We start from the raw sequence: 227,225 nt of genomic DNA on the forward strand, positions 1-227,225 counted from the left end.
GTGGGAGCGTCGCTTTGGCAGCAATGTCTGGACAGGCTGCAGGATGAGTTGCCAACTCAGCAATTCAGCATGTGGATCAGGCCTCTTCAGGTAGAGCTGGGCGAGGAAGTCCTGACACTCTTTGCCCCCAACCGTTTTGTGCTGGATTGGGTGCGCGACAAATACATGAGCCGCATCAATGAGTTATTGGGCGAATTTTGCGGCCAGGACGCCCCTTCCTTATTCTTTGAAGTCGGTTCCCGCAAAGTCCAGGCCGAAGTGCCTGCCCCTGCGGTAGCCGCCGCGCCGCCGGCCGCGCCCCGCCAGGCAGCTAAGCCCAAAGTGGTGCCAAGCTGGCAGCAGCCAGCCGAAAAAGCCGACAGCGACGTTCAATACCGCTCCAATATCAACCCGGTGTACACCTTCGACAACTTCGTTGAGGGTAAGTCGAACCAATTGGCCCGCGCCGCTGCCGGCCAGGTAGCCGACAACCCCGGCAAGGCCTATAACCCGCTGTTTCTTTATGGCGGCACTGGCCTTGGTAAAACCCACCTTCTTTATTCTGTCGGTAACGCCATCCTTGCCAACAAGCCCGGCGCCAAGGTGGTGTACATGCACTCCGAGCGTTTCGTGCAGGACATGGTGCGGGCGCTGCAAAACAATGCCATCGAAGAATTTAAACGCTATTACCGCAGCGTTGATGCGCTGCTCATCGATGACATCCAGTTCTTTGCCAATAAAGAGCGCTCACAGGAAGAATTTTTCCATACCTTCAACGCCTTGCTGGAAGGTAACCAGCAGATCATCCTCACCTCCGACCGGTATCCCAAGGAGATTGATGGCGTTGAAGACCGGCTTAAATCCCGCTTCGGCTGGGGCCTGACCGTGGCCATTGAGCCGCCGGAGCTGGAAACCCGGGTCGCCATTTTGATGCGCAAGGCCGAAGAACACGGTATTCACCTCTCTGACGAGGTAGCCTTTTTTGTGGCCAAACGCCTACGCTCTAACGTGCGTGAGCTGGAAGGAGCCCTTAACCGGGTCATTGCCAACGCCAATTTTACCGGCCGTGCCATTACCATCGATTTTGTCCGCGAGGCCCTTCGCGACCTGCTGGCCTTGCAGGAAAAGCTGGTAACCATCGACAACATACAGAAAACCGTTGCAGAGTATTACAAGATCAAGGTGGCTGATCTGCTCTCCAAACGGCGGTCCCGTTCCGTCGCCAGGCCCAGGCAACTGGCCATGGCCCTGGCCAAGGAACTGACCAACCACAGCCTCCCCGAGATTGGGGATGCCTTTGGTGGGCGAGATCACACGACAGTGCTTCATGCCTGTCGTAAAATTCAGGAGCTTCGTGAAAGCTCCCACGACATCAAAGAAGACTACGCCAACCTGATCCGAACCTTGTCTTCCTGATAGCGGAAATCGGTCATGAAATTTGTCATAAACAGGGAACAACTTCTTCGGCCTTTGCAGCAGGTCGCCGGTGCCGTAGAGCGCCGCCACACCTTGCCTATTCTGGCCAACGTCCTTATCGAGGTCAGTGACGGCGTGCTGTCATTGACCGGTACCGACCTGGAAGTGGAGCTGATTGGTCAGTTGACCCTGCTTGACGCCAGCCAGAACGGCCGTATCACCGTGCCGGCAAAGAAGCTGGTGGATATTATCCGCGGCCTGCCGGATGGCGCGGAAATCAAAGTGGATGTGGATGGTGAGCGTTTACTTATCCGCTCCGGCCGCAGCCGCTTCTCGCTGTCCACCCTGGCGGCAGAAGACTACCCCAATATCGATGCCTGGCAGAGCGACATTGAGTTCGTTACCGCCCAGAGCAGCCTGCGCAAGCTGATTGATTCCACCCATTTCTCCATGGCCAACCAGGATGTCCGTTATTACCTCAACGGCATGCTGTTCGAGACCGAAGGCAACAAGCTGCGTACCGTCTCCACCGACGGTCACCGCCTGGCCATGGCTTATCAGATAATCGAAGGGGTGAACCTGCCCGAGCATCAGGTGATCGTACCCCGCAAGGGTGTGCTGGAGCTGGTGCGGCTGCTTAACCACGACGAAGCGTTGGTACGGGTGCTGATCGGTGCCAACCATATTCGGGTAATAACCGACGATTTCACCTTCACCTCCAAGCTGGTGGATGGCCGCTTCCCCGATTATCGCCGGGTGTTGCCGCGTCAGGCCGACAACCGCCTGCAAGCCGACCGGGAAGTGCTGCGCCAGGCCTTTGCCCGCGCTTCTATTCTCTCCAACGAGAAGTTTCGCGGTGTGCGCCTGAACCTGGACGGCAGTGAGCTGAAAATCACCGCCAACAACCCCGAGCAGGAAGAAGCCGAAGAGAACCTGGAAGTGGCCTACCAGGGCCAGCCGCTGGAAATCGGCTTTAACGTCAGCTACCTGCTGGATGTGCTTAACACCCTCAAATGCGAGACGGCCCAGATGTCGTTCGGGGATGCCAATTCCAGCACCTTGATCGAGGACGCCGCCTCCGACGAGGCGGTCTACGTGGTCATGCCCATGCGCCTGTAATGAGGCCTTCTTGAGCGTAAGCCATCTCGCGTTAAGCCGGTTTCGTAATATCGAGACCCTACAGTTGGAGCCCGGAGCGGGCTTCAACTGTATTATCGGCCCCAACGGCAGCGGCAAGACCGCGGTGCTAGAAGGGCTGCATTTTCTTGGCCTTGGCCGTTCCTTTCGTACCCATCAGCCTGCCCGTGCCATCCAGGACGGCCAGGGCGATTTTTTGCTGTTTGCCCGCAAGGAAGAAGGGGACAGGACCCACCAACTGGGTATGCAGCGGGACAGGGCAGGGAACCTCAGCCTGCGCCTCAACGGTGACACCCCTGACCGCCTGGCCACCTTTGCCGAAGTGCTGCCGCTGCAACTCATCACTCCTGAGAGCTTCGATCTGCTTACCGGTGGCCCGGCCAATCGCCGCCAGTTTCTCGATTGGGGCGTGTTCCACGTGGAAAGCGGCTTCCTGGCTGCCTGGTCACGGGTAAAAAGACTATTAAAACAGCGAAATGCCCTGCTAAAACGGCGCCCAAAAAGGTATGATGAACTGTCTTACTGGGATGGAGAGTTTGCCCGTTACAGCGGCCAGTTAACGGCGCTCAGGCAGGCTTACGTCGAGGAGCTGCTACCGGCCCTCGAACCCATGCTGGCAAGGCTGCTACCGCGCTATCAGGTGTCCCTGGAATTTGCCCAGGGCTGGGACAAGTCCCTGGCGCTGGATGCGGTACTGAAAAGCCAATTTGAACGGGACCAGATGCTGGGCTTTACCCAGGCTGGCCCACATAAGGCCGATTTGCGCATCAAGGTTGATGGCATTCCGGTTCAGGAGTTTTTCTCCCGAGGGGAACTGAAGCTGCTGGTCTGTGCCCTTAAACTGGCCCAGGCCGCCTTGCTCAAGGACAAGAGGCAAAGGCAGGTGAGTTTTCTTATCGATGACCTGCCCGCTGAACTGGATAGCGACAAGCGGCTGGCACTGACCGCCGCCCTGGCTGATACCCAGGCTCAGGTTTTTGTCACGGCCATAGATGCAGACAAAGTTGATGACATGGTTGCCCCGCTGAGCGACGTTCGCCTGTTTCACGTGAAACAGGGGCGGCTTAGCGGCGCCGACGGATAAAAAGAGAGACGGATAATGGCGAACGAATACGATTCCTCGAGTATCAAGGTCCTGAAGGGCCTGGATGCGGTGCGTAAACGTCCTGGCATGTACATCGGTGATACCGACGACGGTTCAGGCCTGCACCACATGGTGTTCGAGGTCGTGGATAACTCCATCGACGAGGCCCTGGCCGGCTACTGCAGCGATATCCTGGTGACCATCCATGCCGATGGCTCCGTCTCTGTTCGTGACGATGGTCGGGGTATTCCCACCGAGCAGCACGAAGAAGGCAAGAGTGCGGCCGAAGTCATCATGACCGTGCTGCACGCCGGCGGTAAGTTCGACGACAACTCCTACAAGGTTTCCGGCGGCTTGCACGGTGTGGGTGTGTCGGTGGTGAACGCCCTGTCCGACAAGCTGGAGCTGACCATCCGCCGTAAAGGCCAGGTGCACCAGCAGATTTATCACCTGGGCGAACCCCAGGCACCGCTGGCCGTTATCGGCGAAGCCCAGAGCACCGGTACCGAGATCCGTTTCTGGCCCAGCCCCACCATTTTCTCCGACACCCTGTTCCACTACGACATCCTGGCCAAGCGCCTGCGTGAGCTGTCTTTCCTGAACTCCGGGGTGTCTATTCGTCTGCAGGACGAGCGTGACGACCGCAGCGACCACTTCATGTATGAAGGGGGCATCCAAGCGTTTGTCGACTACCTCAACCGCAACAAGACCCCTATCCACCCCAAGGTGTTTCATTTCACTCTGGAGCGGGAAGACGGTATCGCCGTCGAGGTGGCCATGCAGTGGAACGACTCCTTCCAGGAAAACCTCTACTGCTTTACCAACAATATTCCCCAGCGCGATGGTGGTACTCACCTGGCTGGCTTCCGGGCTGCTCTGACCCGCACCATGAACAACTACATGGAAGCGGAAGGCCATGCCAAAAAGGCCAAGATCAGCACCACAGGTGACGACTCCCGTGAAGGCCTGACCGCTGTTATCTCGGTGAAGGTGCCTGACCCGAAATTCAGCTCCCAGACCAAGGACAAGCTGGTTTCTTCCGAGGTGAAATCCGCCGTGGAATCGGCCATGGCCGAGAAATTCCAGGAATACCTGCTGGAAAACCCCAGCGATGCCAAGACCGTTGTGGGCAAGATCATCGATGCCGCCCGCGCCCGGGAAGCGGCCCGTAAGGCCCGCGAGATGACCCGCCGCAAAGGCGCCCTGGATTTGGCCGGCTTGCCCGGCAAACTGGCCGACTGCCAGGAAAAAGACCCGGCGCTGTCCGAACTCTACATAGTGGAGGGTGACTCTGCGGGCGGTAGTGCCAAGCAGGGTCGTAACCGTAAGAACCAGGCCATCCTGCCCCTCAAAGGTAAGATCCTCAACGTCGAGAAGGCCCGTTTCGACAAGATGCTGTCCTCCCAGGAGGTGGCTACCCTCATTACCGCTCTGGGCTGCGGCATCGGCCGTGACGAATACGATCCAGACAAGCTGCGCTATCACAGCATCATCATCATGACCGATGCTGACGTCGACGGTTCGCACATCCGTACCTTGCTGCTGACCTTCTTCTATCGCCAGATGCCTGAGCTGGTAGAGCGTGGCTACATCTATATCGCTCAGCCGCCGCTGTATAAAGTGAAGAAGGGCAAGCAGGAACAGTACATCAAAGACGACGCGGCCATGACCCAGTACCTCACCTCCATTGCCCTGGACGGTGCCGAGCTGCACGTCAACGCCGAGGCTCCGGCCATTGCCGGCCTAGCCCTGGAAAACATGGTGACCCAGTTCCGCGATGTGGAAGCCATGATTGAACGCCTGTCACGCAAGTACCCGGTGGCAGTGACCCGCGAGCTGATTTATCACGCCGCGCTGGCATCCGAAGCGCTCAAAGACAAGGCTAAGACCGAGCAGTGGCTGGCTGAACTGGTGGCTGTCCTCAACGGCAAAGAGCTGTCCGGCTCCACTTACCTTGCCGACTTGGTGGAAGATGCCGAGCGCAGCCTGTGGGTGCCGCGCTTTACCATCCGCACCCACGGTGTGGACCACGAGTATCGCTTTGGCCCCGACTTCTTTGCGTCTGCCGAATACGGCAAGCTGGTGGCCCTGGGCGAAGCCATCCACAACCTCATCGAGGAAAGTGGCTACGTACAGCGTGGCGAGCGCAAGCAGCCGGTTAAAACCTTCGAGCAGGCCCTTAACTGGCTGATGCACGAGGGGCGCCGCGGTCTCTACGTACAGCGCTATAAAGGTCTGGGCGAGATGAACCCCGAGCAGCTTTGGGAAACCACCATGGACCCGGAAGTGCGCCGCATGCTGCGAGTACGGATTGAAGACGCCGTGGCCGCCGACCAGCTGTTCACCACCCTGATGGGCGACCACGTGGAGCCGCGCCGCGACTTCATCGAAACCAACGCCCTGAAAGTGGCTAACCTGGACGTTTAAGCCGTTCTGGTACCGAGCATGAAAAGGGGGTAGCGCAAGCTACCCCTTTTTCTTTTTACGCAGCGGTGCTCGCTCCAAAGGCAACATGCACACGGATTGCCAATGCAGGGTAGAGCGCGGCCGGCGCCCTAAGGCCGCATTTTGATGTTTCACGTGAAACGCCCCTCAGCAAGGGGTGAGTTGCCAGACGGGTGGGCTAAGCCGCAGAGTGTCGGTCAACTGCAGCTGGTCGAGAAACGTCTGATCGTGTGAAACCACTACCAGGGCTCCCTGATATTGGCCGAGCATGGCTTCCAGTGCCTGCAGGGAGGAGAGGTCAAGGTGGTTACTGGGCTCATCCAGTAGCAATAGCTCGGGGAGCTCGCCACCATAAAGCAGTAACGCCAACGCCGCCTTTATCCGCTCTCCGCCGCTGAGCTGGTCTGTGGGTATGGCCAGCTTCTGCGCATCCAGGCCCAGCTGCGCCAGCCAGGTTCGCAGTTGGCCCTGGGTCTTGCCTTGTCCTGTCGGCAACTGGGCCAGCAGCGGTTGGTCGGGGTCGAGCAGGGACGCCTGTTGGTCGAGATAACCCAGTCGGCAGCTTTGTTTCACCTCTCCTGCTGATGCTGCCATTACCCCGGCTATCACTTTTAGCAGCGTCGATTTACCGGCGCCATTAGTGCCCATTACCGCCAGCCGTTGCCCGGCGCGCAGGGTCAGGTTAAGAGGCTGTAGGGGAGCCGTCATCGGCAACACCAGCTCTTCCATGATCAGCACCTGGCGCCTGCTACCGTTGGCCGCTTGGGCATCGAGGTGGACGTGCACCGGTAACTGCTGATCCAAATGGCTCGAGGCATTGGCGATGTCACTGTCCAGCTGCTCCTTGCGTTGTTGCTGTTGCTTTTGGATCTTTCCCAGGGTTTTTTCGCTGTTTTGCTTTCGGCCACCCAGCAGGATCTTGGCTTGGTTATGGTCGTCACGACCGGCTTTGGCCTGACGTTTTTGCTGCCGCTCCTGTTGCTGCTGCATGGCGCGATTTTCCTTACGTCGCTGCTGTTGCAGATGCTGCAGTTTATCGTTGGCTTGTTCCTGCTCCTCCTGCTTCTGCTGGTGGTAATGCTGGTAATTGCCACCGTAGCTCTTGAGTCCGGCTGGCGACAGTTCGTAGATCCGCTCTACCATGGCCAACAGCTGCCGGTCATGGCTTATCAGCAGCAGGGCACCTTGCCAGTCGGCAAGCTGTTGTGCCAGCCGCCGCCGAGCCTGGGCATCCAAATGGTTGCTGGGTTCATCAAGGATCAGGCAATCGGCTTCAGCCAGGGTGGCACCAAGCAGGGCTACCTGCATGGCCTCGCCGCCGCTGACGCTCTGGGCCGGCATGTCGAGGCTGAGATGGCCCAGCTCCAATCGTTCCAACTGCTGCTGGAGCCGCTGTGGCAGATCCCAATCACTGCTGATGATCTCGAAGTCATCCATTTCAATACTGCCGGCGGCAATGCGTTCAAGCGCCGCCAGTCGACCCTCAACACCCAGCAGCTGAGCCAGTGTGACTTCAGGAGGGAAGTTACGTTGTTGTGCCAGGTAGTGGATGCGACCCTGTCGCAGGCATTGCCCCGAGCTGGGCTGGCGTAGCCCGGCCATCAGCTGCGCCAGAATAGATTTCCCTACACCGTTGCGGCCAACCAAGGCGGAGCGGCGAATGTCCAGTTGGGCACTCAGGTTCGAGAAGAGGGTTCTGCCGTCAGGCAGCACATAGGAGACGTTATCCAACGTCAGATAAGGGGTCGTCATGCAATGCTCCAAAGATACCGGTACTCAGCCACCGCCGGTTGGCGGAGGAAGAAGAAGCCGTCAAAAGACGGGGGTATCAATTGCGCATTGGACTAACCCTCGGTGGTTGGTAAGAAGCCCTATGCTAGGGAAAAGGCGCGCTACGGTGCAAGCAGATAATGAGGCTGTTTCGCGTGGAACATTAGGAACCCGGTGCTGCGTGCGCATTTACCGAATCCCTGACGGACTGGCGCAGCCAGCGATGGGCGGCATCGTTATGGTGCTTCTCGTGCCATAGCATCACCATTTGGAAGCTAGGTGCCTGAAAAGGAACGGGGTGTGTTTTAAGCCCGGTGCCCGGTACAAGCCGGGAGGGCACCATGGCCACCAAGTCAGAACTTTCCAGCAGCTGGCACATGAAGTTGAAGTGCGGCACGGACAGCACCACCTTGCGCTTGTGGCCGAGCATGGCCAGTACCTGATCGGTGCCGCCACTGAAGCCGCCGCCGTTGGGGGAAACCATCACATGCTCCAGGCGACAAAAGCGGTCCACATCCAGTGGCTGCCGCAGCTGCGGGTGGTCTTGGCGCCCGGCCAGCACATAGTGCTCGGTAAAAAGGGTGCTGCTCTTCAAGCCGGGAGGAGCGCCATCGGCGGTATGAAAGGCCAGTTCCAGCTCGCCACTCTCCATGCTGGCCGTCAGAGCACTGGGTTTGACCTGGCTAACAGCGATGCGACATTGGGGCGCCTGGCGCAAAATGGAGGGTAGGGCTTGGCGCAAAATGGTGGCTTCGCCGTAGTCGGCGGCGGCGAGGCGCCAAGTGCCTTTGGCGGTGGCCGGGTCAAATTCCCTGGCCGGCTGCACCGCTTGTTCCAAGGCAGTTAATGCATCGGCTAGGGGGGCCTGGAGCGACTCCGCCAGCACCGTTGGCGTCATCCCTCTTGGGCCCGGCAGCAGCAAAGGGTCACCAAACATTTCCCGCAATTTTTTCAGCTGCACGCTGACCGACGGCTGCGAGAGATGCAGGCGCTGGGCGGCGCGGGTAACGTTGCGCTCTTTAAGCAGCACATCCAGCGTCATCAGTAGGTTAAGGTCTAACAGCTGGGAATTAATCATGGCTATGGCTCGTATAGTAGCAATTCATTTTCACTATACCCGAGCCTTGCTCATCATGGCGGCTGTTAAGTTGAGGAGTTCGCCATGAAGGCCTTAGTGATTTATGCCCACCCTGAAGCGTCGTCCCTGAACGGGGCGCTGCGTGACCATGCATTGCAGCACCTGCGTAAGGCAGGGCATGAGGTGCAGCTTTCCGATCTGTATGCCATGAACTGGAAGGCAGCGCTGGACGCCGCCGATTTCCCGGAGCGGGACCCAAGCCAGCCTTTCCACGCCTCCCTGGACTCCAAGCTGGCTTACGCCAATGGCAGTCAAAGTGCCGATATTGCGGCCGAGCAAGCCAAGCTGGAATGGGCCGATACGGTGATCTTCCAGTTTCCGCTGTGGTGGTTCTCGGTGCCGGCGATCATGAAGGGCTGGTTCGACAGAGTCTACGCCTACGGCTTTGCCTATGGGGTAGGCGAGCATTCCGATCATCATTGGGGCGACCGTTATGGTGAAGGTAAGTTTGCCGGTAAAAGGGCCATGCTGCTGGTCACCACGGGCGGCTGGGCCAGCCACTATAGCGCTCGGGGCATCAATGGCCCCATCGACGATATCCTTTTCCCCATCCAGCACGGTTTGCTGTTCTACCCGGGGTTTTCGGTGTTGGAACCTATGGTTGTCTATCGCACCAGCAAGGTGGATGAGGCGCGCTACGGTGAGCTGTGTAATGAACTGGAGCAGCGTCTCGATACCCTGCAAAGCGCGCCGGTCATTCCCTACCGGCGCCAAAACCACGGCGACTATGCCATTCCGGCATTGGAGCTCAAAGACCATATCAAAGGCGGTGAAGGCGGCTTTGCCATCCACCTGGCCGACTAGGTTTCACGTGAAACAAAAAAGGCGCCTTGCGGCGCCTTTTCTTTTTAGGCTCTCGCCTTATTGCAGCACGGAGATGTCTGCCACCTGCAGGAACAGGCCGCGCAGGCGACCCAGCAGGGCCAGGCGGTTCTGCTTCAGGGCGGCATCCTCGGCCATCACCATAACGCCGTCGAAGAAAGCGTCCACCGGCTCGCGCAGGGCGGCCAGGGCGGTCAGGGCAGGGGTGTAGTCACCGGCTGCAAAGAGCGGCGCCAATTCTTCTTCCAGGCGGCTTACCTCGGCGAACAGAGCCACTTCGGCGGCTTCCACCAGGCGTTCTTTGACAACCTCGGTTGGCAGCTCGCCGTCCACTTTGGAGAGGATATTACCTACCCGCTTGTTGGCGGCGGCCAGGGCCTCGGCGGCTTCCAGGGCGCGGAAGGCGGATACCGCTTTCACGCGCTGGTCAAAGTCCACCGGCTTGGTGGGGCGGCGGGCCAGTACGGCGTTGATCACGTCGCCGCCAAAGCCTTCGTCCTGGTACCAGGCCTTGAAGCGGCCCAGCAGGAATTCCAGCACGTCTTCTTCCACCTTGGCGTTGCTGACTTTGCTACCCAGCAGGACCTTGGCTTCGCGGATAAGGTCAGTGAGGTCCAGCTTAAGGCCATTTTCCTTGATGATGCGCAGGGCACCCAGGGCGGCGCGGCGCAGGGCGAAGGGGTCCTTGTCGCCTTTGGGAGCTTGGCCAATGCCAAAAATGCCCACTAGGGTATCCAGCTTGTCGGCCAGGGCCACGGCGCAGGACACAGAGGCAGAGGGCAGGGCGTCACCGGCGAAACGGGGCAGGTACTGGTCTTCCAGGGCCTGGGCTACCGCTTCTGGCTCACCGTCCAGGCGCGCATAGTGCATGCCCATGGTGCCTTGGGTGTCGGTGAACTCCATGACCATCTGGGTCATCAGGTCACACTTGGACAGCAAGCCGGCGCGCTGGGCATCGCTCACATTGGCACCCAGTTCGGCGGCGATAAAGCCGGCCAGGGCGCTGATGCGCTCAACCTTGTCGCGAAGGGTGCCAAGCTCCTTTTGGAACAGCACGGTCGCCAGGCTGTCCAGGCGGTCGGAGAGCTTGTGCTTGCGGTCGGTTTTGAAGAAGAACTCGGCGTCGGCCAGACGGGGGCGCACCACCTTCTCGTTACCGGCGATGATCTGCTGCGGGTCCTTGGACTCGATGTTGGTCACAAAGATGAACTTGTTGAGCAGCTTGCCGTCGTTGCCGTAGACCGGGAAGTACTTCTGGTCACCTTTCATGGTGTAGACCAGGGCCTCAGGAGGCACGGTCAGGAACTTCTCTTCAAAGCTCGCCACCAGCACCACCGGCCATTCCACCAGGGAGGCCACTTCTTCCAGCAGGCTGTCTTCCAGGTCCGCCTTGCCGCCCAGTTCCTGGGCCTTGGCTTCGGCGGCGGCCTTGATCTTGGCCTTGCGGCTTGCAAAATCGGCCAGCACCTTGCCCTTGCTTTCAAGGTCGCCAAGGTAGTGGTCGGCATGGGCCAGCTCGAACTGGCGCTCGCCCATAAAGCGGTGGCCACGGACGGTGCGGCCGATGGTGATGTCCAGCACGGCGCCGTTAATCAGCTCATCGCCGTACAGGGCGGTGATGGTGTGTACCGGGCGGATAAACTGGGTGCGCTTGGCGCCCCAACGCATGGGCTTGGGAATGGGCAGCTTTTTGAGAGCACTTTCCACCATGGCGGGTACCAGGGCTTGCACCGGCTGGCCTTTGATCTGGGCCTTGTGCAGCAGCCATTCGCCCTTGTCGGTGACCATGCGGCCGGCGTCCTTGATGTCGATACCGCAACCGGCGGCCCAGCCCAGGGCAGCCTTGGTGGCGTTACCTTCGGCGTCAAAAGCGGCTTGCACAGCGGGGCCGCGTTTCTCTACTTCTTTGTCGGGCTGCTGGGCAGCCAGGGCCTTGACGGTCAGGGCCAGGCGGCGAGGGGCGGCGTGCCATTGAATAGCATCAAAGGCCAGCTCGGCTTCGGTCAGCTCGGCGCCCAGGTTGGCGGCAAAGGCTTCGGCCAGGGCACGAAGGGCCTTGGGTGGCAGCTCTTCGGTACCGATTTCTACCAGTAGGTTCTGGGCCATTATTTTGCCTCCTTGCACATGGGGAAGCCCAGCGCCTCGCGGGCGGCATAAAAGGCTTCGGCGCAGGCCTTGGACAGGGCGCGGACCCGCAGTATGTAACGCTGGCGCTCGGTGACCGAGATAGCGTGGCGAGCGTCCAGCAGGTTGAAGGCGTGGGAGGCTTTCATCACTTGCTCATAGGCCGGCAGCGGCAGGGGCTTTTCCAGGGCCAGCAGGGTTTGGCACTGGCGCTCGCACTCGTCGAAGACCTGGAACAGAAAGTCGACATTGGCGTGCTCAAAGTTGTAGGTGGACTGTTCCACTTCGTTCTGGTGGAACACGTCACCGTAGGTGATCTTGCCCAGGGGGCCGTCGGTCCACACCAGGTCGTAGACCGAGTCCACGCCCTGGATATACATGGCCAGACGCTCAAGGCCATAGGTGATCTCGCCGGTAACCGGGCTGCATTCCAGGCCGCCCACCTGCTGGAAGTAGGTGAACTGGGTCACTTCCATGCCGTTGAGCCACACTTCCCAACCCAGACCCCAGGCACCCAGGGTGGGGGACTCCCAGTTGTCTTCCACAAAGCGAATATCGTGCACCAGGGTGTCGATACCCAAGGCTTCCAGTGAGCCCAGGTACAGCTCCTGGATGTTGTCTGGAGAGGGCTTGAGCATCACCTGGAACTGGTAATAGTGCTGCAGGCGGTTGGGGTTTTCACCGTAGCGGCCGTCGGTAGGACGGCGGGACGGCTGCACATAGGCGCTGGAGATAGGCTCCGGGCCAACGGCGCGCAGGAAGGTCATGGGGTGGAAAGTACCGGCACCCACTTCCATGTCTAAAGGCTGGATAACGGCGCAGCCTTGGCGGGCCCAGTAATCCTGCAAGGCGAGGATCAGCCCTTGAAAGGTCTTGAGATCGTAATTTTGCATGATATTTGCGCTAAAAGGGCTGTTTTCAGCCGAGTTTCCTGATTAAGACCGCCAGTATAACGCGCTTTAGCAGCAAATTTGCAGCATTCTTGAGCAGTTGCGGTGTCTGGCGGGTGAGTGGTTGCTTACTCTTGTGGCAGGCCTTTACGGATAAGGTATCGGTAAGGCGCCTCAGTGGTTTCGCTGGCCACCAGGGTGTGGTCCATAAAGCGGCAAAAAGAGGGAATGTCGCGGGTGGTGGCCGGGTCGTCCGCCAACACCAGCAAAGTCTCGCCGTCAGACAATTTGCGGATCTTACCTCGTACCATCATCACCGGTTCGGGGCAGCGTAGGCCCAGTACATCCAGCTCGTGGTCAGGTTTGGCAAAATGGCTCATGGCAAACTCCGGTGAAAAAGTGGGCGAATTCTACCCGAAAAACAAAAAGCCGGCCACCAGGGCCGGCTTTTGACCAGAGGGAACCTTACACCCGTTCGAAGACGGTGGCGATGCCCTGGCCCAGACCAATACACATGGTGGCCACGCCCAGAGTGGCGTCTTTGGCTTCCATGAGGTTGATAAGGGTGGTGGAGATACGGGCACCGGAGCAACCCAGGGGGTGGCCAAGGGCGATGGCGCCGCCGTTGAGGTTGACCTTGTCGTCTACCTTGTCGGCCAGGCCCAGGTCTTTCACGCAAGGCAGAGACTGCGCGGCAAAGGCTTCGTTCAGCTCGAACAGGTCGATGTCGTCGACAGTCAAACCAGCACGCTTGAGGGCCTTCTGGGTGGCGGGCACCGGGCCGTAACCCATGATGGACGGGTCGCAGCCAGCCACGGCCATGGAGCGAATTTTGGCGCGAGGCTTGAGGCCCAACTCTTTGGCCTTGTCGGCAGACATCACCAGCATGGCGCTGGCGCCGTCTGACAGGGCAGAGGAGGTGCCGGCAGTCACGGTGCCGTTGACCGGGTCGAATACCGGGCGCAGGGCGGCCAGGGATTCAACGGTGGTCTCGGGGCGAATAACTTCGTCGAAATCAATCAGTTCCAAGATACCGTCGGCATTGTGGCCCAGTATCGGCAGAATTTCGTTCTTAAAGCGCCCTTCCTGGGTGGCGGCCCAGGCGCGCTGGTGGGAACGGGCGCCAAAGGCGTCCTGCTGCTCGCGAGTAATGCCGTGCAGGCGGCCCAGCATCTCGGCGGTCATACCCATCATGCCGGCGGCCTTGGCCACGTTTTTGGCAAGGCCGGGGTGGAAGTCCACACCGTGGTTCATGGGCACGTGGCCCATGTGCTCAACGCCGCCGATGATGAACACGTCGCCCTGGCCAACCATGATGGCGCGGGCCGCGTGGTGCAGGGCGTCCATGGAGGAGCCGCACAGGCGGTTGATGGTGGTACCGGCCACGCTCTTGGGCAGGCCGGCCAGCAAGGAGGCGTTACGGGCGATGTTAAAGCCCTGCTCCAGGGTCTGCTGCACGCAGCCCCAGATCACGTCTTCGATGTCGGCCGGGTTCAGGGCGCTGTTGCGTGCCAGCAGGCCTTTCATCAGGTGGGCTGACAGGTCTTCGGCGCGAACGTTGCGGAACACACCGGCTTTGGAGCGGCCCATGGGAGTGCGGATACAGTCGACGATGACAGCTTCTTTAATCATGTTCGTTCTCCGTCCTTATTGGCCGTAGTAGGTTTTGCCGCTGGCCGCCATTTCACGCATGGTGTCGGTGACCTGATAGAGCTCACCCAGGTGAGCGTACTGGTCGGCGATGGCGACAATCTTGTCGAGGCCGACGGTATCGATATAGCGGAATACCCCACCACGGAAGGGAGGGAAGCCCAGGCCATAGACCAGGCCCATGTCGGCTTCAGCCGGGCTGGCAATGATGCCTTCTTCGAGGCAGCGCACGGTCTCGATGATCATCGGCAGCATGGTGCGGTTGATGATTTCGTCCGGGCTGAACTCGCCTTGGGCCTTGACCACGGCTTTGAGCAGTTCGTAGCTCTCGGCGGTGGCTTCTTTCTTGGGCTTGCCGCGCTTGTCCTCGGTGTAGACGTAGAAGCCCTTACCGTTTTTCTGGCCGAAGCGCTGGTTCTCGAACATTACGTCGATGGCGTCTTTGTCGGTCTTGCTCATGCGGGTGGGGAAGCCTTCGGCCATCACCGCTTGGGCATGGTGGCCGGTGTCGATACCCACTACGTCCAGCAAATAGGCCGGGCCCATGGGCCAACCGAATTGCTTCTCCATGACCTTGTCCACGGCCTGGAAGTCGGCGCCGTCACGTACCAGCAGGCTAAAGCCCTGGAAGTAGGGGAACAGCACACGGTTGACGAAGAAGCCGGGGCAGTCGTTAACGACGATGGGGGATTTACCCATCTTGGCGGCGTAGGCCACCACGGTCGCCACGGTTTCGTCGGAGGTGTGCTCGCCACGGATAACTTCCACCAACGGCATGCGGTGCACCGGGTTGAAAAAGTGCATGCCGCAGAAGCGCTCGGGCTTCTTCAGGCTTTGGGCCAGCTGGTTGATGGAAATGGTGGAGGTGTTGGAGGTAAGGATGGCGTCTTCGCCTACCACGCCTTCCACTTCGGCCAGCACACTGGCTTTAACCTTGGGATTTTCCACTACCGCTTCAACGACGATGTTCACGTCTTTGACGCTGTCGTAGCTCAGGCTCGGCACGATGTTGTTCAGCACGCCTGCCATCTTGGCGCCGTTGATCTTGCCGCGCTCAAGTTGCTTGTTCAAAAGCTTGGACGCCTCGGACAGGCCCAAGTGCAGGGCTTTGTCGTTGATGTCCTTCATGATGATGGGGGTGCCGGTGGAGGCGGACTGGTAAGCGATACCGCCACCCATGATGCCGGCGCCCAGCACCGCCGCTTTGTCGATGGCGTGAGCGGCCTTACCGGCTTTCTTGGCTTTGCCTTTGATCAGCTGGTCGTTCAGGAAGATACCGATAAGGGCGGTGGCCACATCGGTCTTGGCCAGCTTGATAAAGCCTTGGTGCTCGATGGCCAGGGCCTCGTCGCGGCCCATGCGGGCAGCGGCTTCGATACCTTTAACGGCGGTCATGGGGGCTGGGTAGTGCTTGCCGGCCTGGGCCGCCACCATGGCGGTTGCGGTGGCAAAGCTCATGCCCGCTTCCAGCTTGTCGAGCTTGAGGGCTGATTGCTTGGCGGCGCGGCGCGCTTGCCAATCCAGCTTGCCGGCGACGGCGCTCTTGGCCATGGTCAACGCGGCTTCAAAGAGTTTCTCCGGGGCTACCACGGCGTCCACCATGCCCACTTTCAGGGCGGCATCGGCACGGTTGTCCTTGCCGGTGGTGATGAGCTCCATGGCATTATCGGCGCCAATCACCCGAGGCAGACGCACGGTGCCGCCAAAGCCGGGGATGAGGCCCAGTTTTACTTCCGGCAGGCCGATTTTGGCGGTGGCGTCGGCCACGCGGATATCGGTGGCCAAAATGCACTCGCAGCCGCCGCCCAGGGCAAAGCCGTTAACGGCTGACACGGTGGGGAAGGGCAGATCTTCAAGCTTGCTGAAAATGGCATTGGCTTTTTGTACCCAGGCCAGCAGTTCGGGCTCGGGCAGCTTGAAGGTTTCGAGGAATTCGGTGATGTCGGCGCCGACAATAAAGGTGTCTTTGCCGGAGGCCAGTACCAGCGCCTTCACGCCTTGGCTGGCGCTGATGGCGTCCAGGGCGGCGTCCAGTTCGGACAGGGTCTGGCGGTCAAATTTGTTAACGGAACCTGGGGCGTCAAAAGTCAGAACGGCGATGCCGTCAGACTCCAGCGCCACCTTGAGGTTTTCACCTTGGTAAAGCATTTGGCGTTCTCCCTTTGTGCCTCTTGGCAGGTGGTCAAACCAGTCAAGGCATGATGGTAGTAATTTGCGCGGAATGCAATAGGGTTTTCAAACATCCGTTTAAGTTGCCTGTTTAAGTTGCCTTACAGCCACTTAGGGCACCCCAAAGGCGGCTGCCTTGGGTCGGTGCCGGGGCGATGATAGGATGGCGCATCTTAAAATCGATTGACGGTGAACAGTATGGAACATCTGGCACGCCTTTACCCTGACCATATCAACGAGTTGCAAAAGCGCACCCGGGCCGCCCTTGAGCGCAGTGGCTTCGAGGCGCTGGCCATTCACGGTGGCCAGCAGCTGGGCATTTTCCTGGATGACAACCACTACCCGTTCAAGGTCAATCCCCACTTCAAGCAGTGGCTGCCGGTCATCGATAATCCCCATTGCTGGGTCATCGTCAACGGTGTCGACAAGCCCAAGTTGCTGTTCTTCCGCCCGGTGGATTTTTGGCACAAGGTGGCCGATGTGCCCAGCGCATACTGGGCCGAAGCCTTTGATATCGTATTGATTGACTCCCCCGAAGCGGCCACCAAGGCCCTGCCGCAAAATAAGGGCCGGGTCGCCTATATCGGCGAGCACCTCGACTACGCCAAGCGCCTCGGCTTTAGCGACTGTAACCCCGGGCCGGTACTCAACTACCTGCACTACCACCGCGCCTACAAAACCGAGTGGGAGCAGGCCTGTATGCGCAAGGCCAACGCCATTGCCGTGAAGGGCCACCTGGCGGCCAAGGCGGCATTTTTGGCCGGGGCCAGCGAGTTTGCCATCAACCAGGCTTATCTGAGTGCCACCGAGCAGGGCGAAAATGACCTGCCCTATGGCAACATCGTGGCGCTGAACCGCAACGGCGCCATCCTTCACTACATGCATTTTGACCGCCAGACCAAGGCTGACAGCCGCAGTTTCCTGATTGATGCCGGTGCCAGCTTTAACGGCTTTGCCGCCGACATCACCCGCACCTACGCCCGTGAAGACAACGCCTTTGCCGAGCTTATCGCTGCGGTGACCGAGCTGGAGAAATCCCTAGTGGCCGGCCTCAAACCGGGCCTCAAATATGCCGAGCTGCACCATCAGTGCCACCTGGGCATTGCAGGTATCCTCAAGGACTTCGGCCTTATCCGCTGCGACGCCGAAACCTCCTTGGCCACCGGCATCAACCGCGCCTTCTTCCCCCATGGCCTAGGCCACCACCTGGGCCTGCAGGTGCACGATGTGGGCGGCTTTATGGCCAACGATTTTGGTGACCGCGAACCAGCGCCGGCTCAGCATCCCTTCTTGCGCACCACCCGCACCGTCGAAGCCGGTAACGTGCTGACCATCGAGCCGGGCCTGTACTTTATCGACAGCCTGCTCGAAGAGGTGCAAGCCGGTGCGCACAGCGAACTGGTGAACTGGGAAAAGGTAGAAAGCTTCAAACCCTTTGGCGGTATCCGCATCGAAGACGATGTTATTGTCCACAGCGACGGCGTTGAAAACATGACCCGCAAGCTGGGCCTGGCCTGATAGACTCCGGGGTTTCACGTGAAACCCCGTTTTTGCCATGTCCTACCCCATCCCCGCTGCTGGCGCTTCGGCTGAAGAGCTGGTCAAAAAAAGCCGCTTTATCACCCTGCTGGCCCATACCACCGGGCTGGATGAGGCCAAGGCCTTTTGGCAGCATTGCCGCGAGCAGCACCCCGGCGCCCGCCATTGGTGCTTTGCGGCTGTGGCCGGCCACCCCACAGACGGCCAGCAATATGCCATGAGCGACGACGGCGAGCCGGCCGGCACCGCCGGTAAACCGATGCTGGCGCAGCTACTGGGCAGCGGCGTGGGGGAGATAAGTGCGGTGGTGGTGCGTTATTACGGTGGGGTAAAGCTTGGCACCGGTGGCCTGGTCAAAGCCTATGGCGGCGGCGTGGGAGCGGCGTTGAAGCTGCTGCCAACCCGGCTTTATGTGCCCCAGGCAAAGCTGGTGGCAGAGCTTGATTATGCCCTGCAAAGCCAGCTTGACTGGTTGCTGGGCCAGTTTGATGGCCGCTGCATCGACACCCAGTTTGGTGAAAAGCTCAATTGCACCCTCACCGTGCCCCTGACCAGCGCCGAGGCCTTCGGCGCTGAACTCAGGCGCTTGAATATCCGCTTCAGCGCTGCAACATGAAGGTCTCGTATTCCAGTTCCTGGAACTGGCGAGACAACACCACCAAGCCCACCATGGAGCTGATCACCGTCGCCAAGGCGAAGCCGTAACCGTAGAAGTGCGGCCCGGCCAATATCGACAAGTAGGTCAGGCTGGCGTTACAGGCCATGAATAGCCCGGTCAGCACCAGGGCGCTGTGCCTTTTATCCAGGTAGAACATCACGTTGAGAATGGATAGCAGCACCACTTGCACCCCGACACCCACCACGTCGATGTAGAGCAGCGTGGCGTAGTTGGGGTCGATACCAATCAGCTCAAGCAGGTTCTGGCCCCACAGCAGCAGTACCACCACGGTGATGCCCTGGATCTTGAAGATGTCGTAGATGCCGGTACGGGCGGTACGGACCATCTCGTCCTTGAGGTGGTAAATTTCCTGCAAGGACGCGCCTTCGCGCACGGCGTTATAGAAGCGGTCGTACTGCTCGGCAAAATCGGTTTCCATACGCACCAAAAACACCGCCATGCCCGGGATGATGGACAGATAGGCCAGGAAGATGGGCAAGTCGTAGATGGGGCTGGCCCGCAGCGGCCCGAGGATGGCTTCCGAGGTGGTGGGGTAGTACCAGAAGATGAACTTGTCGGCCCAAACCCCCAGGTTATAGAAGAGCCCGCAGAAGAATAGGCTGTAAAAAACGTGCTTTTTCTGCAAGAAGCCGAATGAAATCAAACTGCTACCTGGGTAGCGGCGCATGATCACAAACAAGAAGCTAAACAGCAGCACCGTCTTGCCAATCAAAAATGCCAGCAGCAGCCCTTCGAGCTGCCAATGGCGCAGGGCCAGAGCCAGCAGCACCATCAGGGTATAACCGCCAAGCATGGTGGTGAGAATAAGCCGGTAGTCTTTCATCCCCGACAGGAAGATCACCACCAGCCACAGGTCGCTGAGGCTGACAAAGGCGCTGGCCATCAGCACCTTGACCTCGACGCTGGCCGGAATAAAAGGCCAGACGATGGCGGCGATCACCACCGCGCCGATGCTGGTTACCAGCACCGAGCCCAAGAGATTGGGCAGCACTTCATCGTCGCGCTTGAGGAAGAAGAGATCGGACACGTAGCGGGTCAGCATCAGCTGGGAGCCGCCGGTGAGGATAAGCGAGCCAGCCATCAGGTAGGTAACGGCCGTCAGAAACTGCACGATAAGCCCCTGGGGCACCACATAACCCAGGCTGAAGATACCGATCAGCATCAGTCCCAGGATGGACAGCACCCAGGGGCCGGAGCCGATAAGGCCGGCATAGCCGTAGGCTTCGAATACTGACAATAAGGTGTTCTTACGCAGTATCTTGCGGATCTCAAAACCTATTCCGGCCATGACATGGCTTCCTTGTAAAGCTGTTGGTAGCGCTCGAACATCAGGCGCTCGTCGTAATAGCGTTCAACCCGTTTCAGGCCGGCCTGTTGGTAGGCCTGCCAGCTGTCGCTGTCGGTGAGAATGTCCACCATGGCCCTGGCCGCTGCGCCGGGCGAGGCGATGGACACCACGGCGCCGGCTTTGCCCAAGGCGCGGTCTTCTTCGCCCAGGCCCTCGATTATCTCCCGGCAGGAGCCAACATCGGTGGCCAGCACCGGCACTCCGGCGGCCATGGCTTCCAGCAGTACCAGCGGCTGGGCCTCGGAGATGGAGGTCAGTGCCACCACCCCCAGCTGCGGCAGGATGGCGCTGACATCCTGCATGCCGAGGAACTTCACCTTGCCTGCCAGGTCCAGGCTGTCTACCAGCAACTGGCATTCGTGCAGATAGTTGGGGTCTTCCTCGGTGGGGCCCACTATCCAACCTTCCAGCTCAGGCAGGGCTGGCAAGGCCTCTTTGATGGCACGGATAAAGGTTTTGATGTCCTTGATGGGCACCACCCGGCCAATCAGCCCGGCCACTTTGGGGATCTCGGGGCCACGGGCGGCCAGGGCCTTGGCAAAGCGGCCCAGGCGGATACCGTTGGGGATCACCTGGGTCTGCTCCGGCGGCGCGCCGTCACGGATTTGCCGTTGGCGGTTGCCTTCATAGAGGGCGACGATGGGGCTGGCGTGCTGGTAAGCGGTGCGCCCCAGCTGCTCGAAAAAGTGGATCCACATGCGGCGGATATAGCCCATCTCGGCATTGAGATTGGGGCCGAGGCGGTCTTCCGATTCCTTTATCCAGCCGGCCTGAATAAGGTCAATCTTGCGCTCTTTGGTGTAGATGCCGTGCTCGGTAAGGGCAAAAGGGGTCTGGGTCAGCTGGCTGGCGCCGGCACCCAGGAACCCGGCATAACCGGTGGAAATGGCATGTAGCAGCCTGACTTTGGGCAGCTCCCTGGCAATGCGGGCGATTTTGAACAGCGGCCGGTAGATATTGCGATAAGCCCAGAAAAAATCCACGAAGGAAGGCTCGTCGCAATATTGCAGGTAGTAGTCGGCCAGCACCTGCCAGGAGGCCTGGGAATAAAGAAAGTCCTCTTCCGGCAGGCCGTCGCTTTTACCCAGGGACTCAAACAGCGCCTTTAACAGCTCGGCCGGAATCGGCTGCCGTGAGTCGCGAAAATGGTCCTGCACTTGGCGCCACAGCTCAAAGCGCTCGCTGTTACCGGGCCGGGAAGTAGGGCCCAGCAGGCTGTCTTCGTCGTCCATCATGTAATGGACGCTAAGGCCGGTCACGTTGTCTGGCAGCGTGTATTGAATGGGGCCGTAATGACTGGGGTGGCCACCTAAAAACAGCAGCTCGAATTTCAGCTCCGGCAGCCCGAGGATGAGCTGGTGTACCCAACTCGACACGCCGCCCCTGACATAGGGGTAGGTGCCTTCGAGGATCAGCAGTACATCAGCTTTGACCATGCCAATACTCCCTCAATTGTTGCAAAGCACTGCCGTTGGCCTGGGGCGGCAAGGCCGCCAGGTGCGCCCGGCAGTCGTCGTAGCGGCGCTGGTAAAAGGCGATTTCCGCCAGGTAAGGCATCACGTGGCGCCGGGCTATGGTTGTGTCGGCAGCCCGTTCAAAAAGGGGCTGGGCCTCTTGGTAGCGGCCAAGAGCCAGGTACACCCGGCCCAAGAACACCTCGGTGGCGGTGGTGGGATGCTGCTCGATACTGGCCTGGGCGTATTGGGCGGCCCGGCCCAGCACATATTGGCGCAGCTCGCCCTGGGCCAGGCCCAGGTAGCTCAGTTCCCAGAACTTCTCGGCCAGCTGACGGTTAAAGCGCCAGTGCTGGGCCTGCTGGGCCGGATCTTTCAGTTGGCTCTGCAACTGGTTGATTTGCTTGTTGATGCTGTTTTCCTTGCCGTCCAGCAGCGAGTAGGCCAGCAGCCGCACGTCGTCTTCGAGGTCCTTTAGGGCCAGGCGCAGGATGGGAATGGCTTCTTGGTCCGGCATGTTGCGGGTTGCCATCACCGCCGCCAGCCGCTTGTTGGGCTCGGAGGCGTTCTTGAGAATGGCCCGCAGCCCGCCAAGGGAGTAAACCGGCTTGGCGGAGAGCGCTTTGGGCTCGAAGGGCAACTCGGGAATGGGGTGTTCCTCCAGCGCCATGTCCTTGTCTTTGAGTGGCCGGTACAGGGCGTAGAGCATGGCGGCACTGATGCCGATGGTGCCAAGGCCGGGCAGGGCAAAGAACAGCACGAACAAAAACGCCAGGGTTGGCCGCACCGGCTTTTGGTATTGCACCGGCAACAGGTAGAGCATGGCGCCGGCCAGCAGCATGCTGGCCAGCAGGTGGGTGACCAGGGCCAGGGGGGCGTGGCCACTGAAGAACAACCAGCCGGCGAAGGCGTCCAGCACCACGGCCCCGGCAAATGCCCAGAGGGTCCTCATCTGCCGAGCTCCATGAAGTGGTTGATGGCCTCTTCATCCACCGGTAGCGACCGTTGCTCTTCCACCTGAATATTGAGCTCTGCCAGGGATTTACCCAATCGCTCGACGCTCCAGCTGTTGATCCGGCCGATAAAACCGGCCTGGTCCAGCTCGTCGGCCAGGGGCATCAGCAGCAGCAAGGTCAGGGATTGTGCGTCGTAAAGGTAAACGTCCAGGCCGCGGCGGGTGGCGTTGAGGTGCTCCAGTACCCTTTCGGCCTGAGGTGAGGGCTCGGTGGCGCGAATTTTCATCAGCTGGGCCGGAATGGCGTAACGCTTGGCCTCGCGCTGGGCGCGCAGTACCTGGGCGTGGAAATAAGGTTTCTCGTCCGGCCCCATGACCGGGTTGGCCAGGGCATGGCGCAGCAGGTCGCCCACGTGGCCGGCCATAACCGCCATCAGGGTCAGGGTGGCTTCGCGTAGGGTAAAGAACTGGATTTGCTCCACCAGCAGCACCCCATAGACCCGGTCGTTGACGTCGATAAGGGGAATGACAATCTGGTACTGGCTCTGCTCGGCCCGGCTTTGCAACTGGGCCACCGAGATCAGCTCGCGCTGCTCGAACATGGCCAGCACCATGGGGTCTTTGCTGTTGGCAGGCTGGGTTTGGCCGACCCGGGCCAGGGGCTCGCCGATGATTTTGCCGTCTTCCACGGCATAGAGGCTGACGCTTTGCAGGCCGCCGTATTCCACAAAGAGGCCCAGGATGGCGCGAGCTGCCTTGTCCAGGCGCCGCTCCTGCAATTGGCCGATGGCCGAGCGCACCGCCTGCAAAGACTCGCGCAGGCTAAGGGCGTGGCCAGCCAGCATCTGCTCCAGGCGATCGTGGGAGCTGCGCAGCAGGTGGTAGTGGCGGGTAAAGGTGTCGAGGCGGTCACGCACGTAGTCGAGCTGCAGCTTTTGCTGCTCGTTGGTGCGCTCCCAAAGGTCACGAAACTCACCGGCCACCATGGCCACCAGGGCGTAACCGACCATGGTGCCAAAAGGGTAGTGCTGGGCTGTTATCAGGGCGTCGACCCGGCGCAGCAGCAATTGCCCTGCCACCAGCAGCAACACGCTGGCCAAACCCTTGGCAAAGCCGTAGCGCAAGGCCACCAGCAACGGGCCCAACATCGGCCAGGCGAAATCGCCGTGCTGCCAGAAGGGGTCACTGGGGCGCAGCCAGGCCGGAATGGCCAGGGCCAGGGCGGTGAAGACTAAAACTTCCAGCCAGGCCTGGGGCTCGGGTACCTGCCGGGCTTTGCGCAAAGAGGGTTTCACTGGCCGGCCTCAATCTGGTCGAGAAGATCAGAGAGCACGTCCTGGGCAGTGGCGGCCAGGCTGTCGCGGCCCCAACCGCTCTTGGCGATGGTGCCGGTCCAGACCGGAGTGTCTTCGCCCAGTTTGGTGAGGTTAAGGGTCACTGCCACCACCGGTTCGCCGTCGAGGCCTGCCTTGTAGCGCCATTCTTCAATGGTGCCGCTCAGCACATAACCGACCTGCTGGCCGGCCAGCCATTTTTGAGCCTGGGTCAGGCGGTACTGGTCGTCCAGAGGCGGCAAATCGGCCTGGGCTTGGCGAGGGTAGCGGCTGAGCTTGGGCAACTGGCGCTGCTGCCAGAGGCTAGCCAGGATGTCTTCGGCCTTTTCACCGGCCAACGGGGTTTGGGCGTGGTTGACCAGAGGCATCAGTGCCACCCGGCTATTGCTGGCCAGGGTAACGGTGTCGCCCACCTGGGCAGTGGTACAGGCGCCCAGCAGCAAAGCCAGACAGGGCAGAATGAACCGCAACATAGCGTCTCCTTGTTAAAAATGAAGGTAGTAACCGAGCTGGACCTGGGTGTCGCTGGCACCCTGACGGTTACTGCTCTGGTAATTGAGTTTCAGCTGCAACAGGTCGTCACCGGTGACCGACCAGCCGGCGCCGGTACTGAGGGTAAAGTCGGCCTGGCCTATTCGGGGCTGGTAACCGACGCTGACATCCACCGTCCAGGCCGGCTCCGCACCGAGGTGCGGCGGGGTCAGTTCGGCTCCCGGCCCCCAGACAGAACCGATGGCGTAGCGCCTAAACGGCTCCACCAGCGCCTGGTATTCAGGGTGATGCGGCACCGGTACCGGCGGGCGATTGGGAAAGCTTTGCCAGATGGCGGCGCCATAGAGGGCCCAGCCTGGGCGGTCGGCCAACAGATCAAATTGATAGCGGGCGTCGTACTGTTGGCCGCTCGCCAAAGAAGGGCCGTCACGCAGCCCTACCTTGAGGTGGGCGGCAGACAACGCCAGCGACTGGCGGTTATCCAGGCGGTAATTGGCGTTCACCCCAAACAGGCTTTGCTCGCCCCAGGCTAGCAGCACGTCAGACTGGCGGCTCTCCTGGCTGGTGGCCAGATCCAGGCCAAGGCGGGTGCGCTGGTCCCATTGGTAGTCCACCGCCACCGCCAGACCAGAGCGCACCGCGCCTTCACCTTGGTGATGGTCCACATCCAAGTTCAGGTGCCAGCGCTGGTATTGCCAGTCGGCGTTGGCCGCCATCAGGTTGCCGTCGTTACCCTGGTTATCTTGATAGCCGGCGCTGAATTTCCATTGGGCCTGGGCAAAGGGCAGATACAGCTCTACCTGCTGCTGGGCGCTTTTGAGGCCGGCATCGGGTTGCAGCCAGAACGCCAGGGCCCGGAAGTGGGCCGGGCGGGCCGCCCTTGCCAGATCTAGCTCAGTCTCGGTGGCCTCCCTGGTCACGCCTTTGTCCCAGGCTTCCATAGCCTGGTAGGGGCGGTTGAGGTAAAGCCAGGCACTGACCTTGTCGGTAGTCTGGCTGACCTGCCCCTTGGCCAGCAGGGATTTCACGGTATGGAAATCGCCGTCCAGCATCGCCAGTTGCAACTGTTGCCAGGGCAACAGGCGTTTGGCGGCCTGGCGGTGTAGCCACCAATAGGAGGCAGCCTGCTCGGGAGCCATGGGCGCGATGGTGTCCATGCCCAGGCGCGCCTGCAAGAAGGGCACCACCCGCTCGCCCCACCAGTTCAGCTGCAGATCGGCATAGGCCTGTTGGTTCTGGGGCAACTGGCGGGCCAGGTAACGGTTAAGGCGGAAGGCGTCGTCATGGCGGCCAAGAGCTTCTATCTCGGAAGCGAGGTTCACCAGGTTGGCCAGATCCTTGGGATGACGCTTGGCCATGTAGCGGAAATAGAAATAGGCCTGGCGGTGGTCACCCAAGAACTGGGCAAGGCTGCCCAGCAATGGCGCCCAAGCATCGGAGGCTGGCTGCTGCTGGTGCTCGTCCAGTATGGCCTGGGCCGCCTTTTTGTCCTGCAGGGCCAGGGCCAGCCAGCCTTGAGACAGCGCCACTTCGGTGCTGCCAGGGGCCAGCAGTTTGGCTTGGCGCAGCGACGCGCGGGCCTCTTCAAGCTGTTGATGTTGCTGCTGCCAGGTCCCGACATAGAGCCAGGCACTGGCCAGTTGGCGGTCGGCCGGCTGGCTGGGCAGCACCGCAGCCAGCCGGGCAAAGCCTTGCTCGTCTTGCAGCTGCCAGCACAGCTCGGCAATACGGGCCACGTTGCTGGCAGTGCGCGGGCGGGTCCACAGGTAGGCCAGCAGGCCGGGCTTGTCGTCGCCAAAGCGAGCCTGCTGATAACGGTATTCCAGGCCGGGCAGGTTGGGGGCCAGCTGATGCAGGCGCTGGTAGGCAAAGGTGGCTTCGGCCTTGTTGCCAACCCGCCAGGCCATTTCGGCGCGGGCATCCCAAAAGCTGATGTCCTTGCTGGTGTTGCCGTTTTTCAGCACCGCCAGCGCCGCCTTGTAATCGTTCTCGAGCCAGTAGGCGCGGGCAAACCAAATCAGGTGTTGGTCATCACGGGGGCCTTTGTAGGTGGGCCACAGGGTGCGCAGGGCGTCTTGGTCACCCATTTCGTGGTTGAGCCTGGCCAGCCAGCCGTCGCTCTGGCTGTCTTTGCCGTAACGCTGCTGGTAGTGGTGAATGTCGGCTACCGCCTGCTCCGGGGTGCCTTGCCATTCCTGGGCGTCGAGCCAGCTGTCAAAGCGCTGGGGGCTCAGCCGGTGATGGCCAGCCAGGTAGCGGTAGATGGCTATCTGGTCGTCATAGCGGAACAAGCCGTTGGCATCATTGAGGCTCGCTTCCACATCTGCTGGCGTGGCACTGCCGTCGGCCATCAACCAGCGCAGCTCGTCCAGGGCGTCGGCGGGGCGATTGAGCCAGCGCAGCAATTGCCAGCGCCGCTGATGCAGGGCCTGGTTGTTGGGTTGCAGGGCCAGGCGCTGCTCCAAGATGACCTCGGCGCCCTGGATGTCGCCATTGGCCAGGTGGGCCTGCTCGGCCAGGGCCTGGCGCTGGGCATTGTTTGGATCCTGGGCCAGCAGCTGGTCGGCCAGCCGCTGGGTGTCCTTGCTGTTGCCGGCCAGTTGGGCCAGCTTCAGGGCGCGCTGCAGATCGCTCTGGTCGCCGTATTGCTGCCACCACTGGTAGGCCAGCACCGGTTGGCCGGCGGCCAGGGCGGCGGCGATGGCGTCATTGAGGGTGTCTTTGGACAAATGCTGGCCGTAAAGCTCGCTGGCCTTTTCCGGGTGGTTGGCGGCCAGCCAGGTGCGAGCGGCCAGCAGCGGCTGGTCGTGGTCCTGATAATACTGGGCGAGCTGCGCTTCCAGGCCCAGCGCCTGGGCATACTGCAGCTGCTGGGGAGTCCAGTCGCGGTTGCTCTCAAGGCTGCTGACCAGCTTGGCTTTGTCGTTGGCGCTAAGCGTGCCGGCCTGGAACTTGGCGTAGTAAAGCTGCTGCTCGATGGCGGCCTTTTCCTTGCTAGCAGAGATCTCTGCCAGCAGCGCCGCGGCGCTGGTCAGGTCGCCAAGTTTGATTTCCACCTCGGCCAGCTTTTGCTTGAGGTGTTCGTTGTTTGGGTCCTGAGCCAGGGCGGCGCGCAGGTAGGCCCTTCCGAGGTTGGGGTCTTTGGGTACCTGATCGTTTTCAAAAAACAGCGAGCTTGGGAACAGGATATAAAGCAGCAAAAAGGTCACCAGCAGCATCAATACCGCTGCCGGCAGGGAAATAAGGGACGGCCTGGCTTTTGTGATGAGCTTTTTCACTGTTGAGTCCCGCACGCAAAGTGCCCGGCAAAGTCGCCTTCAGGCAGTGAAAACTCGGTCAGCCGGCCTTTTTGCTGGCCGCTGTAAGAGGGGCCTTGGTCGCTGACAAAACGGCAGCCCTCGGCGTTAGCGAGGATAAGGTCCGCTTTTTGCCAGGCCTTGAAGGCCACCTTGCCCGGCAACTGCCAGCTTTTCAGCAGCACGTTGGCCGACACCAGATAAGGCTTGCGAGGGCTGGCGCTACCTGCCAGGGCAAAGCGGGCATCGCCGTTTACCACATGCAGGTAGCGGCCATCTTCGGTGGCCCCGGCCAGACCCTGGCTGGCGTCGAGCTGGGCATAACCCAGCGCTTTTGGCAGGCGCAGGGTGCGCAGGTATTTGCTGCTCAGCAGCCAGTCACCTTTGGCATCGCGGGCCAGGGCGCTGAAGTAGAAATCCTTAGCCATGCGGGCGTAGTGGCTCAAGTGCGCCGGGGTATTGGGGCGGCTCAGCACATAGCCGATGTCGTCCCTAAGGGCTTGGAGGCCTGCCGGGTTGGTGCCGGAGTAAAAGTGGAAGTACAGCCCGAACGGCTTGAGCCGGTAGGGGTGGCCGGTGATGTCGAAGGTTTCCCTGACCCGCCGGAAGCCGAAATAGGGGCCATGCCAGAGATCGGTGTAGACGTTCTCGTTCATGATGGGGGCGTACACCTGATACAGCAGGTCGCCCTCGGGGCGGCCGATGGGCCAGATCTCGGAGAGGCTGGGGTTGTCGCGGGTCATCACGGTGTTGCCGCCGTTGACGTTGAGTACCCCCATCTTGCGGGCGTGGGCCAGGGCCACCGGGCCGGGGGCGGCGTCACCGCTCCACAGCATCATCACCACTTTCTTATCTTTAGGGGCCAGGCGCTCGTTGATGTAGTCGATAGAGCCGTCGATTTCCTTGGTGAGATCAATCTTGTTGTAGCCGGGGATGGTCAAATGAAAGCCGTACTCGGTGTCTTCCTCGGTGAGCTTCTCGCGCCCGGCGATTTGCGACCAGAAAAAGGGGTGGCTGTAGGTGTGGGAGGCGATTTCCACATAGGGCTTTTTGAAGATGTCCCTGGCGATAGCCTCAAGCTGCGGGCTTTCCTTGGGGTACATGCCGGTGGGGCCCACTTCCCCTTGGATAACCGACACGGTAATAGGCAGCTGGTAGTGCTCGATGATCTGCTTTTCAATCACTTCCCCGGCAAAGGGTTGGCCCGGGAAGCGGGCGCGGCTGGGGAAGGCATCGCCGTCGATATGCAGGGTAAAGAGGCGCCGGCCGCTTTCGGTGGTGACATCAGGGGCCGGAATAGGCGCCAGCCCCAGGCCTTTTTGCAACAGGGCGACGGGGTTTATCAGCCAGCGGTTTTCTTCGAGCGGCAAGGCATCAATAAGCCAAGGTGACAGCACCACGGCGCCTTTATCGGTGCGGGCGCCCTGCAGTACCGGCTCGCCGTTACCGGCCTTGATGCTGATCAGCGCCTCGGCGCCTTCGGCCAGGGTGGCAGAGTAGGGCTCGAGGTTTTTCAGCGACAACGCCGTCTCGCCTTTAAGCCAGGGGGCCATCTCGGTCTGGCTGAAGGGGCCTTTGGGCGAGAGGCTTTGCAGATTAAGGCCCAGGCCGGCTAATAACGCGGGAGACTGCGGGATCTCCCCCAGCAGCAGTTCCGGCAACTTGCCCTGCACCTTTTCCAGCCAGCTCACCAGCTCGGGGCGGTAGAAAGCGGCGCTTTCGGCCCACACCACGACCCCGGCAAAGAGCGCCTTGTCAGCCGGAGGCAGCGGCTCCTTGCTGATGTCGATGTAATCGGGCAGGTAACCTAGGTATTCAATCAAGGTGGACAGGCGCTGGTGCACTTGGGTATTGATGAGTGGCTTGAGGGTGCTGTCGAAGGGCACTATTACCCGCCGTGGCACCGGGGTCAGCTCGGAGCTGCCCCAGGTCAGCAGGTGGCCGTCGGTTACCCAGGGGGCAAAGCCGGCCTTGACGATCTGCTGGGCCATGGCGGCTCTTTTGGCAAAGGGGGCGTAGTCAATGACTTGCACCGCAAAGCCCAGGGCCTTGGCGGTATTGAGCTGGGCGCTCAGCCATTGCTGGTCGGCCTGGTTGGTGCCTTTGTAGCTGTTGTCTTCGGGATTGAAATGGCTCAACAAGCCTTCAGCCACCACCCGCTCGGCCTGGCCCTTGAGCCAGGGCAGCAACTCAAAACCGCGGTTTAAAATCAGGTGGTGCTGAAACTGCTCCGACAAGGATTGCACGGCAGCCAGCAGTGCCTGGCGCTGGGCGGGTTGCTGGTCTTGCGGCAGTTGTTGGTAGCTGTCGAGGGTATCGAGGAACAGGCCGTAAAAACCCCTGGCTTTGAGTTCCTTGGCACGGGTACTAAGGTGGTTTTTCCAGCGGTCGCTGGTCAGGTCCATGATCTGGCTTTGCCAACTGGCGTTGACTTTGAGACCCTTGGCGTCTTTGGCATCGGACTCGCCAACGCTCAGGTAGGCATAGGTTTTAATGCCTCTTTCGTTCAGCCATTTGAGCTCTTCGGCACTGATATTATCGGGCTGGACCACCACGCCAGGATAGAAGGTCATCTCGGCCAGCGGTTGGTGTTGGCCATAGAAAAAGGCAACGCTGTCGCTGGTCGAAGCCCAAGTATGAAAGCTGATAAAAAGGGCAAGAAGCCAACGCATCATCTCAGTACATCCGTTACTTCGCGCAGGCGTCGCCCAAACCGGTAGGAAAGGCCTGAAATCATTTGTAAAAATAGTGCGTCAATATATTGACGAATCTTTCCTTAGTCAAATAATGGAAGCCGGGAACGGGTGTTTTTTGGTTCAAAAATCACCGTTTTGCGAGATTTATCAAGAATTCCTGCAATATCATCAACTCTTAACACATGGAACAGTCATGGCTCATTCAACTTTCCTGTTGGCCTATTCATCTGTCGACGGCCAGACCCGCACCATCATGCACCGCATAGCCGAACAGTTGCAGCAGGCCGGGCACCAGGTGCGCTTTTGCGATATCGAGCGCCATGGCGAGCCGGAATGGGAAGGGATTGACGATGTGATTGTGGGCGCGGCGGTGCGTTATGGCGACCACCGGTCTTGCCTGTACGACTTTGTAAAAGCCCATGCGGTGGAATTGACCGCCAGGCCCAACGCCTTTTTCTCGGTGAACATGACCGCCCGCAAACCCGGCAAGGACACCCCTGAGGGCTCGCGTTATATGCAGAAATTTCTGGAAAAGAGCCCCTGGCATCCGCAGCGGTTGGCGGTGTTTGCCGGGGCTTTGCAGTGGGATAAGTACCGTTTTATCGACAAGCTGATGATCCGCTTCATCATGTGGTTGACCAAAGGCCCCACCGATACCCGCCAGAATGTCGAACTGACCGACTGGGCGGCGGTAAAGGCCTTTGCCAAGGCGCTCAGTGGCGCCAAAAAGACGGGGTAAGCACCGCCACCACGGTCAGGATCTCCAGGCGGCCCAGCAACATGCCCAGGGCCAGCAACCACTTGGCGGTATCGGGCAGACTGGCAAAGTTGCCGGCCGGGCCTATGATGTCGCCAAGGCCGGGGCCGACGTTGGTTACCGCCGTTATGGAAGCGGTAAAGGCGGTCACCATGTCCAGCCCCAACAGACCCAGGGCCAGGGTGATAAAGGCCACTACCAGGAAGAAGGCGAAGCTAAACGCCACCAGAGAGCGGATGATGTCGTCGCTCACCGGCCGGCGGTTGTAGTTCTGCACAAACACAGCATTGGGGTGAATAAGCTGCTTGAGCTGCAGGTGCAGCATGCCGGCTGCCAATTGGAAGCGGAAGATCTTGATGCCACCCGAAGTTGACCCGGAACAACCGCCCACAAACATCAGCAGCAGGAAGGCGGTCACCGCAAAGGGGCCCCACAGGCTGTAGTCGGTGAGAGCATAACCGGTGGTGGTTACCACCGACACCACGTTAAAAGCCGACATCCGCAGCGCATCGAGGAAGGGCTCGCCAGAATGCAGGCTCATCCAGGTTGCCAGCACCACCGACACCGCCGTTAAAAACAGCACGTAGCCCCGGAACTGCTCGTCACGCCACAGGTTCCACTGGTTCTTGCGTACCGCGTTTACCAGCAGCAAAAACGGCATGCCGCCGGTCATCATAAATAATGTGCCCACCCAGTGGCTGGCCTTGCCAAAGTGCGCCATGGAGGCGTCCGAGGTGGAGTAACCGCCGGTGGAGATGGTGGTCATGGCGTGGTTGACGGCGTCAAACCAGTTCATGCCCGACAGCCAGTAGCACAGTAGGCAAAGGCCGGTGAGGGTGAGATAAACCCAGAGAATGTCCCGGGCCAGGGTGGCGGTACGGGGTGCGCTTTTATCGGTCCACTCCGAAGATTCGGTGCGGAACAGCCGCATACCACCAACCCCCAGGAAGGGCAGTACCGCTACCCCCATCACGATAAAGCCCACGCCCCCCAGCCACTGCAACAAGGAGCGCCACAGCAGGATGGAATGGGGCATGGTGTCCAGGCCGGTCAGCACCGTCGAGCCGGTGGTGGTGATGCCGGACATGGTCTCGAAGTAGGCGTCGGTGTAGGAGATGTGCTCCACAAACACCAGCGGCAGGGCGGCAAAACCCGACACCAGCACCCAGGTCATGGAGGTGAGCAGGAACATGTCCCGCACCTTGAACCGGCCCAGCTCGCGGCTGCCCTTGGTTATGCACAGCAGCGCTGCGGCATAGGTGATGGCGGCCGACTCCAAAAACTGTACCGTGCCGTGCTCGCCGTCCCAGAAGGCCAGGGCGGTGGGCAGCAGCATCATCACCGCCAGTACGTTGAGGAAGACGCCGATGATGAACAGGACAGGTTTGTAATTGAACATAGGCGGCCTAGAAGAACAGAGCGCTGGGCTGGAACAGTTTCTCGACCGCTGTGATGTGCTGCTTGTTCACCAGGAACAAAATCACATGGTCGCCGCTTTCGATAATGGTCTTGTCGTGGGCGATGAGCACTTCGTCGTCCCGCACTATGGCGCCGATACTGGCCCCCGGCGGCAACTTGATGTCGGCCACCGCCCGGCCTACCACGTGGGAGGTGCCAGGGTCGCCGTGGGCCACGGTTTCGATGGCCTCGGCCGCGCCCCGGCGCAGGCTGTAGACGTTGACGATGTCGGCGCGGCGGATGTGGGTCAGCAGCGCCGAGATGGTGGCAGTCTGGGGCGAAATGGCGATGTCGATGGTGCCGCCTTGCACCAAGTCCACGTAGGCGCCGCGCTGGATAAGTACCATCACCTTGTGGGCGCCCAGCTGCTTGGCCAGCATTGCCGACATGATGTTTACCTCGTCGTCGTTGGTGACGGCGATAAAAACATCGGTCTGGTCGATGTGCTCTTCCAGCAGCAGCTCCTGGTCGGAGGCGTCGCCGGTAAAGACGATGGTGTCGCTGAGCTTCTCGGAGAGGTAAGCGGCGCGGGCCGGGCTGCGCTCAATGAGTTTGACCGCGTATTTCTTCTCGAGCTGCTTGGCAAGGCCGGCCCCGATGTTGCCGCCACCGGCGATCATCACTTTGCGATAGGGCTGTTCCAGGCGCTGCAGCTCGCTCATCACCGCTCGGATATGGTTGGAGGCGGCGATAAAAAACACTTCGTCGTCCGCTTCAATCACCGTGGTGCCCTGGGGCTTGATGGCTCGGCCCTGGCGGAAGATGGCCGCCACCCGGGTATCGACGTTGGGCATGTGCTCGCGCAGGGTAGAGAGCGCATTACCCACCAGCGGCCCGCCGTAATAGGCTTTGACCGCCACTAGTCCTACTTTACCGTCGGCAAAGTCCAGCACCTGTAAGGCGCCGGGGTAGTCCACCAGGCGGCGGATGTAGTTGGTCACCAAGGATTCGGGAGAAATGATGTGGTCCACCGGGATGGCGTCGTCCCCAAACAGGTTTTCGCGCTGCTTGAGGTATTGGTCGGCGCGAATCCGGGCAATCTTGGTGGGGGTGTGGAACAGCGTGTAGGCCACCTGGCAGGCGATCATGTTGGTTTCGTCGCTGTTGGTTACCGCGATCAGCATGTCGCCGTCTTCGGCGCCGGCCCGGCGCAGGGTGTCGGGATGGGCGGCATTGCCGTGGATCACCTGGATATCGAAGCGGTCCTGCAACTCGCGCAGGCGGTCCAGGTTCTGGTCGACCAGGGTGATATCGTTCTGTTCGCCGACCAGGTTTTCAACCAGGGTGCCGCCCACTTGGCCAGCACCCAGAATGATGATTTTCATTACCCAAGTTCCCGTTTCAAAAGGGCTTTGGAATGGACTACGGCTTTTTTAGCACCCTTGCATAGAAGAAGCCATCCATCTTGTTTTGTCCGGGCAGCAGCTGCCAGCCGGGTTGTTGTGCGCTCTCGTCGTCCCTGATGGGCAGCAGCTCGGCATCCGGGGTGCGGGCCAAGAACCCTTGCACCTGCTCGCGGTTTTCCACAGGTAATACCGAGCAGGTGGCGTAGAGCAGGGTGCCGCCCGGTTTGAGCATCTGCCAGCAGTTATCGAGGATGCGGGCCTGCAAGGCGGCCAGCTCGGCGATGTCCTGGTCGCGGCGCAGCCAGCGGATGTCCGGGTGGCGGCGAATAACGCCGGTGGCGGAGCAGGGAGCGTCCAGCAAAATGCGATCAAAGGCCTTGCCGTCCCACCAATCACGCTGGCTGGCGTCGGCGGCCACCACCTTGGCGCTGAGCTTGAGCCGGGCCAGGTTTTCCTGCACCCGCGCCAAGCGCTGCTCGCTGACATCAAGGGCCGTTACTTCGGCATCGGCCAGCTCCAGAATATGGGCGGTTTTGCCACCGGGGGCCGCGCAGGCGTCGAGGATACGCTCACCGTCGGCTGGCGCCAACAGCTGGGCGGCAAATTGGGCGGCCCCATCCTGGACGCTGACCGCGCCGCCGGCAAAGCCGGGCAGGGCGGTTACATCCTGGGCCTCTGCAAGATAAAAGCCGCAGGTAAGTGATTCTTCACTTACTACCTCGATGCCAGCTTGGCTGAGGGCGTCAAGGTACTGGGCTTTGTCGCCCTGGCGGCCGTTAACCCGCAACCACAGCGGCGCCTGCTGGTTGTTGGCTTCTGTCAGCTCCTGCCAGTTGCTCGGGTAAGCGGCCTTGAGGCGGGCGATCAGCCAGTCAGGATGCAAGGTGGCTACCGCCTTATTCTTGGCCGCCTTTTCCAGCAGAGCCTCACCCTGGCGCTCGGCGTTACGCAACACGCCGTTGACCAGGCCTTTGAGTTTGCCCTGGCCCAGCAGCGGCGCTGCCGCCACGGTTTCGCCAACGGCGGCGTGGGCCGGAATACGGCTGAAATAGAGCTGATAGAGCCCCAGCACCAGCAGCCGCTGCAGGATACGAGTCTTACCCTTGAGGGGTTTATCCATCAACTGGCCAAGGGCTGCCTCCAGCAGGCGGTATTGGCGCAGGGCACCAAAGCACAGGGCTTGGAGCAGTGCCTTGTCTTTGGGGTTGGCAAGGCTTGCCTGGGCGACGGGCAGGGCTTCATTGAGAGACTTGCCTTCGTCCAGTACCGCGCTCAAAACCCGGGCGCCCTGAGCGCGAAGCTTGGCGCTCATGACAGCACCGTGCCAACGGCAAACCAATCCTGGCGGGCGTTAAGCACGTCGCTGGCAGACATGGCCTTTTTGTTGGGGAGCTGCAATTGCAGGATGCGCAGCACCCCGTTGCCCGTGGCAACGTCGATACCGCTTTTGCCGCAGGCGACGATGGTGCCGGGGCTGTCGCTACAGGGGGTATTTAGCACCTCGGCCTGCCACAGCTTGACGCTTTGTTCCTGCACCTCAAAATGGCTGACCGGCCAAGGGTTAAAAGCCCTGACGCAGCGCTCGATAAAGGCAGCCTCTTGGTGCCAATCGATGCGGGCTTCTTCTTTACTGAGTTTCTCTGCGTAGTTGGCGAGGCTGTCGTCCTGGGTTTGCGGCACCAGGCTCTCGAGCTTGTCGAGGGTCTCAAGTAGCGCCACAGGGCCAAGCTCGGCCAGCTTCTCGTAAAGGCTGGCCGAGGTGTCATTGGCTTCGATGGCCAAGCTCGCCTTTTGCAGCATGGCGCCGGTATCAAGGCCTTTGTCCATCTGCATGATGGTGACCCCGGTGTCCTTGTCGCCGGCCCAAATCGCGCGCTGGATAGGCGCCGCGCCGCGCCAGCGGGGCAGCAAGGAGCCATGCACGTTCAGGCAGCCAAGGCGCGGCATGTCTAGCACCGCTTGCGGCAGAATAAGCCCGTAGGCCACCACCACCATCACGTCGGCCTGGTATTGAGCCAGTTCGGCCTGGCCTTCGGGCTTTTTCAGGCTGACCGGCTGGTGCACCGGCACCCCGTGGGCTTCGGCCAGCACTTTTACCGGGCTGGGAGTGAGCTTTTTGCCGCGCCCGGCCGGGCGGTCCGGTTGGGTGAACACCGCCACCACTTCGTGATGGCTGGCCAGCAAAGACGACAGATGGCGGGCCGCGAAATCCGGCGTGCCCGCGAAGACAATACGCAATTTAGTCAAGGGAGTCCTCGTCAGATGGTGGAGGCGTGACGGGCTTGTTGACGGGCCTCTTTTTCCAGCTTCTTACGGATACGTTCGCGCTTGAGCGGAGAGAGGTAATCGATGAAGAGCTTGCCTTTGAGGTGGTCCAGCTCATGCTGGACACACACGGCCAGCAGGCCATCGGCCTCCAGGATGAACTCCTGGCCTTGCTCGTCCAGGGCTTTGACCTTGATATGCTCGGCCCGTTCTACCTCGGCGTAGGAGCCGGGTACAGACAGACAACCTTCGTCGCCCATGGCATGGCCATCGGCTTCAATGATTTTGGGGTTGATGAAGACGCGCCGCTCGTTGCGCTCTTCGGAGATGTCCATCACCACCACCTGCAGGTGGACATCCACCTGAGTGGCGGCCAGGCCGATACCATTTTCGGCGTACATGGTTTCAAACATGTCGCTGACCAATTCACGGATGGCGTCATTGACCTCTGCGACCGGTTTGGCCACAGTACGGAGACGTTCATCTGGGTAGTGCAAAACGTTAAGAACTGCCATAAGTTTCTGATTACTGCGCTAATATGGATATGAAGCCAGACTAATATGCTGTAATTTTAGTCATTTGAACCTGGCAATGACAGCCATAATAATCAACCAAGGTTCTCAGCGGCCAGCGAGGGGCTGGCTAAAGGACGAAAAAAATGAAAAAAATCCTGCTTGCACTGGTGACGGCGGCCATCACATGGCTGGCTTTTGCCGACGATTTACAATTGAAAAATGATTTTCCAGAGAGCTATGTCGTTAAAAAAGGCGACACTCTGTGGGATATTTCAGCCAAATACCTGAAAAACCCTTGGTTGTGGCCAAAGCTCTGGCAATCCAACGAGCAGGTCGATAACCCTCATCTGATTTATCCGGGGGATAAGCTCAGCTTGGTGATCATCGACGGCGTACCGCAGTTGGTGAGAAAACCCATGGTGAAATTGTCGCCCACGGTACGGGTGGTGGACAAAAAAGACGCCATTCCCACCTTGCCAACCGCTTACATCCGTAACTTCCTGACCCATCAGCAGATCATCGACGAAGATCTGTTGGCCGGTGCGCCGAGGGTAACGGGCGGCGCCGATTTGACCCGCCGCCTGACCTCCAACATGGAGATGTACGCCCGCGGCGACAACCTGGTCAACGGCCGTCTCTACGGGGTCTACCGCAAGGGTAACCACTACATCGACCCGGAAACCAAGGAAGACCTGGGAACCGAGGCGGTGCTGGTGTCGGTTGTCAAAACCGAAGACATCCAAAAAGTGCAGATTGGTGACGCCGAAGACGGTAAAACCTTCGACTTGGCCTCCCTCAAGGTGGTGCAGGTGGAGCGTGAGATAAGCCCCGGCGATTACCTGCTGCCGCTGGACGACCACGAGCTGCCAGTGTACTTCCAGCCCCATGCTCCTGGCGCTCTGGTGGAAGCCCGTATCATCGACTCTTCCCGTAAAACCCGTGCCCTGGGCAAGTTTGATGTGGTTGTCCTCAACAAAGGCGCCCGTGACGGCATCGACCCCGGCATGGTGCTGGATGCCCGCCGCGACGGGGCCACGGTACTGATGAAAGACAAGGTGGAGTACAAAGAAGACGCCTCGGTGTTTGACCGCTGGTTCTCCTCCAACAAGCCAAGCGAAGTGACAGTGGTGCAACCGTCTGAGGCCATTGGCCACATGATGGTGTTCCGCACCTTCGACAAGCTCAGCCTGGCGCTGATCCTCAAGGCCGAGAAGCCCATTCGCGAGATGGACACCGCAACCAACCCGGAGTAACCCCCATGGACGACATCAGGCAGCAGTTGGCCTTATCTCTGCTGCCGGGTGTCAGGGCAACACAGTGGCGCCGGCTGGCCTTTTGGTCACCGGCGTTTTTGTTGGCGGCAAGTCCCGATGAGTTGGCACAAGCGGGCGTACCCGCAGGCTTTATCAAGAGCCGCCAGAGCCTGGACTGGGCCAAGGTCGACAGCATTCTGGCTTGGGTGGCGCAAAGCGAAGCTCGGCTGCTATTTCTGGGGGACGACGATTACCCGGCGTTATTGAGCGAAAGCCCCTGGCCGCCGGTGCGGCTTTTTGTCAGAGGAGATTGCGCGCTACTTGAGAGGCCGCAACTGGCGGTGGTGGGTAGCCGCAAACCCACCCCGGCCGGGCGCTCGGCCCTGGCCATCCTTGAACCCTTGCTTGGCAGCGGCCTTGCCATTACGTCCGGGCTGGCGCTGGGCATTGATGGCCTTGCTCATCAGTTAGCGCTTAATGCTGGCGCGCCGACCCTGGCAGTATTGGCCGGCGGGCTTGATTGTTGCTATCCCCGGCGCCATCAGGCCCTGTTCGAGCAAATCGCGGCCCAAGGGGCGCTCATCAGCGAAATGCCGCCGGGCACCGCCTCCATGGCGCCGCTGTTCCCGCAACGAAATCGCATTATTGCCGGTCTGAGTCTGGCAACCCTGGTGATTGAAGCCGGTATACAGTCTGGGTCGCTTATCACCGCCAGGTTGGCGGGAGAAGCGGGGCGCGAGGTGCTGGCGGTGCCCGGTACGCCCTTTAATCCTCAGGCGGCCGGTTGCCTGCAACTGATCAAGGAAGGGGCAATCCTTGCCAGTGATGCCGAAGATGTGATGCTGGCCCTAAAGAGCTGGCATTTGGGGCCGATCAAAGCAGTGGAAGCGCCGCGAGGATTGCCAGCGCATCCGGTTCTGGATAATGTAGGAGATGACACCACACCGCTTGATGAGATCGTGGAACGGTCAAAGCTGGCGGTGGAAGTCGTCCTCTCATATTTGCTCGACCTGGAGATGCAAGGCTTGGTGTGCCGTGTCCCGGGCGGGTATGTCCGACAGAGGAGGCAGTCGCATGTTTGATGTCCTCATGTATTTGTTTGAAAACTATGTCCATTCCGAAGTGGAAATCATGATGGACCACGAGCAGCTCACCGACGAGTTATCCCGGGCAGGCTTTCGCCACGAAGAGATCTTCAAGGCATTGGCTTGGCTGGAGCGTCTGGCAGCGCTGCAGGAAAATGGCGAAAGACCTTTTCTGGTCAATGTGCCTCAGTACAGCATCCGCATCTACACCGACGAAGAAATGCTGCGCCTGGACGCCCAGTGCCGTGGCTTTCTGATGTTCTTGGAGCAGATCCAGGTGCTGAGTGGGGAAACCAGGGAAATGGCGATAGACCGTCTGATGGATCTGGAACAATCAGTGATCTCCCTTGAAGACCTCAAGTGGGTGGTACTGATGGTGCTGTTTAACGTGCCAGGTCAGGAAAACGCCTACGCCAAGATGGAAAACCTGCTCTTTGAGGAACCGGGCGAGCTTCTACACTGACCCGTGCAGGCGCTGGCCGTGATCGGTGGGCTTCTGCCTTATCCATTTGGATAACAGCCACTTCACGCCAGCACCGGTTGACAGTCCCTGATGAAGGGACAATTCGTCTCGCTGGCCTTCGGCATCTAGGTTGCTGAAGGTCAGCAAGTCGCCCATCTTGCCCCTGAACCTGAAGTTCAGCCGGGGAAAGTCGGTTTCTCCCCCCGTAAAATCTTCGTTGAGATAAATCAGCACCGTGGTGGCCCGCTGCCCGCCGTCGGCAAGCAAATGCTGGGCGCCGCCCTGGCTTGGGTCGAAGGCATCGAAGTGGGGCCGAAACGCCTGGCCAGGCTGGTAATGCAGCACTCCTGTCCCCTCCTGGCATTGGGCCGGCAGGCCAACGGCCTCGGCTATCTGCCTTTCCAGCCAGATCACAAAAGGGCAGGCCAGGCCGCTGCTGAAGGTCATCGAGGCATTGGTTCGTATTTGGTGAGTGAGGGATTTGCCGGTCTTAGGGTCCACTGTTTGTGCCGGCGCCAGCCAGGGGGCAGAAGTCCATTTCAGATAGGCGCAGGCCATGGGGCTGATAAAGCCCTCCATTAGCGCCATGCTGGCAGGCAGCTCGGTGTCGCTGGCCGTGACGGCCGGGTAGGGGGCATTGAGCTCCTGCTGGCGAAGTTGCACCAGCGGATGCTGGGCCGGGCTCTTAGCCAGCCAAGTTGTCGGGTTATCAGTACCGTAGGAAAGCAGGTAACCCAGCAGTGGCAAAGCCTGGGTGTCCAACCCCTGCATCAGCTCGAGCGCCTGTTGCCGTTGGCTCCGGCAATCAAGAATAAGGGCGGCCAGCAGCTGCATTTCGGCGTTGTGGGTCGCCAGCAGCCGCTCGATAAGCTGCGCCTCGGGCCAATGTTCCAAGGTGTAAGCTGTCTTGATGGTCACCGCTGGTGGCAATGCCACGCCGTGTTGATATCGGGCGGCCGCCTTTAAATCGGCGGCCACGAACGGGGCGCAGGCCAGCAGCAAGGCCGCTTGTTGGCGGGCGGTACTGTCTCCGGCATCGGCCTTGGCGAGGATCTGGTTTAGAATGTGCGGCGGTACTGGGGCATTGAGCATATGGATTGGCAACAAGGGTTACGACTGACGCTCAACCTTACCCCTGTGACCGCAATGTTAAAAGGTGGTGCATGTCCAAAATTGATCACAGTCTCTTTGACACCCACAGCCACGAGCGCCTCGATGAAGCTTGCCCCCAGTGTGGCCAGGCGCTGGTGATGCGCCATGTGGGCAAAAGCAGCTTCATCGGTTGTAGCGGCTATCCGGGGTGCGATTACACCCGGCCGGTCAAGGGCCATGAAAGCGCCGTGCTCAAAGTGCTCGACGAAGCGCCATGCCCGCAATGCGGTGCGCCGCTGGCGGTAAAACAAGGCCGCTATGGCATGTTTATCGGGTGTAGCGCCTTCCCGGTCTGCCACTACATTGCCGAAGACCAGGACGAAAAAGACACCGGCACCTCCTGCCCCAGCTGCGGCGAAGGTGAGTTGCTGGAGCGGGTTAACCGTTTCGGTAAAACCTTTTACGCCTGTGACCGTTACCCCAAGTGCAAATATGTCCTTAACGACCCGCCGGTCAAAGAATCCTGCCCTGTTTGCGGTTGGGCCGTCATGGTGCGGCGCAGCCAAAAGGGGCAAGAGGTGCTGCGCTGCCCGGTGAAGGGCTGCGAGGGACAAAAATCGCTGCCCTGAGGCCATCTTGCATTCAACCCGGCCAGCAACGGGGCTAGAATGTGGCCAATACCTATTAGCTGCACCTGACCATGTACGACGCTGTTATAGAACATCTGCAAAATGGCGGCCTCATCGCCTATCCCACCGAAGCGGTGTTTGGCCTGGGCTGTGACCCGGACAACGAAGAGGCTGTCCGTGCCTTGCTGGCGCTTAAGGAGCGCGACCCGGCCAAGGGCCTTATCGTGGTGGCTGCCAGTTATTCCCACGCCCTCAAATACATCCGTGACAACGACATTCCCCAAGACCGGCGCTTTGCGGTGTTTTCCCGCTGGCCAGGCCCGGTTACCTGGGTAATGCCCGCTAAAAAGGACGTGCCGAATTGGCTTAAAGGCAAACATGACAGCCTGGCGGTCAGGGTCAGCGACCACCCCTTGGTGCGCAGTCTTTGCGAGGCGTACGGCAAGCCCATCGTATCCACCAGCTGCAACAAGGCTGGCGAGCCACCGCTGATGACCGCCGAAGCAGTACGCCAGCACTTTGGCGATGCGGTACTGGTGGTTGAGGGTGACGTGGGCGGCCTTGAAAAACCCACCCAGATCTTTGATGCCATTACCGGCCAGCAGTACAGGGACTAATATGAGCCACCCCCGCCTGGAAGAAGTAAAAGCCTTTTTGTTGGCGCTGCAAGACGATATCTGCGCCCAACTGGAAGCGGCCGACGGCCAAGGCAAATTCGTGGAAGACGCCTGGCAAAGGCCGGGCGGCGGTGGTGGCCGTACCCGGGTGCTGGCGGCCGGCGCTGTTATCGAGCAGGGCGGGGTCAACTTTTCCCATGTGTTTGGTGACAAGATGCCGGCGTCAGCCACGGCCCATCGCCCCGAGCTTGAAGGGCGCAGCTTTCATGCTCTTGGGGTCAGCCTGGTTATCCACCCCAAAAACCCCCATGTGCCCACCAGCCACGCCAATGTCCGCTTCTTCTTTGCCGAGAAGGAAGGGGAAGAGCCGGTGTGGTGGTTTGGCGGCGGGTTTGATCTCACCCCTTTCTACCCGGTGCTGGACGACGTCAAACACTGGCACCAGGTGGCAATGGAGCTGTCGCTGCCTTTTGGCGAAGATGTCTACCCGCGCTTTAAAACCTGGTGCGACGACTACTTCTATCTCAAACACCGGGGCGAGACCCGTGGTGTGGGCGGTTTGTTCTTTGACGATCTCAACCAATGGGATTTCGACACCTGCTTTGCCTACATGCAGGCGGTGGGCAAGGGTTATTGCCAGGCCTATGTGCCAATCCTCAACCGCCGCAAGGACACTCCCACCACCGAGGCCGAGCGCCAATTCCAGCTTTACCGCCGTGGCCGCTATGTTGAATTCAATCTGGTGTGGGACAGAGGCACTCTCTTTGGCCTGCAAACTGGCGGCCGCACCGAGAGCATCTTGATGTCCATGCCGCCTCTGGCCCGCTGGGAATACAGCTACCAGCCGGAGCCCGGCAGCCGGGAGGCCGAGCTGCAAGATTATCTGCACCCACGAGAGTGGCTGGCGGAATAAAAAAGCGGCCTTTAGGCCGCTTTTTTACTGGTTGATCATATGGGTCGCCAGGGGCGAGAAGGCGTTCAGCAACGACTTTTTCAGCGGCGGGTGCTTCACCTCGCGGTTCAGCGCTTCTTCCATGCAATACATCCATTGGTCGCGCAGAGTCTGGGTAACAGGGAAGGGCATATGCCTGGCCCTTAGCATGGGGTGGCCGTATTTTTGCTCAAACAGGCCCGGGCCGCCCAACCAGCCACTTAAGAATTCAAAAAACCGCTGGCGGATGGAATCCATGGGCTGGGGGTGAATGGCCAGCAGCTCGGCGGCTTTGGGGTCGGTGGCCATAATGTCATAAAAGGTCTCGGCCAGCCGCCGCACCGCCGCCTCTCCGCCGAGCAGCTGATAAGGGGTGCGTTCAGGACTGGGGTGTGCTGATATGCTCATCTTCGACTTCAACCACTTCAACATAAGCGCTTCTATGGACCACTACACTGTGATTGGCAATCCGGTTGAGCACAGCCGTTCTCCCGCCATGCATGCCCGTTTTGCCCAATTGGCCGGCGATCATATCAGCTACGACCGCACCCTGGCACCTCTGGGCGGTTTCGCCGAGACCCTTAACGCCTTGGTTGTCGGTGGCCTCAAAGGCGCCAATGTCACAGTTCCCTTTAAAGAAGAAGCCTTTGCCTGGGCCAGCCGATTAACCCCAAGGGCCACACTCGCCGGCGCGGTTAACACCTTGGCCCTGCAAGCTGATGGCAGTTGGCTGGGGGATAACACCGATGGTGTTGGCTTGGTGGCAGACCTTAAGCGCCTTGGCGCCGAGCTTTGCGGCAGCCGGATTTTGGTGCTGGGGGCTGGCGGTGCCACCCGCGGTATCCTCGGCCCTTTACTGGATGAAACCCCCCAAAGCCTGACCCTTGCCAACCGTACCCTTGGCAAGGCACAGGCGCTAGCCGAGATCTTCGCCATAGAGGTGGCCGCTATGGATGGGCTGGCGGGCCGGCACTTTGACATTATCCTCAACGCCACTGCCGCCTCATTAACAGGGGAATTGCCTCTGGTATCCCCCGGTATCTTTGCAGGCGCCAGTCTGGCCTATGATCTGGTGTACAAACCCGGCGGCACTACCTTTGAGCGCTGGGCTTTGGAGAACGGCTGCAAGATCAGCAGTGACGGCCTTGGCATGCTGGTGGCCCAGGGGGCAGAAAGCTTCAGGTTATGGCGAGGCATCGAGCCTGACTGGCAGCAGGTGTTGGCACAGATGAAGGAGGGGGCATGAACCAGGCTATTCAGTTTCTCGAAAGCGCGGTCTTTGACGAGGCCAGCGGCAGCATCCGCCTGGATGCCACCTTGAACGGCTGGCGCATTCCCTGTTTCTTCCATGCCAGCTGGTTTGACGAGCCACAGCTGCTGGCCGCCCAGGCCGAGGACCTCATCACCCGTGAGCAGTTGCGCATGGAAGAAGTAATAGAAGAGGCAATCGCCGCAGAAGCCCTGGATGTCCAGGGCGAACTGCATTTCGATTAAGCCAGGTATTCGTTCTTGAGCCGCACGTAGTTGTCGGCCGAGACAGACAAGAAAGCGCGCTCTCCTTCATTAAGGGGGCGCACCTGCTTTACCGGTGAGCCGACATAAAGGTAGCCCGAGGCCAAATGCTTGCCCGGCGGCACCAGGCTACCGGCACCGATGATCACATCGTCTTCTACTACTACCCCGTCCATCACGATAGCGCCCATGCCCACCAGAATGCGGTTACCCAGCTGGCAGCCATGGAGCATGCATTTATGCCCCACCGTCACATCGTCACCGATGATAAGCGGGTAACCCTCCGGCACTTCCTTATGTTTGCGGGTTACATGCAGTACGGTTCCGTCCTGCACATTGGAGCGCTCACCGATGCGGATATGGTTCACATCCCCCCTGGCGGCCACCAAAGGCCAGATGGAACTGTCCTTACCGACCACAATATCGCCAACCAGCACACTGCTACCGTGTACATAAGTCCCTTCGCCCAAGGCAGGCAGGACACCTTTATAGCTTTCAAGGCTCATTCGAGGCCCCTTTCGTCTAATAAACCAACGTTTTTCGCGCCTTTCGTTTAATAAAACAGCGGTTGAAAGAAAACTTTCAAATACCCCTTGCAGGCCGGCGCGCCATCCCTATAATGCCACTTCACCGACGGGACGCCAGCGCTGAAGCGAGCAAAACGAAGGGTAAAAAGTTAAATGATAACAACATGTTAACTTAACTTTTTGCGATTCAAGGTGTTGACTTTGAATCTCGGGAGTGTAGAATGCGCTCCCACGTTCGACGAGAACGACGCTCTTTAACAATTGAATCCAAGTAATCTGTGTGGGCACTCACAGTTGGGTAGACTCAAAAATTGAGAACTACTCGATGAAGTGAAGTGTTCAACACTTCAGCAATTCATTGAGCATCAAACACTTTTAATTGAAGAGTTTGATCATGGCTCAGATTGAACGCTGGCGGCAGGCCTAACACATGCAAGTCGAGCGGTAGAGGGGAGCTTGCTTCCCTTGAGAGCGGCGGACGGGTGAGTAATACGTAGGGAGCTGCCTGATAGTGGGGGATAACCATTGGAAACGATGGCTAATACCGCATGATGTCTACGGACCAAAGAGGGGGACCTTCGGGCCTCTTGCTATCAGATGCACCTACGTGGGATTAGCTAGTTGGTGAGGTAACGGCTCACCAAGGCGACGATCCCTAGCTGGTCTGAGAGGATGATCAGCCACACTGGGACTGAGACACGGCCCAGACTCCTACGGGAGGCAGCAGTGGGGAATATTGGACAATGGGCGCAAGCCTGATCCAGCCATGCCGCGTGTGTGAAGAAGGCCTTCGGGTTGTAAAGCACTTTCAGCGAGGAGGAAAGGTTGATGCTTAATACGTATCAGCTGTGACGTTACTCGCAGAAGAAGCACCGGCTAACTCCGTGCCAGCAGCCGCGGTAATACGGAGGGTGCAAGCGTTAATCGGAATTACTGGGCGTAAAGCGCACGCAGGCGGCTTGTTAAGTTAGATGTGAAAGCCCCGGGCTTAACCTGGGAATTGCATTTAAGACTGGCAAGCTAGAGTCTTGGAGAGGGGGGTGGAATTTCCGGTGTAGCGGTGAAATGCGTAGAGATCGGAAGGAACATCAATGGCGAAGGCAACCCCCTGGCCAAAGACTGACGCTCAGGTGCGAAAGCGTGGGGAGCAAACAGGATTAGATACCCTGGTAGTCCACGCCGTAAACGATGTCAACTTGGAGTTTGTGTTCTTGAAACGTGGACTCCGGAGCTAACGCGTTAAGTTGACCGCCTGGGGAGTACGGCCGCAAGGTTAAAACTCAAATGAATTGACGGGGGCCCGCACAAGCGGTGGAGCATGTGGTTTAATTCGATGCAACGCGAAGAACCTTACCTACTCTTGACATCTAGCGAACTTGGTAGAGATACCTTGGTGCCTTCGGGAACGCTAAGACAGGTGCTGCATGGCTGTCGTCAGCTCGTGTTGTGAAATGTTGGGTTAAGTCCCGCAACGAGCGCAACCCTTATCCTTTGTTGCCAGCGAGTAATGTCGGGAACTCAAAGGAGACTGCCGGTGATAAACCGGAGGAAGGTGGGGACGACGTCAAGTCATCATGGCCCTTACGAGTAGGGCTACACACGTGCTACAATGGCGCGTACAGAGGGAAGCAAGCTAGCGATAGTAAGCGGATCCCAAAAAGCGCGTCGTAGTCCGGATCGGAGTCTGCAACTCGACTCCGTGAAGTCGGAATCGCTAGTAATCGTGGATCAGAATGCCACGGTGAATACGTTCCCGGGCCTTGTACACACCGCCCGTCACACCATGGGAGTGGGCTGCACCAGAAGTAGATAGCTTAACCTTCGGGAGGGCGTTTACCACGGTGTGGTTCATGACTGGGGTGAAGTCGTAACAAGGTAGCCGTAGGGGAACCTGCGGCTGGATCACCTCCTTACTAAAGAGATACCTGCTGTTGCAGTGTCCACACAGATTATTTGGAAAAGCCCGCTTTCGAGCGGGCTTTCTAGTTCTTTAACAATTCGGAAAGCTGATAACACTGCAATTTAAACGAGATTCTCAAGTTTTACTTTGAGCGTCCGGCGAAAAACCAGGTGTTAGTCACATACGGATGTCGCCATTAACGGGCGATATGTTCGCGCAAGCGAAACCCTTAGGGGTTGTATGGTTAAGTGACTAAGCGTACAGGGTGGATGCCTAGGCAGTTAGAGGCGATGAAGGACGTGCTAATCTGCGATAAGCATTGGTGAGGTGATAAGAACCGCTTGAGCCAATGATTTCCGAATGGGGAAACCCACTGACATAAGTCAGTATCTGTATCTGAATACATAGGGTGCAGAGGCGAACCGGGAGAACTGAAACATCTAAGTACCCCGAGGAACAGAAATCAATTGAGATTTCCTCAGTAGCGGCGAGCGAACGGGAAAGAGCCCAGTGTGTTTATCAGCGGTTGGTATAGTGGAAGGCTCTGGAAAGTGCCGCGATACAGGGTGATAGTCCCGTACATGAAATGCCAGCTGTTGTTGCACACGATGAGTAGGTCGGGACACGTGGTATCTTGACTGAATATGGGGGGACCATCCTCCAAGGCTAAATACTCCTAACTGACCGATAGTGAACCAGTACCGTGAGGGAAAGGCGAAAAGAACCCCGGCGAGGGGAGTGAAATAGAACCTGAAACCCTGTACGTACAAGCAGTAGGAGCACCTTCGTGGTGTGACTGCGTACCTTTTGTATAATGGGTCAGCGACTTATATTTTGTGGCGAGGTTAACCGAATAGGGGAGCCGTAGGGAAACCGAGTCTTAACTGGGCGTCCAGTCGCAAGGTATAGACCCGAAACCCGGTGATCTAGTCATGGGCAGGTTGAAGGTGCCGTAACAGGTACTGGAGGACCGAACCCACTACTGTTGCAAAAGTAGGGGATGACCTGTGATTAGGGGTGAAAGGCCAATCAAACCGGGAGATAGCTGGTTCTCCTCGAAAGCTATTTAGGTAGCGCCTCGGACGAATACCTTGGGGGGTAGAGCACTGTTTGGGCTAGGGGGTCATCCCGACTTACCAAACCCATGCAAACTCCGAATACCCAAGAGTACTATCCGGGAGACAGACAGCGGGTGCTAACGTCCGTTGTCAAAAGGGAAACAACCCAGACCGTCAGCTAAGGTCCCAAAGTCATAGCTAAGTGGGAAACGATGTGGAAAGGCTTAGACAGCTAGGAGGTTGGCTTAGAAGCAGCCACCCTTTAAAGAAAGCGTAATAGCTCACTAGTCGAGTCGGTCTGCGCGGAAGATGTAACGGGGCTAAGCTATGCACCGAAGCTACGGGTTCACGCTTAGCGTGAGCGGTAGAGGAGCGTTCTGTAAGCCTGCGAAGGTGTGTCGGGAGGCATGCTGGAGGTATCAGAAGTGCGAATGCTGACATGAGTAACGTTAATGGGGGTGAAAAACCTCCACGCCGGAAGACCAAGGGTTCCTGTCCAACGTTAATCGGGGCAGGGTGAGTCGGCTCCTAAGGCGAGGGCGAAAGCCGTAGTCGATGGGAAACAGATTAATATTTCTGTACTTCTATGCAATGCGATGGGGGGACGGAGAAGGCTAGGCAGGCATGGCGTTGGTTGTCCATGTGAAAGTGCGTAGGGAGAGTGCTTAGGTAAATCCGGGCGCTTAATTCCGAGACACGAGACGAGTCACCACGGTGACGAAGCTGTTGATGCCACGCTTCCAGGAAAAGCCTCTAAGCTTCAGTTGCATAGGAACCGTACCCCAAACCAACACTGGTGGTCAGGTAGAGAATACTAAGGCGCTTGAGAGAACTCGGGTGAAGGAACTAGGCAAAATAGTACCGTAACTTCGGGAGAAGGTACGCTCTTGTTTGTGAAGGACTTGCTCCGTAAGCAGACGAGAGTCGCAGTGACCAGATGGCTGGGACTGTTTATCAAAAACACAGCACTGTGCAAACTCGAAAGAGGACGTATACGGTGTGACACCTGCCCGGTGCCGGAAGGTTAATTGATGGGGTTAGCCGTAAGGTGAAGCTCTTGATCGAAGCCCCGGTAAACGGCGGCCGTAACTATAACGGTCCTAAGGTAGCGAAATTCCTTGTCGGGTAAGTTCCGACCTGCACGAATGGTGTAACCATGGCCATGCTGTCTCCATCCGAGACTCAGTGAAATTGAAATCGCTGTGAAGATGCAGTGTACCCGCGGCTAGACGGAAAGACCCCGTGAACCTTTACTACAGCTTGACACTGAACATTGAGCCTACTTGTGTAGGATAGGTGGGAGGCTATGAAACCCGGACGCCAGTTCGGGTGGAGCCAACCTTGAAATACCACCCTGGTATGTTTGATGTTCTAACTTAGACCCGTTATCCGGGTTGAGGACAGTGTCTGGTGGGTAGTTTGACTGGGGCGGTCTCCTCCTAAAGCGTAACGGAGGAGCACGAAGGTTGGCTAATCCTGGTCGGACATCAGGAGGTTAGTGCAATGGCATAAGCCAGCTTAACTGCGAGACAGACACGTCGAGCAGGTACGAAAGTAGGTCATAGTGATCCGGTGGTTCTGAATGGAAGGGCCATCGCTCAACGGATAAAAGGTACTCCGGGGATAACAGGCTGATACCGCCCAAGAGTTCATATCGACGGCGGTGTTTGGCACCTCGATGTCGGCTCATCACATCCTGGGGCTGAAGTCGGTCCCAAGGGTATGGCTGTTCGCCATTTAAAGTGGTACGCGAGCTGGGTTCAGAACGTCGTGAGACAGTTCGGTCCCTATCTGCCGTGGGCGTTGGATGATTGAAGGGAGTTGCTCCTAGTACGAGAGGACCGGAGTGAACGAACCTCTGGTGTTCGGGTTGTCACGCCAGTGGCACTGCCCGGTAGCTAAGTTCGGAATCGATAACCGCTGAAAGCATCTAAGCGGGAAGCGAGCCCTGAGATGAGTCATCCCTGAGACTTCGAGTCTCCTAAAGGGTCGTTGAAGACTACGACGTTGATAGGCTGGGTGTGTAAGCGTAGCGATACGTTGAGCTAACCAGTACTAATTGCCCGTGCGGCTTAACCATACAACACCCAAAGGGTTTTGTGGGACGCCAAAGTAAGGCGAGAGAATCGAAAGCACTGTTATCAGCTTAATCCGAATTGATAAGTTGGCTCGCAAGAGCGGACTTAAACGAATTCGCCTGGCGGCAATAGCGCTGTGGAACCACCTGACTCCATTCCGAACTCAGAAGTGAAACGCAGCCGCGCCGATGGTAGTGTGGCATTCGCCATGTGAGAGTAGGTCACCGCCAGGCACCTAATAAACGAAGAACCCCAGCCCTACGGCTGGGGTTTTTTCGTTTATAGCGCCTAACGGCGCCCATCCTCACATCACGGCCACCGCCGCTAGCGGTGTGGCATGGCGGTTGGCATCCCTGCCAACCGTCCCTGCGGGACCGTGCTGCGCACGTCCAAGCGCCGGTTCCCGACGCGCTTGTCGCCATGTGATGCTGCTTCGTTAACCGCACATGGCGAACGCAAACAAGCCGCTGCCGCAGGCAGCGTCCTTCCCAGATGAGAGGAGAGCGAAAAGCCGGTCGCAACGCGAGAGGCAGTGCCGGTGGCACTGGCTCAGGCTTGTAGCGCGAAGGGCTTGTCCCTGAGCTGGCCACCGCTGGGCTTCATTTACGCCTGACTCCTTGTTCAACTTCTTGGCCCCCTCCTCAATCTCATTTTTTAGAAATAAGCCCTTTTCCTGAATGTCGTGCATTGACGCTGGGCGGCGCGGTGTTTTCAGGCAACTGTCTGTCCACAGACGGATTTTTTGTGCCTGTCGTTGTCACACTTTGGTGGCTGCTATCGTCTTATGACCAAAATCCAGTGGAGAAGCTGTGGCGACGGGCTTTGCAAGGGACATCGACAAAGACGTGATCCGGCGTGCCGCCAAAGGGCAGCGCCGGGCGCAGCGACAGCTGTTTGAGGTGTTCTACGACCCGGTTTATCGCCTGGCGCTAGCGATGACCCGCCATGAGGCGGATGCCCGGGATCTGGTGCAAGACGCCTTTATCAAGGCCTTTACTGCCTTGCCGTCCTTGCAAGAGCCCGGCGCTTTTGGTGGTTGGCTGAAAAGGCTGGTGGTCAACCTGGCGCTCGACGGTTTTAAAGGGCAGCGCCTTGAGCAAAGCCTCGACAGCGCCGAACTGGCGCCGGACTGGAGCAACGCCACCGAGCAACTGGCGGTACTGGACGATATCGATGCTTTGCTGGTCCGGCTGCCGGATCTGGAGCGGGCGCTGGTTTGGCTCTATGCGGTAGAAGGCTTCGAGCACCGGGAACTGGCAACCCTTTTTGCCATGAAGGAAGCGGCGGTGCGCCAGCGTTATCGCCGGGCCCTGGCAAAACTGGCGGTCTGGGCAAGTAACGGAGATTGGCAAGATGCAGGCTGAACAGGATTTTGAGCGGCACTTAGCAGCCCGCTTACAGCGACTACCCAGCCAACCCTTGGATGAAACCTTGTGGCAGGGCATTGACGGCGGGCTCAAACGCCCGGTGCGGGTATGGTCCTGGGCGGGCTCGGCGGCGGTGGCGCTGCTGGCACTGTTGCTGTGGCCAAAGCCCGAGGTGGCCGGCCCCATGGTGCCTTACGAATTGACTCAGCAAGATCGGCAATTGCAGCAGGCTTACCTTTATGCCGATTCCGACCAGGCGCTCAATGCCCAGTGGCAGCGGCGCCAGCAGATCCTTGATGACATGGCATCACGCCCTGAGGAGTAATCATGAGAGCACTTTGGTTGTTGGGCTTACTGGTCCTGACTTCGCTGCCGACCATGGCGGCCGATAACGACGCCGAGCAGTTGGCCCGAGAGCGGGCCCGGGCGGCAGTGATGGCGGCAGAGAGCGACGGCAACATCAAACACCAGGTACTGGAAGAGCCAGCCCGGCGCTTTTACGACTGGGGCGCGGTGATGAACAAGGATTTCGAGGTGGTGGCGGTAACACCGGGCTCCGACGCCGCCCAGATGGGCATTCAAAAGGGTGACAAGGTGTTGTCGGTCAATGGCAAGTTGACCAACAGACGCGAACTCAAGGACGTGCTGGCCCAGCTCAATGAATTAGAAAACGGCGCTGCCCTTAGCGTGCAGGTGCAAAGAGGCAAGGAGAAGAGCAGCTTTTCTACCGAAGTACACGTCAAAGTGATCCCCGCCTGGCGCTTGGAGATCCAGCCTAAGGCCGCCACTGCCGCCATCGACCCTGGCCAGTGTGGCCGGGTATCGGTGTTCTTTACTCCGCCCCAGGCCCGCGACCTCTACCCTGCCTATGTGAACAGTATCGACGGCAAGGGGGTACTGCGTACCATCGACAGCTTCGAGCTGCCCCCTGGGCGCCACACTATTGCCTTGCATGAGCTCATTACCGATTACCGCCTGTCTCATCGCGGTATGGGGATGGAGAACGCGAAGCTCCTGACCATCGATGTCGAGCCCAACAAGGTCTATTACATGGCGGCCAAGTTCCTGCCTGAAAACCGCTTCAAGACCTACAAGTCGCAGTTCTGGGAGCCGGTGATGTGGAAGGTGGCCGACAAGGCCTGCCCCTGAGGGCAACATGAGAGGCGGCCATGGCCGCCTTTTCCTTTTCATTTGCCGGGGGGCAAGGCAAGGTAGGGGCTCTGGATAGGGAAGTTAAAAGACCATGCAATTTATTGAAGTGATTGATAATGCCTTGCCGGCTGACCTTTGCGACACGCTGCTGGCCCGCTTTGCCGAAGAGCCGGCGGTGGCGCCGGGCCTCACCGGTGGCGGCGTTGATACCAGCAAGAAGCGCAGCCGCGACATCACCCTGGACAGGCACCCGCACTGGCAGGACATGCACCAGGCCATCATGGCCCAGACCTACCCCCATATCCGCGCCTACCTGGACAAGCATTTCATGCTGCTGATGGGAGCGGTATCGCCTCAGGTGGTACACCCGGCAACGGGCCAGCCGGTGACCCTCACCCCTGAGAATTACCTGGAGGCCGGGCGCCCCAACCTGAACGCTCTGGTGCGCCATTTCTACCGCAGCGGCTATATCAACCTGCAGCATTACCAGCAGCAAACCGGTGGTTACCCTCATTGGCATTCCGAGGTGTTCCCCCAGTCCCCTCACAACGAGCCGCTGCACCGGGTATTGCTGTGGATGTATTACCTCAATGACGTGGCCGACGGCGGCGAGACCGAGTTCTTCTACCAGCGCCACCGGGTGCAGCCCAAAAAAGGCCGCATGGTTATCGCCCCGGCCGGCTTTACCCACAGCCACAGGGGTAATGCCCCCCTGTCGGGGGACAAATACATCCTCACATCCTGGGTGATGTTCAACCGCGCCGAGCAGCTCTACGGCAACGCCAAAGGTTAATTGACGGTCACTCCGAGGCTGGCCAGCTGCGCCTTGAGCTGGTCGGTGTCGGCCTGCATGTCCTTGAGGGTGTGCTGCTCCATGTCATCGGCCAGGGCCCGCAGCCGGGGCACAAAATAGGCGCGGGCATAAATGGCCTTTTCCCCTTTACCCACCAGTTCGTCAACGCCGGCATAAAAGCGCCGGGCGGCGGTGAGAAATTCGCTGGGCGTTTGCAGGGTCTGGTCGGAATAACGCATGTTGTTCCAGATAAAGGTCTGCAACCTGGGGTGATATTCGGTGAGGTCGAACGGCCGTTCCTTTTCCACCGTATCGGCGTATTCGCGGACGATACGCACGTTGTCGGCCAGTTCGTCGTGCAACGAGCGGCGCAGGTAGTAATTTTTTTGCTGATCGTCGATATCGCTGAAGGTAATGGCCTGGCTCAGGCCCTGCTGGGCGGCCAGGTAAACCCCCAGCACGGTGGCCAGCAGCATAAAGACCTGGCCGACCCAAAAGCCGGTTTTTACCAGCTCGGAGTTATCCAGCCTGGGCCGGGGTTTTTGTTCGCTTTCCATAACAACCACATCCGTGCGTCTTGAATTGAGGCGTTATTATGGCCAGCAGCCCGGCCCTGGCAAGGGGCTATCTCCCTGAATAAGGAAGAAAAGTCTTAATTTACCTTACTCAACGGCAACGTTGTTGGCTTTGAGGTCCTGCTTCAACGCTGCGGCGTTGGCGGCCAGGTCCTTGAGCGCTCCTTGCTCGATGGCGTCTGTCTTCTTGGCCAGCAGATCCAGAAAGTAGTCACGGCCATAAGTACGGTGCTCACCCCTGTCTATCAGGTGCTTTATCTGACTGTAGTAACGGCGCACCGCCGAGAGGTAGGCGCTGGGGGTTTGCAGGGTGTTGCTGTTGAACTTCATGGCGTCCCAGATATAGAACTCCAGTTGCGGGTGGTAGAGCTTCAGGTCGTAGGGTTTGTCTTCCTTCACCGCTTTGATGTAATCGCGGATCACCTGCACGTTGTCGGCCAGCTCGTCATGCAGCGAGCTGCGCAGGTAATAGTTCTTTTGCAGATCGTCGATGTCGCTAAAGGCAATGGCTTGGCTCAGGCCTTGTTGGGAGGCGAGATACACACCCAGCACGGTGGCCATCAGCATAAAGATTTGCCCTACCCAGAAGCCGGTTTTCACCAGTTCCGAGTTGTCCAGTTTAGGGCGGCGTTTGGGGGAGTTTGTTTCCATGGTCGGGTCCTTCTTTTTTTTCACAGCTACAGCAAATGAATCAATGCAAAAAACCGGGCCTTGGCCCGGTTCTGTCAACGAGCGACCATCAACTTGGGATGGTCCAGTGCCAGCAGCACCGGGTAGCGGCGCCGCACCCAGCCCAGCAAGGCCCAGCCCAGCAGCAGGCCGGCAGCAAAGCCGCCCAGGTGCGCCATGTAGGCGACGCCCTGGCCGCCGGTCAGCATGCCGAAAATGTTGATGCCCACCCAGATAAGGAAGAACACCCAGGGCGGCAGCTTCTTCTGGTAGACAAAGAACATGAAGGTGATGCTGGCCTTGCGAAACCACAGCAGGTACATGCCGAACAGGCCGGCAATGGCGCCTGAGGCACCGATGGTGGGGATAACCGACGCCGGGTCAATCAGGGTCTGCGCCAGGGCCGCAGCCAGGCCACAAAGCAGGTACAGTCCCAAAAAGCGCCAATGGCCCAGGGCATCTTCGAGGTTGTCGCCGGTCAGCCACAGGAAGTACATGTTGCCGATAAGGTGCATCCAGCCGCCGTGTAGGAACTGGCTGCTGATAAGGGCGCTAAGGTGCTCGCCGTGGCTAACCTCGTTGGGCACCATGGCGCCGCTGTAGAACAGCTCGCCAAGCTCCGGCGAGAGGATGCCAGCAATAAAGATAACGCTGTTTAGCAGCACCAGCAGCCAGGTCATCCAGGGGCGGCGCTTGGGCTTGATGTTGTACTCCACCGGCATCTGGGTCAGGAACTGGAACACCCAGGTCTTCCAGTTCACCTTACCGTTCAGCTGGCCAAGGTGGCTGTGCAGTTGGCTGGCGTTGTGGGTCTCTTCCAGTTCGTCTTTGTCTATCCAGAGCCCGTGGCCGTTGGGGCAGCGGTCCACTTCCACTTCGTAGCCCGGCAGCAGGTGGTTGCGCACCATCAGCTCGCTGCAGTTGGGGCACTTGAGGGTGGTTTTACCCAGGTCATAGCCGGGGGTGTTTTCCACCTCGACCTTGTCGTAGTCGTCATCGGCGGCGGCCAGCACTTGGTCGAGCTCGCCTTTTTCAAACCAGAGCCCGCCGCACTGGCGGCACACGTCTACTTCCTCACCGTGATAACGGGTGGGTTGTAGTTTGGCTGACTGGCAATGAGGGCAGTTCTTCATGTGTTGGGGTTACTCCACTGAGATGCCGGATTTTTGTAATGAGCCCTTCAAGCCCTGAATGTTGTGTTCCAGGCCCTTGAGGGTGTCTTGTTCGGCGGCGTCGGTTTTTTCTTTGAGCTGCTGCAGGAAGTAAGCGGTGCTGAAACTCATGCGTTCGCCGTTGTCGATGATTTCGTCCAACTCGGCGTAATAGCGGCGCACCCCGGCGATATATTCACTGGGGGTCTGCAAGGTGTTGGGGTTGTACTTCATGCTCTCCCACACGTAAAACTGCAGGCGCGGGTGGTAGCGCTTGAAGTGCATGGGGCTTTGGTCCTTGATCACCTCGGCGTACTGGCGCACCAGCTTAATGTTGTCGGCCAGTTCGTCGTGCAGGGAGCGGCGCAGGTAGTAGTTCTTCTGCTGGTCGTCCAAGTCATTGAAGGTGATGGCCTGGGTAAGCCCTTCCTGGGAAGCGAGGAAGACCCCCAGCACGGTGGCGATCAGCATGAAGATCTGGCCAACCCAGAAACCGGTTTTGGTGAGTTCGGAATTGTCGAGCTTGGGCCGGCGGCCCGGGCGGGATACAGCATCCTTGTCCATGTACTTCTTCCTTGAACAAAATCTAGCCGCGCATCTTAACGATTATGACAATCTGAGGCAACGGCAGCGAAAGCGGGCAAGTTTCGGCATAATGCCTTCACGCTAACGTGGCCTGGCCACAGCAAAAACTTGGAGAGCAGCATGTCCCAATACCAATACGACCTCTTTGTTATCGGCGCCGGCTCCGGCGGCGTCAGGGCCAGCCGCATGGCGGCAGCCACCGGCGCCAGGGTTGCGGTGGCCGAAGGCAGTGCCATGGGCGGGACCTGCGTCAACTTAGGCTGCGTGCCGAAAAAACTCTATGCCTACGCCGCCGATTACGGCCACGGCTTTATTGATGCACGCGGCTTTGGCTGGCAGTCCGAGCGCCCAGCCTTTGACTGGCAAAAACTCAAGGCCAACCGCGCCACCGAGATCTCTCGCCTCAACGGCATTTACGACGGCCTGATGGACGGCGCCAAGGTCACGGTTTACCGCGACTTTGCCACCATTAAAGACGCCCACACCGTTACCGTCGGCGGTGCCGACATCAGCGCCGAGCGCATTCTGGTGGCGGTGGGCGGCTGGCCCTTCGTGCCCGAAATCGCCGGTAAAGAACACGCCATCACCTCCAACGAGATTTTTGACTTAGCCCAGTTCCCGGCGCGCCTGGCGGTGGTGGGGGGCGGTTATATCGCCTCTGAATTTGCCTCTATCTTCCACGGTCTTGGCAGCCAGGTGACCCAGATCTACCGCAACGACAAACTGCTGCGCGGCTTTGATGAAGACATCCGCCAGTTTGTGACCGACGAAATGGTCAAAGACGGCATCGCTTTTCGCTTTAATAACAACGTCACCGCCATCGAGAAAACCGCCACCGGCCTGCTGTTGCAACTGGACGACGGCGAGCCCCTCGAAGTTGACCAAGTGCTCTTTGCCACAGGCCGGGTGCCGCGCACCATGAACCTGGGCCTGGATCAGGTGGGCGTTGAGCTCAGTGAAAGCGGCGCCATCAAGGTGGACGAGCGCTTTCAAACCAGCGTGCCCAGCATCTACGCCCTAGGGGACGTGATTGACCGCTTCCAGCTCACTCCTGTGGCCCTGGCCGAGGCGATGACGGTGGTCAACCAACTGTTTGGCGACGGCACCCGGGTGATGGACTACGAGACCATCCCCACCGCCGTCTTTACCCACCCCAATGTGGGCACTGTGGGCCTCACCGAGGCCCAAGCCCGGGAAAAGTACGGTGATATCGCCCTTTTTAAATCCGATTTTCGGCCCCTCAAACACACCTTGTCTGGCAGCAGCGAGCGCAGCTTTATGAAGCTGATCGTCGACCGTGCCTCAGACCGGGTAGTGGGCCTGCATATGGTGGGGGCAGATGCGGGTGAAATTACCCAGGGTTTCGCGGTGGCCATGAAGGCCGGCGCTACCAAGGCGGTGTTTGACAGCACCATCGGCATTCACCCCACCTCCGCCGAAGAGTTCGTCACCATGCGCACCGAGGCAAAAGGGTAAACAAATATGTCGGCTGGTTTTGGCAACCTGAATATAAGGTAAAGTAGGTTCATCGATATCGGGAGGATGGTATGAACGTCTTTGTCTTTATTTTGTGGGTGGTTATCGTGGTGACGCTGGGCCGTATCGTCCGTGCCTGGATGGCCAGCAAAGCCAGTCAAACCAGCCAGCCTGACCCTGAATTGAACCGGGAAATGGCCCAGCTCAAAGAGCGGGTAGCGGCGCTGGAGCGCATCGTTACCGACAGCGAATATCAGCTGAAAAAGGACTTCGAGAAGCTCTAAGGGGTCATGGTGCCCCTTGATTTCCCGGAGTCTGGCCTTACTTCTGTAAGACCTGGACAAAGAGAAATCATCATGTCGAATCCGTTATTAGCAAATCCTGTCCTGCCCCCTTTCAGTGCCATCAAGGTAGAGCACATCAAGCCTGCCGTTGAAGCTTTGCTGGCCGAATGCAAAAGCGCCGTTGAAGCCGTGGTGGCCAGTACCGATGAGCCCAGCTGGCAGACCCTGATTGAGCCCCTGGAAGAAAGCAACGACCGCCTGGCCAAGGCCTGGTCGCCGGTGTCGCACCTCAATTCGGTGATGAGCAGCCCCCAGTGGCGCGAAGCCTATGAGTCTTGCTTGCCGCTTTTGAGCGAATTTTCCACCTGGGTTGGCCAGCACCAGGGCCTTTTTGCCGCCTATAAAAAACTGGCCGACAGCCCCGCCTTTGCCACGCTTTCTGCGGCCCAGCAAAAGGCCATCAACAACACCCTGCGCGATTTTCGCCTGGGCGGCGTTGATCTCGCCGACGATAAAAAGCAGCGCTATGGCGAAATCAAAGCAAGGCTCTCCGAGCTTTCCAGCAAGTTCTCCAACAACCTTTTGGATGCCACCCAAGCCTGGCAAAAGCACATCGCTGATGAAGCCGAACTTGCCGGCCTGCCGGATGACGCTAAGGCCATGCTCAGCGAAATGGCCCAAAGCAAAGGCAAAGAGGGTTACCTGCTGACCCTGGATATCCCCGTCTACCTGGCGGTTATCACCTACGCCGACAACCGCGCCCTGCGCGAAGAGATGTACCAGGCCTACTGCACCCGCGCCTCTGACCAGGGCGACGCCCAGTTCGACAACAGCGCCCTGATGGACGAAATCCTGGCGCTGCGCTTTGAGCTGGCCCAGCTGCTGGGTTTTGCCAACTACGCCGAGCTGAGCCTGGCCACCAAAATGGCCCAAAGTACCGATCAGGTACTGAGCTTCTTGAACGACCTGGCGCGCCGCTCCAAGGCCCAGGGCCAAAAGGATCTGGACGAGCTCAAGGCCTTTGCCGCCAGCAAAGGCTGTGAAGACTTCAAATCCTGGGATGCCGGCTACTACGGCGAGCAGCTCAAGGAAGCCCGCTATGCGGTGAGCGACGAGAAGCTCAAACCCTATTTTCCAGAAACCAAAGTGGTGCCCGGCCTCTTTGCGGTAGTGAACAAGTTGTTCGGTATCGAGATCCAGGAGCGCAAAGACGTCGACCTCTACCACCCGCAGGTGCGTTTTTTCGAGATCCACAAAGACGGTGAGCACCTGGGCAGCTTCTACCTCGACCTCTACGCCCGTGAAGGCAAGCGTGGCGGCGCCTGGATGGACGACTGCCGTGGCAGCCGCCACTTGCCAGACGGCTCTCGCCAAAAACCGGTGGCCTACCTCACCTGTAACTTCTCGCGGCCCATCGGCGGCAAGCCAGCGCTCTTTACCCACGACGAAGTCACCACCCTGTTCCACGAGTTCGGCCATGGCCTGCATCATATGCTGACCAAGGTGGACGTGTCTGAGGTGGCTGGCATTAACGGTGTGCCTTGGGACGCAGTAGAGCTGCCCAGCCAGTTCCTGGAAAACTGGTGCTGGGCGCCGGAGGCGCTGGCCATCATCTCCGGCCATGTCGAAACCGGCGAGCCGCTGCCCCAATCCTTGCTGGACAACCTGCTGGCGGCCCGCAACTTCCAAAGCGCCATGCAGATGCTGCGGCAGTTGGAGTTTTCGCTGTTCGATTTTCGCCTGCACGCCGAGTACGACCCGGCCCAGGGCGGGCGGGTACAGGCCATTTTGGATGATGTGCGCAGCCAGGTGGCGGTATCGGTACCCCCCAGCTACAACCGCTTCCAGCACGGCTTTGCCCACATCTTTGCCGGTGGCTATGCGGCCGGTTACTACTCCTACAAGTGGGCCGAGGTGCTGAGCGCCGACGCTTTTGGCCGCTTCGAGGAAGAAGGGGTGTTTAACCCCCAAACCGGGCAGGACTTCCTCGACTGCATCCTCAGCCAGGGCGGCTCCCAAGAGCCGATGGCGCTGTTTAAGGCTTTCCGTGGCCGCGAGCCGTCGGTTGAGCCGCTGCTGCGCCACAGCGGGATAGCGGCCTGATGCGCGAGCCCTTTGCCACCATCTGGGCCCGCGCTTCAGACCGTAAGGGCGGCGACGCCGCCCTTGAAGCCCTGCTGCGGCCACCGGCCCATTACGGCTCTCTTGATACCCTCACCGACGACCGGCTGCTGGCGGCTTTTACCCGCCAGATCTTCCAAAGCGGTTTCGTGTGGCGGGTGGTGGAGAACAAGTGGCCGGATTTTGAGGCGCTGTTTTTTGGCTTTGATATCGAGAAAATGCTGCTGCTCCCCGATGAAATGTGGGAGCAAAAAGCCCAGGACCCGCGCATCATCCGCAACCTCTCCAAGGTGATGACCATCCGCGAAAACGCCCAGATGCTGGCTGATTTGGCTGATAAACACGGCAGCGCCGTGGCTTGGCTCAAGGCTTGGCCCAGTAGCGATCTGGTGGGGCTTTGGCAGTATCTCAAGCGTCACGGCAAACGCCTGGGCGGCAACACCGGGCCTTACGCCCTGCGCCGGTTGGGGGTGGACTGCTTTATGCTGAGCCAGGATGTGGAGCATTACCTCAAACACACCGCCATCGTCGACGGCGGCCTAAGCAGTCAGAAGTCCCAGCAGGCCATCCAGGCCGCTTTTAATGCCTGGCAGCAAGAATCCGGCCGCAGCTTCAACGAAATCAGCCAGACCATCGCCTATTCAGTGGGCGATAACCTGGCCAACTAACGCTGGGGCCATCAGGCCCTGGCGGTAAGGAACCCTCATGTCTTTTGCTTCTTTGGATGCGCTCAAGGCGCAGCTGGCTACCCGCCCCGACACCATCGAATTTGCCGACGTTATCGCCCTTATCGATGCAAAGTTCGTGTTCACCCCCAGCGCTTTTAGCAACGGCGAGGTGAATAACGAGGCGGGCCAGAACAACGGTTCGTGCAAGCTGCTGGCCTTGGGCCAATACCTTGAGCTGGATAAAGACCAGACCCTGGCCCTCTTTGGCCGCTTTTACCGCGAGGACGTGCTGGGCAACCCAGACGGCAGCGACCACGCCAATATCCGTAATTTCATGCAAAGCGGTCAGGCCGGGGTGGCGTTTGCCCAGTTCCCGCTGGCGGTTAAAGCGTAATCGTCCTTGAAGGGGTGGCTGGCGGCCACCCTGGCCAGCATGGCGCCGTCCAGGCCTTTGCTGGTGTCCAGGTAACTCATGCCTTGGTAATGCATGCCAAGGTACTCAAAAGTCAGCCTAAACGGCTCTTCAAAACAGGGCGGTGGCACCCTGGCGCCGCCGCTGGCAATCACCCCGGCTGCCTTGCCCCTTAACTGCCGGCCCAGGTGCTTGTGGTGGTTTAAGAGATCAGTAAGGCGGTCCAAAAACACCTTCATCTGGCCGCTCATGCTGTACCAGTACAGGGGGCTGGCCAGCAGGATGCGGTCATGGCGCAGCAGCTCTTCGACTAGCCCGAGAAAGCCATCGCCGCGGCCATCACTGCGATAGTCATAGGGCCTTATCTGATAGTCATTCAAATTCAGTGTCTTAAAGCCAATGGCCTCGCACAGGGCGGCGGTGTAGCCGTTGCCGCGGGCGCTGCCCAGCAGGGTGATAGTGCTCATTGCGTTTCCTTTGCGATAGTGACGCGGATGATTACTGGCCTTGGATAGTGACCCGCCAAGGGGGATTGAGCCGGTATTGACCGGCCCAGAACAGTTTGATCTTGTTACCGGACGGGTCTTTCAATACCGCTTCTCGCCACAAGTAAGGCTGGTCCTGGGGGTCTTGTTCAAAGGCGATCCCCTTGGCTTTAAGCCGTGCCACCTGGGCATCTAAGTCTTCACATTCAAAATAGATAACCGCGCTGTTGCCGCAAGGAGGCTCCTTTGCCATCAGCGAAAAACTGGCATCACCCTCAGGGCAGGCGAAGCGGGCGTAATGCGGGCTATCGACTATCTGGGTAAAGCCAAGGGCCAGGTAGAAACGGTTGGCCAGGGCAAGGTCGTGGACCGGCAGGGTGACTTGGTTAAGGTTCATGGCTCGCTCCTTGGATTTAGCTATAGCTGTGGCGCAGCGCCTGATCTTCGGTTTGGTATTCAATCAGCTCCAACATCAAGCCGGTGGCTACCTGCACATAGGCCCGTCTACGGCCGGGATGAGGGGGGCTTTCCTTGGCTAATAACCCCAGCTGCATGGCCCGTTGCAGGCAGGCAGCCAGATCGGTCACCACAATGCCCAGGTGGCTGAAGTAGGGCTGGGGATTGGGGATAAAGCCGGCGTTATCTGGCGGAGCCTGCAGCGCCAGATAGCTGTGCTCGGTGCCCACATGGGCCCAGTCCAGCTCGAAGGGGCGGTTGCCGAAGGTAGGCTGGATGAATTCGCGGCGCCGGGCCCGAAGCCGCCAGGCCGGGAACAGCGCCAGCAGGGCGTCAATGGTGGCGGACAGGTCCGGCACCGTGATGTTCTGGTGTTCGACATAGGGTGCGGCCATGGGTAACTCGTTTTGCAAAGTGATTTGTTTATTTAATCTGGTCCTCTTCGCTTATTTTGTAAAGTCATTTGTTTATTTAATGGTGCGGGCCGTTGTCGCCAGCCGGGCAGGGCAGTAGACTTGCCCCGCCCAACAGGAGAAACCCATGGCCGTGCCTCTTATCTGCGAAAGTCCCGCCCGCGAGCCCCAGGCCGAGCTATTGCGCCAGCGCTACGGCTTTTCAGCAGACCTAGGCGAAGCCCCTTGCGTGTTGGTGCTGACCGAGGCGCGCCTGGAGCTTCGCAAGACCGACGAGCCCAAGCTGGGGGCCATTTTCGTCGATTTTGTGGAAGGGGCGGCGGCGCACCGGCGCAAGTTTGGTGGCGGCCGGGGCCAGGCCATTGCCAAGGCGGTGGGGTTGAAAAAGGGCGCTAATCCCTCGGTGATTGATGGCACCGCTGGCCTTGGCCGCGACGCCTTTGTGCTGGCCACCCTGGGTTGCACCGTGACCTTAGTGGAGCGCCACCCGGCGGTGGCCGCCTTGCTGGAAGATGGCCTGGAGCGCGCCAGGGGCAGCGAGGTGGACGATATTGCCGCCCGCATGACGCTGCATTTCGGGCCTTCGCTGGATGTGCTGCCCAGCCTCAACGCCGACGTGGTGTACCTGGACCCGATGTACCCGCACCGGGAAAAGTCGGCGCTGGTGAAAAAGGAAATGCGCATCTTCCAGACCCTGGTGGGGGCCGATTTGGATGCCGACGCGCTGCTGGCCGCCGCCAAGGCGGCGGCGCGCGTTAAGGTGGTAGTCAAAAGGCCCGACTATGCCGAGCCTTTGGCTGGGGTGAAGCCTGCTTCCTCGGTGCCCACCAAGAAAAACCGCTTCGATATCTACCCTATTTAAGGGCCAGGCTCAGGTCGTCGGTCAGTACCAGCCAGCGGCTGCCGTCCCATTTCACTTCACCATTGACCGCTGATGCCAGGCCAACGTCAGCCTGTGGGCTGACGGCGATCAGGTAAAAGCCGCTGTCGTCGCTGAGCTTTTTGCATTTCAGTAGCTGTTGGTCGGCGCCAAAGCCGCGTTTGTCGGCATCGCTACCCAAGGCGCGTTGGTCGGCGTCGCTACCCAGAGCGCGGCCGTCGGCGGCGCTGCCAAAGCCACGTTTGTCGGCCTCACTGCCCAGGGCCCGCTGGTCAGCATTGCTGCCAAACTCGCGCTGACCGGCATCATCCCCAAAGGCGCGGTCGCCAGCGTCGTCGCCGAAGCCCCGTTTGTCTGCGTCGTCGCCGAAAGCCCTTTTATCGGCGCCGCTGCCAAAGGCCCGCTTGTCGCTGCTGGCACCCAAATCACGCTGGTCGGCACTGCTGCCAAAGCCGCGTTTATCTTCGCTGGCACCAAAGCCCCTGCTGTCTTGCTTGGCGCCAAGGCTGCGCGAAGGGATGCAATCGGCCGGGATGGCAAACCAGGTGTTGCCGATACGCAGTTTCGGCTCGGCCTGGGCGGTGGCTGAGAGCAGCAGGGTAGCCAGCAACAAAGTGCTTGGTTTCATGGCGATTCCTTAAAAGGGATAGGCCGAAACCCACAGTGCCCAGCCGTACCAGTGTTTCTCGCTCTTGGAGCCGCTGCTCCAGGAGGCGGTCCAGTACATGCGCTCAAAGGCTACCGAGGTAACGCCATTGCGGGCCGCGAGCAGTTTGTCTTCGGGGATCTGCACCATGTATGAGCGGGCACCGGGGCCATGGGCACTGACAATGGCCTGGTTGAACAGCAATACCCCGTAAAGCGGCTCGCTGATACCCTGCTGGTAGATGCGAACCTTGCGGGCGCCATTAGCCAGAGCGTTGTTGTAGTTTTCCAGCAGCTTGTCGTCGCTGGCGAAGGCATTGCTGTTTTTCCAGCCGTAGATGTCAAAGGGCGTGGTGAAGCGCTGGCCACCTTGGAGGGTGAAGCTGCCGTCTTCAGCGACAATCTTGATGTCTTTATTGGCCACCACCCCGCCAGGCACCTTCACCGGTGACCAGTTAGTGGTGTCGTAGGAAGCCGGTTCGCTGGCCGAGCCAGCGGCCAGCAGAATGAAAAGGGCACTAACGGCCAATGAGGCCAGGGTTTTCCATAGGGTCATGGTTTTGCTCCACAGCAGAGTTTGAAAGAAAGTGTGCCGCCGGCACGGCCAGCGATATTGCTGCCATATCCAGCCAATCGAAGGTGCCCGGTAGCCAGCCTGGCCATTGGGCCAGCTCGGTGCCAAGGGCCAGGCCCAGCGCCCACCAAGGCTTGCGATGGCCGAGGCGAGCCAGGGAGGCGGTGAGTGCGAAGGCCCAGCAAAAATCGGGCAGCACGGCGCTGATAACGGGAATTTTCGGGAGCAGAAGCCATTGGCGCAGGTTGTCTAGCCCTTGGCTGGCCGCTGGCCAATAGATACCGAGCCAGGACTCCACCAAGGTGCCTGGCCGCCAACACAGATAGCAGTAAAAACCCACCAGCAGTGGCAGCGCGATCAACCCGTTGCGGCGGTGGAAGAGGGAATGTGTCGGGGGCATCTTCTTGATTGCTAAATTTTTATTTAGCAATTGTAATTTAGATGTTTCATTTGGCAACTGCATTTGCTGTGTTGCCTTAATGGCAATGCGCCCCGGGGTGGCGGCTTAGTGTGGCCTGGGGTAGGCTCTTTGCAGATTTTTCCTCAAGGAGCGCGACATGATCCAGGTTGGTGACAACATCCCCGCCGCCAGTGTGCAGCAGATGATCGACGGCAAGCCTGCCGAGGTGCATACCCAGGACTTTTTCAAAGGCAAAAAGGTAGTGCTGTTCGCGGTGCCCGGCGCCTTTACTCCCACCTGCAGCGCCGCGCACTTGCCCGGTTATGTAGTGCTGGCTGATGAGATTAAAGCCAAGGGAATAGACGCCATCGTCTGCCTGGCGGTGAACGATGCCTTCGTCATGGACGCCTGGGGCAAAGCCCAAAACGCCAGTGAGCTCCTGATGTGGGGCGACGGCGACGGCAGCTTTACCAAAGCCCTTGGCCTGGATGTAGACACCGGCGCCTTTGGCGGCCTGCGTTCGCGCCGCTATGCCATGGTGGTGGATGGCGGTGTGGTAACGCTGCTTAACGTCGAGCCACCTAAGACCTTTGAAAACTCCAAGGCGGAAGTGGTACTGGCGGCACTCTGATGGCTCAACTGAAATCCCTTTGGCAAAGCCTGTACCGCGCCATGACCGACTGGCTGGGCGAAGGTTGGCTGGTGGATGTGCTGGTGATTATCGCCGTCACCCTGCTGGTGACCGTGCTGTGGCGGGTGGTAGCCAAGCGATTGGTGAACCTGGTGGGACGGTCTTCTTCCACTTGGGACGACATGCTCTGGGACAGCCTCAACGGCCCGGTTAACTGGCTGATTTTGCTGGTGGGCGTGTCCATGGTGGCGCAAACGGTGGCTGGCCGCATCGACTCGGAGCTGGCCAACTACCTGCCGGTGCTGCGCAAGGTGTTGTTCGAGTGCCTCATCGCCTGGAGCCTGTGGCGCCTCACCAACGGCGGCGAGAACGAGTTTATCCGCCGTGGGCGAGACATCACCACGGTGCAGGCGGTAGGCAAGCTGCTTAAAGCCTCCATCATCGTGGTGTTCCTGCTGACCCTGTTCCAGACCCTGGGGGTGAATATCTCCGGCATCCTGGCCCTGGGCGGCGTCGGAGGCCTGGTGATCGGTATGGCCGCCAAGGATTTGCTGGCCAACTTCTTCGGCTCCCTGGTGGTGTATTTTGACAAACCGTTCAAGGTAGGGGATTGGATCCGCAGCCCCGACCGGCAAATCGAGGGTACGGTGGAGCGTATCGGCTTTCGGGTCACCCAAATCCGCACCTTCGACCAGCGGCCGCTTTATGTTCCCAACTCGGTGTTTACCCAGATCTCGGTGGAAAACCCCTCAAGGATGCTCAACCGCCGCATCAACGAGACCATTGGTATCCGCTACGAAGACGCCGACAAAATGGGCGATGTGGTAGCCAAAGTGAAGGATATGCTGGAAAACCACCCAGATATCGACCAGCAGAAGACGCTGATGGTGAACTTCAACGCCTTTGGCCCCTCCAGCCTCGATTTCTTTATCTACACCTTCACCAAAACCACGGTGTGGGCCGAGTACCACCAGGTAAAGCAGGATGTGATGTTGAAGATCATTCACATCATCCACGAGTTGGGGGCAGATTGCGCCTTTCCCACTCAGACCCTGCATATCGAGTCTTTGCCCGAGGGCTTTGGCCGGCCGGCCGGCGAACCTGGCGCGGCCTGACCTTGCACGTTGCAGCCGGCCTCAGGGCCGGCTTTTTTGTTTCATAAAATCGAATGCATAGGGGCATTTTTTGTCATTGTGGTGATGGCTTTAGAACGATACCGTTAAGGCATCAGCGTAACGACAGAGATATTTACCATGAAAATCATTGCCTTCGGTGCCAGCAACAGCTCAACCTCCATCAATAAGGCCCTGGCTACTTACACCGCCGGCCTGGTGCCCGGCGCCGAGGTCAAGGTATTGGACATTCGCGACTACGACGTGCCCATGTTCAGCCAGGATCTGGAAAAGGAAATCGGCCAGGCCGAAGGCGCCAAGCAGTTCCTGGCAGACCTTGCCCAGGCGGACGCTTTTGTTATCTCCTACGCCGAGCACAACGGCCACTATCCGGCGGCCTACAAGAACCTTTTTGACTGGGCCACCCGCATCGAGCGCAATCTGTTCAATGAAAAGCCCGCCCTGTACCTGGCCACCTCCCCAGGCCCAGGTGGCGCCAAGTCGGTGCTGGCGGCCGCCCAAACCTCGGCCCCCTTCTTTGGCGGCAACGTCAAAGCGGCGGTGTCGGTACCGAGCTTCTTCGACAACTTCGACCTGGCCAGCGGCCAGGTAACCAACGCCGAAATTGATGCCCAGCTGAAAGCCGCGGTGGCCAAACTCAGCGCCTGAGTCGCGTTGCCGCTTGATGATGAAAAAACCACCTCCCAGAGGTGGTTTTTTCTTGGCTGGCCTTGTGTAGACTAGCGGCCCTGATTGAGAGGGGAGCCCCATGGCCCAGTTTGACGTTGTGATCATTGGCGCCGGTGCCGCCGGTTTGATGTGCGCCGCCCAGGCCGGTTACCGGGGCCGCAAGGTGCTGGTGGTGGATCACGCCAAACAGGCCGGCAAGAAAATCCTCATCAGTGGCGGCGGGCGCTGCAACTTCACCAACCTTTATGCCAGCCCGGCCAACTACCTGTGCCGCAACCCTCACTTCGTCAAATCGGCCCTGGCCCGCTTTACCCAGCACGACTTTATCGAGCTGGTGGAGCGCCACGGCGTGGCCTACCACGAAAAGACCCTGGGCCAGCTGTTTTGCGACGATTCGGCCAAAGACATAGTGCAGCTGCTGCTCACCGAGTGCGACTGGGCCGGCGCCAAGGTGCAGATCAAATGCCAGGTCAGCCAGATTGAAAAGACCGCCGCTGGCTTTAGCCTCAAGGTCAATGGCGAGGCGGTGACTTGCCAAAGCCTGGTGGTGGCCTGCGGTGGGTTGTCCATGCCCAAGCTCTGCGCCACCCCTTTGGGCTACCAGATAGCCGAGCAGTTCGGCCTGCCCATATTGCCCACCCGCGCCGGGCTGGTGCCCTTTACCCTCGACAAACCGGATTTGGATAAATTCGCCGAGCTGGCCGGGGTGTCTCTGCCCGTCAGCGCCCACAGCGAAGACGGCACTGCTTTCAAAGAAGCGCTGCTCTTTACCCACCGAGGCTTGTCCGGCCCGGCCATTTTACAGATCTCCAGCTTCTGGCAGCCAGGCCAGGACGTGACCCTTAACCTGCTGCCGGGGCTGGATATTGGCGACGCCCTTGGCAAGATGGCGGCCAAGCACCCCAACCAGGCGTTAAAAACCGCCCTGGCGCGGTTGCTGCCCAAGCGCCTTGTAGAGATATTGAGCGAACATGGCGCCATCGACGGCGAAATGCCACTAAAAGCCTTGGATGCCGGGCGCATGAAAAAGCTGGCCATGGCGCTGGGTGAATTTCGGGTTCACCCCAACGGCACCGAGGGTTATCGCACCGCCGAGGTGACTCTTGGAGGCCTGGATACCGATGCGTTGTCCTCCAAAACCATGGAGAGCAAACAGGTGCCGGGGCTCTATTTTATTGGTGAAGTGATGGACGTTACCGGCTGGTTGGGAGGCTACAACTTCCAGTGGGCCTGGAGCTCCGGCTGGGCCGCCGGCCAGGCGGTGTGAGGGTCAGCCGAGGTTTGGGCAAGGCGGCTTAGCATGGCGCCATTGGAGGTAACCATGACCCGGCGATTACTCCCCCTGCTGGCCTTATTGGCCCTGGCCGGTTGTTCGGCCAATAAACCCTGGATAGTGGATCTGGGCGGCACCTGCGATGTGGGGGCCAAGTACGATATCAAGGCGCCGCGCTTTGACGAGCTGGCCCAGCAACTGGCCCACGCCACCGGCTGTTTTATCGAGACCGATTTGGCGCAAACCGGCGCCGTTAAGCCCAATCCCGTCAAGGGTTACATGACCATCCGCCAGGCAGTAAAGGTGGCCATCAAAGGCACCGGCCTGAAGGTGGTGCGTGAAGACAAAGACCTTATCCAAGTTGCCAAAAAGCCCGCCTGAGCGGGCTTTTTTAATGGCCGAAGTGGCGCCTGGCGAGATTGACCAACACCGCCCCCAGAAAGACCCCAAAGGCACCGATGATCCCACTGAGCGTCGGTGGCGCCGGCAGTGGCAATTTCAGCCAGGTGAAAAAGGCCCCGGCAGAGAGCCCGGCGCAAAGTGCCAGCAGATATTGCATCACGCCTCCTCAGAGCCCGGCCAAAAAGCCGTTCAGCTGGGCGCCGATAAAGCTCAGGGTGGCGTCGTCGCTGAGCTTGCCGTCCTTGACCTTCTGGTGGACAAAGGTGATGGCCATTTCCGGCATGGGCGGCAGCACGCAGAGCATGGAGGAGAGCGTCTCGCGCAGCTGGTACTGGGCTCGTACCCCGCCCAGGCCACCTTCGGACTGGGTGACAAAAAACACCGGCTTACCGGCCATGGGGCTGGCTTTAAAGGGGCGGGACAACCAGTCCAGGCTGTTTTTGAGCACGCCGGGGATGCCGTGGTTGTACTCGGGTACCGCCAGCAACACCGCGTCGGCGTTGGCCGCCATGGATCTGGCTTGCTTGACGCTGTCCGGCAGCTGGCCAGCTTCCAGGTCCTGGTTGTAATAGGGCAGGGCGCCAATATCCAGCAGCTTGAAGGTGCTGCCGGCTGGCAGCATGTCGCTAAGGCTCGCCAGTACAGCGTGGGAATAGGACTGGCCGCGCAGGCTGCCGGCAATACCAAGGATATTCAGGGGTTTCATAAGGGCCTCGACATTATCGCGTTGACGCCTTGTATTTTCGCTATATAAAGAACTTAATCTGTCGTGTAACGGCCAACTGCCATTGAGTTCCTGCCATGTCGCTTTTTAGCGCCCAGACCCTGTCTCACCAAAAAGGCCACGAGATAAGCCTGCACAGCCACCCTCAGGGGCAGCTGACTCTGGTGCTGGGCGGCACGGCCAATATCCATAACGACCAAGGCTGGTGGCTGGCCACCGCCGGCAGCGCGGTGTGGGTGCCGCCCGGTGTACGCCACTGCGCCAGTTACCAGGAGCAGGCCGATATCATCAACCTGCTGCTGGACGTCGAAGTGGGCGATAAAGCCCCCGGTGATTGTTGCCTGGTGATGGTGTCGGCGCTGCTGCGGGAGCTGGCCAGAGAAGCCAGCCGGCTGGAGAAAAATGACGATGCCCAGGGGCCCATTCGGGCGCTGGTACTTCGCCAGTTGCAGGGCCATGCCGTACAAACCGAGCTTTATGTGCCACAGGGGGAAGATAAAAGATTGCGGGCGGTTACCGGCTGGCTGCGCAGCCACCCCGGCAGCACCGACGAGCTGGCGGCCCTTGCCGAGCGCGCCTTTACCAGCCCACGCACCCTGGCGCGGCTCTTTGAAAAGGAAACCGGCATGAGCTTTAGCCGCTGGCGCGAGCGATTGCGCATCGTGGTGGCCATAGACCGGCTGGTGTCAGGCCAAAGCATCATCACCATCGCCCTGGATCTGGGCTACCAAAGTGCCAGCGCCTTTACCGCCGTCTTTACCCGGGTGATGGGCATGCCGCCCCGCAAATACCTGGCCCGGCTGCAACAACCGGGCCTTTAGCCGCTAAAGCCAGGGGCGCTCGCCTAGGTAGTGCTGCTCAAAGGCGGCGATGTCGGCGGCCCGCTGCAAGGTAACGCCGATGGCGTCCTGGCCGGCCAGGATGGCGGCTTTACGAAGGCCGTCAATATCAAAGGCGATGTCGGCCATGCCATCGGCGCTGATGCGCTGGGCGCCGAGGTTGATGGTCAGGCGGTTATGCCGGGGCTGGCTGACCCGCGCCAGCAGCGCCGCTATCTCTGGCTCAGGCAACTCGATAAGCAGCAGGCCGTTACGCTGGCAGTTATCGAAGAAGATGCCGGCAAAACTGCTGCCGATAATGGCGCGGATCCCCAGCTGCATCAGCCCCCACACCGCGTGTTCGCGGCTCGAACCACAGCCGAAGTTGGGCCCCACTACTAAAAACGCGGCCTGCTGCCAGGGCGCCTGGTTGAGGATAAAGTCCGGATTGGGCTGGCCATGCAAAAAGCGCTGGTCGAAGAACACCCCCTTATCCAGGCCGCTGCGGTCTATGCCTTTTAAGAATTGCTTGGGCATGATCACGTCGGTGTCGACATTGGCGGCGCCATAGGGGGCGGCGATACCGGTTTCAACGTCAAAAGGGCGCATCAGACTGACTCCTTCATCAGGGTACGAACATCCACCAGGGCGCCGGTAACCGCGGCGGCGGCCACCATGGCTGGGCTCATCAGGTGGGTGCGGGCACCCGCTCCCTGGCGGCCTTCAAAGTTGCGGTTGGTGCTGGAGGCGCAGCGGTCCCCAGGGCCCAGCACGTCATCGTTCATGGCCAGGCACATGGAGCAGCCCGACTGTCGCCACTCAAAACCGGCTTCCATCAGGGTCTGGGCCAGCCCTTCGGCTTCGGCCTGGCGGCGCACCGCGCTGGAGCCCGGTACCACCAGCGCCCGCACTCCTTTGGCTACTTTACGGCCCTTGGCAACCTGGGCCGCCAGGCGCAAGTCTTCAATGCGGGCATTGGTACAGGAGCCGATAAAAGCGTGGCTGATGGCAAGGCCGCTCAAGGCCTGGGCCGGGCTCAGCGCCATGTAGTCCAGGGCGCGGCGATGTTGCGCGCTGGCGTCGCTAGGCACGGCGCCGCCAATGGTGGTGGCCTGGTCCGGGCTGGTTCCCCAGCTCACCATGGGCGCCAGGGCGCCTACGTCCAGCGCCACTTCCTGGTCAAAGTGGGCGCCAGGGTCCGAGTAGAGCTGCTGCCACTGGGCCAGGGCTTGGTCCCACAGCTCGCCTTTGGGGGCGCGGGGTTTGTCTTTGAGGTAGGCAAAGACCTTCTCGTCAGGGGCCATAAAAGCGCCCCTGGCACCGGCTTCCACCGCCATATTGCAGATGGTCATCCGCCCTTCGACACTGATGTCCTCAAGAGTGGTGCCTGCAAATTCAATGGCATAGCCGGTAGCGCCGTCGGCCCCGATTTTGGCAACCAGGGCCATGATGATGTCTTTGGCGCTAACCCAGGGGCCAAGGGCGCCGCTCAGCGTCACCCTCATGGTTTTCAGCCGTTTGTAAACCAGGGTCTGGGTGGCCAGCAGGTGCTCAATCTGGGAGGTGCCGATACCGAAACCAAAGGCCCCCAGGGCGCCATAGGTGGTGGTGTGGCTGTCGCCGGCGGCTACCACCATACCGGGCAGAATAAAGCCCAGCTCAGGCGCCACTACGTGCTCTATGCCTTGGTGCGCATCGAGGATATCCAGGTGTTCGAGCCCGAAATCGCGGCAGTTTTCGGCCAGATAGCTGATTTGCCGCGCCGCCTGGCTGTCGGTGACCAGGGCGATGCGGTCAGGGGTGGTGGGGTTGACGTGGTCTACCACCGTCAGCTGCGCCTGGGGCCTTGCCACCTTGCGCCCGGCTTGGCGCAGGCCGCTGAAGGCCTGGGGGCTGGTGTATTCATTCAGCACCTGGCGGTCGATGTAGAGCAGCACATGGCCGTCGTCATCCAGGCGGGCAATGGTGTGACTGTCGATATGCTTGTGGTAAAGGGTCTTGGCCATGGCGCGGGCTCCGGTTGGCAGTGTCCCTTCAGGCTATTGCATACGCTGGAGCCTAAAAATGCGCCTTATGTGACAGTGAAAAACACGATTCGTGAATGATTAGCCAGCAAAATACTGCTGCAAGAACTCCACGGCGCAGCGCAGCTTGGCAGAATGGCTGAGCCGGGTGGGGTAAATGGCCCAGACATTGGCGCTCTGGCTGTAGCCAGGCAGCAGCTGCACCAGTTCGCCACTGGCCAGGTAAGGCGCTAAATCCCAGCTGGAGCGCAGCGCTATGCCTTTGCCGGCCAGGGCCCATTGCAGGATGATCTCGCCGTTGTTGGAAGACAAGGCGCCGCTGATTTTCACATCCTTGCGGCCGCTGCTGCTGTCGAGTTGCCAGTGGCCAAAGGAGACGTTGCGCTCCTTGAGTACCAGGCACTGGTGGTTGGCGAGGTCGGCCAGTTTTTGCGGGGTGCCGTAGCGGGCAAGGTAAGCGGGGGCAGCCACCAGCAGCCGCTGGTTGGCCAGCAATTGCTTGCTGATGTAGCGCTCCGGCAGGTCGTCGCCGACCCGGATCTCCAAGTCAAAGCCTTCGCTGACCAGATCCACATGGCGGTCAAACACGTCGAGGCGCACTTCCAGCTCCGGGTATTGGCTTTGCAAGGCCGCCAGGGCCGGGGCCAGGTGCTGGCGGCCAAAGCCGAAACTGGCGCAGATATGCAGGCTGCCACGGGGGGAAAGCCGGTTTTGGTTGAGCTGGTCCAGGAGGCTGTCCATGTCGTCCAGCACTTGCAGCGCCGAGCGTTGCAGCCGCTCGCCGTCTTCGGTCAGCGCTACCACCCGGGTGGTGCGGTGCAACAAACGGCAGCCCAGGGTCTTTTCCAGCAAGCTGATGCGTTTGCTGACATAGGCCGGAGATTGGCCCAGCTCGTCGGCCGCGGCCACAAAACTGCCCTTGCGTACCACCACCAGGAACACCCGCAGATCGTCCGGTAGCGGGTATTGTTGACGAACCGTGTTCATTGCTGTTCCTTTAGTGCGCTTTATGGCCAAAGTGTCTGTATATAGGATGGCGGATATCAGAGGCAAGCGAGTAGCCCCCATGTTTGCAGGATTTGAAAAGAAACGGCTGGAAGTTAACGGCGTTGAAATTGCCTTTCGCATCGGCGGCAGCGGCCCGGCCCTGCTGCTGCTCCACGGCCACCCCCAGACCTCCGCCATCTGGCACAAGGTCGCGCCCACCCTGGCCCGGCATTTCACGGTGGTGGCGGCCGACCTTCGCGGCTACGGCGACAGCGCCAAGCCCGAGGACGACCCACAGCACCTTAACTATTCCAAGCGGGAAATGGCCAACGACATGGCCGAGCTGATGGCCGCCCTTGGCTTTGCCCGCTTTAAGGTGCTGGCCCACGACCGCGGCGCGCGGGTGGCGCACCGGCTGGCGGTAGACCACGCCGCGCGGGTCGAGAAAATGGTGCTGCTGGATATCGCCCCAACCCTCGCCATGTACCGGGGCACCAGCGAAGCCTTTGCCCGGGCCTACTGGCACTGGTTCTTTTTGATTCGCCCCCAGCCGCTGCCGGAGATGCTGATTGAGGCCAATCCAGCCCAATATCTGAAGTCGGTGATGGGTGCCCGCAGCGCCGGCATGGCGCCGTTTAGCCCCGAGGCTCTGGCCGAATACGAGCGCTGCCTGGCGCTGCCCGGCACAGCCAGGGGCATTTGTGGCGACTATCGCGCCAGCGCCGGCATCGACTTGCTACACGACCAAGCCGACATTGACGCCGGGGTGAAACTGGCCTGCCCCACTTTGGTGTTGTGGGGCGCCGAGGGCGCCATCGAGCAGTGTTTTGACGCCCTCGGTGAGTGGCAAAAGGTGGCACTGGATGTCAACGGCAAGGCGCTTGCCTGCGGCCATTACATCGCCGAGGAAGCGCCCGAGTTGTTGCTGGCCGAGGCCCTGGGCTTTTTGCGCTAGGCCAGCACCCGCACTTCGGCGTCAACACCGCTGCCCAGGGTGATAACGGGCACCAGCAGCGGCTGCTCGCTGCCGATAAGCCGGGCCAGGATCAGTTGCAGGTCCAGCATCGAATCGGTCAGGGACTCGGTAGCCAGCAGGCCCATCAGCACGTTTTGGCACTCAAGCCAGCCCTTGACGGCTTGCTGGATATCCCGGTTCAGGGCGTCCAGGGCCGCCAGCAGTTCCTCGGGCTGGTCTTTGAGGGTCGCCACCGCCGTTTTTAACTGGGCCAGATAGCCGGGCAGGGCCGCCAGCTGGTCAAGGTGCTTGATGGCGCCGCGAATGCGCCGGGCCTTGTTGGCCTCACGGCCCTGGTTGGTGGACTCGTTGAACTGGCTGACCACCCCATCCACCTTGGTATCAAAGGTGCGCAGCACGGTCAGGGCGTCGCTCTGGCTGTTGCCCACCGTCATCTTCATCAGCTTGGCTAAATCCGGCTTCTGGTTAATTCGCTCCAGCACCACCTTGGCGCCGGTTGCCAGCCATTGCTGGGCGCTGGCACCTAGCAGGGTGTGCAGCTGCTGGGGGCTGAGCTGGGTGGTGCATTGCACCGCCGAGCGCTTGCTGCCGGTGGGCAGCACCACCTGGCTGTACCACTGGTAGGCACTTTGGTAGGCGCTGGCTGCCAGCAGTGGTGGCTGGGTGGTGGTCAGGGGCGAAAGCAGCTGTTTGAATTCCTTCTGGCTCATGCCTTTGTCGTCCACAAAGCTAAAACTCAGCCCCAGTTGCGGCAAGGTGCCGTCACTCAAGGCGCGAGCCAGATCGTAGGTGCACAGGAAGCCGGCGCTGCGCGATTCGCCCCAGAAGCTGGAGCTGTCGGTTTGGGCTATCTCGCTGGTGGCCAGCAACAGATCGCCATTGGCCGCCACCTTGACGGTGCTGATGTCGTTAAAGGCGCGCTGTTGACTGAGTTCAAAGCCAAACAGCTGGCAGGTTACCCCCAGCTTGCGGCTGTGCTGGTGGCGGGCCATCAGCCAGCCTTGTGGGGTGCTGATAAGCCCCTGCTGGTTGGCGGCCGCCAGCTCGTCAAGGTCCAGCCCCTGGCCGGCCAGCAGCTTGCGGTAAAGGGCGCTGCCCGCCGGTGAGCCGGCATCCAGCAGGGTAAAGGCCAGCATCGCCTCTTGTTCCTGGTCTTCGCCGGCTTCGGCCAAAAAGGCGATACCCACCTTCATACGGGCGCTTTGGCCCAGGGCGTCGCTCACCTTCTTGCGAAAGGCCTGGTAATCGTTAAGCCAGTGATACACCCCTTGCACCAGTGGCGCCGTGGTGGTGTTGATGCCGCCAGCCAGGGCCGCCAGCGCGTCTTTGGAGCGGGCCAGCTGCTGCTGGGCCTCGTCAATGGCAGCGCCGCCCTTGCTGCTGGCCCATTGGTTGATGGCCTCGGTCAGTTTGCCGTAGAGCTGGTCGATACCGCCGCTGAGGCTGTCTTGCAGCTGGGCGGTGAGGTTTGCCGGCAGCTTCAAACTGGCGCCGAGCTTGGCGGCCAGGCTCTGGCTCTGGGCCAGGGTGTTGGCATCTTGCTGGTAGGGGGCAAGTTGCGCGTCCATCAGGGCGCTGACTTTATCGCTCAACAGGGTTTTCACCGGGCCCAGGTTCTCGTTCTGGCCGGTCAGGTACTGGCTGATGGCGCTGACGGTGGCCTGAAGGTTGTCACCGGCGGCCGAAGTGAGCTCGTCCCCCAGCCATTGGCACAGCTTGTCGCCGGGCTTTTTCCATTCTTCCAGCACGGCGCCAAGGCTGGTGGCCTGGCTGTCTAGGGGCGCCAGCAGTTGGTCTGTCCATTGCGCCAAACCGTCGATGGCGATGTCGGCCCCCAAGGAGAGGCTGTGTTGCTGGCTGTTCTTGTGCTGGCGATAAAGGCTCAGGGCCAGCTGCGCCGGTTGCCCCTTGACCCCTTTGACAACCAGCCGGAACTGGCCGTCAAACTGGCCGGTAAAGCCGATGGCGCCGCTCAGGCTCACCCCGGCCGACACCGTGCTGCCCAGCTGATAACTCTTGCCGGCCTGCACCTTAAAATGCACCCCAAGGCTGTGGCTGCGCAGCAGGCTAAGCCCCTCAAGGCGCGCGCCGGTGCTGGGCAGCGCCAGGGCGGCGGCCAGAGCTTTGGCATCCAACAGTTTAAAGGGCTGGGCGCCCTGGCTGCTCACCAGCGCCCACAAGTCGCTTTGCTGGGGCGCCGAGCAGGCCACCTGATAATCCACCTTGAGGCTGCTGTCGATGCCGCCGCTGAGCACGCCGGCGTCGCCTTCGGCGTTGACGGCGAGGCTCGCCTGGAGCTGGCTTATCACCAGGCGCCGGTCGGCACTGGTGGCAAAATGCGGGTAGTCGGCGGCTTCATCTGCCTGCACCACATCCAGCAGGGCCTTTGCGCCGGCGTCAAAGCCAAGGGCGCTGCCGCCGGGGCTGGCTTTGGCCAACTGGTACCCAAAATCCTGGTTAACCTCCCCCAGCGGCGAGCAAAGGGCCACCAAAAAGTCGGTGTTGATGCCGTTGGCGGCCAGCTTGTCTTTAACGGATGAGGGTAGGCCCTTTGCCAGCAGGGCGCGCAGGCTGTCGCTGTTAAGGTCGGGGCCCAGCTCGGCGAGTAGCTCATCGAGCTGGTTAAAGGCGGCAAAGACGGACATTCGAACTCCTTTTCCTGGTGAGGTTGGCCGCCTTATTGGTAGTTCACCTTTAGCGAATGTACAAGTCAGCCTGTAAAGCCGGCCAGGACCAGCTTGCCGATGGTGGCGTTGCTTTCGATAAGTGCATGGGCCTTTTTAAGGTTTGCGGCACTGATGGTACCCAAAACCTCGGCCAGGGTGGTCTTCAACTGGCCTTTATCCACCATGGCGGCCACCTGGGTCAGCAGCTGGTGCTGCCGTTCTATGTCGTCGGTGCCGAACATGGGGCGGGTAAACATCAGTTCCCAGTGCAGCGACAGGCTTTTGCGCTTGAGCTTGCGCACGTCAATCAGCTCGGGGTCGTCAATAAGCGCCAGCTTACCCTGGGGTTTGAGGGCCTCGATGATGGCGTCGAAGTGATGGTCGGTCTGGTTAAGGCTCACCACAAAATCCACCTGCTCGAAGCCGGCGGCTTGCAGGGCTTGGTCCAGGGGCTGGCGGTGGTCGATAACGGCGTCGGCCCCCAGCGACAACACCCACTCTTGGCTTTGCGGCCGCGAGGCGGTGCCAATCACGGTGAGCCCGGTAAGGGTCTTGGCCAGCTGCACCAAAATCGAGCCCACGCCGCCGGCCGCGCCTACCACCAGCAGGGTCTTGCCCAGGGTGTCGCGCTTATCTAGCTCCAGGCGGTCAAACAGCAGCTCCCAGGCGGTAATGGCGGTCAGGGGCATGGCTGCGGCTTCGCCGTCACCAAGATTTTGGGGGGCGAGGGCGGCAATGCGCTCGTCCACCAGCTGAAACTCGGCATTGGAGCCGGGGCGGGTGATGTCGCCTGCGTACCAGACCCGGTCGCCGGCTTTAAAGCGCGTGACCTGGCTACCGATGGCATCGACCACGCCCACGGCGTCAAAACCGAGGATGCGCGGCTCGCCGGGCTTTGGCTGCGCGCCGGCGCGCACTTTTATGTCCACCGGGTTAACCGACACGGCGCTGACGGCCACCCGAATATCGTGGGGGCCGGGGGCGGGCATTGGCAGCTCCATCTCTTGCAGGGCGTTGGCATCGCTGATGGGCAGGCTTTGGGTAAAGGCAATGGCTTTCATGGGGTCGGTTCCTGTGGCGGTAAGTGGCCCCAGCATGCCTAAGGGGTTTTTCTTAAAAAAGCGGGTAAACTCGGTAACAGTTTCGCCTGGAATTTGAAAATCATGGTGCGATTGGACGACCTGCAAGTGCTGGTACTGGCCGCCGAGCAAGGCAGCTTGTCGGCGGCAGCCCGGGAGTTGGACATCACCCCGGCGGTGGCCAGCGCCGCCGTCAAACGGCTGGAAGATGCCCTTGGCCTGCGGCTTTTAGTGCGCTCTACCCGCAGCCTGCGGCCCACCCCGGAGGGCTCCCATTATCTGGTGCATGCCAAGGCGGCCCTGGCGGCCTTGCAGCAAGGCCAGCAAGAGCTGAGCCGCGGCCGCCAACAGGTGGCGGGGGAATTAACCCTGTCTATGCCCTCCGATCTGGGCCGCAACCTGCTGCTGGGCTGGCTCGATGCCTTTATGGCCCGCCACCCGGCCCTGCAACTGCGGCTCAGGGTCAGCGACCGCATCAGCGACTTGTTTCGCCAACCGGTAGATGTGGCGCTGCGTTACGGTGTGCCGGAAGACTCCAGCCTGGTGGCGCTGCCTTTGGATACCAGCAATAAGCGCCTGCTGGTGGCCTCGCCGGCCTACATTGCCCGCCATGGCGCCCCCCAGAGCCCGGCCGAGCTCAAAGATCACAACTGCCTGCGCTTTGTGCTGGGAGACAGAGTCTACGAGCAATGGCTGTTTGGCAGCGACAAGGTCAAGGTCAGCGGCAACAGGGTCAGTGACGACGCCGATTGCGTGCGCCGCTGGGCCATCAGCGGCCAGGGCATCGCCTATAAATCGGCCCTGGATGTCAGCGCCGACATCGCCGCCGGCCGCCTCAAGCCCTTGCTGGAAGGCTGGCCCACCGAGCCGACCCCCCTTTACCTGGTATGCCCGCACCGGCTCTCCATCACCCCGGCGGTGGTGGCTTTGAAGGACTTTTTGAGCCAGCAGATTAAGCAGTACCGGCCATAAAAAAGCCCCGCATCAGCGGGGCTTTGCATTACTTCACCACCCCCATCTGGGTCAGGAGGGTGAGGTTGTCCTCGATATGCCAGTTCTCTTTGATAACGCCATCCGCCACCCGGTAGATATCGGTAGCAATAAAATCAATGGCTTGGCCTTTACCCTGCACCCCGTTGAACTGGCCGGTGAAATGGCCGGTAAAGTGAAGGTGCGCCACCACCCGGTCTGCCACCACCAGCATCTGCTCGACGGTGCAGTTTAGGTCTGGCACCGCCTGGCGAAACCCTTGCGAGGCGGCCAAGGGCCCGGCTATGCCCTGCGCCCGGTGTGGGGGCAGGGTACGGTCCATAAAATCAGGGGCCAGGGCTTTAAGGGCCAAGGTTTTGTCGCCGGTGGCCCAGAAGGTGTCGTAGCGGCGGGCCGCCAGCACTGCCGCGTCTGCCACCGCTTTGGGCAGGCTGCTGTCCACCATCAGTTGCTGTGGCTTGACCAGCTCTTCGGCAGCCAGGGTCCCAGAGGAGAGAGCCCAGGCGGCAAGCGCTGCCAGCGCCACGGCTTTACCGGCCATGATGGGCGCCCTCGGGGGTGCCGGTACCCAGGGCCGGATAATCGGTGTAACCCCTGGCGTCGCCGCCAAACAGCGTGCTGGGATCTGTTACCTCGGCCAGGGGCTGGCCTTGCTGGAGCCGGGCTGGCAAGTCGGGGTTGGCGATGAACTTGCGGCCAAAGGCCACCAGATCCACCAAGCCGCTTTCTATCAAGGCGGCGCCAGACTCGGCGCTGTAGTTACCGGCCACGATCACCGGGCCACTGAAGGCGGCGCGAAAGGCGTGGCGAAAATCTTCAGAGACGGTGGGAGCGTCGTCCCAGTCGGCTTCTGCCAGGTGCATGTAGGCGATGCCCAGCTTGTCGAAGGCGTGGCCTAGGGCCAGGATGGCGTCGATAGCCTCTGGGTCGTCCATGCCCCTTTGGGTGATAAAGGGCGCCAGGCGGATGGCGGTGCGCTCCGGGCCTATGGCGCCGCTGATGGCTTCAACCACTTCCCGGGCAAAGCGGATGCGGTTTTCCAGGGGGCCACCGTATTGGTCCTGGCGGTGGTTGGAGGTGCGCCGCAGGAACTGGTCCACCAGATAGCCGTTGCCGCCGTGTACCTCGACGCCGTCAAAGCCGGCCTCTATTGCATTCAAAGCGGCCTGGCGGTAATCGGCCACCACCTGCGCCACCTCATCGGTACCAAGGGCCCGAGGCTCGGGGCAGTCCAGCATCCGGCCCTCGCCATCTTCCCCCACTATCCACACCTGGGATTGCGGCGCGATAGCCGAGGGCGCCACCGGCTTGCCGTCCGGGTGCAGCGAACCGTGTGACATCCGCCCCACATGCCACAGCTGCAAGAAGATGCGGCCACCGGCCTCATGCACGGCGCGGGTAACCAGCTGCCAACCGGCAATTTGCGCCTGGCTGTAAATACCGGGAGTAAAGGAATAGCCCTTACCCTGGGGCGAGATTTGCGAGGCCTCGGTCACTATCAGCCCGGCGGAGGCCCGCTGGGCATAGTATTGGGCCATCAGGGCGGTGGGAATGTCCCCCGGTTGGGCCGAGCGGGCACGGGTCATGGGGGCCATGACAATACGGCTGGGCAGGTGCAACGCCCCTTTGTCGAGCGGTGTAAACAACGTGGATAGGCTCATGATGGGCTCCAAAAATGGTGTTGCCCACAGGCTAAGTTCTGTTGCTGGCCCGAACAATTGGCGCCAATATGAAATCAATCTTCAGAAAAGCTAAAGAGTATGGACAAGCTTGGCGATATGGACCTCTTCGTGAGGGTGGTAAAAAACAAGGGTTTGGCAGCGGCCGGCCGGGAGGTGGGCTTGTCCCCTGCCAGCATGAGCGCCCGCATCAAAGGCCTGGAAGACCGCTACGGGGTGCGGCTGCTGATCCGCTCCACCCGCCGCATTACCCTCACCGATGAGGGGCGGCGCTTTTTTGAAGACTGTGTGCGGGTGCTAGACGCCATCGACGAAACCGAGTCGCGGCTGGTGAGCGCCAGCCAGGCCCTGAGCGGCCAGCTGCGGGTGACCACCACCGCCGACCTTGGCCAGCAGCACATTGCGCCGCTGCTGGACCGCTTTCAGCAGCGCCACCCTGGGGTCAGCGTTTATCTGCACCTGGGGGATGGCCTGGTGAACATCATCGAAGACGGCTTTGATCTCGGTGTCCGCTATGGCCTGCCGGGCGACAGCCGTCTTATCAGCCGCCGCCTGGCCCGCAGCCGCCGGGTGTTGTGCGCGGCCCCGGCCTACCTGGCAACACAGGGCACTCCCCGCCACCCAGACGACCTTCGCCAGCATCGCTGCCTGGTGATGGTGCGTAGCGCCGAGCCCCTGGCCACCTGGCACTTCAACAGCCCTGGCGGCCCGGTGTCGGTACCCATCACCCCGGCGCGCCTGGCCAGCGACGGCGCCCTGGTGCGGCGCTGGGCCGTTGAAGGGGCCGGTATTGCCATGAAATCCTACTGGGACGTGGCCGCCGACCTCGCCGCTGGCCGCCTGGTAACGGTGCTGGACGACTGCGCCCTGGATTTTGAGAAAAAGGGCGTGGACGGCGGCGCCGATATCCAGCTGCTATATCCCAGCCGCGATTACCTGCCGCAGCGCAGCCGCCGCTTTATGGACGAGCTGGTGCACTATTTCGACGCCCTGCAAAAGGGCCAATAAAAAGCCCCGCATCAGCGGGGCTTTTTTATCAGTGGGCTTTTCTTCGCAGCCAGGCCGTGGCTGCCGCCAGTAGCAGCAGTGCCGGGGGCAGCGAGCCGCCACCGCCACCGCCGCCACCCTGGTTGCCGCTGGTGTCGGCGGCAACGGTCAGGGTAGCGGTAGCCGGGCTGCTGGTGCCCTGGCTGTCGGTGACCACCAGCTCAAACACCAGGCTCTGGCCGGCGCTGTCTGCCGGGACTGTGACGGTCAGGGTGGCGGTCTCTTCGCCGCTTAAGGTGGCGGCCGGGCCACTGGCTTGGTGCCAGGCGTAGCTCAGGGCGCCATCACCGTGGCTTTGGGCGCCAGAGAGGCTGAGGCTGGCACCGGCATTGGCGGCCAGGTTCAGGCTGGTCTGGCCGTTGATAAGGGCCTGGGCCGGCACTGTTACCGTAACTGCCGGGGCGCCAAGGCGGGCGCTTTGCTCGCCTTCGCTTACTGCCAATTGCCAGCTCAAGGCGCCGCTGGCGGTAACCTGGCTGCTGCCCAGCACCAGGGGCACCACGCGCTCTGCGCTGCCGGCAGCCTGGGTGAGGGTGGCGCTAAAGCCTTGCTCGGTGGCGGTCAGGGGCTGGCCATCAAGGCTCAGGGGCAGCAGGGCGCCAAGGCCGCTGCCATCGAGCTGATACTGCTTGGCGTCGCTGCCAGTGTTGGCTGGCAAAGTGAGCTGGTAGACGATGTCGTCCGGCGCCGTTACTGCGGCCACTTCAAGGCCAAGGCTTACCAGGGTCGGCGCGACGGTCAGGTCGAGCCGGGTGCTGGCCACGTCGTCGTCTTCACTGGCATCGCTGCTGGAGGCCAGTTTAACCAGGCCCAGCAGCAGGTCTCCTTCGCTGGCTTGGTTGAGCCAGTCAAGGGCTAGGCCGAACTGGCCGCCTGCCTCAATATCCACCACCTGGGCGGTGAAGGTCGGGGTGGTGTTGTCTTTGACCTGGGCCACTTGCAGGGTCACGGTGTCGGTGCCGCTGGCATCGCCGCCGGCAAAGTTGTTCACCGCCAGCCAGTAGCTGCCGGGTACCGGATCGATAATGTCGCACGACTCCAATGCCGCCTCGGTGGCGCTGGTGCAGTAGAGGTTGTAGGCCTCGCTGTAGTCAGGCTTGCCGTTGAGGTCGTAATCGGGGCCGATAAACAGATCCAAGTCCTGGGCGCTGGTTTTGGTGATGCGCACCACCAATCGCTTGGTGCTGGCGGTCACGGTCAGCGGCAGGACAAAGGTGCCGTCGGTGTCGGTTACCCACTGGTTACTGTACGGGGTCTCGGTAGGGGCCTTGAGGCTGAAGTCATAGCGGCTGGCCTTGGTCAGGCCGATGGCTTTGACCACCACATCGTCAGGGAACTGGGCCTGGAAGCCCGCCACCTTGGCGCTGCCGGCACTGCCGCCGTCACTCAGCACCAGCCCGGCAGGGCCGGTGCCTGACAGGAAGTGCACCGATACCGGCATTTTCAGCGGCTGCACGCCGTCATCCAGCTGCACCTGGCCAAACTGCCAGTAGCGGCTGTCGTTGCTGGTGCGGGTGGCGGTAAAGGTGAGGGTCTGGCTCTCGCCTTTTTGCAGGCTGAAACTGGCCGGGCTGACGCTCACTGTCATGGCGCCCAGTCGGTTGATGTAGCTGGCTTGCCAACTGCCGCTTTGGGCGGCGGTCACGGTGCGGGTCCACTGGCAGCTCACCACGCATTTGTCCTGGGTCAGGCTGGCCAGGTTAAGGGTGGTGGGGTCGCCGCCCTGGTCGGGGTCGGCCGCCAGGTAATTGGCCTTGGTTTCGTCCAGCAGCAAGCCGGCTTGGGCGGCAGCGGCTACCTGCACCATACCGGCGCCCATGTCGAAGAAGGTGGAGTCGGTCTTGGTGCCGTCGCCATCATCGTCGGTCCAGGTGTTGCTGTTGGCGGTGAGCATCAGCGCCGATTGCGCCTCGGCTGGGGTCCAGTCTGGGTGCAGGGCGGCCAGCAGCGCCAGGGAACCGGCCACATGGGGGCTGGCCATGGAGGTGCCGCTCATAAAGATAAACTCGGACTCGGCCGGGTTGGCGGTAAAGGGCTGCACGTCGGCATTGGCGGCAAAGATATCCACCCCGGGGGCGGCCACGTCCGGGCTCAGATAGCTGGCAAAAGGCGCCGAGGGGCCACGGGAGGAGAAGCTGCCGGCAATGTTGGCCACGCTTGAGTCCTGGGTGGGCTCGCCACCGGCGATGGTGGCCTGGTGGTCGCTGCCGGTAGCCAGCCAGTCCAGCACCAGCTGGCCGTCGGCGGCGCTGAGTTGGATGGCGGGCAGGACGTGGTAGTCGTTGGCGAGGTTATCGTCGCCTCCGGCCACGTTCACCAAAATCATGCCACCGGCGCCACCGGCCAGCACGTTGCTGCCTTTTTCCACCCGTGCAATTTCACCCCGGCGGCACAGCACTATCTGGCCGCTGAAAGTATTGGCGGCAAAGGGCGTCATACAGTAGCCGTCGCCGTAGTCGGCGGCGTCCACCACGGTCGCGCTCAAGCCCTTGGACACCCCGGTGCCGCTGATGGATGCCGGCATGGTGCTGCCGGAAAAGCCCGACAGGCTATTGGCGGTGTAGCCGCGGTCATGGGTATAGGCCGCAACGGTGGTTATCCAGGGCGCATTGCCGGGGGTGCCGACGGTGGCCGCTTCTGGGCCTGAGTTACCGGCCGAGGTGGCCACGTGGATACCGAAACTGCGGGCATTAAGGAAGGCTAGGGCATCGGCAGACTGCCAGGGGCTGTAACTGGAGCCGCCAATGGAGTAGTTCAGCACCTTGATGCCGTGCTCGATGGCATCTTCCACCGCCTGAGCGGCCAGATCGTTATAACAACCGGCCAGGGCGTCGTTGCCGGTACCGGGCAAACACACCTGGTAGGCGACGATATTGGCATGGGGCGCCACGCCGCTGATTTCAGGGAACTGGAAGCTGGCCTGCTCGCCCACGGCATTGATGGCGGTAACGTCATGCAGCACGTTACCGGCGACGGTGGAGGCGGTGTGGGAGCCGTGGCCGTTAAAATCCCAGCCTACCGTGACCTTGTCGCCAAGGTCCGGGTAGTCGGCGGACACATCCGGATACTGGGCGGTGATAGCAGAGTAGCTGACGATACCAATCAGCTTGTCGTTGCAGTAGCCAGGGTGGTCTACGCAATCGCCGATATAGTTGCCGGCGCCCCAGGGGTTGATGTGGTCGTAGCCGTCGCCGCCGATGTCGGCAAAGGCCGGGTTGCTGGCGTTGATGCCGGTATCGAGGATACCCACTATCACCCCCTCGCCCTGGCTGGCTACCTGGCCGGCCACCCCGGCCCACACTTGCTTGGCACCGATAAAGGCCGGGCCTGAGTCGGTGGTGATGTAGCGGATCTGCCGAGGCTCAACTTTTAGTACGTCTCCGCTTTTGGCAATGGCCACCGCCTCGTTGGGGGTCAGGTCGGCGGTAACGGCGTTAAGGCTGTAGCGGTAGCTCAGGATGCTGTTAAGGGGCCGGCCGACTCGGGCGGAGAGAGTGCTCATCACCGACTTTTGCTCGGCGGCCAGGTGCGACACATAGGCTTGGCTGCTGGCAGATTTGGCGTCGATGATGCCGCCTTTGTCCCGCTTGGCGCTGGCCGCCATGGCCAGAGACGGTTCCTTGAAATAGATAAAGTAGCGGTGCTTTTGCTGGCTGGCCGCCTGGGTCAAAGGCTTGGCTACAGCCACGCCGGGGCCGTCGTCTTCAGCGCTGTGGGCGCCGCTACTGACAGCCAGGCCAAACATCGCCAGCAGCAAGGAAGTTTTCTTCAGATTCATGGTGTTGTCCTGCATTTTTATGGCCGGCAGCGCGCTGCCGGCCTGTTGTTATCAACGGCGACGGCGAAGGCCGGCCAGGGCACAGAAGGTGAGCAGCAAGGCGCCGAAGCTACCGCCGCCTGAGCCACCCTCGCTGCCGGGCGCCGGGGTGTCGGCAACGGTCAGGGTCAGATCCAACGCGGTGGTGTTGGTGCCGTCGGAGACCATCACCGCCAGGGCGTGTTGGCCGCTGGCCAGGGTACCGCTCAGCAGGCCGGCGGCGCTCAAGCTAAGGCCTGAGGGCAGTTCGCTAGCGCTAAAGCGCAGGTTGTCGCCGTCGGCGTCGGTCATCAGGGTGGCCAGGTCCAGGCTGATGGCGCTGCCCGGGGTAAAGCTGAAGCTGGTGCTGGCGCCGTCGGCCAGGGCCGGCGGATTTTCGTTAACGTCGGTCACGTGAAGGGTGACCGGCACCTTGTCGCCCAGCATGTTTTCTCGCTGCACCTGCACATCGAAGGTAAGGGTGGGGCTCAGGGCAAAATCCAGGGCCGCCGGGTTGTTGACCCGGATCACGCCGGTGTCGTCGATACGGATCGGGTCACCGGGCAGGCTGGTCATCAGCGATACCTTGCCGGCTTGGTCGCCGTTGTAGTCGAGCAGCGGATCTTCAAAGAAGCCGTAGGCGTCCAGGGCTATCTGGCCAATCACGGTGTCGCTGGCGGTGTGCTCGGCCACCGAGAACTGCTGGCCTGCGCGTACCCGTGACACCGTGCTTTGCACGTCGCCCAGGCGAATTTGCGACCAGAGCCTGAAATCCCCCTCAAGACCCAGCAGCAAGAAGCCGTCGCCACAGGTATCAAAGGCGCAGTTGCCGTCACGCACCCCAGCCAGGGTGGCTGACTCCCCTGGCGCCAGGACGATTTGGTGTTGGTAGTTGGCCGGCAGATCCTCGGCGCTGGCGGGCTTCATCAGCACCACGTTGGCCAGGTTGGTTTGTTGCTCAACGTCGTTGCCAAACCAGTCGGTGACGGTAGTGGTGACCACCGGGCCCATATTGACCGGGTTGAACTGCAAGATGTGCTCGCTGGCGCCGGGCATCACGTCGCGGTCGGTGCCAACGATATAGCCCAGGTTGGCATTAAGGTCGTCAGGCACTATGCCCCAGGGAGCCATGTCTTCCAGGCAGTACTCGGCCACCATGTTGCGAGCGTCTGAGCCGAACAGCACCGGCAACTTGCTGACCCGGTAACGGGCGGTGGGGTTACTGGGGTCGAAGGCCAGGGTGAGGTCGTCGTAATAAGCGCGGGGAATGCCTTGGTCGTCGAAGTAGACCCAGCCGTTGATGATTTCATCGGCGTCGGTGCCCACGATCTGGTTGGCGGGCAGCTCGGCGTTGTCCTGGGTGAACTGGGCGTTATAGAGGCTGAAGGCAAAGGCAAAGCTGCCGCGGTCAAAGTAGCTGGCCAGGGCCACTTCATGGCGGTTGAAGGTGCTGACTGCCACGCTCAGTTTTTTGCCGCTGGTGCAGCGCTGGTCGTCAAAGACGCCACTGCCAATGGCCTGCATCACATGGCCCTCGGTCATGGTCAGGTTTTCTGGCGGCGCGGTGCGGTGGGCTACTGTGGCATAGGCCACGTAGGTTTGGGCATGGTCGGTGTTGTTGGTGAAGTTCTGGCTGAGTACCGCGTAGTTGTCGGGAAAGGTGGCTTCACCTATGGCCGACGGCGCCGGGTAGGCGTAGTCGGTATTACCGAAGGACTCGGTGTAGGTACTGAACTCCTTTTGAATGTCGCCTTTGGGGCGGGCGCGCAGCAGCCAGGCGAGGTTGAGGGTCGGCTGGTCGTCGCTGCTGAGGGTGAGGTAGCCGTCCATCTCGGTGGCGCGCCAGTCGCTGGCCTTGGCGTTGTCGCCGCTGACCATGGGCCAGGCCGGCAGTTTGGCGCCATCAATGGTTACCGACACCGGCACCAGCACCGCCCGGCCGGCTGGCACTGTGACGCTGGCCGGTAAACGCCAGGTCAGGGCTTGCTGGTCGGTGCCGGGCAGTGCGGTGGCGCTGAGCTGGTAGGTGACATCGGCACTGGAATCGTTACGCAGGTAGAGCTGGCGGCTTAAGGTGGTGGGATAAGGCCCCACGTCCTGCATGCCAAAGTTGATGCCGCTTAAGTAACTGCTGGCATCCCAGGCCACAACCGGGCTGGCCAAGGCCTTGGCCAGGTTTTCCACGCCGTGGCCAATCCAGGTCACTTCTGCCTGGCTTTGGCCGTCTGGGGTCAGTACCTGGTGGTCGGCGGTGTTGTCCAGCAGGGCACGAAGCTCGGTGGCGGCAAGGGCAGGGCGCTGGCTTTTCAGCACCGCTGCTGCTGCTGCGACCCGGGCGGCACCGTAAATACCCTGGGTGGGGCTGGTGGTGGTCGCGGTGGCGCCGCCGACCATGGCCCCTTCCACGGCCACGCTGTAACTCACTAGATCCGGCTTGATCTGGTCGGTATCACCCCGCACGGGGCCGTGTACCGAGGTGCTGTCGACCTTGAGGCTGTCATCCTCGCTATAGGCGCTGCCAACCGACATCACCGACGGCGGCGCGGCGTTATAGGGGGTGGCGTAGCGGGTGCCGATTTGCAGGTTGCCCTGGTCGGTGATCAGCAGCGCGCCGGCGGCGGCCTTTTGAATCTGGTCGACCCACAGGCCGTAGCTGTCGACCGACAACTCGTTACGTACATAGATGCCGTGCCCAGGCAGGGGCAGGTCTAACACGATGATATCGGCGCCATCGCTGGTATCGCCATCCTGGTTGGGGTCGCGGGCCCATTCCAGGGCGGCGGTCAGTTGGGCCAGGGACGGGCCGAAGCCAGCGTTGGCATTGATACCGTAAATTTTGGCCGCCATCAGTTCGGCGCCAGGGGCCTGTTCATGAACGATAGACGCCAGCAAGGTGCCCCGGCCGGTGGGAAAGGTGTTCTCGCCGTTGGCATCGGGCAGGGTCAGGTTTTGGTCTATGGGGTTGAGATCGGCGCCGTTGCCGGTGTCCGACACGAAATCGCGGCCGGCAACCACCACCTGGGTGGGGAAGCCGTCATAAGGGGCGTTGGCATTGGCCACGGCGTCGTTGTAGGCCGCTTCGGTGCCGGCGCCGCCCAGCAGGGCGTGGGTGTAGTCGATACCGGTGGAAAGAATCGCCACCCGCACCCCTTTGCCGTCATCGGCGCTGGGGGTGGCCAGCAGTGGCGGCGTTGCCTGGGCGGCAGCGCTCACTGTGCCGGCTATCCGGCCAAGCAGCAGGCTTGATGGCAGGCGCTCGCCGGCCGGGGCCAACCGGGCAATGCCGGGCAATTTGCTTACTTTGGCGGCCTGGGCCGGGGTCATTTGCAGGGTCAGGCTGTCATCCAGTTGCTGGCCGCTGGCGGTAACCTCGATGCTGGGGTCCAGTTGCGCCAGGGCGGCAGTCAGCTGCCGTTGGCTGGTGGTTATCTGGCGCAGGCGGCTGGCGCTGTCCATATCCTTGGGCAGGGTGGTGTCCAGGATGGCCAAATAGGTTTGGGTGTGGGCCGGGCTTTGAGCGGGGGCCGTGGGCCTGGTGACATTGGCGGATGCCGGGGCCAGGGTCAGGGCACCCAGTATGGCCAGGCAGCAGCGACTGAGGGCAAGGGAGCGGGACATGGTGGCTGTACTCTCTGTGTATGTCGTTAGTGTTTTGGTTTTGTTACGGCTTTGTGCACGCTGGCAAACACAGAGAAGGGGCTCAACTAAGAGGCGGTCTTTTTTTTATCTTTTTTATATCTTTTCCTTTTAATTCAGTGCTTTGATTCCGCCACTACAAGCGGTGATAACCAAAAAAAAGCCCCGCATCGGCGGGGCTTTTTGAGGGCTGACTTCTTAATAGAAGTTGGCTTTGAACTCGACACCGACGATGCGCGGGTCGTTGACGAAGCCGGTCAGGTTGTTGAAGTCGATACCGCCGGTCATGCTCTGGTCGTTGTTGATGTTACGACCGTAGGCAGCGATCTCGTAATCGGTGCCGTCGGTGCTCCAGCGGTAACCGAGGCGCAGGCCGCCTTCAAGCATGGACGCGTCCTGGTATTCCTTGGACTCGTACAGGAAGAAGTGGTCCCGTGAGCGCCAGGCCCAGTCGGTGAACACAAACAGCTCGCCGGTGGTGAGCGGGTAGGTGTAGGTAGCGGTGATGTTGGCTATCCACTTAGGCGCGTGGGGCAGGGAGTTACCGTCGATGATGGCGTTGCCGTTGGCATCCAGAGGGTCGGTGACGGTACAGCCGCTACCACAGATACCCACGGCCAGGCCCGGGTCTTTGATCTCGGTTTTGTTGTAGCTCAGACCAGCGGTGACCAGGAAGTCACTGGTGATGGCGAACTGGCTGTCCAGCTCCACACCGTAACCGATGGTCTTGTCGGCGTTGATCAGGCGGTTGAAGTTGGCGCCGCCACCAACGGCAGTCAGCTGCTGGTCGTTGAGCTGGTAGTAATAGGTGTCGACGTTAACGCGGCCACGGTTGTCGAGGATATCGGATTTGATACCCACTTCACCGCTGTACATGGTTTCAGACTTGGCGACGGTTACTTCGTCACCGAACAGCAGGCGACCCTGGATGGATGGGGCGCGGAAGCCTTTGGCCAGGCGGCCGTAGACGTTGACGTCGCTGTTGACGGTGTAAACACCGCTCAGATCCCAGCTCACTTCACCGTCAGACGGGTTGGCGTACAGCTTCTCTGTAGGGCCAATACCCAGGAAAGACAATGGCGATTGCAGGCGCTGGGCCTCGTAATCTTTCTTGTCGTGGGAGTAACGTACACCGGCGGTGACTTTGAAGTCGTCGGTGAGGTCGTAGTCGGCAGAGCCGAAGACCGCCCATGCTTTGGTGTCTTGTTTCTGGTAGGCGTAACCGTTCTGGATGCCGTTGTCATCGTAGTTGAAGCTGTCGATGTCCAGGGATTCGTCGAAATAGAACATGCCTACTTGATAGTCCAGACGGCCCAGTTCGTTGGTGGCCAGGCGCAGCTCCTGGGTCCACTGGTGGTGGCCAGGCAGGCCGTCACCGGACTCGGCAGAGGAAGTGACCACGCCAGGGTTGCCAGGGGTTCCCAGGTAACCGCCGTCAACATCACCGCGGGAGAAAGCGCGGGCGCGCTCGTAACCGGTGATGGAGGTCAGGGTGTAGTCGCCGAAGTCGTAATCAACCTTGATGCTGCCGCCACGGGTTTTCACGTCTTGGGTGGCGCGGGCAGCGGCATCCTGGTAAACGGTGTCGCGGTCAAAACCGGGCACGAAGTTGTCGGTGCCGCGCTGGATGATGTTGGCGCGGAACACGCGGGGGGTACCGTTCAGGTCACGGAAGTGGGCGTTGAACAGCACTTTGAGCTGGGCGCTTGGGTCCCACAGCAGTTGCAGGCGGCCAGCGCTGTCGCGGTAGCCTTCGAGCTGGTCGTTTTTCTCAAAACCAGGTGCTTTGTTATCGACCCAGTCGTCGCGGTGTTGGTCCAGCAAGGAGAAGCGGGCCGACAGGGTGTCGGTCAGGCCACCACCCACGGCACCCTCGAGGTTACGGGTGTTGTAGGTGCCCAGGGAGCCTTTGAAGTAGGCGTCGAAATCCTGGGTGGGCTTCTTGGAGTCGAACTTGACGATACCGGCGGTGGTGTTACGGCCGAACAGCGAGCCCTGCGGGCCACGCAGCACTTCGACACGGTCCACGTCAAAAATCGGGAAGCCCTTGAGGATGGCGTTTTCCTGCACCACATCGTCAAGGACAACGGATACCGGCTGGGATGAGTTCAAATCGAAATCGGTGTTACCCAGGCCGCGGATATAAAAGCGCGGGAAGGTACGGCCGAAGGACGACTCGATGGTCAGGCTGGGTACCCGGGCCGACAGGGCGCGTACGTCCTGGCCGGCGGCGCCGAAGGCGTTGAGGGTGTCACCCTTGAGGGAGGTAATGGAAACCGGCACTTCCTGGGCGTTTTGGACCCGCTTTTGGGCGGTAACCATGATCCGCTCCAGCTTGCCGTCGTCGGTTGTGTCGCTTTTCTTGCCATTGTCATCGGCCGCATAGGCCAGTGAACTGGAGGCAAGCAGCGCCGCCTGGATGCTCAAAAAGAGCGTCGATTTTTTGCTCATCATCTGCGATACCCGTGTTTTTTTGTTGGGGGGAATACGGCGTTTCTCTTCTTTAATTATGAAAACGTTTCCGCGGTGCGCGACTTTACGGGTTCTGTTTGTCTTTTTAAATGTAAAACGTCATAAATTGTGAACTTAGTTGCACGCTAAGTTGTTAAATTTTCACGATGAATAGAAAGTCGCCAACAGCGCGCAACAAGGCGGAAAAAGGGTACTGTGACAGTATTCATGACTATGTTGATAAATTGTTTAACGCCGTCACAGGACCCCATGATGAAACGGACCTTACTGAGCGCCGCCATTCTCGCTAGCTGCTCCCTGCCCAGCCTTGCTGCAGACCTCAAATCCACCCTCGCCCCCACCATTCATCAGCTGATGCCCCAGGTCATTGACTGGCGGCGGGATATTCACACCCACCCGGAGCTGTCCAACAGCGAAGTGCGCACCAGCAAGCTGGTGGCCGATGAGCTAAAAGCGCTGGGCCTCGAGGTGCGTACCGGCATTGCTCACCACGGCGTAGTGGGGATCCTCAAAGGCGGCCAACCGGGGCCGGTAGTGGCCTTGCGTGCCGACATGGACGCCCTGCCGGTCAAAGAGCAAACCGGCCTGCCTTTTGCCTCCAAGGTCACCGCCACCTTTAACGGCGAGCAAGTGGGGGTGATGCATGCCTGTGGCCATGATGCCCACACCGCCATGTTGCTGGGGGTGGCCAAGGCCCTTAGCAGCATTCGCGCGCAGATCCCCGGCACCGTGATGTTCGTGTTCCAGCCGGCCGAAGAAGGGGCGCCTCCCGGTGAAGAAGGGGGGGCGGCGTTGATGCTCAAAGAAGGGGTATTCAACAATCCCAAACCGGACGCCATCTTCGGCCTGCATGTCTGGCCCATGGAAGCGGGCAAGATTTACGTGCGCCCCGAAGGCACCATGGCGGCCTCCGACCGCTTTGAAGTGCATATCAAAGGCAAACAGACCCACGGCTCCAGTCCATGGCGCGGCGTTGACCCCATCACCGTTACCGGCTCGATGATAGAAGCCCTGGAGCTGATCCCCTCAAGGCAGGTGGACGTTACCCAGGCGCCAGCGGTGATCTCCATCGGCCAGGTAAAAAGCGGCATCCGCTTTAATATCATCCCCGACGACGCCACCCTGGTGGGCACCATCCGCACCTTTGACGAAGGCATGCGCCAAGACATCATCGATAAGATGCAGCGCACCGTGACCCACGTTGCCCAAGCTGCCGGTGCCACTGCCACCCTGAGCGTGAAAAGCGGCGCCGCCGTTACCTGGAACGACGCCAAGCTTACCGACTGGGCCGCGCCAACCCTGGCTTGGGCCGCCGGCAAGGAAGGGGTGGGCACCATCAAACCCATTACCGGTGCCGAGGATTTTTCCTACTTCCAACAAAAGGTGCCGGGGGTGTTCTTCTTCCTGGGGGTCGCCCCGGACGGGGTACCGCTGGACCAAGTGGCCGCCAACCACTCGCCGCACTTTATCGTCAATGAAAAGGGCCTGGAAAACGGCGTCAGGGCGCTATCCGGCCTGGCCCTCGATTACCTGCAAAGCCACCAAAAATCCTGACTTGCCTGGCCTGGGCGTATGCCCAGGCCATACCGCAAAGCCGCCTCTCCCAAACCTAACCAACCGTGCGCCGAGAAGCGGCAGGGCATTTGGCCCATGGATGTTGCCAAAGGGCGAAAAGTGACCAACATTTAATCTCTGTGCCCCAGGCAGGGATATGAGCAAGGATGGCTCAACAAGACACAGTGGAATTGGTGGATATCTTTGGCGACAGGTACGCCTTGGTCAGGGCCGGTAGCGTTTCTCACCGGCTGCTGTTTGGCCAGAGTTTTACCTTCATCGATCCCCCCGAGCGCCTCTTAAACCGGCTGGCAGGCCAGGACCACGCCGTGCTGGCGAGCCTGCTACGGCTTGTCGACGGCTTAGGTGCCTTTGGTGTTAGCCCCTATTTCGCCAAAAAACGGCTGGTTGACGCCCTTGAGGCAGGGGAGATCAAGGTCTACCTGTTGGAGAGCGACCACTGGCTGCAAGATTCTGGCGGTGTACCAAGCCAGTCCCCGGCGCCACCCAAAGCCAGTAGCGACGCCCCCCGTTTGCAAAGCGCTGGCAGCAGCCAGGTCAAAGCACCAGCCCCTTCGGTGAAAAAGGCGCAAAGCGCCATCGCCGCAGACCCTGGTATCACCGGTGGCAAGGTGGCGCGGCAGGAATTTATGGGCGCCCCGGCAACGAAGGGCGAACTTGATGCAACCGAAGCCAATAATCAGCGGGAAGACAGCTACAGCCTCGAGCAACAGGAGCAACTGATGACCAACGGCACCGCCAGAACCACTCGAGAGATGTTGCTTGCCATCGAATCGGGCCATATCCCCCGCTACTTGGTCAGGGTGGGGCCGAAGAATAATTTTGCTCACGGTACCTTTGCCAACCCCAGTAAGGAATTTGCCTTTGCCGCAGAGCCCGCCGATCTGCGAGGTTTAAGCGCAGAAGAAGCCATGAGAAAGGTGGGATGGACAGACGAATGGATAGAAAAATGTAAAGGCGAAGAGATAGTGGCTTGTATCGTTGATACGCATTCCGATAGCGCTTTTGGTGATATCAATCATCTTGAATGGGAGCAACTCAAAGACAAAGCTTTAGCCAACGATGATTTCATGGACAAGATGAGCGCATATAATTTGGATAGAGATGCGGTCAGTGGCTTTTTTGACAACGCTGAATCGACTCCGGTAGGTGCAAAACCAAGAGGGTTAACAGATGAGGAACTGATGAAATATATGCGATTCAGGGAAGGGTTGAGTGAAGACTTTTCTGCAAATAAACTCTATACAGGATTTGGTGCAACTATGAATGAGTCAGGTGAGTTAGGTGGTCGAGAGTTGATGTTGTCGAAAGGAAAGACAGGCTGGAAATTGAACACTGTCGACCATCGTTTGGTTAGTCTAGGAGATTTATAACCATGATTGGGAAGAAGGATTATATGCTTGAAGTTTTATCTTCCGAAGATGAAGTGCAGCTTAAGTGCCACTACAAAAGTGAATTTTTTGTCGATGGTGTTGAAGAAGAGCTGATTGTTGAGAAATCAACTTTTGAAATGTTAAAGGTCGCAATAGATAAAATAGTCAACCATATGGATGGGCGCCAAGAGTTCTCAAATGGTAGTGACCATGTCGTTGTAAAATATGGTGGTCCTGATTATCAGCCTATTGTCTCGATTTTAAATAAGAGAAGTGAAGGGGTTATGAGTATCGGCATTCCTGAAAGTGAATGTGGGAAGTTAATTGGATAGCCTTATTAAGGCTAGTAATAACATTTTAAATTTTTTTTGGTAGTTTTATGTCTAATTCTGTTTTTAAGTGTTTAATCTGAAGGGACATCATCGACATTCACTTTCACGGGTAAAAAGTTGGTTAAGCTATAAAAGCCATGCCGTTCACCGTTACATGTCATTAAGTTTCCCCTACCTCACCACCTTAGGCGCTTCATTTATCGCAAACCAACCTATGGTTGCCCCCAGTAGCGCGCCAAGCAGGTCGGCCAGCATATCTTTTTGGGCATCCCATTCATCCCCTTGAGCGCCAAGGAAGCTGACACCGGCATCGCCTCCTTCAAGGGCGGCGTAGGCCCACTCGATGATCTCGTAAACCGCGGCAACGGTGCCAACCGCGAAAACGGCAAAGCAGGCGGCAATGGCCTTGGTGGCGAGCCTGCGGCGCAGCAGCCATTCCATAATAGGGACCGCGAAAAAGCCCACCATAAAGTGGCCGATGCGATCATAGGGGTTACGTTCGAGATGAAGTAAATCCATCAGCCAGCCAAATGGCACTTTGGAGAAGGTGTAGTGGGCGCCAATGGCGTGCCAGAGCAGCGGCACGAAGATAAACAGGTAGGAGAGGTTACCAAAGCGAAAGCGCCGGGCGGTGAGCAGCAAGGCGGCGTAAACCAGCAGCAGTGGCGTCACTTCGGCGTACCAGACGGTACGGTCGGCAACCTGCCAGCCCAGGGCGATAAACAACGCGGCGTACAGCAACGCCAATCCTTCGGCAAAGTAGCGGCTCATGGCACCTCCTATGAGCCTCTACTTTACGCCTCTGGCGAGCGTGTTGTCCCTATCTTGCTAAGATTGTTCAGCTTTTTAGGGGTCAGCCTTGGGCGCTGAGATTGTCGGCGTCGTCTGAACCGGCTTTGCTTTCCGATTTCAGGGGGGTGATGTTGTTCTTCAGCGGCTTGGATTCGCCGAAGAAGCGGCCCCCCTTGGCGATAATGAGCTCGTCACAGTAAACGGTGCCTTCCACCAGGCCGCCTTCCACTATCTCAACCACCTTGGCATTGATGGTGCCGTCCACCTTGCCCGCTACCACCAGGCCGTCGGCCTTGAGCTCGCCTTTTATCTGGCCGTCTCGGCCAACACGAACGGCGTGGTCTGCTCTGATGGTGCCGTGAATTTCTCCATCGAGGTGAAGGTTGCAGCTGAGCTCGATTTCGCCACTGAGGTAGGTGCCTGCTGCGATAACGGTGGTTGCCATAGGGTCCTGAGATTTTCGATTGTCGCCAGTAAAGATTGCCATGGCACTTGGTTCTCCGAGTCAAAAAGCTGTTCGTAGTTGTCCAGCTGCCAGTTCAAAAAGGGTTTTGGGTTCAGTGGGATACCTGCATACGTCACTTCGTAGTGAAGATGCGGGCCGGTACTGGAACCGCTGTTGCCCGAGTAGGCGATGATATCGCCCTTGTGAACATAAGCCCCCCGCGCGACCTTGATGGTTTTGAGGTGCGCGTAACGGGTTTTAAAACCGAAGGCGTGGCTCAGCAGTACCATGTTGCCGTAGCCGGACTTGCGGTGGCTGACAATTTCCACCACTCCGTCGGCGGTTGCGTGCACCGCGGTGCCGGTATTGGCTGCCAAGTCGTCGCCGGCGTGCTCAATCAAGCGGCCCTTAATGGGGTGCATGCGTTTGCCAAAGCCGGAGCTGATATAGGCGTAGTCCAGGGGCTGGCCGTTGGGGATCAGGTTTAAGGTGACCTCCCGGCTGCCCATGGCGATGGCTGCCAAATCCAGGCGCTGGGCCAGGTTTTCGCTATCAGCCGATGCGCTAATGCCACCACCGAGCTTGTCTTCCAGGCTGTCGAGCCGGTCGGACGCTGCGGTGAGTTCTTCGGTTTTACGGGCAATGCTGCTTTCCAACAGTTGCCGCTGTTCTTCAACCTCCTGGAAAGCTGCCTTGGCGGACTGCAGATCCTGCTTCAGGGTAACCAGCGCCTCGCGGTTGCGGGCCAGCCTGGAGTCGGAGTCGTCAGCCTGCCATTGCAGGAAGCGGATATAGCCGAACATCAACAGCAAAAAGACCACAAAGCCCACCAGGGTTCCCAGTAGGGCGTTGCGCCGCTTAACGGTCAGAGCAAGGTGGCGGGTGCCACTGTTACTGCTAACGGTGATGTGCAGAATGTCTTTCATGCAAACAAGGTCTTCGCCAATGTCATTTTCTGTTCTGTCGGCTGACCCTTCCTTGGGCTATGGCACTATTCCCTCTATGGCCGTCACTGGCCATGGCAATAACTGCCCGGCAACGATACGTCATGCTTATTTTTTGTTAAAGCCTTGAGACGCAAGGAATGTCCGGATATGTGGCCTGGATACTTTTTCTGACGCTGTGCCCCGGCTCACTCAAGGCCTTATTCATAGTAACGACCCATAACGGCGCCATGTTTAGCCAACAGTTGCTGGCCCAAGTGGCTGGTGGCGATTTTGGTGGTGACAACTAACCGGTTGTTGTTACAACTTGGCTTGGCGCATCTGGATTGACCTTTGCGGCTATGGCATGGTCATAGGGATTTTATTGATGCGAAGGATTTTGCTCATGGTGCTAAGAGCCACCGCCCTGGTGGTGTTGATGGCGGCCTCACTGACTGGTTGCCAACATACCGCGACGCCCCTGGTTGACCCCAATGCCGTTATCACCAGCCCGGCCGATACCTTTAGCTACCGTTATCTCACCCTAGATAACGGCCTGCGGGTGGTGCTGGCGTCGGACCCAAAAGCCGACAAAGCGGCGGCGTCGCTGATGGTGGGCGTGGGTAGCACGGCCGACCCCAAGGGCCGCGAGGGCCTGGCGCACTTTCTTGAGCACATGCTGTTTATCTCCACTGACAAATACCCCAAGGTGGACGAGTACATGCATTTCATCGAGGCCAACGGCGGCAGCACCAACGCCTATACCGCCCAAACCAAGACCGATTTCTTCTTCGACGTGGCGCCGGACAAGTTTGCCCCGGCGCTGGACCGCTTCGCCCAGTTCTTTATCGCCCCCACTCTGGACCCGCAATACGTTGACCGCGAAAAGCACGCCGTTTACTCCGAGTATCAGCTCAAGAAAAAAGACGACGGCCGGCGCATCAATGCGGTGCTCAATGCCACCGGCAACCCCGCTAACCCTGCTGCCCGTTTTGCGGTGGGGGATCTAGATACCCTGGCCGACCGCCAGGGCGATAAAGTGTGGAGCGATCTCAAGGCCTTTCATGACCGTTACTACCACGCTGGCAACATGACGCTGGCGCTGGTGGGCAAAGACAGCCTCGATGACCTGGAAAAACTGGCGCGCCAAACCTTTACCGCCATTCCTGCCGGGCCGGCCAACCCGGTGCGCATCACCGAAGCGCCCTTTATGCCGAGCCAGCTCGGCGTGCGCATCGACATCGCGCCGCTCAAGGATTTTCGCAGCCTGATGCTGCGTTTCCCGGTGCCCTCCAGCCAGCCTTATTACCTGGAAAAGCCGCTGGATTACATCGCCTCCATGCTCTCCAATGCCGCGCCGGGCAGCCTCTACACCACCCTTAAGGAAAGCGGCTGGGTAGACAGCATGTCGGCTTACCAGGACGGCCCCGACGACTACCAACTGTTCAGCATCAACTTCAACCTCACCGAGCAAGGGGCCAAGCATGTGGACGACATCACTGCTGCCACCTTTGCCTATCTGCATAAACTGCAGCGTGAAGGGGTGAGTGACGACTTCTTCAACGAGCTGAAAAAGGCCGGCAACCTCGATTTTCGCTTCCAGGACAAGGCCAACAGCCAAGCCCTGGCCAATTACCTGGCCGGTAATATGCAGGAGGTGGCGCCAGCCCACTTGATGGACGCTGGTTTTGTCTACCAAACCTACAACCCGGCCCTTATCCACGATTATCTGTCACGGTTGACCCCAAGCAACCTGCGCCAGGTGGTGATTTTGCCCGGGGTGAAAACCGACAAAGTAGAGCCCCATTACCAGGCGCCTTATGCCATCAAGGCCCTGAGCCCCGAGCTCAAAGACAGTTGGGCCAAGGCCGAGGCCGAGCTGGCGCTGCCACCGGCCAACCCCTATTTGCCGGACGATCCCAAGGTCAAAACCATCAAGGGCGGCGCCACCTTGCCGGTGGAAATCGTCAAAGAGCCGGGGATCAGTGTCTGGGCCCTGCAAGACCCGCAATTTCGGGTGCCCAAGGCCGAAAAACGGGTGGCGCTGATGCGGCCCATCGACAATATCCAAGACAGCGTGATGAATAGCCTTTACGCCGATCTGGTGAACGAGGCCCTGGAGTCTGAGGCTTATCCTGCCAGCCAGGCCGGGCTCTATTACAACCTGTCGGCCATTAGTAACGGCCTGATTTACAGCTTGTCGGGCTACGACGAGAAGCAGCCGCTTTTAGAAGATAAAATCTGGACGGCCCTGGCCCTGAGTGACCTCAGCCGTAGCAAGTTCCGCCAGTATCGCGACCAGATGGTGCGCCAGCTGCGCAACTTCAGCCAGGATTGGCCGGTGCGCCAGCTGTTTGCCAGCCTCAACGCCTCCATGGTCAAAGAAGCCTACCCACCGGCAGAACGGGCTGATGCCCTGAGCCGCGTTAACTACCGCCAATTCATGGGCTTTGTGCAGCACTACCGTGACCAGCTGTATTTGCAGGCCCTGGCCATCGGCAACATCAGCCCGGGCGAAGCGGCCAGCTGGGGTAAATCCATGGAGAACATGCTGGTGCGTGACGCCCAGCGCATCGACAAGCCCCAAACCCACTACGCCGAGATCCCGGCCGGTGCCGAGCTGGCCCGGCAACTGACCATCGACCATCACGACTCGGCGCTGGTACTGATTTACCAAGGCCACCACACCGACGCGGCGGCCAAGGCCCGTTGGGCGCTCTTGGGGCAGGTGATTGGCCAGCCGTTCTTTGCCAAGCTACGCACCGAACAGCAGCTGGGCTACGTGGTGCAGGCCGGTGCCAGCAGTGTCGGGCTATCGCCGGTGCTGCAATTTATCATCCAGTCACCGGTGGCCGACCCTTACAGCCTCAAAGGCCATGTGGAGGATTTTCTGACCCAGTTTGGCATCGAGCTGGCCGGCATGAGCCCCGAGCAATTCGAGGAGCAAAAAGCCGGGCTTATCAACAGCATCAATGAGGCCGACAAGCAGCTTGGCGATAAAACCAATCGCTACTGGTCTTATTTGAACAACGACCGGCCCTTTGATTGGCGCGAGCAACTGGTGGCAGCGGTCAAGGCTCTGCAATTGGGCGACATGCTGGCGTTTTACCAACGTGACATCGTCCATAACGGTGCCGGCCGCTACCTGCTGTGGAGCCAGGGCCAGCAGCCAGTGACAGGGGAGATGCCCAAAGCCTGCGACAGCCAAGCCTGCCTTGACCGGCAGTGGCAATACCTCGCCCAGTAATAAAAAAGCCCCGCGAGGGGCTTTTTTATATCAGGCGTTGGCGTAGCCTTCTCGGCCGGCCAGCCAGCGCTGAATAAGGGCGTCGGCGTTGGCGGGGTGGCTGCGTAGCAGCTGCTGCGCGGCGTGTTGCACCTTGGGCAGGAGATGAGCGTCCCTTACCAGGTCGGCGATACGCAGCTCCGCCACCCCGGTCTGGCGGGTGCCAAGCAGTTCACCTGGGCCGCGAATCTCCAAGTCTCGCTGGGCAATCACAAAGCCGTCGTTAGAGTCGCGCAGCACCCCCAGCCGGGCGGTGGCAGTGGGGGAGAGCGGCGCGTGGTAGAGCAGCACGCAGTGGGACGCCGTGCTGCCCCGGCCAACCCGGCCGCGCAGCTGGTGCAGTTGGGCGAGACCCAGGCGCTCGGGGTTTTCGATGATCATCAAAGAGGCGTTGGGTACGTCTACCCCCACTTCAATCACGGTGGTGGCCACCAGTAAGTTCAGCGTGCCTGCTTTAAAGGCGGCCATCACCGCCTGCTTTTCATCGCTTTTCATGCGGCCGTGCACCAGGCCGACGCGAAGCTGTGGCAGCGCCGTTTTCAGGGCTTCGGCGGTGGCTTCGGCGGCCTGGGCTTCCAGCACTTCGGATTCTTCCACCAGGGTACAGACCCAGTAGGCTTGGCGCCCTTCCAGGCAGGCGTCACGGACCCGCGCTATCACCTGTTCGCGGCGGCCGTCCGGCACTGCCACCGTGGTGACCGGGGTGCGGCCAGGCGGCAGCTCGTCGATGATGGAGCTGTCCAAGTCGGCGTAGGCGGCCATGGCCAAGGTGCGGGGAATGGGGGTGGCGGTCATGATCAGCTGATGCGGGTAATGCTCGCCCTGGCGGCCCTTTTCACGGAGCGTCAGCCGCTGGTGCACCCCAAAACGGTGCTGCTCGTCGATGATCACCAGCGCCAGGTTGGCAAAGTCCACGTCGTTTTGGAACAGGGCATGGGTGCCCACCGCCAGTTGGCTGGCGCCGCTCGCCAGATCGCTTAATGCCTGGGCGCGGGCCTTGGCCTTGAGCTTGCCGGCCAACCAGCTGACGCCAATGCCTAAAGGTTCGAGCCACTGGCTGAAGTTAATGGCGTGCTGCTCGGCCAGGATCTCGGTGGGCGCCATCAGCGCCACCTGGTAGCCGTTGCTGATGGCCCTAAGTGCCGCCAGCGCTGCCACCAGGGTCTTGCCGGCCCCTACATCCCCTTGCACCAGCCGCATCATCGGTTTGTGGTCGGCCAGATCCCGGTGAATGTCAGCCACCACCCGGCTTTGGGCGCCAGTGGGGCTGTAGGGCAGGGCAGCCAGGAAGCGCTGCTCCAAATCGCCTTTGGGGTACATCGCCACCGCTTGGTGGTGCTGGTGGTGGGCACGCAGCTTTAAAAGGGAGAGCTGCTGGGCCAGCAATTCTTCCAGGGCCAGGCGCTGCTGGGCCGGGTGCTGGCCTTCTTCCAAAAGCGCCAGCGACACGTCCGGCGGCGGCCGGTGCACGATGCGAAGGGCCTCCACCAGCGGCAACTTATGGGGATTTAATAGCGGCGGGATCAGCTCGGGAATGGCGTCTGACAAATACCCCAGGCCCTGCTCGACAATGCTGCGCAGCGTCTGCTGGCGAAGGCCCTCGGTGGTGGGGTAGACAGCCGTCAGGCTTTCTTCCAGCTCGGGCTCGCTGCCTTCGTCCAGCAGCTTGTATTCGGGGTGGATGATTTCAAAGCGCACCTTGCCGGTGCGAATTTCCCCAAAGGCCCGCACCCATTTACCGGGGGTAAAGCTGTTCTTCTGGGCCGCCGAGAAGTTGAAAAACCGCAAGGTGGCGGCGCCGGAGGCATCGGCCACCGTTACCACCATCATCCGCCGCCGGCCATAGACAATCTCGGCTTTGACCACCTCGGCCATGACCGCGATATGCATGCCCGGCAGCAAATCGCTGATGGGGCAGATGCGGGTGCGGTCTTCATAGCGCAGCGGCAGGTGGAACCAGAGATCGGGAATGGTGCGAAGCCCCAGCCGTTCGAGTTTCTCGACAACCTTGGGGCCGACGCCCTTGAGGGCGCTGATGGGGGTTACCAGGCCAAGGTCCGGGGCCATGTTTACGCCTCCTTGGCAGGGGTGGCGGCGCGCATCGCCTGCCACCAGTCCTCGTCAGCCTGCACCTCGCCGGCCTCGTCAATCAGCGGGAAGGGCAGCCCCTTGCGGTTGCACTGCTGGGCCAGCTGCGGGTAGCCGCGCTCAAACAGCAGCCGTTGCCATTCGGCCTCGGGCAGGCGGCTGTGGCCGTACATGCCGGCGTTTTGCCGCTGGCGCTGGGCCTCGTAAAGGATAAGGGCGCTGGCCACCGACACATTCAGCGACTGCACCATGCCCAGCATCGGGATCACCACATGGTGGTCGGCTAGGGCTAAGGCCTCGGGGCTGATGCCTTGCAGCTCCTGGCCCACCAGCAGCGCGGTGGGCTGGGTGTAGTCGATGTCGCGAAAATCCTTGGCCTTTGCCGAGAGATTGGTGGCCACAATCTGCATGCCCTGGCTACGCAGGGCTGTTACCGCTTCTTCGATATGGCGGTGGCGGTGCACCTTGACCCAGTTGAGGCTGCCGCCAGCGGTGTGGGGGCGCATGCGCACGCCCTTTTGCGGGAAGATGGCGTGCACCTCGTGAATGCCAATGGCATCAGCGGTCCGCACCACGGCACTGAGGTTGTGGGCCTTGTGCACCTCTTCCATGCAGACCGTGAGATCGGGCTGGCGCATGGCCAGCACCGCTTTTATCTTCGCGAAACGCTCTGGGCTCATCCGCGCTTGGCCCGGGCGATACGCACCACCTCGGGCACTTTGCGAATGCGGCGCATCACGTTGGCCAGATGCACCCGGTTATGGGTGGTGAGCTGCACGTAGATGGAGTAGAGGCGGCTGTCCCGCTCCTCGGTATTGAGGTTCTGGATACTGGCGCCGGCGGCGGAGATGGCGGAGGTGAGGGTCGCCAGGGCGCCCTGGTGGTTAAGGATATCCACCCGCACTTCGGTGATGAACTCGCCGTCGATGCCGTCTTCCCACTGCACCGGGATAAAGCGCACCGGGTCAGACTGCCAGCCGCTGATGTTGCCGCAGGACTCCTGGTGCACCACCAGGCCACGGCCCGGGCTCATATGGCCAACGATGGCGTCGCCGGGAATGGGGCGGCAGCAGCGGGCAAAGGTCACCAACATGCCTTCGGCGCCCCGTATCGGCAGCTTGCGGCCGCCGCTGCTGGCGGTGGCCTTCTTGGCGGTGTCTTCTTCTGCGTCGCCATCTTGCAGGCGGCGCGCCACCACGATGCTCATGGCGTTACCCAGGCCGATATTGGCCAGCAGGTCGTCGATGCTGTCGCTGTGGGTGCTTTCCAGTACCGCCTGGACCTTTTCTTTGGGCAAGTCGTCGAGCTTGGTGCCGCCCAGGGCATGATTGAGCAGCCGTTTGCCCAGCACGATGGCTTCTTCGGATTTGAGCAATTTGAGGTGCGAGCGAATCTTGGCCCGCGCCCGGCTAGTTACCACGAAGTTCAGCCAAGCGGCATTGGGGCGCGCGCCGGGGCTGGTGATCACCTCCACCGTCTGGCCGTTTTCCAGCGGCATGGACAGCGGATAAGGCTGGCGGTCTACCCGGGCGCCAACGCAGGCGTGGCCCACGTCGGTGTGCACCGCGTAGGCAAAGTCCACCGGGGTGGCGCCGGCGGGCAGCTCGAGGATGCGCCCGTCCGGGGTAAAGACGTAGATTTCGTCGGGGAACAGGTCGCTTTTAACGTTCTCGATAAACTCGAAGGAGTTGCCCGCGCTTTGTTGTAAGTCCAGCAGGCTTTGCATCCAGCGCCGCGCCCGTACCTGGGCGGTGGTGCCGGAGTTCTCGCCGTCTTTCTTGTACAGCCAGTGGGCCGCCACCCCGCGGTCGGCCATCAGATCCATGTCGTCGGTGCGGATCTGAATCTCGATGGGCACCCCATGGGGGCCGACCAAGGTGCTGTGCAGCGACTGGTAACCGTTGGCCTTGGGAATGGCGATGTAATCCTTGAAGCGGCCGGGCTTGGGTTTGTACAGGTTATGCATGGCGCCCAGCACCCGGTAACAGGTGTCGAGATCCTTGACGATGATGCGAAAGGCGATGATGTCCATCACCTCGTGGAACTGCAGTTCCTTGTTGCGCATCTTGTTGTACAGGGAGTAGAGGTGCTTCTCGCGGCCTTTTACCTCGCACTGGATATGCTGCTCGTCCAGGCGGGCACGGATGCCGTCCAGGATGTTGTTAACCAGTTGCTTGCGGTTGCCGGTGGCGCGTTTTACCGATTCGCGCAGCACCCGTTGGCGCATGGGGTAGAGGGCCTCAAAGCCCAGCTCCTCAAGCTCGTTCTTGATGTTGTGGATACCAAGACGGTTGGCCAGCGGCGCGTAAATCTCCAGGGTTTCCCGGGCAATACGGCGTTTCTTGTCGGGGCGCAGGGCACCGAGGGTACGCATATTGTGGGTGCGGTCAGCCAGTTTGATGAGAATGACGCGGATGTCCTGGGTCATGGCCATGATCATCTTGCGAAAGTTCTCGGCCTGGGCCTCTTCCTTGGAGTTGAACTTGATTTTATCGAGCTTGGACACCCCTTCCACCAGCTCGGCAACGGGCTCGCCAAATTGCTCGGCGATCTGTTCCTTGGTAACGGGGGTGTCTTCGATGGTGTCGTGCATCAGGGCGGCGCACAAGGTCTCGTGATCGAGCCTCATGTCCGCCAGGATGCCGGTCACCGCCACGGGGTGGGTGATGTAGGGCTCGCCAGAGGAGCGGGACTGCCCTTCGTGGGCGTCCCGGGCCAGCACATAGGCCTGCCTGATGAGTTCCACTTGCGCCGGGTCCAGATAACTGGTCAGGCGCCCTTTCAAGCCCTCAAACAGATACACCGCTGCCCCTTGGTTAGTGGCTTATTCCAGACCGCCGTTGGCGATAGCGGAAACGGCAGCCAGCTCGGCGGCTTCCTGCTCCTTTTGCATACGGGCGTCTTCGGCGTCCAGTTTGTCGCCGTCAATCAGGCCAGCTTCGATTTCGCGCAGGGCGATAACGGTGGCTTTGTCGTTCTCAGGATCGACCAGGGTGTCTTTGCCCTGAGTGGAGATCTGACGGGCGCGGCGGGCAGCCAGCAGCACCAGGTCAAAACGGTTACCGACTTTATCTACGGCGTCTTCAACGGTTACACGAGCCATGAATTACTCCCATCAGGCAAAACAAGTCTTCAAAGGTAGCCTGCTAGTTTACTTAACCGCCAATAAGGCGTCCAGCAGTGTGGTGTTGGCCTGGCGTTGATTGTCCAGGCTTTGGCGGGCTGCCAGCACCACCGAGCGGAACCTGTCGAGGGTGGTTTCGAAGTCGTCGTTGATAAGCAGGTAGTCGTATTCGTCAAAATGCGACATCTCGGACACCGCCTCGTTCATGCGCTTGGCGATGGTCTCGCTGCTGTCCTGGCCGCGGCCCACCAAGCGCCGTTCCAGCTCTTCGCGGCTGGGGGGCAGGATAAAAATGCCGATGGCGTGGGGCATCATTTCCCGCACTTGGCGGGCGCCTTGCCAGTCGATATCCAGGAACACGTCAATGCCGTTTTCCAGTTGCTGCTCTACCGCCAGGCGGGAGGTGCCGTAGAAGTTGCCGAACACTTCGGCCCACTCGAAAAAGGCGTCTTGGTTGATCAATGCCTTGAAATCGTCCACCGACACAAAGTGGTAGTGCACCCCGTGCTGCTCGCCGGGGCGTGTGGCGCGGGTGGTGTGGGACACGGAAACGGCCATGGAGTTGTCCAGGGAATGGCGCTCAAGCAAAGCCTTGATAAGGCTTGATTTTCCGGCGCCGCTGGGGGCCGAGACGATAAAGAGGTTTCCGCGTCGCATGGGCTGAACCTGATGGTGAAAAACAGCCATTTTAGCAAGCTGGCGCCGCTTTGGGCAGTCAGCTGAACTGGCGCAGCCCCCACACCAGCAGGCTGATGCCCCAGGTAACGGCAAAAAGGCGGCTGAAATCTTGCCGGCTTTGGGCCAATGGCGGGCCAAAGCGGCGCTCAAGAGGCCAAGACGCCAGCCAGGGCAGGGCGCATAACGCGGCGCCGAGGGCCAGTCCAAAGCCAAAGTTCGGCACAAAATGGGGCAAGATGGCGGTGGCGATGGGTAGCAGCACGTTCATGTCATAACGGCGCAGGCTCTGCTCGCTGTCCGCGCTTTGCCAGGCCGCAAAGGTGTAAGCGCAGGCCACCAGGGCGCAGAGCCCGTAAAGGCTTAGCACCAAGGCCGACCAGCCTGTGGCTACGCCCCCTTGCAGCTGGCTGTGGGCCAGCCGGCCGGTGAGGCTTATCAGCAGGTGCAAGCCTATGGAGGCGCCCAGGGCAAATACCAATATCACCAGCAGCGCGCAGCCGGTGCCGTGGTTTTTTTCGCGCTGCTCCAGGTGGCTTTCAATGGCCAGGATAAAAAAGGCGGCCAGGGCACTGAAGGCCCAGTGCAGCCAGAAGTACTGGGCCAGCAGCGGCACTATGCCCAGCACACCCAGCAGCGCCGTGACGCCGTTGCCGGGCAGGCGAGTACGGTAGAAGGGGTAGGCCGCCACCAGGGCGATGTCGGCGCACAGCAGGCGCCAGTCCAGTTGGGTCAGTAACCAATCCATGGTGTGTGTTCCGTGTCAGCTTTATTCGTCGTCGCCGTAATACTGGACGCCGAGTTTGATGATGCCCCGGCCCTGGGCCTTGCGGTGTTGGTTGGTGTCGCGCAGGGAGTAAACGCAGCCGCAATATTCTTGCTGGTAGAAGCGCTCGCGTTTACTGATCTCCACCATGCGGGCGGCACCGCCGCCTTTGCGCCAGTTGTAGTCCCAGTAATGCATGCCGGGGTAGGGCGCCACGGCCCGCTGGCCGCAGCCGTTGATCTGCTCCATGTTCTTCCAGCGGGAAATGCCAAGGGAACTGGAGATCACTTTAAAGCCGTGCTCATGGGCATAGAGGGCGGTGCGCTCGAAGCGCATGTCAAAGCACATGGTGCAGCGCACGCCGCGCTCGGGCTCCCACTCCATGCCCCGGGCCCGCTCGAACCAGTTGTCGGTGTCGTAGTCGGCATCGATAAAGGGGACTTGGTGCTGCTCGGCAAAGCGGATGTTCTCTTCTTTTCGCAGCAGGTACTCGCGCTCGGGATGGATATTGGGGTTGTAGAAGAAGATGGTGTAGTCGATGCCGCTGGCATGGAGGGCTTCCATCACTTCCCCTGAGCAAGGGGCGCAGCACGAATGCAGCAGTAGTTTGTCCTCGCCGTCCGGCAGGTGCAGTTGGGGGCGGTTTGGCTCAGCCATGGTACGTCCTTGTGTTGGTCAGTGGCCCGGTTTGCCGCCCTCGGCAAAGGGAGGCTTAGCAAACCAGATAACCACGGTAATGGCCAGGAAGATGATGCCGAACAGCCAGAATATATCATTGAGGGCCAGGGTCGCGGCCTGGGTGTTGATCACCTGGTTAAGGGCAGCATCGGCGCTTTGCGGGGGTAGCCCCTGCTGCTGCATCCCTTGCAAGAAGGCTTCGGTGGCTGCGCCGCCGCTTTGGGTACTTTCGGTGAGCACCGCATGGTGGTAGATGGTGCGATGGTCGTACAAGGTGGTGCTGACCGCCGTGGCTACCGAGGCGGCCAGGGTCCGAAAGAAGTTAGACAACCCCGAAGCCGAGGCCAGCTGCTCTGGGGGCAGCCCCGAGAGGATGATTTGGTTCACCGGCACAAAGAACAGGGCGATGCCGGCCCCCATCAGCAGCCGCGGTTCGGCTACATCCCAGTAATCCATGTTGGTGGCCGAGGAGGCCATCCAGAACGAGGCGGCCGCAAAGACGGCAAAGCCCAAGGTGTTGAGCACCCGCAGGTCGAACTTGTCCTGGTTGGCGCCGATGATGGGCGACATAAAAATGGCTGCCAGCCCCACCGGCGCTACCGCAAAGCCGGCCCAGGTGGCGGTATACCCCATCACCGACTGCAACCAGTTGGGCAGCACCACGGTGCCGCCGAAGAAGGCGAACATGCCAAGGGACAGACACGCCACCCCCACCAGGAAGTTGCGCCGGCCCAGCAGGCGAAGGTCTATCACCGGGTTTTTGTGCATTAGCTCCCAGGCGATCAGGAAGGTAATGCCCACCACCGCGACCACCGCCAGGGTGGTGATGAGGTTGGAGGAGAACCAGTCTTTGTCGTTGCCGTTATCCAGCATGAACTGCAAGGAGCCCACGCCCACCGTCAGCAGCACCAGGCCCACGGCATCGATGGGTTTGTGCACGGTTTTGGTCTCGCGCTTTCTCAGCAGGCTCAAGGTCACCAGCAGTGAGAAAATGCCCACCGGAATGTTGATATAGAAGATCCAGGGCCAGGAGAAGTTGTCGGTGATCCAGCCCCCCAAAATGGGGCCAAATACCGGCGCTATCACCACCATCATCACCCATAGCGCCAGGGCGATGGAGCGCCGCTGGGGAGGATAGTTGTTCAGCAGCAGGGTCTGGGACAGTGGCACCATGGGGCCGGATACCAAGCCTTGCAGCAGCCGAAAGAAGATCAGCATGTCCATGCTGGTAGACAAGCCGCACAGGAACGAGAACACCACGAACAGCGCCACCGACACCGCAAAGGTGCGCACCTCGCCAAAGCGCTGGGAGATCCAGCCGGTCAAGGGCTGCATGATGGCGCTGGCCAGGGAGTAGGCGCTGATGGCCATGGTGCCTTCCGAGGCGCTCACCCCCACATCGCCGGCGATGGTGTGCACCGACACGTTGACGATGGAGATGTCCAGCACCTCCATGAAGGTGGCCATGGCCACCCCGGCGGTCAGGGCGATAAGCGGCGCGCCTTTTAACGGCTCGCCGCTCTGTTCGCGGCTGAAAAACCCTGTCATCTGGCAACCAGGTTGGCGTTGATGATGGCCTGGGCATCGGCGCGGGCAGCGGCTTGCTGGCCTTGGTAGATGTCGGTGCTCATCACGTCTTTATCTGCTGGCTGCTGGGGCAGGGCGCTGCCGTTACGGTCGTGGGTGTCGATGGTCACCAGGGTCGAGAGCCCCAGTTGCAGCGGTTTTTGGGCCAGTTCTTGTGGGTCGATGGCGATACGCACCGGCAGCCGCTGGATCACCTTGATCCAGTTGCCGGTGGCGTTCTGGGCCGGCAGCAGCGAGAACACGCTGCCGGTGCCGGCGGTCAGGCCCACTACCTTGCCGTGGTAGGTCATGTCGCTGTGGGCATCCACTTTGAGGGTGACCGGCTGGCCTACCCGGATATGGGCAATTTGGGTTTCCTTGAAGTTGGCTTCAATCCAGGCGTTATGGAGCGGCACCACCGTCAGCAGGTTTTGCCCGGCCTGGATATGCTGGCCGGCTTGCACCTGGCGCTTGGCCACGTAACCGTCAATGGGCGAGCGGATCTCGCGGCGCTTGTTGTCTATCCAGGCGCTCACGTAAGCGGCCTCGGCCTGCTGCACCGCCGGGAAGCGGGGTACGGCCATGCCGTCTACCGCCACATGGGCGGCGCGGGCGCTGGCCTTGGCCTGCTCAAAGGCGGCCTTGGTGGCTTCCATCTGGCGACGGGCGGCGTCGACGTTTTCTTTGGCGGCGGCCCGTTCAGCCAGCAGCGGTTTGCGGCGCTGGTAGTCTTCTTCGGCGCGCACATAGGCCGCTTCACTTTGGGCCACGGCAGCGTCGGCCTCGGCGGCTTGGGCAATTTGTTGCTGGGCCTGGCGTACCGCTTGGCTGAGCTGGCCTTCGGCGCGGGCCAGCGCCAACTCGGTGTCTACCGGGTCCAAGGAAACCAGCACTTGGCCTTTTTTGACCAAATCGGTGCTGTCGGCCATCACCGTAATCACGGTGCCGTTGCTGCGTGAAGAAATGCTTACCTGATCGCCGGTGACGTAGGCGTCGTCGGTTTCTTCCTGGTAGGCCAGCACCAGTTTGTCGTAGGCGTACCAGGCGCCACCGGCCACGATAAACACCAGGGCGATGATCGCCAGCACCACGCGGCGCTTGGTGGGTGAGGTTTCCTGCGGCGGCTTGTTGTTGTCCTGTTCTGTCATGGTGAGTCCTCAAGGGCCGCAGGTTGGGCGTTGTCTGTTGCTGTGGGGGCGGGCTCCTGATAGCCACCTCCCAGTTCATGGATAAGCTGCAGCTGGGCGTCCAGGCGCTGGGCGGTCAGTTGCAGCTGGCTGTCGGTTTGGCTGTCCAGCTCCAGGCTGGCGCCGAGGGCCTGGCGGGGGTCGTCTACCCCTTGCTTGACCCGCAGGCTGGCCCGTTGGTACTGGGAGCGGCTGGCCAGCCAGCGTTTTTGCAATTCGCCAGCGGCATCGGTCAGTTGCCCCAGGGTCAGTACCTGCTGAGCCACCTGGGAGGCGGCCTGCACCACGGTTTGGTTGTAATTGGCAATGGCGCTGTTGAGCTGGGCATTGCTGGCAGCAAAGGCGGCGTCCAGGCGGCCGGCCTCGAAAATGGGCAAGCTGATGGACGGCCCTACCGTGCCCAGGGTGAGCTGGGCGTCGTCACCGCTCCCAAGGTCTGGGAAGCTTTTCAAAAAGCCGGCCAGGCCGCTCAGGCTGATGTTGGGGTAATAGGCGGCGCGGGCCTGCTCTATGCCCTGGCTGGCGGCTTCTACTTGCCAACGGGCGGCGACGATATCGGGGCGGCGGCCAATCAGGCCAAGGCCGGCATCGGCAGGCAGCGCCCCGGCTGGGGTGGGCAGCGGTTTGCCCTCAAGGGCGCCCAGTTGTTTATCACTGATGCCCATCAGCGCGGCTATCTGGGCATGGATAATGCGCTGTTGGCCAGCCAGCATGGCTTGTTGCTGGCGAACCTGCGCCAATTGAGCCCGGGCTTTATCGAGGCTGTCTTCCTCTTCTACCCCGGCAGCTACGCGTACTTTAACCACCCGCAGGTATTCGTTGGCGGTGGCCAAGCTCCCCTGGCTGACCTTGAGCCTTGCAGCGATGGCCTGCCACTGGAAATACAGCGCCGAGAGGTTGTATTGCAGGGCGCTTAAGGCTGCGGCCTGGCTGGCCTTTTGGGCATGGGCGGTGTCAATGGCTTGCTTGAGGGCCGCTTCTTTCTTGCCCCAAAGGTCTAAGTCCCAGCTCAGCCTGGCGCCAACAATACCGGCCACGCCTTGGGTGGTGTTGTTGATATGGCTGTCGCCGGAGTCGGCATCGATATCGCTCAGGCTGTAGCCCGCCGTGCCATAACCTGTGATTTCGATGTTTTTGTCGGCTTCTTTACGGGCGATATCGCTGCTGGCCTGGCGGTAGCGGGCCATGGCCACATCCAGGGTTGGAGCGCCAGCCATGGCGGTCGCCATCAGCTTATCTAATTGCGGGTCATGGAAATTCTGCCACCAATTGGCGGCGGGCCAGCCGGGCGCGCTGTCTGGCAGCCCGGCCAGGGGTGCCTGGTCGCGCAGGGAGAATTCGGGTTTGGGGCGCTCGGGAGCCGTACAGCTCGCCAGCAGTAAACAAAGCCCCAACCACAGTGGGGTGATGAGGCCTTTGCCTGGTTCCTTGTGCATTCGCATCCACCCTTGGCGTCGGGAGAGAGTGGCTTTGGGTTAACCGGTTGCCGGCCGGATAACCATCAAAAATCAGTCCCGGCAGCTGTCCGGGACTGGTTGAGATTTGTTAACGCAAAAAAACGCTGTTCGTAGAGCCTACCCAAGTACCAAGAAGATGCAATAGAACAGTGCGTTTTCCAAGGTAAAACCCTTTACGGCAAAGCGATACCCCGGGCTTGGAAACGTTTCATCAGGGTTTTGGAAACCAGCATGAAAAGGGCGCCGCACACCAAGGTGGCGATGGCCAGCTCCAGGTAGTAATGGGTGTAAATGGGCAGGGTGAGCTCGGGGGCCAGCTTTTTCTCCGGCAGAGCCACCAGGCCGCTCAGTTTGCCCGACACCAGGTTGGACAGAGACACCACCAGATAGAACACCCCCATGGCAAAGGCCATCATCTCCATGTGGCAGTAGAGGGAGATCATCGACAGGCCGATGGCGCTGATCAGTAGCTCAGAGATGGTCAGGGTCAGGTAGGAAAGGCCGATGTAATCGCCGTTCACCAGGCCGTTGTGCTCACTAAAGCCGGAGGCGTAGAGCAAGAAGATGCCAAAGGCCCCCAGCAGCAGCCCGGCCGAGAATTGGTAGGGAATGTTAAAGCCCGGAAAGCGCTTATAAACCTTGGAGATAAAGGAGCCAATCAAGATGATGGCAATGGGGTTTATCAGCTGGAACGAGGCCGGATACAGGGTAAAGCCCAGCAGTTCGTGGTTGGAGTTGTTCTTGGTAAAGAGGATGAGGCTGGTGTTCATCTGGGTGTAGAGCACGAAGAACACGAATACCGCCAGCAACAGATAAATAGACATCAGCTGCTTGGAACGGCTAACCCCTTGCAAGGTGAGGGTTTTACGGACGTAGAACACCAGGGTCACGGCAATGCAGGTGCCAATGAGGTAGAACGACAGCCCAGGCTGGGAGAACAAGAAGCAGGTAACGGCGTAAGCGGCAGCAAAATAGCCGACCAGCAGCCCTATGTCGCGGCGGCCAATGGCTTGAGAGTCCTTGCCAAACAGCACGTCACGGTAGAGTTTGCCGCGCAGGGCGAAGTTGAGCCAGGCAATAAACTTGCCGGCAAAGGCCACCAGGAAGATAGACATGGGCCCCAGGCTCGAATGCAGCAGGTAAGGGGCCAGGCCGATACCGAGCATGGAGCCGATGTTGACCATCACGTAGTAGACGGTCATACCGCGCTTGGCACCCTGCTCGTCACCTTCGTAGATGCGGCCGATCAGCGCCGAAGCGGTGCCGGTATAAAGGGAGCTGCCGATGGGCACCAGCGCATAGGCCAGCAAGAAGGCTTCGCGCATGTTGCTTTTAAAGGCGTCGGTGGCCACCACCAAAATAAGGTAGGCAAAAGCCAGCAGGCAGGCGCCGATATTCATGGCCCGCCTGACCCCCAGCACCTTGTCGGCCAGATAGCCACCAACCACCGGCAGGATATAGCCCATGGCTTGCACCACGCCGTACATCAGGTAGGCGTCGTGGTCGTCCATCCCCAGGCCGTCCTGGGCCACCGGCATGGTAAAAAACACAATCAAAATGCCGACAAAGGTGTAGCTGGCAAACATGCTCCAGAAGGTCATGCTGGCAATGTTGAGAAGCTGCTTGGTTTTGGTGTTCATAAGGTCGCCAAAAAGTGATGCCTCGGCTTAATCGAAGCAAAGAAGAACCCAGGGCTTAGCTTTGGCAACTTGTCATGGCGGGGGCTGAGTACAATGTCATCAGGCCTAAAAGGTGATCGGGCGCACGGAAAAAAGCGGCTGTTAAAGAAAAAACTGATGCAATGTAACGTGCTGTTAAAAAAGCCAAAACACCAATGAAAAGCGGCCATCTGGCCGCTTTTGTGCATCACTTGATAGAAGCGGCCAGAGCCAGGGCTTCGTCGATCAGGGCGTCGCTGGCCCCTAGGTGGCCGGCCGGGTCGCAGGCCCTGGCCAGCTCGTCGTCGCTGAAATGGGCCATCACCGCCGGGGTGTCGCGCAGCAGCGCCAGCAACTGCCAGTGCGGCTCGGGATGGCGAGCTATGGCGTCTTTGACCAAGCCGTAGGCCTGCTCGCGGCCCACCTTCTCGGCCAGTTTCATCATCACTGCCTCAGAGAGGATAAGGTGGCGCGAGGCCTGGAAGTTATCGCGCATCCGCTGGCTGTTGATGTGCAGCTTGGCCAGCAACTTATTGGCCCGCAACAAGCCCCCCGACACCGCCAGGCAGGCCTCGGGCAGTAACGACCAGTCCAACATGCGGGCCGAGGAGGAGCGCACATCCTGCTGGTCGAGCATGGCCGGGGCGCTGCTGGCGTACATCCAGCCCAACCGGGCCAGGGCCTGGATCATATTGGCGGCGCGAGGGTTGGCCTTGTGGGGCATGGTGCTGGAGCCGCCGCCGCTTTCCCCTTCTTGCACCTCGGCGATGGGGGCGCGGCTCATTAGCTCCACGTCGTTGGCGATGCGCAGCAAGGTGCCGTGCACCAGGGCGAAAAACTGCACCACTTCCACCAGGCCGTCATGGCTGGCGTTCCATTGGCCTTGGGGGCAAGGCAGCCCCAACTTGGCCAGCAGCCGGTTGCGTATTGCCATGCCCTGGCTGCCTACCGACGCCAGGTTGCCGATGGCGCCGCCATACATGCCCATGGTTGCTCTTGGGGTCAGCTCCTCAAGGCGCTGCCAGTGCCGGCAAAGCTCGGTGAGGTACGAGCTGGCATGAAAACCCCAGGTGCTGGGGGCGGCGTCCTGGGCGTTGGTGCGGGCCACCATCAGCGTGTGGCGGTGGGTCTCGACCATGGCCGAGAGCGAGGCGATAAGCTCGCTAAGCTGCGTCTTGATAAGGGCCAGGGCCCGTTGCAGGCGCAACGCCTGGCCGCTGTCCAGCACATCCTGAGTGGTGGCGCCCCAATGCAGGTACTTTTGCGCCAGCGGGCCACCGGCCGCCGCTATCTGGTCTATCACCGGCTTGATGGCCATGCCCACTTCGGCGGTGTCCAGCGCCAGGCGCGACCAATCCAGGTTGTCCACCAAGGCCGCTTGGGTAATGGCCTGGGCCGCCTCGGTGGGGATCACCCCCAGCTCTGCCTGCACCTGAGCCAGGGCGGTTTCCACGCTCAGCCAGCTCTTTACCATTTCATCGTCCGACCACAGCGCCGCCATGGCTGGGTTGCTAAAGAGCGGCCCGTAAAGTGTTGAATCGTAAACGGAGGTGCTGCGTGCGCTGCGGTCCATGTCAGGCTCCCATACTGCTTAGGATGATAAGGGTGACGATGCCGCCCAGCATCGGTAGCGCCGTGCGTTTAACCAAGTCCATCGGTGACACCTCGGCCACCCCGGCGCAGGCGATGATCACCCCTGACACCGGCGAGAAGGACCGAAACAGCCCCGCCGCCAGTTGCATGGGCATGGCGATAACGGCGGTGCTGACCCCGGCCTGGGCCGCCACGCCGGGCGCCAGGCTTGAGAAGCTAAAAAAGGCGGCGTTGCCCGAGCCCGACAAAATCGCGGTCAGGCCGATAATGGCGATAAGCACGATGGTGATGGCCACGTAGCCAAAGCCCAGGTGCTCGGAGGTGGACAGCAACAAATCGATAAAACCCATGGCCTTGAGGCCGGCGACAAAGGTTTGGGCGGCGATGATAAGCGACACCACCGAGGCGAAAATGGCGCCCATGCCTTGCAGGTACACCGACAGCGACGCCGCCACCGTCTTGCCGTCGCGGCAATACAGGTACTGGCAGGCCATGGCCACGAACAGGCTGATGAACATGGCGGTGATCACGTCCACCTGGATGCTGGCGATGCCGTATTTGCTGAAGGTCAGCAGCAGCGCCAGGGGCATCACCGGCAAGAAGGCAAACCAGCGAGGGGCCTGGGCGCTGTCTTTGGGTTTTTCAACGGCCTTGAGCGAACCCTTGCGCTGCTCGCGCCGGTCAAAATAGGACTGAGACAGGTAATGCAGCACTGCTATCACCAGCATCACCACCGGCGCGTACAGCATCTGGTGCTGCACAAAATAGGTGGCGGCGTCGATGCCAATCACGTCTGCCGCCTTGTTGGAGGCGCCGGAGGCCGGGCCCAAATCCAGGCAAGCGGTGGTGGCGATCACCGCCGCCGACGCCGCCGGCGAGCAGCCTACCTTGATAAGCACCGGGTACAGGGCCACCAGCAACAACATGGCCAGGCCCACGGCGCTGGGGATAAAGATATTCAGCACCTGGCCCAGCAGGTAGGTAAAGGCGAGGATCAGGTAAGGGTTTTTGATCCACGACAGCGGCTTGGTGGCCACCTCAACCATGGCATCGGCGGCGCCGATGTGGTTCATGTATTTGGAAAAGCCCCCCACCGCCATGATGATAAGCCCCAGGTTACCCAGGGTGGTGGCGCTGAAATATTTGATGATTAAAAAGAAATCGATGAAATGGCTGCCCGATGTGGTTAATTTTCCGGGCAAGAAGGAGGCATTGGAAAAATAACAACCGATGGCCATCATTAATAAGCCGGCGGCAAATAAAACGGCTGAGGTTTGGTAGCGTTTTATTACCAGATAACCAGCGCCTATCACGATAGGAATGGCGAGGAGTGCAATCATCTTTGTTCCTTAAATGGCGATATTTTGTTATAAGTGCCAGTACTGCTTTATTTTCTGCTTTTGCCATTGTGCACATGTTTTTGCCTGGGAGAATGGGAAATCCCTATTCCCATCCCGGGGTAACCATTATCAGGATCAAAAGAGGTCGTTATGCCCGGTCCGCAAACCCTGCACCTTGCCGATTACCGGGAGCGGCTGGCCAGCCTGCAACACCTGCCGGAAGCCGAGCTGAAAGTGGCCCATTACATCGAGGGCATCTTCAAAGAACTGCCGTTTTACGGCATTACCGATATCGCCAACACCTGCGGTGTCAGCAAGGCCACCATAGGGCGCTTTCTCAATAAAATAGGCTTTTTAGGCTATGCCCGCTTCAAGGCGGCGGTGGTCAGCTCCCTGGAGCAAGGCCGCTCCCCTTCGCCGTGGGAGGCCGCCAACCGGGGGCTGATGTCTGACGACCAGGCGGTGTTTGCCTGCCACGTCAAAGATGTGGTGGGCAACCTCTATGACTCCCTGGACCAGATAAGCGCCAGCGACTTTGACCAGGCTGCTAGTTATCTTGCTGATTTATCTAAAAAACTCTATGTGATTGGCCCGGCGTCTAGCGGCTCGCTGGCGGTGTACTTCACCACCTTCATTCGCTACATCCGGGGCGACGTGCAGCAGCTGTCGCTGGACACCTCGCTGCTGCCTCACAGCCTGCTGGATGTAGATGAGCACAGCGTGCTGTTCGTGATTTCCTTCTACCGGTTCAATGTCGATGCGGCCAAGGTCACCAAGTGGTTTCGGGCCAGGGGCGCCAAGATCGTGGTGCTCAGCAACACCTCGGCCAACCCTTACAGCCCCCATAGCGACATCGAGCTGATTGTGGCCAGCAAGTCCGGCAGTATTTTTCAAAGCCGCAGCAGTGGCCTGGTATTGATTGAAGCGCTGCTTCGAAAAATCGCGCTCGATCATATGGATAAGTCGCGAATGGATGCCCTGGAATCCCTTTTTGGTGAATTTAATACCTTCCCATAAAAAAGGGCCCTGCTTGTTAAAACAGGGCCAAGTCCACTACAGAAGGTTAACGGTTGGTTAGTCTTTCAATAAATAAGGGTGCAGGCCTTTGGCGTCGGTTATCTTTTTCACTTCTTTACCGTCTTGATAAATAACGGCATAAAGCGGTTTATCTTTTTTGTATTCGACTTTGGTAATAAGTTGACCTTGGTCATTATAAATTTTACGGGTGCCCTCCCGAGAAGAACTCTTATAGGGAATTTCCTGGGAGACTTTACCGTTTTTAAAATAATCGACCCGCATACCGGTTTTACGGCCATGGCTGTTGCGCTCAAGGCGGCTTAGCACTTCCCCGCTGGGGTAGTAGTGCACTTCCTTGGTGCTGCGGGCATGGCCGTTGTCGTAGGTGGTGGCCATTTTCAGCTGGCCGTTGTCGTAGTACTCCTCTACCGGGCCAGCCATCTTGCCCTTTTTGTCGTAGCTCGCACTGAGGCGAACTTTGCCGTTCTCAAAGTACTGGGTATAGGGGCCAAAAGGCTTATTTTTGCGGTACTGCCCTTTGGAGAGCAGCTTGCCGTCTGGGTAGTAGGCCAGGGCCTCGCCGTCGCGGTGGTGTTTGTTGCCGCTAACCGCGACCACGGCTTTGACTTGGCCGCCGGGGTAGTAGGTGGTTTCCTTGCCGTTGGCATAGGTGGGGGCGCCCAGTTGGTAGTCGTTGGCGAGCACCGGTGCGCTACCCAGCAGCAGGGCGGCAATGGCCAGCAGGTTATTTGCTTTCATTGATGTCTCCCATGATGGCTTGGACAGCGTCGAGCTGAACGATGAAGTTGTCGTGCTCGGCCCCTTTGACGGTGTGTTCCTGCCAGTTCAGGGGGGTATTAAGGGCTTTGGCCACGTCGCGGGCGTAGTTGAAGTAGTAATGGCCTCGTTCAAATCGGCCGTCGATGCCGGTGCGGTTAGCCTCGGGCTCGTTGCGGAACAGGTAGTGGTTAAAGTCGTCGTCGTGGTCGCCCAGCATCAGGGTCAGGGGCAGGGCGAAGAACCGCTTCAGGGTGGCGGTGTCAATCACGTCCACACCGCGCAGGCCGTAGGGCCACCTTTCGTCGCGGCTGGGCAGGGTGTACCAGCCGGGGTTGGCGACGATGGCCATCTTGATTTTGGCCTCGGGGTAGAACATCAGCATGCGCAGCAGGTATTGGCTGCCGCCGCCGTGGCCGTAGGCGTAGTAGCGAGTGGCGTGGGAGTCTTCACGGGTTTTAAAATCGGCGAAGATCTTATCGGCCAGGGTAAAGCTCCACTGGTCTTTGGGGTTGATCTCCTTGGGCACCACCAGGCCTTTGAGCTCGGCGCGGCTGACGGCGTGATAGACATTGCCGAGGTTATAGCCGTTGGCGCCGGGGTAGAGCTGGGTGGAGTACTCGGGCACCAGCAGCATCAGGTTGTATTTTTCGGCCAGCGCCTTCCACTGGGCTGAGTAGTTGTCGGCGTCGCGCTTGCGGCCGTGAAAGACAAACAGCACCGGAGTGTCGGCGGTGTAGTGGGACGGCTTGTAGTACCACACCTTCATCACCTGGCCGTTTTTGCCGGTGGCGGCCGGCAGGTTGTAGTCGTAGGTGTGATAGCCCTGTTCCAGGGCGGCGCTGGCGGCAAAGGACAGCAGCGACACCAGCATTGCAAATAGCATTCTCATGAGTCACCCCTTCGGTTTAGAAGTAGAAACGCAGCCCGAAAACATAGCTGTTTTCGTCTTTCACCCTGTCGCTCAGATAGGTGGCCGACAGATAGGTTTGAGAGGCCAAGCGGTAGCGCAGTTCGGCCCGCCAGTCTTCTTTTTTGCGGGTAACCGACACCTCTTGGATGCTGGAATAGCCCAGGGTCAGGCGGGTGCGGCCCATATCGTAGGCCACCAGGCCGTCAAAACCGTTGAATTTGCGCTCGGAGTTGTCGTAATCGGTGAGGATTTGGTGGTTGGCGGTGAAGCCGATGTTGAGGTCGCCGTAGTAGAAATCCAGGCCACCGATGAACTGCTGGTGCTCTTTTTCGTTTTTGTCTTCGATGCTGGCTTGGGAGGCGTTGAAATCGCTGTAGGCCAGCACCGGGATCAGGGTCATGTCGCCGCTTTTATAGGTGTAGCGGTAACTGGCCATGGTGCCGTCGTCCACCTTGTCGCTGGAGTTGCCGTTGCCCATCACGTAGGCGGCCTCGAACAGGTGGTTACCGTGGCTGAAGTTCCATTGGATGGTGCCGTCCTGGCGGTTGAACTGATAGGAGTTGTCGATGCGGGTCAGCAGGTAGCTGTTGGTGTTGGGCACCCAGTTCATGTACTTGTAGGTGATCTTGATGGCCTGCCAGAGCGGGTTCTGGGTGCGGCCAAACAGCAGGTCGCCGTATTTTTTGTTGCTCAGCCCCAGGTAGGCGTAGCGGGCGTTCCAGGTGCCGTCGGCATTGGTGTTGGTCTCGTACTTCTCGGTATTGACCTGCCACTCGTATTTGCCCACCACCCGGGTGCCTTCCAGGGGCGAGTCGTCAAAGGCAGACAGAGCCCGGGACATGCTGATACCCAGGCGGCCACCCATGTGGGTGTCGGCGCCGGTATCTTCCGAGCGTTCCCAGTCGTTACCGACCTGGGCCTGCAAACGGCCGTAGATATCCAGGGTGTTATCGGCATCTTTATAGACGGTTTGGCCATGGGCGGCGCACGACAGACCCCCAATCACCACGGCGGCGGCCAGTGGCGCAAATGCAATTTTCTTATTCACGTTGTCTTCCTGCTGTGTTTTTTGGTTTTGGCTGCATCGGCCCTGTTGCGGGCCTGGCTGGAAGATTTAACGCAATTGCGACAACAAATGGACGGGAAAGCGGCTTTCCCAGTCAGGGAAACGCCCTTTCCCGATGGGGAGGCGGGAATAGGGAAAAAAGGCGGCGCTCAGGCCGCCTTTTTACCCTCAAGCGAGGGCGGCTTGATAGCGCGCTTCCACCTCGGCCCAGTCAACCACCTGGTAGAAGGCCTGAATGTACTCGGGGCGCTTGTTTTGGTACTTGAGGTAATAGGCGTGCTCCCACACGTCCAGCCCCAAAATGGGGGTGTGGCCGTGCATCAGCGGGCTGTCCTGGTTGAGGGTATTTTCCACCACCAGCTTTTTGTCGCCGGTTACCGACAACCAGGCCCAGCCGGAGCCAAAGCGGGCCACGGCGGCAGTGGTGAAGGCCTCTTTGAAGGCGTCAAAGCCGCCCAGCTCTTTATCGATGGCGTCGGCCAGCTGGCCCTTGGGGGCGCCGCCGCCCTCAGGCGACATGACCTGCCAGAACAGCGAATGGTTGGCGTGGCCGCCGCCGTTATTGATAACCGCCTGGCGTTTGGCGTCAGGCAGGTCACTTAAATGGCGCAGCAGCTGCTCAACCGGCATGGCTGCAAAGCCGGTGCCGCTCAGGGCGTCGTTGAGTTTATCCACATAGGCCTGGTGATGGCGGCTGTGGTGAATTTCCATGGTCAGCGCGTCAATGTGGGGTTCGAGGGCGGTATAGGCGTAGGGCAGGGTGGGGAGTTGGTGTGCCATAAGCTGATCTCCTTGGCTGTGGGTGTCGCCAGGCCTTGAGCCCTGGCGAGGGGAGTTCAGTAAAGCACTTTCCCATAAAGATCAAAAGAGAATCGTTATCAATAAATGCTTGGTAAAATAGCTTGAGACCATCGCTTTTGCTGGCAAGGACGGGGCAAACGCCTGAAGGCAGCAGCTTGTCGCAGCGGCTTTACATTATTGCAACCTTCTGTAGTAGCCTGATCCCAGGTTCCTTTTTGAGTATCAGCCCATGCAATACCAAGGTCTTTTCGCCCTCAGCCTGCTGGCCAGCAACCTGGCCTGGGCCGGCTCCGTTGAAGAGCTGGCCGATAAGGTTCAGCCCCAGGTGGTGGAGTGGCGCCACCATTTCCACCAACACCCGGAATTGTCCAACCGCGAGTTTCAAACCGCGGCTTATGTGGCTAAGTACCTCAAAAGCCTGGGCCTTGAGGTGCAGACCGGCGTTGCCAAAACCGGGGTGGTGGCGGTGCTGGACAGCGGCAAGCCGGGCCCGGTGGTGGCCCTTCGCGCCGACATGGACGCCCTGCCGGTTAAAGAAGTGAACAACCTGCCCTACCGCTCCGAAGTCACCGGCGAATACAACGGTGAAACGGTGCCGGTGATGCATGCCTGCGGCCACGACACCCATATCGCCATGCTGATGGGCGCCGCCAAGGTGCTGGTGGCCATGAAGGGCGAGCTCAAGGGCAAGGTGAAGTTTATCTTCCAGCCCGCCGAAGAGGGCGCGCCGGTGGGAGAAGAGGGCGGCGCCAAGCTGATGGTCAAAGAAGGGGTACTGAAGAACCCCGATGTGGACGTGGTATTTGGCCTGCACATCAATTCCCAGACCGACATCGGCACCGTCAAATACCGCGCTGGCGGGGTGATGGCGGCGGTGGACCCGTTCAAGATTGAAGTGCACGGCAAGCAATCTCATGGCGCCTACCCCTGGATGAGCGTCGACCCTGTGGTGACTTCGGCGCAAATGGTGATGGCGCTGCAAACCATCGTCAGCCGTGAAGTGAAAGTCATCGACAACGGCGCCGTGGTGAGCGTGGGCATGATCAAAGGCGGCAACCGCACCAACATCATCCCTGCCGAGGTGGAGCTGGCCGGTACCGTGCGCACCCTCAACCCCAAGGCGCGGGAGCTGGTGTATGAAGCCATGGCCCGTAAGGTCAAAGGCATTGCCGACAGCATGGGCGCCACCGCTACCCTGACCATGCCCTATGGCGACTCCTACCCCATCACCTACAACGACCCGGCGCTGATGGCCAAGATGCTGCCCACCTTAAGCCGCACCGCAGGGGAAGGCCACGTCAAAGAAGCCCAGGCCGTAACCGGCGCCGAGGACTTCTCGTTCTACCAGGAAAAAGTCCCGGGCCTGTTCCTCTTTGTGGGCGGCAAACCCCTGGATGTACCCGAAGACAAAGCGCCCTCCCACCACACCCCGGATTTTTACGTAGACGACGCCGGCATGAAATTGGGCGTAAAACTGCTCTCCAACCTCACCCTCGATTACATGCAAAAGAGCTGAGATTAACGCGCACAAAAAAGCCCGGCATTGCCGGGCTTTTTTATAAGCCGCCGGTGCTGGCCTGGGGCTGGGCTACCGGCAGGGTGAGCACCATAACGGTGCCGTTGGGGCTGGTGCTGGCGATATCGAGGGTGCCGCCATGCACCTGGGCAATAGAGCGGCAAATGGCCAGGCCCATGCCCAGGCCGCTGTCTTTGGTGGTGAAAAAGGGATTGAAGATCTGGTCGCGGTCAGCGGCGGTAATGCCGCTGCCGTTATCTTCAATGGTCAGTACCACGAAGTTGTCACGGCGGCTGGAGGTGATACGCAGGTGCCGGTTGCCGGGCTCTGTCTCAGTCATGGCGTCCAGGGCGTTTGTCACCAGGTTCAAGACCACTTGTTGCAACTGGGTACTGTCAGCCAGCACCAGCTCTTTGGCATTGAGCTGCGTTTCTATATCGGCGGCCGAGTCGGTCAGTTCGGCGCTCAGTACCCCCAGTACTGCTTCTACCACCTGGTCGAATTCAAGCAGGCTGAGCTGCTCTGGCGCTTGGCGGGCGAGGGTGCGCACGGCTCTGACAATATCACCGGCCCGCAGGCCTGCCGACTCAATGGCCTGTAGGTTAGTGGCCACCTCGTCCATATTGGGGGGCGTGAGTTTCAGCCAGCGGCTGGCTGCCGCAGCATTGGCCACCATGGCCAGCAGCGGTTGGTTTATCTCGTGAGCCAAAGAGGCGGCAAAGCCCCCCAACACCCGCAGGTGAGAGGTATGGATAAGCTCGTGGCGGGCGCTGTTCAGAGCCGACTCTGTTTCCAGCTGCCGGGTACTTCGGCCCAGCAACTCGGCATAGAGGTGGCTTTGGTGCAGGGCAATGGCTGCGTAATCGGCAAACTGCTTTAGGGCGTCCACTTCCGACAAAGCAAAGGCGTGGGTCCGGGAGTTGTTCTCGAGGTAGAGCACGGCCACGGTGCTGCCTTGCGCTTTTAACGGCAAACAGAGCAAGGAGTGGACCGGGTGCTGCTCCAAACTGCTGGTGTGCAGTTCGGTGGCCTCGGCAATGGCGTTGTCGAACACCACGGTTTTACCGGTTTGCGCCGCCAGGGCCACGATGGAGAGCGGCGCATGCTGGTTGGTAAGGGGCGTTGCATCTTGATAAAGCTGCACTTTATTGCCCGCCAGGCTGGCGCTCGCGGTCAGTTGCAACTGCTGTTGCTGCACGCAGATAAAGAGCACGGTTTGGGCCGAGCTGAGTGCCAGAGCGTCTTCGAGCACCTTTTCAATCAGCAACTGGCGGCCGGCGCTGTGGCTGATGTCGCGCAGGGGTTTTAGCGCCAGTTCGGTTTGGGGGGCCAGCTCGGCCCCAAACTCGGCGCCGAGCTGCTTGACCTTGGCATGTGCTCCCCAGTCCCGGTATGCCGCTAGGGCCTTTTGCAGGTAATTGCCGGCCACTTCTTGCAGGTGGCAGGCGCTGGCGCAGCGGGCCGCCAACTCGTAGGCCAGGGCATTTTCATGGATGAGGCTCGCTGCCTGGGCGGCGCGAGCAGAGCCTTCATAGGCGGCTAGGGCAGCAATGCTGTCGCCGGCCATCAGCGCCAACTCGGCATCAAGCAGCAACACTTTGTTGTTGAAGGTAAAGGGGTTGCGCTGTGCGTAACTGGCCAGCACGGCGCGGCACTCCAATGCATGGCGCGCGGCTTGTGGGTGGCGACTTTGAATATGACAAAGCGCACTGAACAGGTACCAGTCGGCCAGTTGGATGTGCGCCGGAGTTGCCCAGCGCCACTCTTTGGCTTCGGCCAGCGCCGCCATGGCGGCGCCCAGGTCGCGAAACAAAAAGGCTGCCATCCCTTCAAAGAGTTGCCGCCAAAACAGCAGCGGCGACAGGGTGCTTTGGCCAGCGGTTTTAATGATGTGGCCAGGCTTAAAGCCATCCTGGGCAATGGCACAGGCATAGGCCCGCTGGGTATTGAGGATATCCTCAACATCCCGGTAGCCCACCTGCCTGGCAATAAGCAGGCCCCGGCCAATTTCATCTTGCACCAGTTGCAGGTGCTCGCCAGCCACCATCATGTTGCCAGCCACATGGTTACAGGCGTAGCAGGCCATAGATAGGTCGCCACTGGTTTTGCCAAAGGCAAAGGCCTCGCGGGCTTGCTCTAAGGCGTAGCTGAGCGGCAGCGTCCAGGCACTCACCTGGTCAAGCGCGATCAACACCGCCGTTTTTGAGCTGAGAAAATGGTGCTTGTCGATTAACTGCTTCGCTGCCTGCGCCAGGCTCAAGCCGTCGCGAACCGCGTCGTGACGGCTGGCGATGGAGACCCCAAACCAGGCCAGGGCATGGCACGACGCATCGGTCAGGCCATGCTTGAGGGTCAGCTCCACCATTTTGGCCAGGTGCAAAAACATCAGGCCGTCATTGGCGAAGAACGATGAGTGCAGGGTTGCCAGCAGCCCCATGGCGGTTTCAGTGGCTGGGTCTTTCAGTAGCGGCAGCGCCAGCAGGCCGTCCGGCCCCAGGGCGTTTATCTTGGCCATGACCGACTGGTAGGTCTGGTCCAGTAGTTGCGGGCTGGGCTGGCGAGGCAAGTCGATATGCAGCTGCTTGAGGCCGTCCAGGGTTATCTCGGTGGCTTCCTCATAACGGCCTCGCAGGGTCATCATGCTGGCTTTGAAGGCGATGGCTTGGGCCAGCTGCTGGGGGCTGGCCGAGCTGTTGATGAGCGATTCAATGGCCAGGGCGGTGCTGTCGGCGCCAGCATCGTCCAGCAAGCCTTCGCAGCGCAGCGCTTCAATCTCCCAAAGCTGCGCCGGGTTGTAACCGGCGCTTTTGCTAAAGGCCGTGGCTGCGTCCAAATACAGCCGGGCACTGTCCAGCACACCGATTTTGCGGGCCAGGGTAGCAGCGGTTTTCAGTACCTGGATAAAACGCTCGGCATCAATGGGGCTTACCGGTAGCTGCGCCGATTTGGCCAGCTGCCCGGCCAACAGCAGCAGGTTGTCCCGCGATTTGTTGTAATTGAGCGCCAGCATGGCGATGGCAATGCGCCGGTGCAGGGCCTGGCGTTCTGTTGCCGACAGCAGCCGGTAGGCGGCGTCTTGCACGGTGTCGTGGCAGAAATTCCAGTTACAGGCGTCCCGGTATAAAAGGGACTGCGCCAGGGCCGCATTCAAGGCCGGGCCTAGCTCCTGCTCGGGCAGGTTGGCGCACTTGCTGAGCAAAGGCCCCTCGACGGTGGCGCCAATACCGGCTGCCAGTTTCAGCAGCTCACGGGTTTGCTCTGGCAGCTGATTAATCTTGTCGCGAAGTAGCCTTTTTAAGTCGTCACTGCTGGGCAGCGGGTGCTGGCCCTCTTCGCCAAGGCTTTTTATCCGCTCCAGCAGCAAGCCAACATAAAAAGGGTTGCCGCCGGTTTCTTGAAAGATGCGCGTTGATAACTGTGGTTGGTTGTGGCCGGGGAGCGAATGGGCAAGCCAGGTCTGTACCGCGCTTTGCGTCAGGCCAGCCAGTTGCAGGTGGGTGACCTTCAATGCGCCCTGGTGCACCTTGTTTAGCACCTGGCTCAGGGCGCCGGCATCAAGCTCGGTGCGGTAGGTGCCGATCAGCAAAATATCCTGCTGGGCGCCAAGGGCAAAAGCGGGCAGCAGGGTCAGGGAACCTTGGTCGAGCCATTGCAAGTCGTCCAGTACCACCACCAGCGGGTGCCCGGGAGAGGAGAGTTGCTCAAAGCAGCCCAAAAACCGCTGGTGCAGGTTGCTCTGAGCCTGGGCCGAAGACAAGGTGGCGGTGGGCACCAGCTCGCGGCCAAAGTGCTCGTCGTAGGGCAACACGGTGAACTCATTAAAGCCCTTGTTAAAAAGCTCCTGCTGAGTGGCATGGGCTTGGGGGCCGGTCACTGAGCGCAGCGCTTTGGCAAGGCTGGAGTAGGGCACTTTGAACTGGCTTTGGTCCGCCTTGGCGATGGCGGCCGAGTAACTAGGGTGGCGGTTCAGGAATGCTTTGGCCAAGGCTGTTTTGCCAACACCGGCGGTGCCAGAAATGAGCACTATCTCGCAGTAGCCGGTACGGGCTACGCGGTTATAGGCTTGCTCTATTTGTGCAAGCTCGCTATCCCTGCCAAGGAGCTGACTGATTGCCATGGCTGTGACCTTTCGCCCAGTATTGGCGGGCGTCTTTTCGGTGGCTGCTGCAAGGGCCCAAAGCCGTCAGGCCAAGAGCAAAATGGAGGCTTGGAGCCTCGTAGGTAAAGCCTTTTAATAACAGATCCGTAGGTAAATTAATAATATACCGAAGTATGGTTTGGGCTTATTAAGAGCCCTGGCGGGTTTGCCTGCGCTTACCCGCGCCACAAGCGATACGCCAACACCAACGCCGGCAGCAGCATGGCGCCAAAGCCCATGAGCAGCTGCGAACCCGCCCCAAGGGCGCAGCCTAAGGCAAAGCCTGCGATCAGCAAGGCCATGGCGCGAGTGGTGGTGGGTGCCGGGCTTTGTGGTTCATCTGGGCCCAAACGCAAGCGGCGCACAGCCTCAATGGCAACGGAGGTCACGTTGCCGGTCATCACTGTAAACGGCGGCCCCAGCCGGGTGTCCATGCGGTGGGTGGCGTTAAGCACGCCCATGGCCACTACCAGCACCATGGCAAGCCAGGCGTCCCATTGGCCGGGCCACAAGGCGCCAGCACCCACGGCGGCAACCAATATGGCGGTAAGCCACAGCAATACCGGGGTTTGGCGCTCTTTGGGAATAAACCCCGCGATCACCGCCGCCAGCCCTGCCGAGACCAAAAACACCGGAAACGCCAACATCTTCAATAAATCCCCTGCGCCAAGGCCGTGGTCCGCTCCAAGGGCCACGAAGCTCGCCCCAAGCAACACGAAGTTACCGGTGATGTGGGCGACAAACAGCCCTTTCATATGCACAAAGGCCACCGTATCGGCGTAGCCGGAGAGAAACGCCAGGTTCACCGATAGCGAAGGGCCAAACAGAACGCGGCTCATCAAATGCCCCCCTTTTTCAGACGGCGCACCGACCAGCAGCGAATAAACGCCGAGGCGAAAAAGCCGGTGCACATTGAAGGGGCAGTCTGTGGCGTTAGCGACAATGCGTCTACCAAACCACTGGCAATTCAGTGTTGAAAGACCGCAACGAAAAAACCCGGCATTGCCGGGCTTTTCAGAATAAACAAAGGCAAAAGCGCTTATTCGATGTTTTGGATCTGCTCGCGCATCTGCTCAATCAACACTTTAAGTTCGACCGAGCTGGCGGTGATATCACTGTTGATGGACTTAGAGCCCAGGGTGTTCGCCTCGCGGTTGAACTCCTGCATCATAAAGTCCAGGCGGCGGCCGATGGCGCCTTTGGTCTTGAGGATTTTGCGGGTTTCTTTGACATGAGACTCGAGGCGGTCAAGCTCTTCGGCCACGTCAACGCGGCTGGCCAGCATCACCATTTCCTGTTCGAGGCGGGCAGGGTCCAGCTCCACCTTGGCTTCTTCAAAGCGGCTTTGCATGCGCTCGCGCTGCCAGGCCAGTACCTCCGGCATTTTTTCGCGCACTTTGGCTACTTCTGCCAGCACGCCGTCGAGGCGGGCTTCGATCAGGGCTTTGAGGTTTTCCCCTTCGCGGCCACGGGCGGCGATAAAGTCTTCCAGGCCTTCGTCAAAGGCGGCCAGCAGCGCTTCGCTGATGGCGTCGAGATCGGCTTCCGGGGCGTTCATCACGCCGGGCCAGCGCAGCACGTCCAGCACGTTGATTTGCGCTTGGGGCGCCTTGGCGGCCAGTTCGCTGGCGCGGGCCATCAGCATCTCGGCCAGGGCGCTGTTAAAGGCCAGGGCGTTGGCGTCGGCGGTGGCGGCGTCAAAGCGCAGCTGGATTTCCACTTTGCCGCGGTTCAGTTTGGCGCGCAGTTTTTCGCGGATGACAGGGTCAAAGCTTCGGAAGGATTCGGGCAGGCGCAGGTAGGCCTCGAGGTAGCGCTGGTTTACCGAGCGAATTTCCCAGGAGGCGGTGCCCCAATCGGCCCGGACATCTTTACGGGCAAAGGCGGTCATGCTGTAAGTCATAAGGGCTGTCCTTATTGGTTTGGGCCCAGTATACCCACAGAGGCCCTTGCCGTGAAAACCGCTTCTGTGGCGGCGCTCACCTTGTGGCCCCTGGCCGTGGCCGCAGATGGCCGCTTCCCCTATAATGGCGCCACCTCGGACCCACAGGATTATCCATGCGACACAGCGGCAGAACCCCCAGCCAGACCCGTCAGGTCACCCTTACCCGCAACTTCACAGCCCATGCCGAAGGCTCGGTGCTGGTAGCTTTTGGTAACACCAAGGTGCTGTGCACCGCCTCTGTGGTGGATGGCGCGCCCCGTTGGCTCAAAGGCAAGGGCCAAGGCTGGGTGACCGCCGAATACGGCATGCTGCCTCGCTCCACCCACACTCGCAACGACCGGGAAGCGGCTCGTGGCAAGCAGTCTGGCCGCACCATGGAAATTCAGCGCCTTATTGCCCGCAGCCTGCGCGCAGCGGTGGATCTGACCAAACTGGGCGATGTCACCATCACCGTGGACTGCGACGTGATCCAGGCCGACGGCGGCACCCGCACCGCGGCCATTACCGGCGGCTGCGTGGCGCTGTTTGACGCCCTTAACTGGATGGTTGAGCAGAAGAAGGTCAAGGAAAACCCCTTCAAGCAGATGGTGGCGGCGCTGTCGGTGGGTATTGTCGCGGGAGACGCGGTGTGTGACCTCGACTACATCGAAGACTCCAGCGCACAAACCGATATGAACGTGGTGATGACCGAAGATGGCCGCATGATTGAAGTGCAGGGCACCGCCGAGGCCGAGCCCTTTAGCCGCCAGGAACTGAACGCCATGCTGGATTTGGCCGACAGCGGCATTCGCGATCTCTTTGCCGCCCAGCGCGCTGCGCTGGCTTGATTGTATTGACGGGGCATTGGCCCCGTTTTTTATAGGACAAACCCCATGAAAGCCTATCAAAAAGCCTTTATCGAATTTGCCATCGAACGCCAGGTGCTGCGCTTTGGCAGCTTTACCCTCAAATCTGGCCGCCAGAGCCCGTATTTCTTCAACGCCGGCCTCTTTAACACCGGCCGCGATCTGGCCAAACTGGGCCGCTTTTATGCCGACGCCCTGGTGGATTCCGGCATCGCCTTCGACCTGCTGTTCGGCCCGGCTTACAAGGGTATTCCCATCGCCACCACCACCGCTGTGGCCCTCAATGACCACCACGACAAAGACTACCCCTACTGCTTTAACCGCAAAGAGAAAAAAGACCACGGCGAAGGCGGCAGCCTGGTAGGTAGCCCCCTTAAAGGCCGGGTCATGCTGGTGGACGATGTGATCACCGCCGGTACCGCCATTCGCGAGTCCATGGAGATCATCCAAGCCGAAGGCGCCGAGCTTGCCGGGGTGCTGATTGCCCTGGACCGCCAAGAGAAGGGCAAAGGCGAGCTGTCGGCTATTCAGGAAGTGGAGCGCGATTTCGGCTGCGCCGTGGTGAGCATCATCACCCTGGCCGACCTCATCAGCTACCTGGAGCAAAAGCCGGAGCTGGCAGAATCTTTACAAGCGGTACGGAACTATCGCCAGCAGTACGGCGTCTAACCCGGCGTTGCAAGTAAACACGGATGTTTAGGCGTTACGCCTTTTTCAATTGTCTGCAAGGACTATGGCCAGATGTAATGTCTGGCCTTTCTTTTATCTACACCCCGCTAACACCCGCGCCGGTGGATTTTGCATTGAAATGAGAATGTTTTTCATTTAAATTCTTCCGCCATTGTGGTTTCAACCCGGGCTGGAAATGAAGTCTTTTGCCTTGCTCCCCCTGGCGGCCTTTGCGGCGGCCTACACCCTGCCGGTACTGGCAGCGACCGATGACGCCAACAACAGCGACATAGAACGCATCACCGTCAAGGGGCGGGCCCAGTCCATGTACCGCATTGACGACGGCTCGGTGGCCATGAAAACCGCCACTCCCCTGGAGCGCACCCCGCAGTCGGTGCAAATCCTGCCGCTGTCCTTGATTGAAGATCAGGCCGCCACCGAGGTGACCGACCTCTACCGCTCTATCAGCGGGGTGAGCCAATACAACTACGCCTCGGTGACCTTCAGGGGCTTTCGCCAAAATGACGTGCGCTACGACGGTGTGCGGGGCGACCCTTATGGCGATGTTTCCACGCCGCAGCTTTTTAATATCCAGCAGGTGCAGGTGCTCAAAGGCCCCAGCGGCGCCCTCTATGGCGCCGGCGACCCGGGCGGCCTGATTAACTACGTCACCAAAAAGCCCGGCTACCAGAGCGATAACCGCATCAAGCTCACCGCCGGTAACGACGATTTTGTCAGTGGCAGCCTGGAGCTCTCAGGCCCCTTGACCCAAGCCGCCGACCAGCGCTATCGCCTCGGGCTCTATCAGGACCACGAAAACCCCTACCGCTGGAATACCGACAACCGCCGCCGCATCATCGATACCGGCTATGCCATCGATCTGAGTGATGCCAGCACCCTGACTCTGCAACTGACCGACGTGCGCCAAAACGAAGCGGGCGCCCGGCTCCGCGGCATTCCGGCCGACAGCCAGGGTAACTTCCTGGCCAGCATGCGCTGGAACGCCAACGAGAAGTCCGATTTTCTGCGCTTAACTGCCACCGTGTACCAGGCAAGGCTCGACCACGATTTTAACGACTGGCTGTCGGCCGACGTAACGGTGCGTTATTTCGATAACACCGAGCGCCAGAAGTACCATGAGCCGGCCAGCGCCGACGACACCAACGGCGATGGCCTGGCCGACTACACCGAGCGCCAGTACCGCGACCAAACCCGCGACACCAAGGCCGGCTCGGTTACCGCCAACCTGGTGGCCGAACTGGGCGCCCATACCCTGCTTTTGGGGGGCGATTTTTCCCATCAAAAAGAAGATTTTTACTACCAGCGGGCCCGTACTGCCGATGGCGTAGTGGGGCTCAGTTACAGCAACCCCCAATACGGAGTGACCGACCCGGCCAGTTACCGGATGCGGCTAATAACCGATTCTGACACCACCGCCGAGCGTTACGGCTTTTACCTGCAGGACCAGTGGCGTATCACCCAAGCCTGGGATATTACCGGCAGCGCCCGCCTGGACGGCTTTGACGACAAGGTGCTGGACAACATCGCCGGCGGCGAAGAGCACTATAACGACACCGGTTTTTCCTACCGTTTGGGCAGCACCTATAAAATCAACGAGCACTTACACCCCTATGTAAGCTGGTCTACCGGCTTTACCCCTCAGGATGTCTCAAGCCAGCTGGCCAGCAATGGCGGGCCTTTCGACCCGGAAGAGAGCAAGCAAGCCGAGCTTGGGCTGCGCAGCTACTGGTTTGATAGCGCCATCAACCTCAACCTGGCGGCCTACCATATCGAGCGCAAAAACATCCTGCAGACCGACCCGGACGACACCGACCGGCAAATTGCCCTGGGGAAGGTGCGCAGCCAGGGTGTGGAAGTGGATTTATTGGGGGATCTCAGCGAAAACTGGGTGATCAACGCCAACTACGCCTACAACGACGCGGTGGTAAAAGACGCCACCAGCGGTATCAGCCGTTCGGTGGGCAAGCGTTTTGCCAATGCTCCGCGCCATCAGTTCGGGCTCTGGACCCGCTATGACATCTCCGCCTTGGATTCGGCCATCGCCTTTGGCGCTGACTATGTGTCCGAGCAGTTCGACCAGGACGGCAACCGCATCAAGCCCTACACCGTGTTTGATGCCTCCTGGCAAACCCAGTGGCAGGCCTGGCAGTTCCAGCTCAATGTCAAAAACCTCTTTGACAAGGCCTATGCGGTAAGCGGCCTTTTAGGGCGCACCGGCCAGTTCCCCGGCGAGCGGCGCCGGGTATACGCCTCGGCCAGTTACCGGTTCTAATAAAAAAGGCGCCTTTCGGCGCCTTTTTTATTGGGGTGCGGCTTAGTGGTAGCCGCCCATGCCGGCCATACCTGCCAAGAGGGTCATGCCGCCAAGCAGCATAAACAGCACGGTGATCGCCAAACCAATCAACATGGTCACCCCCATCAGGGTGAAGTAGGTCTTGAGCTTGGCCAAGGCATCGGCGAAGGCTTCGGCCGAGCCGCTGCGCTCGGCCGCTTCAATGGCGGAGCTGGCCTGCATCAGCAGTACCCCCATCCATATCGGCAGCCAGGCCCACAGCAGGCCCACCAGGGTAATGGCTTGCAAGGCGCCGGTGATGATGCCCATCACGCCGACAAACTTCATCCAGCCTTTGGCCTGGAACAGGGGGCTGGACAGCTTTTGCACCAGGCTTTGCTGTTCGGTTTCCATAACGATCTCTCCTTGGTTGGTGGTGGCTTCCCTGGCAAAAAACTCAGAGCAGCTGTTGTTCGATAAGCTGCCACTGGGCATTAAAGCCGTCAGTGGGCTTGTGTTTAAAGCCCGAGCGCACGAACTGGCCAATGCGGCCCTCGGTAAAGGCCAGCAGCAGGTTGGCCAGCACGCTTTCGTCGACGCTAAAGGCTTTGCCTTCGCGCAGGCGGCGCTCACGCAATACCTGCTTGAGCTGGGTTTCGAGCTTTTGGAACAGCAGTTCGATGCGGTCGCGCAGCCTTTCTTGCTCGCCCTGCAAGGCGTCGCCGTTGATGATACGGGTCAGGCCGGGGTTCTTCTCGGCAAACACCAGCAGCAAGTGCAGCATGTGGTGGATGCGGGTCAGGGTGTCTTTTTCGTCGCGCAAAATCAGGTTGATGCGGGACAGCAAGGACTCTTCGATAAAGTCGATGAGGCCTTCAAACATCCGGGCCTTGGAGGGGAAATGGCGATACAGGGCGGCTTCGGACACCCCGACCTGGGCGGCCAGTTTAGCAGTGGTGATCCGTTGTCCTGCTTGGGTTTCCAGCATCTGTGCCAGACTTTGCAGGATCTGCTCCCGGCGGCTGGTTTTGGCGTTGGCCATGGTACTACTTCCCTGCAAAATGAAACGGGGCCTCCAGTGCGAGACCCCAAGAAGTAGGCATAGTTTATCTTGTGTTCAGGATGGAAAAAAGCGCCTGTCAGTGCCGCCCGGAGTGTCCGAAGCCCCCTTCACCGCGTTCGGTTGCCTGGAACTCTTCCACCACCTCAAATTGCGCCTGCACTACCGGTAACAACACCAGCTGGGCAATGCGCTCACCGGGGGCGATGGTGAAGCTGTCGTTGCCGCGGTTCCACACCGACACCATCAGTTGGCCTTGGTAGTCGGAATCAATCAGGCCCACCAGGTTACCCAGCACGATGCCGTGTTTATGGCCAAGGCCGCTGCGGGGCAGGATGGTGGCGCACAGGTTCGGGTCTTGAATGTAAATGGCAAGGCCGGTGGGAATGAGGGTGGTCTGGCCTGGGGCCAGCTCGATGGCGGCGTCGATAACGGCGCGCAAGTCGAGGCCAGCCGAGCCTTCGGTAGCGTAAGCGGGCAGGGGGAATTCGGTGCCGACCCGGGGGTCGAGGATCTTCAGTTGGATAGCGTGTTTCATCAGTGCTCGCTCAGTCGGTTGGCCAGGATTGCCAGCAATTGCTCGGCCAGTTTGGCCTTGGAAGCCTGGGGCAATACCTGGGTCTGGTCTTTGCTGATCAGGGTCAGCTGGTTGTCGTCAGTGCCGAAGGCCAGGCCGTTGCCCACGGCGTTGGCGGCGATAAGGTCAAGGCCCTTGCGTGCCAGTTTGCTTTTGGCGTACTGCTCCACATCGCGGGTCTCGGCGGCAAAGCCCACCACCAGGGCCGGGCGCGCCGCCATGGCGGCCACGTCGCTGATGATGTCGGGGTTTTTAACCATCTCCACCGACAGGGTGTCGCCGTCTTTTTTGATTTTGTGCTCGCCGACTGCCACCGGCCGGTAATCGGCCACGGCCGCGCAGCCGATGAAAATATCGCAGCCGCCGGCAAGTTCAAGGGCCGCGGCGTGCATCTCAAGGGCCGAGCCCACGTCGGTGCGCTTTACGCCCGCCGGGGTAGCCAGCGCCACCGGGCCGCTGATGAGCGCCACCTCGGCGCCCATGGCGGCGGCGGCGGCGGCAATGGCAAAGCCCATCTTGCCGGAGCTGTGGTTGGAGAGATAACGCACTGGGTCCAGCGGCTCGCGGGTAGGGCCGGCGGTCAGCACCAGGCGCTTGCCAGCCAGGGGCTTGGGCCCGAACAGCCCTTCAACCTCAGCCACCAGTTCCAGCGGCTCTTTCATGCGCCCTGGGCCCACATCGCCGCAGGCCTGCTCGCCACCATTGGGGCCCCAGATGTGCACGCCGCGGCGCTTGAGGGTAGCCAGGTTTTCCTGAGTCGCTACCGCTTTGTACATCTGCTGGTTCATGGCCGGCGCCACCGCCAACGGAGCGCTGGAGGCCAAAATCAGGGTAGTGAGCAGGTCGTCGGCGAGGCCGGCGCTGATGCGGGCCAGCAGGCTGGCGGTGGCCGGGGCCACCAGAATCAAATCGGCCCAGCGGGCCAGCTCGATATGGCTCATAGCCGCTTCGGCAGAAGGGTCGAGCAGGCTGTCGCCCACCGGGTTACCCGACAGCGCCTGCAGGGTCAGCGGGGTGATGAACTCCTTGGCGGAATCGGTCATCACCACCCGCACGTCGGCGCCGCGCTCTTTGAGGCGGCGCACCAAGTCGGCGCTTTTATAGGCGGCAATGCCGCCGCTGATGCCCAGCAATATGCGTTTTGTCGAAAGACTCATGATTGGCAGGTCCTGCTCGCTAAGGCCGCTACGATAGCACATTTCCCGCCCCGCCTGACTAAGCTTCAGCTTGAGTGTTGTCGGCCGTTACAGGTTAAAACAGCAGTGCAACCTTGGGGGAGGAAACTGCATGAAAGGCCTTTCAGTCAAAGCGCGCATGATATTGCTGGCGGTGATGCCGGTGTTGTTGGTGTCGTTGGTGGTCAACGGCATGTTGTGGTTCAAAGAGAGCGGCTCGCTGCGCCAGAGCGTGGCCCAGATGCGCCAGCAAATGATGGCCCAGCACCAGGCTCAGCTCACCAGTTATATCCGCCTGGCGCTCACCGCCATCGACGATCTGTATAAGCAAGACACGCCCCAAAGTAAGGAAGAAGCCAAAAAAGTGCTGCGGGGGCTGCGCTACCAGGATGACGGCTACTACTACGTTTACGACGAAAAAGGCGTGAACGTGGTGCACGGTGCCAACCCGGCCCTGGAAGGCAAGGACCTGCTGGCCATGAAAGACAAAATGGGCAATACCGTTATCCAGGACATCCTGGCCGCCGCCAAGAGCGGTGACGGCTTTACCCGTTTTTATTGGAACAAACCCTCCAAGGGGAGCGAAGAGCCCAAGCTGGCCCTGGCCAAGGCCCTGCCCAAATGGGGCTGGGTGCTGGGCACCGGTTTTTATATTGACGATGTAGACGAGCAGGTCGCCGCTTTCTCCGCCGCAGAAAAGGCCAAGCTGCATGCGCTGATGGCCTTTGTGGTGCTGGGCAGCCTGGCATTGGTGGTAGTGGCGGCGTTGCTGGCGCTGCTGGCAGCCAGCCGCATCAACACCCCGTTGCAGCATCTGCTGACCGGCCTTAATGACATATCCGAAGGGGAAGGGGACCTGACCCGCCGCCTGGCGGTGGAAGGGCGCGACGAGCTGGGCCAGGTGGCCCAGGCCTTTAACCGCTTTGTCAGCCGCATCCAACAATCCATCAGCGAAGTGGCCGGGGTGTCCGGCAAACTGGGTAGCAGCGCCGATGTGATTGAGCGCCAGGCGCAGGACCACCAGCAGCAGATGCAGCGCCATCGCCAGCAAACCGAGCAGGTGGTGGCGGCAGTGACCGAGATGAGCGCCACCGCCCAGGAAGTGGCGGCCAGTGCCAGCCGCGCCGCCGACGCTACCGCCAATGCCGAGCACGAATCGGCCACCGCCACCCAGGTGGTGCAGGGGGCCATTGCCAGCATCGACGAACTGGTGCGAGACGTAGAACAAGCCGGGCGGGTGATCACCGAGCTGGATAAGGAAACCGACAAAATCTCCCAGGTGGTGGCAGCCATTTCCGCCATCGCCGAACAAACCAACCTGCTGGCCCTTAACGCCGCCATCGAGGCGGCCAGGGCCGGTGAGCAAGGCCGGGGTTTTGCGGTGGTGGCCGACGAGGTGCGTGGCCTGGCGGCGCGCACCCAGCAAAGCACCGGCGAGATAAGCCTGATGCTCGGCAACCTGCAAAGTGGCGTCAAACGGGCGGTGGAGGCGGTAGAGACTGGCCAACAGCGCAGCCAGGTGACGGTAGAAGAGGCCAGCCGGGTGGTCAGTACCCTCAACGTGGTGGCCATGGCGGTGGGCACCATCAACGAGATGAACATGCAAATTGCCAGCGCCGCCGAGGAGCAAAACGCCGTGTCTGAGGAGATTAACCGCAATCTGTCGGCTATCTCCGACATCGTCGAGCACTTGGCCCAAGGCGCCCATGAGGCGCAAAGCACCGGCGCCGAGCTGGCCGGAGCCAGCCAGTCGCTGAGCAGGTTGCTGGGGCAATTTCGCATTTAACGGCTAACACCCATGGGTCAAGGAGGACTACATGGCGATTCGAGATTGGCCCGAGGCCGAGCGCCCCCGGGAAAAGCTGCTCAGTAAAGGCGCCGGTGCGCTGAGCGACGCCGAACTGCTGGCCATCTTCTTGCGAGTGGGGGTGGCCGGCAAAGACGCCGTTACCCTGGCCCGTGAGCTGCTGGGCCACTTTGGCAGCCTGCGCAGCCTTATCAATGCCGACGCTGGCCTTTTTTGCCAAGCCCCTGGCATGGGCCCGGCCAAATTTGCCCAGTTGCAGGCAGCAGTGGAGCTGAGCCGCCGCTTTTTAGGGGAAAAGCTCAGCCGCGAGGCGGTGCTGAGCTGCCCCGATGATGTGCGCCGCTACCTTATCAGCCGGCTGCGAGACCAACCCCGGGAGGTGTTCTGCCTGCTGCTATTGGACGCCCAGCACCGAGTCATCAAACTCCACGAGCTTTTCTTTGGCACCCTCGATGGCGCCGCCGTTTATCCGCGGGAAGTGGTAAAAGCAGTGCTGGCCGCTAATGCCGCCGCGGTGATTTTGGTGCATAATCACCCGTCCGGCATCGCCGAGCCCAGCCGGGCCGACAGGCAACTGACCGAACGCCTGGGGGCCGCCCTGGGGCTGGTGGAAGTGCGGGTGCTGGACCACTTAGTGATAGGGGATGGCGAGGCGATTTCCTTTGCGGAGCGAGGATGGCTGTGATCGTTGTTGATCTTGGCGGGACTTTTCTGTATAAATTGCGCCCTCTCTGCGCCTGAGGCGACGGCCTCGAGGTGATAATCGCTCGAGCTGATGTTTTTGGAGATTAATTACAATGTCCCGAGTATGCCAAGTAACCGGCAAGGGTCCGGTTGTGGGTAACAACGTTTCCCACGCTAACAACAAGACCCGCCGCCGTTTTCTGCCTAACCTGCAAACCCACCGTTTTTGGGTAGCCAGCGAAAACCGTTTCGTTAAGCTGCGTCTGTCCACCAAGGGTATGCGTATTATCGACAAGAAGGGCATCGACGCCGTACTGGCTGACCTGCGTGCCCGCGGTGAGAAGATCTAAGGGGATAAACCATGGCAAAAGGTATTCGTGAGAAGATCAAGCTGGTTTCCTCTGCTGGCACCGGTCACTTCTACACCACCGACAAGAACAAGCGCAACATGCCGGAAAAGATGGAAATCAAAAAGTTTGATCCGGTTGTTCGTCAGCACGTTCTCTACAAAGAAGCCAAAATCAAATAAGATTTGCTTCCTTGCGAAAAAGCCCGGCTCAAGCCGGGCTTTTTTGTGCCCGCAATTTAGCGAGTGCCCAAAGCGCCATTTTCGCCACCGCCGATAGCGGCGATCTCTGCATTGAATTTGTGATGTTATAACGTGTAAGGTTGTGGCCACCTTTTTGCCAGCCCAACAGACCCGACCATGACCCATGCCCTGCCCGATGTCTCCCTTAGCGAATCGCCACTAAACGCCAGTGCCCTGGAATGGGTGGGGATGGAGGGCATCGATTTACCCATTACCCTGGCCGAGCCCGGCTACCGGCGCCAGCTCCATGCCAAGGTCGATATGCAGGTGGACTTGCCCGAGCCCGGCATCAAGGGCATTCACATGTCCCGGCTGTACCGATTGCTGGAACCCTTGGCCAATGGCCGGGCACTGCTGCCCGGGCGCCTTCGCCAACTACTGCGCGCCATGGTGGCCAGCCATGGCGATTGCCACAGCCGCCATGCCCGGGTGCGGCTGCACTTTTCGCTGCTGGTGCGCCGTGCCGCGCTGAAAAGCGACGGGCTATCGGGGTGGAAGGCCTACCCGGTGGTGATTGACGCCAGCCTGGTTGGTGGCCAAGTGGCCCTTACTGGCCAGGTAACGGTGGCCTACTCCTCAACTTGCCCCTGCTCGGCGGCGCTGGCGCGCCAACTGCAAGAGCAGGGTTTTCTAGCGGCCTTTGCCGGCCAAGGGTTGCTGGCACCACAAACGGTTGCCGCCTGGCTACGCCAGCACGGCACCCTCGCTACCCCACACAGCCAGCGGAGCCTCGCCGAAGTGTCGGTTAGCCATAACAGCGGCGCCGGTCATTTTGGGCTGCTGGGACTTATCGACACCATCGAGCAGGCCCTGGCGACGCCGGTGCAAACCGCCGTCAAACGGGCCGACGAACAAGCCTTTGCCGCCCTTAATGGCCAGAACCTGATGTTTGTGGAAGACGCCGCCCGGCGTTTGCAAGGGGCGTTGGCGCATTACCCGGAGGCCAAAATCAAGGTGCGCCATATGGAAAGCCTGCACCCCCATGACGCGGTGGCTTGGAGCGGCAGCCAACCCCAACAAGAGTAATCAGCGATGATCCGCAAGAACCCCCGCGGCGACCAGCCGCAGATCCACCCCAGTGCTTTTGTCGACCCTACCGCCATTCTGTGCGGTAAGGTCATTGTTGAAGAAAACGTCTTTATCGGCCCCTATGCGGTGATCCGCGCCGATGAACTGGACAGTGAAGGGCATATTGAGCCCATCATCATCGGTGCCCATTCCAACATCCAGGACGGCGTGGTGATCCATTCCAAGTCAGGGGCGGCAGTTACCGTAGGGCAACACAGTTCCATCGCCCATCGCGCCATAGTGCATGGCCCCTGCACTGTTGGTAACGACGTTTTTATCGGTTTTAACAGCGTGCTGTTCAACTGCTCCATTGGTGACGGTTGTGTGGTGCGTTACAACGCCGTAGTCGATGGCTGCACCCTGCCTTCCGGCTTTTACGTGCGCTCCACCGAGCGGGTCGGCGTCCACACCGACTTGGCGTCCTTGCCGCAGGTACCGGTTGATGCCAGTGCGTTTTCCGAAGATGTGGCCCGCACCAACAACCAGTTGGTGACAGGTTACAAGCAATTGCAGAACGAGTTCTAGGTGATGGCCGGATCCACCGTAGCGCAGCGCCGGGCTGATCTGCTGATCAGCGGTGCCACCGCAGTCACGCCAAACGGTCTCGAAACGCTGGATATTGCCTGCCTTGATGGGCGCATTGTCGCCCTGGGCGATCTGGGCGATCTGGGCGATCTGGGCGATCTGGGCGGTCGCTGGCAAGGCGACAGCCATATCCGGGCCAGGGGCCTGCATGTGCTGCCGGGGGTCATTGACAGCCAAGTGCATTTTCGCGAACCGGGCCTGACCCACAAAGAAACCCTGGAAGCCGGGACCCGCGGTGCCGTTTTGGGCGGTGTGACCGGTGTTTTTGAAATGCCCAATACCCAGCCATTGACCCTGACCGCGGCCGATTTGCAGGCCAAGTTGGCAAGGGCCCAGGACCGGGCTTGGTGTGATTATGCCTTTTACATCGGTGGCAGTGCTGCCAACGCCACTGAGTTGGCAACGCTGGAAAACCTGCCCGGCTGCGCTGGGGTCAAGGTGTTCATGGGCAGTTCCTTCGGCGACTTGCTAGCCGACGATGATGCCGTGCTGCGCCGCATTCTGGGTTACGGCCGGCGGCGGCTGGCGGTCCATGCCGAAGATGAGGCCAGGCTACGGGAACGCCAGGCACTGGCGGCCGGGGACGTGGGTCTGCATCCGCTGTGGCGGGATGTGGAAAGTGCGTTGCGGGCTACGCGCCGGATCCTGGCCATTGCCGGTGAAACCGGCCGGCGGCTGCATCTGTTGCATGTGTCCACGGCTGAGGAGATGGCGTTGTTGGCTCATCATAAGGAACGGGTGACGGTGGAAGTCACCCCTCACCATCTGACCCTGGTTGCCCCGGAATGCTACCAGCGGTTGGGCAGCTTGGCGCAGATGAACCCACCGGTGCGGGAACGGCGCCATCAGGAGGCGCTGTGGCAGGCGATTCAAGACGGTGTGGTCGACGTGATTGGCAGTGATCATGCGCCCCACACTCTGGCCGAAAAAGCCCGCCCCTACCCACAATCCCCCAGCGGTATGACCGGGGTACAGACCCTGCTGCCGGTGATGCTGGACCATGTTAACGCCGGCCGGCTGAACCTGCCGCGGCTGGTGGATCTCACCAGCAGTGGTCCGGCCCGGGTTTTCGGCCTGGCCGGCAAGGGCCGCATCGCCCTGGGGTACGACGCCGACCTGACCCTGGTAGACTTGGCTGCCAGACGTACCATCAGCAATAGCTGGATCGCCAGCATCAGCGGCTGGACGCCCTATGACGGCATGACCGTGACCGGCTGGCCTATCCACACCGTGGTGCGCGGCCAAGTGGTGATGCGTGACGAAACCCTGCTCGGGCAGCCCCTGGGCCAGCCACTGCGCTTCCTAGAAAATTGAGCGGCGACTGACAAACCACCCTGGCCCCGGCTATGCTAGGCGCCGACCAAGGAGGTTTGCATGTCCCGTATTCTTTATGAGCTGGCTGGCGCCAATCCGCAGCGCCGTTTCAGCCCTTACTGCTGGCGCATTCACCTGGCGCTGTGGCTTAAAGGGGTGAGCTTTGATGCCCGCGCCTGGCGTTATAACGACAAACCGCTGATCGCAGCCTCCGGCCAAGGCAAGGTGCCGGTGTTGTTTGATGGCGAGCAAGTGCTGTGGGAATCCTGGGATATTGCCTGTTACTTGGAGGCTCACTACCCAGAGGGGCCGTCGCTGTTCCCGGAAGGCCAAGCCCAGGCCAAAACCTTTATGGAGCGCTGCGACAAGGTGTTCAATGTCGCCATTCGCTGGTTTTTGCTGCCGGCCATCTACCCGCTGCTGACCCCGGGCGACCAGCGCTATTTTCGCGCCACCCGCGAGGCGCAGATCGGCATGGCCCTGGAAGCGTGCTCGCAAAAGGCCGACCAGGCTGCTTTTAACGCAGTGCTGGCACAGTTTGCCGAGGAGCTGGGCGATAAGCCGTTTTTTGCCGGTAACGAACCCGGTTACAGCGATTTGAGCCTGCTGGGCTCGATGCTGTGGGGCGCCGCCACCTGGCCTGTTGATTTCCTGGCTGATGAGCCCCGTCTTAACAGCTGGCGCGCCCGGCTGGCGGCCCGCTTCCCCGGGCTTGGCGACTATTGCTTCTGTTATCCGCTGTAAGGAACCTTGATGCCGGAATTACCGGAAGTTGAAACCACCCGCCGCGGTGTCTCTCCCTTTTTGCTGGGCCAGCGTATTGCCCGTATCGAAGTGCGCCAGCGCGGCCTGCGCTGGCCGGTACCGGAGGCGCTGGCGCTGCTGGAAGGCCAGGTTATTGAAAAGGTCAGCCGCCGTGCCAAGTATCTCTTAATCGAAACCGCCATGGGCAGCGCCCTCGTACACCTGGGCATGAGCGGAGCGCTGCGTATCCTCACTGAAGCCCAGGCGCCCGGTAAGCACGACCACGTGGATTTGGTGCTGGCCGGTGGCCAGGTGATGCGCTACACCGATCCGCGCCGCTTTGGCGCCTGGCTCTATGTGCCCCCCGGCGAGCAGCATCAACTGCTTGGCAAGCTGGGGCCGGAGCCGCTTACCGAGGCCTTTGACGGCCAGCGCCTGTTTGAGCTCAGCCGCAAGCGGCAGATCCCGGTCAAAACCTTCATCATGGATAACGCCGTGGTGGTGGGGGTGGGCAACATCTACGCCAACGAAGCGCTGTTTATGGCCGGTATCGACCCGCGCCGCCCGGCCGGCAATGTCAGCCAGGAGCGCTACCTGAAGCTCGCCGAAGCTATCAAGGCAGTGCTGGCCCGGGCCATCGAGCAGGGCGGCACCACCTTGAAGGATTTCACTGCCGCCGACGGCAAGCCCGGCTACTTTGCCCAGGAGCTCAAGGTCTATGGCCGCAAGGGACTGCCTTGCCCGGCCTGCGGCGCAGAGCTTAGGGAAGTGCGCATTGGTGGACGCAGCACGGTATACTGCGCCCTTTGTCAGCGCTGAATTGTGGAGTGATGGTGCTATGGCGCGGTATTTGATTGCAGGGGCAGGCCTTGCCGGGGCGGTACTGGCCCGGGAGCTGGCCGAAGGCGGAGCCGAAGTGGTGGTGAGGGATGAGCGCCCCCATGTGGCCGGTAACTGCCACACCGAGCGTGACGCTGAAACCGGGGTCATGGTGCACCGCTACGGGCCCCACATCTTCAACACCAACAGCGATGAAGCCTGGCAATACGTTAACCGCTTCACGCCGTTTCGGCCCTTTATCAACAGGGTCAAGGCGGTCACCCACAAAGGGGTGTTCAGCCTGCCGGTGAACCTGCATACCATCAACCAGTTCTTTGGCGAGGCGTTCAGCCCGGCCGAGGCCCGCACTTTTGTCGAAGGCCTGGGGGACGACATTGCCGAGCCGGCCAACTTCGAAGAACAAGGCCGCAAGCTGCTGGGCTCGGCGCTGTATGAAACCTTCTTTGACGGCTACACCCGCAAGCAGTGGGGCTGCGAGCCCAGCGAGCTGCCGGCCTCGGTGCTAAAACGCCTGCCGGTGCGCTTCAACTACGACGACAACTACTACAACGCTCGCTACCAGGGCATCCCCGAGGCAGGCTATACCGCCATGGTGGAGGCCATTTTGGACCACCCCGGCATTAAGGTAGAGCTGGGCCAGGCCGTAGCACCGGGGGACGGCGCGGGCTTTGACCACCTGTTCTGGAGCGGCCCGCTGGACCAGTACTTCGGTTGCCAGCTGGGCAAGCTCGGGTATCGCACCGTCTACTGGACCGAACAGCGTTTCGATGGCGACGCCCTGGGCAACGCTGTGCTCAACTACCCGGATATGAGCGTGCCCTTTACCCGCAAGCACGAGCACAAGCACTTCACCCCCTGGGAACAGCACGACAAGACCATCGTCTTTACCGAGTTCAGCAAGGCCACTGAGGATGGCGACATCCCCTACTACCCGGTCAGCCGCCCGGCCGACAAAGCCCTGTTCGGGCAATATGCGGCGCTGGCCAAGCAAACCGCCGGGGTGTCCTTTATCGGCCGGCTGGGCTCGTATCGCTACCTCAATATGGATTTGGTGATCCTCGAAACCCTGGCCTTTGCCCGGGCCTTCAAGGCCGACCCCGGCCTGACTTTCCCCCCCGCCGTTGAGGAGATGCTGGCGCAATGAAAAACCTGGTGATCTGTTGTGTCGGGGACGGCTCCTTGCATCCCCAGTGGCTGGAAGGCCAAAAGGACTTTGATTTGTTCCTGATTTACTTTGGTGACCAGTCGGGTCTCTACCGGGAGCAATGCCAGCATTATGCCGAGGCAAAGGGCAGCAAGTGGCAGCTGCTGAGCAGCCAGATCGCGGCCAATTGGGATTGGATCAAAGAGTACGACGCCATCTGGTTGCCCGATGACGACATCAAAACCGATGCCGCCAACATCAACCGCATCTTTGCCCTGTTCCACCAGTATCAGCTGAAGCTGGCTCAGCCAGCGCTGACCCAGGACAGCTACATCAGCCTCAAGATCACCCGCCAGCGGGATTGGGCCCAGCTGCGCTTTACCAATTACGTTGAAGTGATGGTGCCGGTGATGACCAGCGACACCCTGGAGATGTTGCTGCCCACCTTTACCCTCAACAAGACCGGTTGGGGCGTGGATTACTACTGGAACAAGCTGGTGCGTGAGCGCGGCTGGGGCCCGCTTGGCATTATCGATGCCGCGGCGGTCACCCACACCCGGCCGGTCAATCCCGAAGGCGGCTACTACCAGGCCATGGGTATCAGCCCAGGCCAGGAGCGGGACGAGATCATGCGCCGCTACAAGCTCAGTAAGAAAAAGCGCCATTACGGCGCTGTGATGGAGCTGGCGGGTCGGGCAGTCAAACTGCGTTGGCTGCCCTACATCTTCTGATCAGAACCGCTTTTGGATCGACAGGGTGGCGCTTTGGATGTCGAAGTAGACATCTTGCCGCCCTGCCGGGTCGCTAGGCTCCTTGTCGCGGGCCAGCTTGTCGGCCTTGCGAAAATCCAGCCCTATCGACCAGCCTTGGTAGGGCAGTTTGTAGCTGACACCGGCCCCGTAGTAATAGCCATAGGCCGGGCGGGTGTCAGACAAGCGGGCGCCCCCCAAAAAGCCGTGCACCTCGAAGCTGTCACCCAGCGGATAGTGATAATCCAGGGCCCGCAGCCCCAAAAGGTTGCGGCCGTTGCTGCGGTCCCAATCCAGGGCCACGCCAAAAAGGCCATTGCCGGCCGGGCGATAGACGCCAGCCATCAGGTGCGGGGTAACCTCGCTGCTGCGGTTAAAAGGCTCCATGGTGGGCGAGCCCAAATCCACCTTCTCGCGGCTGAAATTGGCCCCCACTTCGGTCATAACCGTGGTGGCGGAGGCCTCAAAGGTCATCAGGCCAGCCAGGGCCAAAAATGCGATTTTCTTCATTGTCGATTCCTTACCAACGGATATAGCCGCTCAGCATGGCGGAGCTGTCGCCAAAGACGTCGCGTTGCACTGTCACTTCACCGCCCACCATGTAGCGGCGCCAAACCGTTGAATAGGCGGCGCTTAGCTGCTGGAAGCGGCTGTAATCGATGCTGGAGTAGCCCTGGTTTTGCAGGGTGCGGTATTTAAAGCGCCACATGTCGGTGGCAGAAGGGGTCCAGCCGAGGATCAGGGTATGGGCTTGGGCGCCGACGCCGTCGCCAAACTGGCGCTCGGTGGCGCCCCAGTGACCGATGATCACCCCTTTATTGCTAAGACCATCCTGGTAGATGTGATGCACATACCAGCTGTTCTGCCACTCAGAAAACTCGTAGGTGAGATCCCAGTTGTCGGCGATACGAGGGATATAAAGCCCGCCAGACAGCGAGACATTACCCAGGCGCCAGTTTGTGGCATGGGAGGTGTCTTCGCCAGCGTACTCGAAATAGAGGTTAAAGGGGGTGTCGCCGTCAAAGTGGAACTGGGTGGTAACAGACGCCGCCTGGTTACCGAATTCGGTGTCCTCGTTGACCCCCTGGCCGGTGTTGTCGTTGCCGGTGGGGTTAAAAAACGCCTTGCCGATATCACTCAGGGAGTCGCCGCCACGGGCGCCACCGCCAAACTGCATGATGCGGTTAAAGCCGATGGACCAGCCGTCCAGAGGCTCCATGGACAGGTGCAGCCCGGTTATCTTCGGCTTGCCGGCGGTGTAGCCACCTTGGTAGGCGATGTGGCTGCTGTATGACATCTCCCCCACGAAGAATTCGTAGCGGATATTGAAATCGGTCAGTGGCCGGGTGTTGGACAAGGTGATGCCCGGCATGTTCTCGGCCTGGGTCGACAACAACATAGCGCTGTCGTGCATCGGCGAGTACCAGTGCGAGCGGTAGCCGATATCGAGCTGGGCCCAGTCAAAACCCAGAGACAGCATGGTGTCCACCGGCTGGGCGTTGTCTTCAGTGAACTGGCCGCCGACGGTGACGATGCCGTAGTCGGAGAACTGCCAATAGCCGCTGACATCCACCCGCAGGTTATCGTCAGAGCTCAGGCCGCGCTGGTTTGGGTCCAGGGTTTTACCGTCGCCGGAGTCGACCCGGGCAGTCAGGCTGGCCTGGGTCAGCGACAGCCGCTGTTTGTAGCGCTCCAAAAAGCGTTTGATCTGGCCGCAAAGGGCCTGGTCCTTACCACAAATGGCTGGCAGGGCGTCTTGCACCTCGGCGGCGCTATAGGGTTTTTTCAGAGGCGCGCGGCCGGCAATGGCCATGGCCCGCTCCACCTGGTGCTCCAGCTCGGGGTACTGGTTGAGGGGCAAATAGGGGCTGACACCCTTGGCGGCGGCAGCGGTGCTGACCAGCACCAGTGAGGCCAGGGCGCTAAGGCGTAACAACATGGATTTATCCTTGTCTCTGTTGGACTTTTTCTAACAAAGCCTTTGCAACATCGGGATGAACGAACTGCGAAACGTCGCCGCCGTGAAGGGCCACTTCCTTGACCAGAGTCGAGGAGATAAAGGAATTTTCTTCGGCCGGGGTCAAAAACACCGACTCCAGATCCGGCTTGAGGCGGCGGTTCATATTGGCCAGCTGGAACTCGTATTCGAAATCCGACACCGCGCGCAGGCCGCGGATCAGCACCGTTGCCTGGTTCTTACTGGCAAAGTCGATCAGCAACCCGGAAAAGCCTACCACCGACACGTTACTCAGATGCGACACCACCTGCTTGGCCAGTGCCACTCGCTCGTCGAGGCTGAACATGGGTTTCTTGGACGGGTTGGCGGCAACGCCGACAATCACCTGGCTGAACAGCCTTGAAGCCCGCTCCACCAAATCGGTATGGCCGTTGGTGATGGGGTCGAAGGTTCCGGGGTAGATCACCCTGACAGTCATAGCTGGCTCCTGGCTATCATCCTTGGCTGCCGATATCGACGACGATCTTCTCGAATCGGCCTTCGGTTTGTGCGGCGAGAATACTATAGGTCAGCGAGTTAAGGCCATCGCGGGCCGGGTCCAGTTGCAAACGTAACATACTGTTGCGCCGGTGGCGGTTGGCGCTAAGCTGCGGCGACACCCGCTTTTGGGTGGCTTTGGTGAAATGCTGCGACTGGGGGTTGGCCAAATCCCGGTAAACCCCTTGGTAATCGGCAAAGCAGCAAAGGCCCTGCATCAGCAGCCGGAAGAAGAAGTCGTCGTCTTCCTTGCCCCAGCCCCAGTATTGGTTGGACAAGCCATTGGCGGCAAAGGCATGTTCCTTGCGAAAGGTGATGGCGCCGGAGAAGTAGTGGTCTTTGTATTCGGTTTCACGTCTGTGGGTGGTTTGCAGCTTGGTCACCAGCCGCAGCGGCAGGCTGGGGCAGCGGTAGTCGGCGTTGACCGGGATATTGTCCACATCGTGGATGCAGTAATAGTCGCTGTCGGCGGCGGCGTGGAGGATGCCGGTGTTGATCAGCCGGGCCTTGTTGAAGATGCCGTCGCCGGCTTGCTCCACCACCAAAATGCGGTAATCGATGTGTTGGCCATCGAGCTGCGCTTCCAATGCCGGGCGCAGCGCCGCCAGGTGCTCGTCACGGTTACGAAAGGGGATGATCACCGTCAGCTTCTTGCCTTCTTCAAAGGCAAACTCGCTGGGCTGGCGGGAGCGGCGCAGGTCTCTTGCGGCCAGCCAGGGCATCTTCAGGTTGTAAACCGGTACCGGCCGGTACCGGCCTTGGCTGCCTGCAAGGGCGGGGTCAGTGCCGACCCGGCCCCGGGGTAAAAAACGGTTGAGCAGTCTTTTTAACGCATTCTGGGCCGGGAACCTGGGGGACGACACGTCTTGGCATTCCTTGGTCTGGTAAAGGCGGGGCGCGCCGCCATCTTGAGCGCTGAGTATATCAGCGCCGGGGCGGAGCCAGTACCTCATAGCGGTATCCCAAGTGAATGGCAGACATAAAAAAGGAGCCAAATGGCCCCTGATATACTCTTCGTTTTGTTCTTTTAGTTTTGATCGTGGCTGCCACCACCACCACCACCAGTGCCGCCACCTGAGCCGGTTCCAGGAGTTGCAGGAGAGGTACACTGACTGGCGTTTACTACTGCGAAGGAAGAGACTTTGTCGTTAAAGCCATAGTCCACCAGAGTCGAAACATTACTGCCTTTAATCTGAATACTTGCACCTGATAAATTGGAGTCCTGATAAAGAATCACGCAGGCATCACTTCCCAATTTGATGGATGTCAGCTTGTCATTAAGGTTATGTGACCAGTTGGCGTCATCTATGCGGTTTGCGATATAGCCGATTGGAAGACTGATGCTTGTACCTGAATAGTTACTATCTACAAAAAGCGTCGTGAGGTCGCTGTTATCGCAACTATAGGTATTTACGACATGAAGCGAGGACGTTTGATCGTTAAACCCATATGCTATCAAATCCGGATACTCCCCCGGCCCGAAGAATTTTTGGGTTCCTTCAAATCCTTTATCTTTGAACAAAATAGCGCAATAGCCATTGGCCACCTTCAATGATGATATAGAGTCATGAAGATCATAAGTTGCTTGAGTTGAGTTAACTGAGGCTGCTCCGACTATTGATGCCGACTGGCCTGAAAAATTTGAGTCCTTGTAAAAGGTTGCGGACGTCACTGAAGCGGACGCAGCTAAAACGCTCAGGGGAGTGCATGAAATGAATGCGCTAAGCAATAAGATCCTTTTCACTTTAAAATCCTTCTCCTAAATAGAATTGCATCAATGCCCCATCTTTGGGACTACTTACTACCTATCCACATTTATGAAATCTGAAAAAGCTGACATTCCAAGCAGCTTGTAATAGATTGATTCATAAGTTATAGACTTGCTTTTCAATGACGAATGTCCCCGGTATTTGTGCTATGTTGGCGCCGATTTTAAGGGGAGATAACGCCATGAAACTGCTGGTGATCAGTTCCTACAAAGACACTTGGAACTCGGTGCGGCCGGAAGCCGAGATGCTCATTGGCTTAAAAGAGCACGGCATCGAGCTGGAAGTGATGACCCAGGGCGACGCCGAATATGTGCGCCGTTTCGAAGAAATGGGCGTGAAGGTCCACCCCTATCACCCCAAGAAGAAATTCAGCCTGGCCAGCATCAAATACATTCGCCGGGTACTGAAAGAGGGCCGCTTTGACGCCGTTTACGGCTTTAACAACAAGGCCATCTGCAACACCAACTTTGCCGCCATCGGCCTGCCGGTGAAAGTGCTCACTTACCGTGGCCAGACCGGCAACATTGAGAAGTGGAACCCCGCCGGTTATCTCACCCACCTCAACCCGCGGGTAGACCGCATCGTCTGTGTGGCTAAGGCCACCGAGGTGGATTTGCGCCCTCAGGTGTGGGGTAACAAGAACAAGGTTTGCACCGTTTATAAGGGCCACGACCTCGCCTGGTACAACGACACCCCGGTGGATTTGAGCGAATTTGAGATCCCCGAGGGCGCCTTTGTGATGGGCTCGGTGGCCAACCTGCGGCCCCGCAAGGGGTTGCCGGTGTTGATGGAAATGACTCATCAGTTGCCCGAGGACGCCAACATCCACCTGTTGCTGGTGGGCGGCGGCATGGACAAGCCCGAAGTGCAGGCGATGATTGACGCCAGCCCCATGAAGGGCCGCATCCACCTGGCCGGCTTTCGTAAAGACGCCCCGGCCATTATCGCCGGCTGCGATGTCTCTATCCTCGCCTCAACCAAGCGCGAAGGCCTGCCCAAGACCGTGATTGAAGCCATGGTCTACGGGGTGGCGCCCATAGTGTCTGACACCGGCGGCAGCGCCGAGCTGATTGAAGACGGCATCAGCGGCATCAAGATAGCGCCGGGTGATGTAAAGGCCATGGCCGAAGGGGTAATGCGCCTTTTCAATGACCGCGAGCTGTGCCGCGCCATGGGCGAAAATGCCCGCCAGCGCATTGGCGAGCATTTTAACGTGGCGCAGTCAGCCAGGGATCTGGCCAAGGTCATCAAAGACACCGTTAACGGCGCGTTTTAAGCCACAGTGCCGCGTATTTGTTGAAGGAATAATGGGCGGCGAACACGGCCAGCAAAAAGCCGTGTTTGCCGTCCATAAAGCCGCGCTGGAACACGAACTTTCGTAAAAAGGTCGACATGCTGTGCAGCACTGCCGACGACACCCCCGCCTTTTTCCCCTTGCGCGCCTTGTTATCGGCCCAGTCGTTGGCGTAGCGCACCGACTTTTGCAGGTAACTGGTCAGGTCGCCGGTGGTGTAGTGCAAAAGGTGCCCGGGCAGGTCTTTGACCTTGGCACCTTTGCAGTCCACCTTTTCATGCACCAGGGCATCGTCGTAGCGGTATTCGCTATTGCGGTGCAGCCGCACGATGCGGTCCGGGTACCAGCCGGAGGTCTTGATAAAGCGGCCGAAAAAATCGGTGAGCCGGTTGGCGCGGTACACCTGCTGCGGGGTGCTGTCCTCAATGGCGGCCAGAATGCCGGCTTTGAGCTCCGGGGTGACCACCTCGTCGGCGTCTATCCAGAATAGCCATTCCCCTTTTGCATGCTGCTGGGCCCGTTGGCGCTGGGGGCCAAAACCGGGCCAGCCGTCACTTTGGAAAATACGGGCGCCAAAGGCTTCGGCCTGGGCCAGGGTGTCGTCGGTGGAGCCGGAGTCCAGCACCACAATCTCATCGACGAAATCGAGGCTTTTCAGGCAATTTGGCAAGTCCTTGCCGACATTTTTGCTGATGATCACCGCAGAAAGTTTCATGCAAGGGTCTCCAGCACCTGCTCGACACCAATTTCGGTCAGGCACCGGTAATGGCCAAAGCGGCAGGTGCGCTCAAAGCAGGGGCTGCATTCGATGGGGTGGCGCACTATGGTGGCCTTGCCTGTGAGTGGCGGCGTGAAATCCGGGCTGGTGGAGCCGTAAATGGCCACCACCGGCGCGCCGGCAGCGGCGGCAACGTGCATCAGCCCCGAGTCGTGGCTCACCACCTGTTGGCAGTGGGCGAACAGATCCACGGTGTCTTCCAGGCGGGTCTTGCCACAGAGGTTGAAAACAAACGCTTGGCCGTCGCTTATCACCTGACCGGCGTCCACATCCTTGGGGCCGCCCATCACCCACACCTGATAGCCTTTGGCCACCAGCCGGGCGGCGAGGGTGCGGTGGCTTTCCAGCGGCCACTGCTTTGAGGGGCCGTATTCGGCGCCTGGGCACAGCGCTATTGCTGGCTTATCCAGCGGCAGTGCCAGTTTGGCCATCACCGCCTTGAGGTTGTCTTTATCGATGATCAGCGCCGGGCTCGGCACCTCGAACTGGTAACGCTGGTAGTCAGCTTTGCTGACCCCCATGGCCATGTAGCGCCACACCGTTTTGTCGGTAACGACATTGCCACTGCGGGTAGGGCGGCGTTTGCGGGCATCGCTCAGCATAAAGCTCCGCCCTTCGCCGCTAAAACCAACCCGCTCGGGAATGCCGGCCATAAAGGGAATCAGCGCCGATTTAAAGGAGCGGGGCAGCACCAGGGCCTTGTCGTAGCCTTCTTTTTTTAAGGTTCTGGCCAGTTGCCATTGGCCCTTGAGGTTGAGCTTGCCGTGGCCCCAAGGGGCGGCAATACCCCGGCGCACCTGCGGCATACGGGCGATGATCGGCAGCGACCAGCCCGGTGCCAGCACGTCGATAACGGCATCGGGGTGGCGCTTTTGGATATCGATGAACAGTGCCTGGGCCATGACCATGTCACCGACCCAGGACGGGCCCACTACCAGTAGCTTCATGCCTTGGCGTCGAGCCATTGCAGGTATTCGCCAACCCCTTCGGCCACGGTTTTGAAGGGCTCTTTGTAGCCCACGGTGCGCAGCTTGCTGATGTCGGCCTGGGTAAAGCTCTGGTAGCGGCCTTTAAGCTCGTCGGGGAAGGGGATGTATTCCACCTGGCCCTTGCCGTGGTGCGCTATTACCGCTTCGGCCACGTTCTGGAAGGGCTCGGCGCGGCCGGTACCCAGGTTGAAGATGCCGGACAAATGCGGGTGGTCGAAGAACCAGAGGTTGACCTTGCACACGTCGCCTACGTAGACAAAATCGCGCTGCTGGCCGCCGTTGGGGTAGCCGTCGTAGCCTTCGAACAGGCGCGGGTTTTTGTCTTCCAGCAGCTGGTTGTGCAGGTGATAGGCCACCGAGGCCATCTTGCCCTTGTGGTGCTCGCGGGGGCCATAGACATTGAAGTAACGAAAGCCCACCACTTGGCTGTCGGCCTGGGGCAGGATGCGGCGCACGTACTGGTCGAACTGCCACTTGGAGTAGCCGTAGACGTTGAGCGGGCCTTCGCATTCGCGGTCTTCGCGAAACTCTTCTGAACCGCCATAAACGGCGGCGCTGGAGGCATAGAGGAAGGGCACTTCCCGCTCCAAACACCAGTGCAGCAGCTCCTTGGAGTACTCGTAGTTGTTCTCCATCATGAACTTGCCGTCCCACTCGGTGGTGGCAGAGCAGGCACCTTCATGGAAAATGGCATCTACGGGGCCGAACTCGTCGCCGGAAACGATGCGGGCGATGAAGTCGTCTTTGTCCAGGTAATCGGCGATGTCCAAGTCGGCGAGATTCTTGAATTTGGTGCCGTCGGTGAGGTCGTCCACCACCAGAATGTCTTTATAACCACGCTCGTTGAGCGCCTTGACGATGTTAGCGCCGATAAAACCGGCACCCCCCGTTACGATGATCATCAATTTCCCCTGTGTGCCAAGCGCATTGGCTACATGGTAGACTCTGGTTAATTTGGCTAGAAGGCCTAAGCATGTGAAAACCAGAGACAAAATTCTGAAAGCCAGCCTGGCGCTGTTTAACGAAAAGGGTGAGCGGAACGTCACCACCAACCATATTGCGGCGCATCTGGGTATCAGCCCAGGGAATTTATACTACCACTTTCGCAATAAGGAGGACATTGTCCACGCCATCTTCGGCGAGTACGTGCGCCACCTTGAAACCGCCTTTACCCCCAAGGAAAACGGCCCCACCCTGGACGTGCTGATGTCTTACCTGGACGGGGTTTTCTACACCATGTGGGAGTTCCGGTTCTTCTACGCCAGCCTGCCCGATATCCTGGCCCGCAATCCGGCCCTGCATCAGGAATACTTTCTGGTGCAAACCCAACTGGCCGACCGAGTGGTGGCGATACTCCATACCCTCAAGGCCGAGGGCATTCTTGCCATCGACGAGGCCGACCTGCCCGATCTGGCCCATACGGTGAAGATCATGGTCACCTTCTGGATTAGCTACCAGACCACCCAGGCAGTGGACGCCGCCATTACCCGGCCGGTGATTTACCAGGGAGTATTGAAGGTACTGTTCCTCATTCGCCCCTACCTGGCGCCGGATGCCCGCGACACCATTGCCCGCCTCGAAGATCACTACCGCCGCCTGGCCCTTCGCACCCGCTAAGGCCACGGCCGACGGGGCTGTCAGGGCTGCTTGACGAAAGCGTCAAGCAGCTGGCCCTGGTCCGACTGTTTCTTGCCCCGGTATTCGCTACAATAGCGCCGAAATCGATTTTTCGGAGCCACCCATGAGTGCCAAGCTGTTCGACCACCTGCGCCAGGAACTGGCCACTTTGAAAGAAGAAGGCCTGTACAAAGACGAGCGCATCATCACCAGCGCCCAGCAGGCTGCCATCCACGTCGGTAACAAGGACGTGCTGAACTTCTGTGCCAACAACTACCTGGGCCTGGCCGACCACCCTGAGCTCATCAAGGCCGCCAAGGCGGGCCTGGACACTCACGGCTTCGGCATGGCCTCGGTGCGCTTTATCTGCGGCACCCAGGACAACCACAAAGTGCTGGAGCAAAAGATTGCCACCTTCCTGAACATGGAAGACGCCATCCTCTACAGCTCCTGCTTTGACGCCAATGCAGGCCTCTTTGAAACCCTGCTGGGCCCGGAAGATGCCATCATCTCCGACGAACTGAACCACGCCTCTATCATTGACGGCGTGCGCCTCTGTAAGGCCAAGCGGTTCCGCTACAAAAACAACGACATGGCCAGCCTCGAAGAGCAGCTCAAAGCGGCCGATGCCGCCGGCGCTCGCTTCAAGCTCATTGCCACCGACGGCGTGTTCTCCATGGACGGCATCATCGCCGACCTGCCCGGTGTTTGTGACCTTGCCGAGAAATATGACGCCCTGGTGATGGTGGACGACTCCCACGCCGTGGGTTTTGTCGGCCAAGGTGGCCGCGGCGTACACGAATTCCATAACTGCCTGGACCGGGTACACATCATCACCGGCACCCTGGGCAAGGCCCTGGGCGGCGCCTCTGGCGGCTACACCGCCGCCAGCAAGGAAGTGGTGGACATGCTGCGTAACCGCAGCCGCCCCTACCTCTTTTCCAACTCCCTGGCCCCGGCCATTGTCAGCGCCTCCATCAAGGTGCTGGACATGCTGGGCGAAGGCAGCGAGCTGCGCCAAAAACTCTGGGACAACAGCGCTTACTTCCGTGAGCGCATGAGCGCCGCTGGTTTCACCCTGGCCGGTAAAGACCACGCCATCATCCCGGTGATGCTGGGCGACGCCAAGCTGGCCAAGGCCTTTGCCGACAAAATGCTGGAAAAGGGTATCTACGTGGTGGGCTTTAGCTTCCCGGTAGTGCCCAAGGGCCAGGCCCGTATTCGCACCCAGATGTCTGCTGCCCACAACCGCGAGCAGCTGGACAAGGCTATCGACGCCTTTATCGCCACAGGCAAAGAACTGGGCGTGATTTAACCGAATTTCGCCCGCAAGGGTTCTGGAGTGTAAGCCATGAAAGCGCTCAGCAAACTGCATTCACAAGAAGGGATCTGGATGGTCGATGTGGAGAAACCCGAAATGGGCCACAACGACGTGATGATCAAGATTAAAAAGACCGCCATCTGCGGCACCGACATGCACATCTACAAGTGGGACGAATGGGCGCAAAACACCATTCCGGTGCCCATGGTGGTGGGCCACGAGTACGTGGGCGAGATTGTCGCCATGGGCGAGGAAGTGCGCGGCTACAAGATTGGCGACCGCGTTTCCGGTGAAGGCCATATCACCTGCGGCCATTGCCGCAACTGCCGCGCTGGCCGTGTGCACCTGTGCCGCAACACCACTGGGGTCGGTGTTAACCGTGCCGGCGCCTTTGCCGAATACCTGGTTATTCCGGCTTACAACGTGTTCAAACTGCCCGACAACATCCCTGACGAAGTGGCCGCCATTTTCGACCCCTTCGGCAACGCCGTGCACACCGCCCTGAGTTTCGATTTGGTGGGTGAAGACGTGCTTATCAGCGGCGCCGGCCCCATCGGCATCATGGCCGCGGCCATTGCCCGTCACGTCGGTGCCCGCCATGTGGTGATAACCGACGTCAACGAATACCGCCTGGAGCTTGCCAAGAAGATGGGCGCTACCCGCGCCGTTAACGTCGCCAAGGAAAACCTCAAGGACGTGATGAAAGAACTGGGCATGACCGAAGGCTTCGACGTGGGCCTGGAGATGTCTGGGGTACCGTCCGCCTTCAGGCTGATGCTCGACACCATGAACCACGGCGGCAAAATTGCCATGCTGGGGATTCCGCCTTCCGACATGGCCATCGACTGGAACAAGGTGATCTTCAAGGGCCTGGTTATCAAAGGCATCTACGGCCGGGAAATGTTCGAAACCTGGTACAAGATGGCCTCTTTGGTGCAATCGGGCCTGGATCTCACCCCCATCATCACCCACCAGTTCAAGGTGGAGGAGTTCCAGAAAGGCTTTGACACCATGGGCTCCGGCCAAAGCGGCAAAGTCATTCTCGACTGGAGCTAAACAAAAAAACCGGCCAAAAGGCCGGTTTTTTTATCACCCTCTCCCTTAACTGCGGGGGCTGGTGGCTATCTGGTAGAGCACCGTGGTGCCGGACACCTCATGGCCGACAATCAGCATCGGCTCGCCGCTTGGGGAGTCTTCGGTGCTGACAAAGTGCACCCCTTCCGGGCCCAGGTCGCCGGCGGCTTCCAGGGTTTCGGCGGCAAAATCGCGGCTGTTGATGTAGTCCTGAAACACAGGCGCGGCCGGGTCGGTGACGTCGTAGACCATGATGCCGCCGATGCGCTCCAGGCCCACAAAGGCAAAGTGCTGCTCGCCGATGGTGCCCACCGCTATGCCTTCCGGCTCGGGGCCCTTGTTGTCGGAGCGGCTGTCGAAGCTGTCTTGCTCTTCGTTATCGGAGTTGAAGTCTTCTGGCAGGGCCTCGGCCAGGTATTGCTCGAAGGCATCGCCGCTGTCCCACACCTGGCTGACCACGCCGCCTTCGTCCTTCCAGACGCTAAAGGAGCGGCCACCGAAGCTGTAGAGCTGGGTGTAGAAGCCGGTGGTGGCGTCCTGGCCGAGGGTGGTGGTGACCTGCAAACGGCCCAGGTTGGCGTTGTCTTGCAAGCTGGCGTCGGCAAAGACGGTTGGGTCGAGAGCCAAGTCTTTAACCCGGGCTTCTTCGGAGAAGCCGTCGTAGTCGCGGCTGTCGCCTTCGTTGGCGGTGACCAGGTAGGTAACGCCGTCAACGGTGAAGCTGGCCACCGAGTCGGGCATGTACATGCCCATCACCGGCCAGGTTTTGATGTTGATGGCATCGTCTTTGTCGGAGGCGTCCAGGCCGTTGCCTTCGACACTGTGGTCTTTAAAGCCCAGGGCCGAGATGCCGGTGATGCTGGCAGAGGCCAAGTCCACCACCGCCACGGCGTTGTTTTCCTGCAAGGTCACATAGGCTTTGGTGCTGTCGCTGCTGACGGCGATGTATTCGGGTTCGAGGTCTTGGCTGACGCTGGCATTGGGGCCAAAGATGCGCACGCCGCTCGCCATCAAGCTGTCTTTTTGCGCGTCAAAGGCGTTGAAGTTGAGCTGTTTGACGTCTTCTGGCTTGAGGCTGGCCGCTTTGGTCAGGGGGTCTTCGCCTAAGTCCACCAGGGTCACCGAGCCTTCGGGGTCGTTGTCGTAGGCGGCGTTGGGCTCGCCTTCGTTGGCGCTCAGCACATAACGGCCGTCGGGGCTGAAGGTCACCATATCCGGCAGGGCGCCGGCGCCCACAAAGCCCAGCGCCTGCAGGCCATCGGCCTTGTAGAAGGCGATGTAACCCGCGGCTTGCTTGTTGTCGTTCTCCACCGCGACGGCCACTAGGCCGTTTTTCACCGCCACCGAGTTGACGCCGCCGATGGCTTCACCGATGAGGGCGGCCACGTCCAGGGTGGCGGTCTTGGTGGGGGTGGCCGGGTTGGCGGCGTCCAGCACGTCCACGGTGCCGGCGGCAGCGTTAATCACAAACAGCTGTTTGCTGGCCGGGTCAAAATCGACGATTTCGGCGGCGCTCTCGCCAATCACGCCGGCGCTGTAGCGGCCCAACACCGACAATTTGATGTCGACCTTGGCCGGAGCCGGCTCAGGCGTAACCACCGGCGGCGTATCGTTATCGTTGTCATCACAGGCGCTCAGGCCTAAAAGGGCCAGGGCGATAAGGGAAAAGCGTTTGGTCATGGCTGCACACCTCAGGGTTTTTGATGGCGCACACCCTAATGGTGAGTTGTTTCATTGATGTGACTGGTTTTTCCTTTTCGCTACATCTGCGATGAGCGGTAGCAGGGGGAGGTTAAAGGCGGGAGATAAAAGGGGGAGGCGAATTCACCCTCTGCCATGCCGGTTGGCGCCGGGATCTGGTATCTTGCGCGAATAATCAACCGTATGCCGCCCCGGCGGGGCATTGGAAAGGGCGCCAGTGACAGCTGCCAAGAATGCGATCTGCTTTGTAAACACCAATGGCCAGTGGGGCGGGGGCGAGAAATGGCACCTGTCCACCGCCTGTTATTTCAGGGATCAGCAGGTCCCCACCCTGATGGTGACCAACCGCGATTCGGCCCTGTACCGGGCAGCCACCCAAGCGGGCTTTTCGCCCCTGGCCATGCAAATTGGCAACCTCAGCCTGCTAAACCCGCTCAAGCTGTTTAAATTGGTTAACTTTTTCAAAGACAACGGCGTCAGCACCGTGGTGCTGAACCTGCCGTCCGATGCCAAGTTTGCCGGTCTTGCCGCCAGGCTTGCCGGGGTCAGGCACATTGTCTACCGGCGCGGCATGCCCAAAAAGCCCAGCGCCAGCGCGCTCAATAAATGGCTGTTCAACGACGTTATCACCCATGTTGTCGGTAATTCCCAGGAGATCGTCGACAAGATGGTCAAGGGTAATGAGGCCTGGTTCCCGGTGGCTAAGACCAGCATCATTTACAACGGGGTCGATACCCGGCTGCCCTTTCCCGCGCCCAAGGCGCTGGCGGCCGATAAGGCGCCGCTGGTCATCGGCAGTGTCGGGCGGCTGGTGGACCAAAAGGGCCAGCTGTGGCTGGTGGAGATCTGCCAGCGCCTCAAGGCCAAGGGCCATCAGGTGCGTATCGATATCGCCGGTGAAGGTGAAAAACGGGCGGAGCTGGAAGCGGCTATCGAGGCGGCGGGGCTGGGGGAGGATATCCGGCTGCTGGGCCATGTCAGCGATATGGCCGGTTTTATGGCGGCTATCGACCTGCTGGCCTTTACCTCCAAGTACGAAGGCAGCGCCAACACCCTGATCGAAGCCCTGTACCACGGAGTGCCGGTGGTGGCCTTTGACGCCTCTTCCAACCCGGAAGTGGTGGTGCACGGCCAAACCGGTTTGTTGGCCAAGGCCTTTGATGTGGCCGACATGGCCGCGAAAATTGAAGACTTGATCAATAACAAGACATTAACGGCGCAGATGGTGCAAAGTGGCCAGGCATTGGTGAAAAGCAAGTTCGACATGCACCGCAACCTGGAAAAACTGCTGGCCATTCATCGCCAACAGTAACGGCGTAGCCGGATAAAAATGGGCCCGGACCTGTTTTTTCCGTCCAGGCTGTCCACACTGGTTTAGGACCTAACAAAAAGACTGGGTAGTCATGAGCACTGTCTACGACATCTTCAAAAAAACCCTTGGCTTGCTATCCAAATACCGGCTGCCGCCGACGCCAGAGCATTACAGTCTCTGGTATGTCTATGTCAGCGAAGAAAATCCCGAGCTGAACCGGGCTCTGGACCAAACCCTGGCGAAAAACGACGAACTGGGCCCGAGCTCGGCGGCGCTTTTATACCAGGCGCACCTGGCCGACAGCCGCTGGCGCGACACCCAGGGCCTTAACGACAGCTTGCAGGCCCTGACGCAGGAGCTGAGCTCAACTCTGCAAGACACTCGCCAAGACACCGCCCAATTCCAGCGGGCCCTGAACGAGCGCTTTGCGCGCCTGAGCGGCATCGAGGATGGCAATATCAGCCTCGACACCTTGATGGACGAAGTGCGTAACCTGGTGAAAGACGCCAAGTGGATGAACGGCAGTGCCGATCACCTGCAAAGCCGGCTCAGCACCGCCGAAGACGAGGTGTCCAGGCTCAAAGAGGCCCTGGCCAAGAGCCGCGAAGAAGCGCTGGTGGACGTATTGACCGGCCTTCGCAACCGCCGCGCCTTCGACATGGAACTGGCCAGCATGACAGGCCCGGTGTCGCTTATCCTGCTGGACCTCGACCATTTCAAGGCCGTTAACGACAACTACGGCCACCTGCTCGGTGACCAGGTACTCAAAGCCACGGCCCGGCAAATCAGCCTGTTTTTAAAGGACGAAGCCCTGGCGTTTCGTTTTGGCGGCGAGGAATTTGCGGTGCTGGTGGATGCGCCACTGGCGGTGGCCCGGCGCAAGGCCGAGAGTCTGCGCAGCCTGATTGCCAAGGTCACGGTAACCGACAAACGCACCGGCCAGAAGATTGACAAAATTACCGCCTCCCTGGGGGTGGCCCAGGGCCAGGGCGGTGACAACAGCATTCAGCTGGTGGATAAGGCCGATGCCTTGCTGTACGAGGCCAAGCGCCTGGGCCGCAACCGGGTAATGCCGCTGTCCCTTTAAGGTCAGCGCCACAAAAAAGAGCGGGTTAATCCCGCTCTTTTTTTTGAGGTACGCAGCTGCGCTTATACACCGGGTGCAGGCCCCAGCGCAGCGACCAGGCATCGTACCGGGCCAGCCAGTTTTTAAACCAATTCACGTACCGAGCTCCGCTCAATCAATTCCGGATGCAGGGTCAGCACCTTGCTGTCGCTCTCTTCCTTATTGACCTTGGCCAGCAAAATCTTGGCGGCCTTGTGGCCGAGGCGATATTTGGGCTGATGGATAGTGGTCAGCGGCGGGCTGAAAAAGCCGGCCATGGGCACATCGTCGTAGCCGATAACCGAGAGATCTTCCGGCACGTGCAGGCCGGCCATATGGGCAGCGCTAATAACGCCAAGGGCCATGGGGTCGGAGAACACGAACAGCGCGGTGGGGCGGCTTTGCTGGGTCAGCAGCTGCTCCATGGCGGCGCAGCCCCCTTCAGGCTCGAAATCCCCTTCGAGGATCCAGTCTGGATTTATGGCAAGCCCTGCCTCTTTCATGGCCCGCTTAAACCCGGCTAGGCGCTCTACGGTCAGGCTCTTGCTGGCCGGGCCGGTGATGCAACCGATTGCCTTATGGCCTTTATCAATCAGGTGCCGGGTGGCCAGATAACCGCCCTGTTCGGCGTTGTCCTGGATGCGGTAGATATCCCCTTGGGTATCGCCCCATTCCATGATCACCTGCGGCAGCTCCGGGTGGGTGCCCAGCAGTTCGTAGACCTCGGAGGCGTCTTCGGAGAGCATCACCAGGATGCCGTCGACCCGCTTTTCAATCAGCATGCGCAGGCTGGCCTGCTGGCGGGCAACTTCGCCACCGGAGTTGGAGAGAATGAGGGTGTAACCCTGGGCGGAACAGGCCTCCTCAACCCCGCGGATCACCTCGGCGAAGAAGGGGTTGGTGGAGGTGGTAACCAGCATGCCGATAGTGCGGGTGCGGTTGACCTTGAGGCTGCGGGCGACCGCCGAAGGGGCGTAGTTGAGCTCCTTGATGGCCAGGAACACCCGTTCCTTGGTGGCTTCGGCCACAAAACGGGTGCTGTTGAGCACGTGAGAGACGGTAGAGATACTGACGCCAGCTTTGTTGGCGACATCTTTTATGGTGGCCATGAACTAATCCTGCGGGAGCTCTGCGTAAAGCTTAACCAAAACCCTTGGCCAAGTTAACGCCCACTGCCATTAAAGAGGTATGCTAGGGCAGCAAATCAAGAGAGGTATTGTATGGAGCAGTTCGCCCATATATCAATCGATGAAGCGTTTCATAAGCTCAATGATGGCCAAGCAAGGCTGGTGGACATCCGCGACGAGGCCAGTTTTGCCGGCGGTCATATCGATGGTGCCTACCATCTGACCAACGGGACCTTGCATCGGTTTATGACCGAAGCCGAGTTCGACACCCCTGTTATCGTCTGCTGCTACCATGGCGTGTCCAGCCAGGGCGCGGCGCAATACCTGCTGCAACAGGGCTTTGAAGAAGTGTACAGCCTCGACGGCGGCTTCGAAGCCTGGAGAAAAGCCTACCCCTATGTCCGCGACCAAGATACTGGGTCACTTTCCTGACCCGAGGCTGGCTCAGGGCTTTGTCGACTACCTGGCAACCCGTGGCGTAAAAGCCAGGCTGGCCTTAGCCGGTAGCGACGTTGCCGTTGAGGTGGCGCTGCCGGCGCCGGAGTGGCTCGATGAAGCCTGGCAACATTTCCTGACCCAACCCCACGACCCGCGCTACAGCTCGGCCAGCTGGCAAAGCGGCGGCGACAGGCCGTCGCCCTTTCGCTACAACAGCCAGTTGCAGTTGCGCTTTGTTGCTGGCCCCCTGACGCTGGGTTTGTTGGTGGTGTGCGTACTGGTGTACCTGCCGTGGATGCTGGGCTATGCCGGGCTCTATCAAGCACTGTCGTTCCCGGCCAGCCTCGATGCCGTTACCCTGACCAACGCCTACCGGCTGGTGACGCCGATTTTGCTGCACTTTTCCCTGCTGCATATCGGTTTCAACCTGCTGTGGTGGTGGCAGCTGGGCGGCATTGTGGAAAAGCAAGAAGGCAGCCTGCATCTGGCCCTTATCACCCTGGTGACCGGCTTTGCCGGCAACCTGGCGCAGTTTCTGGCGGCGGGGCCGGCCTTTGGCGGCCTCTCTGGGGTGGTGTACGGCCTGTTCGGGTACTTCTGGGTGTCGGGGCTACTCTACCCGCGGCGCGGCATCATGCTGCCCAACTCCCTGGTGCTGTTCATGCTGGCTTGGCTGGTGCTGGGCTTTGTGGGCATTGGCCTGCCCATTGCTAACCAGGCCCACCTGTGGGGCCTGGTAGCCGGCTGCGCCCTGGCGGCGCTGCCATTTAAGGGCAGTAAAGCTCAGTAATACAGATACTTGGTGAAGAGCAAATCGGCGACAATCGGCTCGCCGGTTTCTTTTAGCAGCAGGTCTTGAGTGGTTTTCAGGCAGGCTTTGCGGATCTGCTCGCGGCCCTGCAGGGAGCGGATATCGTCGCCGGTCTGGTTGCCGAAGATCTCGATAAGGGCGTCGCGGATCAGCGGCGCATGGTGCTCTACCAAATCCTTCTTGCTGTCGTCTTTGAGCATCAGCTGCACCGTCACCCGGATATAGCCCAACCTGTTACCTTGGCTGACATAGTTGGTGATGATGTCAGGCTCCAGCTCGTAATAGCCGTACTGGGTTGCTGCCTTGGCTTCACCGGCTTTTTCTTCCTCGGCGGCCTGCGCCAGGACGGGCAGGGCGGTGGTGGCAAGCAACAGCAGTGGTAACAGATAACGCATGGATGTCCCCTTTCAAAATTGGCGCTCATACTTTGCCAGTAAAGCACTTGGCTCGCCAGATGCCGGTGATATCATGGGGCACCTTCAAAACAAGCCTGTTCCCGCATGTGGTCTGATTGGCAGTGGATGTCAGTGGCTGAGGCCGAAGGTCTTGGCAGCCAGCAACGTGACTGGTTGCTTGACCAAGGCTCGCTGACTCGGCGTTTGAAACGCCACAGCAAACATTTCAGGGTCAAGTTACAGTCGTTGACCCAAATTGAACTCAATGCCCGGCAGCAAGCCTGGTTGTCGTTGCCGGCGGTGGTGAGCGAACGCACCGTGCTGCTGGAGGCCGACGACAAAACCTGCATTTACGCCCGCAGCCTCTTTGTCAGCCAGCAAGGTTTTACCAGCCTAGGCGAACAGCCGCTGGGTGAGCGGCTCTTTGCCGATGACGGCTGGACCCGAGGTGATATCCTGCTGGCCCAGGTAGAGGGTAGTGCCCTTGGGTTGGCAGCGCAGACCCTGTGGGCTCGCTGTTCTGATTTTCGTGCGCCTGGTCAAAGCCCGGTTTGGGTGATGGAAGTGTTTCTGCCCGCCGTCTTTGACCTTTGAGATGGAACCGATGAAAGAAAAATATAAAAGCTATATGCAGCTGATGCGCGCCGATAAACCTATCGGTTCGCTGCTTTTGTTCTGGCCCACCCTCTGGGCTTTGCTGGTTTCCTCCAACGGTTTGCCAGACCCTTGGATCACTTTCGTGTTTTTTGCCGGCGTGTTTTTGATGCGCTCGGCCGGCTGCGTGATCAACGACTTTGCCGACCGAAAGGTCGACGGCCACGTTAAGCGCACCGCCCAGCGGCCCCTGGCCCGGGGCTCGGTGACCAGCCGCGAGGCGATCATTCTCTTTGGTGTGTTGTGCCTGGTCTCCTTTGGCTTGGTGCTGACCCTCAACCGGCTCACTATCTTGTTGTCGCTGGTGGCCTTGGCCCTGGCCTTTAGCTACCCCTTTATGAAGCGCTTTACCCACCTGCCCCAGGTAGTGCTGGGCATGGCCTTTGGCTGGGGCATACCCATGGCATCGGCGGCGCAAACCGGGCGAATTGACGAGTCCATCTGGTGGCTGTTTGCCGCCAACATCGCCTGGACCGTGGCTTACGACACCTTCTACGCAATGGTGGACAGGGACGACGACATCCGTATTGGGGTGAAATCCACCGCTATCCTGTTTGGCCGCTCCGACAAGCTCATCACCGGTCTTCTGCAACTGGCGGCGTTGCTGATGTTGCTGCAAGCCGGGGTGGTGGCCAGCCTTGGGCTGCCTTATTACCTGGGAGTGCTGGCGATGGCGGTGTTCTTTGTTTACCAGCAATGGCTGGTGCGCAACCGCGACCGCGATAACTGCTTCAAGGCCTTTCTCAACAACAACTACGCCGGCATGGTGGTGGCCATGGGGATCTACGCCGATTACCTGATGCAATAAGGCAATGGCTTGTCGTAACGACAAGTAAAATGAATTGTCACCGGGCCCCGAACCTTCTAGCGTTCGGGGCCTTTGTATTTGGGGGGACCATGGACCAGAAACTGCAGGCGGTAATTGACGGATTGGCCAGTAACGGCTTTGTGGTGATCCCCCAGTGGCTGGACGACGAGCTGCGCGATGCCCTGCGTAGCGAACTGCTGGTGCGCCGTGACGAACTGACCCGGGCTGGCATCGGCCGCGAAAGTGACCACCAGCAGCGCCAAGATGTGCGCAACGACAACACCCTCTGGCTCGATGGCCTGTCTTTGCAGCAGCAGCGTTACCTGGGGTTGATGGACGAGCTGCGTCTGGCCATCAACCGCAGCCTGTTTCTGGGCCTTAATGACTACGAGTGCCACTTTGCCCACTACCCCAAGGGGCATTTCTACCAAAAACACCTGGACGCCTTTCGCGGACGCTCCAACCGGGTGGTGTCGGCGGTAACCTACCTCAATGCCTGGTGGCCACAAGGGGCCGGTGGCGAACTGGCCCTTTACGACAGCAACGACCAGCTGCTGGGCAAGGTGGACCCGGCGCCCGGCACTTTGGTGTGCTTTTTATCGGAAGAGTTTCCTCACGAGGTGCTGCCGGCGGGGGACGACCGCTACTCCATCGCCGGTTGGTTCCGCCGCGACGCCCATCCGCTGGCCTGAAAAAAAGCCGCTCGGTGAGCGGCTTTTTTGTGGTCAGTGTCAGCAATCTTTGCACAAGACGTGGCGCACCGTGTCGGCCACCTCGTTGGAGAGCAGGTTGAGCACCAGCTCGTCCAGGGCCTGGGCTTTGGGGGTGGGCAGCAGCTCGCTTTGCTCCCCAAGCACCACCAGTTCTGCCTCGCGCAAGGTAGCAGCCAGGGACGCGATGAGTTTTTTGTCGAAAAACTCTGGCGCCTGGATGCCAAAGAGCGCCGATAGCCGCTCGGCCACCGCCTGAGCGCGGTTCTCAAGCTCGGCCCGGCCCAGAGGCTCTGGGCTTCGCAGCAGCGTCAGCACGATGGCGTAGCGCTGCAAGGACTCTTCGATAACCCCGCTTAGCAGCCACAGCTTGCGATAGCCCGGGCGTTGGGGGCTGGCGGCCTGCCAATGCTCGCCATCAAGGCTCACCAGGCCTTGCTGCTCAAGAGCGCGAAGCAGCGCCTGGATATGCTCGCCAAGGGCCGCTTCATCAATCCCCATAAAGAGCTCGGCTTTCAGCAGCGGATAAAGCGCCAGCACCTGCTCGCAAAGGGTATCCATGCTTTTGGGGCCGTCCAGCAGCAGCCGCGCCACCAAAGAGGGCAGCATGTATAGATGCAGGATGTTGTTGCGATAGTAGGTCATGGCGATGGCCTGGGTTTCATCCAGGCTGATGAGCTCGCCAAGGCCGTCTTCGCTGACCTGGAATTTGTCGCCTTTGAGCACCTGCTCCAGCAGCGCCTTGCCGTCTTGCTCGGGCAGGGTGACATGAGCCGAGTAGGGCGCCTGGCGGGCCAGGGCCAGCAATAAATCCAACTGGTTTTCCAGCACTTCCCGCGACAGGGCCCGGCGCTCGGCGCACAGCAGCGCCAGCGACACCAGGGTCACGCCGTTAAGGGCCGCCGCGTCGTTGATGCGGGTCAGCATTTCATCGCCCAGGCGGTTGACCAGAGGGGTCAGCCAACTGGGTTTGGCGTCGGCATCGCCGCTGCTTTTACGCCAGTCCGGCACCTGCTCGGTGAGGTATTGGGACAAGGCAATGGGCTGGCCAAAATTGACAAAGCCCTGGCCAAAATCCTGGCGCAATGCCTTGATGGTGGATTTAAAGGCCTGCCAGCCTGACTCCTTCTCTTTGGAGTTGCCGCGCAGCTCCTTGAGGTAGGAGCCTACTTCCATCACGTGCTCATAGCCGATGTACACCGGCACCAGGCTGATGGGGCGCTCGGAAGAGCGCAGCAAACTTTGCACCGTCATCGCCAGCATGCCGGTTTTGGGCGGCAGTAGCCGGCCGGTGCGAGAGCGACCGCCTTCGGTGAAGTATTTCACCGAGTAGCCCTTTTGAAAGAGGCTGTAGAGGTACTCGCGAAACACCGTGGAATAGAGCTTGTTGCCCTTGAAGCTGCGGCGGATAAAAAAGGCGCCGCCCCGGCGGAACAGCGGCCCGGCCGGGAAGAAGTTGAGGTTGACCCCGGCAGCGATGTGCGGCGGCACCATGCCCTGCTGGTAAATCACGTAAGAGAGCAGCAGGTAGTCCATGTGGGAGCGGTGGCAGGGCACGAACACGATTTCGTTGCCATCGTGGGCCAACTGGCGCACCACCTCGGCATTGGACACCTTGATGCCCTTGTAGATGCGGTTCCAGATCCAGCCCAGCAGGCGGTCTAAAAAGCGGATAAAGCCGGGGGAGAACTTGGCGGCGATTTCCTGCAGGTACTGGTTGGCGCGTTGCTCGGCCTGGCCAAAATCTTCCTTGCGCGAACGTGCTTCGTCTTCGATGGCCCTTTTCATGGGCTCGGTCTTGAGCAGGGCGGCCAGCATGGTTTCGCGGTCGGGCAGGCGTGGGCCTGTCATCACCAGGCGCTGGCGGGAAAAATGCACCCGCGCCACCCGGGCCAGCTTGTGGCTGAGGTTGTCGTCGCTGTCGTCGCGCTGGTCCAAGAGATTGCGAAGGGACACCGGCCGGGCAAAGCGCACGAAGTTGTCACGGCCATAAAAGGCGATGATCAGCATCTTGCGCAGCCAGGAGGGGGAGTCGTAGTCAGACAGCATCGAGCCCAGCAGCGAGGGGTTTTCGTGACCCGGCTGGCGGCCCCAGAACAGGGAAACCGGCAGCAGCTGCACGTCTTGTTGGCGGTCTTCCCGCAAGGGTTTGAGCAGCGCTTTAAGGGCATCGCGGAAGTTGCCGTGGCGGCGCTTGCGGGTCAGCAAGGTTACCGGTTTATCCATAAACAGGCAGCGGGGCACCGTTTGGCCGGCCAATTGCAGCGGCGCTGTAGGGTCTGGCAAGCCCATGCCCAGGCACAGGCGGCGCACCGCCAGCAGATCGGACGCCGAAGCGGATTTAAAGGCGTAAACAATGGGCTTGCTGGGGTCCAGGCCAAGCTCCTTGACGGGATCTTGCGGTACCAGTTTGCTTTTAACGGTCAGTGAAACAGGCCACTTGAGGGCCTTGAGTAGAAAACTCGGCAGCACGAATATGTCCCGGAGAAGTTTTTAGCCGGCCGGCTAGCTTAGCAGAAGTCTTTGTCAAAGTCTTTGCAGCCGGGGTAACCTTGGGACGCAGTCCATGGCTGGATCTTTGAATGGCAGAATCACCTTATCGCCCCCATCTGGCGGCCCTGGAACGGGTTGTTGCCCTGGGGGGCGGCCACGGCCTGGGGCGGATGCTCTCGGCGCTCAACTTTCTGGGCCCCCGCCTTACCGGCATCGTCACCACCACCGACAACGGCGGCTCCACGGGGCGCCTGCGCCGCTCGCACCACTGCATCGCCTGGGGCGATGTGCGCAACTGTATCAATCAGCTGGTCACCCAACCCTCCACCGGTAGCCGCCTTTTTGAATACCGCTTCGGCGCCGAAGGGGAGCTGGGCGGCCATAACCTCGGTAACCTCATTCTGCTGGCGCTGGACGATCTCTGTGTGCGGCCGCTCGAAGCCATCAACCTGGTGCGCCAGGTGCTTAGGGTGAAATGCGAGTTGCTGCCCATGACCGAGAGCCCCGCCGACCTGCTGGCGCTTTGTGAAGAGGGCCTTGAGCACCTGGGGGAACAGCGGGTGGACAGCCTTGCCACCATGCCGCGCCAGCTGACCTTGTCGCCCAAGGTAGCGGCCACCAAGGAAGCGGTGGATGCGGTAAGGGAAGCGGACCTGTTGATTTTGGGGCCGGGCTCGTTTTTAACCTCGGTGATGCCGCCGCTGCTGTTGCCGGAACTGGCCGGGGCCTTTCGGGCCAGCAAAGCGGTCAAGGTCTGGGTGGAGAACCTGGGAGTAGAACAAAGCCCGGTGCGTGCGTTAACCCCTGGCCAGCGCTTGGCCTGGTTGCACCGGCAGCTGGGGTTTAGCGCCGTCGACTGGGTGTTGGCCCGGCCCGGCCTTGACTGGCAGCAACTGCCAATGGGCATCAGGCGCCTGGAAATGCCGTTGGCGTCCGAGCAAATCTTCTATCGCCACGACCGCGACGCCTTGGCCAACGGCCTGGAGCGGATCCTCGCTGCCTGTTGATAACTCTGTGAGTAAAAATCCGGTGCCTGTGGGTTGGTCGCTGTGCAGGCCAAGCGCCTTGCCATCTCCAAAGAACTGGATATACTGACAGTTACTGTAAATAAAACCAGTTGAGGCATCCGATGCGCCCCCTTACTCCCCGCCAGCAACAGATCCTGGATCTGATCCGCGCCCGCATTTCGGAAAGCGGCATGCCCCCCACCCGTGCCGAGATTGCCCAGCAGCTGGGTTTTAAGTCTGCCAATGCCGCCGAAGAGCACCTCAAGGCCCTGGCCAAAAAAGGGGTTATCGAAATTTTGGCCGGCACCTCCCGTGGCATTCGCCTACTGGATGACGACAGCGCCAACGACGAGCCGGGCCTGCCGCTGATTGGCCAGGTGGCTGCCGGCGAGCCCATTCTGGCGACCCAGCATATTGAGTCCCACTACCAGATGGACCCGGAGCTGTTCCATCCCCGTGCCGACTTCCTGCTGCGGGTTAAGGGCGAGAGCATGAAGAACATCGGCATCATGGACGGCGACCTGCTGGCGGTGCACCGCACCAGCCAGGCCCGCAATGGCCAGGTGGTGGTGGCCAGAGTAGAAGATGATGTCACCGTAAAACGCTTGGACCAGCACGGCCACAGCCTGCGCCTGATTGCCGAGAACGACGATTTTGACGACATCCTGGTCGACCTTCGGGAGACGCCCGTTACCATCGAAGGCCTGGCCGTCGGAGTGATCCGCAACAGCCAGTTTTAAGGCGTAACGGCTTTTAGCAGAAGGCGGCAGGGGCACCCCCCTTGCCGCCTTCTTTGCATTTATTCCCCCACCAACTGGACGATAACCCTTTCTTGGATAAGGCTTAGTCTGACTATAAAAACATCAGCAGTTTTGCAGCGATACACACAATCACAACGATCCCGCCACTAATCGTCACTCTTAAGGGCGCTTGCTGGACGGGGTAGGGAAGGGCCGGCAAAGGGCTGGGTCGTACCTGGGCAGGGCTCTCGCTTCTACTGACAGGAGCAGCAAGTGAGCAGCAGACGTCATCAGGCATTGGGGGCCTGGGCGGTGCTGGCCTGGTGCTGGCCATTCACTGCCTTGGCGGACGGATACAACATGACCCGCGGCGTTACGGACTTCAGCCAGCGGGTTTATGGTCTGCACATGACCATCTTTTGGATTTGCTGTGCCATCGGGGCCGTGGTCTTTGGCCTGTTGTTTTACAGCCTGATCCGCCACCGTAAATCCCGCGGCGCCAAAGCGGCCAACTTTCATGAGTCCACCCGGGTCGAGATCCTTTGGACGCTCATTCCCTTTGTCATCCTCATCGCCATGGCGGTACCGGCCACCAAAGCCCTGGTGGCAGGCGATGACGACGGCTCCGGCCCGGCCGACCTTACGGTGCAGGTCACCGGCTCCCAATGGAAATGGCATTACCAATACCTGGGCACCGACGTAGGTTTTTATTCGCTGCTGGCGACCCTGCCGGACCAGATAACTAACCGCCTGGACAAGGGCGACAACTACCTTCTCGAGGTGGACAGGCCCCTGGTGCTGCCCACCGACCGCAATATCCGTTTTGTGATCACCTCCGAAGACGTCATCCACTCCTGGTGGGTTCCGGCCTTCGCCGTGAAAAAAGACGCCATCCCCGGCTTTATCAATCAGGTGCAGACCCGCATCAAGGAGCCAGGGCTCTACCGTGGCCAATGCGCGGAGCTCTGTGGCAAGGACCACGGCTTCATGCCTATCGTGGTGATTGCCAAGACGCCGGCGGCCTTTGACGACTGGCTCAGTGCCGAGCAGGCTCGTCTGGCCGCCAAAAAGGCCGAAGAGCAAAAACTACTGGCCATGAACCGCTCCCTGGACGAACTGATGCGCGACGGCAAAGCCCTTTACGAGGCGCGCTGCGCCATGTGCCACCAGCCCAATGGCGAAGGGCTGCCCGGGGCCATTCCGGGCCTTAAAGGCAGCGCCATCGCCACCGGTGATGTCCATGCCCACATCGATATCGTGCTCAACGGCAAAGCCGGCACCGCCATGCAGGCCTTTGGCAAACAGCTCAGTTTGTCGGAGCTGGCCGCCATCATCACCTATGAACGCAATGCCTGGGGGAACAGCACCGGTGACGCCGTACAGGCCGCCGACTTGCACCGTTTCCTCAGCGGCGACAACCCCTAGGAGGCACCAATGCAGGTCTCACGAGACATGGATGCCCCCAAGGGGCTCGACGCCGCCCAGCATGAGGTGCATCACGGCCCGGCCCGTGGCCTGATGCGCTGGGTTACTACCACCAACCACAAGGACATCGGCAGCCTCTACTTGTGGTTCAGCTTTCTGATGTTCCTGACCGGCGGCTCCATGGCTATGGTGATCCGCGCCGAGCTGTTCCAGCCGGGCTTGCAGTTGGTAGAGCCGCAGTTTTTCAACCAGATGACCACGGTGCACGGCCTAGTGATGGTGTTTGGGGCGGTTATGCCAGCCTTTGTGGGGCTGGCCAACTGGATGATCCCGATGATGATTGGCGCGCCGGACATGGCGCTGCCGAGGATGAACAACTGGAGCTTTTGGATTTTGCCCTTCGCCTTTGCCATTTTGCTGTCCAGCCTCTTTATGGAGGGCGGCGGGCCGGCTTTCGGCTGGACCTTCTACGCGCCGCTTTCCACCACCTACTCGGGTAATTCCACGGCACTGTTCGTGTTCTCCATTCACATCATGGGTATCAGCTCGATCATGGGCGCTATCAATGTGATTGTGACCATCTTCAACCTGCGGGCGCCGGGCATGACCTGGATGAAACTGCCGCTGTTTGTGTGGACCTGGCTCATCACCGCCTTCTTGCTGATTGCGGTGATGCCGGTATTGGCCGGCGCCGTGACCATGGTGCTCACCGACAAGTACTTCGGCACCGATTTCTTCAACGCCGTGGGCGGTGGTGACCCGGTAATGTTCCAGCACATCTTCTGGTTCTTCGGCCACCCCGAGGTGTACATCATGATCTTGCCGAGTTTTGGCATCATCAGCGCCATCCTGCCCACCTTCGCCCGCAAGCGGCTGTTCGGCTACGCCAGTATGGTGTACGCCACGGCCAGCATTGCCGGGCTGAGTTTTGTGGTGTGGGCGCATCACATGTTCACCACCGGCATGCCGCTTTTTGGCGAACTGTTCTTTATGTATTGCACTATGCTGATCGCCGTGCCCACCGGGGTGAAGGTGTTTAACTGGGTGGCCACCCTGTGGCGCGGCTCCATCAGTTTTGAAGTGCCGATGCTGTTTGCCCTGGCCTTTGTGGTGCTCTTTACCATCGGTGGCTTTTCCGGCTTGATGCTGGCCATCACCCCGGCCGATTTCCAATACCACGATACCTACTTCGTGGTGGCGCACTTCCACTACGTGCTGGTGACCGGCGCCATCTTCTCGATCATGGCGGCGGCCTATTACTGGCTACCTAAGTGGACCGGCCACATGTTCGACGAGGGCCTGGCCAAGCTGCATTTTTGGTGCTCGCTGGTGTCGGTGAACGTGTTGTTCTTTCCCATGCATTTTCTCGGGCTGGCGGGCATGCCAAGGCGGATCCCCGATTACGCCCTGCAATTTGCCGATCTGAACAAAATTGTCTCCATCGGTGGCTTTGCCTTCGGGCTTAGCCAGCTCATCTTCCTGTGGGTGGTGATCAAGTGCATCAAAGGCGGCACGCCGGCACCTGCCAAACCCTGGGAAGGAGCCGAGGGGCTCGAATGGGAAGTGCCAAGCCCGGCGCCCTACCACACCTTTGAAACCCCGCCGGAGATCAAACCATGACCGGCCAGGGCCATGGCCTGCTGACCAAACGCCTGCTGTTGCTGGTGGCGCTGATGTTCGGTTTTGCCTTTGCCCTGGTGCCCCTTTACAACGTGTTTTGCCAGGTGACCGGTATCAACGGTAAAACCGGTGGCCCAGTAGCCGCCACCCTGGTGGAGCCAGAGGACAAAAGCCGGCTCATTACCGTGCAGTTCGTGGCCTATATCAATGAGGGCCTGCCCTGGGAATTTCGCCCTGACGTTACCGAGATCAAGGTTCACCCCGGCGAGCGAAGGCTGGTGCACTTCTACGTCAAGAACCGCGCCAGGGGCGATATTGTCGCCCAGGCGGTGCCCTCGGTGGCGCCGGGGCTGGGGGCCAAATATTTCCACAAGATTGAATGCTTTTGTTTCCAGCAGCAGCACCTGGCTCCTGGCCAGGAGGTGGAAATGCCGCTGCTGTTTTTCCTGGATACGGCGCTGCCGGATGACATCCAAACCCTGACCCTTTCCTACACCCTCTACAACCTCAGCGTGAGGGGCTCGTCATGAAACACGAACACTACTATGTGCCCGCCAAATCCTATTGGCCGATCACGGGCGCCCTCGGCCTGTTCCTTATCGCTTTTGGGGCCGGGCATTTCGTGCCCCAGGTGACCAGCGGCCAACAAGGGGGTTATGGGGGTTGGCTGCTGCTGGCCGGGGTACTGGTTATCGTACTGATGTGCTTTGGCTGGTTTGCGGCGGTTATCCGCGAGTCCATGGCTGGCCTCTATTCGGGGCAGATGGACCGCTCCTTTCGCCAGGGTATGAGCTGGTTCATCTTCTCGGAAGTGATGTTCTTCTGCGCCTTTTTCGGGGCGCTCTTTTATGCCCGGACCTTTGCCGTGCCTTGGCTGGGGGGCGGGTCCAACAACATCCTGACTCACCAATTGCTGTGGCCCGATTTCAGCGGCACCTGGCCGGTGGCCACCACCCCGGGCGGCAAAAGCACCGAGGTGATGCCCTGGATGGGGCTGCCGCTATACAACACCCTGATTTTGCTCAGCTCATCGGTCACTGTGCATCTGGCGCACCTGTCTTTGGAGAAGGGCAACCGATTGGCGCTCAAGCTGTGGCTGCTGGCCACCATCGTGCTGGGCAGCTGCTTTTTGTATCTGCAAGGGGTCGAGTACATCCACGCCTACACCGAGATGGGGCTCAAGCTTGATGCCGGCATCTACGGCAACACCTTCTTTCTGCTCACCGGTTTTCACGGCATGCACGTCACCTTGGGCACCTTGATGCTGCTGGTGATGTGGCTGCGGGTGCTGGCGGGGCATTTTTCGGCGCAAAAGCACTTCGGCTTCATGGCGGCCAGTTGGTACTGGCACTTTGTAGACGTGGTGTGGCTGTGCCTGTTCCTGTTCGTGTACATCCTCTAGTAGGGGGTTGAATGCGGTTCGATAACGCCGAGCGCGATCAACACCACCACCAGCAACAGCACCAGGAAGGAAGCCAGCAGGCGCCGGCCAAGGAAGCGGCTCATCTGGCCCTGCTCGCCGTGGCGGAGCATGACAAAGAGCGCCAGAAACAGGTTCACCAGCACATACAGCACCAACCCCAGAATAAGCACCTTCACCAGCATGGGTTCTCCAAAAGTAAATGGTTGCCCTGGTTATTCACTGTGGCGCTGCTGGTGCTCTTTGGCAAATTGAGCCTCTGGCAATGGCAAAGGGCCGAGCAAAAAGCCGCACTGCTCAGCGAAGTGGCAAATCGCCCGGTGCTGGCGCTGGAAGAGGCCTTGGCCAAAGCCAACCCCGATTACTGGCCGGTAACAATGAAGGGGCGCTGGCTGCCCACCGCCATCTATTGGGACAACCGCACCCTTGATGGCCAAGTGGGTTATGACCTGCTGCAACCCTTTGCCACCAGCTGGGGCGTTTTCTTGATTGACCGAGGCTGGTTGGCCGGCGCTGCCCGCCGCGACCTGCTGCCCAGCGCTCCCTTGGCTCAAGGTGAAGCCGCCATTACTGGGCGCTTGCGGCAAGTCGACCCCGGCTTCTCGCTCAAAGCCACCGTGCCCGAGAAGCTTGGCGACGGTTACCGGGTGCAAAGCCCTGCCCCCGAAGCGCTGACCGAAAGCCTGGGCCTGCCGTTGCAAAACTGGGTGCTGAGCCAGGAGCCGAGCGGCCCGGGCCTTATTGCCCACTGGCCGCTGGTGGTGATGCCGCCGGAAAAACACCGCGCCTATTCCCTGCAATGGGCCAGCATGGCGCTGGCGCTGATGGTGGCCTTTGGCTGCTGGTTGCGGGCCGAGCACAGGAGGAAACATGAGTAAGCAAAAGACATTGCTGCTGGCCTTTTTGGCGCTCTTTATCCTGCCGGTGGCTCTGGCCCAAATGGCCTTTATGGGAGGCTGGCTGACCGGTAGCCCCACTGTTAACAAGGGCGAGCTTATCAATCCGCCGCTCTCTGCCGCCGCGCTCTTTGCCAATGACCACCACTGGCGGCTGGTCTACGTGATGCCGCCAATCTGCCACCAGGCTTGCCATGAGAGCCTCTATATCCTTGGCCAAACCCATCTCGCCCTGGGTCGGGAGATGGACAGGGTGGTGCCGGTGGTCTTGGGCACCGTTTCGCTGCCTGCCGACACCGCGCCTGGTTTGGTGCAGGGCGGCCCGGGGGGGGCACCACTTCAGCCCAATCGCCTTTATATCGCCGACCCCAGGGGCTTTGTGATGCTGAGCTACCCCCCTGCCAGTGAGCGCCCCCAAACCCTGGCCCTTGGCAAGGACATGCTGACCGACCTCAAACGGCTCCTCAAGCATTCCCAGGTGGGCTGACCATGAGAACCCTGACCCGCATTGCGATAGCTCTGGCCCTGATGGTGATCGCCCTTGGCGCCTACACCCGGTTGACCGACGCCGGCCTTGGCTGCCCGGACTGGCCAGGTTGCTACGGCGCCCTGGTGGCGCCCTACACCGACCAGCATCTGGCTCATGCCGAGCAAGCCTTTCCCGGCGCCAAGATTGAAGTGCACAAAGCCTGGAACGAGATGGTGCACCGCTATTTTGCTGGCGCGCTGGCCCTTTGCATCGGCCTGCTGGCGGCGCTGGCCTTCTGGCGCTTCAGGGCCCAGCGGCCCTGGGTGGTGGCGTTGCTGAGCTTGCTGCTGTTCCAGGCCACCCTGGGCATGCTGACCGTGACCCTGAACCTGCGGCCGCTAGTGGTGACGGGGCATCTGCTGGGCGGCATGGCCACCCTGGCGCTCTTGTGGTGGCTGGCCCTGCGCTTGGGCCCGGCCACCGCCCGCCCCCGTGCGCCTTTTTACTTGCGCTGGCTGGCGGTTGTCGTCGCCCTGGTGGTGGTGGGGCAAATCGCCCTTGGCGGCTGGACCGCCGCCAACTACGCTTCCCTTGCCTGTACCCAGTTGCCGGTGTGCGAGGGGGATTGGTGGGGCCGCCTGCATCCTGAAGCGGCCTTCAACCTGCTCTCGCCTCCGGCCGACAATTACCAGTACGGGGTGCTGGGCTACGAGGCGCGCATGACCATCCATATCGCCCACCGCTTTGGGGCGATGGTGACGTCGGCGCTGCTCATCTTATTGGCCTCTGGTTTGTGGCGGCGGGGGCAAAAAGCCATGGCTCTGGGCCTGGTGGCGCTGCTTGGCGTACAACTTTGCCTGGGCTTGGCCAACGTGGTGCTGAGTGTGCCGCTGGCGGTGGCCCTGGCTCATAACCTGGTGGCGCTGCTGTTGTTTTTGCTGCTGCTCACCCTCAATCACGGCTTGTGGAGTGGATATGAAGTCACTGAGCCTGTTGGCCGCCGGGCATTGGCCCTGGCGGGATTTTCTGGCCATCACCAAGCCTCGGGTGGTGATGCTGCTGTTACTTACCGCCCTGGTGGGCATGATCCTGGCCCAAGACACCTGGCCAAATCCCTGGTTGGTTATCAACGGCCTGATGGGCATCGGCCTGGTGTCGGCCGGGGCCGCCGCCATCAACCACATCCTCGATCAACATATCGACCATAAAATGGCCCGCACCCGGATGCGGCCTCTGGTGCAAGGCCGGTTAAGCCAGGGCCAGGCCTGGGTTTTTGCCGTGGTGGTGATTGCCCTTGGGCTGATGCAGCTGGCGCTTTGGGTCAATGGCCTCACCGCTTTGCTGACCTTCGCCGCCATGGTGGGTTATGCGGTGATTTACACCGTGTTTTTAAAACGCATGACCCCGCAGAACATCGTGATTGGTGGCCTGGCTGGTGCCATGCCGCCGCTGCTGGGCTGGACCGCTATCACCAACAGCATGGACGCCAACGCCTGGCTGCTGGTGCTGATTATCTTCGCCTGGACACCGCCTCATTTCTGGGCCCTGGCCATCGCCCGGTGCAACGATTACCAGCGCGCCGGTATCCCCATGCTGCCGGTGACCCATGGCATCGAGTACACCAAAACCTGCGTGCTGCTCTACACCCTGCTGCTGCAAGCCTTGCTGCTGCTGCCCTACCTGACCGGCATGAGCGGCCTTTTGTACCTGGCCGCCGCCTTGGTGCTGGGCGGCTGGTTTATCTGGCACGCCGCCAGGCTCAAATGGTGGGACAGCCCCGGCCAGGCCATGCGCACCTTCAGGGTCAGCATCTGGCAACTGATGTTATTGTTTGTGGTATTGCTGGTGGACCATGGAGTGGCCTGATGAAAGCGGTATGGAGCCTGGTGTTGGCCTTGGCCTTTTGTGCCGGGCTGGGATTGTATTTTTGGATAATCACCCCGCCCCATGTGGAGGCGCTGTGGTACCAGCCGGCCCGCCAGTTGAGCCCCTTTGAGCTGGGTGACCAACGCGGCCAGCCTTTCACCCAGGAAAACCTCAAAGGCCATTGGAGCCTGTTGTTCCTGGGTTACACCAGCTGCCCCGATGTCTGCCCCGCCACCTTGAGCCGACTGTCGGCCAGCTACCCCCAACTGGAAGAGGCGGCCGGTGCGCCGGTGCAGGTGTTGTTTTTAAGTGCCGATCCGGCCCGAGACAGCACCGAAAAACTGGCCGCCTACATTCATTTTTTTCGCCCGGAATTTATCGCCCTGCGCGCAGAGTCTGCGGTGCTCGACCCCTTTACCCGCCAGTTGGGGCTGATGTACCGGCAAAGTGCCAATGGCGATATCAGCCACTCGGCCGGCATGGTGCTGATCAATCCCCAGGGCCAGTTGGAGGCCATGTTCCGGCCCGCCGAGGGCAACCTGCCGCTGGTGGACACCCGCCAGCTTATTGCCGACTTGGCGGTGATAAGCCACCACTAAAGCCCTTTGCTCACCACCACTCCCAGTCGTTTGCCCAGGCGCTGCAAGTTGGCCCTGTCCAGGTTAAGGGCCCGGGCGGCGCCGGCCCAGCTGTGGTCGTTGGCCAGCAGCGCTTCGCGGATCAATTGGCGCTGGTAATCCTCCACCGCCAGCCGAAGGTCGGCCGGGGCCGTGCCAGGAGGCGGCGCTGTGGGCAGCGGAGCTGGGGTAACTGGCTCCAGGGCGCAGTGGCCGGGGGCCAGGGTCAGCACCCCATGGCGGCCCTGCTCGCGGATGGCATTGAGGGCGGCCCGGCTGATGCAGTGCTCCAGTTCCCGCACATTGCCCGGCCAGTCGTAACGCATCAGCAGCTCCTGAGTGGCCTGGGCCAGCTTGAGCTGTGCCAGGCCGAGCTTGCGGCGGGTGTTTTCCAAAAAGAACCCGGCCAGCAGCAGGATATCGCCGCCCCTTTCTCGCAGGGGCGGCACCAAAATGGGGTAAACGCTGAGCCGATGGTAGAGATCGGCCCGAAAACGCCCGGCCGCCACTTCGGTTTTAAGATCGCGGTTGGTAGCGGCGATCACCCGCACATCCACTTGGCGCACTTTATCCTGGCCCACCGGTTGGATCTCGCCACTTTGCAGGGCCCGCAGTAGCTTGCTCTGGGTGCCGGGGCTCAGCTCGCCCACTTCGTCCAGAAACAGGGTGCCGCCGTCGGCCAACAGGAATTTCCCCGGCCGGGCGCTGTCGGCGCCGGTGAAGGCACCCTTGGTGTGGCCAAAAAGCTCGCTTTCAATCAGTTGCTCGGGCAGCGCGGCGCAATTGAGGTGCACCAGCGGTGCCCCCTTCCTGGCCGATTGGGCGTGCAGGGTCCGGGCCACCAGCTCCTTGCCGACCCCGGTTTCCCCCAGCACCAGCACCGTGAAATCCGAGGGCGCCACCAGCGCCAGCTCTTGCTTGAGGGCCAGCATCGGCAGGCTGTCGCCCAGCAGGGTATTACCGCCTTGGGCCATGGCATCGAGGGTGAGGGTCTGCATCACCTGGGTGTTGTGCTGGGCTTGGCGCTCCAGGGCATCGAGCTGGATGGCGGCCTTGAGGGTGGCGGCGGCCAATGCTGACACCATGTCCAGGGTGCGCTCAGCTATGTGGTCGAATACCCCAGGAGAGAGGCTGTCAAAGGTCAAAAAGCCCAGCAGCTGGCCGTCGACAAAAAGCGGCAACCCCATGCAGGCATGAATGGGAATGGCGCTGTCGTCGTTAAGCAACAGGCCGTCGTAAGGGTCGGGCAGGGGGCTGTCGGCGGGAAAGCGCACCGGCTTTTGAGCCTCGGCCATGGCTGCAAAGCGTGGGTGCTCGCCAACGGCAAAACGCCGGCCCCGGGTGTCGGGGCTCAGCCCCTGAATGGCCAGGGGAATGGCATGGGGAGTGCGATAGGCCAGCAAGGCGATGGCGTCGCAGGGAATGGCCTTTCTGAGCGCGGTGAGCAGGCGGTCAAAACGGTCATCGTTGGTGAGGCTGCTGGCAAGGTCGAGGGCGATTTCCAGCAGCAGGTGTTGGCCGGGTTCAGGCATGAGTCAATATGACTCCATGGTGCGAAAGTGACAGCCCAAAGTGTGAGTCATAATGACTCGTTATGACAAGGCGTATTTTGTAAAGCATTGATATGTATAGTGAGGCTGACATGGCACGGCCCTTGTAATGGCTAAGGCAGTTTATGTCCTTTCAAGGAGCCACCTGATGTTAAGCGCCCAGACCATTGCCCGCGTTAAAGCCACTATTCCGGTCCTTGCCAGCGCCGGCCCGGCCGTTACCCAGCATTTTTATCAGCGCATGTTTGTGCACAACCCTGAGCTTAAAGACGTCTTCAATCTCTCCAACCAGCGCTCAGGGCGCCAGCCGGCGGCGCTGTTTGCCGCCGTGGCCGCTTACGCCCAGCACATTGAAAACCCACAAGTGCTGGCGGCAGCGGTGGAGCGTATCGCCCAGAAGCACACCAGCTTTGTGGTCAAACCCGAGCAATACGCCATCGTCGGCAAGCATCTGCTGGCGACCTTGCAGGAGCTGGCTCCCGACACCTTCGACAGTGACACTACCGCCGCCTGGGCCGAGGCTTACCAGTTTTTAGCCGGCATCTTTATCGACCGTGAAGGCACCCTCTATGCCCAGCACAAGGCGGCCGAAGGCGGTTGGGAAGGGGAAAGGGCCTTTCGCCTGGCCGCCAAGGTGGCGGAATCTGAAAAAGTGACCAGCTTCTACTTTGAGCCGGCCGACGGCGGCGCGGTAATGGCCTTTAAGAGCGGCCAATACATCGGCATCAAGGTCAAACCCAGCCAGGGCGACTACCAGGAAATTCGCCAGTACAGCCTGTCAGCGGCGGCTAACGGCAAGGGCTATCGCATCAGCGTAAAGCGTGAAGACCAAGGGCTGGTATCCAACTTCTTGCACGACGAGCTGGCGGTGGGGGATGAAGTGGCCCTGATGCCGCCAGCAGGTGATTTCTTCCTCGATACCCAAAGCCAGGCGCCGGTGGTGTTGGTGTCTGCCGGGGTGGGCCTGACGCCGATGATGAGCATGCTCGAAACCCTTACCCAGCAGCAGCCTGGGCGGGCGGTGCAGTTTCTTCATGCCTGCGAAAACGAATCCCAGCACAGCTTCAAGGCCCGCCAGCAGGCGCTGGCCAAGGCTCATGGCGTGCCCCTTCGCTACTGGTATAACGACCAGCATGGTTTGATGGACCTTGCCCTCATCCGTTATGAGCTGCCCCTGGCCGATGGCCTCTTTTATCTCTGCGGCCCCATCGGTTTTATGGCGGCCATCAAGGGCCAGTTGCTGGCCCTGGGGGTGAGCGGTGAGCGCATCCATTACGAGGCCTTCGGCCCCCACGCCGAGCTGTAATTTCGGCAATAAAAAACGCGCCTGATGGCGCGTTTTTTATTAGAAAGTAACTTAATATACTTTAGCTTACCCAGCTGTATTTTATCAAAAATGGGCTACTATCGATAAAAAGTAAACGTAGTACTCTTTCTGTTTCTAATCGGTACGATCTAAATTATTTTCAATGTTTTTTATCTTAAGGGATATGAAAGTGTTATATCCAATAGATGAAATAAAAAATAAATAGAATAAATACTCTCTTGATTCATCGAATAAAAACCAACATGAGAGTGTTAGACTATAAAAGAAAACTAGGAGTATCATGCTAGTCAATTTGTTCTCCACAGTTTTTTTCTAGGATAGAATAGATGTATGTAATTTCCTTTTCCATGTTTTTTTTATGAGTCTTGGGTCTGGATGCAGAATAGAGTCTAACTAAAAATAACTTATTGTTTTTAACCTCTTGGTGATAGGCAAAATAATCATCGCCATACTCTGATTCAGCCAAGAAATATATAAGTTTGCTTTTATTTTGTCCTAGAAGTTTGTATTTTGAAACATTGGAGGCGATTCCGTTTTCTATAAGAATTTTTTTCGAGTTTTCATATAAAACTTGGTATTTTCTTGATGATGAATCACTATTCGTTATTCCTTTTATTAGAGGGATAGATGATGGATTTTCAGGAAATAGATACAGTGTTGCTATCCAAAAGTTATCTTGGTAAGAAAAGCTGATCTCAGTTTTCCTTACATTATTTTGCGTGGTCTCACTGGTTGAATGATTTTCCAGTTTCGTTGGTTGTGACCCGCAGAGAGACTGAGTGTAAGCATCGGTATAGAAGGATATTATTAGAAAAAATGAGGATATGAAAAATGAATGGATTTTCATTTTTTCTCCCTTAATGCTTTCGTAAGCTTTCGATAACGCGATGTAAGATATAATCCCAAGAAAAAAGAAGTGAAAAATACTACAAGGAAAAAAGGTGTTTTCTGTTCATTGCTTGCAGTTTCCCAACGCCAGAAAACACCCAATAGAATGAGTGCGTAAATAATAATGTTTATGAAAGAATATAACTTCATTTTAGTAGTATGAAGAACTGTTTAGGGTGCTTCTTCGAGATTTTTCTTCCTGGAGCTTATTGAGCTGATATTTATTCAGTGCAACGACACCCCAAATGACAAGTGTAGCGATACCGCCTCTTGTAATTGCTCTTCTTTGCCAAGCCTGCTTTATTAAATCTTTTCCACCTAGTGCGGATGCACTGAGTCCAACATATGATGCGTAGCTATCAACAGCGGAATGGAAACTCTCTTTATCTAGTAACTCTTCATTGGTTAGCGACCACATACCCCATGTCGGGTTGACAAAGGATGTATCCACCACTTTCGTTACAAGCTTACCTACAAGCTCTCTGTTGGGCAGAGACCTAATGATTTTCATTGCCTCGTGTCTTTGAGCTTGCTCCATATGTCTATAGAGAATGGTGGCACAAATTGCATCAACAGTATTCTGATCACCATTGGCAACTAAAGACGGCGGAATATTGATAATTTTAGCGAGTTCCCGAAGTTGCCCTTTAGTATCCATAGGCAGGTTATAGGGGAGTGATGATGTAGAAGGAGATTTACCGGTCATTAAGAATATCCTTATTACTTAACTGAAGGTTAGGCAACTAATCTAACACGCGCCTTAGTGCTTTTCTTAGGCAGATTTTTAATTCACAATTTTTAATTGCTTTCTGCTTAAATAAAAAACGCGCCTGATGGCGCGTTTTTTTATGGGTTTTTAAAGCCTTATTGCTTGGCCCACAGGGTGGCAGCTTCTTTGCTACGGCTATCGAGGCGCTTGAGGTAGGGCACCAGCACGATGGCCACCACGGCGCCAGCCAGGGCAACCCAGCCGAGCTTCATAAAGAGGTCGGTGTACAGCGGCAGGGTTTGCAGCGGGCTGGTGATGTTTTCCGGCACGCTGGCAAAGTTGGCCACCACGCTACCCAAGTACTGGGACAAGCCGGTGGCCAGCAGCCAGGCGCCCATCATCAGGCCACGCAGGCCAGGAGCCACGTAACGGGCCACCATGCCCAGGCCAAGGCCGGAGATCAGCAGCTCACCCACGGACTGGAAGAAGTAACCCCACAGCATCCACTGCGGCGACACCAGGCCCAGGGCGCTGGCGAAGTTGCCGGACACGGCGTACAGGAAGAAGCCGATGGCCAGCAGCACAAAGCCCCAGGCGTATTTACCGGCCAGAGACGGGTCTTTGTCCTTCTTGCCCAAAGAGGCGTACAGCCAGGCCAATACCGGGCTCATCACCGCTATCCAGAACGGGTTCAGCACCTGGAACTGCTCCGGCGGAATGCTGTAGCCCAGGAAGTGCAGATCGACGTTGTTCTTGGCGAACAGGGTCAGAGAGGTAGACATCTGCTGGTAGAAGATGAAGAACAGGATGGTCTGCAGGGTCAGGATCACCATGGCGATAAGGCCAGCCCGCTCGGCGGTGGTGGCCTTGACCACCAGCACCAGGAAGAACAGCGCCAGGCCGACGCTGGCCAGGTTCACCACCCACTCGGCCACTTCGGTGCTTTGCACCACCAGGCCAATCAGCACCGCCACGATCAGCGAGCCGCCCAGCACGCCCAGCAGCTTGCTCTTGTTCATGGGTTTGAAGTCGGGAGCCGAGCCTACATGCTCGAGGTAGCGGCTCTGAACCTTGAACTGAGCCACGCCAAACACCAGGCCCAGGGCGCAGATCAGGAAGGCCCAATGCCAGCCGTAGTGCACCCGGATGATGGGGGTAAGGCACTGGGACAGGAAGGCACCGATGTTGATGGACATGTAATACATGGTGAAGGCGCCGTCGAGCTTGGACTCGTCCCCTTCGTACAGCTTGGCCACCAGGTTGTTGGGGTTGGCTTTGAACAGGCCGTTACCCACCGCGATCACACCCATGGAGAAGAACACCAGGCTGTGGCCGCTGCTACCCATAAACTGGTCCCACGGCACTGCCAGCAGGCCGTAACCCAGGGCCAGTACCACGCCGCCAAGCATGGTGGTGCGCCGCGCGCCCAGTACCTTGTCGCCGATCCAACCGCCGGCAACCGGGGTGATGTAGATCATTGCGGCAAAGGCGCCCCAGGTCAGGTTGGCGCGATCATCGTTGAAACCCAGATACTCGATGGCAAAAAGCACCATCAGGATCTGCATGCCGTAGAAGCCGAAGCGCTCCCACATCTCGATCATGAAAAGCGCGATAAAGGCGCGGCGAGTTTTGGTCTCGGCACCCTTAGCGGCGTCTACTGAAGCTGTGGCTGTCATAGGTATATTTTTGTAATTAAGCGAGAAGCTGAACGTTATACCGATAAAGGACAGGGCTTTCTAGCGGCGCCAGGTTGCTTTTTGTTAACTTATGTTTTTGATTTTGTAAACTTTATTGGTGATGGTACTGATCTCTAAGCATTTTTGCTCGCCCGCCTGCCAACCTTGCCCTGCCGGGAGCCTGGCGCCAGCGAGCCGAAATTGTGAGCAATGCCTCACCCCTGATAGAGCTCCAGGGGCAGCTGATCGGGGTCGGCAAAAAAGGTAAAGGCCTTGCCGGTGTATGGGTCTGTGCGCACCGGCTCCACCGCTACTCCCTGGTCTTGAAGCCACTTGGCAGCGGCGGCAACATCGTCGACCACAAAGGCAAGGTGGCGCAGGCCCTGGGCCTCCGGGTAGCTGGGCCTTTGGGGGGCATGGTTAAAGGAAAACAGCTCCAGCTGGCTGCCGTCCGGCAGGGCCAGGTCCAGCTTCCAAGAATCCCTCTGTTCGCGGTAATGCTCTGCCAGCACGGTAAGGCCCAATATGGCGGTGTAAAAATGCTTGGAGCGCGGGTAGTCGCTACAAATGATGGCGGCGTGGTGAATGGCTTTGAGCACGGGGCAGCTCCTTGGTTTTTGCCAAGGATACCTCGTTAAAAGTGGAGGCTGAAGTCGTCAAAGCGCGCTTCTTGCTGACCATCGCCCTGGGCAAAAAGGCCGATGCGGGCACCTATCCAGCGCCCGGGCTGGGCGGTAAAAGGCGGCCCGAGGGGCTGGCCGTTCGCCAAAAACTGCACTTGGGCGGCAGCGTTTACTCGTACCTCAAGCTGTGCAACCTGGCCGGTAAAGGGCGCCTGCCAGCGCTGCTCGCGGCACCCCAGCTTGGCCTTTTGGCACAAGACCATCACCAGAACCGGGCCTTTGGCGTTTTGCTCGGCCCCCACCCAGCCATAATCGCTGCCGTAGATAAGGAGCCCGGCCCGGCGCACGCCTGGGGCTGGCGCCATCAAGTTCACCTCGGCGCCAAACCCCTGGGCTGGAAATTTTTGCAGCAGCAGGTTGGGCACCTGCCAAAGGTTATCGGGCCCGGCCAGGGCCTTGAGATGGAGCTGCCCTGCTTGGATGCGGGCCCAGTCCTCCCCTGGGTTGGCGTTCCACTGCCAGGCAAGGGCGAGGGATTTATCAAAGCTGTCGGAGCCGCTGGCAAGAGCCGGGCCTGGGGGGCCGGGCGGGCTTGGGTGGCGGGCAACCGGCTCCCCTTGGTGGCCCATTACCGGCCAGCCCTGGCGCCACACCATGGGCTCGAGATGGGTGATGCGGCCATAGGGGCCTTTGTCCTGAAAATGGATAAACCAGTCGCTGCCGTCGGTTGCCGTTACCCAGGCGCCCTGGTGGGGGCCGTTGATGGCGGTGTTGCCCTGAGCGAGGGTAATGCGGTGCTGGTAAGGCCCTTGCAGCTGGCGGCTTCGAAACACCGTCTGCCAGCCTTCTTTTACCCCGCCGGCCGGCGCGAAGATGTAGTAATAGCCGTCTTTTTTATAGAGCTTGGGCCCTTCGAGGGTGCGAAAGCCGGGCAGGCGATTGCCGTCTACCACCAATTGGCCCTTATCTTCGAGCATCTGGCTGACATCGGGGGTCATCTCCCGCAAAGTCAGTACATTGTTAAACCCCGCCCGACTTTTGGCCCAGCCATGTAGCAGCCAGGCCCGGCCGTCGTCGTCCCAAAAAGGCGCCGGGTCGATGATGCCCTTGCCGGGGAGCAGCAACCTTGGCGGGCTCCAGGGGCCGCGAAAATCCGTGGCGCTCAGCACGTAGATGCCAAAGTCCGGGTCAGGGTAGAAGATCCAGAATTTACCGCCGTGAAAGCGCAGCGCCGGTGCCCAGACCCCGTTGCCGTGCTGCACTTGCCGGTAATGGGCGTCGGGCACATTGCGAGCCAGGGCATGGCCTACCAATTGCCAGTGCACCAAGTCGGTGGAGGTGAGTAGCGGTAGCCCCGGCACCTCGTTGAAACTCGAGGCGATGAGGTAGTAATGAGCGCCGACCCGGATGGCGTCCGGGTCGGCATAATCGGCGTGGATAATGGGGTTTTGGTAGTAGCGGGGCTCGGCGTGGTCGGCCCAGGCCGGCCACGCCAGCATCAATATCAGCAGCAATCTCATGGGGCCTGTCCGCCAAGGGTGTGAAGCCCTTGTACCACAGCGGCCGGATGCTGCCCGGCAAGATGGCGTTTTGCTTCAAATCAGAACCGCGTTACTGGGCCAAAAAGCCCTCAAGGGCCTTGATGTAGTCGTCAAAATCCTCGAACTGCGGCACATGGCCGATGCCGGGCAGCTCCACCAGTTGCGCCTGGGGCATGGCCTTGGCGGTGGCTTTGCCTAGTAAATCGTAACGGCCCATGGTGGCGGCGGTTTTCGCATCGGCCCTGTTGCGGCCGATGGCGGTGCGGTCGCGGGTGCCGATGATGAGCAGGGTCTTGGCCTTGATATCGGGGAACTCATAGAGCACCGGCTGGGTAAAGATCATGTCGCTGGTCAGGGCGTCGACTGTGGCCATCAGGCCGGCGTCCGGGCCTATGGTCCAGCCGGCCTGGATGGCCAGCAGCGGCTCGTATTGCGGCTGCCATTTGCCGTCAAAATACGCCTTGGTCATGTAGTTTTTCACCGACTCCGGGGTCTGGGCGTGCTCGGCGGCAATGGCGTCGTCCAGGCTCTGGTAGGGCACTTGGCGCTTCCAGTCTTCAAGGCCAATGGGGTTAACCAGCACCAGTTTGCTCACATCCTCTGGAAACATCAGGCTGTAGCGGCTGGCCAGCATGCCGCCCATGGAGTGGCCGACCAGCACCACTTTTTGCACCCCAAGGCTTGCCAGCAACTGGTGGGTATAGGTGGCCAGGGCCTGAAAGCTGTATTGGAACTCGGTGGGCTTGCTGGATTTTCCAAAGCCCAGTTGATCGGGGGCGATAACCCGGTAACCGGCCTGGCTTAGGGCCTTGATGGTGCGCTGCCAGTAAGCACCGGAGAAGTTCTTGCCGTGCAGCAACACCACCGTGTCTTTGGGGGCCTTGCCCGTTGCTGGCGGCACATCCATATAGGCCATCTGCAAGGGTTGCTGCTGGGCGGTGAGGGCGAAAGTCTGCACCGGATAGGGGTAGGCGTAGTGGCTGAGCATGGCGTCCTGCGGGGTGGTGGCGGCCAGCAGTGGCAGGGCCAGGGCGCCCAGCAATATCCCGAGAATGGCTTTCATGGTGTCCTCCTTGTCCAGGCTCCAGCATGGCAAAAGCCGGACGCTAAGCGAAAGGGCCGCTGCGGCCATCGGCCGGTTCAGTCAGCTGAAAGTCATGAAAGTGCGCGAACTTGCGAAAATTAACGCCTATCCTCTTTCATTGTGTGAAAAGAGAGCAAGGCAAGGGAATGCACGGCATCAGGCTGATTTACAGCGCCCTGCTGCTGGCCAGTTTTACGACCAGTGCAGCCAGTTGGGGCAACGGTTGCCCGGCAGGGGAGACCAACTACTTCAGTTGCAGCCAACCCAAGGTGGTGGCCCTGTGCGGCGCGCCCGGCGGCGCCGGTCTGCACCTGGTGCTAAATGGCCTCAACCTCGGTAGAGGTAGCGACTTCTTCCTGCGGCACATCAGCGGTGAGCAGCGCGAGCATTACCAGTTGAGCTTTACCAGCCACGGCAGCCACTACCTGCTGTTCGACGACTACCGTAAAACCCCTTTGCCCCCCAGCGACGTGCAGGGGCTGGTGGTGACCAACCCCGACGGGGTACAAAAACGCCTCGATTGCCACCAGGGCTACAACAAGCTTGAGGCCCTGGCCGGTAAGCTGGACGAGCCTCCCACCGAGCCGCAGCAGGCCCCCTGAAACCCCGTTACTTGAACACCACCGTTTTGTTGCCGTAGACGAACACTCGCTCGTCCAGCACCAGTTGCAGGGCACGGCTCAGCACCGATTTCTCCACATCCCGGCCAGCGCGGGCCATGTCATTGGCGGACATGGCGTGGTTCACGTGGATCACTGACTGCTCGATGATCGGGCCTTCGTCCAAGTCGTCGGTAACGAAGTGGGCGGTGGCGCCAATCATCTTCACGCCGCGCTCAAAGGCCTGCCGGTAAGGGTTGGCGCCGATGAACGAAGGCAGGAAGGAGTGGTGGATGTTGATGATCTTATGGGGGTAGGCCGCCACAAAACTGGGGGTGAGAATGCGCATGAACTTGGCCAGTACCAGATAATCTGGGCCGTAGCTGTCCACCACCTTCATCAACTCGGCCTCGTGCTCGGGGCGGCTCAGCCCCTCGTGGGCCACGTGGTGAAAGGGAATATCGAACTTCTCCACCAGCTTGCCCAGGGTGTCGTAGTTGCCGATAACAGCGGCTATCTCCACGTCCAGGGCTCCTTCAAAGCACTTCATCAAGATATCGCCAAGGGCGTGGGCTTCCTTGGTCACCAATATCACGATGCGCTTGCGCCCGGCCGGCACCAGGCGGCGCTTGGTGTATTGCGGCAAGGCGTCGTCGAGGTCGGCCAGCAGGGTCTCGTCGTTGAAAATGCCGTTGAGCTCGGTGCGCATGAAAAAGCGGCCATGGTCCCGGTCAACAAACTCGTTGTTGCGGGTGATGTTGAGCTGATGCTTGTAGCAAATGTTGGTGATCTTGGCGATCAGCCCCTTGGCGTCGGGGCAGTCGGTGAGCAGGATCTTCTTTTCCATGGTCGCATTGTTCAAAGGTCGGCAGACCATAGTACCGAGCCGGGGCCATTTGAAAAGGGGGCCTTGGCAGTTAGTCCTTACTGTGAGCCGCGAAAGCGTTTTTCCGCGCTTTTGCTGGCTGCGTGGGCGGCAAGACGTGCCAAGCGCCATGCTGAACCGCAATAAGATGATGTAAAACAAGTGATTAACAACGCTCCGGCGCTATGCTTTGATACCCCTTGGCTAAACAAGCGGAGCAGGGCATGGAACCACAACGCCATTCGGGGCTGGCTATCGCCGCCTTTGTCAGCAGCCTAGTGGGTGTGCTGACGCTGGTTGGCACCTTTGCGGTGAGCGCCTATATCGGCAGCCACCACCCGCAGCTTGTGAACCAGCAGTCGCCGGTGATGATGGTGCTGGGGCTATTGATGCTGGTGGCCCTGTTGCTGGGGCTGCTGGCGCTGGGCCTAGCCATTGCTGGCCTGGTTAAAGCCGGGCACAAGAAAGGCCTGGCCCTGGCCGGGCTGGTGTTGGCGCTATTGCTCATTGGCGGCTTTGCTACCCTTATTTTGCTTGGCTTGGCGGCTGCCTGAGGAGGCGAGATGATCCGTTTTATCACCCTGATACTGGCCCTAGGCTGCGCGCTGCCAGCCATGGCTCGTGACTGTGGGCAGGTTAAGGGTAGCCGCATTGCCATCATGGTCTGCCAAGATCCGCTGCTCTCTGAACTGGACGACCAACTGGCAGGCGTTTATGACAAGGCCCTTTCCAAAGCCCATGACAGTGACGCCCTGCGCCTTGGCCAGCAGCAGTGGACCCAAAAGCGTGATGAATGCTGGAAGGCCAACGACGAGCGCAGCTGCGTGCAAGAAGGCTACGTGCAGCGCATTGCCTGGCTGCAAGCCCGCTACGGCCTGGTGACCATGAGCCATGACATCACCCTGGTCTGTGACGGCGACGCCAGCCATAACCTGCGGGTGCGTTACTTCGACACCCACCCCAAATCCCTGCTGGCCAGCGGCCAGGGCGGCAACTGGGTGATGTTCCAGCGTGAAGCGGCCAGCGGCACCCTTTATTCGGGGCCGGGGCAAAGCATCCGTGAGCACCAGGGCCAGCTGGACGTGGTGCTGGAAAAAGACGGCAAAACCCAGCACTGCCTGGCACGGCCACAAGGGCAATGAGTTTTTGTCCTGTTGTTTTAGGCAGTTGGCAGCCTGGGGCAGGTAGCGGAAGATAACAGCTGTTCTGACATAGTTAGCTTTGGTGTTTTCTGCCGTTTTTTCTCCCAGGGGACTATCCCCACTTCCACGTCATTCCTGCGCGCCCCAGAGGCGCCTTTTTTTTGCCTGAAAATCGCCCCAAGGCTCTTATGCGCTCTTTTCCACATTGAGCTGTTCATCGCCGCGCACCTGGGCGTGGCTTATTAGGGCAAAGATAAGGCTGCCGCCAACGATGTTGCCGGCAAGGGTGGGCAGGGCAAAATCCACCACGTAACTTGCCAGTGACGCCTGGCCGTGGAACACCAAATACAGTACCTCGGCCGAGCCGACGATGATGTGGGTAAAGCCGCCGATGGAGATGAGGTAGGTCATGATCAACACCACCATCAGCCGGGCGCTGGAGGCGGCGTTCATCCACACCATCATGGCGATAAGCCAGCCGGCCATGATGCCTTTACTGAACATCTGCCAGGGGCTGTTGTGCATCACCTCTTCGCCGATGGCGCTAAAGGCGTGCAGCACCTTGGGCTCAAACAGCTCCATGCGGCCAAGGCCGTAGGCGTAGAGCGCCACCCCGGCCAGGTTGCCGAGCATAACGATGAGCCAGAGCCTCAGCAGGCAGCCGAACTTGTGCCAACTGGCGCTCGACATCAGCGGCAGCACGGCGGTGATGGTGTTTTCGGTAAAGAGTTGCTGGCGGGCTAAGATGACAATCACAAAGCCCACCGAATAGCCGGCGCATTCCACCAGGTAAAAGCCATTGCCTTCAGGGAGATAGGCCTGCAAAAGCCCCCTTGCCATCAGCGAAAAACCCATGGAAAGCCCAGCAGCCAGGGCCGACCACCACAGGGCGCTAAGGTTGCGGTTAAGCTCCTCTTCCCCCAGCAGGCGAATGGTTTCGTGCAGCACCGGCGCCGCCGGTGGCAGCTGCTTGCGTGCCCGGTTCTGATCCTGTTGTGAAAGCCCAGAACCGTTATCCGAAACGGCCTTTTCTGAGTCTGTCATGGCGCCTGCTCCTTGTCCTGGCAAGAACCATTGAGCCTAGCATCGGCGGCCACCGGTGTTGAGCCATGGCGCCAGGTTGTTCAGTTAACTTACTGAATCAGAGCGCTTTTCGGAGGGAACCTTATGGTGAAACCAAAGCCAGTAACACAAGGCGGCGAGGCTGGCGGCAAGGCCGCCGCAGGCCCCTACCACTAGCCCCCAGCGGGCGCCGAAGTGGTCTACCACCCAGCCGACAAAAGGCCCGCCCAGGGGCATGCCCCCAAGGGAAATGGCCATGAAAATCGCCATCACCCGGCCGCGCATCTGGGGTTGGGTGGCCAGTTGTATCGAGCTGTTGGCGGTGATGATAAAGGTCTGGGCAGCCAAGCCAATCAGCACCAGCAGCAGGCAGAACACCACCTCGTTGGGGCTGAGGGCGGCCAGCACCATGGTCAGGGCAAAGGCCAGGGAGCCTGCCAGCAGCAGGGCGGGCCGGGGTTTGTCGCGCCGGGCGGCCAGCAAGGCGCCGCTGATGGTGCCGATGGCCAGCATCGAGGTCATCAGCCCGTACTGGCTGGCATCGCCGTGGAACACCAGGGTCGACATGGTGGAGATAAAAATCGGGAAGTTCAGGCCAACGCTGCCCATCAAAAACAGCATCAACAGCGTAAAGAGAATGCGTTTTTGCTGCCAGACATAGGGAAAGGCTTCCCACAGCCCGCTTTTGGCCAGGGGCTTGTCGGTTTTAAAAAGCCTGGCCTCGTTGATGGCCAGCAGTGACCACAGCACCGGAATGAACGACAAGGCGTTGATGATAAAGACCCAGCCGGTGCCGATGGCGGCGATGGACAGCCCGGCGATGGCCGGCCCTATCATGCGGGCGCTGTTAAAAGAGGTGGAGTTGATGGCCACCGCGTTGGGCAGCTCGTCGTCTCCCACCATTTCCGAGACAAAGGCCTGGCGCACCGGGCCGTCAAAGGCGGTGGTGCAGCCCAGCAGCAGAGCAAAACCGTAGGCATGCCACAGCTGCACCTGGCCGGTGACCGTCAACAGCCCCAGGCCCAGAGCCAGCAGGCCGATGGTGCCTTGAGTTGCCATCAGCAGTTTGCGCCGGTCGATACGGTCGGCGGCAAAGCCGGTCAGAGGCAGTAGCAGCAACTGCGGGAAGAACTGCAGCGCGGTCATAATGCCAAGGGCGGTGGCGTTGTGGTCGGTGAGGATGGTCAATACCAGCCAGTCCTGGGCGGTGCGCTGCATCCAGGTGCCGATATTGGACACCAGGGCGCCAGCCGCCCAGACCCGGTAGTTGGCATTGTTAAGGGAGCGGAAGGTGCCGCCCCGTTGAGCGGCCATGGTTACCCCTTGAGGTTATCCAGCAGTTGGGCGCTGGTGGTGCGCTGCCCCAGCCGGGGGAAGATATGCTCGATGCTGTTGTGGTGGGTTGCTTCGGCCACATCGGCCATGGCATCGGTAACCAGGGTCACGTTGTAGCCGAGCTCATAGGCTTGGCGGGCGGTGGACTCCACACCGATGCTGGTGGCGATACCCAGCACCACCACTTGGGTAACGCCCTGGGCTTTAAGTTGCTGGTCAAGGTCGGTACCGATAAAGGCGCCCCAGTTGTGTTTGGTGATCAAAATGTCGCCGTTCTGAGCGTTAAGCTCGGGCAGCAGCTCGGCCCAATCGGCCGGCAGCTCGCCATGGCTGCGCGCCTGCTCGGTGCGGCCGGGGGCGCCGCCCGCTACATTCACCAGCACCACCGGCAGGCCTTTGGCGCGAAAGGCGTCCAGCACCGCAATGCTGTTGGCCACGACGGCGTCTACCGCTTCGCTGAGGTTGAGGCTTTTGGCAAGGCGGACAATGCCGTGTTGCAGGTCAATCACCACCAGGGCGGTTTTGGGGTCGAGGGAAAGGGTCATGTGTGTCTCCTAAGCTGCGGGACTATTCGGCATCGGCGATGCGTTCGAGCAGTTCCATTGCCTGGGCCAGAACGTCCTGTTCTTGCGGGCTGAAGCGCGAGGTGATGATCGACGCCAGCCAGTCATCCCTTCGGGCCCGGTGCTGGGTGAGCCAAACCTCACATTGGGGGCTCATCTGAAACAGCACCTTGCGGCCGTCTTGGGGATCAGGGGAACGTGCCAGCCAGCCTTCAGCCTCCATGGCGGCCAAGGTGGCGCCCATGGACTGGGAGCGCACACCTTCCCATTTGGCCAACTGGCTCACCGAAGCCTGCCTTTTGTTGTGCAGGTGGCGAAGCACCGCCAGTTGCGACCAACTAAAGGGGTCGGCTGGGGCTTTTTCACGGAGGCGGCGCTTGAGCTTGCCCAGCACCTGGCGCAGGGCAACGGCGGTGGCGGCGTTATCGGCTTTGATGTTCATGGCGACAGTATGAAATTTGCGAAGGCAGACTTCAAAGTTTAGCTTCGCAAATCACTGTTGCAAGAACAGTAACTGGGTCAGGCGGTGAGCACCTGGCCGCCTTGCACCTGCACCGGCACTTCCTGGAGGTAGTGGTAGCGGCAGGGGCCTTCGGTACAGAGCCCGCTTTGTACATCAAAAAGGGCGCCGTGCTTGTCGCAAAGGATTTGCCCGTCGGAGGCGAGGAATAAGTCTGGTAGCGCGCTCAAGGGCACCCCCATGTGCGGGCAGCGGTTAACGTAGCCAAACACCGCCTCGCCTTTTCGCACCACAAAAATAGACAGCCGCTCCCCGCCAGGGCTTTCAAAGACAAAGCCTTTGGAGCCCGGATCCTTAAGGTCACTCAAGGCGCAGAGCCTGTGGCCCGGCGCCAGGCGCTTGAAAGGTTCTGGCTTTTCCATCAATCAAGCCCCCTGCCGGAGAGCCAGGCCTGGGACCACCAATAGTAACGGCCTTCCTTGGTTTTACTCGGCGCGGTGCAGTTAAGGCGGGAGCGCCCCGGCGGCAAGGCGATGGCCGGTACCTTGATGGTGGTGCCAAGGATGGTCAGCTTGACTCGCTGGCCCAGGAAATAACAGGCAAAGCGGCTGGCCATGGGGTCGCTGCCCTTGAGGGTTAAGGTCAGGGGCGGTGATTTGTCGTCGTTGACCATCATGCTGGTATCGGAACTCTCAAGGGGCATGTGCAGGCTTAGCAGCTTGGTCTTGAGGGTGTCGAGGTTGGCATAAGGGCCGGCAGCCGGGAAGCGGGGTAGGGCGGTCAGGCTGCTAAAGGGGCCGGAGGGGCCTGATTGCTGGCCAAAGCCTACGTAGCCAAGGTCTGCGGCGATTTTCTCAAGCGCTGGGCTGTATTCGCCGTAAGGCCAGGCCAGCCACTTGGGCTCGCCAGGCAGTTGGCCATCGAGGATGGCCTGGCGGGCCAGCGGCAGCGGCAAGGTCGTCAAATGGGCGTGGCCGGCGGTGTGGTTGCCGATGGTGGCGCCCTTCAGCCCCTTTAGCGTGGCCTGGGACATCATATCGGGGTAGGCGGTCCGGTCCGGGTTGATGAACACCGTGTAGGGGTAACCGAACTTGGCCAGAATGGGGGCGGCGTTGTCGGCGATGTCCTGGTAGCCGTCGTCGAAGGTGATGGCCACGGATTTATCGGCCAGGGTCTTTTCGCCCTTGGCTTCGGCCACCACATCGCTCATGGGCACCACCTGAAAACCACCGTCCTTGAGGTATTGCATGTGCGCCAGGAAATCCCGGGGCGAGGTGGTGGTGCTGGCTGGGGTGTCGGTGGCGACATGGTGGTAAAGCAGGATCACGGCGCCCTGGCAGGGTGCGATGACAAAAGCGGCGACAAGTAAAAGAAAACGCATGGCAAATCCAACAAAAAGGCCGCCTGGACTAGCCAGGCGGCCTGGGTGTTACTTCAGGATCTCATCCAGGGTGTTCTGGGCGAGAGGGTGGTAGCCGGGGCGGGCCTCGGCATAAACCTTTCTGGCCATTTCCCGATACTGGGGTTTTTCCATCAGCATCTGGTAGAGCGGCACGATGAGTTTGCGCCGGCCGATATGGCGCAGGTAATCGCTCATGGCGGCAAAGGCCGGCTGGTAATCGTGCTTGATGGCCTGGCGATACCAGACGTGGGCCACTTCGGTGTTGCGGGTGCCGGTCAGGGCAAAGGCCTTGTCCAGCTCGCTCATCTGGGCCAGGGTCAGGCTGTCTGGCAGCTCGGAGACAAAGTAGATCTGCTGCTGGGCGGTCCAGTCCTTGAACGGCACGTCGCTGGCGGCTTCTTTACCGCTGAGCCATTGCTTTTGCTCGGCCAGCACCTTGTCAAAGGCATCAGACTCCGGCTTGGGCGCGCCCTTGGGCAGGCCAGGCTGGTAGATCCATTCCTTGAGGCGGTCGATATCCAGGCCCTGGTCTTTGGCGTACCCGAGGAAATCGCTGGTCGACACCGACTGGAAGCGGAACTTGTTGAAGTAGCCTTTCAAGAAGGCGTCCATCTTCTTGCGGCCCAGTTTGTGCTCGATTTCGGTGAGCATCAGCGAGCCTTTCTCGTACGGAATATCGGAGAAGGCATCGTCAGGGTCGCGGCCGGTTAAATCGGGCACCAGGCGGGTGTCGGCCGGGGCGATGGCGGCCAAGTCTTCTTGCAGGTCCTTGTAACCCAGCACTGCTTCCATCCGCTCGCGGTCCTTGCCGTATACCGCTTCGGTGATGCGGTAGGTCAGGTAGGTGGTAAAGCCCTCGTTGAGCCACAAATCCTGCCAGCTGGCGTTGGTTACCAGGTTGCCGGACCAAGAGTGGGCCAGCTCGTGGGCGATAAGGGACACCAAGGATTTGTCACCGGCGATAACGGTGGGGGTGATAAAGCTCAGGCGCGGGTTTTCCATGCCGCCAAAGGGGAAGCTGGGGGGCAGAATTAACAGATCGTAACGGCCCCAGGCGTAGGGCCCGAACATCTTCTCTACCGTCTGGATCATCGACTCGGTGTCTTCAAATTCCTTGGCGGCAGCGTCCACCACCGAAGGTTCGGCATAAACGCCGGTGCGCTCGCCCATGGCCTTGAACTTGAGGTCACCTACGCCAAGGGCGATAAGGTAAGTCGGCACCGCCTGGGGCATATGGAAGTGGTAGACACCATCCGGGCTGACCTTCTGGCTGTTCTCGGCGCTCATCACCGCCATCAGCCCCTTGGGCACATGGATGGTGGCGTCGTAGGTCACCCGCACCGAGGGGCTGTCTTGCAGCGGAATAAAGCTGCGGGCCTGAATGGCTTCGGCTTGGGTAAAGAGGAAGGGATGCTTCTTGCCGGCGGTCTGGGCCGGGGTCAGCCATTGCAGGCCGGTGGCGCCGGCGGTGGTGTGGTAGTTCACCCGCACTTGGTCGGCATGGGGCGCCAGTTGCACCTTCATGGCGGTGCCCAGGGCCTCGGATTTTTCACCCCAGGCCCATTTGGCGGCGGTCCATTGGCCGTCAACGTGCTGCTGCACGTCGCTCACATCCAGGGCGCGGGTATCCAGCACCAGGGTGCTGGCGGAAGGCTCAACACGTTTGAAATCCAGGGTGGCACTGCCGGCAAGCTGCTTTTTGTCGAAATCGACGGTGAGATCCAGGCCCAGGTGAGTGATCTTGACCTGGTCGGTGTTGCCGTAGGAGTTGATGTCGGTGGCCGCCGTGGCGGCGGCTGACAACAAGGCCAGGCTGCAAAGTGCCCCTTTCATTATGCGTGCTTCCTTTATTCTCAAAGCCCCCAAGTGTAACCACCTTGCCCGGCGTTGCACAGGGCGTCAGACTCAGCACTTTAGTCGCACGTCACGGAATACGCCTTTGTTGTCTGACCATAAAAGGGTGCTGGCCCTGGCCCTGCCCATGATCCTCTCCAATGTCACGGTGCCGCTGCTGGGGCTGGTGGATACCGCCGTTATCGGCCATTTGTCTGACCCGGCCTTTCTCGGCGGCGTGGCGGTAGGCACCATGCTGGTGAGCTTTTTGTTCTGGCTGTGCGGCTTTTTACGCATGGCCACCACCGGCCTGGTGGCCCAGGCCCATGGCCGCCAAGACGGCCCTTTGCTGGCAGCTTGGCTGGCCAAGGCCCTGGCCATGGCACTGCTGCTGGCGCTGGCCATGGTGGTGCTGCAATGGCCCATTGGCCTGTTGGCCATCAAGCTCAGTGGCGCCTCCAGCGAGGTGGCCACCCAGGCCGGGCACTACTTCTTTACCCGCATCTGGAGTGCCCCTGCGGCACTGATGAACATGGTGCTGCTGGGCTTTTTGGTGGGGCGCCAGGACACCCGCGGCCCGATGCTGCTGCTTATCCTCGGTAACAGCCTCAATATCGTGCTGGATTTATGGTTTGTGGTGGGGCTGGGTTGGCAGGTCAAGGGCGCTGCTTTTGCCTCGGTGCTGGCCGATTACGCCACCCTGGCCCTGGGGCTGTGGTTGGTGAAACGGCACCTGCCGGCCTTTGACTGGCGCGCCGCCCTTGGCCACAGCGGCTGGCGGCGGCTATTGAGCCTTAACCGCGACATCCTGCTGCGAAGCTTTTGCCTGCAACTGTGCTTTTTGTTTGTGACCTTCCAGGGCGCGCGCCTGGGCGATGACATCGTGGCCGCCAACGCGGTGCTGCTCAATTTTTTGATGCTTATCTCCTACGCCCTGGACGGCATTGCCTACGCCGCCGAGGCCCTGACCGGCAAGGCCGCAGGCCAAGGAGACGAAAAGGCTTTTCGCCACTGGGTGCGGCTTTGCGGCGCTTGGTCCTTGGGTTTTGCCCTGGCTTTTACGGCGCTCTTTGCCCTGGCGGGGCAGCATTTGGTGGCGCTGCTGACCGACCTGCCAGCAGTGCGCCAAGTGGCGGAGCAATACCTGCCCTGGCTGGTGGCGCTGCCGCTGGTGGCACTGTGGTGTTATCTCTTTGACGGGGTTTTTATTGGCGCTACCCGGGGCCGGGACATGCGCAACAGCATGGTGCTGTCTACCTTCGGGGTGTTTTTTCCGCTGTGGTTTGTTAGCCAGGGCCTGGGTAACCACGGTTTGTGGCTGGCGCTGACCGCCTTTATGGGGATGCGAGGCTTAAGCCTTTGGTATATCTACCGAAAACCAGGGTTTATCAGCGGTCAAGAAACTGGCTGAAGCGGTTGCAGAAGATGCCAAGATAACCCCAGGCCGCCAGCGCGAAACCGGGAATGGCAAAGCACAGGCCAGGCACCTGCAGCAGCGGGTTGCCCTTGGCGCCCATATAAACGAAGAAAAGGCCCAGCACGAACAGTGCAAAGCCGGAGAGGAAGCGGCGCATGGACCGCCTGGGCTCACTGCCCAGGCGATAAATGAGCTGACGCATCAGTAGTAGGAGTGCTCGCCGGCTTGGTGCTCGGTCATGTCTTTGACACCGCTCAGCTCGCCCGGGAAGGCGGCCAGCAGTTCTTTCTCGATGCCTTCTTTGAGGGTGACGTCCACCATGGAGCAGCCGTTGCAGCCGCCGCCAAATTGCAGCACCGCCACGCCGTCTTTGGTGATTTCCATCACTGCCACCCGGCCGCCGTGCCCCGCCAGCTGAGGGTTGACCTGGGATTGGATCATGTACTCGACCCGCTCGATAAGCGGAGCGTCGTCGGCAACCTTGCGGACCTTGGCGTTGGGCGCCTTGAGGGTCAGCTGGGAGCCCATCTGGTCGGTCACGAAATCAATCTCTGCCTCTTCCAAAAAGGGCGTGGAGGCTTCGTCGACCACGGCGTCAAAGCCGCTGAAAGACAGGCGAATATCGGTGGCTTCCACGGAGTCCGGCGGGCAATAGGACACACCGCACTCGGCGTTGGTGGTGCCGGGGTTGACCACAAAAACCCGAATGTTGGTGCCGTCGGGCTGGTCGGCCAGCAGTTTGCTGAAATGGGCCTGGGCGGCCTCGGAGATGCGGATCATGGTGCCTCTCATAAAACCTGACTACTTTACTGGGTTATGATAACGCGCTTGGTAGCCAAAGCACAAAGCAGTAAATTGGTCGCCCTAATCGCCTTAACCAAAAAGCCGTTGCCCATGAGCCCCCAATTGCCCGACCCCCTCAATGCCCTGGCCCAGGAAGGCTGGACCCTGCTGGGTAGCGCAAGGCTGAGCCAAAGCGAAGCCCTCGGCCTTTGGCAGCAGCGCTTTGCCGCCCTGGCCGAGCGAGACCAGGAGCGCGTTGCAAACTGGCTGCAAAAATCGGTGGCGGCCGGCAACCGTGAAAAATACCCCGCCTGGCTGCGCCGGTTTGTGGCGCTGGCGGCGCTGATGATCGCCGGCGCCCTGTTGCTGCTGGACCCAAAGGCCCAGAGTACAGTGTTCTTCTGGGTGTTCTTGCCGCCGCTGCTGTTGCTGTTGGGGGCAGTGGTGGCTCACCGCACCCGCCTTAAGTTGCGCCAGCGCAACCTGGCGCTGCTGCTGGCAGGTAAGGGCTGATGCGTCAAAAAGCCTTGCCCCTTGGCCTTCGCAGCCTGGCGCGCCGCGCTTTGGGACTGATGGCCGCCCGGCGCCTCGATGAGGCCGCCAAAGCAGATTGGCAGCAAAGCTATCACCGCCTCGATACCCACCAGCAACAACAGCTGGCTCTGTGGCTACAGATTGAGGTGGCCCAGCGGCCCCTGGCGGTGGGTAACAGCCTGTGGCTGGCGCTGTTGGTGGCTATGGTGCTGAGCGGCATGGCCATTGGCTACCTGCGACACCAGGGGCTGACCCTGGCCGCCGAGCTGGCTACCCTTCCGGCTGTGGTGCTGGCGGCGCTGCTGGCCTATCTACCTTGGCGCCAAAAAAAGCGCCGCCTTGCCCACTTGGCCGCGCTGCTGGCCGTTCAGCCGCCGCTTTGAAAAGGTAATCAACCTGTTATGCCGCTGTTGCTTTAGGTAGCCTAACCCCAGGTTTCCTTGATAGCGGCACGCCATGAAACGCCTTATTCCCCTGCTACTTACCCCGCTTTTGGCCTGGGCCCAGTCCAGTAGCGAGTATTTTCCCGGCGAAAGCTTCAACCCGGCGCTGCCAAGCCCGGAGGCGGTGCTGGGCTTTGGCATTGGTGAGCGCCACCTGCGTTTTGACGAGCAGCAGCGCTACCTGGCGGCGCTGGCGGGGCAATCTGACCGCATCAAAACCATCAACATTGGCCAGACCCTCGAGGGGCGGCAACAGGTGCTGCTGGCCATCTCCAGCCCTAAAAACCTGGCGCGGCTGGAGGCTATTCGCAGCCAACACCTTCAGGTACTGGAGGGTAAAACCCAGGATGATTTGCCCAGCATTGTCTGGCTGGGCTACTCGGTGCACGGCGACGAGCCCTCCGGCGCCAATGCCGCGCCGCTGGTGGCTTACTGGCTGGCGGCCAGCGATACCCAAGAGATGGGCGCCATCCTCGACAACACCGTGGTGCTGATGGACCCGGCCCTCAACCCCGACGGCCTGGACCGTTACGCCAATTACGCCAACAACATGCAAGGCCAGCATAATTCCGATTCCCTGAGCCACCGCACCCGCTGGCAAGACTTCCCTGCTGGGCGCCTGTCGCACTATGGTTTTGACCTCAACCGTGACTGGCTACTACTGACCCACCCGGCCTCCCAAAACCGTATCCGTTTTTGGCAGCAATGGCTGCCGGCGGTGTTTGGGGATTTTCACGAAATGGGCCCTGACAGCACCTTTTTCATGCAGCCCGGGGTGGCCAGCCGGGTCAATCCCCTGACCCCGGCGCAAAACCAGGCCCTGACTCGCCAATTGGCCCAGTCGGTGGCCAAGGGCATGGACCAGCAGCAGCGGCTCTATTTTACCGGCGAGTCTTATGACGATTTCTACTGGGGTAAGGCCTCCAGTTACGGCGACGCCCTGGGGGCCATCGGCATCCTCTACGAGCAGGCCCGCGCCCGTGGCATGCAGGTAGCCACGCCGTTTGGGGAGATGAGCTTTACCTTCACCATCGAAAACCAGCTCACCGCCAGCAAGGCGCTGCTGGCCGGGGTGCTGGCCAACAAGGCGGCGCTGGCAAGCTACCAGGGCACCTTTTTCAAAAACGCCCTGGCCCTGGCCGATCAGGACAAAACCAAAGGCTATGTGCTGAAAAACCCGGGAGATGAGGCGCGGCTGTACGATCTGGCGGCGCTGCTGAGCCAGCATGGCATCAAGGTCAGTGAGCTTGGTGAAGACATCAGCCTTGGTGGCGAGCAGCTGCACAAGGGCCGCGACCTTTTTATCGACGCGCGCCAGCCCCAATACCGCTTGCTCAAATCGGTGTTTAGCCGCCAAACCGAGTTCGAAGACAACACCTTCTACGACGTCTCCGCCTGGAACCTGGGCCTGGCCTACAACATCGAGGTGGTGCCGGTGGGCAGCTGGTCCTACAGCAAGGCGCTTAATGGTAAACCCTGGCAGCCGGCCAAAGCCGCGCTGGCGCCGGTAACGGCTCACTACGCCTGGGCCTTTGACTGGGCCGACAGCCGGGCTCCGGCGCTGCTGGCTGATGTGCTGCGGGCCGGTATCAAGGTGTTTGCGCTGCCAGGAGAGGCCGACAACGGCCAGGTGCACCTCAAAGCGGGTGATATGCTGATCCCGGCTGGCGCCCAGCAACCGGCGGAGTTGGTGGCGACCCTGGGCAAACTCAGCCGCCGCCATGGGCTTGCCATCCAAGGCATGGACAGCGGCTTTTCTCAAAGCGGTGTCAGCCTTGGCAGCCGCGGCCTGCAACGGGTCACCTTGCCCAAAGTGGGGCTGCTGGTGGGGCGGGATATCAACGCCCAGCGCGCCGGTGGCGTCTGGCAGAGCCTTGATACCAAGGCCGGGCTGGCGGTAACGCTGCTTGACGACAGCGTGCTGCCCTGGCTGGATCTTCGCGAATTCACCCACCTTATCGTGCCGGCGGCGGCCCCTATTGCCCTCAACCCCCTGCAAAGCCAGCGCCTAGCCCAGTGGGTGCAGCAGGGCGGCCGCCTGATCCTGATGACCGACGCTGTGGCCTGGGGCGTGCACAGCGGCCTGCTCAATGCCGAACTGGTGGACGACAAAGCCCGCCTGGCAAGCTTTGCTACCGACGGCCAGGGTTATGGTGACAAGGGCAGCCACCGGGCCCAAACCCTCATTGCCGGCACCCAGGTGTTGGCGGATCTGGACCCGAGCCACCCCCTCAATTACGGCTTGGGCAGCGACACCCTGGCGCTGATGCGAGACCACGAAGTGATGCTGGCCAAGGTGGCCGGCGAGTTCACGGTGCCGGCCCGCTATGACGCCAAACCGCTGCTGGCAGGCTTTATGGCGCCGCAAAACAGCAAGGCCCTGGCTGGCACCGCCGCCGCTGTGGCCCAGCATTTTGGCCAGGGCACGGTGGTGGCGTTTTTGGACGACGTGAGTTTTCGCGGCGTGCAGCGCGGCTCGGAGCGCTGGCTCAGCAACGCCCTTTATTTCAACTTTTGATAGCTGGCGGGGCCGCTTGGCCCTAGCCCATAAACCACAGAGGGCGAATGCCCATGGTCTGGGGCATGGTCATCAACAGCAGCAGGCTGGTGAGGCTGATACACAATGACACCAGCAGCCGGTCGATACGGCGGCCGGCTTTGCCGTCGTTACGGAACAGCACCAGCCCCAGCAACTGGCTCAGCAGGTGCAGGCTGACAAGGCCGCAAAGGGCAAAGAGAGCGGTCAGAATGATGGTGAACAGGTCGAGGTTCACGGCGGCAACAGGGTAATTAAGCAGAGCTGCATTTGTATCGAATTACTGGGCTGCTGTCATCGGGGGGCAGATTGTTTGCTTTTTTTTCAAACAGTTGTCAATTCCTCATGCCCTGGCCAGGCACCACACCTGCACCCGTTCACAGCCTGCGGCCTTGAGTAGCTGCGCCAGGGCCGACACCGTGGTGCCGGTGGTCATCACATCATCCACCAAGGCCAGATGTTGGGGGACTTTTCCTGTGAGGCTAAAGGCGCCTTTGAGGTTTTGCCGGCGCGCCCTTTTGCCAAGACCCTGCTGATGAGCGGTGGCGCGATTGCTTTGCACCAACCCGGTCGCCACCGGCACCCCTAACGCCTTACCCAGGTAATTTGCCAGCAGCGCCGACTGATTAAAGCCCCGCCACAGCCGCCGCGACCAGTGCATGGGCACCGGCACCAGGCAGTCGGGCAGGTCCACCATCCTAAGGCTGGCCAGCAGCGGCTGGCATAGCGGGGCGTCGAGCCACCATTGGCGCTGATATTTAAAGCGATGAATTAAATGCGAAAAGGGCGGGCCGTAAGGCACTCCGGTATGTACCTCATCAAAGGGTGGTGGCTGGCGGGCGCACTGGCGGCAAAGGGCAGGCCCCGGCTCGGCGCAGCGCCGGCAGCGAGACTGCGGCCGGTGCAAGTCTGCTAGGCAGCATCTACAAAGCGGCAGCGGGCTTGGCTCCAGGCATAGCCAACAGAGCCCCTCGGGCTTGGCCTGGGCGCCCAGCCGGGCTAGGATGCGCGCAAAAGCGGAGGTCATATGTCAGCACCCACCTTGGTGATGCTGCACGGTTGGGGTGTCAACGGTGCAGTGTTTTCTTCCCTGTTGCCCCATCTAGAGGGCCTGGACATAAGGGTGGTCGATCTACCCGGATTTGGCGATGCCGCCAATGAGCCGGCACACCGTGAAATAGACGGCCTGGCCAGGGCCCTGGCCGACAAAGTGCCCGAAGACGCGGTGTGGCTGGGTTGGTCTTTGGGGGGGCTGGCTGCCACCCAGGCCGCCATCAAGGGGTATGGCCGGCCCCGGGGGCTTATCACCCTTGCCTCCAGCCCTTCCTTTGTGGCCGAGGAGCATTGGCCTGGCATTAAGCCTTTGGTGCTCAAGCAGTTTGCCGGCGCCCTTGCAGGGGACCTGCAGCAGGTGATTGACCGCTTCCTGGCCATTCAGGCCATGGGGACGCCCAGTGCCAAAGCCGATATCAGGCTGCTGCGCGAAAAGGTAGCCGAGCGGCCTCTGCCAAGCCTTGAGGCCCTGGCCGGGGGCCTGGCCATTCTCGATAACACCGACCTTCGCGGCGAGCTGGCGGCGCTGCGCCTGCCGTTTTTGCGCCTCTATGGCCGCCTCGACGCCCTGGTGCCCGTCAAGCAGGCCGAACTGGTAGACGCCCTGGCGCCAAGTAGCCGCCACCAGGTGTTTGAGCACAGCTCCCACGCGCCTTTTATTTCCCACCCAGAAGAGACGGCAGCAGCGGTGCGCGCCTTTATCGGCCAGTTCGAGGGCCAGTAAGGTCGACCCTCATGGAACCTTTAGCGCGGGCCATTGCCGAAAGTTTGGCCAGTGCTGTGCAAATGGCGTACACTGCGTGAACCGATAAGGAGGTGCTTCATGAATACCATCATGAACCATGGCGTTAACCTGCAATACACTGCCGAGACCCGGGCCAGCGACGCGGCCTATACCCTGGCGCGGGGCAATGTTGACGCCGAGCCTCTGGTTGAACTGCAAGTGGCCAAGACCGAGTCTGCGGCCGCTACCAAGGTCATCAAGACCGCCGATGAAATGCTCGGCACCATTATCGACACCACGGCCTGAGCACTTGCCCGCGCCGCCAAAGCCACCAAGAGGTGGCTTTTTTGTGCCTGAAAATTATTCCTTAATAAATAAGGGGATATTGTAGGACCAGTCCCCGGCTTTATAATGGCGCCTTGGGTTTCACCCTTTTGGTCTGGAGGACCTTGTGCCCCACCGCGCGCATCTTTTTTCCCTTAAGTTGGCCTTTGCCCTTAGAGAAGCCCTAGCCGAAGGCTATGGCCCCGCCCGCCTGCTTAAAGACGTTTTGGCCGGCCTGACCGTCGGCATTATCGCCATTCCGCTGTCTATGGCCTTGGCCATCGCCAGTGGTGTGCCGCCGCAATATGGCCTGTATACCGCCATCATTGCCGGTACCCTTATTGCGCTCACCGGTGGCTCGCGGTTCTCCATCTCCGGCCCGACCGCCGCCTTTGTGGTGATCCTCTATCCCATTGCCCAGCAGTTTGGCCTGGGCGGCTTGTTACTGGCCTCCACCATGGCCGGGGTCATGCTGCTGCTGATGGCGCTACTGCGCCTGGGGCGGCTGATTGAATACATTCCCGAGGCGGTTACCCTGGGCTTTACCGGGGGCATAGCGGTGGTGATTGCCACCTTGCAGCTCAAGGACTTTCTCGGCCTCACCCTTACCCAGATGCCGGAAGATTACCTGCACAAGGTGCTGGCCCTGATTGAGGCGCTGCCCACGGCCCATTGGCCGTCGCTGCTGGTGGCGGGGCTGACCCTGGCCATGCTGCTGATTTGGCCCAAACTCAAAACCCCGGTGCCGCCGCACCTGCCAGCGGTGTTGCTGGGCACGGTGGTGGCTTATGCCCTAAACCTGATGGGGCTGGATGTGGCTACCATCGGCTCGCGGTTCAGCTATGTGCTGGCCGACGGCAGCCAGGGGGCCGGTATTCCGCCGCTGCTGCCGCATTTTTCCCTGCCCTGGCTGCAAGCCGGCCCTGATGGCCAGCCCCTTGAGCTGAGCTGGGGGCTGTTCAAGGCGCTACTGCCAGCGGCCTTTGCCATCGCCATGCTGGGGGCTATCGAGTCGCTGCTGTGCGCCGTGGTACTGGACGGCATGACAGGCCGGCGCCACAGCGCCAACAGCGAGCTGTTGGGCCAGGGCATAGGCAATATCATCACCCCGTTTTTTGGCGGCATTACCGCCACCGCCGCTATCGCCCGCTCGACCGCTAACTTCCGGGCCGGGGCCAGCTCGCCCCTGGCAGCGGTTATCCATGCCTTGGTGGTACTGCTGGGCCTGGTGCTGCTGGGCCCATGGCTTGCTTACCTGCCGATGCCGGCCATGGCCGCCTTGCTGATGCTGGTGGCCTGGAACATGAGCGAGGCGCCCAAGTCGCTGAAAATGCTCAAATCCGCTCCCAAGGGCGATATCTGGGTGCTGGTCACCTGCTTTAGCCTGACGGTGCTGTTTGACATGGTGGTGGCCATCACTGCCGGTATCTTGCTGGCCTGTGTGCTGTTTATGAAAGATATCGCCGCCATGACCCGTATCAGCGACATCTCTGACAACCGCCGCCAGGTGCCCAATCCGCTGCCCCCCGGCTGGCATGTCTTTAAAATAAGCGGCCCGCTGTTTTTTGCCGCCGCTGACCGGATCTTTGGGGAATTGGCCGCCATGAGCCGCGATGCCAAGGGTATGGTGCTTTACATGGACGGGGTGCCCCTGCTGGATGCCGGCGGCCTGGCAGCCCTCAACAAGCTGGTGGAGCGCTGCCAAAAAGAGCAGACCCAGCTATTGATCGCCGACCTGCAGTTCCAGCCCCTTAAAACCCTGGCCCGGGCCAAGGTGGCACCGGTTGAAGGGGTCAGCCGTTTTTACCCAACCCTGCAAGGGGCGTTGGAATCCTTGCCAGGGCAGTAATAACGGCAACTTGTTCAGCAGCTTATGGGGAAAGAGGGTATATAAAACCCTCTTTATTCAAGGATGAACCCCATGAGCACTAACCCTCCTTCGGTGACAACCAAGGCCTTTATGATCGGCATAATGGCCATCCTGCTGCTGATCCCAGTACTGCTAGTACAGATGGTGATAGGAGACCGCACCAATCGCCGGGACGCGGTAGTCAATGATATTGCCTCTACCTGGGGCCGCGCCCAACAGCTTGCCGGGCCGGTGTTGATGATCCCCGGGCAGCGGCAAGTCAGGCAGTCCGATGGCAGCCTGCGCAGCCAGTCTTATGTCTCTTACTTTCTGCCAAAGACCCTGGATATCAATGCCGGGGTTGAGCCACAGGTGAGAAGCCGCAGCCTCTACCAAACGGTCGTCTACAGCACCCAATTAACCTTGAGTGGGCGCTTCGATCTGGACGAGTTGGCTCGGCACCTGGCCGACGATCCTGGGCTGATGCCGCAAAAAGCGGAGCTGTTGGTGGGGATCAGCGATATGAAAGGGGTGCAAAGCAGCCTGGCCCTGACCTTAGACGGCAAGCCCCAGACACTGGAGCCGGGTATGCGCTCAGACTTCTTTGGTTCGGGTGTGGCAGCCGGCGTTAACCTTAACCGCAGCGGCACCTTGCCCTTCTCGGTTACCGTGTCGCTGCGCGGTTCGGCGCGGCTGAGCTTTGTGCCGGTAGGTGAAACCACCAAGGTGCACGTTGCTTCAAGCTGGCCCAGCCCAAGCTTTGATGGCGCCTTCCTGCCCAGCGAGCGCCAAGTGAGTGGCAAAGGCTTTTCGGCCGATTGGCAGGTGCTGCACTTTAACCGCGACTACCCACAGTTCTTCGAACAAGGCCTCTATCACAGCGAGGGCAGTGAATTTGGGGTCAGCTTCCTGGTCACTGCCGACAGCTACCAACAGGCCATGCGTATCAGCAAATACGCCATTTTGGTCATTGCGCTTACTTTCATGACCTTTTTCTTCGTTGAAGCTTTGCTCAAAAGCCGCGTGCATCCGCTTCAGTACCTGCTGATAGGCCTTGCCCTTGGCATTTTCTATATTCTGCTGCTGGCCTTTAGCGAGCACACCGGCTTTGGTGCCGCCTATCTGGTGGCGAGTGTGGCGACCATCGGGCTCATTGGCAGTTACAGCCTGGCCGTGCTGAAAAGCCGGAAATTGGCGCTACTGGTCATGGGGATACTGACCCTGCTTTACGGGTATATCTATGTCATCTTGCAGCTCGAAGACTTGGCACTGCTGATGGGGGCTATTGGTTTGTTTGCGGTATTGGCCCTGGTGATGTATCTCACCCGTAATCTGGATTGGTACGGGCTGGACGGCAAAGCCTGATGCCGCTTCGGGCCGCGTTTGGCCGGAAAGCAACAGGGAAAAACCCCAGGGATTGACGACAGGTTGTTTTTTGCACTCCTGTTTTTTCCAATGAATAGGCGTTCGCAGTTTAACGCCTTCATATTCAAGGAAATTCAAGGAGAGAAAGAATGAAAAAGCGTTACCTCGCCGCCGCCTTGTTGGCCCTGGGTTCCAGCAGCGTTTTTGCCACCGGCATGAGCTGCTATATCGATACCCGCGCTTATGACGAGTTCACCCCCAACCACTGCCTGAATATCGTTTGGGGCGCCACAACCGCCACGGCGGTATTTCGGGTAGATAACCTGCCGGCCAATTACTACATCGACTGGGATACCCCGGCCTGCGCCGCCAACGCCACCACCTGTACCGCCGTGATCCGCGCCTTTGTTCCTTTTAAGGCCACCGCAACCTTGATTGACCTCGACGCCGGCACCACCACAGAAGTCTCCGCTACCGCCACCTTTGAAGACGGCCGCTGAGCGCAATAAAAACCGGGGCTTGGCCCCGGTTTTTTGATTAGCGCTTTAGCGCGGCTTTAAGGGCGTCGGCCATGGCCGAGTTGCCGCTGCTGCCACCGAGGCTTTGGGCCTGGGGCTTGCCGGCGCTGCGGTTATTGCCAGTGCGCTCGGGGCGAGGGCCGCTGCTGCGGGCGCCGCCGGCCTGCTGGCCGGGCTCGTCACTAAGGCGCATGGAAAGGGCGATGCGCTTGCGCGGTATGTCCACTTCCATCACTTTGACCTTCACCACCAGGCCCGCTTTCACCACTTCCCTTGGGTCGTTGATGCGGCGTTCGCTCATGGCGCTGATGTGCACCAGGCCGTCCTGGTGCACCCCGATATCCACAAAGGCGCCGAAGTTGGTGACGTTGGTCACCACCCCTTCAAGGACCATGCCGGGCTTGAGGTCGTTAAGGGTTTCCACCCCTTCGGCAAAGCTGGCGGTGGTGAACTCGGGGCGCGGGTCGCGGCCGGGTTTGTCCAGCTCTTTCAAGATATCGGTGACGGTGGGCAGGCCGAACTGCTCGTCCACAAAGTCGCCGGGCTTGAGCTTGCGCAGTACATCGGAGTTACCAATGAGCGCCGCTTCCATCTTGCCGGTGTTGGCTTTGATTTTCTCCACCACCGGGTAGGCTTCGGGGTGCACGCCTGAGGCGTCCAGGGGGTTGTCGCCGTTCATGATGCGCAGGAAGCCGGCGCATTGCTCGAAGGCTTTGGGCCCCAGGCGCGGCACTTTCAACAGCTGCTTGCGGCTCTTAAAAGCGCCGTTTTCGTTGCGCCAGGCCACCAGGTTGCCGGCCAGGGTGCTGTTAAGGCCCGATACCCGCGCCAAGAGCGGCACCGAGGCGGTATTGAGATCCACTCCCACGCCGTTTACGCAGTCTTCCACCACAGCGTCCAGGGCCTTGGCCAACTGGCTTTGGTTGACATCGTGCTGGTACTGGCCGACACCGATGGATTTGGGGTCGATTTTCACCAGTTCGGCCAGCGGGTCTTGCAGGCGGCGGGCGATGGAAACGGCGCCGCGCAGGGACACGTCCATGTCCGGGAATTCGTTGGCGGCCAGTTCCGAGGCGGAATAGACAGAAGCGCCGGCTTCGCTCACCACCACCTTGGTGACTTTCAGATCCGGGGCCTTTTTAAACATCTCGGCCACCATGCGGTCGGTCTCGCGGCTGGCGGTGCCGTTGCCGATGGCAATCAAGTCCACCTTGAACTTGCGGCACAGCTGCTCCAGGGCGTCGATGGACTGGGCGTATTGGCGCTTGGGTTCAAAGGGGTAGATGGTGGCGGTGCCCAGCACCTTGCCGGTGTCGTCCACCAGCGCCACCTTGCAGCCGGTGCGGATGCCCGGGTCCAGGCCCATTACCACTTTCGGGCCGGCGGGGGCGGCCATCAGCAAGTCTTTGAGGTTGTCGCCGAATACCTTGATGGCTTCCGCCTCGGCGGCGTCACGCACCCGGCCCATCAGCTCGGTTTCCATGTACATCAAAATCTTGATGCGCCAGGTCCAGCTCACCACCTGCTTAAGCCAGGTGTCGCGGGGGCTGTCACCCAAGTTAAGGCCGAGATGTTTAGCGATGATCAGCTCGCAGTAAGAGGTTTTCACGCTCTCTTCCTGGCCCGGGTCGGCGTTGATGGCCAGCGCCAAAATGCCTTCGTTGCGGCCGCGCAGCATGGCCAGTGCCCGGTGCGAGGGCACCTTGGCCAGGGGCTCTGAGTGGCTGAAGTAGTCACTGAACTTGGCGCCCTCAATCTCTTTGCCGTCCATCACTTTGGCGGTGAGCTGGGCGTTGCTCCACAGGTAGCTGCGGATCTTCTCCAAAAGCGCCGCGTCTTCGGCAAAGCGCTCCATCAGGATGTAGCGGGCCCCTTCCAGGGCGGCTTTTACGTCGGCAACGTCACCGGTGACAAACTGCTCGGCAAGTTGCTGCGGGTCGCAGCTGGCGTTCTTAAGCAGCTCATCGGCCAGGGGCTCAAGGCCCTGCTCTATGGCGATTTGGCCCTTGGTGCGGCGCTTGGGTTTGTAAGGCAGGTACAACTCTTCCAGCACCGTTTTGGTGTCGGCGCCCAGCAGCTCTCTTTTGAGCTGGTCGGTGAGTTTGCCCTGCTCGTCGATGCTTTTGATGATGGCCTGGCGGCGGTCTTCCAGCTCGCGCAGGTAACCCAGGCGAGACTCGAGGTTACGCAGCTGGGTGTCGTCCAGGCCGCCGGTTACCTCTTTACGGTAACGGGCAATAAAGGGGACGGTGGAACCTTCGTCCAGCAGGGCCACGGCGGCGCTGACCTGGGTTTCACGAACGCCGAGTTCCTCGGCAATTTTTCTGTTGATCATCCTTACCACTTGTCTTTCGTGCGGACGGCGAGAGCGTCATTGTGCCACGCAGGGCGGTGATGACGAATGGCCTTTTTACCATGAGCACCGGCCCGTTCAGCAAATGCTTGCCAGCCGCCTTGCCAATGGCGAGCTGAGGCGATACAAAGCGCTCAAGACATTCTGTTGCCGGCCACTATGAGAACCGACCTTATCACCCGCGAGGGCTTTAACGCCCTGAAAGAAGAACTGGATTTCTTATGGCGCACCGAGCGTCCCGAGGTCACCCAAAAGGTGGCCTGGGCGGCCAGCCTGGGGGACAGGTCTGAGAACGCCGACTACCAATACAACAAAAAGCGGCTTAGGGAGATTGACCGGCGGGTGCGCTTTTTACGAAAGCGCCTGGAAGTGCTGCGGGTGGTGGATTATTCCCCCCAGCAAGACGGCAAGGTGTTCTTTGGTGCCTGGGTGGAGGTAGAGAACGAAGCAGGGGATCTGCTGCGCTTTCGTATTGTCGGCCCTGACGAGATTTATGGCCGCAAGGATTACATCTCCATCGACGCCCCCATGGCCCGGGCGCTGTTGAAAAAGGAAGTGGACGACGAAGTGATGGTCAGCACCCCCCACGGCCCCAAGCCTTTTATCGTGGTTAGCATTCACTACCCGCAAGGGGAGTAACGACATCCGGCAACGGCCGGCCATGACACGACTTGTAACAAAGGCCAGTGGTGGTTGCTGGCGGAACTTTTTATAGTAAAAGCCGACGGTTAAGCCCTGGGTGAGAACAACGATGGCACAGGAAAGCACCAAGATCCTGGTAGTGGACGACGACATGCGCCTGCGCGCGCTTTTGGAACGGTATCTGATGGAGCAGGAGTTCCAGGTGCGGGCTGTGGCCAACAGCGAGCAGATGGACCGCCTGCTCGAGCGGGAGAATTTCCACCTGATGGTGCTGGACTTGATGCTGCCCGGGGAAGATGGTCTGGCCATCTGCAAGCGGCTGCGCTCCCGTGGTGAAAACATTCCCATCATCATGCTCACCGCCAAAGGCGACGAGGTGGACCGTATCATCGGCCTGGAACTGGGGGCCGACGATTACCTGGCCAAGCCCTTTAACCCCCGCGAATTGCTGGCCCGTATCCGCGCCGTGCTGCGCCGGCGCACCATGGAAGCGCCGGGGGCGCCGTCCACCGAGGAGCAGGAAATCACCTTCGGCGAGTTTCGCCTCAACCTCGGTACCCGCGAGATGTTCCGGGGCGATGAGCACATGCCCCTTACCTCCGGCGAATTTGCGGTGCTCAAGGCCCTGGTCAGCCATCCCCGAGAGCCCCTTTCCCGCGACAAGTTGATGAACCTGGCCCGTGGCCGCGATTACTCGGCCCTTGAGCGCAGCATCGACGTGCAAGTCTCGCGCCTGCGCCGCATGATTGAGCCGGACCCTTCTCACCCCCGTTATATCCAGACCGTCTGGGGCCTGGGTTACGTGTTTGTGCCCGACGGCCGCGCCCGGCCATGAAGCTGCTGCCCCGGTCCGCCTTCGGCCAGACGGTGATGCTGCTGGCGGGCCTGCTGCTGATCAACCAGCTGGTAAGCTACACCATAGTGGTGATGTACGTCATCAAACCCAGCTACGACCAAATCAACGATCTGCTGGCCAAGCAGGTCAAGGTGGTGTTCCTCGACGAGCCCATCAATGGCCGCAAGCGGCTGGAGCTGCCCGATGAAATGCGCGAGCGTTTTTTTGAGGCCACCGGTATAGAGCTTTACAGCGAGCAATCGGCCCGCAAGGCCGGGCTCGACCAGGCCACCTATTACAGCTACCTCTCCGAAGAGCTGGGCCGCGAGCTGGGCGGCCCCACCGAAGTGCGTATCAACCAGGGCAAGCAGTTTGATATCTGGGTACGCCCGCCCATGGCCCCCAAGTATTGGCTGAAGGTGCCGCTAAGCGGCTTTGAGGGCTTTCAGTTCTCGCCGCTGCCGCTTTATTTGGCGCTGATTGGGGTGCTTTCGGTGTTGGGGGGCTGGCTCTTTGCCCGGCGCCTTAACCGGCCGCTGAAAAAACTGGAAGTGGCCGCTCACCAGGTGGGCCGCGGCGAGCGCCCGGCAACGCTTTCTGACGATGTCGGCTCCAGCGAAGTGGCGGCGGTAACCCGGGCCTTTAACCAGATGGCCAAAGGGGTGGCGCAATTGGAAGAAGACCGCGCCTTGCTGATGGCCGGTATCTCCCATGACCTTCGCACCCCCCTGACCCGCATTCGCCTGGCCACCGAGATGATGCAAAGCTCCGAGGGTTACCTCAAAGACGGCATCATCGACGACATCGAAGACATGAACGCCATCATCGACCAGTTCATCGCCTACGTGCGCCAGGACCGGGAAGACAGCCCCGAGCCGTCGGATGTTGAAGCCTTGCTGGAAGACGCGGTCAGCGCCTTTGCCGAGCGGCCGCTGCGCACTGTGCTGGCGGTAGAGCCCATCCCCGAGCTGTGGTTAAGGCCGCTATCCATCAAGCGGCTTGTCTACAACCTTTTGGAAAACGCCGAGCGCTACGGCCGGGGCGAAGCCAGGGTCGAGGCCAGGTTGTCTCTTAACAGCAAGGAACTGGTGCTCAAAGTGGGGGACAACGGCCCCGGTATTCCCGAGGCCGAGCGCGAGCGGCTGTTCATGCCCTTTGAGCGGGGCGACAAAGCCCGCAGCACCCACGGCTCAGGCCTGGGCCTTGCCATCATCAAGAAGATTGTCGATTCCTACCATGGCCGCATTCTGCTGGGCCAATCCACCCAAGGGGGGCTGCTGGTGGAGATACGCCTGCCACTATCTTCCCTAAGCCCGGTGGAATAAGGCCTGGCGAGGTGTATTAGCGAAAAGTCGTATTGTGCCCGGGTCGTTTTTGCAGCAAAGGTGTAACGCTTACACAACTATTATTCAAAAGTTGCAGAAAACGATAAGGACAGCACATGAGCGCCATCGTATTGCTGGTATTGGGGTTGGGAGGCATGGCCCTGGGCTATTTCTTCTACTCCCGTTTTATTGCCAACCACATCTACAAACTCGACGAAAACTTCAAGACCCCGGCCCACGAGATGGAAGACGGTGTCGATTTCGTTCCTACCAACAAGTTCGTGCTTTGGGGCCACCACTTCACCTCGGTGGCCGGGGCCGCGCCCATAGTGGGCCCGGCCATCGCCGTGATTTGGGGCTGGTTGCCAGCCTTTTTGTGGGTCACCTTCGGCACCATCTTCTTTGCCGGTGTCCATGACTTCGGCGCCATTTGGGCCAGTATCCGCAACCGCGCCAAATCGGTGGGTTCGCTCACCGGTGAAGTGGTGGGCAAGCGGGCCCGCTCGGTGTTTATGATTGTCATCTTCCTGGTGCTGCTGATGGTCAACGCCGTGTTCGGGGTGGTGATCGCCAAGCTGCTGATTAACAACCCCGGCGCCGTAGTGCCGGTGTGGGGCGCGGTGGCGGTGGCGCTGGTGATTGGCCAGCTGATTTACCGCTTCAAGTTCAACCTGGCTTGGGTGTCGCTGATTGGCATCGTCGTGCTCTATTGGCTGATCTACATCGGGCCGTCGGTGCCTATCACCCTGCCTGACAGCACTTTTGGCCTTTCTGCATCAGCCAGCTGGATCTTGCTGCTGTTCCTGTACGCCGCCATCGCTTCCTTGTTGCCGGTGTGGATGCTGCTTCAGCCCCGTGACTACATCAACGGCCTGCAGCTGTTCGTGGGGCTTATCCTGCTCTACGCTGCTGTGATTATCGCCAACCCCAGCGTGGTGGCGCCGATGATCAACATGGACGTGCCGGCCAATACGCCGTCGATGGTGCCACTACTCTTTGTGACCATCGCCTGTGGGGCCATCTCCGGCTTCCACGGCCTGGTGGCATCTGGCACCACCTCCAAGCAGCTCAACAAGGAAACTGACGCCCGCTTCGTGGGCTACTTCGGTGCCGTGGGTGAAGGCGCCCTGGCCCTGGCCGCCATCATTGCCGCCACCGCCGGTTTTGCCTCCCTGGCCGACTGGCAGGCGGTATACAGCGCCTTCGGTAAAGGCGGCGTACTGGCCTTCGTTAACGGCGGCGCCACCATCCTCCACGCCGGTACCGGTATCGACGCAGCGGTAGCCTCCACCATGCTGACGGTAATGGCCGCGCTTTTTGCCGGCACCACCATGGATACCGGCCTGCGCCTGCAGCGCTACATCTTCCAGGAGTGGGGCGAGATTTATAACATCAAGTGGATGGGCAAAGCCCTGCCGGCCACCTTGCTGGCGGTAGCGTCCTGCCTGGTGCTGGCCTTTGGTGCCGGTGGCGCCGACGGCTCCGGTGGCCTGCTGATTTGGCCGCTGTTCGGTACCACCAACCAGTTGCTGGCGGGCCTGACCCTGCTGGTGATCACCGTGATGCTGGTGCGTCGCAAGGCGCCCACCATCTACACCCTGGCACCCCTGGTGTTCTTGTTGGTGATGACCCTGGCAGCGCTGCTGCTGCAACTCAAAGGGTTCTACGACCAGCAGAAATGGTTCCTGCTGGGCCTGGATATCGTGGTGCTGGTTGCCGCCATCCTGGTTACCCTGGAGTGCGCCGCCGCCCTCAAAGACGAAAAACGCAAGGCCGCCGAGGCTGAATAAGCCTGCTGGCTTTGGCTGCAAAAAAACCGGCGCCCTGTGGCGCCGGTGTATTTTGTAAGAGGAGTGCAGCCCAAGTGAAAGAAACCCTGTCCAAACTCAAATTCTGGTATCAAAAGGCCGGTGAACTGGGGGCCCAGTACTACAACGCCCCTTACCGCGCCGCCATTGCTCGGGCCAAGCGTGAGGAAGACGATCTGTTCATGCTGTTGGTGTTCTCCGAGATGATGGGGGTGCCCAACCCGGCCTCCTGGTACTGCCTTGAACTCCAACCCCTGCTGCTGGAACGCTTTCACGACTGGCACCAGCGCATGGGCATGGAACATTCCCCCCTTGATAACTTCCGGTGTTGCTGATGTCGCTGGATCTCAATCAACTCATTCATGAAAAACGGCTGCTGCTGGTGGGTGGCAAAGGCGGCGTGGGCAAAACCACAGTGTCGTCCTCGCTGGCGGTAGCGGCGGCCGAGGCTGGCCGCAAGGTGCTGCTGGTGTCTACCGACCCGGCCCACAGCCTGTCTGACGCCTTTGATAAAACCATAGGCGGCAAGGAGAAAATGCTGGCCCCGAACCTGACGGTATTGGAGCTGGACCCTGACGCCGAAGTGGACGCCTACCTCGAGCGGGTGCTGGGGCAGATGCGCCGCTATGTGGGCCCGGACCAGGTGGCGGAGCTGAGCCGCCAGCTGCGCCTGACCCGCCAGTCCCCCGGTGCCCAGGAGGCGGCGCTTTTGGAGCGTATGGCCAAGCTGATGGAAGAGGGCTTGCAAGAGTACGATCTGTTGGTGTTCGACACCGCTCCCACCGGCCATACCCTGCGGCTGCTTTCCCTGCCGGAGGTGATGGCGGCCTGGACCGACGGCCTGTTAAAGCACAACAAGCGCTCGGAAAAGCTGGGCGAAGTGTTGTCGCACCTCACCCCCGGCCGTAGCGTCAATAATCCCATGGGCGATCCCAAGGAAAACGCCCTGGAAGGGCTGGACGACAAAGGCAAGCAGCTGGCCGAAACCCTGCTTAAACGCCAGCGGCTGTTTCACCGCACCCGCCACCTGCTGGCCGATGCGGCCCGCACCGCCTTTTTGTTTGTGCTGACTCCGGAAAAGCTGCCCATCCTGGAAACCGAACGGGCGGTGGCGGCCTTGCTGGAATCGAAGATCCCGGTGGCCGGCGCGGTGGTCAACCGGGTGCTGCCGGCCGCCGCCGACAGCGCCTTTTGGGCGGCGCGCCGCGAGCGCCAGCAGCGCCATTTGGAGGATATTGAGGCGCGGCTTGGCAAAGTTGCCAGGGTCACGGTGCCGCTCTGGGAGGATGACATCCAGGGCCTTGACAGCCTCAGCGCCTTTAGCAAAGCGCTACTGGACGCCAAATAAAAAAACGCCGCTTTCGCGGCGTTTTTTATCAGTAGGCCAAGGTGAAGCGCTGGTTGATAAAGTCTGCGCTTTCCAGCTCGTCAATCATGGCTTTGGCGTAATCCTCGACCGAAATCTGGCTGTTACCCTCGCCATCCACCAGCAGCTGGTCGGTGCCGAGGCGATAGTGACCGGTGCGCTGGCCAGGGGCGATGACGGCGGCCGGTGACAGCATGGTCCAGGTAACCTCGGATTGGCCGCGCAGCTTGTTCAGGGCGTAGCGGGCGCCTTCGGCAGTGGCCTTGTATTCGGCCGGGAAGGCAGGGGTATCAATCAGCAGTTGGCCCGGTGCCACTTCCAGGGAGCCGGCACCCCCCACCACCAGCAGGCGCTTGACGCCAGCGCTGTTGGCGGCGGCCAGGATGCTGTCAAAACCCTTGGCGTAATAGCCTTGGATGTCTTGTTGGGCGTGGCCGGAGAAGGCGCTCAGCACCGCATCAAAACCGGCAAGCTGCGCCGCCAGGGCCTGGGTGTCCTGCACGTCGGCTTTAACCACGGTCAGGCCTGACTTGGCAGCCAGGCGCTCGGGGCGGCTGACCAGGGCGGTAACGCTGTGGCCGCGGCTCAGGGCCTCTTCACGCAGGGCAGAACCGATAAAACCGCTGGCACCGATCAGGGCAATTTTCATGGGGTATTCCTCGTTGTCTGACGTTGATGGCGCCATTGTGAGTCGGGTTATTGATTTGAAAAACGCCGCAATCAATAATTCATTGTTATTAAATTCATAACGGTATTGCCGTGGCCAGCGAACTCGATCTCAACAACCTGCCGCTTTTTATCGCCACGGTGGAAGCCGGGTCTTTTACCGCTGCCGCCGAGCGCCTGGGGTGCACCAAAACCAAGATCAGCCTGAGTATCCGCGCTTTGGAGCAGCGGCTGGGGGTCGCGCTTTTTACCCGGACCACCCGGCAGATCACCCTTACCGACGCTGGCCAGCAGCTTTATCTTGGCAGCAAGCCGCTGCTGGCAAGGCTGGGGGAAACGGTGCAGGAAGTGGGCAGCAGCGCCCAGGCGTTAAGCGGCACCTTGCGGATCACCGCGCCGGTGGACCATATGAGTCATCAGTTGGCTGGGGTTGCCGCCGCCTTTGGTGAGCGCCACCCGGGGCTGACCATCGAGCTTCGCAGCGGCGACAAGGTGGCAGATATGGTGCGGGAAGGCATTGATGTGGCCATCCGCATGGGCTGGCTCAAAGACTCAAGCCTGCGGGCCCAGAAGCTCGGCACCTTCGAGCAGCTGCTGGTGGGCTCCAAGGGTTACTTGGCGGCGCACGGTAACATTGAGCACCCCAGTGAGCTTGGCCAGCACCGCTGGCTCGAATTCACCCCGTTACCCAGCGCCCTGACCTGGACCTTCACCCGCCCGGGGGAAACCCATCAGGTGCAGCTGCACAGCCGCCTCAAGGTGGACAACACCGCCGCCCTTATCAGCCTTATCAAAGCCGGCGCCGGGATCTCGGTGATTGGCCATTTCGGCCAGCAGCTGGACCCAGAGCTGGTGCCGCTGCTGCCCGGCTGGCGGCTACCGAGCGGCGGCATTTACGCCGTCTTCCCCCCTGGCGCCTTTATCCCCGCCCGGGTCCGCGCCTTTGTGGATTTCTACCGGGACTGGCTTGGAAAATAAAAAGGCAGGCGCGAGGCCTGCCAAAAGGGGTAAGACGATGCTTATTGTTGGAGTAATTTCAGCACCGCATCGAAGGGCACCAGTTTGAAGTTCTGGCCTTGCTCTGGCAGGCGTTTTCGCCCGTCCTGCACTGCCAACAGGCCTTGGGGGTAAGCCTTGCCAAGGGCGAGGCTGGTGATGTCGATGCCGTCGGTTTCGCTGGTGCCGTCGATGCCCGCCTCGCTGTTAAGGCCGATGCGAAAGCGGCCCAGCAGCTGGTAGGGGGGCAGGGCGCTGTACGCCACGTAGCTGTCGTTACCCTGGCTGGAGGCCACCAAGATGGGCCGCTCGCCTTGCCAAAGGGCGAGGCCTTCTACGTCGGCGTGGAGCATGGGGCCGACCTTGGCGATAAGGGTGCCAGCGGGCGCCTGGGTGTCGTCGGCGTTAAAGGCCCAGATGCCCACGTCTTCTTCTCCCAGGAAAAAGCGGCCGCGCTTGTCGTCAGCCACGCAGCCCTCGGGCTGGGTGTTAACGCGAAAATCCCTTACCAGGGTGCCTTTAATGGCGCCATGGTTGTCGTCCAGGCGGTATTGCAGCACCCGGCCGTTCTTGTCGTTCACAAACACCTGCATCTCCCCTTGGGGCTGGTACATGCAAAGGCCGTAGATGTCTTTAAGAGGAGTGGGCACTTCCCCCAGCAGGCTGACGTCGCCGCTGTCCGGTGCGATGGCAAAGACGCTGATGGCGTTATGGTCGCGGTGGCTGGCGGTGGCAATATCCACGGTCTTGCCACCAAGGCGAAAACCCTGGCGCACATCCACGTTGTTAACCCGGCCCACGGCCAGCCGCTGCAGGCGTTGGCCATTGAGGTCATACACCTCCAGGGCGCCGCGTTTGTCGGTGCCCAGTACCCGGCTTTGCTCGGGGTGCTGGTGGTTAACCCAAATGGCCGGGTCGTCCATGGCGTCGCCGATGCGATCGGCCGGCAGGGTTTGGGCGATGGCCTGCACCTGGGCAATAACCGGCGCCTGATAGTGGCTGACTGCCAGTTTGGGCAGCGCCTGCACCGTGCCCCCGAGGTTAACGCTATTGCCGTTGACGGCCAGCAGCTCGGCGCCGGGTTTCCTCAATGCCAGGCGTTGGGTGCCTTGCTCGGGGGCCTTGGGGCGGGTGGCGTTGGGGTAAAGGTCGAGGCTTTGGGTGCCCAGGCGCACCAGCAGGCCGTCGGGCCTCACCGCCAGGGCTTTGGTTTCGCCAACGAGGGTGCCAAAGGGGGCGGCGGCGTCCAGCAACTGGCGTTTGGGCTCGGCTTCGAGCTCGGCGCTGTAGCGCCACAGGGCCTGGTCGTCTTCGCTGATAAAGAGCGATTCCGAGGCGCTGTCGGTGGCGCAGGCCGTGGATTTATAAGGGATGTTCAGGGTGCGCAGTCGCTTGGGCGCCTTGAGCCAGTGGCCGGTTTTAACCAGCCACTCCTCGCCGCTGCCCCTGTCGTCGAGGATAAAAAGATGCAGGCTGCCGTCCCTTGGGCTTTGGTAGCTGCATACCGCTTCTACCACCCGGTCGGTAACCGGCGCCGAGAATACTTCTTTGGCCCCCTGCCACAGGCGCAGCTGTTGGTCGGCTTTATCTACCGCCATCAACAAGGCGCCGTCTTGGCTGAGGTTGACCGGGTCCACCGCGCCTTTGACCAGGGTCTTGCCTTGCCAGCTAAGGCCTTGCTGGCTGATGTCCAGCTCGCTGCCCTGGTAGGGCAGCTGGCTTGCCAGGGCGCCTTGGGCCAATAGGGTCAGGGTTAGTAATGCTTTCATGGCCATTCCTTATTAAAACGCGTGGTACTGCAGGCCCAACTGAAAGGTGCGGCCATAGGTTTCGTATTGGGCGTTGAGGGCCGAGCGGCCGGTGTAGACGTAGTAGGGCTCGTCGTTGAGGTTCAGCGCCTTGAAGGACAGTTGCAGGTTGGGGGTGGCGGACCACTTGGCGATAAAGTCCCACTGCAGGTGCGAGTCTGCGTAGAGGTCGTAACGGCTGTCGGTGACATCGTCCACTTCCAGCAGGTATTTGGACTGGTAAGCGGCAGAGATGCGCAGCGACAGGGTGCCGTCGTCGTAGCCCAGGGCCAGGTTGGCGGTCTTGTCAGACTGGCTGGGGAAGGGCACGTCGCGGTTGCCGCTGTCCCAGCTTAAGGTGGCGTTAGAGTCGGTCCAGGTGCCGTTGGCCGAGAAAATAAGGTGGTTAAAGGGCGCCGGCAGGCTGTCAAAGCGGGTCACGAAGTTAAGCTCGACCCCGTACAGATCGGCGCTGTTGCCGTTGATGTAGGTCAGGGCCTGGTCGTAGTCCTCAAAGCCGGCGGAACCGGCCAAGTCGGCCCGGTAGATGAAGTGTTTGATGTCCTTGTAGAAGGCGCCGATGCTGGCCACGCCAATATCGCCGCTGTAGTGCTCAAGGCTCAAATCGTAGTTGGCGCTGGTCATGGAGCGAAGCTCGGGGTTGCCGAATTCGGCTTCAAAATCGCCGGCGTCCCCTTCGCGGTAAAGGCCCGGTGCCAGCTGGTCATAGGTGGGGCGCACAAAGGAGTTGGAGTAGGCGGCCCGCACCAGGGTGTCGTCGTCCAGGTTGTACTTGAGGTTCAGCGACGGCAACCAGCGGTCTTCGTCCTTGTGGTACTCGCTGACGGTGGCGGCGTCGTCCTGGTCTTCAAAGATGCTGTAGCCACGGGTGTCGCGGCGGGTCTTCTCATAGCGAAGGCCGCCCACTAGCAGTAAGTCGTCCCAGCGGCTGGTGGCCATCAGGTAGGCCGCTTTGTTGTCTTCCTTGACGTGGTAGTCGTTGATCAAAGAATCCACTTGGTCGCGGTAGTCGGCCCGGTCGTAGCTGCTGATGGCGGCCAGGATGGCGCTGGTGCTGATGGTGGGGCCGAAGGGTGCCAGGCCGTAGTCGGCGTTGGCGCCGGCGTAATCGGCGAGGGTGTCTGGGATGGCCAGCTTCTTGTAGGTGAAGGTGTCTTCGTCCATGTCCTTCTTGCGCTCACCGAGCTTGATGCCGCCCTGGATATCCAGGGTGCTGGCGCCCAAATCCAGGTGGCGGGTCAAATCGGCCCTGACACTGCGGTTATGGTCGGTAGCGTCGTGCTGGTACATCTCGATTTTGCCGAGCTGGTAATTGGTGGCGTCCAGCAGGCTGTCATCGCCCTCGAATACCGGCTTATCGCCGCTGGCGTAATGGATATTGCCGCTGTATTCGAACTTGGCGGCCTTGACCCCAAAGGGCAGCTTTTCTTCGGCGCTGCTGGTGGAAAGCTGGTATTTGAGGGTCCAGTCCTGCCAGTTGGACTTACCGCCGACGCTCAGGGATTTAATGAACTGGTCTTCGACGCGGTCTTTCAGGGCGCGGGTCAGGTCGGCCGGGCCATCCAGCCCCGGCTCGGCGGCATCTTCCCACTCGGCGCTGTAGGACTGGCGGGTCTCGTGGTCCTTGAACTGGGAGTAGAGGCCGCGCAGGTAAAACTGGTGGTTGTCGCTGGGGCGGTAGTCGATGTTGGCGGCCAGGCCCTTGCGCTTGCGGGAGATGGTGTAGTCGCGCATGTCGGTTTCTTCCAGCAAGGCGCCGTCCCAGGCGCCGCCGGTTTCAACGTTGTCGGAGCCGAACTTGCGGTCGTAATAGCTGGCGGCGAGGGCAATACCCAGGGCGTCGACCTGGCTGCCAAGGTCAAAGGTGTCAGACCAGGCGGCAGAGGCCTTGGGGCTGGTTTTGTCCCTGAGCTTGTTGTAGCTGCCCTCAGCGGTGAAGCTGAAAAAGCGGCCGTCGTGGTCAAAGGCGGTCAGGCTCTTCATTTCCACGTTGCCGCCCAGGGTGTTGGCGTCCATTTCTGGGGTCAGGCTCTTGGCCACTTCCAGGGTGCCCAGCAAATCGGAGGGAATGACATCCAGCGCCACGGCACGGCGGCCCGACTCCGGCGCCGGGATGTTGGCGCCGTTGTATGTCACGGTGTTCAGATCTGGCGCCAGGCCACGGATGCGCACAAAGCGCCCTTCGCCCTGGTCGCGCTCGATGGAAATGCCCGGCAGCCGCTGCAGCGCCTCGGTGGCGTTGTCGTCGGGGTACTGGCCTATGCCGTCAGCGGAGGCCACGGTAACGATGTTGTCGGCATTTTTCTGGATATTAAGGGCGCGACCAAGGCTGGCCACCTGGCCCACCACCGTGATGCGCTCCACCTTGGCGGCGAGGGTCAGGGGCAGCTCCAGGGTGTGGTCGTCTTGCACGTCAATGGTGCGGGTTTCGCTGGCCAGGCCCGGATATTGGATCAAAAGCTGGTACCGGCCCTTTCGAACCGAGGGCAGCACAAAGCGGCCTTCGGGGCCGGTTTGGGTGCGATAGGGGCTGTCTTCCAGGTGGATGGTGGCGCCAAGTAGTTTTTGGCCGGCGCTGTCCAGCAACTGGCCCTGAATTCGGCCGTCAGCCCAGGCCTGGGCGCACAGAGCCAGGGCCGTCACTGCAAACAAGGGTGCTTTTTTCATGATGTCGGGTCCGCTGAATAAGTCTGGCGCCGACTCTGAAAGCCCTTTGTGACAATGTGGTTGCAGTTTTTTAGCCTTAAGTCTGCCTTAACGTTTTTAGGGGCCTAGGCTGGTGTAACAGCCTGAGCCGGGCTGACCCGGGTCCGATCGGCTCAGGGCTTCGCCGCGCTGTCACTTTTTTGTAAAAAGCGGCCAAGACAATAGGCCAAGGAGTGCCTATGTCCCGACACAAACTCAAACTGCTGCTGACCTTCCTTATGCTGCTGGCCCTGGGCGCCCTTGCCCGGCATATGGGCGAGCTCAAGCCCTGGGCGCTAATCGACTGGCTGGACGTGGTGGGAGAAGGCTGCGTGCTGTTGGTCAGCCTCGCCTGGGTGCTGATGGTGCTCAAAAGCCGCCCCCATGGCCGGGTAACCTTGCTGCTCTTTAGCGGCGGGCTGATGTTCTGCTGCTCCAGCTGGCTCGACTGGCTGGACGAATTCCTCCATTACCCCGACGGTAGCCACCTGATGAGCTGGACCGAGAGCCTGCCCGCGCCCTTTGGCCTGGTCATGCTCACTTGGGGCCTGTGGGGCTGGCACCGCGAGCAGCTTGCTATCAGTGCGCAGCTCAAAAGCCGCGAGCATTTCTTTCGCGAACACCAATTGGTGGACCCGCTCACCCGCCTTTATACCCAGCCCTACTTGCAACTGGTGTTGGAGCGGGAGCTGGGGCTACACCAGCAAGGGGCCAAGCCGCTCACGCTGCTGGCCTGGGACATTCGCGGCTTTGGCCGCTTTAACTTGCGCCACGGTGAGCTGGCCGGTGACAAGGCACTGAAAGGCCTCGCTGAATTCTTGCTGGCCGGGCTGCGCCCCCAGGACCTGCTATGCCGCCTGGGCGGAGACCGCTTCGTGGCCCTGCTGCCAGGCACCGGCGCCGGTGAAGCTCGCGCACTGGGGGAAGCCCTGTCCCGGCAGCTGCAAGAACGGCCCTGGCTTGGCAACAGGGTCAGCCTGAAAACCGAGCTATTGCAAGCAGGGGAGGCCGATAGTGTCGATACCCTGCTGGCGCGGCTTCAGGTGCAGTTGGACAAGGACAAAGGGCCAGGCCCCTTTGCCAGGGAGGCCTGATGCGCCCCTGGTTTGGCAGTGACGACAAACAGCTGCCGGCCTTGCAGGCCAAGGCCATTATTACCGTGGCCGAGCGCCGAGGCGTGGCCCCCGAGCGGCTATTAAGGGGCACCGGAATTTTTGAGGGCGACCCGCTGATAAGCCCGGCACAACTGGTGCGCCTGGCTTGCCAGGCACAAAAGCTGCTGCCCCAGGGAGAGCTGGGTTTTCTGGTGGGCCATCACCTGCTGCGCCAGGACCACCCCTTGGCGAAGCTGCTGCGCGCCGCGCCTGACCTTCGCCGGGCCCTGATGGGGCTCGCCCGCTACCGAAGCCAGTGGCAGTTGCTGCAATACCTGCGCCTGGAAGCCAGCCATGACCGGCTTTATCTCTATCTGCAAGACGTGGTGGGGTTGGGGGAGGCGAGGGCGTTTTTCTGCCAGGTGACCCTGGGGCTGCTGAGCGCCTTGTTGCGTTTGCAGCTTAACGGGCGCCAGGCCCTTGAGATCAGCCTTAGCCAAAAAGCCCCCAAAGGCCTGCACCATTACCAGGCCCACCTCGGCCTGGCACTGACCTTCGGCGCCGAGCAAGACTGCCTGAGCCTGCCGCGCAGCTGGTGGCAAGCGGGCTTTGCCGAGGCGGATGCCTCCGCCTTTGCCGACGCCAAAGCGGCCATGGTGGCTGAGCTTGCGCCCTTGGGGTTACTGGAATGGTTGGCCCGGCTACAGCACCGGCATTTAACGGCGCAGCTGGGGCTGGAGCAGGTAGCAACCCTTGCCGGGCTCAGCCCTGCCAGCCTCAAGCGCCAACTCAAGGCCCAGGGCACCAGTTTTGGCCAATGCGGTGACGAGGTGAAAAAGCTTCGCGCCCTGCACTGGCTTTGCTATGGCCAGCTGCCCAACGAGGTGCTGGCGCAGCGGCTGGGTTACTCGGACGTGCACAACTTTCGCCGCTCCTTCAAACGCTGGACCGGCGCCGTGCCTTCGGTGTTTCGCTAGGCGCTCTTGGCCAGGCGCTGCTCCATGGCCAGGTAATCACGGCCGGCACCCAGCCCCATGCGGTAACCGGCGTCGAGCTTGGCTTTGTCCATGGTCAGGCGGCCTACGGCAAAATCCTGGGGCGGGGCGATGACCCTCAACTGGCAGTCCGCCGGAGGGTGGGCGATGAAATCCAGGGCGGCGTTGTAATGGCGGGCCCTGTCCAGCAGGGTCTGGGCAAGCTCGGGGTGGTCGCGAAAGAGGTGCTGGGTCAGCCAGGGCAGGCGGCTTGGCTTCATGCGATAGCCTAGGGGGTGGGACAGCACCACGGTCAAGTCGCGGGCGCCGCGCCGGTACGCTTCCTGCACCGGGATGGAGTCGGCCATGCCGCCGTCGGTAAAGGGTTGGTGGTCAATTTCTGGCATCTCTTTAAAAGCGATGGGCAGGGCGCAGGTGGCCAGCATCACGTCGTCGAGGTTGTCAGGGGTGACGCTCATGTAGCGGGCGCCGCCGCTGTGCACGTCGGTGACCACCGCCACCAGTTGCGGGCCGTTGGTCAGGCAGTCAAGGTGCAGTGGCAGCAGTTTGCGCGACTCGTGCCAGAGCCAATGCACATCGGTGAGGTGGCCACCGAAGGCAAAACGCCGGGGATTGAAGAAGCGGCGGGTGGTGGCCAGCCGGGTGATGATTTTGCGGCTGCGGCCCTGGCGGCGGCTGAGATAACCCACCGAATTGGTGGCGCCGGCGGAGACGGCCAGGATCAGGTCAAAGGCGTAATGCTGTTGCTGGATAAAGCTGTCCAGCACCCCTGCGGCAAAGATACCGCGCATGGCGCCGCCTTCAACAATAAGGGCTTTACTGGCTTTCGGTTGCACGGGTGACCTCCGGCTGAGTGATTGCTCTAAACTAACAAAGCAGGCCTGAGATCTTAAATAGGTTTTTTAAATCAACAAGATAGTAAAACGAAAAGCTCTTTTCCCGTATTTTTCAGCGCACGGTTGTGCGCTTTTTTTAGCCAATAAAAAAGGCCGCTTACGCGGCCTTTTTCAATTTTAAGCTTACAGTTGTGGGCCGGCTGCTACCAGCGCCTTGCCTTCGGCGTTGTCGGTGAACTTCTCGAAGTTGCTGACAAAACGCTGGGCCAGATCCTGAGCCTTGACATCCCACTGGGCGGCGTCACCATAGGTGGCGCGGGGGTCGAGGATGGAGGCATCTTCAACACCGGCCAGGGCCTGGGGCACCGCCAGGTTGAAGTAAGGCAGCTGCACGAACTCGGCGTTCTCGATGCTGCCGTCGAGGATGGCATCGATAATGGCGCGGGTGGCCTTGATGGAAATGCGCTTACCGGTACCGTTCCAGCCGGTGTTGACCAGGTAGGCCTCGGCGCCCACCGCTTCCATGCGCTTGACCAACACTTCGGCGTATTTGGTGGGGTGCAAGCTCAGGAAGGCGGCACCAAAGCAGCTGGAGAAGGTGGGTGTGGGTTCGGTAACGCCACGCTCGGTACCGGCCAGCTTGGCGGTGAAGCCGGACAGGAAGTAGTACTCGGCCTGGGCTTTGGTGAGCTTGCTTACCGGCGGCAGTACCCCGAAGGCGTCGGCGGTCAGGAAGATCACCTTCTTGGCGTGGCCAGCCTTGGACACCGGTTTGACGATGTTGTCGATGTGGTAGATGGGGTAGGAAACCCGGGTGTTCTCGGTCTTGGAGCCGTCGTCGAAGTCAACGCTGTTATCGCTCAGCACGGTAACGTTTTCCAAGAGGGCGTCGCGGCGGATGGCGTTATAGATATCCGGCTCGGCTTCCTGGCTGAGGTTGATGGTCTTGGCGTAGCAGCCACCTTCGAAGTTGAACACGCCGTCGTCGTCCCAGCCGTGCTCGTCGTCGCCAATCAGCTCACGCTTAGGGTCGGTGGAGAGGGTGGTTTTGCCGGTGCCGGACAGGCCGAAGAAAATGGCCACGTCGCCGTCTTTGCCGACGTTGGCAGAGCAGTGCATGGAGGCAATGCCCTTCAATGGCAGCAGGTAGTTCATCATCGAGAACATGCCTTTTTTCATCTCGCCACCGTACCAGGTGCCGCCGATAAGCTGCATGCGTTCGGTGAGGTTGAAGGCCACGAAGTTTTCGCTGTTCAGACCCTGCTTTTCCCAGTTGGGGTTGGAAGTCTTGGCGCCGTTCATGACGATAAAGTCAGGCTGAAAGTCTTTCAGTTCTGCTTCCGTGGGGCGGATGAACATGTTTTTCACGAAGTGTGCCTGCCAGGCCACTTCGGTGATGAAGCGCACGCTAAGGCGGGTGTCGCTGTTGGCGCCGCAGTAGGTGTCCACCACAAACAGGCGCTTGCCAGACAGCTG

General features: G+C 60.2%; 208 protein-coding genes, 3 rRNA genes and 2 pseudogenes (1 of these 213 running past the window's edge). 103 read left to right on the forward strand and 110 right to left on the reverse strand.

All coding sequences use genetic code 11. The features are described 5' to 3' along the window. Genes dnaA through gyrB form a run of 4 tightly spaced genes read left to right on the forward strand, consistent with a single transcriptional unit; the run spans position 1 to position 6,043 of the window. Entirely contained in the window at positions 1–1,395 is a 1,395-nt protein-coding gene (dnaA, locus tag AC22G1_RS00005) for a chromosomal replication initiator protein DnaA (protein ID WP_123422552.1), read from the forward strand. Between the two features lie 15 nt (positions 1,396–1,410). Beyond that, the gene (gene dnaN / locus AC22G1_RS00010) at positions 1,411–2,514 is read left to right on the forward strand and encodes a DNA polymerase III subunit beta (protein WP_487314982.1); all 1,104 of its coding nucleotides are present in this window, start codon (positions 1,411–1,413) and stop codon (positions 2,512–2,514) included. A 10-nt stretch (positions 2,515–2,524) separates the two neighbouring features. After that, complete coding sequence (recF, locus tag AC22G1_RS00015; RefSeq protein ID WP_487314983.1) at positions 2,525–3,616, forward strand: DNA replication/repair protein RecF; 1,092 nt, start codon at positions 2,525–2,527, stop codon at positions 3,614–3,616. Between the two features lie 15 nt (positions 3,617–3,631). Then, positions 3,632–6,043, forward strand: coding sequence for a DNA topoisomerase (ATP-hydrolyzing) subunit B (gene gyrB / locus AC22G1_RS00020; protein ID WP_487314984.1), 2,412 nt, complete (start codon positions 3,632–3,634; stop codon positions 6,041–6,043). A 165-nt stretch (positions 6,044–6,208) separates the two neighbouring features. Here gyrB and AC22G1_RS00025 read toward each other — a convergent pair whose 3' ends face one another. After that, positions 6,209–7,813: an ATP-binding cassette domain-containing protein gene (locus AC22G1_RS00025; protein WP_487314985.1), complete on the reverse strand. Its 1,605-nt coding sequence runs from the start codon at positions 7,811–7,813 to the stop codon at positions 6,209–6,211. Between the two features lie 181 nt (positions 7,814–7,994). After that, the gene (locus tag AC22G1_RS00030) at positions 7,995–8,909 is read right to left on the reverse strand and encodes a LysR family transcriptional regulator (protein ID WP_487314986.1); all 915 of its coding nucleotides are present in this window, start codon (positions 8,907–8,909) and stop codon (positions 7,995–7,997) included. 84 nt (positions 8,910–8,993) lie between these two features. Here AC22G1_RS00030 and AC22G1_RS00035 point away from each other — a divergent pair, with 84 nt between their 5' ends. Next, positions 8,994–9,773, forward strand: a complete 780-nt coding sequence (locus AC22G1_RS00035) for an NAD(P)H-dependent oxidoreductase (protein WP_487314987.1) — start codon at positions 8,994–8,996, stop codon at positions 9,771–9,773. Between the two features lie 57 nt (positions 9,774–9,830). Here AC22G1_RS00035 and glyS read toward each other — a convergent pair whose 3' ends face one another. From glyS to fadB, 5 genes are all read right to left on the reverse strand, one after another. Next, complete coding sequence (gene glyS / locus AC22G1_RS00040) at positions 9,831–11,900, reverse strand: glycine--tRNA ligase subunit beta (protein ID WP_487316761.1); 2,070 nt, start codon at positions 11,898–11,900, stop codon at positions 9,831–9,833. After that, entirely contained in the window at positions 11,897–12,808 is a 912-nt protein-coding gene (gene glyQ, locus AC22G1_RS00045) for a glycine--tRNA ligase subunit alpha (protein WP_008486473.1), read from the reverse strand. Before glyQ ends, glyS begins: the two co-directional genes overlap by 4 nt. A gap of 125 nt (positions 12,809–12,933) precedes the next feature. Continuing rightward, positions 12,934–13,185 carry a sulfurtransferase TusA gene (gene tusA / locus AC22G1_RS00050; protein WP_487314988.1) on the reverse strand — a complete coding sequence of 84 codons (252 nt, stop codon included), beginning with the start codon at positions 13,183–13,185 and terminating at the stop codon, positions 12,934–12,936. Positions 13,186–13,270: 85 nt separating this feature from the next. Beyond that, positions 13,271–14,434, reverse strand: coding sequence for an acetyl-CoA C-acyltransferase FadA (fadA, locus tag AC22G1_RS00055; protein ID WP_487316762.1), 1,164 nt, complete (start codon positions 14,432–14,434; stop codon positions 13,271–13,273). An 18-nt stretch (positions 14,435–14,452) separates the two neighbouring features. Next, a complete protein-coding gene (fadB, locus tag AC22G1_RS00060; protein WP_487314989.1) occupies positions 14,453–16,603 on the reverse strand; it encodes a fatty acid oxidation complex subunit alpha FadB in 2,151 nt (716 codons plus the stop codon). A gap of 219 nt (positions 16,604–16,822) precedes the next feature. On the opposite strand from fadB, the gene pepQ reads away from it, so the two are divergent. Both pepQ and AC22G1_RS00070 read left to right on the forward strand, forming a co-directional pair. After that, entirely contained in the window at positions 16,823–18,142 is a 1,320-nt protein-coding gene (pepQ, locus tag AC22G1_RS00065) for a Xaa-Pro dipeptidase (RefSeq protein ID WP_487314990.1), read from the forward strand. Positions 18,143–18,179: 37 nt separating this feature from the next. Further along, a complete protein-coding gene (locus AC22G1_RS00070) occupies positions 18,180–18,779 on the forward strand; it encodes a YigZ family protein (protein WP_487314991.1) in 600 nt (199 codons plus the stop codon). Here the strand turns inward: AC22G1_RS00070 and pelG are convergent. Genes pelG through AC22G1_RS00105 form a run of 7 tightly spaced genes read right to left on the reverse strand, consistent with a single transcriptional unit; the run spans position 18,763 to position 30,396 of the window. Continuing rightward, the gene (gene pelG, locus AC22G1_RS00075) at positions 18,763–20,130 is read right to left on the reverse strand and encodes an exopolysaccharide Pel transporter PelG (protein ID WP_487314992.1); all 1,368 of its coding nucleotides are present in this window, start codon (positions 20,128–20,130) and stop codon (positions 18,763–18,765) included. The two genes, AC22G1_RS00070 and pelG, sit on opposite strands and share 17 nt — an antisense overlap. Beyond that, entirely contained in the window at positions 20,118–21,626 is a 1,509-nt protein-coding gene (gene pelF / locus AC22G1_RS00080; protein ID WP_487314993.1) for a GT4 family glycosyltransferase PelF, read from the reverse strand. Before pelF ends, pelG begins: the two co-directional genes overlap by 13 nt. Next, positions 21,613–22,596, reverse strand: coding sequence for a hypothetical protein (locus AC22G1_RS00085; RefSeq protein WP_487314994.1), 984 nt, complete (start codon positions 22,594–22,596; stop codon positions 21,613–21,615). The genes pelF and AC22G1_RS00085 overlap by 14 nt, the downstream gene beginning before the upstream one ends. Then, complete coding sequence (locus AC22G1_RS00090) at positions 22,593–23,894, reverse strand: PelD GGDEF domain-containing protein (RefSeq protein ID WP_487314995.1); 1,302 nt, start codon at positions 23,892–23,894, stop codon at positions 22,593–22,595. The genes AC22G1_RS00085 and AC22G1_RS00090 overlap by 4 nt, the downstream gene beginning before the upstream one ends. After that, a complete protein-coding gene (locus tag AC22G1_RS00095) occupies positions 23,891–24,406 on the reverse strand; it encodes a hypothetical protein (protein ID WP_050660746.1) in 516 nt (171 codons plus the stop codon). Before AC22G1_RS00095 ends, AC22G1_RS00090 begins: the two co-directional genes overlap by 4 nt. Before the next feature lie 12 nt (positions 24,407–24,418). Further along, positions 24,419–27,703: a tetratricopeptide repeat protein gene (locus AC22G1_RS00100; RefSeq protein WP_487314996.1), complete on the reverse strand. Its 3,285-nt coding sequence runs from the start codon at positions 27,701–27,703 to the stop codon at positions 24,419–24,421. Further along, positions 27,700–30,396, reverse strand: coding sequence for a bifunctional glycoside hydrolase/polysaccharide deacetylase family protein (locus AC22G1_RS00105; protein WP_487314997.1), 2,697 nt, complete (start codon positions 30,394–30,396; stop codon positions 27,700–27,702). The genes AC22G1_RS00100 and AC22G1_RS00105 overlap by 4 nt, the downstream gene beginning before the upstream one ends. Before the next feature lie 214 nt (positions 30,397–30,610). On the opposite strand from AC22G1_RS00105, the gene hemG reads away from it, so the two are divergent. Further along, entirely contained in the window at positions 30,611–31,156 is a 546-nt protein-coding gene (gene hemG / locus AC22G1_RS00110; protein ID WP_487314998.1) for a menaquinone-dependent protoporphyrinogen IX dehydrogenase, read from the forward strand. Here the strand turns inward: hemG and AC22G1_RS00115 are convergent. Genes AC22G1_RS00115 through def form a run of 5 tightly spaced genes read right to left on the reverse strand, consistent with a single transcriptional unit; the run spans position 31,131 to position 36,758 of the window. After that, entirely contained in the window at positions 31,131–32,573 is a 1,443-nt protein-coding gene (locus AC22G1_RS00115) for a TrkH family potassium uptake protein (protein ID WP_487314999.1), read from the reverse strand. The two genes, hemG and AC22G1_RS00115, sit on opposite strands and share 26 nt — an antisense overlap. A gap of 7 nt (positions 32,574–32,580) precedes the next feature. Further along, the gene (trkA, locus tag AC22G1_RS00120; RefSeq protein ID WP_487315000.1) at positions 32,581–33,957 is read right to left on the reverse strand and encodes a Trk system potassium transporter TrkA; all 1,377 of its coding nucleotides are present in this window, start codon (positions 33,955–33,957) and stop codon (positions 32,581–32,583) included. Positions 33,958–33,994: 37 nt separating this feature from the next. Next, the gene (gene rsmB / locus AC22G1_RS00125) at positions 33,995–35,290 is read right to left on the reverse strand and encodes a 16S rRNA (cytosine(967)-C(5))-methyltransferase RsmB (protein ID WP_487315001.1); all 1,296 of its coding nucleotides are present in this window, start codon (positions 35,288–35,290) and stop codon (positions 33,995–33,997) included. Beyond that, the gene (gene fmt / locus AC22G1_RS00130) at positions 35,287–36,225 is read right to left on the reverse strand and encodes a methionyl-tRNA formyltransferase (protein ID WP_487315002.1); all 939 of its coding nucleotides are present in this window, start codon (positions 36,223–36,225) and stop codon (positions 35,287–35,289) included. The genes rsmB and fmt overlap by 4 nt, the downstream gene beginning before the upstream one ends. A gap of 11 nt (positions 36,226–36,236) precedes the next feature. Then, positions 36,237–36,758 carry a peptide deformylase gene (gene def / locus AC22G1_RS00135; protein WP_487315003.1) on the reverse strand — a complete coding sequence of 174 codons (522 nt, stop codon included), beginning with the start codon at positions 36,756–36,758 and terminating at the stop codon, positions 36,237–36,239. Positions 36,759–36,901: 143 nt separating this feature from the next. Between def and AC22G1_RS00140 the strand changes: the two genes are divergently transcribed. From AC22G1_RS00140 to AC22G1_RS00150, 3 genes are read left to right on the forward strand one after another with little or no spacing between them, the layout of a single operon-like run. Continuing rightward, positions 36,902–38,011, forward strand: a complete 1,110-nt coding sequence (locus AC22G1_RS00140) for a LysM peptidoglycan-binding domain-containing protein (protein ID WP_487315004.1) — start codon at positions 36,902–36,904, stop codon at positions 38,009–38,011. 5 nt (positions 38,012–38,016) lie between these two features. Next, entirely contained in the window at positions 38,017–39,093 is a 1,077-nt protein-coding gene (gene dprA, locus AC22G1_RS00145; RefSeq protein ID WP_487315005.1) for a DNA-processing protein DprA, read from the forward strand. Beyond that, positions 39,086–39,559, forward strand: a complete 474-nt coding sequence (locus AC22G1_RS00150; RefSeq protein WP_487315006.1) for a DUF494 family protein — start codon at positions 39,086–39,088, stop codon at positions 39,557–39,559. The genes dprA and AC22G1_RS00150 overlap by 8 nt, the downstream gene beginning before the upstream one ends. Here AC22G1_RS00150 and AC22G1_RS00155 read toward each other — a convergent pair. Continuing rightward, positions 39,551–40,651: a 2OG-Fe(II) oxygenase gene (locus AC22G1_RS00155; protein WP_487315007.1), complete on the reverse strand. Its 1,101-nt coding sequence runs from the start codon at positions 40,649–40,651 to the stop codon at positions 39,551–39,553. The genes AC22G1_RS00150 and AC22G1_RS00155 overlap by 9 nt on opposite strands. A 71-nt stretch (positions 40,652–40,722) precedes the next feature. Between AC22G1_RS00155 and AC22G1_RS00160 the strand changes: the two genes are divergently transcribed. From AC22G1_RS00160 to hemF, 3 genes are all read left to right on the forward strand, one after another. Further along, positions 40,723–41,280, forward strand: coding sequence for a topoisomerase DNA-binding C4 zinc finger domain-containing protein (locus AC22G1_RS00160; protein WP_487315008.1), 558 nt, complete (start codon positions 40,723–40,725; stop codon positions 41,278–41,280). A 71-nt stretch (positions 41,281–41,351) separates the two neighbouring features. Then, a complete protein-coding gene (gene tsaC, locus AC22G1_RS00165) occupies positions 41,352–41,897 on the forward strand; it encodes an L-threonylcarbamoyladenylate synthase type 1 TsaC (RefSeq protein ID WP_487315009.1) in 546 nt (181 codons plus the stop codon). Position 41,898: 1 nt separating this feature from the next. Beyond that, positions 41,899–42,810 carry an oxygen-dependent coproporphyrinogen oxidase gene (gene hemF / locus AC22G1_RS00170; protein WP_487315010.1) on the forward strand — a complete coding sequence of 304 codons (912 nt, stop codon included), beginning with the start codon at positions 41,899–41,901 and terminating at the stop codon, positions 42,808–42,810. Between the two features lie 24 nt (positions 42,811–42,834). Here hemF and AC22G1_RS00175 read toward each other — a convergent pair whose 3' ends face one another. Continuing rightward, positions 42,835–43,236 (reverse strand): group II truncated hemoglobin, encoded by a 402-nt coding sequence (locus tag AC22G1_RS00175; protein WP_083446019.1) that lies wholly within the window; start codon positions 43,234–43,236, stop codon positions 42,835–42,837. A 34-nt stretch (positions 43,237–43,270) separates the two neighbouring features. On the opposite strand from AC22G1_RS00175, the gene aroE reads away from it, so the two are divergent. Next, positions 43,271–44,074, forward strand: a complete 804-nt coding sequence (gene aroE / locus AC22G1_RS00180) for a shikimate dehydrogenase (protein WP_487316763.1) — start codon at positions 43,271–43,273, stop codon at positions 44,072–44,074. After that, a complete protein-coding gene (locus AC22G1_RS00185; RefSeq protein WP_487315011.1) occupies positions 44,071–44,322 on the forward strand; it encodes a DUF1488 family protein in 252 nt (83 codons plus the stop codon). The genes aroE and AC22G1_RS00185 overlap by 4 nt, the downstream gene beginning before the upstream one ends. On the opposite strand, the gene AC22G1_RS00190 is transcribed toward AC22G1_RS00185, so the two are convergent. Next, complete coding sequence (locus AC22G1_RS00190) at positions 44,319–44,846, reverse strand: gamma carbonic anhydrase family protein (RefSeq protein ID WP_487315012.1); 528 nt, start codon at positions 44,844–44,846, stop codon at positions 44,319–44,321. The genes AC22G1_RS00185 and AC22G1_RS00190 overlap by 4 nt on opposite strands. A 397-nt stretch (positions 44,847–45,243) precedes the next feature. On the opposite strand from AC22G1_RS00190, the gene AC22G1_RS00195 reads away from it, so the two are divergent. From AC22G1_RS00195 to AC22G1_RS00225, 7 genes are all read left to right on the forward strand, one after another. Beyond that, positions 45,244–46,780, forward strand: a 16S ribosomal RNA gene (locus tag AC22G1_RS00195). A gap of 229 nt (positions 46,781–47,009) precedes the next feature. After that, a 23S ribosomal RNA gene (locus AC22G1_RS00200) occupies positions 47,010–49,905 on the forward strand. A 116-nt stretch (positions 49,906–50,021) separates the two neighbouring features. Next, positions 50,022–50,136: ribosomal RNA gene (gene rrf / locus AC22G1_RS00205) — 5S ribosomal RNA — on the forward strand. The 16S, 23S and 5S rRNA genes sit together here, the layout of an rRNA operon. Before the next feature lie 576 nt (positions 50,137–50,712). Beyond that, positions 50,713–51,267, forward strand: a complete 555-nt coding sequence (locus AC22G1_RS00210) for an RNA polymerase sigma factor (protein ID WP_487315013.1) — start codon at positions 50,713–50,715, stop codon at positions 51,265–51,267. Next, positions 51,257–51,595 carry a hypothetical protein gene (locus AC22G1_RS00215; protein ID WP_487315014.1) on the forward strand — a complete coding sequence of 113 codons (339 nt, stop codon included), beginning with the start codon at positions 51,257–51,259 and terminating at the stop codon, positions 51,593–51,595. The genes AC22G1_RS00210 and AC22G1_RS00215 overlap by 11 nt, the downstream gene beginning before the upstream one ends. A 2-nt stretch (positions 51,596–51,597) precedes the next feature. After that, a complete protein-coding gene (locus AC22G1_RS00220) occupies positions 51,598–52,419 on the forward strand; it encodes a PDZ domain-containing protein (RefSeq protein ID WP_487315015.1) in 822 nt (273 codons plus the stop codon). 94 nt (positions 52,420–52,513) lie between these two features. Continuing rightward, positions 52,514–53,215, forward strand: coding sequence for a 2OG-Fe(II) oxygenase (locus tag AC22G1_RS00225; RefSeq protein WP_487315016.1), 702 nt, complete (start codon positions 52,514–52,516; stop codon positions 53,213–53,215). Here the strand turns inward: AC22G1_RS00225 and AC22G1_RS00230 are convergent. The 4 genes from AC22G1_RS00230 to AC22G1_RS00245 form a co-directional block, all read right to left on the reverse strand. Further along, a complete protein-coding gene (locus AC22G1_RS00230) occupies positions 53,212–53,772 on the reverse strand; it encodes a hypothetical protein (protein WP_487315017.1) in 561 nt (186 codons plus the stop codon). The genes AC22G1_RS00225 and AC22G1_RS00230 overlap by 4 nt on opposite strands. A 105-nt stretch (positions 53,773–53,877) precedes the next feature. Next, positions 53,878–54,441, reverse strand: a complete 564-nt coding sequence (locus AC22G1_RS00235) for a hypothetical protein (protein ID WP_487315018.1) — start codon at positions 54,439–54,441, stop codon at positions 53,878–53,880. A gap of 74 nt (positions 54,442–54,515) precedes the next feature. Beyond that, a complete protein-coding gene (locus tag AC22G1_RS00240) occupies positions 54,516–55,592 on the reverse strand; it encodes a rhomboid family intramembrane serine protease (RefSeq protein WP_487315019.1) in 1,077 nt (358 codons plus the stop codon). Between the two features lie 9 nt (positions 55,593–55,601). Then, on the reverse strand, positions 55,602–56,174 hold the full coding sequence (locus tag AC22G1_RS00245; protein ID WP_487315020.1) for a hypothetical protein: 573 nt from the start codon (positions 56,172–56,174) through the stop codon (positions 55,602–55,604). A gap of 141 nt (positions 56,175–56,315) precedes the next feature. Here AC22G1_RS00245 and gorA point away from each other — a divergent pair, with 141 nt between their 5' ends. From gorA to AC22G1_RS00270, 5 genes are all read left to right on the forward strand, one after another. Further along, positions 56,316–57,671, forward strand: a complete 1,356-nt coding sequence (gene gorA, locus AC22G1_RS00250) for a glutathione-disulfide reductase (RefSeq protein ID WP_487315021.1) — start codon at positions 56,316–56,318, stop codon at positions 57,669–57,671. Between the two features lie 71 nt (positions 57,672–57,742). After that, positions 57,743–57,955, forward strand: coding sequence for a hypothetical protein (locus AC22G1_RS00255; RefSeq protein ID WP_487315022.1), 213 nt, complete (start codon positions 57,743–57,745; stop codon positions 57,953–57,955). 72 nt (positions 57,956–58,027) lie between these two features. Then, on the forward strand, positions 58,028–60,058 hold the full coding sequence (gene prlC / locus AC22G1_RS00260; protein ID WP_487315023.1) for an oligopeptidase A: 2,031 nt from the start codon (positions 58,028–58,030) through the stop codon (positions 60,056–60,058). After that, complete coding sequence (locus AC22G1_RS00265) at positions 60,058–60,744, forward strand: DNA-3-methyladenine glycosylase I (RefSeq protein ID WP_487315024.1); 687 nt, start codon at positions 60,058–60,060, stop codon at positions 60,742–60,744. The genes prlC and AC22G1_RS00265 overlap by 1 nt, the downstream gene beginning before the upstream one ends. Positions 60,745–60,781: 37 nt before the next feature. Then, the gene (locus tag AC22G1_RS00270) at positions 60,782–61,138 is read left to right on the forward strand and encodes a HopJ type III effector protein (RefSeq protein WP_487315025.1); all 357 of its coding nucleotides are present in this window, start codon (positions 60,782–60,784) and stop codon (positions 61,136–61,138) included. Here AC22G1_RS00270 and AC22G1_RS00275 read toward each other — a convergent pair. From AC22G1_RS00275 to AC22G1_RS00285, 3 genes are read right to left on the reverse strand one after another with little or no spacing between them, the layout of a single operon-like run. After that, positions 61,090–61,623: a flavodoxin family protein gene (locus AC22G1_RS00275; protein WP_487315026.1), complete on the reverse strand. Its 534-nt coding sequence runs from the start codon at positions 61,621–61,623 to the stop codon at positions 61,090–61,092. The two genes, AC22G1_RS00270 and AC22G1_RS00275, sit on opposite strands and share 49 nt — an antisense overlap. 31 nt (positions 61,624–61,654) lie before the next feature. Then, positions 61,655–62,038 carry a VOC family protein gene (locus tag AC22G1_RS00280; RefSeq protein WP_487315027.1) on the reverse strand — a complete coding sequence of 128 codons (384 nt, stop codon included), beginning with the start codon at positions 62,036–62,038 and terminating at the stop codon, positions 61,655–61,657. Positions 62,039–62,054: 16 nt separating this feature from the next. Then, positions 62,055–62,492, reverse strand: a complete 438-nt coding sequence (locus AC22G1_RS00285; protein ID WP_487315028.1) for a VOC family protein — start codon at positions 62,490–62,492, stop codon at positions 62,055–62,057. 244 nt (positions 62,493–62,736) lie between these two features. Here AC22G1_RS00285 and AC22G1_RS00290 point away from each other — a divergent pair. After that, positions 62,737–63,372, forward strand: a pseudogene (locus AC22G1_RS00290) (class I SAM-dependent methyltransferase); the annotation flags it as partial. Here AC22G1_RS00290 and AC22G1_RS00295 read toward each other — a convergent pair. From AC22G1_RS00295 to AC22G1_RS00305, 3 genes are read right to left on the reverse strand one after another with little or no spacing between them, the layout of a single operon-like run. After that, the gene (locus AC22G1_RS00295) at positions 63,365–64,018 is read right to left on the reverse strand and encodes a hypothetical protein (RefSeq protein ID WP_487315029.1); all 654 of its coding nucleotides are present in this window, start codon (positions 64,016–64,018) and stop codon (positions 63,365–63,367) included. The pseudogene AC22G1_RS00290 and the gene AC22G1_RS00295 overlap by 8 nt on opposite strands. Positions 64,019–64,027: 9 nt before the next feature. After that, positions 64,028–64,591, reverse strand: a complete 564-nt coding sequence (locus tag AC22G1_RS00300; RefSeq protein WP_487315030.1) for a hypothetical protein — start codon at positions 64,589–64,591, stop codon at positions 64,028–64,030. Next, positions 64,554–65,009, reverse strand: a complete 456-nt coding sequence (locus AC22G1_RS00305) for a hypothetical protein (protein ID WP_487315031.1) — start codon at positions 65,007–65,009, stop codon at positions 64,554–64,556. The genes AC22G1_RS00300 and AC22G1_RS00305 overlap by 38 nt, the downstream gene beginning before the upstream one ends. A 157-nt stretch (positions 65,010–65,166) precedes the next feature. Here AC22G1_RS00305 and AC22G1_RS00310 point away from each other — a divergent pair, with 157 nt between their 5' ends. From AC22G1_RS00310 to AC22G1_RS00330, 5 genes are all read left to right on the forward strand, one after another. Continuing rightward, entirely contained in the window at positions 65,167–65,640 is a 474-nt protein-coding gene (locus AC22G1_RS00310) for a peroxiredoxin (protein ID WP_487315032.1), read from the forward strand. Further along, entirely contained in the window at positions 65,640–66,755 is a 1,116-nt protein-coding gene (locus AC22G1_RS00315; RefSeq protein WP_487315033.1) for a mechanosensitive ion channel family protein, read from the forward strand. Before AC22G1_RS00310 ends, AC22G1_RS00315 begins: the two co-directional genes overlap by 1 nt. A 138-nt stretch (positions 66,756–66,893) precedes the next feature. After that, entirely contained in the window at positions 66,894–67,421 is a 528-nt protein-coding gene (locus AC22G1_RS00320; protein ID WP_487315034.1) for an NADPH-dependent FMN reductase, read from the forward strand. A 100-nt stretch (positions 67,422–67,521) separates the two neighbouring features. Continuing rightward, positions 67,522–68,709, forward strand: coding sequence for a BaiN/RdsA family NAD(P)/FAD-dependent oxidoreductase (locus AC22G1_RS00325; RefSeq protein WP_487315035.1), 1,188 nt, complete (start codon positions 67,522–67,524; stop codon positions 68,707–68,709). A 54-nt stretch (positions 68,710–68,763) separates the two neighbouring features. Then, on the forward strand, positions 68,764–69,096 hold the full coding sequence (locus tag AC22G1_RS00330) for a hypothetical protein (RefSeq protein WP_050659004.1): 333 nt from the start codon (positions 68,764–68,766) through the stop codon (positions 69,094–69,096). A gap of 10 nt (positions 69,097–69,106) precedes the next feature. On the opposite strand, the gene AC22G1_RS00335 is transcribed toward AC22G1_RS00330, so the two are convergent. Together AC22G1_RS00335 and AC22G1_RS00340 are read right to left on the reverse strand one after the other, a co-directional pair. Continuing rightward, a complete protein-coding gene (locus AC22G1_RS00335) occupies positions 69,107–69,274 on the reverse strand; it encodes a XapX domain-containing protein (protein WP_083445856.1) in 168 nt (55 codons plus the stop codon). A gap of 9 nt (positions 69,275–69,283) precedes the next feature. Continuing rightward, complete coding sequence (locus tag AC22G1_RS00340) at positions 69,284–69,823, reverse strand: NADPH-dependent FMN reductase (protein ID WP_487315036.1); 540 nt, start codon at positions 69,821–69,823, stop codon at positions 69,284–69,286. Positions 69,824–69,918: 95 nt separating this feature from the next. Between AC22G1_RS00340 and AC22G1_RS00345 the strand changes: the two genes are divergently transcribed. Beyond that, entirely contained in the window at positions 69,919–70,662 is a 744-nt protein-coding gene (locus AC22G1_RS00345; protein WP_487315037.1) for an AraC family transcriptional regulator, read from the forward strand. A 3-nt stretch (positions 70,663–70,665) separates the two neighbouring features. On the opposite strand, the gene leuD is transcribed toward AC22G1_RS00345, so the two are convergent. The 3 genes from leuD to AC22G1_RS00360 form a co-directional block, all read right to left on the reverse strand. Further along, positions 70,666–71,268 carry a 3-isopropylmalate dehydratase small subunit gene (gene leuD, locus AC22G1_RS00350; protein ID WP_487315038.1) on the reverse strand — a complete coding sequence of 201 codons (603 nt, stop codon included), beginning with the start codon at positions 71,266–71,268 and terminating at the stop codon, positions 70,666–70,668. Then, positions 71,268–72,665: a 3-isopropylmalate dehydratase large subunit gene (leuC, locus tag AC22G1_RS00355; protein WP_487315039.1), complete on the reverse strand. Its 1,398-nt coding sequence runs from the start codon at positions 72,663–72,665 to the stop codon at positions 71,268–71,270. Before leuC ends, leuD begins: the two co-directional genes overlap by 1 nt. Before the next feature lie 99 nt (positions 72,666–72,764). After that, on the reverse strand, positions 72,765–73,670 hold the full coding sequence (locus AC22G1_RS00360) for a LysR substrate-binding domain-containing protein (protein WP_487315040.1): 906 nt from the start codon (positions 73,668–73,670) through the stop codon (positions 72,765–72,767). Positions 73,671–73,749: 79 nt separating this feature from the next. Here AC22G1_RS00360 and AC22G1_RS00365 point away from each other — a divergent pair, with 79 nt between their 5' ends. Then, complete coding sequence (locus tag AC22G1_RS00365; protein WP_487315041.1) at positions 73,750–74,625, forward strand: alpha/beta fold hydrolase; 876 nt, start codon at positions 73,750–73,752, stop codon at positions 74,623–74,625. Here AC22G1_RS00365 and AC22G1_RS00370 read toward each other — a convergent pair. Continuing rightward, complete coding sequence (locus tag AC22G1_RS00370; RefSeq protein WP_487315042.1) at positions 74,622–77,291, reverse strand: hypothetical protein; 2,670 nt, start codon at positions 77,289–77,291, stop codon at positions 74,622–74,624. The two genes, AC22G1_RS00365 and AC22G1_RS00370, sit on opposite strands and share 4 nt — an antisense overlap. A gap of 65 nt (positions 77,292–77,356) precedes the next feature. Continuing rightward, on the reverse strand, positions 77,357–78,373 hold the full coding sequence (locus tag AC22G1_RS00375; protein WP_487315043.1) for a zinc-binding alcohol dehydrogenase family protein: 1,017 nt from the start codon (positions 78,371–78,373) through the stop codon (positions 77,357–77,359). A 102-nt stretch (positions 78,374–78,475) separates the two neighbouring features. On the opposite strand from AC22G1_RS00375, the gene AC22G1_RS00380 reads away from it, so the two are divergent. Then, positions 78,476–79,363, forward strand: a complete 888-nt coding sequence (locus AC22G1_RS00380) for a LysR family transcriptional regulator (protein ID WP_487315044.1) — start codon at positions 78,476–78,478, stop codon at positions 79,361–79,363. Between the two features lie 28 nt (positions 79,364–79,391). On the opposite strand, the gene AC22G1_RS00385 is transcribed toward AC22G1_RS00380, so the two are convergent. Both AC22G1_RS00385 and AC22G1_RS00390 read right to left on the reverse strand, forming a co-directional pair. Beyond that, positions 79,392–79,922, reverse strand: a complete 531-nt coding sequence (locus AC22G1_RS00385; protein WP_487315045.1) for an ester cyclase — start codon at positions 79,920–79,922, stop codon at positions 79,392–79,394. Next, entirely contained in the window at positions 79,912–81,042 is a 1,131-nt protein-coding gene (locus AC22G1_RS00390) for an alkene reductase (RefSeq protein WP_487315046.1), read from the reverse strand. Before AC22G1_RS00390 ends, AC22G1_RS00385 begins: the two co-directional genes overlap by 11 nt. A gap of 99 nt (positions 81,043–81,141) precedes the next feature. Between AC22G1_RS00390 and AC22G1_RS00395 the strand changes: the two genes are divergently transcribed. Beyond that, positions 81,142–82,068 carry a LysR family transcriptional regulator gene (locus AC22G1_RS00395; protein WP_008482402.1) on the forward strand — a complete coding sequence of 309 codons (927 nt, stop codon included), beginning with the start codon at positions 81,142–81,144 and terminating at the stop codon, positions 82,066–82,068. A gap of 28 nt (positions 82,069–82,096) precedes the next feature. Here the strand turns inward: AC22G1_RS00395 and AC22G1_RS00400 are convergent, their stop codons facing one another. The 3 genes from AC22G1_RS00400 to AC22G1_RS00410 form a co-directional block, all read right to left on the reverse strand. Further along, positions 82,097–85,885, reverse strand: coding sequence for a S8 family peptidase (locus AC22G1_RS00400; RefSeq protein ID WP_487315047.1), 3,789 nt, complete (start codon positions 85,883–85,885; stop codon positions 82,097–82,099). A gap of 51 nt (positions 85,886–85,936) precedes the next feature. Continuing rightward, positions 85,937–89,521 carry a S8 family serine peptidase gene (locus AC22G1_RS00405; RefSeq protein WP_487315048.1) on the reverse strand — a complete coding sequence of 1,195 codons (3,585 nt, stop codon included), beginning with the start codon at positions 89,519–89,521 and terminating at the stop codon, positions 85,937–85,939. 216 nt (positions 89,522–89,737) lie between these two features. Then, positions 89,738–91,993, reverse strand: coding sequence for a TonB-dependent receptor (locus AC22G1_RS00410; RefSeq protein ID WP_487315049.1), 2,256 nt, complete (start codon positions 91,991–91,993; stop codon positions 89,738–89,740). Positions 91,994–92,263: 270 nt separating this feature from the next. On the opposite strand from AC22G1_RS00410, the gene AC22G1_RS00415 reads away from it, so the two are divergent. The 3 genes from AC22G1_RS00415 (at position 92,264) to AC22G1_RS00425 (ending at position 95,291) form a co-directional block, all read left to right on the forward strand. Further along, positions 92,264–93,565 (forward strand): amidohydrolase, encoded by a 1,302-nt coding sequence (locus AC22G1_RS00415; RefSeq protein ID WP_487315050.1) that lies wholly within the window; start codon positions 92,264–92,266, stop codon positions 93,563–93,565. Positions 93,566–93,732: 167 nt separating this feature from the next. Then, the gene (locus tag AC22G1_RS00420; RefSeq protein ID WP_487315051.1) at positions 93,733–94,959 is read left to right on the forward strand and encodes a hypothetical protein; all 1,227 of its coding nucleotides are present in this window, start codon (positions 93,733–93,735) and stop codon (positions 94,957–94,959) included. A gap of 2 nt (positions 94,960–94,961) precedes the next feature. Further along, positions 94,962–95,291 carry a hypothetical protein gene (locus tag AC22G1_RS00425; RefSeq protein ID WP_487315052.1) on the forward strand — a complete coding sequence of 110 codons (330 nt, stop codon included), beginning with the start codon at positions 94,962–94,964 and terminating at the stop codon, positions 95,289–95,291. A gap of 171 nt (positions 95,292–95,462) precedes the next feature. Here AC22G1_RS00425 and AC22G1_RS00430 read toward each other — a convergent pair whose 3' ends face one another. The 3 genes from AC22G1_RS00430 to AC22G1_RS00440 form a co-directional block, all read right to left on the reverse strand. After that, positions 95,463–96,062 (reverse strand): DUF2238 domain-containing protein, encoded by a 600-nt coding sequence (locus AC22G1_RS00430; protein ID WP_487315053.1) that lies wholly within the window; start codon positions 96,060–96,062, stop codon positions 95,463–95,465. A gap of 82 nt (positions 96,063–96,144) precedes the next feature. Next, the gene (locus AC22G1_RS00435) at positions 96,145–96,483 is read right to left on the reverse strand and encodes a bactofilin family protein (RefSeq protein ID WP_487316674.1); all 339 of its coding nucleotides are present in this window, start codon (positions 96,481–96,483) and stop codon (positions 96,145–96,147) included. Continuing rightward, positions 96,390–97,454 (reverse strand): peptidoglycan DD-metalloendopeptidase family protein, encoded by a 1,065-nt coding sequence (locus tag AC22G1_RS00440; protein WP_487315054.1) that lies wholly within the window; start codon positions 97,452–97,454, stop codon positions 96,390–96,392. Before AC22G1_RS00440 ends, AC22G1_RS00435 begins: the two co-directional genes overlap by 94 nt. Positions 97,455–97,624: 170 nt before the next feature. Between AC22G1_RS00440 and AC22G1_RS00445 the strand changes: the two genes are divergently transcribed. Together AC22G1_RS00445 and AC22G1_RS00450 are read left to right on the forward strand one after the other, a co-directional pair. Further along, positions 97,625–97,762, forward strand: coding sequence for a hypothetical protein (locus AC22G1_RS00445; protein WP_487315055.1), 138 nt, complete (start codon positions 97,625–97,627; stop codon positions 97,760–97,762). Positions 97,763–97,839: 77 nt separating this feature from the next. Further along, entirely contained in the window at positions 97,840–100,698 is a 2,859-nt protein-coding gene (locus AC22G1_RS00450; protein WP_487315056.1) for an insulinase family protein, read from the forward strand. Between the two features lie 30 nt (positions 100,699–100,728). Here AC22G1_RS00450 and recG read toward each other — a convergent pair whose 3' ends face one another. The 13 genes from recG to dcuC all read right to left on the reverse strand — a co-directional run bounded on the left by recG (position 100,729) and on the right by dcuC (position 116,869). Then, positions 100,729–102,804 (reverse strand): ATP-dependent DNA helicase RecG, encoded by a 2,076-nt coding sequence (recG, locus tag AC22G1_RS00455; protein WP_487315057.1) that lies wholly within the window; start codon positions 102,802–102,804, stop codon positions 100,729–100,731. Between the two features lie 2 nt (positions 102,805–102,806). After that, complete coding sequence (gene trmH / locus AC22G1_RS00460; RefSeq protein WP_487315058.1) at positions 102,807–103,505, reverse strand: tRNA (guanosine(18)-2'-O)-methyltransferase TrmH; 699 nt, start codon at positions 103,503–103,505, stop codon at positions 102,807–102,809. Beyond that, positions 103,502–105,628, reverse strand: coding sequence for a bifunctional GTP diphosphokinase/guanosine-3',5'-bis pyrophosphate 3'-pyrophosphohydrolase (gene spoT, locus AC22G1_RS00465; protein ID WP_487315059.1), 2,127 nt, complete (start codon positions 105,626–105,628; stop codon positions 103,502–103,504). Before spoT ends, trmH begins: the two co-directional genes overlap by 4 nt. Positions 105,629–105,649: 21 nt before the next feature. Beyond that, positions 105,650–105,928 (reverse strand): DNA-directed RNA polymerase subunit omega, encoded by a 279-nt coding sequence (gene rpoZ, locus AC22G1_RS00470; RefSeq protein WP_487315060.1) that lies wholly within the window; start codon positions 105,926–105,928, stop codon positions 105,650–105,652. 48 nt (positions 105,929–105,976) lie between these two features. Beyond that, positions 105,977–106,606: a guanylate kinase gene (gene gmk, locus AC22G1_RS00475; RefSeq protein ID WP_487315061.1), complete on the reverse strand. Its 630-nt coding sequence runs from the start codon at positions 106,604–106,606 to the stop codon at positions 105,977–105,979. Between the two features lie 58 nt (positions 106,607–106,664). After that, the gene (locus tag AC22G1_RS00480) at positions 106,665–107,372 is read right to left on the reverse strand and encodes a hypothetical protein (protein WP_487315062.1); all 708 of its coding nucleotides are present in this window, start codon (positions 107,370–107,372) and stop codon (positions 106,665–106,667) included. Between the two features lie 21 nt (positions 107,373–107,393). Next, the gene (locus tag AC22G1_RS00485) at positions 107,394–108,047 is read right to left on the reverse strand and encodes an epoxyqueuosine reductase QueH (RefSeq protein WP_487315063.1); all 654 of its coding nucleotides are present in this window, start codon (positions 108,045–108,047) and stop codon (positions 107,394–107,396) included. An 18-nt stretch (positions 108,048–108,065) separates the two neighbouring features. Beyond that, positions 108,066–109,616, reverse strand: a complete 1,551-nt coding sequence (locus AC22G1_RS00490) for a DHA2 family efflux MFS transporter permease subunit (RefSeq protein WP_487315064.1) — start codon at positions 109,614–109,616, stop codon at positions 108,066–108,068. Next, on the reverse strand, positions 109,613–110,782 hold the full coding sequence (locus AC22G1_RS00495) for an HlyD family secretion protein (RefSeq protein WP_487315065.1): 1,170 nt from the start codon (positions 110,780–110,782) through the stop codon (positions 109,613–109,615). Before AC22G1_RS00495 ends, AC22G1_RS00490 begins: the two co-directional genes overlap by 4 nt. Then, positions 110,779–112,257 (reverse strand): efflux transporter outer membrane subunit, encoded by a 1,479-nt coding sequence (locus AC22G1_RS00500; RefSeq protein ID WP_487315066.1) that lies wholly within the window; start codon positions 112,255–112,257, stop codon positions 110,779–110,781. Before AC22G1_RS00500 ends, AC22G1_RS00495 begins: the two co-directional genes overlap by 4 nt. Positions 112,258–112,451: 194 nt before the next feature. Next, on the reverse strand, positions 112,452–113,918 hold the full coding sequence (locus tag AC22G1_RS00505; RefSeq protein WP_487315067.1) for a peptide MFS transporter: 1,467 nt from the start codon (positions 113,916–113,918) through the stop codon (positions 112,452–112,454). Positions 113,919–114,144: 226 nt separating this feature from the next. Next, positions 114,145–115,509, reverse strand: coding sequence for a class-II fumarase/aspartase family protein (locus tag AC22G1_RS00510; protein WP_487315068.1), 1,365 nt, complete (start codon positions 115,507–115,509; stop codon positions 114,145–114,147). A gap of 1 nt (position 115,510) precedes the next feature. After that, positions 115,511–116,869 (reverse strand): C4-dicarboxylate transporter DcuC, encoded by a 1,359-nt coding sequence (dcuC, locus tag AC22G1_RS00515; protein WP_487315069.1) that lies wholly within the window; start codon positions 116,867–116,869, stop codon positions 115,511–115,513. A gap of 150 nt (positions 116,870–117,019) precedes the next feature. On the opposite strand from dcuC, the gene AC22G1_RS00520 reads away from it, so the two are divergent. After that, positions 117,020–117,886 carry a MurR/RpiR family transcriptional regulator gene (locus AC22G1_RS00520; protein ID WP_487315070.1) on the forward strand — a complete coding sequence of 289 codons (867 nt, stop codon included), beginning with the start codon at positions 117,020–117,022 and terminating at the stop codon, positions 117,884–117,886. Between the two features lie 57 nt (positions 117,887–117,943). On the opposite strand, the gene AC22G1_RS00525 is transcribed toward AC22G1_RS00520, so the two are convergent. The 4 genes from AC22G1_RS00525 to AC22G1_RS00540 all read right to left on the reverse strand — a co-directional run bounded on the left by AC22G1_RS00525 (position 117,944) and on the right by AC22G1_RS00540 (position 121,422). Next, positions 117,944–118,645, reverse strand: coding sequence for a toxin-antitoxin system YwqK family antitoxin (locus tag AC22G1_RS00525; protein ID WP_487315071.1), 702 nt, complete (start codon positions 118,643–118,645; stop codon positions 117,944–117,946). After that, positions 118,632–119,555: a hypothetical protein gene (locus tag AC22G1_RS00530; protein ID WP_487315072.1), complete on the reverse strand. Its 924-nt coding sequence runs from the start codon at positions 119,553–119,555 to the stop codon at positions 118,632–118,634. The genes AC22G1_RS00525 and AC22G1_RS00530 overlap by 14 nt, the downstream gene beginning before the upstream one ends. A 16-nt stretch (positions 119,556–119,571) precedes the next feature. Next, positions 119,572–120,624: a porin gene (locus tag AC22G1_RS00535; protein WP_487315073.1), complete on the reverse strand. Its 1,053-nt coding sequence runs from the start codon at positions 120,622–120,624 to the stop codon at positions 119,572–119,574. A 186-nt stretch (positions 120,625–120,810) separates the two neighbouring features. Then, complete coding sequence (locus AC22G1_RS00540; protein ID WP_487315074.1) at positions 120,811–121,422, reverse strand: superoxide dismutase; 612 nt, start codon at positions 121,420–121,422, stop codon at positions 120,811–120,813. A 250-nt stretch (positions 121,423–121,672) separates the two neighbouring features. Here AC22G1_RS00540 and AC22G1_RS00545 point away from each other — a divergent pair, with 250 nt between their 5' ends. Continuing rightward, positions 121,673–122,959, forward strand: coding sequence for an amidohydrolase (locus tag AC22G1_RS00545; RefSeq protein ID WP_487315075.1), 1,287 nt, complete (start codon positions 121,673–121,675; stop codon positions 122,957–122,959). Between the two features lie 40 nt (positions 122,960–122,999). Here AC22G1_RS00545 and AC22G1_RS00550 read toward each other — a convergent pair whose 3' ends face one another. The 3 genes from AC22G1_RS00550 to AC22G1_RS00560 form a co-directional block, all read right to left on the reverse strand. Then, positions 123,000–127,076, reverse strand: coding sequence for a trifunctional serine/threonine-protein kinase/ATP-binding protein/sensor histidine kinase (locus tag AC22G1_RS00550; protein ID WP_487315076.1), 4,077 nt, complete (start codon positions 127,074–127,076; stop codon positions 123,000–123,002). Positions 127,077–127,273: 197 nt separating this feature from the next. Further along, on the reverse strand, positions 127,274–127,936 hold the full coding sequence (locus AC22G1_RS00555; protein WP_487315077.1) for a YoaK family protein: 663 nt from the start codon (positions 127,934–127,936) through the stop codon (positions 127,274–127,276). Positions 127,937–128,136: 200 nt separating this feature from the next. Then, positions 128,137–129,000 (reverse strand): YicC/YloC family endoribonuclease, encoded by an 864-nt coding sequence (locus tag AC22G1_RS00560; RefSeq protein WP_487315078.1) that lies wholly within the window; start codon positions 128,998–129,000, stop codon positions 128,137–128,139. 155 nt (positions 129,001–129,155) lie between these two features. Here AC22G1_RS00560 and rph point away from each other — a divergent pair, with 155 nt between their 5' ends. The 3 genes from rph (at position 129,156) to AC22G1_RS00575 (ending at position 132,849) form a co-directional block, all read left to right on the forward strand. Further along, on the forward strand, positions 129,156–129,869 hold the full coding sequence (gene rph / locus AC22G1_RS00565) for a ribonuclease PH (protein ID WP_487315079.1): 714 nt from the start codon (positions 129,156–129,158) through the stop codon (positions 129,867–129,869). A 45-nt stretch (positions 129,870–129,914) separates the two neighbouring features. Further along, positions 129,915–130,556, forward strand: coding sequence for an orotate phosphoribosyltransferase (gene pyrE / locus AC22G1_RS00570; RefSeq protein ID WP_487315080.1), 642 nt, complete (start codon positions 129,915–129,917; stop codon positions 130,554–130,556). A gap of 196 nt (positions 130,557–130,752) precedes the next feature. Then, positions 130,753–132,849: a TonB-dependent siderophore receptor gene (locus tag AC22G1_RS00575; protein WP_487315081.1), complete on the forward strand. Its 2,097-nt coding sequence runs from the start codon at positions 130,753–130,755 to the stop codon at positions 132,847–132,849. A gap of 42 nt (positions 132,850–132,891) precedes the next feature. Here the strand turns inward: AC22G1_RS00575 and AC22G1_RS00580 are convergent, their stop codons facing one another. From AC22G1_RS00580 to coaBC, 4 genes are all read right to left on the reverse strand, one after another. After that, positions 132,892–133,263 (reverse strand): DUF5362 domain-containing protein, encoded by a 372-nt coding sequence (locus tag AC22G1_RS00580; RefSeq protein WP_487315082.1) that lies wholly within the window; start codon positions 133,261–133,263, stop codon positions 132,892–132,894. A 43-nt stretch (positions 133,264–133,306) separates the two neighbouring features. Continuing rightward, a complete protein-coding gene (slmA, locus tag AC22G1_RS00585) occupies positions 133,307–133,891 on the reverse strand; it encodes a nucleoid occlusion factor SlmA (RefSeq protein WP_050658905.1) in 585 nt (194 codons plus the stop codon). Positions 133,892–133,988: 97 nt separating this feature from the next. After that, complete coding sequence (gene dut / locus AC22G1_RS00590) at positions 133,989–134,447, reverse strand: dUTP diphosphatase (RefSeq protein ID WP_487315083.1); 459 nt, start codon at positions 134,445–134,447, stop codon at positions 133,989–133,991. After that, positions 134,447–135,646: a bifunctional phosphopantothenoylcysteine decarboxylase/phosphopantothenate--cysteine ligase CoaBC gene (gene coaBC, locus AC22G1_RS00595; protein ID WP_487316675.1), complete on the reverse strand. Its 1,200-nt coding sequence runs from the start codon at positions 135,644–135,646 to the stop codon at positions 134,447–134,449. The genes dut and coaBC overlap by 1 nt, the downstream gene beginning before the upstream one ends. 127 nt (positions 135,647–135,773) lie before the next feature. On the opposite strand from coaBC, the gene AC22G1_RS00600 reads away from it, so the two are divergent. From AC22G1_RS00600 to AC22G1_RS00650, 11 genes are all read left to right on the forward strand, one after another. Then, complete coding sequence (locus AC22G1_RS00600; RefSeq protein ID WP_487315084.1) at positions 135,774–137,447, forward strand: methyl-accepting chemotaxis protein; 1,674 nt, start codon at positions 135,774–135,776, stop codon at positions 137,445–137,447. 31 nt (positions 137,448–137,478) lie between these two features. Continuing rightward, positions 137,479–138,153 carry a RadC family protein gene (radC, locus tag AC22G1_RS00605; RefSeq protein WP_050658902.1) on the forward strand — a complete coding sequence of 225 codons (675 nt, stop codon included), beginning with the start codon at positions 137,479–137,481 and terminating at the stop codon, positions 138,151–138,153. A 112-nt stretch (positions 138,154–138,265) separates the two neighbouring features. Next, complete coding sequence (gene rpmB, locus AC22G1_RS00610; RefSeq protein WP_008482453.1) at positions 138,266–138,502, forward strand: 50S ribosomal protein L28; 237 nt, start codon at positions 138,266–138,268, stop codon at positions 138,500–138,502. A gap of 11 nt (positions 138,503–138,513) precedes the next feature. After that, positions 138,514–138,681: a 50S ribosomal protein L33 gene (gene rpmG, locus AC22G1_RS00615; protein WP_050658901.1), complete on the forward strand. Its 168-nt coding sequence runs from the start codon at positions 138,514–138,516 to the stop codon at positions 138,679–138,681. A gap of 177 nt (positions 138,682–138,858) precedes the next feature. After that, on the forward strand, positions 138,859–139,767 hold the full coding sequence (gene folE2 / locus AC22G1_RS00620; protein ID WP_487315085.1) for a GTP cyclohydrolase FolE2: 909 nt from the start codon (positions 138,859–138,861) through the stop codon (positions 139,765–139,767). A gap of 6 nt (positions 139,768–139,773) precedes the next feature. Continuing rightward, positions 139,774–140,334: a gamma carbonic anhydrase family protein gene (locus AC22G1_RS00625; RefSeq protein WP_487315086.1), complete on the forward strand. Its 561-nt coding sequence runs from the start codon at positions 139,774–139,776 to the stop codon at positions 140,332–140,334. Between the two features lie 3 nt (positions 140,335–140,337). Further along, positions 140,338–141,708: a dihydroorotase gene (locus AC22G1_RS00630; RefSeq protein ID WP_487315087.1), complete on the forward strand. Its 1,371-nt coding sequence runs from the start codon at positions 140,338–140,340 to the stop codon at positions 141,706–141,708. A 60-nt stretch (positions 141,709–141,768) separates the two neighbouring features. After that, positions 141,769–142,452 carry a glutathione S-transferase family protein gene (locus AC22G1_RS00635; protein WP_487315088.1) on the forward strand — a complete coding sequence of 228 codons (684 nt, stop codon included), beginning with the start codon at positions 141,769–141,771 and terminating at the stop codon, positions 142,450–142,452. A gap of 9 nt (positions 142,453–142,461) precedes the next feature. After that, entirely contained in the window at positions 142,462–143,271 is an 810-nt protein-coding gene (gene mutM / locus AC22G1_RS00640) for a bifunctional DNA-formamidopyrimidine glycosylase/DNA-(apurinic or apyrimidinic site) lyase (RefSeq protein WP_487315089.1), read from the forward strand. 19 nt (positions 143,272–143,290) lie between these two features. Continuing rightward, entirely contained in the window at positions 143,291–144,436 is a 1,146-nt protein-coding gene (locus tag AC22G1_RS00645; RefSeq protein WP_487315090.1) for a UDP-galactopyranose/dTDP-fucopyranose mutase family protein, read from the forward strand. Next, on the forward strand, positions 144,433–145,167 hold the full coding sequence (locus AC22G1_RS00650) for a DUF707 domain-containing protein (protein ID WP_487315091.1): 735 nt from the start codon (positions 144,433–144,435) through the stop codon (positions 145,165–145,167). Before AC22G1_RS00645 ends, AC22G1_RS00650 begins: the two co-directional genes overlap by 4 nt. Here the strand turns inward: AC22G1_RS00650 and AC22G1_RS00655 are convergent, their stop codons facing one another. The 5 genes from AC22G1_RS00655 to AC22G1_RS00675 form a co-directional block, all read right to left on the reverse strand. Then, positions 145,168–145,695 carry a hypothetical protein gene (locus AC22G1_RS00655; protein WP_487315092.1) on the reverse strand — a complete coding sequence of 176 codons (528 nt, stop codon included), beginning with the start codon at positions 145,693–145,695 and terminating at the stop codon, positions 145,168–145,170. A gap of 10 nt (positions 145,696–145,705) precedes the next feature. Further along, on the reverse strand, positions 145,706–147,124 hold the full coding sequence (locus AC22G1_RS00660) for a capsule assembly Wzi family protein (RefSeq protein ID WP_487315093.1): 1,419 nt from the start codon (positions 147,122–147,124) through the stop codon (positions 145,706–145,708). A 4-nt stretch (positions 147,125–147,128) separates the two neighbouring features. After that, the gene (coaD, locus tag AC22G1_RS00665; RefSeq protein WP_050658892.1) at positions 147,129–147,620 is read right to left on the reverse strand and encodes a pantetheine-phosphate adenylyltransferase; all 492 of its coding nucleotides are present in this window, start codon (positions 147,618–147,620) and stop codon (positions 147,129–147,131) included. 16 nt (positions 147,621–147,636) lie between these two features. Beyond that, positions 147,637–148,632, reverse strand: coding sequence for a galactosyltransferase-related protein (locus AC22G1_RS00670; RefSeq protein WP_487315094.1), 996 nt, complete (start codon positions 148,630–148,632; stop codon positions 147,637–147,639). 74 nt (positions 148,633–148,706) lie between these two features. Further along, complete coding sequence (locus AC22G1_RS00675; RefSeq protein WP_487315095.1) at positions 148,707–149,423, reverse strand: beta/gamma crystallin-related protein; 717 nt, start codon at positions 149,421–149,423, stop codon at positions 148,707–148,709. A gap of 206 nt (positions 149,424–149,629) precedes the next feature. Between AC22G1_RS00675 and AC22G1_RS00680 the strand changes: the two genes are divergently transcribed. Then, a complete protein-coding gene (locus AC22G1_RS00680; protein WP_487315096.1) occupies positions 149,630–150,724 on the forward strand; it encodes a glycosyltransferase in 1,095 nt (364 codons plus the stop codon). Here the strand turns inward: AC22G1_RS00680 and AC22G1_RS00685 are convergent. The 3 genes from AC22G1_RS00685 to rfaD are packed head-to-tail and all read right to left on the reverse strand — an operon-like array spanning position 150,708 to position 153,411. Next, positions 150,708–151,457: a glycosyltransferase family 2 protein gene (locus tag AC22G1_RS00685; protein ID WP_487315097.1), complete on the reverse strand. Its 750-nt coding sequence runs from the start codon at positions 151,455–151,457 to the stop codon at positions 150,708–150,710. The two genes, AC22G1_RS00680 and AC22G1_RS00685, sit on opposite strands and share 17 nt — an antisense overlap. Next, a complete protein-coding gene (gene waaF, locus AC22G1_RS00690; RefSeq protein ID WP_487315098.1) occupies positions 151,454–152,485 on the reverse strand; it encodes a lipopolysaccharide heptosyltransferase II in 1,032 nt (343 codons plus the stop codon). Before waaF ends, AC22G1_RS00685 begins: the two co-directional genes overlap by 4 nt. Further along, entirely contained in the window at positions 152,464–153,411 is a 948-nt protein-coding gene (gene rfaD, locus AC22G1_RS00695; protein ID WP_123422495.1) for an ADP-glyceromanno-heptose 6-epimerase, read from the reverse strand. Before rfaD ends, waaF begins: the two co-directional genes overlap by 22 nt. Positions 153,412–153,484: 73 nt before the next feature. On the opposite strand from rfaD, the gene AC22G1_RS00700 reads away from it, so the two are divergent. The 3 genes from AC22G1_RS00700 to tdh all read left to right on the forward strand — a co-directional run bounded on the left by AC22G1_RS00700 (position 153,485) and on the right by tdh (position 156,503). Further along, on the forward strand, positions 153,485–154,126 hold the full coding sequence (locus AC22G1_RS00700) for a TetR/AcrR family transcriptional regulator (protein ID WP_050658887.1): 642 nt from the start codon (positions 153,485–153,487) through the stop codon (positions 154,124–154,126). A 124-nt stretch (positions 154,127–154,250) separates the two neighbouring features. Further along, entirely contained in the window at positions 154,251–155,441 is a 1,191-nt protein-coding gene (kbl, locus tag AC22G1_RS00705; protein WP_487315099.1) for a glycine C-acetyltransferase, read from the forward strand. 36 nt (positions 155,442–155,477) lie between these two features. Beyond that, positions 155,478–156,503 (forward strand): L-threonine 3-dehydrogenase, zinc-binding type, encoded by a 1,026-nt coding sequence (tdh, locus tag AC22G1_RS00710; protein WP_123422497.1) that lies wholly within the window; start codon positions 155,478–155,480, stop codon positions 156,501–156,503. 45 nt (positions 156,504–156,548) lie between these two features. Here the strand turns inward: tdh and AC22G1_RS00715 are convergent, their stop codons facing one another. Further along, positions 156,549–158,201, reverse strand: a complete 1,653-nt coding sequence (locus tag AC22G1_RS00715) for a choice-of-anchor I family protein (RefSeq protein ID WP_487315100.1) — start codon at positions 158,199–158,201, stop codon at positions 156,549–156,551. Between the two features lie 238 nt (positions 158,202–158,439). On the opposite strand from AC22G1_RS00715, the gene AC22G1_RS00720 reads away from it, so the two are divergent. Further along, on the forward strand, positions 158,440–159,534 hold the full coding sequence (locus AC22G1_RS00720) for a glycosyltransferase family 4 protein (RefSeq protein WP_487315101.1): 1,095 nt from the start codon (positions 158,440–158,442) through the stop codon (positions 159,532–159,534). Between the two features lie 91 nt (positions 159,535–159,625). After that, a complete protein-coding gene (locus tag AC22G1_RS00725; RefSeq protein WP_487315102.1) occupies positions 159,626–160,621 on the forward strand; it encodes a GGDEF domain-containing protein in 996 nt (331 codons plus the stop codon). Positions 160,622–160,646: 25 nt separating this feature from the next. Here AC22G1_RS00725 and AC22G1_RS00730 read toward each other — a convergent pair whose 3' ends face one another. Further along, the gene (locus AC22G1_RS00730; protein ID WP_232338713.1) at positions 160,647–160,757 is read right to left on the reverse strand and encodes a DUF5363 family protein; all 111 of its coding nucleotides are present in this window, start codon (positions 160,755–160,757) and stop codon (positions 160,647–160,649) included. Further along, positions 160,744–161,748: a substrate-binding domain-containing protein gene (locus tag AC22G1_RS00735; RefSeq protein WP_487315103.1), complete on the reverse strand. Its 1,005-nt coding sequence runs from the start codon at positions 161,746–161,748 to the stop codon at positions 160,744–160,746. Before AC22G1_RS00735 ends, AC22G1_RS00730 begins: the two co-directional genes overlap by 14 nt. Before the next feature lie 111 nt (positions 161,749–161,859). On the opposite strand from AC22G1_RS00735, the gene glpE reads away from it, so the two are divergent. Both glpE and glpG read left to right on the forward strand, forming a co-directional pair. Beyond that, a complete protein-coding gene (gene glpE / locus AC22G1_RS00740; RefSeq protein WP_050658880.1) occupies positions 161,860–162,198 on the forward strand; it encodes a thiosulfate sulfurtransferase GlpE in 339 nt (112 codons plus the stop codon). Then, the gene (gene glpG / locus AC22G1_RS00745) at positions 162,164–162,994 is read left to right on the forward strand and encodes a rhomboid family intramembrane serine protease GlpG (RefSeq protein WP_487315104.1); all 831 of its coding nucleotides are present in this window, start codon (positions 162,164–162,166) and stop codon (positions 162,992–162,994) included. The genes glpE and glpG overlap by 35 nt, the downstream gene beginning before the upstream one ends. Here glpG and AC22G1_RS00750 read toward each other — a convergent pair. Beyond that, entirely contained in the window at positions 162,988–163,410 is a 423-nt protein-coding gene (locus AC22G1_RS00750; RefSeq protein ID WP_487315105.1) for a flagellar basal body-associated protein FliL, read from the reverse strand. The genes glpG and AC22G1_RS00750 overlap by 7 nt on opposite strands. 105 nt (positions 163,411–163,515) lie before the next feature. On the opposite strand from AC22G1_RS00750, the gene AC22G1_RS00755 reads away from it, so the two are divergent. The 3 genes from AC22G1_RS00755 to AC22G1_RS00765 all read left to right on the forward strand — a co-directional run bounded on the left by AC22G1_RS00755 (position 163,516) and on the right by AC22G1_RS00765 (position 165,564). Next, a complete protein-coding gene (locus tag AC22G1_RS00755) occupies positions 163,516–164,004 on the forward strand; it encodes a chorismate--pyruvate lyase family protein (protein ID WP_487315106.1) in 489 nt (162 codons plus the stop codon). A 10-nt stretch (positions 164,005–164,014) separates the two neighbouring features. Continuing rightward, positions 164,015–164,872 (forward strand): 4-hydroxybenzoate octaprenyltransferase, encoded by an 858-nt coding sequence (gene ubiA / locus AC22G1_RS00760; protein ID WP_487315107.1) that lies wholly within the window; start codon positions 164,015–164,017, stop codon positions 164,870–164,872. An 89-nt stretch (positions 164,873–164,961) separates the two neighbouring features. Further along, positions 164,962–165,564, forward strand: a complete 603-nt coding sequence (locus AC22G1_RS00765; RefSeq protein ID WP_487315108.1) for a 2OG-Fe(II) oxygenase — start codon at positions 164,962–164,964, stop codon at positions 165,562–165,564. Between the two features lie 39 nt (positions 165,565–165,603). Here the strand turns inward: AC22G1_RS00765 and plsB are convergent, their stop codons facing one another. After that, the gene (gene plsB, locus AC22G1_RS00770) at positions 165,604–168,054 is read right to left on the reverse strand and encodes a glycerol-3-phosphate 1-O-acyltransferase PlsB (protein ID WP_487315109.1); all 2,451 of its coding nucleotides are present in this window, start codon (positions 168,052–168,054) and stop codon (positions 165,604–165,606) included. A 110-nt stretch (positions 168,055–168,164) separates the two neighbouring features. Here plsB and yvcK point away from each other — a divergent pair, with 110 nt between their 5' ends. From yvcK to AC22G1_RS00800, 6 genes are all read left to right on the forward strand, one after another. Then, the gene (yvcK, locus tag AC22G1_RS00775) at positions 168,165–169,082 is read left to right on the forward strand and encodes a uridine diphosphate-N-acetylglucosamine-binding protein YvcK (RefSeq protein ID WP_487315110.1); all 918 of its coding nucleotides are present in this window, start codon (positions 168,165–168,167) and stop codon (positions 169,080–169,082) included. A gap of 122 nt (positions 169,083–169,204) precedes the next feature. Beyond that, positions 169,205–169,822: a transcriptional repressor LexA gene (gene lexA / locus AC22G1_RS00780; RefSeq protein ID WP_487315111.1), complete on the forward strand. Its 618-nt coding sequence runs from the start codon at positions 169,205–169,207 to the stop codon at positions 169,820–169,822. A 273-nt stretch (positions 169,823–170,095) separates the two neighbouring features. Further along, the gene (gene coxB, locus AC22G1_RS00785; RefSeq protein ID WP_487315112.1) at positions 170,096–171,247 is read left to right on the forward strand and encodes a cytochrome c oxidase subunit II; all 1,152 of its coding nucleotides are present in this window, start codon (positions 170,096–170,098) and stop codon (positions 171,245–171,247) included. Positions 171,248–171,256: 9 nt separating this feature from the next. Continuing rightward, positions 171,257–172,867, forward strand: coding sequence for a cytochrome c oxidase subunit I (gene ctaD, locus AC22G1_RS00790; RefSeq protein WP_487315113.1), 1,611 nt, complete (start codon positions 171,257–171,259; stop codon positions 172,865–172,867). Next, positions 172,864–173,397: a cytochrome c oxidase assembly protein gene (locus AC22G1_RS00795; RefSeq protein WP_487315114.1), complete on the forward strand. Its 534-nt coding sequence runs from the start codon at positions 172,864–172,866 to the stop codon at positions 173,395–173,397. The genes ctaD and AC22G1_RS00795 overlap by 4 nt, the downstream gene beginning before the upstream one ends. Next, the gene (locus AC22G1_RS00800; RefSeq protein ID WP_487315115.1) at positions 173,394–174,269 is read left to right on the forward strand and encodes a cytochrome c oxidase subunit 3; all 876 of its coding nucleotides are present in this window, start codon (positions 173,394–173,396) and stop codon (positions 174,267–174,269) included. Before AC22G1_RS00795 ends, AC22G1_RS00800 begins: the two co-directional genes overlap by 4 nt. Here AC22G1_RS00800 and AC22G1_RS00805 read toward each other — a convergent pair. Continuing rightward, positions 174,266–174,472 (reverse strand): DUF2909 family protein, encoded by a 207-nt coding sequence (locus tag AC22G1_RS00805; protein WP_487315116.1) that lies wholly within the window; start codon positions 174,470–174,472, stop codon positions 174,266–174,268. The genes AC22G1_RS00800 and AC22G1_RS00805 overlap by 4 nt on opposite strands. Positions 174,473–174,493: 21 nt before the next feature. On the opposite strand from AC22G1_RS00805, the gene AC22G1_RS00810 reads away from it, so the two are divergent. The 5 genes and pseudogenes from AC22G1_RS00810 to AC22G1_RS00830 all read left to right on the forward strand — a co-directional run bounded on the left by AC22G1_RS00810 (position 174,494) and on the right by AC22G1_RS00830 (position 178,117). Then, positions 174,494–175,165 carry an SURF1 family protein gene (locus AC22G1_RS00810; protein WP_487315117.1) on the forward strand — a complete coding sequence of 224 codons (672 nt, stop codon included), beginning with the start codon at positions 174,494–174,496 and terminating at the stop codon, positions 175,163–175,165. Next, the gene (locus tag AC22G1_RS00815; protein WP_487315118.1) at positions 175,158–175,670 is read left to right on the forward strand and encodes a redox-active disulfide-containing membrane protein; all 513 of its coding nucleotides are present in this window, start codon (positions 175,158–175,160) and stop codon (positions 175,668–175,670) included. The genes AC22G1_RS00810 and AC22G1_RS00815 overlap by 8 nt, the downstream gene beginning before the upstream one ends. A gap of 41 nt (positions 175,671–175,711) precedes the next feature. Beyond that, positions 175,712–176,536, forward strand: a pseudogene (locus AC22G1_RS00820) (COX15/CtaA family protein); the annotation flags it as partial. Between the two features lie 169 nt (positions 176,537–176,705). Further along, positions 176,706–177,518, forward strand: coding sequence for a heme o synthase (cyoE, locus tag AC22G1_RS00825; protein WP_487315119.1), 813 nt, complete (start codon positions 176,706–176,708; stop codon positions 177,516–177,518). Then, positions 177,518–178,117, forward strand: a complete 600-nt coding sequence (locus AC22G1_RS00830; RefSeq protein WP_487315120.1) for an SCO family protein — start codon at positions 177,518–177,520, stop codon at positions 178,115–178,117. The genes cyoE and AC22G1_RS00830 overlap by 1 nt, the downstream gene beginning before the upstream one ends. On the opposite strand, the gene norR is transcribed toward AC22G1_RS00830, so the two are convergent. Further along, positions 178,114–179,667 carry a nitric oxide reductase transcriptional regulator NorR gene (gene norR, locus AC22G1_RS00835; protein ID WP_487315121.1) on the reverse strand — a complete coding sequence of 518 codons (1,554 nt, stop codon included), beginning with the start codon at positions 179,665–179,667 and terminating at the stop codon, positions 178,114–178,116. The two genes, AC22G1_RS00830 and norR, sit on opposite strands and share 4 nt — an antisense overlap. A gap of 166 nt (positions 179,668–179,833) precedes the next feature. Here norR and hmpA point away from each other — a divergent pair, with 166 nt between their 5' ends. Continuing rightward, positions 179,834–180,991 carry an NO-inducible flavohemoprotein gene (hmpA, locus tag AC22G1_RS00840; RefSeq protein WP_487315122.1) on the forward strand — a complete coding sequence of 386 codons (1,158 nt, stop codon included), beginning with the start codon at positions 179,834–179,836 and terminating at the stop codon, positions 180,989–180,991. A 304-nt stretch (positions 180,992–181,295) separates the two neighbouring features. Here the strand turns inward: hmpA and AC22G1_RS00845 are convergent, their stop codons facing one another. The 6 genes from AC22G1_RS00845 to AC22G1_RS00870 form a co-directional block, all read right to left on the reverse strand. Continuing rightward, on the reverse strand, positions 181,296–181,859 hold the full coding sequence (locus AC22G1_RS00845; protein ID WP_487315123.1) for a hypothetical protein: 564 nt from the start codon (positions 181,857–181,859) through the stop codon (positions 181,296–181,298). A 192-nt stretch (positions 181,860–182,051) separates the two neighbouring features. After that, on the reverse strand, positions 182,052–182,606 hold the full coding sequence (locus AC22G1_RS00850; protein WP_464950018.1) for a hypothetical protein: 555 nt from the start codon (positions 182,604–182,606) through the stop codon (positions 182,052–182,054). A gap of 158 nt (positions 182,607–182,764) precedes the next feature. Next, on the reverse strand, positions 182,765–184,285 hold the full coding sequence (locus tag AC22G1_RS00855; protein ID WP_487315124.1) for a peptide MFS transporter: 1,521 nt from the start codon (positions 184,283–184,285) through the stop codon (positions 182,765–182,767). A 215-nt stretch (positions 184,286–184,500) separates the two neighbouring features. Next, complete coding sequence (gloA2, locus tag AC22G1_RS00860) at positions 184,501–184,884, reverse strand: SMU1112c/YaeR family gloxylase I-like metalloprotein (protein ID WP_487315125.1); 384 nt, start codon at positions 184,882–184,884, stop codon at positions 184,501–184,503. A 35-nt stretch (positions 184,885–184,919) separates the two neighbouring features. Further along, a complete protein-coding gene (locus AC22G1_RS00865) occupies positions 184,920–186,428 on the reverse strand; it encodes a glycoside hydrolase family 43 protein (RefSeq protein WP_487315126.1) in 1,509 nt (502 codons plus the stop codon). Positions 186,429–186,519: 91 nt separating this feature from the next. Continuing rightward, positions 186,520–187,512, reverse strand: a complete 993-nt coding sequence (locus AC22G1_RS00870) for an alpha/beta fold hydrolase (protein WP_487315127.1) — start codon at positions 187,510–187,512, stop codon at positions 186,520–186,522. A gap of 167 nt (positions 187,513–187,679) precedes the next feature. Between AC22G1_RS00870 and AC22G1_RS00875 the strand changes: the two genes are divergently transcribed. Then, positions 187,680–188,135, forward strand: coding sequence for a hypothetical protein (locus AC22G1_RS00875; protein ID WP_487315128.1), 456 nt, complete (start codon positions 187,680–187,682; stop codon positions 188,133–188,135). A 7-nt stretch (positions 188,136–188,142) separates the two neighbouring features. On the opposite strand, the gene purU is transcribed toward AC22G1_RS00875, so the two are convergent. Continuing rightward, complete coding sequence (gene purU / locus AC22G1_RS00880; RefSeq protein ID WP_487315129.1) at positions 188,143–188,979, reverse strand: formyltetrahydrofolate deformylase; 837 nt, start codon at positions 188,977–188,979, stop codon at positions 188,143–188,145. Between the two features lie 242 nt (positions 188,980–189,221). Between purU and AC22G1_RS00885 the strand changes: the two genes are divergently transcribed. Next, entirely contained in the window at positions 189,222–189,551 is a 330-nt protein-coding gene (locus AC22G1_RS00885) for a hypothetical protein (RefSeq protein WP_487315130.1), read from the forward strand. A gap of 9 nt (positions 189,552–189,560) precedes the next feature. Next, the gene (locus tag AC22G1_RS00890) at positions 189,561–190,139 is read left to right on the forward strand and encodes an MliC family protein (RefSeq protein ID WP_487315131.1); all 579 of its coding nucleotides are present in this window, start codon (positions 189,561–189,563) and stop codon (positions 190,137–190,139) included. Positions 190,140–190,325: 186 nt separating this feature from the next. Here the strand turns inward: AC22G1_RS00890 and AC22G1_RS00895 are convergent, their stop codons facing one another. From AC22G1_RS00895 to AC22G1_RS00925, 7 genes are all read right to left on the reverse strand, one after another. Then, positions 190,326–191,183, reverse strand: a complete 858-nt coding sequence (locus AC22G1_RS00895; RefSeq protein WP_487315132.1) for a formate/nitrite transporter family protein — start codon at positions 191,181–191,183, stop codon at positions 190,326–190,328. Between the two features lie 84 nt (positions 191,184–191,267). Then, positions 191,268–192,515 carry an MFS transporter gene (locus tag AC22G1_RS00900; RefSeq protein WP_487315133.1) on the reverse strand — a complete coding sequence of 416 codons (1,248 nt, stop codon included), beginning with the start codon at positions 192,513–192,515 and terminating at the stop codon, positions 191,268–191,270. 2 nt (positions 192,516–192,517) lie between these two features. Beyond that, the gene (locus AC22G1_RS00905) at positions 192,518–193,081 is read right to left on the reverse strand and encodes an isochorismatase family protein (RefSeq protein WP_487315134.1); all 564 of its coding nucleotides are present in this window, start codon (positions 193,079–193,081) and stop codon (positions 192,518–192,520) included. A gap of 22 nt (positions 193,082–193,103) precedes the next feature. After that, a complete protein-coding gene (locus AC22G1_RS00910; RefSeq protein ID WP_487315135.1) occupies positions 193,104–193,541 on the reverse strand; it encodes a MarR family winged helix-turn-helix transcriptional regulator in 438 nt (145 codons plus the stop codon). Positions 193,542–193,618: 77 nt separating this feature from the next. Continuing rightward, positions 193,619–193,981, reverse strand: coding sequence for a Rieske (2Fe-2S) protein (locus AC22G1_RS00915; RefSeq protein ID WP_487315136.1), 363 nt, complete (start codon positions 193,979–193,981; stop codon positions 193,619–193,621). After that, positions 193,981–194,940 carry a polysaccharide deacetylase family protein gene (locus AC22G1_RS00920; RefSeq protein WP_487315137.1) on the reverse strand — a complete coding sequence of 320 codons (960 nt, stop codon included), beginning with the start codon at positions 194,938–194,940 and terminating at the stop codon, positions 193,981–193,983. Before AC22G1_RS00920 ends, AC22G1_RS00915 begins: the two co-directional genes overlap by 1 nt. A 48-nt stretch (positions 194,941–194,988) precedes the next feature. Beyond that, on the reverse strand, positions 194,989–196,794 hold the full coding sequence (locus AC22G1_RS00925; protein ID WP_487315138.1) for a M1 family metallopeptidase: 1,806 nt from the start codon (positions 196,792–196,794) through the stop codon (positions 194,989–194,991). A gap of 106 nt (positions 196,795–196,900) precedes the next feature. Between AC22G1_RS00925 and dinF the strand changes: the two genes are divergently transcribed. Next, positions 196,901–198,205 (forward strand): MATE family efflux transporter DinF, encoded by a 1,305-nt coding sequence (dinF, locus tag AC22G1_RS00930; protein WP_487315139.1) that lies wholly within the window; start codon positions 196,901–196,903, stop codon positions 198,203–198,205. On the opposite strand, the gene AC22G1_RS00935 is transcribed toward dinF, so the two are convergent. Both AC22G1_RS00935 and nfuA read right to left on the reverse strand, forming a co-directional pair. After that, complete coding sequence (locus AC22G1_RS00935; protein ID WP_487315140.1) at positions 198,183–198,413, reverse strand: hypothetical protein; 231 nt, start codon at positions 198,411–198,413, stop codon at positions 198,183–198,185. The genes dinF and AC22G1_RS00935 overlap by 23 nt on opposite strands. After that, positions 198,413–198,991 carry a Fe-S biogenesis protein NfuA gene (gene nfuA, locus AC22G1_RS00940; protein ID WP_487316676.1) on the reverse strand — a complete coding sequence of 193 codons (579 nt, stop codon included), beginning with the start codon at positions 198,989–198,991 and terminating at the stop codon, positions 198,413–198,415. The genes AC22G1_RS00935 and nfuA overlap by 1 nt, the downstream gene beginning before the upstream one ends. 114 nt (positions 198,992–199,105) lie before the next feature. Here nfuA and AC22G1_RS00945 point away from each other — a divergent pair, with 114 nt between their 5' ends. From AC22G1_RS00945 to AC22G1_RS00955, 3 genes are all read left to right on the forward strand, one after another. Beyond that, entirely contained in the window at positions 199,106–199,507 is a 402-nt protein-coding gene (locus AC22G1_RS00945) for a hypothetical protein (protein WP_487315141.1), read from the forward strand. After that, positions 199,507–199,911, forward strand: a complete 405-nt coding sequence (locus tag AC22G1_RS00950) for a hypothetical protein (protein WP_487315142.1) — start codon at positions 199,507–199,509, stop codon at positions 199,909–199,911. Before AC22G1_RS00945 ends, AC22G1_RS00950 begins: the two co-directional genes overlap by 1 nt. 73 nt (positions 199,912–199,984) lie before the next feature. After that, positions 199,985–202,489 (forward strand): M14 family zinc carboxypeptidase, encoded by a 2,505-nt coding sequence (locus AC22G1_RS00955; protein WP_487315143.1) that lies wholly within the window; start codon positions 199,985–199,987, stop codon positions 202,487–202,489. Positions 202,490–202,511: 22 nt separating this feature from the next. Here AC22G1_RS00955 and AC22G1_RS00960 read toward each other — a convergent pair whose 3' ends face one another. Beyond that, positions 202,512–202,745, reverse strand: a complete 234-nt coding sequence (locus AC22G1_RS00960) for a hypothetical protein (RefSeq protein ID WP_487315144.1) — start codon at positions 202,743–202,745, stop codon at positions 202,512–202,514. A 105-nt stretch (positions 202,746–202,850) separates the two neighbouring features. Continuing rightward, entirely contained in the window at positions 202,851–203,534 is a 684-nt protein-coding gene (locus AC22G1_RS00965) for a ComF family protein (RefSeq protein WP_487315145.1), read from the reverse strand. Here AC22G1_RS00965 and bioH point away from each other — a divergent pair, their 5' ends adjacent. From bioH to AC22G1_RS00990, 5 genes are all read left to right on the forward strand, one after another. Then, positions 203,535–204,284 carry a pimeloyl-ACP methyl ester esterase BioH gene (gene bioH, locus AC22G1_RS00970; protein ID WP_487315146.1) on the forward strand — a complete coding sequence of 250 codons (750 nt, stop codon included), beginning with the start codon at positions 203,535–203,537 and terminating at the stop codon, positions 204,282–204,284. It abuts the gene before it with no gap. A 99-nt stretch (positions 204,285–204,383) separates the two neighbouring features. Continuing rightward, positions 204,384–204,590, forward strand: coding sequence for a hypothetical protein (locus AC22G1_RS00975; RefSeq protein WP_487315147.1), 207 nt, complete (start codon positions 204,384–204,386; stop codon positions 204,588–204,590). 178 nt (positions 204,591–204,768) lie between these two features. Beyond that, positions 204,769–206,457 carry a C4-dicarboxylic acid transporter DauA gene (gene dauA, locus AC22G1_RS00980; RefSeq protein ID WP_487316677.1) on the forward strand — a complete coding sequence of 563 codons (1,689 nt, stop codon included), beginning with the start codon at positions 204,769–204,771 and terminating at the stop codon, positions 206,455–206,457. 72 nt (positions 206,458–206,529) lie between these two features. Next, positions 206,530–207,822: a cell envelope integrity protein CreD gene (gene creD, locus AC22G1_RS00985; protein ID WP_487315148.1), complete on the forward strand. Its 1,293-nt coding sequence runs from the start codon at positions 206,530–206,532 to the stop codon at positions 207,820–207,822. A 149-nt stretch (positions 207,823–207,971) separates the two neighbouring features. Beyond that, the gene (locus AC22G1_RS00990) at positions 207,972–208,322 is read left to right on the forward strand and encodes a hypothetical protein (RefSeq protein WP_487315149.1); all 351 of its coding nucleotides are present in this window, start codon (positions 207,972–207,974) and stop codon (positions 208,320–208,322) included. A gap of 37 nt (positions 208,323–208,359) precedes the next feature. On the opposite strand, the gene AC22G1_RS00995 is transcribed toward AC22G1_RS00990, so the two are convergent. Next, complete coding sequence (locus tag AC22G1_RS00995; protein WP_487315150.1) at positions 208,360–210,675, reverse strand: Tex family protein; 2,316 nt, start codon at positions 210,673–210,675, stop codon at positions 208,360–208,362. Between the two features lie 177 nt (positions 210,676–210,852). Here AC22G1_RS00995 and greB point away from each other — a divergent pair, with 177 nt between their 5' ends. From greB to AC22G1_RS01025, 6 genes are all read left to right on the forward strand, one after another. Beyond that, positions 210,853–211,332, forward strand: coding sequence for a transcription elongation factor GreB (greB, locus tag AC22G1_RS01000; RefSeq protein WP_417358716.1), 480 nt, complete (start codon positions 210,853–210,855; stop codon positions 211,330–211,332). A 112-nt stretch (positions 211,333–211,444) separates the two neighbouring features. Beyond that, on the forward strand, positions 211,445–212,170 hold the full coding sequence (gene ompR, locus AC22G1_RS01005; protein ID WP_487315151.1) for an osmolarity response regulator transcription factor OmpR: 726 nt from the start codon (positions 211,445–211,447) through the stop codon (positions 212,168–212,170). Then, complete coding sequence (gene envZ / locus AC22G1_RS01010; RefSeq protein ID WP_487315152.1) at positions 212,167–213,495, forward strand: two-component system sensor histidine kinase EnvZ; 1,329 nt, start codon at positions 212,167–212,169, stop codon at positions 213,493–213,495. The genes ompR and envZ overlap by 4 nt, the downstream gene beginning before the upstream one ends. A 116-nt stretch (positions 213,496–213,611) precedes the next feature. Further along, positions 213,612–215,285, forward strand: a complete 1,674-nt coding sequence (locus AC22G1_RS01015; RefSeq protein ID WP_487315153.1) for a carbon starvation CstA family protein — start codon at positions 213,612–213,614, stop codon at positions 215,283–215,285. 74 nt (positions 215,286–215,359) lie between these two features. Further along, entirely contained in the window at positions 215,360–215,638 is a 279-nt protein-coding gene (locus tag AC22G1_RS01020; RefSeq protein ID WP_211355755.1) for a cory-CC-star protein, read from the forward strand. After that, positions 215,638–216,651, forward strand: coding sequence for an ArsA family ATPase (locus AC22G1_RS01025; RefSeq protein WP_487315154.1), 1,014 nt, complete (start codon positions 215,638–215,640; stop codon positions 216,649–216,651). Before AC22G1_RS01020 ends, AC22G1_RS01025 begins: the two co-directional genes overlap by 1 nt. A 28-nt stretch (positions 216,652–216,679) precedes the next feature. On the opposite strand, the gene AC22G1_RS01030 is transcribed toward AC22G1_RS01025, so the two are convergent. Further along, a complete protein-coding gene (locus tag AC22G1_RS01030; RefSeq protein WP_487315155.1) occupies positions 216,680–217,318 on the reverse strand; it encodes an NAD(P)-dependent oxidoreductase in 639 nt (212 codons plus the stop codon). Between the two features lie 110 nt (positions 217,319–217,428). On the opposite strand from AC22G1_RS01030, the gene AC22G1_RS01035 reads away from it, so the two are divergent. Then, the gene (locus tag AC22G1_RS01035; RefSeq protein WP_487315156.1) at positions 217,429–218,313 is read left to right on the forward strand and encodes a LysR family transcriptional regulator; all 885 of its coding nucleotides are present in this window, start codon (positions 217,429–217,431) and stop codon (positions 218,311–218,313) included. 41 nt (positions 218,314–218,354) lie between these two features. Here the strand turns inward: AC22G1_RS01035 and AC22G1_RS01040 are convergent, their stop codons facing one another. Together AC22G1_RS01040 and AC22G1_RS01045 are read right to left on the reverse strand one after the other, a co-directional pair. Continuing rightward, positions 218,355–220,100, reverse strand: a complete 1,746-nt coding sequence (locus AC22G1_RS01040; protein ID WP_487315157.1) for a phytase — start codon at positions 220,098–220,100, stop codon at positions 218,355–218,357. 12 nt (positions 220,101–220,112) lie between these two features. Next, positions 220,113–222,806, reverse strand: coding sequence for a TonB-dependent receptor (locus AC22G1_RS01045; protein WP_487315158.1), 2,694 nt, complete (start codon positions 222,804–222,806; stop codon positions 220,113–220,115). Positions 222,807–223,024: 218 nt separating this feature from the next. On the opposite strand from AC22G1_RS01045, the gene AC22G1_RS01050 reads away from it, so the two are divergent. After that, a complete protein-coding gene (locus AC22G1_RS01050) occupies positions 223,025–223,918 on the forward strand; it encodes a GGDEF domain-containing protein (protein WP_487315159.1) in 894 nt (297 codons plus the stop codon). Next, positions 223,918–224,895, forward strand: a complete 978-nt coding sequence (locus tag AC22G1_RS01055) for a helix-turn-helix domain-containing protein (protein WP_487315160.1) — start codon at positions 223,918–223,920, stop codon at positions 224,893–224,895. The genes AC22G1_RS01050 and AC22G1_RS01055 overlap by 1 nt, the downstream gene beginning before the upstream one ends. On the opposite strand, the gene AC22G1_RS01060 is transcribed toward AC22G1_RS01055, so the two are convergent. Continuing rightward, positions 224,892–225,749: a patatin-like phospholipase family protein gene (locus tag AC22G1_RS01060; RefSeq protein WP_487315161.1), complete on the reverse strand. Its 858-nt coding sequence runs from the start codon at positions 225,747–225,749 to the stop codon at positions 224,892–224,894. The genes AC22G1_RS01055 and AC22G1_RS01060 overlap by 4 nt on opposite strands. Before the next feature lie 183 nt (positions 225,750–225,932). Continuing rightward, positions 225,933–227,225: the 3' portion of a phosphoenolpyruvate carboxykinase (ATP) gene (gene pckA / locus AC22G1_RS01065; RefSeq protein WP_487315162.1), read on the reverse strand. 309 nt of this gene lie beyond the right edge of the window; only the last 1,293 of its 1,602 coding nucleotides appear in the window; its start codon lies beyond the right edge, outside the window — the gene reads right to left on this strand; its stop codon occupies positions 225,933–225,935.

The sequence above is a fragment of the Gallaecimonas zhanjiangensis genome (assembly GCF_057624825.1).

Coding starts and splice junctions, on each gene's coding strand:
- AC22G1_RS01040 (WP_487315157.1), bottom strand. CDS start 220,100: ATGAAAGCATTACTAACCCTGACCCTATTGGCCCAAGGCGCCCTGGCA.
- AC22G1_RS00480 (WP_487315062.1), bottom strand. CDS start 107,372: ATGGATTGGTTACTGACCCAACTGGACTGGCGCCTGCTGTGCGCCGAC.
- AC22G1_RS00655 (WP_487315092.1), bottom strand. CDS start 145,695: ATGAAGAAAATCGCATTTTTGGCCCTGGCTGGCCTGATGACCTTTGAG.
- AC22G1_RS00995 (WP_487315150.1), bottom strand. CDS start 210,675: ATGATCAACAGAAAAATTGCCGAGGAACTCGGCGTTCGTGAAACCCAG.
- AC22G1_RS00280 (WP_487315027.1), bottom strand. CDS start 62,038: ATGAACCTTAACCAAGTCACCCTGCCGGTCCACGACCTTGCCCTGGCC.
- dprA (WP_487315005.1), top strand. CDS start 38,017: ATGGACGACATCAGGCAGCAGTTGGCCTTATCTCTGCTGCCGGGTGTC.
- AC22G1_RS00215 (WP_487315014.1), top strand. CDS start 51,257: ATGCAGGCTGAACAGGATTTTGAGCGGCACTTAGCAGCCCGCTTACAG.
- AC22G1_RS00830 (WP_487315120.1), top strand. CDS start 177,518: ATGAAAGCGGTATGGAGCCTGGTGTTGGCCTTGGCCTTTTGTGCCGGG.
- AC22G1_RS00925 (WP_487315138.1), bottom strand. CDS start 196,794: ATGAAAGGGGCACTTTGCAGCCTGGCCTTGTTGTCAGCCGCCGCCACG.
- AC22G1_RS00750 (WP_487315105.1), bottom strand. CDS start 163,410: ATGCGTTATCTGTTACCACTGCTGTTGCTTGCCACCACCGCCCTGCCC.
- AC22G1_RS00450 (WP_487315056.1), top strand. CDS start 97,840: ATGCGAAGGATTTTGCTCATGGTGCTAAGAGCCACCGCCCTGGTGGTG.
- AC22G1_RS00270 (WP_487315025.1), top strand. CDS start 60,782: ATGTCTTTTGCTTCTTTGGATGCGCTCAAGGCGCAGCTGGCTACCCGC.
- leuC (WP_487315039.1), bottom strand. CDS start 72,665: ATGGCCAAGACCCTTTACCACAAGCATATCGACAGTCACACCATTGCC.
- AC22G1_RS00295 (WP_487315029.1), bottom strand. CDS start 64,018: ATGAAACCAAGCACTTTGTTGCTGGCTACCCTGCTGCTCTCAGCCACC.
- creD (WP_487315148.1), top strand. CDS start 206,530: ATGAGCACTAACCCTCCTTCGGTGACAACCAAGGCCTTTATGATCGGC.
- trmH (WP_487315058.1), bottom strand. CDS start 103,505: ATGAGCCCAGAGCGTTTCGCGAAGATAAAAGCGGTGCTGGCCATGCGC.
- AC22G1_RS01030 (WP_487315155.1), bottom strand. CDS start 217,318: ATGAAAATTGCCCTGATCGGTGCCAGCGGTTTTATCGGTTCTGCCCTG.
- AC22G1_RS00275 (WP_487315026.1), bottom strand. CDS start 61,623: ATGAGCACTATCACCCTGCTGGGCAGCGCCCGCGGCAACGGCTACACC.
- AC22G1_RS00390 (WP_487315046.1), bottom strand. CDS start 81,042: ATGAGCCTATCCACGTTGTTTACACCGCTCGACAAAGGGGCGTTGCAC.
- AC22G1_RS00150 (WP_487315006.1), top strand. CDS start 39,086: ATGTTTGATGTCCTCATGTATTTGTTTGAAAACTATGTCCATTCCGAA.
- AC22G1_RS00330 (WP_050659004.1), top strand. CDS start 68,764: ATGACCCGGCGATTACTCCCCCTGCTGGCCTTATTGGCCCTGGCCGGT.
- leuD (WP_487315038.1), bottom strand. CDS start 71,268: ATGCGCCCTTTTGACGTTGAAACCGGTATCGCCGCCCCCTATGGCGCC.
- ctaD (WP_487315113.1), top strand. CDS start 171,257: ATGCAGGTCTCACGAGACATGGATGCCCCCAAGGGGCTCGACGCCGCC.
- AC22G1_RS00645 (WP_487315090.1), top strand. CDS start 143,291: ATGGCGCGGTATTTGATTGCAGGGGCAGGCCTTGCCGGGGCGGTACTG.
- AC22G1_RS00895 (WP_487315132.1), bottom strand. CDS start 191,183: ATGACAGACTCAGAAAAGGCCGTTTCGGATAACGGTTCTGGGCTTTCA.
- AC22G1_RS00580 (WP_487315082.1), bottom strand. CDS start 133,263: ATGGAAACCGAACAGCAAAGCCTGGTGCAAAAGCTGTCCAGCCCCCTG.
- AC22G1_RS00495 (WP_487315065.1), bottom strand. CDS start 110,782: ATGACAGAACAGGACAACAACAAGCCGCCGCAGGAAACCTCACCCACC.
- AC22G1_RS00600 (WP_487315084.1), top strand. CDS start 135,774: ATGAAAGGCCTTTCAGTCAAAGCGCGCATGATATTGCTGGCGGTGATG.
- AC22G1_RS00560 (WP_487315078.1), bottom strand. CDS start 129,000: ATGACTTACAGCATGACCGCCTTTGCCCGTAAAGATGTCCGGGCCGAT.
- AC22G1_RS00310 (WP_487315032.1), top strand. CDS start 65,167: ATGATCCAGGTTGGTGACAACATCCCCGCCGCCAGTGTGCAGCAGATG.
- AC22G1_RS00865 (WP_487315126.1), bottom strand. CDS start 186,428: ATGAGATTGCTGCTGATATTGATGCTGGCGTGGCCGGCCTGGGCCGAC.
- AC22G1_RS00035 (WP_487314987.1), top strand. CDS start 8,994: ATGAAGGCCTTAGTGATTTATGCCCACCCTGAAGCGTCGTCCCTGAAC.
- AC22G1_RS00030 (WP_487314986.1), bottom strand. CDS start 8,909: ATGATTAATTCCCAGCTGTTAGACCTTAACCTACTGATGACGCTGGAT.
- lexA (WP_487315111.1), top strand. CDS start 169,205: ATGCGCCCCCTTACTCCCCGCCAGCAACAGATCCTGGATCTGATCCGC.
- AC22G1_RS00900 (WP_487315133.1), bottom strand. CDS start 192,515: ATGGCCGCTCAACGGGGCGGCACCTTCCGCTCCCTTAACAATGCCAAC.
- AC22G1_RS00115 (WP_487314999.1), bottom strand. CDS start 32,573: ATGTTCAATTACAAACCTGTCCTGTTCATCATCGGCGTCTTCCTCAAC.
- mutM (WP_487315089.1), top strand. CDS start 142,462: ATGCCGGAATTACCGGAAGTTGAAACCACCCGCCGCGGTGTCTCTCCC.
- AC22G1_RS00525 (WP_487315071.1), bottom strand. CDS start 118,645: ATGAAAGCAAATAACCTGCTGGCCATTGCCGCCCTGCTGCTGGGTAGC.
- AC22G1_RS00725 (WP_487315102.1), top strand. CDS start 159,626: ATGAGCACTGTCTACGACATCTTCAAAAAAACCCTTGGCTTGCTATCC.
- glpE (WP_050658880.1), top strand. CDS start 161,860: ATGGAGCAGTTCGCCCATATATCAATCGATGAAGCGTTTCATAAGCTC.
- nfuA (WP_487316676.1), bottom strand. CDS start 198,991: ATGATCCGCATCTCCGAGGCCGCCCAGGCCCATTTCAGCAAACTGCTG.
- AC22G1_RS00680 (WP_487315096.1), top strand. CDS start 149,630: ATGAAACTGCTGGTGATCAGTTCCTACAAAGACACTTGGAACTCGGTG.
- AC22G1_RS00025 (WP_487314985.1), bottom strand. CDS start 7,813: ATGACGACCCCTTATCTGACGTTGGATAACGTCTCCTATGTGCTGCCT.
- AC22G1_RS00555 (WP_487315077.1), bottom strand. CDS start 127,936: ATGAGCCGCGTTCTGTTTGGCCCTTCGCTATCGGTGAACCTGGCGTTT.
- AC22G1_RS00915 (WP_487315136.1), bottom strand. CDS start 193,981: ATGGAAAAGCCAGAACCTTTCAAGCGCCTGGCGCCGGGCCACAGGCTC.
- AC22G1_RS00415 (WP_487315050.1), top strand. CDS start 92,264: ATGAAACGGACCTTACTGAGCGCCGCCATTCTCGCTAGCTGCTCCCTG.
- AC22G1_RS00220 (WP_487315015.1), top strand. CDS start 51,598: ATGAGAGCACTTTGGTTGTTGGGCTTACTGGTCCTGACTTCGCTGCCG.
- AC22G1_RS00245 (WP_487315020.1), bottom strand. CDS start 56,174: ATGGACAAGGATGCTGTATCCCGCCCGGGCCGCCGGCCCAAGCTCGAC.
- AC22G1_RS00800 (WP_487315115.1), top strand. CDS start 173,394: ATGAAACACGAACACTACTATGTGCCCGCCAAATCCTATTGGCCGATC.
- def (WP_487315003.1), bottom strand. CDS start 36,758: ATGGCAGTTCTTAACGTTTTGCACTACCCAGATGAACGTCTCCGTACT.
- AC22G1_RS00160 (WP_487315008.1), top strand. CDS start 40,723: ATGTCCAAAATTGATCACAGTCTCTTTGACACCCACAGCCACGAGCGC.
- rph (WP_487315079.1), top strand. CDS start 129,156: ATGCGACACAGCGGCAGAACCCCCAGCCAGACCCGTCAGGTCACCCTT.
- coaD (WP_050658892.1), bottom strand. CDS start 147,620: ATGACTGTCAGGGTGATCTACCCCGGAACCTTCGACCCCATCACCAAC.
- yvcK (WP_487315110.1), top strand. CDS start 168,165: ATGGCAGAATCACCTTATCGCCCCCATCTGGCGGCCCTGGAACGGGTT.
- AC22G1_RS00405 (WP_487315048.1), bottom strand. CDS start 89,521: ATGTCCCGCTCCCTTGCCCTCAGTCGCTGCTGCCTGGCCATACTGGGT.
- kbl (WP_487315099.1), top strand. CDS start 154,251: ATGAGTGCCAAGCTGTTCGACCACCTGCGCCAGGAACTGGCCACTTTG.
- AC22G1_RS00385 (WP_487315045.1), bottom strand. CDS start 79,922: ATGGCCGGTAAAGCCGTGGCGCTGGCAGCGCTTGCCGCCTGGGCTCTC.
- AC22G1_RS00410 (WP_487315049.1), bottom strand. CDS start 91,993: ATGATGAGCAAAAAATCGACGCTCTTTTTGAGCATCCAGGCGGCGCTG.
- glyQ (WP_008486473.1), bottom strand. CDS start 12,808: ATGCAAAATTACGATCTCAAGACCTTTCAAGGGCTGATCCTCGCCTTG.
- AC22G1_RS00540 (WP_487315074.1), bottom strand. CDS start 121,422: ATGGCACACCAACTCCCCACCCTGCCCTACGCCTATACCGCCCTCGAA.
- bioH (WP_487315146.1), top strand. CDS start 203,535: ATGTCAGCACCCACCTTGGTGATGCTGCACGGTTGGGGTGTCAACGGT.
- AC22G1_RS00650 (WP_487315091.1), top strand. CDS start 144,433: ATGAAAAACCTGGTGATCTGTTGTGTCGGGGACGGCTCCTTGCATCCC.
- AC22G1_RS00885 (WP_487315130.1), top strand. CDS start 189,222: ATGGAACCACAACGCCATTCGGGGCTGGCTATCGCCGCCTTTGTCAGC.
- AC22G1_RS00425 (WP_487315052.1), top strand. CDS start 94,962: ATGATTGGGAAGAAGGATTATATGCTTGAAGTTTTATCTTCCGAAGAT.
- AC22G1_RS00265 (WP_487315024.1), top strand. CDS start 60,058: ATGCGCGAGCCCTTTGCCACCATCTGGGCCCGCGCTTCAGACCGTAAG.
- AC22G1_RS00320 (WP_487315034.1), top strand. CDS start 66,894: ATGAAAATCATTGCCTTCGGTGCCAGCAACAGCTCAACCTCCATCAAT.
- AC22G1_RS00185 (WP_487315011.1), top strand. CDS start 44,071: ATGAACCAGGCTATTCAGTTTCTCGAAAGCGCGGTCTTTGACGAGGCC.
- AC22G1_RS00340 (WP_487315036.1), bottom strand. CDS start 69,823: ATGAAACCCCTGAATATCCTTGGTATTGCCGGCAGCCTGCGCGGCCAG.
- hemF (WP_487315010.1), top strand. CDS start 41,899: ATGAGCCACCCCCGCCTGGAAGAAGTAAAAGCCTTTTTGTTGGCGCTG.
- AC22G1_RS00950 (WP_487315142.1), top strand. CDS start 199,507: ATGCGTCAAAAAGCCTTGCCCCTTGGCCTTCGCAGCCTGGCGCGCCGC.
- AC22G1_RS00935 (WP_487315140.1), bottom strand. CDS start 198,413: ATGCGTCAGCTCATTTATCGCCTGGGCAGTGAGCCCAGGCGGTCCATG.
- AC22G1_RS00140 (WP_487315004.1), top strand. CDS start 36,902: ATGAAAAAAATCCTGCTTGCACTGGTGACGGCGGCCATCACATGGCTG.
- AC22G1_RS00625 (WP_487315086.1), top strand. CDS start 139,774: ATGATCCGCAAGAACCCCCGCGGCGACCAGCCGCAGATCCACCCCAGT.
- AC22G1_RS00175 (WP_083446019.1), bottom strand. CDS start 43,236: ATGAGCATATCAGCACACCCCAGTCCTGAACGCACCCCTTATCAGCTG.
- AC22G1_RS00905 (WP_487315134.1), bottom strand. CDS start 193,081: ATGACCCTTTCCCTCGACCCCAAAACCGCCCTGGTGGTGATTGACCTG.
- gyrB (WP_487314984.1), top strand. CDS start 3,632: ATGGCGAACGAATACGATTCCTCGAGTATCAAGGTCCTGAAGGGCCTG.
- AC22G1_RS00755 (WP_487315106.1), top strand. CDS start 163,516: ATGTGGTCTGATTGGCAGTGGATGTCAGTGGCTGAGGCCGAAGGTCTT.
- AC22G1_RS00490 (WP_487315064.1), bottom strand. CDS start 109,616: ATGACAGGGTTTTTCAGCCGCGAACAGAGCGGCGAGCCGTTAAAAGGC.
- AC22G1_RS00975 (WP_487315147.1), top strand. CDS start 204,384: ATGAATACCATCATGAACCATGGCGTTAACCTGCAATACACTGCCGAG.
- AC22G1_RS00630 (WP_487315087.1), top strand. CDS start 140,338: ATGGCCGGATCCACCGTAGCGCAGCGCCGGGCTGATCTGCTGATCAGC.
- ompR (WP_487315151.1), top strand. CDS start 211,445: ATGGCACAGGAAAGCACCAAGATCCTGGTAGTGGACGACGACATGCGC.
- aroE (WP_487316763.1), top strand. CDS start 43,271: ATGGACCACTACACTGTGATTGGCAATCCGGTTGAGCACAGCCGTTCT.
- norR (WP_487315121.1), bottom strand. CDS start 179,667: ATGCCTGAACCCGGCCAACACCTGCTGCTGGAAATCGCCCTCGACCTT.
- AC22G1_RS00945 (WP_487315141.1), top strand. CDS start 199,106: ATGAGCCCCCAATTGCCCGACCCCCTCAATGCCCTGGCCCAGGAAGGC.
- AC22G1_RS00845 (WP_487315123.1), bottom strand. CDS start 181,859: ATGAAAATCCATTCATTTTTCATATCCTCATTTTTTCTAATAATATCC.
- glpG (WP_487315104.1), top strand. CDS start 162,164: ATGTCCGCGACCAAGATACTGGGTCACTTTCCTGACCCGAGGCTGGCT.
- AC22G1_RS00910 (WP_487315135.1), bottom strand. CDS start 193,541: ATGAACATCAAAGCCGATAACGCCGCCACCGCCGTTGCCCTGCGCCAG.
- pelF (WP_487314993.1), bottom strand. CDS start 21,626: ATGGTCAAAGCTGATGTACTGCTGATCCTCGAAGGCACCTACCCCTAT.
- rsmB (WP_487315001.1), bottom strand. CDS start 35,290: ATGAGCGCCAAGCTTCGCGCTCAGGGCGCCCGGGTTTTGAGCGCGGTA.
- AC22G1_RS00395 (WP_008482402.1), top strand. CDS start 81,142: ATGGACAAGCTTGGCGATATGGACCTCTTCGTGAGGGTGGTAAAAAAC.
- AC22G1_RS00855 (WP_487315124.1), bottom strand. CDS start 184,285: ATGACAGCCACAGCTTCAGTAGACGCCGCTAAGGGTGCCGAGACCAAA.
- tusA (WP_487314988.1), bottom strand. CDS start 13,185: ATGAGCCATTTTGCCAAACCTGACCACGAGCTGGATGTACTGGGCCTA.
- rfaD (WP_123422495.1), bottom strand. CDS start 153,411: ATGATCATCGTAACGGGGGGTGCCGGTTTTATCGGCGCTAACATCGTC.
- AC22G1_RS00550 (WP_487315076.1), bottom strand. CDS start 127,076: ATGGCAATCAGTCAGCTCCTTGGCAGGGATAGCGAGCTTGCACAAATA.
- prlC (WP_487315023.1), top strand. CDS start 58,028: ATGTCGAATCCGTTATTAGCAAATCCTGTCCTGCCCCCTTTCAGTGCC.
- AC22G1_RS00510 (WP_487315068.1), bottom strand. CDS start 115,509: ATGGACCGCAGCGCACGCAGCACCTCCGTTTACGATTCAACACTTTAC.
- dnaN (WP_487314982.1), top strand. CDS start 1,411: ATGAAATTTGTCATAAACAGGGAACAACTTCTTCGGCCTTTGCAGCAG.
- AC22G1_RS01050 (WP_487315159.1), top strand. CDS start 223,025: ATGTCCCGACACAAACTCAAACTGCTGCTGACCTTCCTTATGCTGCTG.
- AC22G1_RS00230 (WP_487315017.1), bottom strand. CDS start 53,772: ATGGAAAGCGAACAAAAACCCCGGCCCAGGCTGGATAACTCCGAGCTG.
- AC22G1_RS00500 (WP_487315066.1), bottom strand. CDS start 112,257: ATGCACAAGGAACCAGGCAAAGGCCTCATCACCCCACTGTGGTTGGGG.
- AC22G1_RS01055 (WP_487315160.1), top strand. CDS start 223,918: ATGCGCCCCTGGTTTGGCAGTGACGACAAACAGCTGCCGGCCTTGCAG.
- AC22G1_RS00990 (WP_487315149.1), top strand. CDS start 207,972: ATGAAAAAGCGTTACCTCGCCGCCGCCTTGTTGGCCCTGGGTTCCAGC.
- AC22G1_RS00795 (WP_487315114.1), top strand. CDS start 172,864: ATGACCGGCCAGGGCCATGGCCTGCTGACCAAACGCCTGCTGTTGCTG.
- AC22G1_RS00890 (WP_487315131.1), top strand. CDS start 189,561: ATGATCCGTTTTATCACCCTGATACTGGCCCTAGGCTGCGCGCTGCCA.
- AC22G1_RS00070 (WP_487314991.1), top strand. CDS start 18,180: ATGTCCTACCCCATCCCCGCTGCTGGCGCTTCGGCTGAAGAGCTGGTC.
- AC22G1_RS00325 (WP_487315035.1), top strand. CDS start 67,522: ATGGCCCAGTTTGACGTTGTGATCATTGGCGCCGGTGCCGCCGGTTTG.
- AC22G1_RS00400 (WP_487315047.1), bottom strand. CDS start 85,885: ATGAATCTGAAGAAAACTTCCTTGCTGCTGGCGATGTTTGGCCTGGCT.
- AC22G1_RS00345 (WP_487315037.1), top strand. CDS start 69,919: ATGTCGCTTTTTAGCGCCCAGACCCTGTCTCACCAAAAAGGCCACGAG.
- gmk (WP_487315061.1), bottom strand. CDS start 106,606: ATGCGACGCGGAAACCTCTTTATCGTCTCGGCCCCCAGCGGCGCCGGA.
- AC22G1_RS00955 (WP_487315143.1), top strand. CDS start 199,985: ATGAAACGCCTTATTCCCCTGCTACTTACCCCGCTTTTGGCCTGGGCC.
- AC22G1_RS01015 (WP_487315153.1), top strand. CDS start 213,612: ATGAGCGCCATCGTATTGCTGGTATTGGGGTTGGGAGGCATGGCCCTG.
- AC22G1_RS00715 (WP_487315100.1), bottom strand. CDS start 158,201: ATGACCAAACGCTTTTCCCTTATCGCCCTGGCCCTTTTAGGCCTGAGC.
- AC22G1_RS00735 (WP_487315103.1), bottom strand. CDS start 161,748: ATGGCCACCATAAAAGATGTCGCCAACAAAGCTGGCGTCAGTATCTCT.
- trkA (WP_487315000.1), bottom strand. CDS start 33,957: ATGAAAATCATCATTCTGGGTGCTGGCCAAGTGGGCGGCACCCTGGTT.
- AC22G1_RS00335 (WP_083445856.1), bottom strand. CDS start 69,274: ATGCAATATCTGCTGGCACTTTGCGCCGGGCTCTCTGCCGGGGCCTTT.
- AC22G1_RS00685 (WP_487315097.1), bottom strand. CDS start 151,457: ATGAAACTTTCTGCGGTGATCATCAGCAAAAATGTCGGCAAGGACTTG.
- AC22G1_RS00305 (WP_487315031.1), bottom strand. CDS start 65,009: ATGCCCCCGACACATTCCCTCTTCCACCGCCGCAACGGGTTGATCGCG.
- AC22G1_RS00670 (WP_487315094.1), bottom strand. CDS start 148,632: ATGAGGTACTGGCTCCGCCCCGGCGCTGATATACTCAGCGCTCAAGAT.
- AC22G1_RS00875 (WP_487315128.1), top strand. CDS start 187,680: ATGCACGGCATCAGGCTGATTTACAGCGCCCTGCTGCTGGCCAGTTTT.
- AC22G1_RS00105 (WP_487314997.1), bottom strand. CDS start 30,396: ATGATGCGTTGGCTTCTTGCCCTTTTTATCAGCTTTCATACTTGGGCT.
- AC22G1_RS00870 (WP_487315127.1), bottom strand. CDS start 187,512: ATGAAAGCCATTCTCGGGATATTGCTGGGCGCCCTGGCCCTGCCACTG.
- AC22G1_RS00440 (WP_487315054.1), bottom strand. CDS start 97,454: ATGAAAGACATTCTGCACATCACCGTTAGCAGTAACAGTGGCACCCGC.
- AC22G1_RS00365 (WP_487315041.1), top strand. CDS start 73,750: ATGTTTGCAGGATTTGAAAAGAAACGGCTGGAAGTTAACGGCGTTGAA.
- AC22G1_RS00635 (WP_487315088.1), top strand. CDS start 141,769: ATGTCCCGTATTCTTTATGAGCTGGCTGGCGCCAATCCGCAGCGCCGT.
- tdh (WP_123422497.1), top strand. CDS start 155,478: ATGAAAGCGCTCAGCAAACTGCATTCACAAGAAGGGATCTGGATGGTC.
- AC22G1_RS00300 (WP_487315030.1), bottom strand. CDS start 64,591: ATGACCCTATGGAAAACCCTGGCCTCATTGGCCGTTAGTGCCCTTTTC.
- slmA (WP_050658905.1), bottom strand. CDS start 133,891: ATGGCCAACGCCAAAACCAGCCGCCGGGAGCAGATCCTGCAAAGTCTG.
- dcuC (WP_487315069.1), bottom strand. CDS start 116,869: ATGATTGCACTCCTCGCCATTCCTATCGTGATAGGCGCTGGTTATCTG.
- AC22G1_RS00370 (WP_487315042.1), bottom strand. CDS start 77,291: ATGTCCGTCTTTGCCGCCTTTAACCAGCTCGATGAGCTACTCGCCGAG.
- AC22G1_RS00505 (WP_487315067.1), bottom strand. CDS start 113,918: ATGAACACCAAAACCAAGCAGCTTCTCAACATTGCCAGCATGACCTTC.
- purU (WP_487315129.1), bottom strand. CDS start 188,979: ATGGAAAAGAAGATCCTGCTCACCGACTGCCCCGACGCCAAGGGGCTG.
- rpmB (WP_008482453.1), top strand. CDS start 138,266: ATGTCCCGAGTATGCCAAGTAACCGGCAAGGGTCCGGTTGTGGGTAAC.
- recG (WP_487315057.1), bottom strand. CDS start 102,804: ATGGCCCCGGACCTTGGCCTGGTAACCCCCATCAGCGCCCTCAAGGGC.
- AC22G1_RS00235 (WP_487315018.1), bottom strand. CDS start 54,441: ATGGAAACAAACTCCCCCAAACGCCGCCCTAAACTGGACAACTCGGAA.
- pepQ (WP_487314990.1), top strand. CDS start 16,823: ATGGAACATCTGGCACGCCTTTACCCTGACCATATCAACGAGTTGCAA.
- AC22G1_RS00190 (WP_487315012.1), bottom strand. CDS start 44,846: ATGAGCCTTGAAAGCTATAAAGGTGTCCTGCCTGCCTTGGGCGAAGGG.
- tsaC (WP_487315009.1), top strand. CDS start 41,352: ATGTACGACGCTGTTATAGAACATCTGCAAAATGGCGGCCTCATCGCC.
- AC22G1_RS00085 (WP_487314994.1), bottom strand. CDS start 22,596: ATGAGGACCCTCTGGGCATTTGCCGGGGCCGTGGTGCTGGACGCCTTC.
- folE2 (WP_487315085.1), top strand. CDS start 138,859: ATGACCCATGCCCTGCCCGATGTCTCCCTTAGCGAATCGCCACTAAAC.
- pelG (WP_487314992.1), bottom strand. CDS start 20,130: ATGGCCGGAATAGGTTTTGAGATCCGCAAGATACTGCGTAAGAACACC.
- AC22G1_RS00240 (WP_487315019.1), bottom strand. CDS start 55,592: ATGAAGAACTGCCCTCATTGCCAGTCAGCCAAACTACAACCCACCCGT.
- AC22G1_RS00255 (WP_487315022.1), top strand. CDS start 57,743: ATGAACGTCTTTGTCTTTATTTTGTGGGTGGTTATCGTGGTGACGCTG.
- AC22G1_RS00520 (WP_487315070.1), top strand. CDS start 117,020: ATGCCCGGTCCGCAAACCCTGCACCTTGCCGATTACCGGGAGCGGCTG.
- AC22G1_RS00805 (WP_487315116.1), bottom strand. CDS start 174,472: ATGCTGGTGAAGGTGCTTATTCTGGGGTTGGTGCTGTATGTGCTGGTG.
- AC22G1_RS00850 (WP_464950018.1), bottom strand. CDS start 182,606: ATGACCGGTAAATCTCCTTCTACATCATCACTCCCCTATAACCTGCCT.
- AC22G1_RS00285 (WP_487315028.1), bottom strand. CDS start 62,492: ATGGCCGCACCCTATGTCGAACACCAGAACATCACGGTGCCGGACCTG.
- gorA (WP_487315021.1), top strand. CDS start 56,316: ATGTCCCAATACCAATACGACCTCTTTGTTATCGGCGCCGGCTCCGGC.
- fadB (WP_487314989.1), bottom strand. CDS start 16,603: ATGCTTTACCAAGGTGAAAACCTCAAGGTGGCGCTGGAGTCTGACGGC.
- AC22G1_RS00375 (WP_487315043.1), bottom strand. CDS start 78,373: ATGAAAGCCATTGCCTTTACCCAAAGCCTGCCCATCAGCGATGCCAAC.
- AC22G1_RS00430 (WP_487315053.1), bottom strand. CDS start 96,062: ATGAGCCGCTACTTTGCCGAAGGATTGGCGTTGCTGTACGCCGCGTTG.
- AC22G1_RS00545 (WP_487315075.1), top strand. CDS start 121,673: ATGCAATACCAAGGTCTTTTCGCCCTCAGCCTGCTGGCCAGCAACCTG.
- AC22G1_RS00815 (WP_487315118.1), top strand. CDS start 175,158: ATGAGTAAGCAAAAGACATTGCTGCTGGCCTTTTTGGCGCTCTTTATC.
- AC22G1_RS01025 (WP_487315154.1), top strand. CDS start 215,638: ATGTCGCTGGATCTCAATCAACTCATTCATGAAAAACGGCTGCTGCTG.
- dut (WP_487315083.1), bottom strand. CDS start 134,447: ATGAAACACGCTATCCAACTGAAGATCCTCGACCCCCGGGTCGGCACC.
- hemG (WP_487314998.1), top strand. CDS start 30,611: ATGGCTCATTCAACTTTCCTGTTGGCCTATTCATCTGTCGACGGCCAG.
- AC22G1_RS00420 (WP_487315051.1), top strand. CDS start 93,733: ATGGCTCAACAAGACACAGTGGAATTGGTGGATATCTTTGGCGACAGG.
- pyrE (WP_487315080.1), top strand. CDS start 129,915: ATGAAAGCCTATCAAAAAGCCTTTATCGAATTTGCCATCGAACGCCAG.
- greB (WP_417358716.1), top strand. CDS start 210,853: ATGAGAACCGACCTTATCACCCGCGAGGGCTTTAACGCCCTGAAAGAA.
- AC22G1_RS01045 (WP_487315158.1), bottom strand. CDS start 222,806: ATGAAAAAAGCACCCTTGTTTGCAGTGACGGCCCTGGCTCTGTGCGCC.
- AC22G1_RS00485 (WP_487315063.1), bottom strand. CDS start 108,047: ATGGCTGAGCCAAACCGCCCCCAACTGCACCTGCCGGACGGCGAGGAC.
- envZ (WP_487315152.1), top strand. CDS start 212,167: ATGAAGCTGCTGCCCCGGTCCGCCTTCGGCCAGACGGTGATGCTGCTG.
- waaF (WP_487315098.1), bottom strand. CDS start 152,485: ATGGCTCGACGCCAAGGCATGAAGCTACTGGTAGTGGGCCCGTCCTGG.
- hmpA (WP_487315122.1), top strand. CDS start 179,834: ATGTTAAGCGCCCAGACCATTGCCCGCGTTAAAGCCACTATTCCGGTC.
- rpoZ (WP_487315060.1), bottom strand. CDS start 105,928: ATGGCTCGTGTAACCGTTGAAGACGCCGTAGATAAAGTCGGTAACCGT.
- AC22G1_RS00765 (WP_487315108.1), top strand. CDS start 164,962: ATGGACCAGAAACTGCAGGCGGTAATTGACGGATTGGCCAGTAACGGC.
- AC22G1_RS00155 (WP_487315007.1), bottom strand. CDS start 40,651: ATGCTCAATGCCCCAGTACCGCCGCACATTCTAAACCAGATCCTCGCC.
- AC22G1_RS00575 (WP_487315081.1), top strand. CDS start 130,753: ATGAAGTCTTTTGCCTTGCTCCCCCTGGCGGCCTTTGCGGCGGCCTAC.
- AC22G1_RS00965 (WP_487315145.1), bottom strand. CDS start 203,534: ATGACCTCCGCTTTTGCGCGCATCCTAGCCCGGCTGGGCGCCCAGGCC.
- ubiA (WP_487315107.1), top strand. CDS start 164,015: ATGAAAGAAAAATATAAAAGCTATATGCAGCTGATGCGCGCCGATAAA.
- AC22G1_RS00920 (WP_487315137.1), bottom strand. CDS start 194,940: ATGCGTTTTCTTTTACTTGTCGCCGCTTTTGTCATCGCACCCTGCCAG.
- AC22G1_RS00660 (WP_487315093.1), bottom strand. CDS start 147,124: ATGTTGTTACGCCTTAGCGCCCTGGCCTCACTGGTGCTGGTCAGCACC.
- AC22G1_RS00360 (WP_487315040.1), bottom strand. CDS start 73,670: ATGAACACGGTTCGTCAACAATACCCGCTACCGGACGATCTGCGGGTG.
- AC22G1_RS00315 (WP_487315033.1), top strand. CDS start 65,640: ATGGCTCAACTGAAATCCCTTTGGCAAAGCCTGTACCGCGCCATGACC.
- AC22G1_RS00380 (WP_487315044.1), top strand. CDS start 78,476: ATGGTGCGATTGGACGACCTGCAAGTGCTGGTACTGGCCGCCGAGCAA.
- AC22G1_RS00095 (WP_050660746.1), bottom strand. CDS start 24,406: ATGTTGCGGTTCATTCTGCCCTGTCTGGCTTTGCTGCTGGGCGCCTGT.
- AC22G1_RS00530 (WP_487315072.1), bottom strand. CDS start 119,555: ATGAGAATGCTATTTGCAATGCTGGTGTCGCTGCTGTCCTTTGCCGCC.
- radC (WP_050658902.1), top strand. CDS start 137,479: ATGGCGATTCGAGATTGGCCCGAGGCCGAGCGCCCCCGGGAAAAGCTG.
- AC22G1_RS00225 (WP_487315016.1), top strand. CDS start 52,514: ATGCAATTTATTGAAGTGATTGATAATGCCTTGCCGGCTGACCTTTGC.
- cyoE (WP_487315119.1), top strand. CDS start 176,706: ATGCTGCTGTTACTTACCGCCCTGGTGGGCATGATCCTGGCCCAAGAC.
- rpmG (WP_050658901.1), top strand. CDS start 138,514: ATGGCAAAAGGTATTCGTGAGAAGATCAAGCTGGTTTCCTCTGCTGGC.